At 74.0% G+C, this 230,686-nt stretch carries 180 protein-coding genes and 1 pseudogene (1 of these 181 only partly in view); 56 read left to right on the forward strand and 125 right to left on the reverse strand.

Annotated features, from left to right (window positions below):
- Positions 1-9: 9 nt before the first annotated feature.
- Together ACN265_RS16360 and ACN265_RS16365 are read right to left on the reverse strand one after the other, a co-directional pair.
- Complete coding sequence (locus ACN265_RS16360) at positions 10-891, reverse strand: helix-turn-helix domain-containing protein (RefSeq protein WP_420118881.1); 882 nt, start codon at positions 889-891, stop codon at positions 10-12.
- Positions 892-1,039: 148 nt separating this feature from the next.
- Positions 1,040-1,279, reverse strand: coding sequence for a DUF397 domain-containing protein (locus ACN265_RS16365; RefSeq protein WP_204924601.1), 240 nt, complete (start codon positions 1,277-1,279; stop codon positions 1,040-1,042).
- A 268-nt stretch (positions 1,280-1,547) separates the two neighbouring features.
- Here ACN265_RS16365 and ACN265_RS16370 point away from each other — a divergent pair, with 268 nt between their 5' ends.
- On the forward strand, positions 1,548-2,198 hold the full coding sequence (locus ACN265_RS16370; RefSeq protein WP_204924602.1) for a GGDEF domain-containing protein: 651 nt from the start codon (positions 1,548-1,550) through the stop codon (positions 2,196-2,198).
- 51 nt (positions 2,199-2,249) lie between these two features.
- Here the strand turns inward: ACN265_RS16370 and ACN265_RS16375 are convergent, their stop codons facing one another.
- The 4 genes from ACN265_RS16375 to ACN265_RS16390 all read right to left on the reverse strand — a co-directional run bounded on the left by ACN265_RS16375 (position 2,250) and on the right by ACN265_RS16390 (position 5,355).
- Positions 2,250-2,735 (reverse strand): type II toxin-antitoxin system PemK/MazF family toxin, encoded by a 486-nt coding sequence (locus tag ACN265_RS16375; RefSeq protein WP_420118874.1) that lies wholly within the window; start codon positions 2,733-2,735, stop codon positions 2,250-2,252.
- Positions 2,736-2,765: 30 nt separating this feature from the next.
- Complete coding sequence (locus tag ACN265_RS16380; RefSeq protein ID WP_421411511.1) at positions 2,766-4,046, reverse strand: RNA polymerase sigma factor; 1,281 nt, start codon at positions 4,044-4,046, stop codon at positions 2,766-2,768.
- 5 nt (positions 4,047-4,051) lie between these two features.
- The gene (locus ACN265_RS16385; protein WP_421408439.1) at positions 4,052-4,471 is read right to left on the reverse strand and encodes a YciI family protein; all 420 of its coding nucleotides are present in this window, start codon (positions 4,469-4,471) and stop codon (positions 4,052-4,054) included.
- Between the two features lie 95 nt (positions 4,472-4,566).
- On the reverse strand, positions 4,567-5,355 hold the full coding sequence (locus ACN265_RS16390; protein ID WP_421408440.1) for a class I SAM-dependent methyltransferase: 789 nt from the start codon (positions 5,353-5,355) through the stop codon (positions 4,567-4,569).
- 54 nt (positions 5,356-5,409) lie between these two features.
- Between ACN265_RS16390 and ACN265_RS16395 the strand changes: the two genes are divergently transcribed.
- Complete coding sequence (locus ACN265_RS16395; RefSeq protein ID WP_377684634.1) at positions 5,410-5,925, forward strand: NUDIX hydrolase; 516 nt, start codon at positions 5,410-5,412, stop codon at positions 5,923-5,925.
- Positions 5,926-5,966: 41 nt separating this feature from the next.
- Positions 5,967-7,298, forward strand: a complete 1,332-nt coding sequence (locus ACN265_RS16400) for a hypothetical protein (protein WP_421408441.1) — start codon at positions 5,967-5,969, stop codon at positions 7,296-7,298.
- A 164-nt stretch (positions 7,299-7,462) separates the two neighbouring features.
- On the opposite strand, the gene ACN265_RS16405 is transcribed toward ACN265_RS16400, so the two are convergent.
- Genes ACN265_RS16405 through ACN265_RS16440 form a run of 8 tightly spaced genes read right to left on the reverse strand, consistent with a single transcriptional unit; the run spans position 7,463 to position 33,085 of the window.
- Positions 7,463-12,979 (reverse strand): amino acid adenylation domain-containing protein, encoded by a 5,517-nt coding sequence (locus ACN265_RS16405; protein ID WP_421408442.1) that lies wholly within the window; start codon positions 12,977-12,979, stop codon positions 7,463-7,465.
- Positions 12,976-16,101: a non-ribosomal peptide synthetase gene (locus tag ACN265_RS16410; RefSeq protein WP_421408443.1), complete on the reverse strand. Its 3,126-nt coding sequence runs from the start codon at positions 16,099-16,101 to the stop codon at positions 12,976-12,978. Before ACN265_RS16410 ends, ACN265_RS16405 begins: the two co-directional genes overlap by 4 nt.
- Positions 16,098-16,286, reverse strand: a complete 189-nt coding sequence (locus ACN265_RS16415; RefSeq protein WP_088646413.1) for an MbtH family protein — start codon at positions 16,284-16,286, stop codon at positions 16,098-16,100. The genes ACN265_RS16410 and ACN265_RS16415 overlap by 4 nt, the downstream gene beginning before the upstream one ends.
- Entirely contained in the window at positions 16,286-17,239 is a 954-nt protein-coding gene (locus tag ACN265_RS16420; protein WP_420118879.1) for a TauD/TfdA family dioxygenase, read from the reverse strand. Before ACN265_RS16420 ends, ACN265_RS16415 begins: the two co-directional genes overlap by 1 nt.
- Positions 17,240-17,264: 25 nt before the next feature.
- Positions 17,265-22,742: an SDR family NAD(P)-dependent oxidoreductase gene (locus ACN265_RS16425; RefSeq protein WP_421408444.1), complete on the reverse strand. Its 5,478-nt coding sequence runs from the start codon at positions 22,740-22,742 to the stop codon at positions 17,265-17,267.
- A gap of 56 nt (positions 22,743-22,798) precedes the next feature.
- Positions 22,799-26,344 (reverse strand): amino acid adenylation domain-containing protein, encoded by a 3,546-nt coding sequence (locus ACN265_RS16430; RefSeq protein WP_421408445.1) that lies wholly within the window; start codon positions 26,342-26,344, stop codon positions 22,799-22,801.
- Positions 26,345-26,402: 58 nt separating this feature from the next.
- A complete protein-coding gene (locus ACN265_RS16435; RefSeq protein WP_421408446.1) occupies positions 26,403-29,585 on the reverse strand; it encodes a thioesterase domain-containing protein in 3,183 nt (1,060 codons plus the stop codon).
- The gene (locus ACN265_RS16440; protein ID WP_421408447.1) at positions 29,582-33,085 is read right to left on the reverse strand and encodes an AMP-binding protein; all 3,504 of its coding nucleotides are present in this window, start codon (positions 33,083-33,085) and stop codon (positions 29,582-29,584) included. Before ACN265_RS16440 ends, ACN265_RS16435 begins: the two co-directional genes overlap by 4 nt.
- 449 nt (positions 33,086-33,534) lie before the next feature.
- On the opposite strand from ACN265_RS16440, the gene ACN265_RS16445 reads away from it, so the two are divergent.
- From ACN265_RS16445 to ACN265_RS16455, 3 genes are all read left to right on the forward strand, one after another.
- Positions 33,535-34,239, forward strand: coding sequence for a CBS domain-containing protein (locus ACN265_RS16445; RefSeq protein ID WP_421408448.1), 705 nt, complete (start codon positions 33,535-33,537; stop codon positions 34,237-34,239).
- 261 nt (positions 34,240-34,500) lie between these two features.
- Positions 34,501-35,115, forward strand: coding sequence for a methyltransferase domain-containing protein (locus ACN265_RS16450; RefSeq protein ID WP_204924615.1), 615 nt, complete (start codon positions 34,501-34,503; stop codon positions 35,113-35,115).
- Positions 35,116-35,218: 103 nt separating this feature from the next.
- Positions 35,219-35,824 (forward strand): class I SAM-dependent methyltransferase, encoded by a 606-nt coding sequence (locus tag ACN265_RS16455; protein WP_204924616.1) that lies wholly within the window; start codon positions 35,219-35,221, stop codon positions 35,822-35,824.
- Between the two features lie 78 nt (positions 35,825-35,902).
- Here the strand turns inward: ACN265_RS16455 and eccB are convergent, their stop codons facing one another.
- On the reverse strand, positions 35,903-37,285 hold the full coding sequence (eccB, locus tag ACN265_RS16460) for a type VII secretion protein EccB (protein ID WP_421408449.1): 1,383 nt from the start codon (positions 37,283-37,285) through the stop codon (positions 35,903-35,905).
- Positions 37,286-37,468: 183 nt separating this feature from the next.
- Between eccB and ACN265_RS16465 the strand changes: the two genes are divergently transcribed.
- Together ACN265_RS16465 and ACN265_RS16470 are read left to right on the forward strand one after the other, a co-directional pair.
- A complete protein-coding gene (locus tag ACN265_RS16465) occupies positions 37,469-38,197 on the forward strand; it encodes a spermidine synthase (protein ID WP_204924618.1) in 729 nt (242 codons plus the stop codon).
- A gap of 80 nt (positions 38,198-38,277) precedes the next feature.
- Complete coding sequence (locus ACN265_RS16470) at positions 38,278-38,457, forward strand: hypothetical protein (protein WP_145920419.1); 180 nt, start codon at positions 38,278-38,280, stop codon at positions 38,455-38,457.
- Between the two features lie 41 nt (positions 38,458-38,498).
- Here ACN265_RS16470 and ACN265_RS16475 read toward each other — a convergent pair whose 3' ends face one another.
- Positions 38,499-38,819: a DMT family transporter gene (locus tag ACN265_RS16475; protein ID WP_204926506.1), complete on the reverse strand. Its 321-nt coding sequence runs from the start codon at positions 38,817-38,819 to the stop codon at positions 38,499-38,501.
- Positions 38,820-39,134: 315 nt separating this feature from the next.
- Between ACN265_RS16475 and ACN265_RS16480 the strand changes: the two genes are divergently transcribed.
- Both ACN265_RS16480 and ACN265_RS16485 read left to right on the forward strand, forming a co-directional pair.
- Entirely contained in the window at positions 39,135-40,148 is a 1,014-nt protein-coding gene (locus ACN265_RS16480) for a hypothetical protein (RefSeq protein WP_421408450.1), read from the forward strand.
- 94 nt (positions 40,149-40,242) lie between these two features.
- Positions 40,243-41,253 carry an Acg family FMN-binding oxidoreductase gene (locus ACN265_RS16485; RefSeq protein ID WP_420118031.1) on the forward strand — a complete coding sequence of 337 codons (1,011 nt, stop codon included), beginning with the start codon at positions 40,243-40,245 and terminating at the stop codon, positions 41,251-41,253.
- A 53-nt stretch (positions 41,254-41,306) separates the two neighbouring features.
- On the opposite strand, the gene ACN265_RS16490 is transcribed toward ACN265_RS16485, so the two are convergent.
- Both ACN265_RS16490 and ACN265_RS16495 read right to left on the reverse strand, forming a co-directional pair.
- Positions 41,307-42,452: a fatty acid desaturase family protein gene (locus ACN265_RS16490; RefSeq protein ID WP_377685170.1), complete on the reverse strand. Its 1,146-nt coding sequence runs from the start codon at positions 42,450-42,452 to the stop codon at positions 41,307-41,309.
- Between the two features lie 13 nt (positions 42,453-42,465).
- Positions 42,466-43,557, reverse strand: coding sequence for a ferredoxin reductase (locus ACN265_RS16495; RefSeq protein WP_204926510.1), 1,092 nt, complete (start codon positions 43,555-43,557; stop codon positions 42,466-42,468).
- Between the two features lie 83 nt (positions 43,558-43,640).
- Between ACN265_RS16495 and ACN265_RS16500 the strand changes: the two genes are divergently transcribed.
- The 3 genes from ACN265_RS16500 to ACN265_RS16510 all read left to right on the forward strand — a co-directional run bounded on the left by ACN265_RS16500 (position 43,641) and on the right by ACN265_RS16510 (position 50,233).
- A complete protein-coding gene (locus tag ACN265_RS16500) occupies positions 43,641-44,882 on the forward strand; it encodes a PucR family transcriptional regulator (protein ID WP_421408451.1) in 1,242 nt (413 codons plus the stop codon).
- Between the two features lie 180 nt (positions 44,883-45,062).
- Complete coding sequence (locus ACN265_RS16505; RefSeq protein WP_421408452.1) at positions 45,063-45,422, forward strand: effector-associated constant component EACC1; 360 nt, start codon at positions 45,063-45,065, stop codon at positions 45,420-45,422.
- Positions 45,419-50,233, forward strand: a complete 4,815-nt coding sequence (locus tag ACN265_RS16510) for a caspase family protein (RefSeq protein ID WP_421408453.1) — start codon at positions 45,419-45,421, stop codon at positions 50,231-50,233. Before ACN265_RS16505 ends, ACN265_RS16510 begins: the two co-directional genes overlap by 4 nt.
- A 25-nt stretch (positions 50,234-50,258) precedes the next feature.
- Here the strand turns inward: ACN265_RS16510 and ACN265_RS16515 are convergent, their stop codons facing one another.
- The 6 genes from ACN265_RS16515 to ACN265_RS16540 form a co-directional block, all read right to left on the reverse strand.
- A complete protein-coding gene (locus tag ACN265_RS16515) occupies positions 50,259-51,143 on the reverse strand; it encodes a sulfite exporter TauE/SafE family protein (protein WP_357927010.1) in 885 nt (294 codons plus the stop codon).
- On the reverse strand, positions 51,140-51,739 hold the full coding sequence (locus ACN265_RS16520; protein WP_421408454.1) for a rhodanese-like domain-containing protein: 600 nt from the start codon (positions 51,737-51,739) through the stop codon (positions 51,140-51,142). Before ACN265_RS16520 ends, ACN265_RS16515 begins: the two co-directional genes overlap by 4 nt.
- Positions 51,740-51,776: 37 nt before the next feature.
- Positions 51,777-53,177: a rhodanese-like domain-containing protein gene (locus ACN265_RS16525; RefSeq protein ID WP_421408455.1), complete on the reverse strand. Its 1,401-nt coding sequence runs from the start codon at positions 53,175-53,177 to the stop codon at positions 51,777-51,779.
- 126 nt (positions 53,178-53,303) lie between these two features.
- The gene (locus ACN265_RS16530) at positions 53,304-53,573 is read right to left on the reverse strand and encodes a metal-sensitive transcriptional regulator (RefSeq protein ID WP_204926517.1); all 270 of its coding nucleotides are present in this window, start codon (positions 53,571-53,573) and stop codon (positions 53,304-53,306) included.
- Between the two features lie 113 nt (positions 53,574-53,686).
- Complete coding sequence (locus tag ACN265_RS16535) at positions 53,687-53,956, reverse strand: GlsB/YeaQ/YmgE family stress response membrane protein (RefSeq protein WP_204926518.1); 270 nt, start codon at positions 53,954-53,956, stop codon at positions 53,687-53,689.
- Positions 53,957-54,102: 146 nt separating this feature from the next.
- Positions 54,103-54,855, reverse strand: coding sequence for a dienelactone hydrolase family protein (locus tag ACN265_RS16540; RefSeq protein ID WP_357927018.1), 753 nt, complete (start codon positions 54,853-54,855; stop codon positions 54,103-54,105).
- Between the two features lie 224 nt (positions 54,856-55,079).
- Between ACN265_RS16540 and ACN265_RS16545 the strand changes: the two genes are divergently transcribed.
- Both ACN265_RS16545 and ACN265_RS16550 read left to right on the forward strand, forming a co-directional pair.
- Positions 55,080-55,820 (forward strand): SDR family oxidoreductase, encoded by a 741-nt coding sequence (locus ACN265_RS16545; RefSeq protein WP_421408456.1) that lies wholly within the window; start codon positions 55,080-55,082, stop codon positions 55,818-55,820.
- Between the two features lie 62 nt (positions 55,821-55,882).
- The gene (locus ACN265_RS16550; protein ID WP_421408457.1) at positions 55,883-56,788 is read left to right on the forward strand and encodes an RNA polymerase sigma-70 factor; all 906 of its coding nucleotides are present in this window, start codon (positions 55,883-55,885) and stop codon (positions 56,786-56,788) included.
- 224 nt (positions 56,789-57,012) lie between these two features.
- Here the strand turns inward: ACN265_RS16550 and ACN265_RS16555 are convergent, their stop codons facing one another.
- The 23 genes from ACN265_RS16555 to ACN265_RS16665 form a co-directional block, all read right to left on the reverse strand.
- Positions 57,013-58,464 carry an MFS transporter gene (locus ACN265_RS16555; protein WP_421411513.1) on the reverse strand — a complete coding sequence of 484 codons (1,452 nt, stop codon included), beginning with the start codon at positions 58,462-58,464 and terminating at the stop codon, positions 57,013-57,015.
- A 126-nt stretch (positions 58,465-58,590) separates the two neighbouring features.
- Entirely contained in the window at positions 58,591-59,424 is an 834-nt protein-coding gene (locus ACN265_RS16560; protein WP_421408458.1) for a thioesterase II family protein, read from the reverse strand.
- Between the two features lie 14 nt (positions 59,425-59,438).
- Positions 59,439-60,536: a class II histone deacetylase gene (locus ACN265_RS16565; protein ID WP_421408459.1), complete on the reverse strand. Its 1,098-nt coding sequence runs from the start codon at positions 60,534-60,536 to the stop codon at positions 59,439-59,441.
- A gap of 101 nt (positions 60,537-60,637) precedes the next feature.
- Positions 60,638-60,943 (reverse strand): hypothetical protein, encoded by a 306-nt coding sequence (locus tag ACN265_RS16570; RefSeq protein ID WP_204926524.1) that lies wholly within the window; start codon positions 60,941-60,943, stop codon positions 60,638-60,640.
- Positions 60,944-61,035: 92 nt separating this feature from the next.
- A complete protein-coding gene (locus ACN265_RS16575) occupies positions 61,036-65,100 on the reverse strand; it encodes an aminotransferase class I/II-fold pyridoxal phosphate-dependent enzyme (protein ID WP_421408460.1) in 4,065 nt (1,354 codons plus the stop codon).
- Positions 65,097-66,218, reverse strand: coding sequence for a DNA alkylation repair protein (locus tag ACN265_RS16580; RefSeq protein ID WP_421408461.1), 1,122 nt, complete (start codon positions 66,216-66,218; stop codon positions 65,097-65,099). Before ACN265_RS16580 ends, ACN265_RS16575 begins: the two co-directional genes overlap by 4 nt.
- On the reverse strand, positions 66,215-72,583 hold the full coding sequence (locus tag ACN265_RS16585) for a beta-ketoacyl synthase N-terminal-like domain-containing protein (RefSeq protein WP_421408462.1): 6,369 nt from the start codon (positions 72,581-72,583) through the stop codon (positions 66,215-66,217). Before ACN265_RS16585 ends, ACN265_RS16580 begins: the two co-directional genes overlap by 4 nt.
- Before the next feature lie 37 nt (positions 72,584-72,620).
- Positions 72,621-82,040 (reverse strand): SDR family NAD(P)-dependent oxidoreductase, encoded by a 9,420-nt coding sequence (locus tag ACN265_RS16590; RefSeq protein WP_421408463.1) that lies wholly within the window; start codon positions 82,038-82,040, stop codon positions 72,621-72,623.
- Between the two features lie 10 nt (positions 82,041-82,050).
- Positions 82,051-91,797: an amino acid adenylation domain-containing protein gene (locus ACN265_RS16595; RefSeq protein ID WP_421408464.1), complete on the reverse strand. Its 9,747-nt coding sequence runs from the start codon at positions 91,795-91,797 to the stop codon at positions 82,051-82,053.
- Positions 91,794-92,954, reverse strand: coding sequence for an aromatic ring-hydroxylating oxygenase subunit alpha (locus tag ACN265_RS16600; protein WP_420116054.1), 1,161 nt, complete (start codon positions 92,952-92,954; stop codon positions 91,794-91,796). The genes ACN265_RS16595 and ACN265_RS16600 overlap by 4 nt, the downstream gene beginning before the upstream one ends.
- 102 nt (positions 92,955-93,056) lie before the next feature.
- Positions 93,057-94,454: an NAD(P)/FAD-dependent oxidoreductase gene (locus ACN265_RS16605; protein WP_307826268.1), complete on the reverse strand. Its 1,398-nt coding sequence runs from the start codon at positions 94,452-94,454 to the stop codon at positions 93,057-93,059.
- A gap of 942 nt (positions 94,455-95,396) precedes the next feature.
- Positions 95,397-96,158 carry an SDR family NAD(P)-dependent oxidoreductase gene (locus tag ACN265_RS16610; RefSeq protein WP_421408465.1) on the reverse strand — a complete coding sequence of 254 codons (762 nt, stop codon included), beginning with the start codon at positions 96,156-96,158 and terminating at the stop codon, positions 95,397-95,399.
- 26 nt (positions 96,159-96,184) lie between these two features.
- Positions 96,185-96,847, reverse strand: a complete 663-nt coding sequence (gene npdG / locus ACN265_RS16615; protein WP_357927055.1) for an NADPH-dependent F420 reductase — start codon at positions 96,845-96,847, stop codon at positions 96,185-96,187.
- 269 nt (positions 96,848-97,116) lie between these two features.
- Positions 97,117-97,452, reverse strand: coding sequence for a VOC family protein (locus ACN265_RS16620; protein WP_204926533.1), 336 nt, complete (start codon positions 97,450-97,452; stop codon positions 97,117-97,119).
- Positions 97,449-98,432, reverse strand: coding sequence for an LLM class flavin-dependent oxidoreductase (locus tag ACN265_RS16625; protein ID WP_420116057.1), 984 nt, complete (start codon positions 98,430-98,432; stop codon positions 97,449-97,451). Before ACN265_RS16625 ends, ACN265_RS16620 begins: the two co-directional genes overlap by 4 nt.
- A gap of 8 nt (positions 98,433-98,440) precedes the next feature.
- The gene (locus ACN265_RS16630) at positions 98,441-99,412 is read right to left on the reverse strand and encodes an enoyl-CoA hydratase/isomerase family protein (protein WP_421408466.1); all 972 of its coding nucleotides are present in this window, start codon (positions 99,410-99,412) and stop codon (positions 98,441-98,443) included.
- A 15-nt stretch (positions 99,413-99,427) separates the two neighbouring features.
- On the reverse strand, positions 99,428-100,423 hold the full coding sequence (locus tag ACN265_RS16635) for an LLM class flavin-dependent oxidoreductase (protein WP_357927061.1): 996 nt from the start codon (positions 100,421-100,423) through the stop codon (positions 99,428-99,430).
- Positions 100,420-101,991: a class I adenylate-forming enzyme family protein gene (locus ACN265_RS16640; protein WP_420116058.1), complete on the reverse strand. Its 1,572-nt coding sequence runs from the start codon at positions 101,989-101,991 to the stop codon at positions 100,420-100,422. The genes ACN265_RS16635 and ACN265_RS16640 overlap by 4 nt, the downstream gene beginning before the upstream one ends.
- Entirely contained in the window at positions 101,988-103,013 is a 1,026-nt protein-coding gene (locus ACN265_RS16645) for an LLM class flavin-dependent oxidoreductase (protein WP_421408467.1), read from the reverse strand. The genes ACN265_RS16640 and ACN265_RS16645 overlap by 4 nt, the downstream gene beginning before the upstream one ends.
- Positions 103,010-104,101 carry an LLM class flavin-dependent oxidoreductase gene (locus ACN265_RS16650; RefSeq protein WP_420116060.1) on the reverse strand — a complete coding sequence of 364 codons (1,092 nt, stop codon included), beginning with the start codon at positions 104,099-104,101 and terminating at the stop codon, positions 103,010-103,012. Before ACN265_RS16650 ends, ACN265_RS16645 begins: the two co-directional genes overlap by 4 nt.
- A 74-nt stretch (positions 104,102-104,175) precedes the next feature.
- A complete protein-coding gene (locus ACN265_RS16655; RefSeq protein WP_421408468.1) occupies positions 104,176-105,204 on the reverse strand; it encodes an acyl-CoA dehydrogenase family protein in 1,029 nt (342 codons plus the stop codon).
- Between the two features lie 13 nt (positions 105,205-105,217).
- Positions 105,218-106,369, reverse strand: coding sequence for an acyl-CoA dehydrogenase family protein (locus tag ACN265_RS16660; protein ID WP_420116062.1), 1,152 nt, complete (start codon positions 106,367-106,369; stop codon positions 105,218-105,220).
- Positions 106,370-106,402: 33 nt separating this feature from the next.
- Positions 106,403-107,950, reverse strand: coding sequence for an AMP-binding protein (locus ACN265_RS16665; RefSeq protein ID WP_421408469.1), 1,548 nt, complete (start codon positions 107,948-107,950; stop codon positions 106,403-106,405).
- 68 nt (positions 107,951-108,018) lie between these two features.
- Here ACN265_RS16665 and ACN265_RS16670 point away from each other — a divergent pair, with 68 nt between their 5' ends.
- A complete protein-coding gene (locus tag ACN265_RS16670) occupies positions 108,019-108,999 on the forward strand; it encodes an MBL fold metallo-hydrolase (RefSeq protein ID WP_421408470.1) in 981 nt (326 codons plus the stop codon).
- A 34-nt stretch (positions 109,000-109,033) separates the two neighbouring features.
- Here the strand turns inward: ACN265_RS16670 and ACN265_RS16675 are convergent, their stop codons facing one another.
- The 11 genes from ACN265_RS16675 to ACN265_RS16725 are packed head-to-tail and all read right to left on the reverse strand — an operon-like array spanning position 109,034 to position 121,118.
- Positions 109,034-110,587, reverse strand: coding sequence for a class I adenylate-forming enzyme family protein (locus ACN265_RS16675; RefSeq protein WP_421408471.1), 1,554 nt, complete (start codon positions 110,585-110,587; stop codon positions 109,034-109,036).
- Positions 110,584-112,101 (reverse strand): class I adenylate-forming enzyme family protein, encoded by a 1,518-nt coding sequence (locus ACN265_RS16680; RefSeq protein ID WP_421408472.1) that lies wholly within the window; start codon positions 112,099-112,101, stop codon positions 110,584-110,586. The genes ACN265_RS16675 and ACN265_RS16680 overlap by 4 nt, the downstream gene beginning before the upstream one ends.
- Positions 112,101-112,595, reverse strand: a complete 495-nt coding sequence (locus tag ACN265_RS16685) for a VOC family protein (protein ID WP_067309619.1) — start codon at positions 112,593-112,595, stop codon at positions 112,101-112,103. The genes ACN265_RS16680 and ACN265_RS16685 overlap by 1 nt, the downstream gene beginning before the upstream one ends.
- 29 nt (positions 112,596-112,624) lie before the next feature.
- Entirely contained in the window at positions 112,625-113,545 is a 921-nt protein-coding gene (locus ACN265_RS16690) for an SDR family NAD(P)-dependent oxidoreductase (protein WP_420116067.1), read from the reverse strand.
- Positions 113,542-114,726 carry an acetyl-CoA acetyltransferase gene (locus ACN265_RS16695; RefSeq protein ID WP_421408473.1) on the reverse strand — a complete coding sequence of 395 codons (1,185 nt, stop codon included), beginning with the start codon at positions 114,724-114,726 and terminating at the stop codon, positions 113,542-113,544. Before ACN265_RS16695 ends, ACN265_RS16690 begins: the two co-directional genes overlap by 4 nt.
- Positions 114,716-116,128: a zinc ribbon domain-containing protein gene (locus ACN265_RS16700; protein WP_421408474.1), complete on the reverse strand. Its 1,413-nt coding sequence runs from the start codon at positions 116,126-116,128 to the stop codon at positions 114,716-114,718. The genes ACN265_RS16695 and ACN265_RS16700 overlap by 11 nt, the downstream gene beginning before the upstream one ends.
- Before the next feature lie 17 nt (positions 116,129-116,145).
- Positions 116,146-116,937 carry an ABC transporter ATP-binding protein gene (locus tag ACN265_RS16705; RefSeq protein ID WP_357927097.1) on the reverse strand — a complete coding sequence of 264 codons (792 nt, stop codon included), beginning with the start codon at positions 116,935-116,937 and terminating at the stop codon, positions 116,146-116,148.
- Complete coding sequence (locus ACN265_RS16710; protein WP_204926551.1) at positions 116,934-117,824, reverse strand: ABC transporter permease; 891 nt, start codon at positions 117,822-117,824, stop codon at positions 116,934-116,936. Before ACN265_RS16710 ends, ACN265_RS16705 begins: the two co-directional genes overlap by 4 nt.
- Before the next feature lie 2 nt (positions 117,825-117,826).
- Positions 117,827-118,750, reverse strand: coding sequence for an ABC transporter permease (locus tag ACN265_RS16715; RefSeq protein ID WP_420116071.1), 924 nt, complete (start codon positions 118,748-118,750; stop codon positions 117,827-117,829).
- Entirely contained in the window at positions 118,747-119,592 is an 846-nt protein-coding gene (locus ACN265_RS16720) for an ABC transporter ATP-binding protein (RefSeq protein ID WP_421408475.1), read from the reverse strand. The genes ACN265_RS16715 and ACN265_RS16720 overlap by 4 nt, the downstream gene beginning before the upstream one ends.
- A 2-nt stretch (positions 119,593-119,594) precedes the next feature.
- Positions 119,595-121,118 carry an ABC transporter substrate-binding protein gene (locus ACN265_RS16725; protein ID WP_421408476.1) on the reverse strand — a complete coding sequence of 508 codons (1,524 nt, stop codon included), beginning with the start codon at positions 121,116-121,118 and terminating at the stop codon, positions 119,595-119,597.
- Positions 121,119-121,309: 191 nt separating this feature from the next.
- Between ACN265_RS16725 and ACN265_RS16730 the strand changes: the two genes are divergently transcribed.
- From ACN265_RS16730 to ACN265_RS16740, 3 genes are read left to right on the forward strand one after another with little or no spacing between them, the layout of a single operon-like run.
- Positions 121,310-122,047, forward strand: coding sequence for an enoyl-CoA hydratase/isomerase family protein (locus ACN265_RS16730; RefSeq protein ID WP_204926555.1), 738 nt, complete (start codon positions 121,310-121,312; stop codon positions 122,045-122,047).
- A complete protein-coding gene (locus tag ACN265_RS16735; RefSeq protein WP_421408477.1) occupies positions 122,044-122,862 on the forward strand; it encodes a VOC family protein in 819 nt (272 codons plus the stop codon). Before ACN265_RS16730 ends, ACN265_RS16735 begins: the two co-directional genes overlap by 4 nt.
- Positions 122,859-123,374 (forward strand): flavin reductase family protein, encoded by a 516-nt coding sequence (locus ACN265_RS16740; RefSeq protein ID WP_421408478.1) that lies wholly within the window; start codon positions 122,859-122,861, stop codon positions 123,372-123,374. Before ACN265_RS16735 ends, ACN265_RS16740 begins: the two co-directional genes overlap by 4 nt.
- An 87-nt stretch (positions 123,375-123,461) precedes the next feature.
- On the opposite strand, the gene ACN265_RS16745 is transcribed toward ACN265_RS16740, so the two are convergent.
- Genes ACN265_RS16745 through ACN265_RS16770 form a run of 6 tightly spaced genes read right to left on the reverse strand, consistent with a single transcriptional unit; the run spans position 123,462 to position 128,148 of the window.
- Positions 123,462-123,950, reverse strand: coding sequence for a MaoC family dehydratase (locus ACN265_RS16745; RefSeq protein WP_232378252.1), 489 nt, complete (start codon positions 123,948-123,950; stop codon positions 123,462-123,464).
- Positions 123,938-124,759, reverse strand: a complete 822-nt coding sequence (locus tag ACN265_RS16750; protein WP_421408479.1) for an enoyl-CoA hydratase/isomerase family protein — start codon at positions 124,757-124,759, stop codon at positions 123,938-123,940. Before ACN265_RS16750 ends, ACN265_RS16745 begins: the two co-directional genes overlap by 13 nt.
- Positions 124,756-125,712, reverse strand: coding sequence for a zinc-binding dehydrogenase (locus ACN265_RS16755; RefSeq protein ID WP_421408480.1), 957 nt, complete (start codon positions 125,710-125,712; stop codon positions 124,756-124,758). Before ACN265_RS16755 ends, ACN265_RS16750 begins: the two co-directional genes overlap by 4 nt.
- Entirely contained in the window at positions 125,709-126,419 is a 711-nt protein-coding gene (locus ACN265_RS16760) for a nitroreductase family protein (RefSeq protein WP_204926560.1), read from the reverse strand. The genes ACN265_RS16755 and ACN265_RS16760 overlap by 4 nt, the downstream gene beginning before the upstream one ends.
- Positions 126,416-127,165 (reverse strand): nitroreductase family protein, encoded by a 750-nt coding sequence (locus ACN265_RS16765; protein ID WP_421408481.1) that lies wholly within the window; start codon positions 127,163-127,165, stop codon positions 126,416-126,418. The genes ACN265_RS16760 and ACN265_RS16765 overlap by 4 nt, the downstream gene beginning before the upstream one ends.
- On the reverse strand, positions 127,162-128,148 hold the full coding sequence (locus tag ACN265_RS16770) for a nuclear transport factor 2 family protein (RefSeq protein WP_421408482.1): 987 nt from the start codon (positions 128,146-128,148) through the stop codon (positions 127,162-127,164). Before ACN265_RS16770 ends, ACN265_RS16765 begins: the two co-directional genes overlap by 4 nt.
- 122 nt (positions 128,149-128,270) lie before the next feature.
- On the opposite strand from ACN265_RS16770, the gene ACN265_RS16775 reads away from it, so the two are divergent.
- Positions 128,271-129,419 (forward strand): acyl-CoA dehydrogenase family protein, encoded by a 1,149-nt coding sequence (locus ACN265_RS16775; protein WP_421411515.1) that lies wholly within the window; start codon positions 128,271-128,273, stop codon positions 129,417-129,419.
- Between the two features lie 27 nt (positions 129,420-129,446).
- Here the strand turns inward: ACN265_RS16775 and ACN265_RS16780 are convergent, their stop codons facing one another.
- The 4 genes from ACN265_RS16780 to ACN265_RS16795 all read right to left on the reverse strand — a co-directional run bounded on the left by ACN265_RS16780 (position 129,447) and on the right by ACN265_RS16795 (position 133,022).
- Positions 129,447-130,082 (reverse strand): TetR/AcrR family transcriptional regulator, encoded by a 636-nt coding sequence (locus ACN265_RS16780; RefSeq protein ID WP_204926564.1) that lies wholly within the window; start codon positions 130,080-130,082, stop codon positions 129,447-129,449.
- 156 nt (positions 130,083-130,238) lie between these two features.
- Positions 130,239-131,147: a hypothetical protein gene (locus ACN265_RS16785; RefSeq protein WP_204926565.1), complete on the reverse strand. Its 909-nt coding sequence runs from the start codon at positions 131,145-131,147 to the stop codon at positions 130,239-130,241.
- Between the two features lie 106 nt (positions 131,148-131,253).
- Positions 131,254-131,916 carry a response regulator transcription factor gene (locus ACN265_RS16790; protein ID WP_357935222.1) on the reverse strand — a complete coding sequence of 221 codons (663 nt, stop codon included), beginning with the start codon at positions 131,914-131,916 and terminating at the stop codon, positions 131,254-131,256.
- Positions 131,913-133,022: a sensor histidine kinase gene (locus ACN265_RS16795; protein WP_421408483.1), complete on the reverse strand. Its 1,110-nt coding sequence runs from the start codon at positions 133,020-133,022 to the stop codon at positions 131,913-131,915. Before ACN265_RS16795 ends, ACN265_RS16790 begins: the two co-directional genes overlap by 4 nt.
- Positions 133,023-133,239: 217 nt before the next feature.
- On the opposite strand from ACN265_RS16795, the gene ACN265_RS16800 reads away from it, so the two are divergent.
- Positions 133,240-133,668, forward strand: coding sequence for a DUF6223 family protein (locus tag ACN265_RS16800; RefSeq protein ID WP_421408484.1), 429 nt, complete (start codon positions 133,240-133,242; stop codon positions 133,666-133,668).
- A gap of 88 nt (positions 133,669-133,756) precedes the next feature.
- On the opposite strand, the gene ACN265_RS16805 is transcribed toward ACN265_RS16800, so the two are convergent.
- Positions 133,757-134,749 carry a TauD/TfdA family dioxygenase gene (locus ACN265_RS16805; protein WP_421408485.1) on the reverse strand — a complete coding sequence of 331 codons (993 nt, stop codon included), beginning with the start codon at positions 134,747-134,749 and terminating at the stop codon, positions 133,757-133,759.
- 25 nt (positions 134,750-134,774) lie between these two features.
- Positions 134,775-136,376 carry a malate synthase A gene (gene aceB, locus ACN265_RS16810; protein ID WP_421408486.1) on the reverse strand — a complete coding sequence of 534 codons (1,602 nt, stop codon included), beginning with the start codon at positions 136,374-136,376 and terminating at the stop codon, positions 134,775-134,777.
- Positions 136,377-136,933: 557 nt separating this feature from the next.
- Here aceB and ACN265_RS16815 point away from each other — a divergent pair.
- From ACN265_RS16815 to ACN265_RS16845, 7 genes are all read left to right on the forward strand, one after another.
- Positions 136,934-138,031: an ABC transporter substrate-binding protein gene (locus ACN265_RS16815; RefSeq protein WP_421408487.1), complete on the forward strand. Its 1,098-nt coding sequence runs from the start codon at positions 136,934-136,936 to the stop codon at positions 138,029-138,031.
- A complete protein-coding gene (locus ACN265_RS16820) occupies positions 138,031-138,816 on the forward strand; it encodes an ABC transporter permease (protein ID WP_421408488.1) in 786 nt (261 codons plus the stop codon). The genes ACN265_RS16815 and ACN265_RS16820 overlap by 1 nt, the downstream gene beginning before the upstream one ends.
- Before the next feature lie 27 nt (positions 138,817-138,843).
- On the forward strand, positions 138,844-139,614 hold the full coding sequence (locus ACN265_RS16825) for an ABC transporter permease (RefSeq protein WP_204926572.1): 771 nt from the start codon (positions 138,844-138,846) through the stop codon (positions 139,612-139,614).
- Positions 139,611-140,402 carry an ABC transporter ATP-binding protein gene (locus ACN265_RS16830; RefSeq protein WP_420118442.1) on the forward strand — a complete coding sequence of 264 codons (792 nt, stop codon included), beginning with the start codon at positions 139,611-139,613 and terminating at the stop codon, positions 140,400-140,402. Before ACN265_RS16825 ends, ACN265_RS16830 begins: the two co-directional genes overlap by 4 nt.
- 109 nt (positions 140,403-140,511) lie before the next feature.
- Positions 140,512-141,465, forward strand: a complete 954-nt coding sequence (locus ACN265_RS16835) for a PaaX family transcriptional regulator C-terminal domain-containing protein (protein WP_421408489.1) — start codon at positions 140,512-140,514, stop codon at positions 141,463-141,465.
- A gap of 229 nt (positions 141,466-141,694) precedes the next feature.
- A complete protein-coding gene (locus ACN265_RS16840; RefSeq protein WP_421408490.1) occupies positions 141,695-142,954 on the forward strand; it encodes a cellulose binding domain-containing protein in 1,260 nt (419 codons plus the stop codon).
- Positions 142,955-143,090: 136 nt separating this feature from the next.
- Positions 143,091-143,561 carry a hypothetical protein gene (locus tag ACN265_RS16845; RefSeq protein WP_421408491.1) on the forward strand — a complete coding sequence of 157 codons (471 nt, stop codon included), beginning with the start codon at positions 143,091-143,093 and terminating at the stop codon, positions 143,559-143,561.
- A gap of 45 nt (positions 143,562-143,606) precedes the next feature.
- Here the strand turns inward: ACN265_RS16845 and ACN265_RS16850 are convergent, their stop codons facing one another.
- The 8 genes from ACN265_RS16850 to ACN265_RS16885 all read right to left on the reverse strand — a co-directional run bounded on the left by ACN265_RS16850 (position 143,607) and on the right by ACN265_RS16885 (position 149,793).
- The gene (locus tag ACN265_RS16850; protein WP_421408492.1) at positions 143,607-144,386 is read right to left on the reverse strand and encodes an IclR family transcriptional regulator; all 780 of its coding nucleotides are present in this window, start codon (positions 144,384-144,386) and stop codon (positions 143,607-143,609) included.
- 1 nt (position 144,387) lies between these two features.
- Entirely contained in the window at positions 144,388-144,768 is a 381-nt protein-coding gene (pcaC, locus tag ACN265_RS16855) for a 4-carboxymuconolactone decarboxylase (protein WP_357762353.1), read from the reverse strand.
- The gene (gene pcaD, locus ACN265_RS16860; protein WP_421408493.1) at positions 144,768-145,541 is read right to left on the reverse strand and encodes a 3-oxoadipate enol-lactonase; all 774 of its coding nucleotides are present in this window, start codon (positions 145,539-145,541) and stop codon (positions 144,768-144,770) included. Before pcaD ends, pcaC begins: the two co-directional genes overlap by 1 nt.
- Positions 145,538-146,878, reverse strand: coding sequence for a 3-carboxy-cis,cis-muconate cycloisomerase (gene pcaB, locus ACN265_RS16865; RefSeq protein ID WP_421408494.1), 1,341 nt, complete (start codon positions 146,876-146,878; stop codon positions 145,538-145,540). The genes pcaD and pcaB overlap by 4 nt, the downstream gene beginning before the upstream one ends.
- Positions 146,853-147,425 carry a protocatechuate 3,4-dioxygenase subunit alpha gene (gene pcaG / locus ACN265_RS16870; protein WP_204926579.1) on the reverse strand — a complete coding sequence of 191 codons (573 nt, stop codon included), beginning with the start codon at positions 147,423-147,425 and terminating at the stop codon, positions 146,853-146,855. The genes pcaB and pcaG overlap by 26 nt, the downstream gene beginning before the upstream one ends.
- Positions 147,418-148,158, reverse strand: a complete 741-nt coding sequence (gene pcaH, locus ACN265_RS16875; protein ID WP_421408495.1) for a protocatechuate 3,4-dioxygenase subunit beta — start codon at positions 148,156-148,158, stop codon at positions 147,418-147,420. The genes pcaG and pcaH overlap by 8 nt, the downstream gene beginning before the upstream one ends.
- A complete protein-coding gene (locus tag ACN265_RS16880) occupies positions 148,155-148,898 on the reverse strand; it encodes a CoA-transferase subunit beta (protein WP_377683000.1) in 744 nt (247 codons plus the stop codon). Before ACN265_RS16880 ends, pcaH begins: the two co-directional genes overlap by 4 nt.
- 76 nt (positions 148,899-148,974) lie before the next feature.
- Positions 148,975-149,793, reverse strand: coding sequence for a CoA transferase subunit A (locus tag ACN265_RS16885; RefSeq protein WP_402898326.1), 819 nt, complete (start codon positions 149,791-149,793; stop codon positions 148,975-148,977).
- Positions 149,794-150,052: 259 nt separating this feature from the next.
- On the opposite strand from ACN265_RS16885, the gene ACN265_RS16890 reads away from it, so the two are divergent.
- From ACN265_RS16890 to ACN265_RS16915, 6 genes are all read left to right on the forward strand, one after another.
- Positions 150,053-151,225 (forward strand): 4-hydroxybenzoate 3-monooxygenase, encoded by a 1,173-nt coding sequence (locus ACN265_RS16890; protein ID WP_204926582.1) that lies wholly within the window; start codon positions 150,053-150,055, stop codon positions 151,223-151,225.
- A gap of 200 nt (positions 151,226-151,425) precedes the next feature.
- On the forward strand, positions 151,426-152,397 hold the full coding sequence (locus ACN265_RS16895) for an ABC transporter substrate-binding protein (protein ID WP_421408496.1): 972 nt from the start codon (positions 151,426-151,428) through the stop codon (positions 152,395-152,397).
- Positions 152,398-152,460: 63 nt separating this feature from the next.
- The gene (locus ACN265_RS16900) at positions 152,461-153,255 is read left to right on the forward strand and encodes an ABC transporter permease (protein WP_357935261.1); all 795 of its coding nucleotides are present in this window, start codon (positions 152,461-152,463) and stop codon (positions 153,253-153,255) included.
- Positions 153,252-154,073 carry an ABC transporter permease gene (locus tag ACN265_RS16905; protein WP_357935264.1) on the forward strand — a complete coding sequence of 274 codons (822 nt, stop codon included), beginning with the start codon at positions 153,252-153,254 and terminating at the stop codon, positions 154,071-154,073. The genes ACN265_RS16900 and ACN265_RS16905 overlap by 4 nt, the downstream gene beginning before the upstream one ends.
- The gene (locus ACN265_RS16910; RefSeq protein WP_363654581.1) at positions 154,066-154,878 is read left to right on the forward strand and encodes an ABC transporter ATP-binding protein; all 813 of its coding nucleotides are present in this window, start codon (positions 154,066-154,068) and stop codon (positions 154,876-154,878) included. Before ACN265_RS16905 ends, ACN265_RS16910 begins: the two co-directional genes overlap by 8 nt.
- A gap of 45 nt (positions 154,879-154,923) precedes the next feature.
- Positions 154,924-155,745, forward strand: coding sequence for a PaaX family transcriptional regulator C-terminal domain-containing protein (locus tag ACN265_RS16915; protein ID WP_421408497.1), 822 nt, complete (start codon positions 154,924-154,926; stop codon positions 155,743-155,745).
- Here the strand turns inward: ACN265_RS16915 and ACN265_RS16920 are convergent.
- From ACN265_RS16920 to ACN265_RS16935, 4 genes are all read right to left on the reverse strand, one after another.
- On the reverse strand, positions 155,735-157,261 hold the full coding sequence (locus tag ACN265_RS16920; RefSeq protein WP_421408498.1) for an acyl-CoA synthetase: 1,527 nt from the start codon (positions 157,259-157,261) through the stop codon (positions 155,735-155,737). The genes ACN265_RS16915 and ACN265_RS16920 overlap by 11 nt on opposite strands.
- Positions 157,262-157,316: 55 nt before the next feature.
- The gene (locus tag ACN265_RS16925) at positions 157,317-157,769 is read right to left on the reverse strand and encodes a MaoC family dehydratase (protein ID WP_302743232.1); all 453 of its coding nucleotides are present in this window, start codon (positions 157,767-157,769) and stop codon (positions 157,317-157,319) included.
- Positions 157,766-158,668, reverse strand: coding sequence for an amidohydrolase family protein (locus ACN265_RS16930; protein WP_420118831.1), 903 nt, complete (start codon positions 158,666-158,668; stop codon positions 157,766-157,768). The genes ACN265_RS16925 and ACN265_RS16930 overlap by 4 nt, the downstream gene beginning before the upstream one ends.
- 79 nt (positions 158,669-158,747) lie before the next feature.
- Complete coding sequence (locus ACN265_RS16935) at positions 158,748-159,674, reverse strand: SDR family oxidoreductase (protein ID WP_421408499.1); 927 nt, start codon at positions 159,672-159,674, stop codon at positions 158,748-158,750.
- An 82-nt stretch (positions 159,675-159,756) separates the two neighbouring features.
- Between ACN265_RS16935 and ACN265_RS16940 the strand changes: the two genes are divergently transcribed.
- Complete coding sequence (locus ACN265_RS16940) at positions 159,757-160,221, forward strand: MarR family winged helix-turn-helix transcriptional regulator (protein WP_145920501.1); 465 nt, start codon at positions 159,757-159,759, stop codon at positions 160,219-160,221.
- 7 nt (positions 160,222-160,228) lie between these two features.
- Here ACN265_RS16940 and ACN265_RS16945 read toward each other — a convergent pair whose 3' ends face one another.
- From ACN265_RS16945 to ACN265_RS16960, 4 genes are read right to left on the reverse strand one after another with little or no spacing between them, the layout of a single operon-like run.
- Positions 160,229-160,981, reverse strand: coding sequence for an IclR family transcriptional regulator (locus ACN265_RS16945; protein ID WP_421408500.1), 753 nt, complete (start codon positions 160,979-160,981; stop codon positions 160,229-160,231).
- A gap of 30 nt (positions 160,982-161,011) precedes the next feature.
- Entirely contained in the window at positions 161,012-161,950 is a 939-nt protein-coding gene (locus tag ACN265_RS16950; RefSeq protein WP_421408501.1) for a PDR/VanB family oxidoreductase, read from the reverse strand.
- Positions 161,947-162,156 carry a hypothetical protein gene (locus tag ACN265_RS16955; RefSeq protein WP_204926591.1) on the reverse strand — a complete coding sequence of 70 codons (210 nt, stop codon included), beginning with the start codon at positions 162,154-162,156 and terminating at the stop codon, positions 161,947-161,949. Before ACN265_RS16955 ends, ACN265_RS16950 begins: the two co-directional genes overlap by 4 nt.
- Positions 162,153-163,196 (reverse strand): Rieske 2Fe-2S domain-containing protein, encoded by a 1,044-nt coding sequence (locus ACN265_RS16960; protein WP_421408502.1) that lies wholly within the window; start codon positions 163,194-163,196, stop codon positions 162,153-162,155. Before ACN265_RS16960 ends, ACN265_RS16955 begins: the two co-directional genes overlap by 4 nt.
- A gap of 180 nt (positions 163,197-163,376) precedes the next feature.
- On the opposite strand from ACN265_RS16960, the pseudogene ACN265_RS16965 reads away from it, so the two are divergent.
- Positions 163,377-163,775, forward strand: a pseudogene (locus tag ACN265_RS16965) (class I SAM-dependent methyltransferase); the annotation flags it as partial.
- Between the two features lie 422 nt (positions 163,776-164,197).
- Here the strand turns inward: ACN265_RS16965 and ACN265_RS16970 are convergent.
- The 5 genes from ACN265_RS16970 to ACN265_RS16990 all read right to left on the reverse strand — a co-directional run bounded on the left by ACN265_RS16970 (position 164,198) and on the right by ACN265_RS16990 (position 169,784).
- Positions 164,198-165,163, reverse strand: coding sequence for a nitroreductase (locus ACN265_RS16970; protein ID WP_421408503.1), 966 nt, complete (start codon positions 165,161-165,163; stop codon positions 164,198-164,200).
- Positions 165,163-166,251: a GNAT family N-acetyltransferase gene (locus ACN265_RS16975; protein WP_421408504.1), complete on the reverse strand. Its 1,089-nt coding sequence runs from the start codon at positions 166,249-166,251 to the stop codon at positions 165,163-165,165. The genes ACN265_RS16970 and ACN265_RS16975 overlap by 1 nt, the downstream gene beginning before the upstream one ends.
- Positions 166,248-166,688 carry a DUF4188 domain-containing protein gene (locus ACN265_RS16980; RefSeq protein WP_088642613.1) on the reverse strand — a complete coding sequence of 147 codons (441 nt, stop codon included), beginning with the start codon at positions 166,686-166,688 and terminating at the stop codon, positions 166,248-166,250. Before ACN265_RS16980 ends, ACN265_RS16975 begins: the two co-directional genes overlap by 4 nt.
- A gap of 2 nt (positions 166,689-166,690) precedes the next feature.
- Positions 166,691-168,268: a phenylacetate--CoA ligase family protein gene (locus tag ACN265_RS16985; RefSeq protein ID WP_421408505.1), complete on the reverse strand. Its 1,578-nt coding sequence runs from the start codon at positions 168,266-168,268 to the stop codon at positions 166,691-166,693.
- 133 nt (positions 168,269-168,401) lie between these two features.
- Positions 168,402-169,784 (reverse strand): FAD-dependent monooxygenase, encoded by a 1,383-nt coding sequence (locus ACN265_RS16990; RefSeq protein WP_421411517.1) that lies wholly within the window; start codon positions 169,782-169,784, stop codon positions 168,402-168,404.
- Between the two features lie 614 nt (positions 169,785-170,398).
- Between ACN265_RS16990 and ACN265_RS16995 the strand changes: the two genes are divergently transcribed.
- A complete protein-coding gene (locus tag ACN265_RS16995; protein ID WP_421408506.1) occupies positions 170,399-171,904 on the forward strand; it encodes an endo-1,4-beta-xylanase in 1,506 nt (501 codons plus the stop codon).
- Between the two features lie 261 nt (positions 171,905-172,165).
- A complete protein-coding gene (locus ACN265_RS17000; protein ID WP_204926598.1) occupies positions 172,166-172,606 on the forward strand; it encodes a hypothetical protein in 441 nt (146 codons plus the stop codon).
- A 33-nt stretch (positions 172,607-172,639) separates the two neighbouring features.
- On the opposite strand, the gene ACN265_RS17005 is transcribed toward ACN265_RS17000, so the two are convergent.
- The 11 genes from ACN265_RS17005 to ACN265_RS17055 all read right to left on the reverse strand — a co-directional run bounded on the left by ACN265_RS17005 (position 172,640) and on the right by ACN265_RS17055 (position 184,056).
- Positions 172,640-174,274: an FAD-dependent oxidoreductase gene (locus ACN265_RS17005; RefSeq protein WP_421408507.1), complete on the reverse strand. Its 1,635-nt coding sequence runs from the start codon at positions 174,272-174,274 to the stop codon at positions 172,640-172,642.
- On the reverse strand, positions 174,274-174,981 hold the full coding sequence (locus tag ACN265_RS17010; RefSeq protein WP_377683796.1) for a GntR family transcriptional regulator: 708 nt from the start codon (positions 174,979-174,981) through the stop codon (positions 174,274-174,276). The genes ACN265_RS17005 and ACN265_RS17010 overlap by 1 nt, the downstream gene beginning before the upstream one ends.
- A complete protein-coding gene (locus ACN265_RS17015; RefSeq protein ID WP_357931096.1) occupies positions 174,981-175,664 on the reverse strand; it encodes an N-acetylmannosamine-6-phosphate 2-epimerase in 684 nt (227 codons plus the stop codon). The genes ACN265_RS17010 and ACN265_RS17015 overlap by 1 nt, the downstream gene beginning before the upstream one ends.
- A complete protein-coding gene (locus ACN265_RS17020) occupies positions 175,661-176,623 on the reverse strand; it encodes an N-acetylglucosamine kinase (RefSeq protein WP_421408508.1) in 963 nt (320 codons plus the stop codon). The genes ACN265_RS17015 and ACN265_RS17020 overlap by 4 nt, the downstream gene beginning before the upstream one ends.
- Positions 176,620-177,642, reverse strand: a complete 1,023-nt coding sequence (locus ACN265_RS17025; RefSeq protein WP_421408509.1) for an ABC transporter ATP-binding protein — start codon at positions 177,640-177,642, stop codon at positions 176,620-176,622. Before ACN265_RS17025 ends, ACN265_RS17020 begins: the two co-directional genes overlap by 4 nt.
- Positions 177,617-178,639 carry an ABC transporter ATP-binding protein gene (locus tag ACN265_RS17030; RefSeq protein WP_421408510.1) on the reverse strand — a complete coding sequence of 341 codons (1,023 nt, stop codon included), beginning with the start codon at positions 178,637-178,639 and terminating at the stop codon, positions 177,617-177,619. The genes ACN265_RS17025 and ACN265_RS17030 overlap by 26 nt, the downstream gene beginning before the upstream one ends.
- 26 nt (positions 178,640-178,665) lie before the next feature.
- Positions 178,666-180,180, reverse strand: coding sequence for an ABC transporter substrate-binding protein (locus tag ACN265_RS17035; RefSeq protein ID WP_421408511.1), 1,515 nt, complete (start codon positions 180,178-180,180; stop codon positions 178,666-178,668).
- Between the two features lie 23 nt (positions 180,181-180,203).
- Complete coding sequence (locus tag ACN265_RS17040) at positions 180,204-181,151, reverse strand: ABC transporter permease (RefSeq protein ID WP_420116425.1); 948 nt, start codon at positions 181,149-181,151, stop codon at positions 180,204-180,206.
- Positions 181,152-181,154: 3 nt separating this feature from the next.
- Complete coding sequence (locus tag ACN265_RS17045; RefSeq protein WP_204926607.1) at positions 181,155-182,078, reverse strand: ABC transporter permease; 924 nt, start codon at positions 182,076-182,078, stop codon at positions 181,155-181,157.
- 9 nt (positions 182,079-182,087) lie between these two features.
- A complete protein-coding gene (locus ACN265_RS17050; RefSeq protein ID WP_421408512.1) occupies positions 182,088-183,071 on the reverse strand; it encodes a Gfo/Idh/MocA family protein in 984 nt (327 codons plus the stop codon).
- A 94-nt stretch (positions 183,072-183,165) separates the two neighbouring features.
- Complete coding sequence (locus ACN265_RS17055) at positions 183,166-184,056, reverse strand: S1 family peptidase (protein ID WP_421408513.1); 891 nt, start codon at positions 184,054-184,056, stop codon at positions 183,166-183,168.
- Between the two features lie 184 nt (positions 184,057-184,240).
- Here ACN265_RS17055 and ACN265_RS17060 point away from each other — a divergent pair, with 184 nt between their 5' ends.
- Complete coding sequence (locus tag ACN265_RS17060; RefSeq protein WP_204926610.1) at positions 184,241-184,900, forward strand: response regulator transcription factor; 660 nt, start codon at positions 184,241-184,243, stop codon at positions 184,898-184,900.
- Entirely contained in the window at positions 184,897-186,003 is a 1,107-nt protein-coding gene (locus ACN265_RS17065; RefSeq protein WP_420116428.1) for a sensor histidine kinase, read from the forward strand. The genes ACN265_RS17060 and ACN265_RS17065 overlap by 4 nt, the downstream gene beginning before the upstream one ends.
- 40 nt (positions 186,004-186,043) lie before the next feature.
- Here ACN265_RS17065 and ACN265_RS17070 read toward each other — a convergent pair whose 3' ends face one another.
- Positions 186,044-188,830, reverse strand: a complete 2,787-nt coding sequence (locus ACN265_RS17070) for a hypothetical protein (RefSeq protein ID WP_421408514.1) — start codon at positions 188,828-188,830, stop codon at positions 186,044-186,046.
- Positions 188,831-188,970: 140 nt separating this feature from the next.
- Entirely contained in the window at positions 188,971-189,441 is a 471-nt protein-coding gene (locus ACN265_RS17075; RefSeq protein WP_420116430.1) for a septum formation initiator, read from the reverse strand.
- A 136-nt stretch (positions 189,442-189,577) separates the two neighbouring features.
- On the opposite strand from ACN265_RS17075, the gene ACN265_RS17080 reads away from it, so the two are divergent.
- Both ACN265_RS17080 and ACN265_RS17085 read left to right on the forward strand, forming a co-directional pair.
- A complete protein-coding gene (locus ACN265_RS17080) occupies positions 189,578-190,879 on the forward strand; it encodes an ATP-binding protein (protein WP_420116431.1) in 1,302 nt (433 codons plus the stop codon).
- A gap of 76 nt (positions 190,880-190,955) precedes the next feature.
- Entirely contained in the window at positions 190,956-191,495 is a 540-nt protein-coding gene (locus ACN265_RS17085) for a PepSY domain-containing protein (RefSeq protein WP_421408515.1), read from the forward strand.
- Positions 191,496-191,634: 139 nt separating this feature from the next.
- Here ACN265_RS17085 and ACN265_RS17090 read toward each other — a convergent pair whose 3' ends face one another.
- Complete coding sequence (locus ACN265_RS17090; RefSeq protein ID WP_421408516.1) at positions 191,635-193,032, reverse strand: PQQ-binding-like beta-propeller repeat protein; 1,398 nt, start codon at positions 193,030-193,032, stop codon at positions 191,635-191,637.
- Between the two features lie 245 nt (positions 193,033-193,277).
- Between ACN265_RS17090 and ACN265_RS17095 the strand changes: the two genes are divergently transcribed.
- Together ACN265_RS17095 and ACN265_RS17100 are read left to right on the forward strand one after the other, a co-directional pair.
- Positions 193,278-195,218 (forward strand): sensor histidine kinase, encoded by a 1,941-nt coding sequence (locus ACN265_RS17095; RefSeq protein ID WP_421408517.1) that lies wholly within the window; start codon positions 193,278-193,280, stop codon positions 195,216-195,218.
- Positions 195,215-195,901 (forward strand): response regulator transcription factor, encoded by a 687-nt coding sequence (locus ACN265_RS17100; RefSeq protein ID WP_363654636.1) that lies wholly within the window; start codon positions 195,215-195,217, stop codon positions 195,899-195,901. The genes ACN265_RS17095 and ACN265_RS17100 overlap by 4 nt, the downstream gene beginning before the upstream one ends.
- Before the next feature lie 104 nt (positions 195,902-196,005).
- On the opposite strand, the gene ACN265_RS17105 is transcribed toward ACN265_RS17100, so the two are convergent.
- A complete protein-coding gene (locus tag ACN265_RS17105) occupies positions 196,006-196,788 on the reverse strand; it encodes an SDR family NAD(P)-dependent oxidoreductase (RefSeq protein ID WP_421408518.1) in 783 nt (260 codons plus the stop codon).
- A gap of 145 nt (positions 196,789-196,933) precedes the next feature.
- Here ACN265_RS17105 and ACN265_RS17110 point away from each other — a divergent pair, with 145 nt between their 5' ends.
- Both ACN265_RS17110 and ACN265_RS17115 read left to right on the forward strand, forming a co-directional pair.
- On the forward strand, positions 196,934-197,803 hold the full coding sequence (locus ACN265_RS17110) for a hypothetical protein (RefSeq protein WP_421408519.1): 870 nt from the start codon (positions 196,934-196,936) through the stop codon (positions 197,801-197,803).
- Positions 197,804-197,816: 13 nt separating this feature from the next.
- Positions 197,817-199,859 (forward strand): BTAD domain-containing putative transcriptional regulator, encoded by a 2,043-nt coding sequence (locus tag ACN265_RS17115; RefSeq protein ID WP_421408520.1) that lies wholly within the window; start codon positions 197,817-197,819, stop codon positions 199,857-199,859.
- Positions 199,860-199,901: 42 nt separating this feature from the next.
- Here ACN265_RS17115 and ACN265_RS17120 read toward each other — a convergent pair whose 3' ends face one another.
- The 3 genes from ACN265_RS17120 to ACN265_RS17130 form a co-directional block, all read right to left on the reverse strand.
- The gene (locus ACN265_RS17120) at positions 199,902-200,744 is read right to left on the reverse strand and encodes an AfsR/SARP family transcriptional regulator (protein ID WP_204926621.1); all 843 of its coding nucleotides are present in this window, start codon (positions 200,742-200,744) and stop codon (positions 199,902-199,904) included.
- Positions 200,745-201,117: 373 nt separating this feature from the next.
- Complete coding sequence (locus ACN265_RS17125) at positions 201,118-202,440, reverse strand: FAD-dependent oxidoreductase (RefSeq protein ID WP_421408521.1); 1,323 nt, start codon at positions 202,438-202,440, stop codon at positions 201,118-201,120.
- Positions 202,440-203,018: a 4'-phosphopantetheinyl transferase family protein gene (locus tag ACN265_RS17130; protein ID WP_421408522.1), complete on the reverse strand. Its 579-nt coding sequence runs from the start codon at positions 203,016-203,018 to the stop codon at positions 202,440-202,442. The genes ACN265_RS17125 and ACN265_RS17130 overlap by 1 nt, the downstream gene beginning before the upstream one ends.
- A 220-nt stretch (positions 203,019-203,238) precedes the next feature.
- On the opposite strand from ACN265_RS17130, the gene ACN265_RS17135 reads away from it, so the two are divergent.
- The gene (locus ACN265_RS17135; RefSeq protein WP_421408523.1) at positions 203,239-204,258 is read left to right on the forward strand and encodes a methyltransferase; all 1,020 of its coding nucleotides are present in this window, start codon (positions 203,239-203,241) and stop codon (positions 204,256-204,258) included.
- Positions 204,259-204,292: 34 nt separating this feature from the next.
- On the opposite strand, the gene ACN265_RS17140 is transcribed toward ACN265_RS17135, so the two are convergent.
- From ACN265_RS17140 to ACN265_RS17155, 4 genes are read right to left on the reverse strand one after another with little or no spacing between them, the layout of a single operon-like run.
- Positions 204,293-205,222 (reverse strand): acyl-CoA thioesterase domain-containing protein, encoded by a 930-nt coding sequence (locus tag ACN265_RS17140; RefSeq protein ID WP_421408524.1) that lies wholly within the window; start codon positions 205,220-205,222, stop codon positions 204,293-204,295.
- Positions 205,219-206,478, reverse strand: coding sequence for a glycosyltransferase (locus tag ACN265_RS17145; protein ID WP_421408525.1), 1,260 nt, complete (start codon positions 206,476-206,478; stop codon positions 205,219-205,221). The genes ACN265_RS17140 and ACN265_RS17145 overlap by 4 nt, the downstream gene beginning before the upstream one ends.
- On the reverse strand, positions 206,441-207,370 hold the full coding sequence (locus tag ACN265_RS17150; RefSeq protein ID WP_421408526.1) for an SDR family oxidoreductase: 930 nt from the start codon (positions 207,368-207,370) through the stop codon (positions 206,441-206,443). Before ACN265_RS17150 ends, ACN265_RS17145 begins: the two co-directional genes overlap by 38 nt.
- Entirely contained in the window at positions 207,367-208,401 is a 1,035-nt protein-coding gene (locus ACN265_RS17155) for a ketoacyl-ACP synthase III family protein (RefSeq protein WP_421408527.1), read from the reverse strand. Before ACN265_RS17155 ends, ACN265_RS17150 begins: the two co-directional genes overlap by 4 nt.
- A 329-nt stretch (positions 208,402-208,730) precedes the next feature.
- On the opposite strand from ACN265_RS17155, the gene ACN265_RS17160 reads away from it, so the two are divergent.
- Positions 208,731-209,009: a phosphopantetheine-binding protein gene (locus tag ACN265_RS17160; RefSeq protein WP_363654658.1), complete on the forward strand. Its 279-nt coding sequence runs from the start codon at positions 208,731-208,733 to the stop codon at positions 209,007-209,009.
- Positions 209,010-209,181: 172 nt separating this feature from the next.
- On the opposite strand, the gene ACN265_RS17165 is transcribed toward ACN265_RS17160, so the two are convergent.
- On the reverse strand, positions 209,182-215,631 hold the full coding sequence (locus tag ACN265_RS17165) for a type I polyketide synthase (protein ID WP_421408528.1): 6,450 nt from the start codon (positions 215,629-215,631) through the stop codon (positions 209,182-209,184).
- A 345-nt stretch (positions 215,632-215,976) separates the two neighbouring features.
- Here ACN265_RS17165 and ACN265_RS17170 point away from each other — a divergent pair, with 345 nt between their 5' ends.
- From ACN265_RS17170 to ACN265_RS17180, 3 genes are read left to right on the forward strand one after another with little or no spacing between them, the layout of a single operon-like run.
- Complete coding sequence (locus ACN265_RS17170) at positions 215,977-216,798, forward strand: glycosyltransferase domain-containing protein (protein ID WP_377685720.1); 822 nt, start codon at positions 215,977-215,979, stop codon at positions 216,796-216,798.
- Positions 216,795-217,493, forward strand: coding sequence for a class I SAM-dependent methyltransferase (locus tag ACN265_RS17175; RefSeq protein WP_421408529.1), 699 nt, complete (start codon positions 216,795-216,797; stop codon positions 217,491-217,493). Before ACN265_RS17170 ends, ACN265_RS17175 begins: the two co-directional genes overlap by 4 nt.
- Positions 217,494-217,546: 53 nt before the next feature.
- Positions 217,547-218,497, forward strand: coding sequence for a hypothetical protein (locus ACN265_RS17180; RefSeq protein ID WP_421408530.1), 951 nt, complete (start codon positions 217,547-217,549; stop codon positions 218,495-218,497).
- A 118-nt stretch (positions 218,498-218,615) separates the two neighbouring features.
- Here the strand turns inward: ACN265_RS17180 and ACN265_RS17185 are convergent, their stop codons facing one another.
- The 5 genes from ACN265_RS17185 to ACN265_RS17205 form a co-directional block, all read right to left on the reverse strand.
- Positions 218,616-218,876, reverse strand: a complete 261-nt coding sequence (locus tag ACN265_RS17185) for a hypothetical protein (RefSeq protein WP_357021161.1) — start codon at positions 218,874-218,876, stop codon at positions 218,616-218,618.
- A 137-nt stretch (positions 218,877-219,013) separates the two neighbouring features.
- A complete protein-coding gene (locus ACN265_RS17190; protein ID WP_420115734.1) occupies positions 219,014-219,424 on the reverse strand; it encodes a hypothetical protein in 411 nt (136 codons plus the stop codon).
- A 215-nt stretch (positions 219,425-219,639) separates the two neighbouring features.
- On the reverse strand, positions 219,640-220,314 hold the full coding sequence (locus ACN265_RS17195; protein ID WP_420115735.1) for a hypothetical protein: 675 nt from the start codon (positions 220,312-220,314) through the stop codon (positions 219,640-219,642).
- Between the two features lie 135 nt (positions 220,315-220,449).
- Positions 220,450-221,031, reverse strand: a complete 582-nt coding sequence (locus ACN265_RS17200; protein WP_204926637.1) for a TetR/AcrR family transcriptional regulator — start codon at positions 221,029-221,031, stop codon at positions 220,450-220,452.
- Between the two features lie 13 nt (positions 221,032-221,044).
- Complete coding sequence (locus tag ACN265_RS17205; RefSeq protein WP_421408531.1) at positions 221,045-222,553, reverse strand: MFS transporter; 1,509 nt, start codon at positions 222,551-222,553, stop codon at positions 221,045-221,047.
- Between the two features lie 120 nt (positions 222,554-222,673).
- Between ACN265_RS17205 and ACN265_RS17210 the strand changes: the two genes are divergently transcribed.
- Complete coding sequence (locus ACN265_RS17210) at positions 222,674-223,063, forward strand: YybH family protein (protein WP_204926638.1); 390 nt, start codon at positions 222,674-222,676, stop codon at positions 223,061-223,063.
- Between the two features lie 24 nt (positions 223,064-223,087).
- Here the strand turns inward: ACN265_RS17210 and ACN265_RS17215 are convergent, their stop codons facing one another.
- The 3 genes from ACN265_RS17215 to ACN265_RS17225 all read right to left on the reverse strand — a co-directional run bounded on the left by ACN265_RS17215 (position 223,088) and on the right by ACN265_RS17225 (position 226,053).
- The gene (locus ACN265_RS17215; protein WP_421408532.1) at positions 223,088-223,969 is read right to left on the reverse strand and encodes a fructosamine kinase family protein; all 882 of its coding nucleotides are present in this window, start codon (positions 223,967-223,969) and stop codon (positions 223,088-223,090) included.
- Between the two features lie 116 nt (positions 223,970-224,085).
- Complete coding sequence (locus tag ACN265_RS17220; protein ID WP_420115739.1) at positions 224,086-224,730, reverse strand: hypothetical protein; 645 nt, start codon at positions 224,728-224,730, stop codon at positions 224,086-224,088.
- A gap of 84 nt (positions 224,731-224,814) precedes the next feature.
- Entirely contained in the window at positions 224,815-226,053 is a 1,239-nt protein-coding gene (locus ACN265_RS17225) for a hypothetical protein (RefSeq protein WP_421408533.1), read from the reverse strand.
- A gap of 118 nt (positions 226,054-226,171) precedes the next feature.
- Here ACN265_RS17225 and ACN265_RS17230 point away from each other — a divergent pair, with 118 nt between their 5' ends.
- The gene (locus ACN265_RS17230; protein ID WP_204926642.1) at positions 226,172-226,636 is read left to right on the forward strand and encodes a DIP1984 family protein; all 465 of its coding nucleotides are present in this window, start codon (positions 226,172-226,174) and stop codon (positions 226,634-226,636) included.
- A 223-nt stretch (positions 226,637-226,859) separates the two neighbouring features.
- On the opposite strand, the gene ACN265_RS17235 is transcribed toward ACN265_RS17230, so the two are convergent.
- A complete protein-coding gene (locus ACN265_RS17235; protein ID WP_421408534.1) occupies positions 226,860-227,447 on the reverse strand; it encodes a nucleotidyltransferase family protein in 588 nt (195 codons plus the stop codon).
- 43 nt (positions 227,448-227,490) lie between these two features.
- Positions 227,491-228,057, reverse strand: coding sequence for a kinase (locus tag ACN265_RS17240; protein WP_421408535.1), 567 nt, complete (start codon positions 228,055-228,057; stop codon positions 227,491-227,493).
- Positions 228,058-228,137: 80 nt separating this feature from the next.
- On the opposite strand from ACN265_RS17240, the gene ACN265_RS17245 reads away from it, so the two are divergent.
- The 3 genes from ACN265_RS17245 to ACN265_RS17255 all read left to right on the forward strand — a co-directional run bounded on the left by ACN265_RS17245 (position 228,138) and on the right by ACN265_RS17255 (position 230,521).
- Positions 228,138-228,623 (forward strand): YkvA family protein, encoded by a 486-nt coding sequence (locus tag ACN265_RS17245; protein WP_421408536.1) that lies wholly within the window; start codon positions 228,138-228,140, stop codon positions 228,621-228,623.
- A gap of 392 nt (positions 228,624-229,015) precedes the next feature.
- Positions 229,016-229,591, forward strand: a complete 576-nt coding sequence (locus ACN265_RS17250; RefSeq protein ID WP_421408537.1) for a hypothetical protein — start codon at positions 229,016-229,018, stop codon at positions 229,589-229,591.
- Positions 229,592-229,945: 354 nt separating this feature from the next.
- Complete coding sequence (locus ACN265_RS17255; protein ID WP_232378257.1) at positions 229,946-230,521, forward strand: lytic polysaccharide monooxygenase; 576 nt, start codon at positions 229,946-229,948, stop codon at positions 230,519-230,521.
- An 84-nt stretch (positions 230,522-230,605) separates the two neighbouring features.
- On the opposite strand, the gene ACN265_RS17260 is transcribed toward ACN265_RS17255, so the two are convergent.
- Positions 230,606-230,686 carry the end of a PspC domain-containing protein gene (locus tag ACN265_RS17260; RefSeq protein WP_421408538.1) on the reverse strand. The gene runs 441 nt beyond the window's last position, so 81 of the gene's 522 nt are visible here — the last part of the coding sequence; its start codon lies off the right edge, out of view — the gene reads right to left on this strand; it ends in the stop codon at positions 230,606-230,608.

Consider the following 230,686-nt stretch of genomic DNA (forward strand, 5'->3'; position numbering starts at 1 on the left):
GTGCGGCCGTCACTGCGGGTACAGCTCGTCACGCAGTCGGGTGAGCACCTCGGGGGTCTGCTCCGGCGGGGTGGCCTCGACGCAGAGCCGCTCCATCGCGGCGGCGTAGTAGTCCAGGTCCTCCCGCTTGTCGAGGTAGAGGGCGCTGGTCAACTGCTCGATGTAGACGATGTCGGGCAGGTCGTCGTCGCCGAAGCGCAGGATGGTGAAGGCCCCGCCGGCGGCGGCGTGGCCACCGGCGTCGAACGGGATGATCTGCAGCCGGACGTGCGACGAGCGGGTCGCCTCGATCAGCGCGGTCAACTGCCCGTGCATCACCTGCGGGCCGCCGATCGGCCGGCGCAGGGCGGCCTCGTCGATCACCGCCCACAGCTGCGGCGGGTCGGCCCGGTCCAGCACCTGCTGGCGCTGGATGCGCAGCTCTACCCGCCGGTCGACCTCCTCGACAGCGGCGCCCCGGTGTCCGAGCAGGACCACCGACCGGGCGTACTCCGGGGTCTGGAGCAGGCCGGGCACGAACTGCACCTCGTAGCTGCGGATCAGTGCGGCGGCGGCCTCCAGGCCCAGGTAGGACTGGAACCAGCCGGGCAGGACGTCGCCGTAGCGGTGCCACCAGCCGGGGCTGTTGGCGTCGCGGGCCAGCTTGAGCAGCGCGTCGCGTTCCTGCACGTCGGTCACCCCGTAGAGGGTGAGCAGGTCGGCGACGTCGCGTTCCTTGAAGCCGACCCGGCCCAGCTCCATCCGGCTGATCTTCGACTCCGAGGAGCGGATCTCCCAGCCTGCGCCCTCCCGCGTGACACCCTTGGCCTCCCGCAGCCGGCGCAACTGCGCGCCGAGCAGCATCCGCAACACCGTGGGGCCGGTGGCCGGTCCCCCCTCGGCGGCAACCATCGTCACGTGCCCCGCCCCTCCGCGCATGCCCCTGTATCCGATCGCGGTCCCTGGCCCCCGCCCGACCGACGAGTAAGCATGCCATGAACCGACGGTGAGGTGAACATCCTCCGGACGGATACGGTCCCGTGGGCGGGACCGGCCGGTGTCAGCCGATCAGATGGTCGAAGTCACCGTCGCGGGCACCGAGGACGAAGGCCGTTATCTCGTCCACCGTGTAGATCAGGGCGGGCCCCTCGGGATGACGCGAGTTGCGCACGGCGATGCCGGCCCCGCCGGGCAGTTCGGCCAACTCGACACAGTTGCCGCTGGGGTTGCTGCGGCGGCTCTTCTCCCACCTCAGCGGAGGCAACTGGGTGACAGGGACGCCGTTCTCAGGCTGCTGCATGGATGTCTTTCTGTCGGGGTGCGGAACCACTGTCGCGAGAGGACGTTGCGGTGTCGAAGGAGCGGTGCGACATCAGATCCGGCCGTGCTGCACGTGCATCTGCTATTGCATCTGCTTCGGACAGCGAGCATGATTAACGCACGTGGACGGTACTTATCCGTTCACTTTGGGTTACCAGGCTCAGGGCTTCACCTGGGCAAACGACGACCCGGCGGGGCACGACGGCGCCGCCGCACGGGTCGTGCGCCGACACTGCGAGGGAGGACCCGTGCCGGATCCGTTGACCGTCGCGTCCGGCGTATCCGCGGCCGGAGCCCTGGTCTCGGTGTGGCAGCTACGCCGCCGGGCCCTGCAGGCCGAGGCGGAACTGGAGCAGCTACAGGCCGAACTGGCCGCGGAACGGCACGCCGCCAGCCACGACCCGCTCACCGGGCTGCCCAACCGACGGGCCTTCTACCGGCTGGCCGCCACGCTACTCACCGACGCCGGCGGGCAGCCCCTCATCGCGGTGGTCCTCGACCTCAACGACTTCAAGCAGGTCAACGACCGCTACGGGCACGCCGCCGGCGACCAGGTGCTGATCAGCGTCGCCCAACGGCTGGCCGCCTTCGCCGGCGACAACCTGGTCGCCCGGCTCGGCGGCGACGAGTTCGCCGGCCTACTGGCCAGCCCTTCGGTCGACCGGCGCTGGATCGACCACGCCACCCGGCGGCTCTGCGAGGCGATGGCCGCACCCATCCCGCTGGGCGCGTGCAGCGTCCGGGTCACCGCCTCGGTCGGGCTCGCCCCGGTCACCGGCCCCACCCAGCTCGCCGACGCGCTCTGCCGGGCCGACGCCGCGATGTACCGGGCGAAGGGCGTCACCAGCCGGCAGTCACCCCGGCAACTGCTCGACGCCGCCCGCCTCGCCGAGTGCTGAGCCGCCGCCCAGGCCGGGGCGACCCCACCCGACGGTGGGCGGTGCCGGTGGTCAGCGCCAGCCGTAACCGGACCGCAGCGCCTGCCCGACCCGGTCGAAGCGCCCCCGGTCCAGCACCGCGCCCTCCCGGCGGATGCCGTCCTCGCGCATGGTGAGCACCCGGTCCAGCCGAACCCAGCTCGGACGGGACTCACGGTCCCACTCCCCCGGGCCCAGCGCCAGCCAGTGCCGCTGGCCGTCCCGCTCGCTCTGGCTGGACAGCATCAACCCGAACAGGGTGCGGCTGGACCGGCCGACCACCAGCACCGGACGGTCCTTGCCCTGCTTCGGGTCGTCCTCGTAGGGCACCCAGGTCCAGACGATCTCGCCCGGGTCGGCCTGACCGTCCGGCTCCGGGGCGTACGACAGCTCCCGCCGTTGCAGGGCGCTGACCTGACGCCGCCGGGCCAGCTGCGCCGGGATCGGACCGGGGGTGGCGCGCTGCGCGCCGGTCACCCGGCCGAGCCGGGACGCCACGTTCCTCAACAGACCTGCCACGGCGGGCAGCCTACCGCCAGCCGGGCCGGCTCACCCGTCGAGGTCACCGGCCCGGCGCAGCAGCACCGCCCGTTCCCGCACGTTGCGGCACAGCCTGGCGGCGACCTCCAGCTCGGCGCGCGCCTCGGCGGTCCGGCCGAGCCGGGCGAGCAGCTCACCACGGACGCTCGGCAGCAGGTGCGACCCGGCGAGGCGGCCGGTGGCGGCGACCTCGTCCACCACGGCCAGCGCCGGCTGCGGCCCGTCGGCCATCGCCACGGCCACGGCCCGGTTCAGCTCGACGACCGGCGACGGCGCCACCCGGCCGAGCGCCTCGTAGAGCAGCACCACCCGGGACCAGTCGGTCTCCGCCACCGACGGGGCACCGGCGTGGCAGGCGGCGATCGACGCCTGCAACCCGTACGGCCCGAGGCCGCGCCCCGCCGCCACGGCCCGGCGCAGTGCCGCCATCCCCCGGCGGATCGCCGACCGGTCCCACCGCCGCCGGTCCTGGTCCGCCAGCAGCACCGCCTCGCCGTCGGCGTCGACCCGGGCCGGGAACCGCGCGGCGGTCAGCTCACACAGGGCGAGCAGGCCGTGCACCTCCGGCTCGGCGGGCAGCAGCGCGGCCAGCGTCCGGGCCAACCGGATCGCCTCGTACGCCAGGTCGGGGCGGAGCAGGTCGGTGCCGGCCGTCGCCGTCGACCCCTCGGTGAAGATCACATAGAGCACGCCCAGCACCGCGCCGAGGCGTTCCCGCCGCTGGGGTGGCTCCGGCAGGGCGAACGGCACCCGGGCGGCGGCGATCGTCTTCTTGGCCCGGGTGATCCGTGCCTGCACGGTCGGCACCGGCACCAGCAGCGCCCGCGCGATCTCCTCGCTGGACAGGCCGCCGACCACCCGCAGCGTCAACGCCAGCCGGGCCGGCGGCGGGAGCACGGGATGACAGGCCACGAACATCAACGCCAGCACGTCGTCGTCGACCCGGTCCGGGTCCCACGGCAGGTCCCCGTCCCCGGACCCGCCGGCCGGCCCGGCGAGCCGGCCGGCGAGCACCGCGTAGCGGTCGTCGAGCGCGGCCCGGCGGCGGAACGCGTCGACCGCCCGCCTCCGGGCGGCGGTGAGCAGCCAGCCCACCGGGTTCGCCGGCACCCCGTCGCGCGCCCAACCGACCAGGGCCTGCGCCACCGCCTCCTGGGCGACGTCCTCGGCGAGCGCGAAGTCGCCGGTGTACCGGGCCAGCGCGCCGACGATCCGGGCCGACTCGATGCGCCAGAGCGCCTCGACGGCCCGCCGGGCCGACTCGGCGCCCGGCGGGCCGTCGGTGGGCACCGTGCTCAGAGCTGGCCGGTCCGCTCGCGCCACTCCCGCTCCCTGACGATGAACTCGTTGTCCTGCGGGAACTCGTCGATGCCGGGGACCCGACGCACCTCGCACTTGCTGCCGGGCAGCGCCGGCATCCGCCGGGCCCACTCGACGGCCTCCTCCTTCGACGCCACGTCGAGCAGGTAGAAGCCGCCGAACAGCTCCTTCGTCTCGCCGTACGGGCCGTCGGTGACGACCGGGGTCTCCCCGCTGTAGTCGACCACCACGCCCTGCGCCGGGTCCTCCAGGCCCTCGGCGGCCACCAGCACGCCCGCGCGGATCAACTCGTCGTTGAACCGCCCCATCGTCTCCAGCATCTCCTCGAGGGGGATCTTCATCATCGTCGCCAGGGATTCGTCCGTGTTCCGCATGATCAGCATGTACTTGGCCATCGTCGCTCCTCGTCGTCGGGTCGCCGTTCGACCCGCTCACCCTCTGGTCGAACGGGGACCGGGCCGGATCGACACGACCGTCCGGTGAATTTTCGTCAGGCCGGTCGCCGGGCCAGCACCAGGGTGGTCCGCAGGTCGAGGGTGACGGTGCCGCCGAAGCCGCCGACGGCGGCCCCGATCGCCGCGAGGACCCGCTCCCGCTGCTGCGGTGGGCGGCGCAGCTGCGGCGAGAAGGTGCCGACGAGGCGCTGGTACCGCGCCGTGGTCAGCGGCACCGACAGGCGGAACGCCGACGACCGGACGTCGGTGAACAGCCCGCTGCCGGTGACGTCGGCGTGGAACCAGTCCTCCGGCTGGTCGTGGTGCGGCACCGGGTCGACCGACTCGAACGCCGCCCGGATCGCCGCCGACTGGGCCGGGTCGACGTAGTCGTACCGGTGGGCGAAAACGGCCAGGGTGCCGCCGGGGGTCAGCGCGTCGTGGGCCCGCCGGTTGCGGGTGGCCGGGTCGAGCCAGTGCCAGGCCAACGCGCAGGCCAGCAGGGGCACCCCGGCCGTCGGCGGCGACCACTGCTCGAACCGGGCGACCACCACCTCGACGTCGGGGAACCGGGCGGCCAGCACCGCCGCCATCCGCGCGTCCGGCTCGACGCAGGTCACCCGCGCCGGGACGGTGCCGGCCGCCGCCGGACGCGGGTGGGACGGCCCGTCGGGGTGGGCGAGGTCACGCAGCAGCGCGGTGGCCAGGCCGGTGCCCGCGCCGACCTCGACCAGCCGGGCGGGGGGTCCACCGTGATAGGCGAGGATGGTGTCGGCGAGGGCGGCCGGATAGCCCGGTCGGATCTCGTCGTAGTCGTCCGCCACCTCACCGAAGAGCTCCACCATGATCGCCATCGTCGCACCGCCGCCGCACCGGCGGTGCCCCGTCGAGGGAGGCCCATGACCGAACTGCCCCGGGACCTGCCGGTGATCGAACGCACCGCCGTGCGGCTGGTGGTCCGCGACCGGGACGGCCTGATCCTGCTGTTCCACACCCGCGACCCGGAACACCCCCGGCTGGGCACCTGGTGGGAGCTGCCCGGCGGGGGCGTCGACCCCGGTGAGACGTACCCGCAGACCGCCCTGCGGGAACTGCGCGAGGAGACCGGCTTCGTGGTCACCGCCGCGCAGCTCGGCCCGCCGACCTGGCGACGGCGGGCCAGTTTCATCCACCGCCGGTTGCGCCACGTCCAGGACGAGGTGGTGCTGACCGTACGCCTCGACGCCGCCGCGCCGGACGTCGACGGCGCGGACCGCCTCGACTACGAGGTGGAGGACTACTTCGGGTTCCGCTGGTGGCCGGTCGAGGAGATCGTGACCAGCACCGCCCGGTTCTACCCGGGTCGGCTGCCCGCGCTGCTCACCGCGTTCCTGGCCGGCGAGCGGATCGACGAACCGTTCGAACTCTGGTCCTGACCGGGGTGCCACCGGCCCGCGCGGTGGGCACAGTGGAGGGCATGACGACGATCCCGTACGACCCGCTGACCCGGTACGCCGCCCGGCTGCACGCCGACCTCGGCGACCGGCACCACGTCGCCTCCCCGCTCGGGGCCTGGCTGCTGCTGGCGCTCGCCGCGCCGGCCGCCACCGGCGCGGTCCGGGACGAACTGGCCGAGGTGCTCGGTGTCGACGGGGAGACCGCGGCGGCGGCCGCCACCGCGCTGCTGGACCGGCCGCACCCGCTCGTGCCGTCGGCCACCGCCGTCTGGCACCGGCCCGGCACCGACCCCGGCCGGCTGGCCGGCTGGTGGGACGGACTGCCCCGGAGCACCACCACCGGCGTGCTGCCCGACCGGGCGGGCCTGGACGCCTGGGCCCGTGAGCACACCCTCGGGCTCATCGACCGGTTCCCGCTGACCGTCTCCCCCCGGGTGCTGCTGGCGCTGGCGAGTGCCCTGGCCACCCGGATCTCCTGGGCCACCCCGTTCGACCTGGTGCCCGGCGCGGCGCTCGGCCCCGACGACCCGCACGACGCGACCCGACCGGACGACGGACCCGCCCACCGGCCGGGCGCGGGGCACGGACCGGACCGGGAGCACGGGACGGCCGGGTCGGGCGGCGGCTGGGCGGGGCGGCTGGCCCGGGTGTTGCGCAGCCCGGAACACGGGCACCGGGCCTGGATCGCGGCGACCGGCCCGGCCGGCGACGTCGCCGTGCACGCCGCCGCGGCGGTGGAGCGCGACGGGGCCGGGCTGGTGGTGCTCTCGGTGCTCGCCGACCCGGCGGTCCCTGCGGCCGACGTGCTCGCCGCCGGCTACGCGCTGGCCGGTGCGGCGGTGGACGGCGAGCCGGCCCGCCGGTCGCTGTTCGACCTGCCGCTGGGCCCGGGTCCCCTCGGCACGCTGCGCGAGGAGCCGGTGCGCACCGCCGCCCGAGGCGGCCGGGAGGAACGCCACCGGGCGGTGCTGCCCTGCTGGTCGGCCCACGACGAGCACGACCTGACCGCCCCCGGGCTGGGGTTCGCGGCGGTGGGGCGGGCGCTGGGTGGGCTGCTCGGCGTCGACGTGGGCGTCGAGGCCCGGCAGGCGACGGTGGCGCACTACGGCCGGTACGGCTTCGAGGCCGCCGCCGTGACCGGGGCGTTCGCCCTGACCAGCCTCCCACCGGAGGGAGTACGCCGCAGCGCCGAGTTGCGGTTCGGGCACCCGTACGCGGTGCTGGCGGTGGCCACCGACCACCGGGACGGCGAACCCGGGCCGTGGCACGGGCTGCCGGTCTTCTCCGCCTGGGTGGCCGAGCCCCGGGAACCGGCGGACACCGACCTCGTCGACCCGGTCGAGTCCTGGTGACCGGGGTCGACCGGCCCTGACCGGCGTCGCCGAGGTCGGCGGCGGCGACCAGGCCCGACCGCGACGTTCGTCCCCGAGGCGGCACCGTCCCCGGGGGACCCGCCGCGGTCGGGGGTCCCGCGCTCGCGCGGGCACGACGGGTGTCGCCGTGCCCGCGCGGGTGTTCAGCCGGCCACCGACGCCGGCTCCGGGCGGGCCTTCGCCCGCTCGGCGAGCCGCCGCTGCCGCTCCTGCGCCCCGATCAGGTCGTCGGGAAGCGAGTCGGGCACCTCGACGTCGAACCGGCGCAGCATCCGGATCGCGAACCCGCCGAGCGTGATCAGCACCAGGGCCAGCCCGAAGCAGACGTACGCGAAGCCGATGCCCCGACCCGGACCGGTGCCGATCACCGCGCCCACCGAACCGGCGAGCGCCCCGCCGTCGGCGAGCATCGGCTCGAACAGCGCGGTCGCGCCCGGAGCGAGCAGCGCGAAGCCGATCGGCAGGGTCGACCAGGAGATCGTCTGGTTCAGGCTGAACACCCGGCCGTGGAACCGCTGCGGCACCTTCACCTGGACGATCGTGGCGTAGATCGACTGGGCGGTGGTCATCGCCATGGCCAGCCAGAACGCCCCGAAGGCGATCATGACGACGGAGGCGTCCAGGCCGATCAGCACACAGCCGACGGCGGTGCCCAGGTTGCCGATCAGCACCCCGATCATCCGCCGCTGCCGGGGCCCACCCCACAGCGACATCAGCACCCCGCCGGCCACCGCGCCGATCGCCTCGGCCAGCGCCACCTGCGCCACCTGGGTGGCGGTGCCGAACGACAGCACCAGCGGGGTGGTGAGCACCAGCGCCGGGGCGAGGAAGACGTTGCCCAGCGCGAAGTAGCCGAGCATCAGCCGGAAACCCTTGTGCCGCCACGAGTAGCGCAGGCCGTTGGCGATCGCCACCAACAGCCGTTCCCGGGGCCGCCAACCGAGCAGGTCGGGGAAGCGGACCACGGCCAGCGTCAGCACCGCCACCAGGTAGCTCGCCACGTCGATCAGCAGGATGCCCTTGAGGCCGATCGCGGCGAGCAGACCGGCCGCGAAGACCGGCATCAGGAGCATCGCGAAACCGCTGGAGAGCTGGGTGATGCCCATCGCGTGCCCCAGGTAGCGCTTCGGCACCAACTGTGGCACCGCCGACTGGAAGGCGATCCGCTGGAACGACCCGGCCACCTGGCTCAGCGCCACCAGCCCGTAGATGTGCCACAGGGCGAGGTTGTCGGTCCAGAGCAGGGCGGCCAGCACGAGCTGGATGGAGCCCGACACGCAGCTCGCGATCATCATGATCCGTCGCCGGCTGATCCGGTCGGTGAGCGCGCCGGCCACCGGGAGCATCAGCACCCCGCAGATCAGCGCCAACGCCCACAGCAGGCCCAGGTCGGCCACCGACCCGGTCCGGGTGAACAGCCAGATCGGCAGGGCGAACGCGGTCAACGCCGAGCCGGTGGTGGAGACGAGCTGCCCGGCGGTGACCGCGACGAAGCGGGCCATGCTCGGCTTCACCACCGCCGGGGCCGGCCGGTCGGCGTCGCCGACGCGCAGGTGGTCGGCGACCACCCAGCCGGCGTCCTCACCCCGGGCCGCCGGGCCGAGCGCCGTCACGTCCCCGGCCCGCACGGCCGGGTGCACCTGGGTGACGATCTCGGCCAGCTCGTCGGCCCGGTACTTGAGGAAGAAGTGCCCGGCCTGGTCGAGCACCACCAGGCCGAGGGTGTCGCTGAGGAACTGCCACTCCGCGTACCGCTCGGAGTGGTAGTCGGTCACCGGGTCCTCGGAGCCGACCACCGAGATGATCGGCGCACGCAGCTTCGCCGCGCCCCGGTCGAGCAGCCCGGTGAAGTACTCCTCCGACGCGCGGGAGTCGGCCCGCATGTTGCTGATGATCCGGTCGGCCTGCTCCGGCTCCAGCTCGTCGGTGTCCACCCCCATGCTCTTGAGCCAGCTCGCGTAGTGCCGGTTGCTGCTCAACTGCTCCAGCCGGTTACGCAACGCCGCGAAGGCGCCCTTCGGCCGGGCGAACGGGAACATCGCCCCGATGTAGACGACCTCCAGCTCCCGCCCGGCCGCCTCCACCTTGCGGGCCACCTCGGCGATGATCGCGCTGCCGACCCCGCAGTGACCGTAGAGGGCCAGCGGACCCTCGATCCGCTCCACGATCTCGTCGGCCACCCGGCTGGTCAGCTCGTCGAACGGCAGGGCGTCCTCGGTCAGCCCGACGTCGTGGCCGGGGATGGCCAGCGACCACAGCGCGTGCCCGGCGGGCAGCGCATCGGCCAGCGGCTGGTAGACGATGGCGCTGCCGCCGCCGTACGGGACGCAGACGTAGCTGAGCACCCGCTTGCCGGCCGGGATCGGCTTGGTCAGCTCGTAGAGCAGCCGACGCGGGCCGGCCGCCTCGGCGTCACCGGTCATGAACGCGGCCAGCTCGCGGATGGTGCGCTGCTGGAACAGGTCCATCACGCCGACCGCCCGGCCGCCGTGCTCGGCCCGGCGGATCTTCGCCACCACCTGGGTGGCGAGCATCGAGTGCCCGCCCAGGTCGAAGAAGTCGTCGTCGATGCCGAGCGTCGGCACGCCCAGCACCTCCGACCAGATCCCGGCGAGCAACCGCTCGGTGTCGTCGCGCGGCTCCACCAGGGCCACCGACGCCTCGCGGGTGACCACCGGCGCCGGCAGCGCCCGGCGGTCGAGCTTGCCGTTCGGGGTCAGCGGCAACGCGTCCAGGGTGACGAACGCGGCCGGCACCATGTACTCCGGCAGGGTCTCCTTCAGCGCCGTCTTCAGCGCGGCGTGCTCGGCCGCGCCCACCAGGTAGGCGGTGAGCCGCTTGTCGCCGGGGCTGTCCTCGCGGACGATCACCGCCGCCTCGGCCACCCCGGGCTGCTCGCGCAGGGCGCTCTCGATCTCACCCAGCTCGATGCGCAGGCCGCGCAGCTTGACCTGGTGGTCGATCCGGCCCAGGAACTCGATCACTCCGGCCGGGTCCGCCCCCGTCGTCGTCCCCGCCGGGTCGGGCACCCAACGGGCCAGGTCACCGGTGCGGTACAGCCGGGCGCCCGGTTCACCGGAGAACGGGTCCGGCACGAAGCGTTCGGCGGTCAGCGCCGGCCGCAGGTGGTAGCCGCGGGCCAACCCCACCCCGCCGATGTGCAGCTCACCGGCCACCCCGACCGGGCACTCCCGACCGGCCGGGTCGAGCACGTGCAGCCGCAGGTTGGCGATCGGTCCACCGATCGGCACGCCGGTCAGCCCGGCCAGCAGCGCCGGGTCGCAGTGCCAGGCGCTGACGTCGATCGCCGCCTCGGTCGGGCCGTACAGGTTGTGCAGTGCGCAGTGCGGCAGCCGGGCGGTGAAGTCGACCGCCGAGGCCAGCGGCAGCTCCTCGCCGGAGCAGATCACCCGCCGCAGCGCGGTGGCCCCCTCCACCCCCTCCTCGGCCAGGAACACCGTCAGCATCGACGGGACGAAGTGGGCGGTGGTGACCCGCTCGGCGACCAGCACGTCGCGCAGGTAGCCGGCGTCCTTGTGGCCGCCGGGCTTGGCCAGCACCAGCCGGGCACCGGTACGCAACGGCCAGAAGAACTCCCACACCGACACGTCGAAGCTGGCCGGGGTCTTCTGCAGCACCGCGTCGGCGGCGTCGAGCCGGTAGGTCTTCTGCATCCAGTCGAGCCGGTTGACGATGCCCCGGTGGGTGTTCGGCACCCCCTTCGGGCGACCCGTCGACCCCGACGTGTAGATCACGTACGCCAGGTGTTCCGGGCCGGCCAGCGGGGTCGGGTCGGTGGTGGGCTGGTCGGCCCAGACCGCCGGGTCGTCCAGGGCCAGCACCGTCGCCTCGACCGTCGGCAGGACGTCGCGCAGGCTCTCCTGCACGAGCACCACCGGTGCGGCGGCGTCGGTCAGCATGAAGGCCAACCGGTCGGCCGGGTACTCCGGGTCCAGCGGCAGGTACGCCCCACCGGCCTTGAGCACCCCGAGCAGGCCGGCGACCAGCTCCACGGAGCGTTCCGCGCAGACCCCGACCAGGGTCTCCGGGCCGACGCCGGCCGCCCGCAGCCGGTGCGCCACCCGGTTCGCCGCGGCGTTGAGCTGCGCGTACGTCGTCGAGACGCCCTCGATGGTGACCGCCACCGCGTCCGGGGTCGCCGCCGCCGCCGCCTCGATCGGGCCGTGCAGCGTCTCGGCGGCCGGGAAGTCGGCGCTGGTGTCGTTCCAGGACGCCAGCAGCGCCCGCTCCCCGGCGGGGAGCAGGTCCAGCGCCGACACCGCCACGTCCGGGGTGGCCACGACCGCGCGCAGCAGGGCACACCAGCGGTCGGCCATCCGGGTCACCGTGTCCCGGTCGAACAGGTCGGTGTTGAAGACCAGCTTGCCCCAGAGTCCGTCGACGGTCTCCACGGCGTGCAGCTCGAAGTCGAACCGGGTGGCCCGCAGCTCCATCGGGGTCCAGTCGAACGTCACGTCGGTGGCGTCGGAGACCTCGGTGAACCGGCCCATCTCGTAGTTCTGCAGCACGAACATCGCCTGGAACACCGGCGAGCGGCTGACGTCGCGGGGCAGGCCCAGTTCGTGGACCACCTTCGCGAACGGCACCTCGGCGTGCTCGAAGCCGTCCAGCACGCTGCGCCGGGTGCGTTCCAGCAGCTCGGTGAAGGTCGGGTCACCGGCCAGCTCGGCGCGCAACGGCAGCATGTTGATGAACATGCCGACGATGTTCTCCAGCTCCGGGGCGGACCGGCCGGCCACCGACGCGCCGACCGCGAAATCCCCCTGGCCGGCATGCCGGGCCAGGAAGACCTGGTAGGCGGCGAGCAGCGTCATGAACAGGGTGCCGCCGGACTCCCGGGTCAGCGCCGTCAGGCGTCCCGTCTCCGCCGGGTCGAGCCGGAACTCGACGAAGTCGCCCCGGTAGGTCTGGGTGGCCGGGCGGGGCCGGTCCAGCGGCAGCTCCAGCGGGGTGATCCCGGCCAGCCGGGACTTCCACCAGTCCAGGTGCGACCGGGCCGCCGGGCCGCCAAGCTCCTGCGCCTCCCAGACGGCGAAGTCGCCGTACTGCACCGGCAGGGTGGGCAGCTCGCCACCCCGGTAGGCGGTGATCAGGTCGCGCAGCAGCACGTCGACCGACCAGCCGTCACCGACGATGTGGTGCTTGCTGAGGAACAGCACGTGGTCGTCGGCGGCCAGCCGGATCAGCAGCGCCCGCAGCAGCGGCCCGGCAGCCAGGTCGAACGGCGCGAGCGAGGCCGCCTCCACCAGCTCCTGCGCGGCCCGCTCGTCCGGGGCGTCGACCACGGTCAACGGCACCTCGACCGCGTCGGCGATCACCACGGTCGGCTTGCCGTCAGCGTCGGCGGGGAACCGGCTGCGCAGCGACTCGTGCCGGGCGGTCAGCGCGGTCAGGGCGGCGCGCAGCGCCGTGACGTCGAGCGGGCCGCGCACCCGCAACGGCACCGCGATGTGGTACGCCGCCTCGCCCGGAGCGAGCTGGTCCATGAACCAGACCCGCTCCTGGGCGTACGACAGCGGCACCTCGACGCCCTCGGGCCGCGGCGTGATGCGGGCGGCGGGGGTGGCCTGCCGTCGGCGCAACCGTTGGGCGATCAACGCCGCCCGGGCGGCCTCCCGGGAATCCTTCAGGTCCGTCATGCGGGGGTGTCCTTCTCCGCCGCCAGCAACGCGGCGACCTCGGTCTCGGAAAGGTCGTCCAGTTCGGCGGCGATCTGCGCCTCGATCTGGGCGGCCAGGTCGGCCACCACGGGGCTGCCGAACAGCGCCCGCATCGGCAGGTCGACGTCCACCTCGGCCCGGATCCGGGCCATCGCCCGCATGCCGCGCAACGAGTTGCCGCCGAGGGCGAAGAAGTCGTCGAGCGCGCCGACCTTCTCCACCTGGAGGATGTCGGCGTACACCTCGGCGACCAGGGTCTCGGCGTCGGTGCGGGGCGGGACGTAGCCGTCGCCGGCCACGGACTCCGGCGGTGCGGGCAGCGCGGCCCGGTCCAGCTTGCCGTTCGGGGTCAACGGCAACGCGTCGAGCCGGACGAACGCGGCCGGCACCAGGTGCGCCGGCAGCTCCCGGGCCAGCTCGACGGCGAGGTGCGCCTCCTCGGCGGTGCCGACGTGGTAACCGACCAGGGTCGGCTCCCCCGAGTCGGTGCGCACGGCCACCGCCGCCTGGTGCACCTCGGGGTGCTCCCGCATCGCCGCCTCGATCTCGCCCAGCTCGATGCGCATCCCCCGCACCTTCACCTGGTCGTCGCGGCGACCCAGGTAGTCCAGGGTGCCGTCGGCCCGCCACCGGGCCAGGTCACCGGTGCGGTACATCCGCTGCCCCGGCGGGCCGTACGGGCAGGGCAGGAACCGCTCGGCGGTCAGGCCGGGCCGGCCCAGGTAGCCCCGGGCGAGCTGGTCGCCGGCGACGTACAGCTCACCGACCATCCCCGGCGGGACCGGCTGGAACGCGGCGTCGAGCAGGTACACCCGGCTGGTGGCGGTGGGCCGGCCGATCGACACCGGGCCGGCGGGCACCTGCTGCCCGGGGGCGAGCCGGGCGGCGACACAGCCGACGGTGGCCTCGGTGGGGCCGTACTCGTTGACCACCGCCACCTCCGGGTGCGCGGCTCGCCAGTCGGCGAGCTGCTCCCCGGTGAGCGCCTCGCCGCCGATCACCAGGTCGGTGGTGGGCGACAGCGCCTCCTCCAGCAGCGGCAGGTGGCTCGGGGTGACCTTGAGGAACGTCGGCCGTCCACCCACCCGGGCCGCCGGGGAGTCGATCCCGGCCAGCCGGACGGTGCCCCCGGCGGTGAGCGGGCCGAGCAGCCCGGTCACCGTCAGGTCGAACGAGACCGGCGAGTGCAGCAGGGCGGTGCCGGACAGCCCCGGGTAGGTGTCCCGGGCCCAGGCCAGGTACGCGACGATCGCCCGGTGCTCCACCACCACGCCCTTGGGGCGGCCGGTCGAGCCGGAGGTGTAGAGCACGTAGCCGGGGTGCTCCGGGCGCAACGGGGCGATCCGGTCGGCGTCGGTGAGGTCCGCGCCGTCGGCGTCGTCGGCGGGCCCGGCCGCACCGTCGACCAGCAGCGCGTCGCCCGGCACCAGGGTGGCGGTCTCCGCCACGGCCAGCACCAGCGCCGGCGCGGCGTCGGCGAGCAGGTAGCCGATCCGGCCCGCCGGATAGCCGGTGTCCACCGGCACGTACGCGGCCCCCGCCTTGAGCACGGCCAGGATCGCCACCAGCAGCTGCGGGCCGCGCGGCAGGGCCAGCGCCACCCGGGTCTCCGGGCCGACGCCCCGGCCCACCAGCACCCGGGCCAGCCGGTTCGCGGCGGCATTGAGCTGCGCGTACGTCAGCGTGACGTCCTCGCAGACCAGGGCGGTGGCGGCCGGGGTGGCCGCCACCTGCCGCTGCACCTCGTCGACGACGGTGGCCGACGGGCCGGCCGCGGCCACCCCGGCCCACCCGCCGAGGACCAGGTCCCGTTCGGCGTCGGCGAGCAGCGGCAGCGCGGAGACCGGCTGCCGCGGGTCGGCCACGGCCGCGTCGAGCAGCCGGACGTAGCGGGCCACGACCGCCTCGGCGGTGGACCTGTCGAACAGGTCGGTCCGGTAGACCAGCCGGCTCTCGCCGGTGGTGATGTCGAAGGCCAGGTCGTCCTTGGTGGTGCCCAGCTCCACCGGGTCCAGCCCCGAGTCGGGGATGAAGTTCAGCGCGGTCTGGAAGATCGGCTGCACCGACGGGTCCCGCTCCGGGGCGACCGCCTCGACGATCGCCTGGAACGGGGTCTGCCCGTGCTCCAGGGCGTCGACCAGCCCGTCGCGGACCCGGCCGAGCAGGTCGGTGAAGCGCGGGTCGCCGCCGACGTCGCAGCGCAGCGCCACCGGGTTGACGAACATGCCGATCAGTGGGGTCAGTTCGGCGGTCTCCCGGCCGGCGGTGGAGACCCCGACCACCACGTCGGTGTCGCCGGAGATCCGCGACAACAGCGCCGCGAAACCGGCAAGCAGCACCATGTACGGGGTGACCGCCGACCCGGCGGACAGCCGGCCGATCCGGTCGAGCAGCCCGGCGGGCAGGTCGAAACGCACCTCGTCACCGGCGAAACCGAGCTGCGCCGGGCGGGGCCGGTCCAGCGGCAGGCCGGTGACCTTCGGGGCGCCGGCCAGGTGACCGGTCCAGAAGGCGAGCTGCCGGTCGCGTTCCGCGCCGGTGAGCTGGTCGCGTTGCCACACCGCGAAGTCGGCGTACTGGATGGGCAGCTCCGGCACGGTGGCCGGCACACCCGTCGACGCGGTCCGCGCGAACGCGGCGATCTCGGCGCCGAACAGCACCGCCGAGTGGCTGTCGAAGACGGCGTGGTGCACCACCAGCAGCAGCGTCCACGCGTCGTCGAAGCGGATCAGGCGGGCCCGCCACAGCGGCGGCGCGTCCAACGGGATCGGGGTCCGGGCCAGCTCGGCGCGCAGCGCGTCGGACCGCCGCAGGCGCTCCGGATCGGGCAGCCCACGCAGGTCGTCGACGGGCAGCCGGAACGACTCGTGCTCCCGGACCACCTGCACCAGGGTGCCGTCGTCGACCCGCAGGTGGGTGCGCAGCGCCTCGTGCCGGGCGACGACCTGACCGAACACCTCGGTTGCCGTCTCGGCGTCCAGGTCGGCGGGCAGCCGGCACGGCACCGACACGTTGTAGACCGGGGAGGCCGGGTCGAGCTGGTTGGCGATCCAGACCCGTTCCTGGGCGAACGAGGCGGGGAAGGTCCACTCGCGGGTCATGCCGTCTGCTCCCGTACCGAACGCGGGCGCATGTCGGTCCAGACCTCGTCCACGTGGGCCAGGCACTCCTCGCGGCTGCCGGTGAAGCCCGCGTCGTGCCAGCCGGCGGGCAGGTCGCGGTCGGCCGCCCAGATCGAGTACTGCTCCTCGTCGTTGCGCACGACCAGGAATCGGGTGTCGGCCATCAGTTCGCTCCAGCGGTGTCGGGGGTGTGCGGTTCGGCCATCGCGACGGCGATCTTGCGGGGTCCGGTGAACGGTTCCCGTCCGTGCGCGGCGGTCATGTTGTCGACCACCAGCACGTCGTCGCGCCGGTAGTCGAAGCGGACGCTGGCCGCCCGGTACGCGGCCCGCAGGTGGTCCATCACGTCGGCGGGGATCTCGCCGCCGTCGCCGTAGTAGGTGTTCGCCGGCAGCCCCTCGGGGCCGAACATCGCCAGCAGCCCCTCCTGGTAGTCCTTCGGCAGGGTGCTCAGGTGGAAGAAGGTGGCGTGGTTGAACCAGCGCGGGGTGTCCGAGCCGGGCCGGTGGTGCACCACGTCGCGCACCGCCCGGGTCCGCAGCCCGTCCTTGCCCACCCACTCCAGCTCGATCCGGTTCGCCGCCGCGTACGCCTGCACCTGCGCCCGGTCGTCGGTGCCGAAGACGTCCTGCCAGCGGGTGCCGAAGTCGGCGTGGAAGTTGCGCACCAGCAGCCAGCGCCGCCTGACGAACTCCTCGCGTACCGCCGGGTCGATCTCGGCGTACACCCGGCGCACGTCGGCCAGCGGGGTCGCGCCGAGGGTCTGCGGCGCGGTCAGGCAGTAGAAGAACAGCGTCAGCGGCCAGCGCGCCTGGTACGAGTTCTCGTTGTGCAGGAAGATCTCCTCGTCCGGCGGGTAGTCGGTCGAGGTGTAGACCTTCCCCTTGATGGCGTGCCGGGGCGAGGACCGCTCGGTGTAGGTCAGCGGTTCGCCGGAGAACGCCCGCACCACCGCGTCGAAGCCGTCCACCCCGCCCACGTCGAAGCCGCGGAACAACAGCCCGCCGTGCGCGACGAGGGTGGCGCGCAGCTCGGCCCGGCGGCGGTCGATCAGCTCGGTCAGGGCGGTGCCGTCGTTCTCGACGACGACCGGCAGCGTGGCGATCGTGTCGCTCATTGCGTGGTCTCCTGTTTTCTCGACGTCAGGCGCGGGGTAGCCGCGGGATGGCGGGGATGGTGGCCGGCGCGGCCGGTTCGTCGGCGGCGGCGGCCCGCAGCTGGGCGATGCGTTCGGCCAGACCGGCCACGGTCGGGGTCTCGAAGAGGCTGCGCATCGGCAGCCGGACCCCGGTCGCCTTGCGCATCGCGGCGATCAGCTGCACCGCGACCAGCGAGTTGCCGCCGAGGGCGAAGAAGTCGTCGTCCACCCCGACCTCGGCCACCCCCAGCCCGTCCCGCCACACCCCGGCGATGGTGATCTCCAGCTCGGTCCGCGGGGCCGCCGAGCCGCCGCCGGTCGCCGTCGCGGCGGCGGTCGACGGCTCCGGGTCCTGCTCCAGGGCGTCGGTGGTGACCCGGGAGGCCCGCCGCCGGATGTCCGCCACCGTCCGGGTCGCGATGACCACCTGCGGGCCGAGGCCGGCGGTGAGGCTGCGCCGGAACGCCTCCGCGCCGTCGACCGGGCGGATGTCCTCGGTGACCGTCCCGGCCGCCGGGTCGACCGCAGCCGCGTCGGCGGCACCGGTCAACCCGCCGGTGACCGCGCCCTGGTCGACCCGGCGCAGCACGAAGTCACCGATCGCGACGAGTTCCCGGCCCTCGGTGTCGGTCAGCGACAGGTCGGCGGCGACCACCTCGTCGGTGGCGCTGGCCCGGTGCCGCAGGTGGCTGTGGAACACCGCAGGCAGCGGCCCGCGCACCACGATCCGCCCGTACGACAGCGGCAGGTAGGTGCCGTCGCCCTGACCCCGACCGAACGCGGTGGCCACGTCCAGCAACGCCGGGTGCAGGCCCCACGCGGGCAGGTCGGCCCGGACCGGCTCCGGAGCCTCGACCCGGGCGAGTTCCTCACCGTCGCCGAGCCGGTGCTCGGCAAGCGACGCCCAGCGCGGGCCGAAGGTCAGCATGCTGGTGCGGCCCCGACCGAACGAGGCGTCGTCGTCGACCCGCCGGCCGTCGACCACCGGCACCCGGGCCGGCGGGGCGGCCTCCACGGTCCAGCCGGCCGATCCGCGCACGTGGGTGCGGAGCTGGCCGGCGGCCAGGCTGCGGACGGCGAAGTCGACGCCGTCCTCGGCGGCGGTCAGCTCGACCCGGTACTGGGCGACGGTGCCCTGCGGCACCGCGAACGGCTCCAGGAACACCACGTCGCGCAGCTCCACCGCTGCCTGCGGCGCGGGACAGGGCACGGCGGCGACCACCGCGGCCCGCACCGACTCCAGGTGGGCGGTGCCGGGCACCACCGGCACCCCGCCGATGCGGTGCTCGTCGAGCAGCCAGTGGGTGTCGGCGGAGACCAGGCCGTGCAGCACCGTCGACTCCGGGCCGACCACCTTCGTGGTGAGCACCGGGTGGTCCACCGGCGTGGTGACCGTGTCCCGGCCGGCGGCCCGGAACGCGGCCGGCGCGGCGGTCTCCACCGCCATGCCGACCTCCGCCCAGCCACCCCAGTTCTGCGACAGCACCGGGGCCCGGAAACCCGCGCCGGAGCGGGCGAACGCGTCGAGGAAGGCGTTCGCCGCGCAGTAGTCGACCTGACCGAAGCCGCCGATCACCGAGGTGATCGAGGAGCACAGCGCCACGAAGTCCAACGGCAGGTCACCGAAGACCTCGGCCAGGGCGAGGGTGCCGGTGAGCTTCGGGGCGAGCACCCGTTCGGCCTCGGCCCGCTCCTTCACCTCGGCCATTCCGCCGCCGGGCAGGCCGGCGGCGTGCACGATGCCGTCCAGCCCGCCGAACTCGGCCTCCACGGTGGCCCGGACCCGACGCAGGTCGGCCGGATCGGTGACGTCGGCGGCGAGCACCCGCACCGTCGCGCCCGCCGCCTCCATCCGGCGGATCGCCGCGATGGCCCGGCCGGCCCGGTCCGCGCCACCGTGCACCGCCAGGTGGTCGTCCCACCGCTCGCGCGGCGGCAGCCCGGAGCGGGCCAGCAGCACCAGCTTCGCCCCGGCCCGCCGGGCGAAGTCCTCGGCGAGGGTGACGCCGATGCCGCCCAGGCCACCGGTGACCAGGTACCGGCCGCCGTCGCGCAGCGCCCCCGGCCCGGTCTCGGCGGCGACGGTGACCTGCTCGTAGCCGGTCACCCAGCGGCGGGCGCCGCGCAGCGTCACCTCCGCCCGCTGCGGGTCGACCGGGCGGCGCAGCTCGGCGGCGAGCGCGTCGACCCCGGTGTCGGCCGGGTCGGCGTCGACCAGCCGGACGGCCAGGCCGGGCAGTTCGGCAGGCAGCACCCGGGCCAGGCCGGCGAGGGTGGCGTGCTCGGGGCGGACCAGGTCGGCACCGGTGACGTCGCCGACGCCCGCGGTGACCAGGTCGAGGGTGAGCGACCGCTCCTCGGCGGTCACCCCCGCCCCGGCGAGGGCCTGCACCAGGTGCAGGGCGTCGAAGAAGCCACGCTGCTGGGCGTCCCAGGCGGCGGTGGCGTCGAGGCCGGCCGGCGTGCCGTCCAGGGCGAAGGCGTGCACCAGCCGGGACGGCACCCCGCCTGCGGTCAACGCCGCGACCAGCGCGTCGTGGTCCTCCCGGTGGCCGGGGCGCAGCCGGTACCCGTCGCCGGTCGCCGCGAACGCCGTGCCGGGGCGTACCACGACCGGGTCGTCGCCGGCGGCCCGCAGCGCGTCGACCAGCGCCTCGGCGCGCGGACCGGCGGCGAGCACCAGGCAGCGGCCGTCGGGCACCGTCGCCGGGTCGGCGGCGGCCTGCCGCCACACCGGCACCGCGAACCACCGCTGAAGCGGCTGCGGGCCGGCGTCGGCCGGGGCGTCGGGCAGCGCCGCCACCGGGTCCGGGTCGACCCAGTAGCGCAGCCGCTCGAACGGGTAGGTGGGCAGCGGCACCCGTCGGGCGGTCGGGTCGGCGTCGAGCCGCACCCCGATCCCGGCACACCACAGGGCGGCGGCGCTGGTGAGCACAGTGGCCAGGTCGCCGGTGGACTCGCCGGGGCCGGGCAGGCTACCCAGCGGGGTCAGCGCCCGCTGCGCCGGGGAGCCCTTGGCGACCTGCATCCGGGCCAGGTTGGCCAGTTGCCGGCCCGGACCGCACTCCAGCAGCGCCCAGGTGCCCGCCCCGAGCAGGGTCGCCACGCAGTCACCGAACCGCACCGGCCGGCGCAGGTGCGCCGCCCAGTACGCCGGGTCGGTGGCCTGTTCGGCGGTGATCCAGGTGCCTGTCACGTTGGACAGGAACGGGATGGCCGGCGCGTGCAGCGGCACCGTCGCCATCAGGGCGGTGAACTCGGCCAGGATCGGGTCCATCATCGGCGAGTGGAACGCGTGCGAGGTGCGCAGCGGCTTGCTCTTGCTCTTGCCGCCGAGGCTGTCGGCGAACGCGGCGACGGCGGCGCTCTCGCCGGCCACCACGCAGGTGCCGGGCCCGTTGACGGTGGCGATGGACAGCCCCTCGGGCAGCCGGGCGGCGACCTGCGACTCGTCGAGCGACACGGCGAGCATCGCCCCCGCCGGCAGCGACTGCATCAGCCGGCCCCGGGCGGCGACCACCCGCAGCGCGTCGGGCAGGGTCAGCACCCCGGCGACGGTGGCGGCGACGTACTCGCCGATCGAGTGGCCGATCATCGCCGCCGGGCGTACCCCGGCCCGCTGCCAGTGCAGCGCCAGGGCGTACTCGACGACGAACAGGGCCGGCTGGGTGTAGCGGGTCTCGGTGAGCTTCTCCGCCGCCTGCGGGTCCCGGCCGAGGATCAGGTCCCGCAGGTCCAGGCCCAGCTCGGGGCGGAGCAGCGCGGCGCACTCGTCGACGGTGGCGGCGAAGGCCGGCTCCTCGGCGTAGAGCTGCGCGCCCATCCCGGCGTACTGGGCGCCCTGGCCGGAGAAGAGGAACGCGGCGCGCGGGGCGGCACCGTCGACCACCCCGGACTGGCGGCGGCGCGGGGTACGCAGCGCGGTCACCGCCTCGGCCAGGTCGGCGGCGACCACGGCCACCCGGTGCGGGTACTCCTGGCGGCCCACCCGCAGCGTGTGCGCGACGTCGGCCAGCAGCTCCGGCCCGCCGTCGCTGGTCGCCGCCAGGTGGTCGGCGAGCCGGGTGACGGCGCTGTCCAGCGCCGACGCGGTCTTCGCCGACACCGTCAGCAGGTGCGCCGGGCGGACCCGCCGGTCCGCGCGGTGCGCGGCCGGGGCCTCCTCGAGCACCACGTGGGCGTTGGTGCCGCCGATGCCGAACGAGCTGACCCCGGCCCGGCGCGGCCCGCCGTCGGTGTCCCACTTGGTCAGGGTGTTCGCCACGTAGAACGGGGTGTCGGCGAAGTCGATGCCCGGGTTCGGCGTCTCGTAGTTGATCGTCGGGGGGATCAGCCCGTGCTCCATCGCCAGCACCGTCTTGATCACGCTGACGATGCCGGACGGCTGGCTCAGGTGCCCGATGTTGGACTTCACCGAGCCGATGCCGCACCAGCCCCGCTCGTCGGTGTCCCGGGTGAACACCGCCGACAGGGCGGCCACCTCGATCGGGTCGCCCAGCGCGGTGCCGGTGCCGTGCGCCTCGACGTAGCTGATGCTGCGGGGGTCGATCCCGGCCATCCCGACCGCCTGGGCGATCGCCTCGACCTGCCCGTCGACGCTGGGGGCGGTGAAGCCGACCTTCCCGGCGCCGTCGTTGTTGATCGCGTTGCCCAGCACCACCGCGCGGATCGAGTCGCCGTCGGCGATCGCGTCGGAGAGCCGCTTGAGCAGGGTCACCCCGACGCCGCTGCCCCAGACCGTGCCGTTGGCCCCGGCGTCGAACGGGCGGCACCGGCCGTCGGGCGAGGTGAAGCCGTCCATACCCAGGTAGCCGACGTGCGGCAGCTCCACGTTGACCCCGCCGGCCAGCGCCATGTCGCACTCGTGGTTACGCAGCGCCTCGCAGGCCAGGTGGAAGGCGACGAGCGAGGTCGAGCAGGCGGTGTGCACGGTCAGGCTCGGCCCGCGCAGGTCCAGCCGGTAGGACACGTTGGTCGCCACGTAGTTGGGCGAGTTGCCGGTGGCCAGCGAGACCGCGCCGTGCGGGTTGCCGCCGACCCGCTTGTTGCGCAGCACGTACCGGTGCAGGTAGGTGTTGCCGCCGGTGCCGGCGTACACGCCTACCGCCCCGGGGTAGCGGGCCGGGTCGTAGCCGGCGTCCTGCAACGCGGTGTAGCAGCTCTCCAGGAACAGCCGGTGCTGCGGGTCGGTCATCTCCGCCTCGCGGCTGGTCATCCCGAACAGCCCGGCGTCGAAGGTGTCGTACCCGTCGATCAGCGGGGCCCGGCTCACCCAGCCCGGGTCGTCGACCTCGTCGGCGGTCGCACCCCGGGCGAGCTGCTCGTCGCGGCTCAGCTCGGTGACCGACTCGACGCCGTCGACCAGGTTGCGCCAGAACTCGCCGACATCGGCGGCACCCGGCAGCCGGGCGGCGAGCCCGACGATGGCGATGGGTTCGATGCCGTCATCGGTGGGCGGCGCGGTGTCGATCTCGTTCTGCATCGGGGTCGTCCTTTGTCGCAAGGTGCCGCCCGCAGGCGGTGGGGAGGGAGGCGGCGTCACGGTTGGTGCGGTCGGCGGGGTGGCGGGGTACGACGGGTCCGGCCGCGCCGGGCGGCGGCGCGCAACGCGGCGCGGGCCAGCTCGGGTCGGTCGGCGGCCCCGTCGAGGCTGGCGGCGAGCGCCCGGACGGTGGGGTGCCGGAACAGGTCGAGCATGGTGATCGACCGGCCGGTGGCGGCGGTCAGCCGGGCGTGCACCGCCGCCAGGGCCAGCGAGTGCCCGCCGATGTCGAAGAAGTTGTCGGCGACCCCGACCCGGTCACGTTCCAGCACCTGCCGCCAGATGCCGGCGATCAGCTCCTCGGTCTCGGTCAGCTCGTCCGGCCCGGTCGGCACCGGCGCGACCGGGGCCGGTGCGGCGGCGGCCACGGTCATCGCGCCCAGCGCCGCCACCCGGACGGTCGGCCGGGGCAGTGCCACGGCCACCGCGTCGGCCGGGGTGTGCGGGTCGGCGGCGAGCGCGCCGACCAGGTCGGCGAGGTCGGCCAGGAGCGCGTCGATCCGGTCGGCGTCGAACAGGTCCGGGTTGTAGACCACGTCCACCCCGCACCGGCCGTCGCGCTGCACCACGTAGACCGTGATGTCGAACGGGGAGCCGGGCTTGGGCACCGGCAGCGCCTCGGCGGTCAGCCCGGTCAGCGTCAGCCGGGGCGCGGTGAAGTTGAGCACGTTGAACAGCACCTGCACCAGGGGCGCCCGGGAGGTGTCCCGGCCGACGCCGAGGGTCTCGACGAGTTTCTCCAGCGGCGCGCCCGGGTGGGCGGTCGCCTCGTGCAGCTCGGCGGCGCACCGGTCGACCAGTTCGGCGAACCCGACCCCGCCGGTGCCGCCGGTCGTGCCGTCGGTGCCGGTGCGCAGCCGCACCGGGACGGTGTCGATGAAGAAGCCGACCACGTCGTCGAAGGCGGCCAGCCGGCGGTCGGCGACGATCGCCCCGACCACGTGGTCGTCGCCGCCGGTGAGCCGGCGCAGCAGCTCGGCGAACCCGGCCAGCAGCACCGCCGCGACGGTGCTGCCGCGCCGCTCGGCCAGATCCCGCACCGCCCGGTCGGCGGTGGCGGTCAGGGTCACCGCCGCCTCCGCGCCCGCGTACGTCTGCACGGTCGGGCGGGGACGGTCGCGGGGCAGGTCCAGCACGGTCGGCACGCCCCGCAGGTGCTCCGCCCACCAGGTGAGGTCGGCGGGACCCTGCCGGCGGTCCCGCTCGTCGCGCCACACCGCGTAGTCGGCGTACGACGCGGACAGCGGCGGCAGGGTCGGCGACGTGCCGGCGACGGCGTGCGCGTACCCGGTGGCCAGGTCGGCGTAGAGGACCGCCTCGGACCAGCCGTCGAAGACCGCGTGGTGCATGGTCATCGCCAGCACGTGCTCGTCGGGGCCGAGCCGGTAGACGGTCACCTGCCAGGGCGGGCCGGTGGCCAGGTCGAAGGCGTGCGCGGCACCGGCGGCGAGCATCCCGGCCAGTTCGGCCTCCGCGTCGGCACGGCCGGTCAGGTCGACCACCGGCACCGCCACGTCGGTCGGCTCCTCGCACACCGCGTAGGGCACCCCGGCGGTCTGCGGGATGCGCCAGCGCAGCACGTCGTGCCGGGTGGCCACGGCCCGCAGCGCCGCGCCGAGCGCACCGGTGTGAAGCGGGCCGCGCAGCCGGTGCGCGACCGCGATGTTGTAGGGGGCGCTGGAGGGGGCGAGCTGGTCGACGAACCACAGCCGGCGCTGCGGCGGGGACAGCGTCGGCGGGTTGCCGGTGGTCAGCCCGTCGGCGTCGGCGGGCGCGGCGGCCCGCAGCCGGGCGGCCAGCGCGGCCGGGGTGCGCCCGGCCAGCACGTCCCGGGTGTCGACGTGCCGGCCCAGCTCGGCGCGTAGCGCCGCGACCAGCCGCATCGCGGCGATGGAGTTGCCACCGGCGGCGAGGAAGTCGGTGTCCGGGGCGGGTGCCGCGCCGAGCAGCCGGGTCCAGACCCGCCGCACGACCCGCTCGACCGGGTCGGCCGGCTCGTCGGTCGGCGCGTCGGCGGGGGCGGCGGTCAGCGCGGCGTCGGCCAGCGCGCGCAGCGCCGGCCGGTCCAGCTTGCCGGTGATGGCGCTGACCGGCAGGTCGTCGCGGCGCAGCAGCCGCGCCGGCAGCATCGCGGCGGTCAACCGTCTCCCGGCGTACGCCCGGACGGCGTCGTCGTCGGGCGCGGTGGCCGGGGTGAGGAAGGCGACCAGTTCGGTCCCGGCCGGGCCGGGCACCGCCTCCACGGCCACCCGGGCCACGCCGGGCACGTCGGCGAGCACGGCCTCCACCTCGCCCAGCTCGATCCGCTGGCCCCGGATCTTGACCTGCCGGTCGGCCCGGCCGAGGTAGACGATCCGCCCGTCGTCGGCCTGCCGGACGAGGTCACCGGTGCGGTAGAGCCGCTCGCCGGGCAGCCCGGAGAACGGGTCGGGGACGAACCGGTCGGCGGTCAGGCCGGGCCGGTTGAGGTAGCCGTCGGCCAGTCCCGGCCCGCCGATCAGCAGCTCACCGGTCTGCCCCGGCGGCACCGCCCGCAGCCCGTCGTCCACCACGTACGCCCGGTGGTTGGGCAGGGGCAGCCCGATCGGCACCGGGTCGGTGTCGGCGGCGGTCAGCTCGCCGCTGACCGCCAGCACGGTGGTCTCGGTGGGGCCGTAGCCGTTGAGCAGCCGTCGGCCCGGCGCCCAGCGGGCGACCATGTCGGCGGGGACGGCCTCGCCGCCGCAGAGCACCGTCCGCCAGCCGGGCACCCGGGCCGGGTCCAGCATGGACAGCACGGTCGGGGTGATGAAACCCCAGTTCACGTCGTGGGCGACGATGAACCGGGCCAGCCGGTCCGGGTCGGACCGGTCGTCGCCGCCGAGCAGTTGCACGCTGCCACCGAGCAGCAGCGGGACGAACAGGTCGATGCTGGCCGCGTCGAAGCCGAGCGAGGCGATGCCGAGGCTGCGGACCCCGGCGTCGGCGGCGCTGAGCGCGGCGCAGCCGGTGACGAACTCCACCACGTTGCGGTGGGTGGTCAGCACCCCCTTGGGCCGGCCGGTGGAACCCGAGGTGAACAGCACGTACGCCGGGTCGCCGGCCCGCGCCGGGCAGGGCGTCAGCGGAGCCGGGCCGCTGGCGGTGACCACCTCGACGCCGGGGGTGTCGGCGAACTCGACCGCCGCCGCGTCCCCCACCACGAGCGTCACCCCGGCGTCGGCGGCGATCTCCCGCAGCCGCTGCCGGGGGCCACCGGGCTCCAACGGCACGTAGCAGCCCCCGGCGAGCAGCACGCCGAGGACGTCGACCACGAGGTCGGGGTGGCGGTGGGCGCAGATCCCCACCCGGGTCTGCCGGCCGACCCCCCGGGCCCGCAGCGCCGCGGCCAGGCCCGCCGCCCGGCCGACCAGCTCCCGGTAGGTGAGCCGGTCGTCCCACTGGCGCACCGCCACCGCGTCCGGGCAGCGGGCCGCCCGCTCGACGATCAGGTCGGCCAGCGTGCCGTCCGGCCAGGGCAGATCTTCCCCGGTGACGGCACTGATGGACAGGATGTCGGTCACGTCGCTCCCCGTACGGTTGCTGGTGCGGTACGCCCCACCGGGCGGACGGTGTGCCGGTTCACCGGTCGTCCCGGGCGGTGTCGTCGACCACGTGCAGGCGCAGTTCGCTGAGGTACCGGCGGCCGGCGGCGTCGGGCACCCAGGCGTCGTCCGGGCCGGGCAGCATCTCGCTGACCGTCAGGGAGACCTCGGTGCCGTCCCCCATCCGGGCCGCCCGCACCATGGCGCAGAACATGTTCGCGAAGGCCGGGCTGCTCAGGTCGGCGTAGCAGGGTTTGGTCTCGCTGCCGAGCTTGACGTACACCTGCTCGGGCAGGTCGAGGCGGCGTCGCCAGGCCCGCACCGCGAGGAACCGGTCACGTTCCCCGGCGGCGTCGGCCAGACCGCTCTCCCCCACCGTGGTGCGCCAGGTCCGCCGGGCCACCACCAGCCGGTCGATGGTGACCCGGGGGGTGTAGGGGGCGGCGGCGACCAGCTTGAACCCGTCCACCGCGTGGGCGCTGAGCAGTTCACCGAAGACCTCGGTCAACGGCCAGCTCTCGCCGTCGGCGGCGGTGGCGACCAGCTCGCCGTCCCGCTCGGACACGGTGAGCGCCACCGTGGGCAGCACCCGTGCCGGATCGGCCCCGGGCGCCGCCGCGAAGGCCAACTGCCGGTCGCTGGGCCCGGCGAGGGCTTCGGCGGTCCGGCTGGTCCGCCGTGGCCAGTCGGTGGGGTACAGCAGCCGCAGCCGACGCCCACCCAGGTCCGTGGTGAGGGCGTCCCGCAGCCGTTGCGGGTCGGGGTGGGCCGGGATGAACACCTCGCAGTCGAAGGACGCCCACGCGGCGTGCAGTTCGCCGAGCACGACGGTGTACTCCCCGCGCGCCAACGCCGCCGCGTCCCGCGCGCAGAGTTGCAGGTCGGGGCTGTGCAGGACGGCCTTGGACCAGCGCGCCGGGGCCGCCGGGAAGACCTCGTCGACGCGGTCGGCGAGATCCGCGGCGGCGAGGCGCACCTCCCGGGTACCCGGTGGCAGCCCGGCGAAGCCGAACAGTCCCGCCCAGCGGGCGGCGAAGTCGGCGGCGACCGCGTCGACCGGCCGGTCGCCGGTGCCCCAGAACAGTCCCTGGGCGAGGTACCACAGGTCGGCCAGGGAGACGGGGGCGTCCCCGGCCTCGCCGCGCAGTTCGTCGTACAGCTCACGGAAGACCCGGTCGTACGCCTGGGCCAGGGCGGCCACCATCCACCGGGCGGCGCGCAGCAGCACGTCGAGCGGCGCGGCCAGGTCGGCCAGGAACGGGGCACCGAGGGTGACGTCGAGGTCCCGGGCGGTGTCCTCGTGGCAGAGGGTACGGCCGGCGTACATCCGGCCCTCCCGACGCCGGGGCGACCGCCCGGTCAGCTCGGTGAAGGTGGCGTCGAGGGCGTCGAGGGCGAGGCCCAGGCGGTGCGGGTCACCGGCCGCCGCGGCGACGGCGTCCCGGGCGGCGGTGAGCCGGTGCAGCCCGGACCGGGCGGCCAGTCGGGCCGCCGGATCGCCGACGGCGTCGATCCGTGCGCGCAGCACCTCCTCCGCGGCCGGGCTGACCGGCAGGGCCGCGTCCCAGGTGAGCAGCTCCCGTTCGACGAGCCGGTCGAGCAGCGTGTAGCCGTCCTCGGGCCGACGAAGTCCGATGGCCGGGTCGGCGACCAGGTCGTGGGCGGGCCGGCGGCCGTCGACGGCGGCCAGCAACGCGGCCTCCACCGGTGACAGCGCCACCGGCGGTTGCCCGGGACGCAGCACGCTGCGCCCGCGCACCGCGACCTGCGGGGCCAGCACCGGCGGCCACCAGCGCCGGACGGCGAGTTCGGCGCCGATGCACTCGGCGTACTCGTCGAGGGCCCACGACTCGAATCGGACCCACCGTCGCCGGGTCAGTTCGGGGCCGACCCGCAGCCGGGCGGTCTCCGGCTGCGCCGGGTCGACGGTCACCCAGCAGCTGGGGCCGAAGAAGCCGACCGTCTCGTTCTTGCCGCAGTACCGCTGCCAGTACTTGAGCAGGGCCCGTTCCCGGTCGCGACGGCGCACGTTGCGCGACGCGTCGGGACCGCCCCGGACCAGGCCGTCGAAGGCCACCAGCGCGCCCCGGTTCTGCCAGGTCACCGCCTCGCGCAGCAGCGGGTCGGCGGCGAGTTCGGTGAACCGCTGCCCGGCGGCGCGGACGGCCTCGTCGAACTCCTTGTCGAAGCGTTCGACGCCGCCGCCGGTGGCCAGCAGTTCGTCGGCGAGCTCGGCGGCGGCCGGGGCGGCGAACAGGGCGAGGCCGTCGGCCGGGAAGCCGGTGCTGCGCAGGATCGCGTCGCGCCACACCGACCAGCCGGTGTCGCCCAGCGGCACCCGGTGCTCGGGCGTACCGGCCGCCGGCACCGACCCGGCGGACCCCGGGTCGCGGCCGGCACCGGCCGCGACCGGGTCCGCGTGGGGCCCGGCGGTGGTGCCCGCCTCACCCGGGGAAACCGGGCCGCCGGCCGGTGCGGGAGCCGGGGAGTCGAGGGCGGCGGTCAGGTCGGCGCGGATCAGGCCCAGCAGCTCGGGCAGCCGGTCGTGCAGGAAGAAGTGCCCACCGTCGAGTTCGTGCAGGGTGAAGCCGGCGGCGGTGTGCTCGGCCCAGGCGGCGCTCTGTTCCCGGCTGACCGCCCGGTCGTGCCGCCCGGCGAACGCCACCACCGGCACCGGCAGCGGCGCCCCGGGGGCGTACCGGTAGCTGTCGACCCGGCCGAAGTCGGCGCGCAGCAACGGCAGCAGCAGCTCCACCAGCTCCGGGTGGTCCAGCAGGCCGTCGGGCAGGCCGCCGCCGGCGGCGAGCCGGCGCAGCAGTTCGTCGTCGTCCACCCGGGACAGGCCGTCGAAGAAGCTCGCGGCGGTGACGTGCGGGGCGCGGGCGCCGCCGACGTACAGCCGTACCGGCAGCTCCCGGCCGTCCCGGCGCAGCTCCCGCACCACCTCGAAGCCGAGCCGCCCGCCCATCGAGTGCCCGTAGATCGCGTACGGGCGGTCGGCCCGGTCGGCGATGGCGGCGGCCAGCTCCGCGACGGTGAAGTCCGGGTCGTCGCCGATCCGGTTCTCCCGGCCGGGCAGCTGCACCGGCAGCACCTCCACGTCCGGGCCGGCCTCCGGCTGCCAGCGGCGGAACGCGCTGGCTCCGCCCCCGGCGTACGGCAGGCAGAACAGCTGCGCCGGTGCCTGGGGTCGGCTTCCGGGCGAGACGAACCAGTTCACCGTGCGCCTCTCTGCGGTGGGTCGATCCAGTGCCGCCGGCGCTGGAAGGGGTAGCCGGGCAGCCCGGTGCGCCGGACGGTGCCCTCGGGGTGCAGCGCGGCCCAGTCGACGTCGCGGCCGGCGACCCAGCCGGCGGCCAGGTCACGCAACGCCCCCGGCGCGCCGGCCACGGTGGCGTCGGTGGCGAGCAGCTCGTCGAGTCCGGCGACCGCCTCGGCCAGGTCGGCGGCGACGACGGCGGCCCGCCTGGCGAAGGGCCGCCGGCCCAGCGCCAGGGTGGCGGCCACCTCGGGCAGCGCCGGTCCGACACCGGCGAGGTGGTGCCGCAGCCGGGTCAGCGCCGCCCGCAACGCCTGCGGGGTACGCGCCGACACCGGCAGCAGCCAGGCCCGTGGGGGCGACGGCTCGGCCGGTACGGCAGGTGGCGGCTGCTCCACGACCACGTGCGCGTTGGTGCCGCCGAGCCCGAACGCGCTGACCCCGGCCACCCGGCGCGGCGCGTCCGGCCAGTCCCGCGCCTTGGTGGGCACGTAGAACGGGCCGCCGGCCAGGTCGATCTCCGGGTGCGGGCGGGTGAAGTGCAGGTTCGGCGGGATCACCCCGTGCTGGACGGCCAGCACCGTCTTGATCAGCCCGGCGATGCCGGCTCCGGCGTCGAGGTGACCGATGTTGGTCTTGACCGCGCCGAGCGCGCAGGACTCGGCGGGGGCGGCCCCGCCGTACACCTCGTGTAGGGCGGCGACCTCGATCGCGTCGCCCAGCGGCGTACCGCTGCCGTGGGCCTCGATGAAGCGGACCTCGCCGGGGGCGACCTCGGCGGCGGCCAGCGCGTTCGCGACGGCGGCGGCCTGGCCGGCGGGGCCGGGCACCGCGAAGCCGGCCCGGTCGGGGCCGTCGTTGGTGACCGCCCAGCCGGGCAGGACGGCGTAGATCCGGTCCCCGTCGGCCTGGGCGTCGGCGAGCCGGCGCAACGCGACCACGCCCACCCCGGAGCCGAAGCCGGAGCCCTCGGCGGCCTCGTCGAAGGCGCGGCAGCGGCCGTCCGGGGAGGCCAGCCCGCCGGGGGTGGCCCGGTAGCGGGGCCAGGTGACGTTGACCCCGCCGGCGAGGGCGATGTCGCACTGGTAGTCGGCGAGGCTCTGGGCGGCGGTACAGACCGCGACCAGCGAGCTGGAGCAGGCGGTCTGCACGGCCACCGCCGGCCCGGTCAACCCGAGCCGGTACGCCACCTGGCCGGGCAGGTGGTCGGTGGACTGCCGGCCGATCAGCCGGGCCTCCCAGTCGTCCGGGTCGACGTCGCCGACCACGGCCGGATTGTCCATCAGGTGGAACAGGAAGTAGCGGTTGGCGGAGGTGGCCGCGTAGACGCCGACCAGGCCGGGGAAGCGGGTCGGGTCGTGCCCGGCGTCCTCCAGGGCCTCCCACGCCGTCTCCAGGAAGAGCCGGTGCTGGGGGTCGGTCCGGGCGGCCTCCTCGTCGCCCATGGCGAAGAACTCGGCGTCGAAGTCGGTGACCCCGTCGAGCCGGCCGGTGGCCCGCACGTGCCGGGGGTCGGCGCGCAGCCGGGGCCCGATACCGAGGGCGGTCAACTCGACGTCGGAGTGGTCGTGCACCGAGTCGACGCCGGCGCAGACGTTCCACCAGAAGGTGGCGGCGTCGGGTGCGCCGGGGAACCGGCCGGCGAGCCCCACCACCACGATCTCGTCGCCGGTGTACTCGCGGGCGGCGACCGGTGGCGCGGTCGGGGTGGGCAGGATCGGCGCGGGGAGCGGGCGGGTGCGCGCCGCCGTGGCCGGCGCGGCGTCGACGCCCGGGTCGAGCAGCCGGGCCTGGGCGGCGATCGTCGGGTGGGCGAACAGCCGCACCATGGGCAGCGTCGCGCCGAACCGGTCGGCGATGCGCTGCTGCACCTGGCCGAGCAGCAGGGACTGTCCACCGGCGTCGAAGAAGCTCTCCTGCCGGCCGACGGCGTCGCGGCCGAGCACCGCGCACCAGATCTCGTGCACGGCCCGCTCGGTGTCGGTGGCCGGTTCCTGTCCGGCGGGGACCGTCCGGGGCGGGTCGGGCAGTGCCCGCTCGTCGATCTTGCCGGTGACGGTGAGCGGGAACGCGTCGAGGACCAGCACGGCGCGGGGCAGCGCGTAGTCGGGCAGCTGTCGGGCGAGGGCGGCGCGCAGTGCCGCCGGGTCGAGGTCGCCGCCGGCCGGCACGGCGTACGCGAGCAGTGCCCCGTCGCGGGCGATGGCACGCACGGCGGCGACGCCGGGCTGCGCGGCGAGGACGGCCTCGACCTCGGTCAGCTCGACCCGGAATCCACGCACCTTGACCTGGCGGTCGAGCCGGCCGAGGCAGACCAGCTCCCCGCCGGGCAGCCACGCGCCCAGGTCGCCGGTGGCGTAGGTGGGCGTCCCGTCGGGGTCGGCACCGAACCGGTCGCTGTGCTGGCCGAGGTAGCCGGGGGCGAGGTGCGGGCTGCGCACCACGATCTCGCCGGAGTCGGCCAACCGCAGCGTGTAGCCGGGCAGTGCGGTGCCGATCGGCAGCGGGCCGGTGCCGGTCGGGTCGGCGTCGGCCAGCGGCAGCGCGTACCGGGCGGCGAACGTCATCTCGGTGGCGCCGTAGCCGTTGACCAGCACGCATCCCGGTGCGAACCGGTCGCGCCCCCGGGCGGCGTCGGCGTGCGTGGCCTGTTCGCCGCCGAGCAGCACCACCCGGATGCTGTCCAGCCGCCGTTCACCGAGGGTGTCGAGCAGGAACCGGTAGACCGTCGGGGTGGAGTGGTAGACGGTGACCCGGTGCCGGGCGAGCTGCCCGACGGCGTACGCCAGGCCGTGCCGCCGCAGGTCGACCGGGACGACGGCGGCCCCGGTGAGCAGCGCCGGATAGAGGTCGGGGATGGCCGCGTCGAAGCTGAACGAGGCGAGCAGGCTGAGCCGGTCGGCCGGGCCGATCGCCAGGGTGCGGATCTGGTTGTCGACGACGTGCCGCAGGTTGCGGTGGGTCTGCGCGACGGCCTTGGGGGTGCCGGTGGAGCCGGAGGTGAACAGCACGTACGCCGGGCTGTCGGGGTCGACCGGGAGGGGGTGCAGCGCGGCGGTGGCGGCCGGGTCGAGGACCAGCACGCGGGTGCCGGGTCGGGTGGCGCACAGGGCGTCGGCGAGGTCGCGGTGGTCGGGGGCGCAGGCGACGACGCGCACGTCGGCGGCGGCGAGCATGTGCCGGAGCCGGTCGACCGGGAACCCGGGGTCCAGCGGCACGTACACGCCACCGGCGGCGAGGGTGCCGAGGACGGCGGCGATGGTGCCGGTGCCGTGCCCGGTGAGCAGGGCGACCCGGTCGCCGGGTCGGACGCCGGCCGCGGTGAGCGCGACGGCGTGCCCGCCGACGGTGGCGGCCAGGGCGGCGTAGCTGACCTCGTGGGTCTCGCCGAGGATCGCCGGGTGGTCGGTACGGGTGGCCGAGACCTCGGCGAACTGTTGGATGATCGTCGGTTGCGCCATGTCAGCGGATCGGCTCGACTCCACTGTGGGCAGCCGTGCGGGAACAGCCAATTGTGATCATGATCCCCCCCAGGACTTCACAATGGAAGCAGAATAGGACGACATCCGGCCGAGGAAAGATCATCGATCGGAGTCGGACCGAAGGGCCCACCGCCCCCTGAAGATCGGACGGCGAAAATCGGCCGATCATCCCCCTAGCGCGAAAAGGAGTTTCAGCCTAAGTGTCTACCGACAAGTAATTTTGCGGCGAAAGGGCTTGCAAACCGGCTATTTTCCACCATGGACGGGACCTTAACGCCTGGTCAGGTGGGGTGCCGCAGCCGCGGGCCCCCGCCATCCTAGGGTCGCCCGACCAGCTGGGACCTCCGGCCCGCCCCGATCCGGTCCTGCGCCCCTGCCCCACGCCCCGCCCGGCACCTAGCGTCGGAGGCGGGACCGAGGAGGACGCCATGCGGACGTGGCAGGTGCAGGACGTGATGACGGTCGACGTGCTCACGGTGGACGAGGACACCGGGTACCGGACGGTGGTGGACCTGCTCACCGCCCGGCACGTCACGGCGGTGCCGGTGGTCGACGACACCCGGCGGGTGCTCGGCGTGGTCTCCCAGGCCGACCTGCTGCACAAGGTGGAACGGCTCGGGCAGCCGCACCGGCGGCGGGTACTCCCCGGCCGCCGCACCCGCACCGCGTGGGCCAAGGCCGCCGCGACCCTCGCCGGGGACCTGATGACCACACCGGCGGTCACCGTCTCCCCCGGCGCGACCCTCGCACAGGCCGCCCGGACCATGGACCGGCGGGGCGTCAAGCGGCTGCCCGTCGTCGACGACCGGGGCCGCCTCGTCGGCATCGTCACCCGGGGCGACCTGCTGCGGGTCCACCTGCGGCCGGACGCCGACATCCGCCGCGACGTCGTCACCGACGTGCTGCGCCGGGTCCTCGGGGTGCCCGACGGCACCGTCGACGTGACCGTGCACGGCGGGGTGGTCACCCTCACCGGCCAACTCGACCGGTGGTCCACCGCGCACCTGGCGCTGCGCCTCAGCGCGCAGGTCAGCGGCGTGGTCGAGGTGGTCGACGCGCTCGGCTACGCCGTCGACGACGCCCCACTGGCCGCGCTGCGGGCCGGCGGAGTCACCCCGGCCGGCGTCGCCTGACCCGGGGACGACTGCCCCCATCGGCGGCACCCGGCCCAGGGATGCCGACGCCACCGACCCCGCCGACCGACACCCAGGGTCGAACCCGGCGACACCCTGTGTCACCAGGGCCGACCCGCCGCCCGTGGGGGCTGACGATGGCCGCCCGGGTCCGTAGCATCTGTCGGGTGTCCGCGTCGGCGCGGACACCCGACGGCCGGCGGCGTGTCCCCGCACGCGCGCCGGGTGGCGACGTTTCCGCGACGGGCAGAGAGGCCGGCGATGAGTCGAGCAGAGCAGGACACCGCGGCGGGCACCGAGGGTGAGGACTACACCCAGCGGTTGCAACGCCTCGGTGGCGCGCGCTGGAAGCAGGTGCTCGACGTGCAGGCGCCCTACCGGTGGAACCTCCAACGGCTCGAACTGGGCCGCACCCTCGACGTCGGCTGCGGCCTCGGCCGCAACCTGGCCAACCTGGGCGAGGGCGCGGTCGGGGTGGACCACAACCCCACCTCGGTGGCACACGCGCGGGCGGCCGGGCTGGAGGCGTACACGATCGAGGAGTTCCACCAGTCCCCGCACGCCCGGCCCGGCGCCTTCGACGCGCTGCTCGCCGCCCACCTGCTGGAGCACCTGCCCGCCGACGCGGCCCTGGAGGTCGTCTCCAGCTACCTGCCGTTCCTGCGTTCCGGCGGCACGGCGGTCTTCATCACCCCGCAGGAGCGGGGATACGCCAGCGACGCGACCCATGTCCGGTTCGTCGGGTTCGACGAGGCCGCGCAGGCCGCCCGGGATCTCGGCATGACGGTGGTCAAGCAGTACTCCTTCCCGTTCCCCCGGTCGATGGGCAAGGTCTTCACCTACAACGAGTTCGTCACGGTGGCCCAGCTGCCCTGAGCCCGCCGCGCGACCGGGCCCGGGTCCCGCTTCGGGTCCCCGGGCCCGGTGGGCGCTGCCGTGGACGCCGCGGCACGCCGGGCCGGCCGGTTACCGTGGCGGCATGACCAACCCGACCCGGTGGGCGACCGAGACCGGCCCCGAACACTCCCAGTGGTACATCGACCGGTTCCGGCGGCTCGCCGCCGAGGGGGCCGACCTGGCCGGTGAGGCCCGCCTGGTCGACGCGGTCGTGGCCCCCGGCTCGCGCATCCTGGACGCCGGCTGCGGCACCGGTCGGGTCGGGGCCGCGCTCGCCGCCCGGGGGCACCGGGTGGTCGGGGTCGACGCCGATCCCGCCCTGGTCGAGGCGGCCCGCACCGACCATCCCGGGCCGCGCTGGCTGGTCGCCGACCTCGCCACGCTGGACCTCGCCACCGACGGCGAGGCGGAGCCGTTCGACGCCGCCGTGGTGGCCGGCAACGTGATGGCCTTCGTCGCCGCCGGCACCGAACCCGCCGTGCTGACCCGGATCGCCGCCCACCTGCGCCCGGACGGGGTGGTGCTCGTCGGTTTCGGCCTCGACCGGGGCTACCGGCTCGACCACTTCGACAGCGACCTGGCCGCCGCCGGCCTGCGGCTCGAACAGCGCTTCGCCACCTGGGACCTGCGCCCCTGGCGCGACGATGCGGACTTCGCCGTCAGCCTGCTGCGCCGCCCCACCGACTGACCGTGGTGCCCGCGTGGGCACCCGGACGGTGCTGCGGGGAAGGTTCGACCCCGGCGCACCGGCCCGGCAGCGGGCCGGTCAGGACGGGGCGGCGACCGCCCGGGCGGCGGCCGGATCGAGGGTGCTGCCGGCCGGGACGAGGCTGACCAGGCCGGCGGGCAGCCGGACCGGGGTGACCTCCCGGTAGCCGAGCATGCCGAGCACCCCCTCGTCGGCGAGCACGTAGCGCCGGCCAAGGTCGGTGACCACCGACACGGCCCCACCGTCGGCGCCCGGCGCGGCCACCGACTCGACGACCGCACCGCGCCCCGGCTCGACCAGCACCTGGTCGGCGTGCACCCCGCCCGGGGTGTCGGTGCCGCGGGCGGCGGTGAGATCCGGCACGACCGGGTCGACCCGTACCTCGCCGACCGTGCCGTCGTCGCCGATCCGGGCGCAGAGCGCGCCGCCGTCGACGCCGGCCAGGCGGGGCGGGACCGGTGGCGGCGCGGTCGGCCCGGTCGGCACCAGGTCGGGCAGCTTGGGCGACGCGGCGAACCGACCCAGACTGATCGGGGCCGGCTCGTCCTGGCCGGTGCGGGCCATCAGCAGGGCCGCCTGGAGTTCGGTGATGCCCGCCAGGCCGTCGCGACCGGCGACCGCGTACTGCCGGCCGCCGCCGGAGTTGCGGACCAGGTAGACGTCCCCGACCGTGGCGTCGGTGACCCCGGACGAGGGCTCGCCGAGGCCGGCCAGTGGCGGCGGGGCCAGGTCGACGCCCGCCGGCAGGGCGTTGAGCAGGGCCGGGGCGGCGGGGACCGCACGTTCCCGGGTGGTCGCCAGCGCGGCGAGCACCCGGGCGGTGTCGCGCAGCAGGTGCCGACGCTGGTGCCAGATCAGATGCAGCCCGCCGTCGGGGTGCCGGACCAGCACCGCCTCCTCGGTGAGCCGCCGCCCGCCGGTCGCCTCCCGGCCGATCAGCAACGCCGAACGGGGTACGGCCCGCGTCGCGTCGGCCGGCTGCCGCGAACAGACCGTCCACGGCGCGGTGGACAGCCGCCCCGCGGCCGGCAGCGAGTCCGGGGCGTCGGCGATGCCCAGCGGCAGCCCGCGCGGCACCCCCTCGATGGAGCGGCGGGACACCAGCACCGTCCGGGACCGGTCCGCGCCGACGATCAGCAGCGCGGAGGCGTAGTTGAGCACCGGGTGCAGCCGACCGTCGCGGTAGACGAACCGGGCCCCGGACTCCTTCTCGACGATCACCGCGCCGGTGTCGCGCCACGTCGACCCGCCCCCGACGAACAGGCCGTAGAGGGCGAATCCCCCCAGCCCGATCGCCGCCACCAGGACGCTGGCCAGCCCGGCGCCGGCCAGCCGGCGAAACGGCGACCGCACCGGGTCGGTCTCCCGCATCACCAGGGCGGCGACGGCCCGCTGCACGGTGAACTGGTAGGAGTGGAGCTGGTCCTGCCGCGACGGCATGGCGTCCCTTCCGCGAGTCCTCGGCGGACAGGATATGCGCTGCGTCGATGTCCCGTGGACCCTGCGTGGCGGCGTGACGGGACCACCACCGCCCGGCGACGCCTGCCCGCCGCGCGCCGCTACCATCGGCGAACCGGTCGTCCCGGTAGCATCCCGGCACGACGACGGTGGAGGGACGGCCCGGTGGGCGTGCGATTCGAGGAACTGGCCTGGCGGGAGACCCCGATCGGCGCGATCAGCCTGCGCCGGCGGCGGGAACCCACGCTCGACGTCGACGTCTACGAGGTGAAGCTCGACGACGACTACCTGATGTCCAGTCTCTTCCCGGTCGCCGAGATCGAACTGGCCCGGCTGGGGCTGGCCCCGATGGGCGACGGGCCGCTCGACGTGGTGGTCGGTGGCCTCGGGCTCGGCTACACCGCCCGTACCGCGCTGGAGGACGCGCGGGTGCGCTCGGTGCTGGTGGTGGAGACGATCGAGGACGTCATCGACTGGCACCGCAGGCAGTTGCTCCCCTTCGCCGCCGGTCTCGCCCCCGACCCCCGGACCCGGTTCGTCCGGGCGGACTTCTTCGCCGCGGTCGCCGACGGCACCGGTTTCGACCCGGACCAGCCGGGCCGCCGGTTCCACGCGGTGCTGCTCGACGTCGACCACTCCCCGCGTAACGTGCTGCACCCCAGCCACGCCGCCTTCTACACCCCCGACGGACTGCGCCGGCTGGCCGACCTGCTGCTGCCCGACGGGGTGTTCGCGCTCTGGTCGGACGATCCGCCGGACGACGCGTTCGGCCGGGTGCTGGCCGAGGTGTTCACCACCTGGCAGGCGCACGTCGTCCCGTTCGCCAACCCGCTGACCGGCGGGGAGTCCGCCAACACCGTCTACGTCGCCCACCGACGGCCCGACCCGCACTGACCCCGCTCCCGGTGACGTGCGGGGCATACGGCGGCCCGGAACGGGAAGGCTGCCCGGTCAGTGAGTCACAGGAGGTGGACATGCGGGCCATGCTCTGGGTCGTCGGTGTCGTCGGCGGCGCGCTCATCCTGCTCGGGCTGCTGCTGGAGGCGGTCCGTTGGCTGGCCATCATCGGCCTCGTCGCGCTGCTGGTGGTGATCGTGCTGGCGTTCGTGCGGGGGCGGCAGGTGATGCACCGGCATTCCGCCGGCCGCCGCTAGCGGTCACGCCGTAGCCGGCCGCCCCTGACGGGGCGGCCGGCTCAGTGCGTCCCGCCGAGGTTGAGCACGACCACTCCCCCGATGATCAGGCCCACCCCGACCACCTTCGTCAGGCTCAGCGGCTCGCCGAGGAAGACCGCGCCGACGGCGACGATCGCGGCGGTGCCGAGCCCGGACCACATGGCGTACGCCACCCCGACCGGGATGTCCCGGACCGCCAGCGCGAGCATCCCGAAGGCCAGCAGGTAGGCCACGGCCAGCCCGACCGTGGGCCAGAGCCGGGTGAACCCCTGCGTCGCCTTGAGCAGGCTGGTGCCGCCCACCTCGGCACCGATCGCGATCAGCAGGAACAGGTAGGCCATCGCTCTCCCTCCACCGGTGCCCCGATGATCCCGCACGGACGGGCCTCCCGCCGCCGTCCCACCCACGGAGCGCCCGGCGCGCCGCTCGACCACGGCGGGATGCCCCCGGCGTGCGGGAAGCCGTGGCGCGGGCCGCCCGGCGTGCGGGCGGTCGCGTTTCGGACAGCGCGTAACCCGGCACCCGGCTCGCCCGTCATACAGGCGTCACCGACGCCCGGTCCACCGGGGTCGGCCGCACCGCACGACCCGCCCGCACCCGCCCCACCGGCGGGCGGGGGCGCGGTCCCCCCACCACCACGTCCGATCGGAGCCACCATGATCCGTCACCGTTTGCTCGCCGGGGCCGTCGTCGCCCTGCTGACCGCCGTGCCGGGCCTGCCCGGCACCGCCGCCGCCGGACCACCGCGCGGCGACGGTCTGCGCCCGTGCGCGCTGCGTCCGCTGCCCCTGCCCACCGGGGTGGCCCACGGCCGGGCCACGGCCGTCGATCCGACCGGGCGGTACGTCGCCGGCATCGGCACCCGGATCACCGACGGGGTGTGGGAGCCTGCGCTGCTGCTCTGGCAGGGCTCCCGGGTCACCGCCGTGGACACCGCGATGGCCGAGGAGGTGGTGGGCGTCAACAGCGCCGGGGTGGTGATCGGCAACGCCTACGTCACCGCGGTGCAGCGGCCGTGGCGCTACCAGGGCGGCCGGCTGACCGACCTGCCCGTGCCGGGAAGCGTCTCGGGCGCCTGGGTCACCGGGATCAACGGGCGCGGGGACATCGTGGGGTACGGCGCGGTGGAGGAGACCGAAAGCACGATCCCGTTGCGCTGGCCGGCGGACCGGCCGGGCACGGTCGCGACGATCGGCACCCCGCCCGACGGGGCCGCCCTCGCGGTGCTGGACGACGGCACCGTTGTCGGCTCCGCCCGGGCGTCGGCGGGATCGTCGTCCTACGCCGGCTGGGTGCTCCACCCCGACGGGCAGCTCGACCGGCTCACCGTGCCCGGCAGGTCGAACGCCTGGGTGCTCGCGGCCCGGGACGGCTGGGCGGCCGGCGTCACAGCCGACGACCCCGACGGACAGCAGCACCCGGTGCGGTGGGAGCTGGCCACCGGGCGGGCCACCGTCGTCGACCCGGCGGTGCAGCCGGTGCAGGACGTCACCGCCGGTGGGGTGGTGCTCGGCCTGCGGGCGGTGTGGCACCCCGACGGGGTGACGCCGCTGCCGGGGGCGGTCGACGGGTTCCCCGGGGTGCAGGCGCAGGCGATCGCCGACACCGGCACGACGGTCGGCTGGACCACCACCGACCGGCTCACCCCGGTGCGCTGGACCGGCTGCTGACGGGCCACCGGCCCGCCCGGTCGGGTCCTGTGGCCCTGTCCGCGACCCGCGAGGCGGCGCAGGGTGGGGGCAGAGCGACCAGGAGGTGTCTGCGATGACCTCGCCGTCCACCCGGCCGGGCCCGGTGCCGACCGTACGCGAACTGACCGCCGCCGCCGAGCTGTCCCGGTACGCGCCGTCGGTGTTCAACACCCAACCGTGGCGCTGGCGGGTCGCCCGGGGACGGTTGGCGTTGCACGCCGACCCGACGCGGCAACTGGCCAGCACCGACCCGGACGGGCGACTGCTCACCCTGAGCTGTGGGGCGGTGTTGCACCACGCCCGGGTGGCGCTGGCCGCCGCGGGGTGGCGGGTCGAGGTCGACCGGCTGCCCGACCCGGCCGACCCGGGACTGCTGGCCCGGTTGCGGGCCACCGGGCCGGGTGGGCTGGACGTGGCCGCCGCCCGGTTGACCGAGGCGATCCCCCGGCGGCGCACCGACCGGCGGGCCTTCGGTGACCGGCCGGTGCCCGACGAGGTGCTGACCGGGTTGCGGGCGGCGGTCGAGGCCGAGGGCGCGCACCTGCACGTGGTCCGGACCGACCAGATGCCGATGCTGGCCGTGTCGACGGGCCGGGCGGCCGACGCCGAGCTGGCCGATCCCGGCTACCGGGGGGAGCTGCACCGGTGGACCCACCGGTCGGTCGGCAGCGGTGACGGGGTGCCGACGAGCACGGCGGTGCGGCCGGCGCCGCGCCGGGTGCCGCTGCGCGACTACGCGCCGGGCGACGCCGCCGGGTTGGCCGCCGGCGCCGACTTCGACCGGGGCGCGGCGTACGTGATCCTGTTCGGTGACCGGGACGACCCGGCGGGGTGGCTGCGCGGCGGCGAGGCACTGTCGGCGCTGCTGCTCACCGCGACCGCGGCGGGGCTGTCCACCGCCCCGATCAGCGACACCATCGAGCTGGCCTGGCCGCGCCGGATGATGCGGGAACTGCTCGCCGACGTGGGCGAGCCGTACCTGGTGGTCCGGGTGGGGTGGGGGCCACCGGCGGCGGAGCTGCCGGCGGCTCCGCGCCGCCCGGCGGCCGAGGTGATCGAGGTCGACGGGGACGGGGACGACTGACCGTCCGACGCCGGCCCGGCGTCGTGCCGGGCCGGCGTCGGGACCGGGTGGGCTCATACGCCGGAGGTGGCGAGCACCCGGGCCGGGGGTTCGTCGGTGGCCGGCGGGGCGGTCTCCCGGTTGGGCAGCGAGAGCCGGATGACCTTCCACCAGGCGGAGGCGACCTGCTTGGGCAGCGGGCCCGTGGTGTAGGCCAGCCCGTACCTGTCGAACAGCGCCCGCACCTGCGGGGCGATCTCCTGGTAGCGCTTGCTGGGCAGATCGGGGAAGAGGTGGTGCTCGATCTGGAAGGACAGGTTGCCGGTCATGATGTGCAGCAGCCGACTGCCGCTGATGTTGGCCGAGCCGAGCATCTGCCGCAGGTACCACTCGCCCCGGGTCTCCCCCTCGATCGACGTCTTGGAGAACGTCTCGACCCCGTTGGGGAAGTGGCCGCACATGATCACCGAGTGGCTCCACAGGTTGCGGAGCAGGTTCGCGGTGAAGGTGGCGGCCAGGGTGGTGAGGAAGGACGGGCCGGACAGCAGCGGGTGGATGACGTAGTCCTTGAGCACCTGACGGCGGATCTTGCGGCCGACCGCGCGCAGCCGGGCCCGGAACTCGGGCGTCTTGTGCCGGCCCTTGCGCAGGTTACGGCCCAGCTCCAGGTCGTACGCGGCGATGCCGTACTCGAAGAAGCAGGCGTTGAGGAAGTTCCACAGCGGCTGGCCGAGGTGCATCGGGTACCACTTCTGGTCCTCGTCGACGCGCATGATGCCGTACCCGAGGTCGTTGTCCTTGCCCAGCACGTTGGTGTACGTGTGGTGCAGCTGGTTGTGCGAGTGCTTCCACTGGTCGGCCGGGGAGACGTGGTCCCACTCCCAGGTGGTGGAGTGGATCTTCGGGTCGCGCATGAAGTCGTACTGGCCGTGCAGGATGTTGTGGCCGATCTCCATGTTCTCCAGGATCTTGGCCACCGTCAGGCCGGCGGTGCCGACCACCCAGGCCGGCGGGAAGAGCGAGAAGAGCAGCACCGCGCGGCTGCCCATCTCCAGGGTCCTCTGCGTCTTGATCACCTTGCGGATGTAGGCCGCGTCGCTCGCGCCGCGCTCGGCGAGCACCCGGTCCCGGATGGCGTCGAGTTCCTTGCCGAGCGTCTCGATGTCCTCGGCGCTCAGGTGGGCGATCGGGTTGACGGGCTTGTGCTGGATGACGGTCACGTCCGGCCTCCGGTCAGAGATCGATGTCGCAGGAGCCGGCCGCCGCCGACACGCAGGTCTGGATGAGCACGCCGTCCCCGGGGACGGCGGTGGTGAGTTCCCCGGTGCGCAGGTCCCGCACCGCGCCCTGACGCAGCGGCAGGACGCAGCCGTAGCAGATGCCCATCCGGCAGCCGGAGGGCATCAGCGCGCCGGCGGCCTCACCGGCGTCGAGGATCGGGGTGCCGCCGTCGGCGGCGAGGGTCAGGCCGGTCCGGGTGAAGGTGACGGTGCCGCCCTCGCCGGGTGCGATCACCGTCGGCCGGAACCGTTCGGTGTGCAGCCGGTCGGCGACGCCGGCCGCCGTCCAGTGCTGCTGGGCGGCGTCGAGCAGGCCGACCGGGCCGCACGCCCAGGTCTCCCGCTCGAGGTGGTCGGGGACCAGGGTGGCCAGTTCGTCGACGCCGAGCAGGCCGTCGCGGTCGGTGTGCCGCTCGACCAGCCGGATGCCGCCCTGCGCGGCCAGCGCACGCAGGTGCGCGCCGAACACGACGTCGTCGGGGGTCGGTGCGGAGTGCACCACGACCACGTCGGCGCGGGTGTGCACGCCGGCCCGGAGCATGCCCATCACCGGGGTGATGCCGCTGCCGGCGGTGAGGAACAGCACCCGGGTGGGGGCCGGGTCGGGCAGGACGAAGTCACCGAGCGCCTGGTCGAGCTGGACGACGGTACCGACCCGGGTCCGCCGGACCAGGTGGTTGCTGACCCTGCCGTCGGGGATGGCCTTGACGGTGACGCTGATCAGGCGGTCGGGGCGGTCGGGGGCGGAGGTCAGCGAGTAGGCCCGCCACTGGCGTACCCCGTCGACGTCGACGCCGAGGCGGACGTACTGGCCGGGGGTGTGGCCGCGCCAGTCGCGGCCGGGCCGGATGGTGAGGGTCGCCGCGTCCCGGGTCTCGGGCTCGACGGCGACGATCCGCCCGCGCAGGGCGGCCCCGGCGCGCAGCGGCGCGACCAGGTCGAGGTAGTCCTCCGGCAGCAGCGGGGTGGTGACCGTCTCGGCCAACCGCAGGAGCCGGTCCCGGACGGTGCTCTTCGCCGCAGGGTGCGGGACGGTGGTGGTCATAAACCCAGGATCCTCGCACTTTCGCATAACATCTTGACCAGGGAAGGTGAATCGGACGCGATAACTTGTTCGAAGGGAACAACATGTCGGAATCGGGGGCGACCGGGCACCTGGGTGGTCGACTGGAACTCGACGCACCGGTGGCCGCGCGGTTACGCGGCCGGCTGCCGATGGTCGCCGCGCACACCGTCACCACCATCACCGCCGAGGTCCCCGCCTACTCCGGCACGCTCACCGGCCAGATGCGCGAGAAGATCGAGAACGCGGTACGGATCGCGTTGGGCACCTTCCTCCAGCTCATCGAACGGGCCGGCGCGGAGACCGACCCGAGCACCCCGCTGACCCGGGCGTTGGAGGCCGCGTACGCGCTGGGCGCCGGGGAGGCGCGGGTGGGGCGGAGCATGGACGCGCTGCTGGCCGCGTACCGGGTGGGGGCCCGGGTGGCCTGGCGGGAGGTCTCCACCACCACGGTGCGCAGCGGGCTGTCCGCCGAGACGGTCGCCGAGTTCGCCGAGCTGATGTTCGCCTACATCGACGAACTCTCCGCCGCCAGCGTCGCCGGCCACTCCGACGAGCTGGCCAACGTCGGTCGGGCCCGGCGGCGCGACCTGGACCGGCTCACCCACCAACTGCTCGCCGGGGAACCGGAGGAGGTGCTGCGGCGCAGCGCCGAACGGGCCGAGTGGCCCCCGCCGCAGACCCTGACCGTGGTGGTGCTGCCCCGCAGCAGCCTGCGCGGGGTGCTCGCCGTGCTCCCGGCGCACACCCTGGAGAGCGGCGAGGAACCGCCCGGGGCGCAGTGGGCCGAGGAGGGGGCGCTGCTGCTCGTACCGGACATGCACGGTGGGCGGCGGCGGCAGCTCGCCACGGCGCTGCACGGGCAGCGCGCGGTGCTCGGGCCGGCCCGGCCCTGGGTCGCGGTGGCCCGGTCGTACGAGCGGGTGCTGAAGGCGCTCGCCCTCGGCGTGGCGTCACCGGCGGACGCCGCCGCGTGGGACACCGAGCAGCACCTGGCCCGGCTGGTGCTGCACACCGACCCGGAGGCGCTGGCCGATCTGCGCGCCCAGGTGCTCGCGCCGCTGGCCACGCTTCCGGCGGCGACCGCCGCGCGACTGGCCGAGACGATGCGTTCCTGGCTGCTGCACCAGGGCCGCCGCGACGACGTCGCCGCCGACCTGTTCGTGCACCCGCAGACGGTCCGGTACCGGATGGGCCGGCTGCGGGAGCTGTACGGCGACCGGCTGAACGAGCCCGGCACCGTGCTCGACCTGACCGTGGCGCTGGCGTTCCCCCCCGCCGAGGACACCGCGCCCGCCGACTCCTGAGCCGGCGCTCCGCACCGCTGCCTCCTCCCCCACATCGGACGGTCCACCGGCCGCGCAATTCCCACCGGACTCGGCCGCGCCGGTGGTCCGAGGTGGACGGTCGGCGGGACTGTGTCGACAGGACGACAGGAGAGCGTCCGGCGGCTGACACCGTGTGACGGCATGGGCCATGATGGCGACATGCGTCTGATCTTCTCGGTCTCGGACTCCGACGAGTCGCCGGTGCACGACCTTCGCGATGAACTGGCGGCCGACCCGGAGCTGCGTGACGCCCGGGTCCGGCTGATCCACCGCGCACCCGAGCCGGGCACCCTCGGGGCCGCCGAGGTGCTGGAGTTCATCGGCCAGGACGTGCTGCTGCCCGTGGTGATCCAGGTGGCGTACGACTGGTTCCAGGCCCGACGCGGCGCCCGCCGGGGTGGCGACACCACCGTCACGGTCACCCTCACCGACAGCCCGGACGGCACCCGGGAGGTGAAGATCGAGGCCAGCGGCTCGGCCGAGGACGTCATCGCGGTGCTCCAACAGGGTCTGCGGTGACCGCTGCGCACCAACCACGGTTCGACCCGACGAAGTCCCGCGCCGTCCTGCTGGGGGTCAGCCGGTACGACCATCTCGCCCTGACCGTCCCCGCTGCCAGGGACAACATCGAGGCACTGGCGACGGCGTTCGCCGATCCCACCGTCTGGGGTCTGCCGAAGCGGCGGATCGCCGTGGTGCACGACCCGTCGGCCGACGATCTGACCGGCTACGTCGAGGACGCGGCCCAACTCGTCGGCGAGGACGGCGTGCTGGTGGTCTACTACGCCGGCCACGCCGTCCGGGTGGGCCGATCGATGCGGCTGCTGCCCCGCGAAGCCACCGACAACCCCGGCACCGAGTTCCCGGTGGAGGGTTTCGTGGCCGCCGCGCAGGGTGCCGGCGCGCGGCACCGGTTGCTGATCCTCGACTGCTGTCACGCGGGCAACGCCAGTGCCGCCCTGCCGCCCGAGCCGTTCCGGGTGGACGAGGAGCTCAGCGGGTGGCAGTTGCTGGCGGCCGTGCGCAGCGGTTCGGCGCTCGACGCCGGCCCGGACGAGCTGCACACCCCGTTCACCCGGGCGTTGCTGGAGGTCTTCGGCAGGGGCCGGCCGGGCGGGGCGGAGTGGCTGACCCCGGCGGAGGTGCTGCGCGGTGCCGGGGAACTCCTGGCCGACGCGGGCTATCCGGCCCCGGCCCGCAGCCCGGTCGAGTTCGACCGGGGCTGGGTGCGTAACCCGGCGTGGCGTCCGCCGCAGCGCCGGGCGGTGCCGTTCCCCCGCCGGCCGACCGCCTCCCCCACCGACCAGGGCGAGCGGTCCGGCTTCGACAGCGCCTGGCCGGCCCGGCAGGTGCCGTTCGCCGGCCGGGTCCCGGAGCTGGCCCGGGGCGCGGCCAGCCTGGGCGTGCCGCAGGGGGCGGTACTGCCGGTCGTCGGGCCCCGGCACGCCGGCAAGCGGTACTTCGTCGACGAGGTGCTGGCCCGCTTCGCCGAGGAGGCCGGGCGGCTCGACGAGGTGGCGCTGCTGCGGCTGGACATCCCCAACAGCAGCGCGCCCGAGCCGGTGCTCGGGGTGCTCGCCCGGGAACTCGACGTCACCATCGACGACGTCACCGACTACGGCATGGACTACGCCGAGGCGGTCCGGACGACCCTGGCCGAGGAGCTGCAACGGCAGCTGCACCGCCGCCGGCTGATCCTGTTCGTCGAGGGTTCCCGGCTGGGCACCCGACCGGAGGCGGTCCGGGCACAGCTCGACCGGCTGCTGAAGCTGTCGGCGTTCGACCGGGCGCTGGTCATCGTCGCCACCCGGGCGGAGATCCAGCTCAGCGGCGACGGCCAGTTCCGGTACCTGCCGGTGATCCAACTGCGCGAACTCGACGAGGACGAGGCCACCGCGCTGGTCGACCAGGTGCTCTCCGACCCGCTGTACGGCGGCGGCCTGACCATCACCGGGCTCGCCGAGGGCCGGCTCTGGACGGAGCTGGACGACAAGCTGGTCCGGCTGCCCGGAGTGCTGCACAACGGGGTCGACGAACTCGCCAACGACGTGCTCAACAAGCGGATCGAGCAGCCCGGCGTCGAACACCTCGTCGACGCCCTGCTGCGCCGCTCGGCCGCCACGGTCGGCGCCGGGCTTCGGGACGTGGACTGCTTCGCGCTGTGGACCGGCACCGACGGCAAGCGGGGCCGACCCGGCGCGCTGGCCGTGCTGACCGCCTGGGCCATCACCGACGGCCTGTGGCTCTCCACCGAACTGCTCGAATCGATGGGCTGCGGGCTCACCCCGCAGGCCACCCACCATTTGGTCGAGGCGCGCATCCTCACCCAGCAGGAGCGCGACGGCACCCTCTGGCACGACCTGGGCCGGTCGACGCGGCACGCGTTGAGCAACGCGTTGACCGCCACCCTGCGCGGCAGCGGCGGCGACAACGTCTACGGTCGGGCGCTCGTCGACGGTGCCGAACTCACCCCCGACCAGCTCGACGAGCCGGTGGCCGAGGCGATGTTCGCCCTGATCATGGCGATGCTGCGGCAGCGGCAACGGCACCCGGCCAACTCCGACCAGCACGTCATGCTGGGCGTCGACCGGGCGATCGGCTGCCTCGACGAGGCGGTGGTGGCCGGATACCCCCGGCTGCGGGAGACGCTGACCAAGCTCGCCGCCGCGCACTCCGGTGACGCGGCGTTCAGCCCGGTGCGGCTGGAGGCCACGGCCGTCGTGGCCACCGACGGGCCGGTCACCGTCCCGACCGACGCCGTCGCGCCGCCGGTCGAGGCGGACGTCCCCGCCGACCGGCCGGTCCGGGCCACCGGCTACCCGGTGGTCGCCGGTGCCGCCCGGCTCAACCAGGCGATGCGGGCCACCGGGCAGGGCCAGCAGGTACGCGAGGCGTTCGTGGCCGCCGCCGACGCGGTGGCGGAGGCGATCGGGCAGGCCGACCGGGACGCGTTGTCGCACCGGCTGCTGAAGTCGATCGACACCGCGCTGTTCATCGGTGGCCGCCGGCTGCGGGCGGGGACGAGCCTGCTGCCGGCCCGGGAGCGGGCCGCGCCGGTGCTGGCCGACTGCGCCCGGGTGGCCGGCGGCAACCGCCCGGATCTGATCACCGTGGCGATCTCCTGGCTGCTGAACACCGTCGACCTCCAGCTCACCTCGGGTCGGGTCCCCGCCGCGCGGGACGCGCTCGGCACCGCGTTCGAGCTGTTCGAGCTGATGCCCGAGCCGGTCACCCTGCGCGACCGGTTCGCGGTGTTGCAGATGCGCCACCGGCTGCTGTCCGGTCGCGCCCGGGGGGAGCGCACCCTGGCGGAACGGGTGGCGACGCTGGCCGAGGCGACGGCGGCGGTCAGCGAGGGGTTGGCCCTGTCCGGGTCGGACAGCGACCGGGGCCTGTGGGGCATGCGGCTGTGCGGGGTGGCGACGCTGCTCGTCGCCGAGCAGCCGACCTTCGCCGACCAGGAGGCGACGGGCCGGCGGGTGGTCGAGGAGCTGACGGCGGCCTGGGGTTCGCCGGCCCGCTGGCCCGGCGACACCCGGATGTACGTGTGGCGGCTGCTGCACGCCGTGCACCGCAGCGACCCGGACGTGGTCAGCCAGCTGGAGGCCGCCCGACGGACGATGGCCCTGGTGCTGACCGACGGCGAGTTCCCGCTGTTCCCCGGAATCGAGGCGGAGGTGCACCTGTTCGTCGCGCACTGCCTGCGCCGCAACAACAGGTTCGCCGAGGCGACGACCGAGGCCGAGGTCGCGCTGGAGTGCGCGAAGCGGGCCCACGAGGACCGACCGAGCGCCCGGTCGCTGCTGCGGGAACTGCGCATCCAGCGGGAGCTGGGCAGCTGGCGGGCCGAGATCGACGCGTCCCCGCGCGGCGGTGACGCCCCCCGGACCCGGCCCCGGGACCAGAAACTGCTGCGCCGGATCAGGGAGGTGCAGAACTGGCTGGCCGAGCAGGAGCACACCACCTGGCACCACGCGGTGCTCGACCTGTGGTGCCACCGGGCCCGGTGGAGCAGCGAGGGTAACCTGCTGGCCGCGGCCACCCCGGAGGGCGTGGAGCGCCTGGAGCGCAGAAAGCGGCTGCGGCCGGAGGATCTGGTGGAGATCCGCCGGGTCTACCGGCTCCGCCGGGACAAGCTCGACGGGCACCTGCGCCGGTTCAGCCACTCGATCGAGCTGCTCCAGATGGAGGTGGGGCTGGAGCGGCAGTACCGGCGCTGGCTGGGGGTGGGCGAGCAGCAGCCTGACGAGCAGGGGGTGCACCGGCGTAACGACGTCGACAACAGCACGGTCTGGGAGCTGATCCGGGCCGCCGAGCAGCGTTGGCCGGACCATCCGGGGGTGCTGGAGGTCCGGGCGGAGTTCCACCGCTACATCTGGGAGTACCGGCAGGCGATCGAGACGTACCGGCGGCTGATCGTGACCGCGTCGGACGGTCGGGGACGGTTGCGGTACGGGCTGGCCATGGTCGAGGCCATCGTCGGGTACGCCCACTTCGGCTGGCCGCGCAACGATCCCGATCCGCGCCCGCTGCTGCTGGAGGCGGGCGAGCTGCTCGCCGCCGAGGAGCGGGAGGGTCCGCTGCTGGAGCAGTTGGTGATCCTGCGGACCCGGGTGGACCTGGAGCTGAACCGGGAGATCGCCTGGAGCGACGTCGAGAACGTCGCCACCGAGATCATGAGCGACGGTGGCTACACCGAGGGTGTCGCGCGGATGCTCAACCGGCGGCGCAGTGGCGATGCCGTGGTCACCAGCCTGGCCGACCGGGGGGTGTGGCGGATCGCCGAGGGCAGCGAGTTCGCCGACCAGCTCAACCGGGTCTTCCACCCCACCCCCCGGGTGCGTCCGCCGGCCGACCGGGAGGTCACCGACGAGTCCCACTCGACGATCGCCGACCTCCTCCGGGAGAACTTCACCGAGGTGCAGCTCCTGCGCGGCCTCGGCGCGGTCTACCTGCGGATGGCGGAGCTGCGTCGGGACCCCGAGAAGGCGGTGAAGGCGTTCCACTTCTTCGACGGGTGCCGGGTGTTCCAGCAGGTCCACCTGGCCGGCCGGGTCACCCCGGTCACCATGTTCCTGATGGCCCGGGCGATCCTGCTGGCCGCCGAGCTGACCTCCTCGGCCGATCCGATCGCCGAGCCGTGCCCGCGGGAGGGTCGCAGCTGGCTGGAGTACGCCGAACAGCGCCTCCAGTCGAGCAAGGACCAGTCGGTGGGCGAGTTCGGCAAGCAGTGCAGCCACTTCCACAAGGAGACCGGCAAACTGCTGCGTACCATCCAGGCCCGGCAGGGCATGGAGAAGATGGCCAACCTGCGCCGCCGCCCCCGGTGACCGCGCCGGAGGCACGGCCGGGCGGTCAGTCGGCGGGGCGGGTCGCTGTCCGACCGACGCCGGCCGGGGAACGTCGGGCGCAGGTCAGCGCGGCGAGCGCCGCGCCGGCCGCGAGGCCGGCCAGGCCGGTCCACAGTGCCGGGTCGGCCCGAACCCCGCCGGGGAGTTGCTGGACCAGCACGAAAGCGCCCATGACCAGCACGAACCAGCCGAACGACAGGCGCAGAGCCTCGGCCGGTACCCGGCTGGTGAGCCGCCCGCCGAGCAGGCTGCCGAGCACGGCGGCGGCGGTGACGGCGAGCGCCAGCGGCCAGTGGATGTCGACGGTCCAGAGATAACCGGCGAGACCCGCGAACGACTTCATCGCGATCACCACCAGCGAGGTGCCGATGGCGACCGGCATCGGCAGACCGCCCAGCAGCGCCAGCGCGGGCACCACCAGGAACCCGCCGCCGGCCCCGACGAGGCCGGTGACCAGCCCGACCACCGCCCCGTCGGCGAGCACCCGGGCCAGGGGCAGCTCGTGCGGCCCGGTGCCCCCGGCGACCCGTCGGCCACGGATCATGGCGGCGGCGGTGGCCAGCATCATCACCGCGAATCCGGTGAGCAGGAGCGTCGGCGGGAGGTGGCCGGCCAGCCGCCCGCCGACGTACGCCCCGGCCATGCCGGCGAGCCCGAACACCAGCCCGGTTCGCCAGCGGACCCGGTGTGCCCGCGCGTGCGGCAGCACCCCGACGAGGCTGGTGACGCCGACGACGAGCAGCGAGGTGGCGATGGCCTCCCGGGCCGGCAGGTCGGCGACGTAGACCAGCAGCGGCACGGCCAGGATGGAACCGCCGCCGCCGAGCAGGCCGAGGCTGACGCCGATCAGCACGGCCAGCCCGAGGGTCAGCGGCAGGGTGGCGCTCACCCCTGCCGTCCGGTGCCACCGCGTAGCTGGGCGACGACACCGTCCAGGTCGCATCCCGCGCCCCGGTTGTAGGGCAGCCGGCCCAGCAGCATGCCCATGGCACAGGTGTCGGTGAGGGCGGCGACGGTGAGCCCACCGCCGATCAGCGCGGCGACCCACTTCAGCCCCGGCACCAGCACCGAGCCGAGGATGCTGACCAGCACGATCGACCCGGCGACGAGGCGTACCTGCCGTTCCAGGTCCCAGCGGGGGGTGCCCCGCCGTACGGGTGCCGACGTCTTTTCCCAGGCGAGCATGCCGCCGTCGAGGACCCGCAGGTGGGGCAGGCCGGCGGCGGCGAGCGCCCGACCGGCCTGGCCGGCCCGCGCGCCGGAGCGGCAGATCAGCACCACCTCCTCGTCGAGGTGTCGCCGCAGTTCGTCGCGGTGTTCGCGGAGCAGGTCGAGCGGGACGTTGTAGGCGCCGGGGATGTGCGCGGTCTCGAACTCGGCCGGGGTGCGGACGTCCAGCAGGCGGGGTGCCCGGCCGGAGTCGACCAGGGCACGTAGGGTGCCGGCGTCGACGGTGGCCTCGCGGGTGGGGTCGGTACGGTCCATCTCTCCTCGTTTCGGGGTCCGCCGCAGCGGGGGCGGGTCAGGCGGGGGTGGTCAGGGTGAGGCCGGCGGGCGCGGCCCGGTCGAACCGGTCGTCGACGACGACCACCGTCCGGCCGGCGTTGGCCAGCAGGGACGCGGCGGCGCTGGCCCGGTAGCCGGAGCCGCAGTGCACCCAGATCGTCCCGGCGGGGATGTCGGCGAGCCGGGCCCGCAGGTCGGGCAGGGGGACGTGGACGGCGTCGGTGAGGTGCCCGGCCCTCCACTCGTTGGTCATCCGCACGTCGAGGACGACCTGCGGGGCGGGCAGTCCGGCGGGCGGGTTTCCGGCGCGGGCGGCGGCCAGGGCCGCGAAGTCGGCGGTGGGCTGCTCGCGGAGCTGGCCGGGGTCGGCGGCCCATCGTTCGGGGCCGCCGGTGGCCTGGGCGGCGGGCCGGTCGATGCCGATGCGGGCCAGTTCCCGCTGGGCGTCGGCGATCTGTTCCGGGGTCTCGGCGAGCAGGGTCAGCGGGGCGCCCCAGTCGATCAGCCAGCCGAGCCAGGTGGACATCGGCCCGTCGAGGCCGAGGCTGACCGTGCCGGCGAGGTGCGCGGCGGCGTACGCCTTGCGGTGCCGCAGGTCGACCACCCACTGCCCGGCGGCGATCCGTTCGCGCAGTTGCCCGGCGTCGGCGCGGGTGGCCGGGGTGAGGTCGATCGGCGTCGGGCCGGCGGCGTTGGCGGCTCCCATGTGCGCGTAGTACGCGGGGTGGGCGTCCAGGCCGGCGAGGATGTCGGTGACGAAGTCGTCGGCGGCGAGCCGGAGCACCGGGTTGACCTGCCGCTCCCGGCCGATGGTGGAGTCGGGGGCGTCGGCCTGGGTGGCGGAGCAGAAGCTGCCGAAGCCGTGGGTGGGCCAGATCTGGGTGCCGTCGGGCAGCAGGTCGGCCAGCCGCCGGGCGGAGGAGTGCTGGTGGTGGGCGAGTTCGTGGGCGTGCTGCTGGCCGAGCAGGTCGGTGCGGCCGGTGGTGCCGAAGAGCAGGGAGCCGCCGGTGAACACGCCGACCGGCTGCCAGCCGCCGTCGGTTGCGGTGTCCAGGACGTAGGACAGGTGGTGGAAGGTGTGGCCGGGGGTGGCGACCACCCGCAGCCGCAGGGTGTCCGACACGGGCACCTCGTCGCCGTCGTCGACCGGGGTGCGGGGGAAACCGACCTGGTCGGCGGCGGCCACCAGGTACTCGGCCCCGGTGAGCCGGGCGAGTTCCCGTCCGCCGGAGACGTAGTCGTTGTGCAGGTGGGTCTCCACCACGTGGGTGATCCGGACGTCGCGCTGGCCGGCCAGGCGCAGGATGCGGTCGACGTCGCGCTGCGGGTCGACCACGACCGCGGTCCGGCCGTCGGAGGCCAGGTAGCTGCGGTCGCCGAGGGAGGACGTGCTGAGCACCGTCACCTCAACAGTCATGGCAAACCTCTCTTTTCGCTTATACCCCTGGGGGTATGTAACGGACAGACGGGTGTTCGTGTTCCGGGGTACGGAGTACCCGCCCGGAGCGCGATCAGGCGGGCCGGGCGGGACGCCGTTCGCGGGTCAGGCCAGCGCCAGGAAGAGCTTCTCCAGCTCGGCCTCGGTCATCTCGGGAGTCTCACCGCGCCCACGCGCCGCGTCGCAGTGCCGCATCCCGGAGGCGATGATCTTGAAACCGGCCCGGTCGATGGCCTTGGAGACCGCCGCGAGCTGGGTCAACGCCTCCCGGCAGTCCTCGCCGTTCTCCATCATCTCGATCACGGCGTTGAGCTGACCCCGGGCCCGCTTGAGCCGGGTCAACGCGTCGCCGGTCATCTCCGGTCGCAGTTTCACGGTGCACCTCCTGCCACCAACATACCCCCGGGGGTACCCGAACCGCCACCCGCCCGAAACGGCCGCGTCGGCCCGCCCCGGGGAGAGGGCGAGCCGACGCGAGGGGGTGCGGGTCAGTGCCGACGTCGGCCGTACGTGCCGGCGAGAACGGCGACGCCGACGGCCGCGAAGGCCACCTGGAGGAACAGCTCGATCCAGTCGATGCCCCGGGTGTCGTCCACCCCGAGCGCGCCGGCGAGCAGGGTGCCGAGGATCGCGGCCACCACGCCGATGGCCAGGGTGAGCAGGATCGAGATCTTCTGCTTCCCGGGCACCACGAGGCGACCCAGGGCACCGATGATCAGACCGATGATGATGGCGGTGAAGAAGCCCTGTACTTCCACGTGTGTCGTCCCTCCACGAGTCGCTGTCGACCTGGACTCTGCCCCGGGTGGACGGGCGGTGAAACCACGACGGGACGCTGCGGACGAAATGTCACGCGACTGTCATGACCCCGCGTGGGGAACGTCATCCGACCGCCGCGTCCGGCTCAGCGCAGGGTCCGCTCCAACAGGTCGAACAGCGCCGCCCAGTGCCGCTCGGTGGCCCCCTCGTCGTACATGGCGGTGTCGGCCATCGTGAAGCCGTGCGGAGCCCCGGCGTACACCTCGGAGCGGTAGGTGACCCCGGCGGCGTCGAGCGCCCCCTCCAACGTCGCGATGTGGTCGGCGGTCATCGAGTCGTCCCGGTCAGCGTGGGCGAAGTACAGCTCACCGGTGACCGCGCCGACGCCCCGGTGCGGGCTGTCCGGCGCGTCGGTGACGACCCGGCCGGCGTGGAAGCTGGCCAGCGCCGCGATCCGGTCCGGATGCGCCTCGATCGCGCGCAGCGCGTTGGTGCCGCCCATGCAGTACCCCACGATCGCCACCGGCCCGTCGGCGACGTCGTCGCGGGCGGCGAGGAAGTCCAGGTAGGCCCCGGCGTCCCGGGCCACCAGCTCCGGGGTGAGCGCGTTGATCAGCGGCACGATCCGGCCGAACAGCTCGCCGCGCCGCTGCGGGTCGGCCAGGTCGGCGAGGTCGACGCGCGGCATCGGGCCGGTGCGGTGGAACAGGTTCGGCACCAGCACCAGGTAACCCTGCGCGGCGATCCGCTCGGCCATCTCGGCGAGCCGGGGACGCAGCCCGAAGGCGTCCATGAAGAACAGCACCGCCGGGAACGGCCCGTCCCCGTCCGGCCGGGCCAGATACGCATCCGCCGCGCCGTCGCTGGTCGGAACCTCCACCGTCGTCGTGCCCGCCATGGTGTCTCCTCGCCCGGGTGCCGGCGCACCCACCGCGGGAACGCTACCCGCTGCCGCAGCCGCCGGCGGACCGTGGCCCGGGGTACCCCACCGCACACCGCGACCCCGCTCCCGGCCCGGCCGGCGGTGGCCCAGGACGACGCCTGTCACGGATCGCGGGTCCCGCCGGTCGTACGGGTGCAGGGCGGTACGACCGCCAGGGACGGACAGGGAGTGGATCGACCATGAAGATCGTCGTCATCGGGGGCAGCGGACTCATCGGCAGCAGGCTGGTGACCCTGCTGGGGCAGCAGGGTCACGACGCGGTGGCCGCCTCGCCACGGACCGGGGTCGACGCGCTCACCGGCACGGGGGTGGCCGAGGCGCTCGACGGCGCCGACGTCGTGGTGGACGTGTCGAACTCCCCCTCCTTCGAGGCGGACGCCGTGTTGGCGTTCTTCGAGACGTCCACCCGTACCCTGCTGGCGGCGGAGGCGAAGGCCGGCGTACGGCACCACGTGGCACTGTCGATCGTCGGCGCCGACCGCATCCCCGACAGCGGGTACATGCGCGCCAAGGTGGCCCAGGAGGCGTTGATCGCCGCGGCGGACGTGCCGTGGACGGTGCTGCGGGCCACCCAGTTCTTCGAGTTCGTGCCGGCCATCGTCGAGTCGTCCGTGGTGGGCGACGAGGTGCGGCTGCCGTCGGCGCTGATCCAACCGGTCGCCGCCGACGACGTGGTGACGGTGCTGGCCGAGATCGCCGTCGGCACGCCGGCCGACGGGATCGTGGACCTGGCCGGGCCCGAGCGGTTCCGGCTGGACGAGTTGGGTCGCGCGACGCTGGCCGCCGCCGGTGACCCCCGGCCGGTGGTCAGCGACCCGCAGGGGCGCTACTTCGGGGCGCTGCTGGCCGAGCAGGCGCTGGTCCCGCTCGGTGACGCCCGCACCGGCGGGGTCCGGTTGGCGCAGTGGCGCGGACGCTGACCCGACGCGCGGGCCCGGCGGGTGACGTCGGGCCCGCGCGGCGCACCGCCTACGGTAGGCGCATGACGACCGGGTCCGGGGCCACCGCCGACGCGCCACCGGCCGTCGCGCCCGCCGACCTGACCGCGTTCCTCGACGTGCGGCCACGGCTGTTCGGGCTCGCCTACCGGATGCTGGGCAGCGTCGTCGAGGCCGAGGACGTGGTGCAGGAGGCGTGGCTGCGCTGGCAGGGCACCGACCGCAGCGGGGTGCGCAACCCGGCGGCCTTCCTCACCACCACGACCACCCGGCTGGCGGTGAACGCGGCCACCTCGGCGCGGGCCACCCGGGAGACGTACGTGGGGCCGTGGCTGCCCGAGCCGGTCGACACCCGCGCCGATCCGACCCTCGGCGCGGAACGGGCGGCGGCATTGGACGTCGCGGTCCTGCTGCTGCTGGAACGGCTGACCCCCGCCGAGCGGGCCGCGTACGTGCTGCGGGAGGCGTTCGACTACCCGTACCGGGAGATCGCCGAGGTGCTCGGCACGTCGGAGCCGAACGCGCGGCAGTTGGCCGGCCGGGCCCGGCGGCACCTCGCCGTCGAGGGTGCCACGCCGGTCGCGCCGCACCAGCGTCGGCGGCTGGCGCAGGCGTTCCTCGACGCGGCCCGCGACGGCGACCTGACGACGTTGGAGCGGCTGCTCACCGCCGACGTGGTGGCCCGCTCCGACGGCGGCGGCCGGGTGCACGCGGCCCGCCGGGACGTGTGCGGGCCGGCCCGGGTGACGAACTTCCTGGACAACGTGCGGCGCAAGTACTGGCGGGCGACGACTGTCGGCCTGGTCGAGGTCAACGGCGGCCCGGGGGTGCTGGTCGCCGCCGACCGGCCGGTCACGCTGATCACGCTGGACACCTCGGCCCGGGGCATCGAACGGCTGCTGCTGGTGGTCAACCCGGACAAGCTCGGGCGGTTGCCGGTCCGTCGTTGACCGGCGAGCCACCCCACCGTCGCCGGCACCTCCAGGTCGGCGACCCCACCCGGCCGGTCGAGGATCGACCCGGCGTCCCGGGTCGGTGCTGTCCCGGGTGCACGCGACGGGCCGCCGGAGGGCGTTCTCCCGGCTGTCGGGGAGCGTCCGGTCACGACGCCGGGGGCGTGCCGGCGGACACCCGGTCCGTCGGCACGCCCCCGGTGGTGTCGGGCGAACGCGGGTCAGGACGCCGACCGCGCCGGTACGGTGTCGTCCACCGGGGCGTCGTCCGGCGCGTCCGGCCGGACGCGGACCATTGTCAGCACCGCCACGGCGAGCAGGACGGTGATCACGGTGCTGATCGCGCCGATCACGTTCAGCCCGTCGGTGAACGCCTCCCGTGCGGAGGCCAGCAGCGTCGCGCCGACCTCCCCGGGCAGCCGTTCGGCGGCGACGACGGCGGTGGCCAGCGTGTCACCCGCGGCGGTGCCCTCGGGGACGGTGACCTGGCTGCGGTAGACGATCGCGCCGATGCTGCCCAGGATGGCGACGCCGAGCGCCATGCCCAGTTCGGTGCTGGTCTCCGAGACGGCCGAGGCGGAGCCGGCCTGCTCGGGCGGTGCCGACCCGACGACGATGTCGGTGCCCAGGGCGATCAGCGGCCCGCCCCCGGCGTAGACCAGGAGGAAGCCGACCACCAGCTGGGTGAGCCCGCCCTCGCTGCCGATCAGGGCCAGGCTCAGGTGCCCGACCGCCGAGACCGCCAGGCCGGCGGCCACCACGTGCGCCGGGGCGAACCGCCCGGCCAGCACCGGGGAGAGCATCGAGGTGACGATCAGCGCGATCGCCGCCGGCAGCAGCCAGAGCCCGGCCCGCAGCGGGGAGAGCCCCACCACGAGCTGGAGATACTGCGTGACGAACAGGTACGTCCCACCGGCGATCAGCATGCTGAACAGCATCGCCACCAGGGCGGTGGTCAGCGCGCGGTTGCGGAACAGCCGCAGGTCGATCAGCGGGCTGGTGAGGCCCCGCTGCCGGCGGACGAAGAACACGCCGACGGCCAGGCCGGCGACGATCGCGAGCACCGGCAGCAGGCCCGGGTCGTCCTTGGCCAGCTCCTTGAGGCCGTAGACGACCGGCAGGATGGTGGCCAGGGACAGCGCCACGCTGGTCAGGTCGAGCCGGCCGGCGTCGGCGTCGCGGTACTCGGGCAGCAGTCGCGGGCCGGCCAGCAGCAGCACCGCCATGATCGGCACGTTCAGCAGGAAGACCGAGCCCCACCAGAAGTACTCCAGCAACGCGCCGCCGACCACCGGGCCGAGCGCGATGCCGACGGAGAACATGGTGACCCAGACGGCGATCGCGATCCCGCGCTGCTTCGCGTCCTGGAACATGTTGCTGATCAGCGCGAGGGTGGACGGCATCAGGGTGGCGCCGGCGATGCCGAGCGCGGCGCGCGCGGCGATCAGCATGGCGGCGCTGTCGGCGTACGCGGCGATCACCGAGGCGACCCCGAACGCGGCGGCGCCGATCAGCAACAGCCGACGCCGGCCGATGCGGTCACCGAGCGTGCCCATGGTCACCAGCAGGCCGGCGATCATGAAGCCGTAGATGTCGATGATCCACAGCATCTGTGGCGCGCTGGGCAGCAGGCTCTCGCTGATGTGCGGCACCGCGAGGTGCAGGACGCTCATGTCGATGGAGAGCAGCAGCGTCGGTAGCGCCAGCACTGCCAGGCCCAGCCATTCCCGGGGGCTCGCCCGGTGCTGCGGTTCGCTCGTGGTGCCCAAGGTGGTTCCTCTCTGGATGGTGCGGAGTGGTCAGTGCGTAAACATCGCACTGGGGTGGGACATTTCTTGATGTTCCGCCACATGGGGGAAACAAAGCTGTAAAAGATGTTCCGCGATGGTTGCCGCGGTGTCCGGGTCGTACAGGTAGAAGTGGCCGCCGGTGAACATCCGGCGGGAGAAGACCCCCGTCGTCTCCAGCGACCACAGGTGCAGCCGGTCGGCGACGACGACCGGGTCGTCCACCGCGCCCAGCGACAGGATCGGCACCGCCACCCCCGTCGGCGGCCGGCGGTAGGTCTCCATGGCTTCGAGATCGGCCCGGATCGCGGCCAGCGCGGGGCGCACCAGGTCCCCCCGGTGCAGCAGTTCGGGGCCGATCCCGCCGATCTCCACCAGGTGTTCCAACAGTTCGTCGTCCGTCCGACGGTGGGCGAACGGCGGCTCGCTGGGAAAACACGGTGGTTGGCGGGCCGACACCGTGAGCAGCCGGGGCGGCCGACCGAGCCGCTCCATCGCCCGGGTCAGTTCGTAGCCCAGCACACTGCCGAAGCTGTGCCCGACGACCGCGTACGGCAGCGGTGGCAGCTCCGCGACGGCGCGGCTGAGGCCGTCGACGAGCGGTGCCACCCGGCGCAGCGGCGGCTCCCCGGCCCGCAGCCCCCGGCCGGGCAACTGGGCGACCAGCAGCTCGACCCCCGCCGGCAGCACCGGCCGCCAGGTGCGGAACGCCGACGGCCAACCGCCGGCGTGCGGCAACGCGATCAGTCGCGCCCACGGCCCGCCGCGGGCCGGGCGGGCGGCGTGGGACCCGCTCTCGACCGGGTGCCGCAGGCCCGCGCCCACCCGCATCAACCAGCCGTTCATCGGCTCCGCCCTCCTCATGCCAGCATCGGGTGGTGGGCCTCGAGGTGCTCGACCACGCGGCTCTGCTGCGGTCGCAGCCGTTGCCCGGGCAGGTGCTCCAACGAGTGCAGGAAGGGATCGGGCGGGGGTGGCAGGCCGGCGATCGCCGACGCGATGGCCAACACCAGCGTCGGCTGGTACCAGGCCGAGTAACCGCCCTCGTGGACGAACACGATCCGCCCGCCGGTGAGTTCGTCGGCCAGCGCGCACATCGTCAGGGTCATCGCGTGGAACGTCCGGCTGGTGCACATCATCCGACCCATCGGGTCGTGGCCGCTCGCGTCGACACCGGCCGCGACCAGGACCAGCTCCGGGCGGAAGGCGCGCGCCGCCGGCACGACCAGCCGGGACAGCGCCGCCAGGTACGCCTCGTGCCCCGAACCGGCGGGCAACGGCACGTTGAGGGTGCGGCCCGCGCCGGCACCCGTGCCCGTCTCGGTGACCAGCCCCGACGCGGGTGGGAACAGCCCCTCCTGGTGGATCGAGACGTAGAGCACGTCCGGGTCGTCGTAGAAGGTGCGCTGGATGCCGTTGCCGTGGTGCACGTCCCAGTCGAGCACCAGCACCCGGCGTGCCCCGTGCCGCTGCGCCGCCCGCGCGGCGATCGCCACGTTGTTGTAGAGGCACAGCGCCATCGCCCGGTCCGGCTCGGCGTGGTGCCCGGGCGGCCGGACCAGGCAGTACGCCCGGTCGAAGCGCCCGTCGAGCACGGCGGTGGCCGCCTGCGCGCCGGCCCCCGCCGCCACCCGGGCGGCCTGGGCGCTGTGGTGGTTGACGTACGCGTACACCCCGGCGTCGCCCGCGCCGAGCGCGGAGGCCGCCTCGACCCGGGCGAGGTGTTCCGGCACGTGCACCAGCAGCAGGTCGTCGTCGGTGGCCGGCTCGGGGGTGACCGGGGTGTAGTAATCCAGCACCCCGGCCAGCCGGACCAGCCCCTCGGCCCGGCGCAGATCCGGGTCGACGGCGTGCTGGCGCAGGGGTTCGATGCCCGGACCGACAGGCAGGTAGCCCGATCCCGGTCCGGGGTCGTGCCAGAAGCAGATCTCGTGGCTGTACCAGGCGAGCTTCGACATGGGCGACGTCCTCGGCGCTCGACATCGGGCAGGGGCGGATGGCCGGGGTGCGCCACCGACGGGACCAGGTCGGCGGCGCACCCCGGACCGGACGCCGCCGGTCAGGCGGCGACGGTGGCCGGCGCCCGGGTCACCCCGGACACCTCGGCGATGTACCGGTGGTAGTGCTCCCGCTCCTCGGCGGGGGTGAGCTTGGCCCGGAACGTGGAGTCCAGCCAGCCCAGCACCTGCTCGGCCTCGGCCCGGGTGAGGGCCCGGTCGCCGAGTTCCTTCTCGAACTCCCGGATCCGGGCGGTCGGGGTCAGCACCCCCTCGGCGTAGCCGGTCTCGTCCGTGTTGTGGTTGCGGGTGCAGGCGACGGCCTTCAGGACGGCACCGAAGAAGGCCCTGCTGTCGATGTCACTCACTGCGTTCTCCTCTCGACGGGGTTCCTTCGCCGACCGCCCGGTCGGGCGGTCGGCAACACGGGTGGGTCTCGGTCGGAGCGCGCCGGCCGCACTCAGGAAATGAGCCCGACCTGCCGGCCGGCCCGGGCGAAGACGGCGACGGCATGGTCGAGGTCGTCGGCGCAGTGGCTGAGGTTGACGATGGTGCGCAGCCGGGGCAGCGCCTTGGGCACGGTGGGATAGACGATGGGCTGGACGAAGATGCCCTCGGCCTGGCAGAGCCGGGCCATCTCCTGGGCCTGCCCGGCGCTGGCGCAGATGATCGGCACCACCGGCGTCTCGCTGGCCAGGGTGTCGAAGCCCAGACCGCGCAGCGTCGCCCGGTACCGGTCGGTGAGCGCCCGCAGTTCCCCGGTGAGCTGCGGGGCCGCCTCCATCACCTCCACCGCGGCCCGCGCGGCGGCCACCTGCATGGGGGTGCCGGCGGCGGAGAACATCCAGCCCCGGGCGTTGTTCTTCAGGGCGAAGATCAGGTCGCTGGAGCCGGCCACGTAGCCACCGGTGCTGGGCACCGTCTTGGACAGCGTGCCCATCTTGACCGCGACCCGGGCCGGATCGATGCCGAAGTGCTCGGTGATGCCCCGGCCGGTGGCGCCCAGCACACCGAGACTGTGCGCCTCGTCGACCATCAGCGGCGCGTCGTAGCGCTCACACAGCGCCAGGATGCCGGGCAGGTCGGCGATGTCACCGTCCATGCTGAAGACCGCGTCGGTGACCACCAGCTTCCCGGCGTCACCCGCCCGGCGCAGGGCGCGTTCCAGGTCGGTCAGGTCGTTGTGCGCGTAGGTGATCACGGTCGCGCCGGACAACCGGTAGCCGTCCAGGATGCTCGCGTGGTTGTAGACGTCGCCGATCACCACGTCGCCCGGCCCGACCAACGCGCCGATCGTCGCCACGTTGGCCATGTAGCCGCTGGTGTAGACGATGGCGTCCTCGGCCCCGAGGAACCGGGCGATGCCCAGCTCCAGCTCGCGGTGCAGGTGCAGGGTGCCGGCGAGCAGCCGCACGCCGTGCGCGCCGGTGCCGTGCCGCTCCAGGGCCCGCTGCGCCTGGTGGTTGATGTAGTCGTGGCCGATCAGCCCGAGATAGCTGTACGACGCGAAGTTCAGGAACCACCGGCCGTCGAACTTGATCCAGGCACCCTTGGACTCCTCGATGACCGGCTCGTAGAAGTAGTCGTCCTGGGCGATGACCACCCGGTCGTCCACCGACAGCGCGTCGATGCGCCGGTCGAGAAAGGAGCCACCCGGGTGGTCGCCGAGCCGGCCGGGCAGGGTGCGACGGGGAACCGACGCGCCGACCGGGACGGTGACGCCGGGTGGCCCGGCGGGCCGCTCCCGGGTGGCCGGCGGACCCGCCGCCGGCCGGTGCCCGTTCGTCCCCGGGTTCCCCGTCGCCGGACCGGTCCCCGCCCGGTGGCCGGGCCGGGGCGGGTGCCGGTCGGCGTCGTCGACGTCGCGGTAGCGGTCCCAGTCCGGCACGAAACGCGCCGACCCCGACGCGGCCGTCGGGTCCGGCGACGCGCCACCCGACCCGGCGGGCGAACCGGCCGGTACGGCGGCGGACCCGGACCGTCCGCCCACCGGCACGGCGGAGGACGGCGCCACCGGTACGGCGGCGACGGGGCGGGACGGGGCGACGGCAGGCGGGGCCGGGACGGGTGGGCCGGTGACGGGCGGGGCCGGGGTGGCGGAGGCCGGGCCCGACGGGTGGCGGGGCAGTCCTTCCAGGTGCCGGGCCAGCGCCCCGACGTCGGGGTGGTCGAACATGGCCACCGGATCGACGTCCAGCCCCTCACCGGCCAGCGCGGCGGAGACCTCGACCGCCATCATCGAGTCCAGCCCCAGTTCCAGCAGGTTGTCGTCGGGCGACACCCGGTCGACGTGCAGGGTCCGCTTCAGGATCGCCGACAACGCCGGCCACAGCCGGGTCTCGACGGGGGTCACGGTGGTCATCTGGTCGTCCTCCGGTTCGTCGACTGCGGACACGACGTAGTTCGCGGGAGCCAGTTCGAGGGTGTGCCGCAGCAGCGCGATGCCGTCGGCGGCGGTCAGTGCCGGGATGCCACGTGCTGCCGCGGCGTCGGCGATCCCCGCACCCATGCCGACGCGCCACAGACCCCAGCCGAGGCTGTACCACGCCTCCCCGGCGGCCCGACGGCGCGCGGCGTAGCCGTCGAGGTAGGCGTTGGCGGTGGCGTAGGAACTCTGGCCGAGGTTGCCGTGGGTCGCCGAGATGGAGGAGAACAGGACGACGAACCCGGGTCGCACGTCGGCGGGGAACGCCTCGTCGAGCGCGTGCACCCCACCGATCTTCGGCCCGAACACCTCGTCGATCCGCTCCGCCGACAGGCTGCGCGCCAACCCGTCGCGCAGCACACCCGCGGCGTGGAAGACACCGTCGAAGGGTTCCGCGCCGCGCAGCACGTCCGGCAGCGTGCGGACGTCGGCGGCGACGATCCGCAGGTCGCAGGTGGTGGCGAGGCGGTCCAGCCGGGCCCTGGTCGGCCCCTCCGTGGGTACCGTGCGGCCGACCAGGGTGAGGTGGGCACCGCCCGCACCGGCCAGGAACTCCGCCACGTGCAGGCCGATGCCGCCCAGACCCCCGGTGACGAGGAACCGGCCACCGGCCACCGGCCGGGCCGACCGCCCGGGTACGACCGGTACCGCCGGATGGGTGGGCGCGTACCAGGAGCCGTCCCGCCAGGCGAGTTCCGCCTCGCCGTGCCGTACCTCGTCGAGGGTCGGCGGCTCGGTGCCGCCGCCCAGGCCGATGTCGACGAGGCGGACCCGGGCCTGCGGGTGTTCGATCCGTAGGGTCCGCGCGAGGCCCCACAGCGCGGCCTGTGCGGGTTCGATCGACTCACCGTCGGTGACCTGCTGGGCGGCGTTGGTGACGATGGTGAGGGCCGGCATGGGCGGCTGCGCCGCGAGCCGCCGGACCAGGGTGAACACGCCGTGCAGCAGGGCGACGGCCGCCGCCCGGTCCCGCCCGCCGCGCGGTGCCACGTAGACCACCTCGGCGGGCGGCGTCTCGGCAAGCGCCCGGTCGAGGTGGACGTCGTCCAGGTCGGCCGGGGTGAGCAGGACGGGCCCACCCTCGTACGACTCGACGCCGGCCTCCCCCGACACCACCCAGGTGCGACCGGGGTCGGTTGCCGGTTCCGGGGTGGGAACCACCGGCCGCCAGACCACGGCGGTGACCGACCCGGCGGGCACCCGGTCGACGGGCACCCGATCGACGGGCACCGGATCAGCGGGAGGCGGGTCGGCCTGAGGCCGGTCGGTGGATGTCGGGGTGGGGCGGGTCGACGGGGGCTGCCGGTGGGGGGCCGCCGGGGCGGTGGTCGGGCCGGCCGCCTTGAGGACGATCCGGTCCAGCTCCAACAACACCTCGCCCTGCTGGTTGCAGACGATGGCCCGCCCGCGCACCGCGCCGCAGGCCCCGCCCGCCGCTTCGGTCCGCTCGACCAGGGCCAGGACCGTGCCGGTGACCGGCCGGCGGGCGGTGATCCGCCCGACGTACCAGGGCAGGCAGGTGCCCGCCGTGCCGTCGTCGAGCATGCCGAGGCACTGGAAGACGCTGTCCAGCAGCGGCGGCGGGACGACGTGCCGGTCGGTCAGCCCGCCGGAGGCGCGGAGCACGGCCAGCATCCGGTCGGGCCCCCGGTGCGCGGCGCGGATCGCCCGGAACGTCGGGCCGTACGCGATGCCGCTGCCCCGCCGCCACTCGTCGACGGTGGCGAGCGGCACCTCGTCTACGCAGCCGGCGCGCAGCCCCGCCACGTCCCGGTAGCTCGGCGGGGCCAACGCGCTGCGGGTGGCCCGGGCCCGGCTGTGCAGGACCGGGCCGGAGCCGTCCGGCTGCCACGAGGCGAGCGTGCACTCCCCGGCCGGGGTGAGCACGGTCTCGATCTCGACCGACCCGCCGGGCGCGACCGGCAGCGGCGCGAGGAACGCCACCCGGTCGAGCTGCCAGCTCCCGCCCTCCCGGGTCGCCGCGCAGGCACTGAGCATCGCGTCGAGTTGCGCCGCCGCGGGCAGGACCGGCGTGTCGCCGATCCGGTGGTCGCGCAGCACCGGGTGGTCGGCGGCGAGCGACGTACGGTGGCCGCTCACAGCCGGAGGTCGAATCTGTCGGTGGCCAGCACCTGGCCGTTGACCTGGATGTCGACGAGGTGCTCGCCAGCGTAGTAGCGCCGGGTGGAGACCTCCCGGACCGGGTGCGACTTCTCCACCGTCCGGCGTTCGCCGGGGGCGAGGTCCAGCGTGGTCAGCTTGAAGACCTTGGGGATGCGCTGGCCGTTCTTGCGGACGTGGTGCACCACGTAGTCCACGGTGACGGTGTGCCGGCGGCTGTCGGTGTTCTCGACCTGCAGGCGGATCATGGTCGACTCACCGAGCGCCAGGGTGCGCGGGTGGAGCCCCATCGAGGGCACCCGGATGTGCTCACCCCCGGTGACGCCCACGATCGCCAGCGCCTCCTGGTTGCCCTTCTTGACCAGCGTGCGCAGTGCGTGCCGGACGATCCAGGTGGTCTCCGGGGTCGGGCTCTCCTGCGACCAGCGCAACGCGGTGGCCAGCGCGATGTCGGGCGAATCCTTGGAGACGTCGTTGAGGTTGTTCGCCACCGACTTGCGCACGTACTCGGAGGGGTCGCTGCGCAGCGGTTCGAGGATCTCCAGTACGGGCTGCGGGTCCCGGACGAAGGCGGTGAGCGTACGTGCCCAGGGAAGCCGGGGACGCACGCCCTCGCTCGCCAGCCTCCGGACGTTGTGGCTGGGGTCGCGGGCCCAGTCGGCGATCCGCTTCATCGTCAGCTCGTGGTGCTGCTCGATGAAGGGGCGGATGGCGTACTCGGCGGTGTGTCGTTTGGTGATCTCGACCAGTGCGTCGAGGGACACCTCGGGGTGGTCCAGGCCGTACTCCTCGACGAACCGGGCCACCGGCATGAGGTACCAGCTCACGTTGAACATCCCCTCGCCCTCGGCGAGTTCGTCGCCGAGAATGGCCAGGAGGATCTTCACGCTCTCGGGGTAGTCCTCGGGGAGCCGACTGCGCAGCCCTTCGGCCAGGACGAGGACGCGGTCCTTCAGCTCCTTTCCGGGAATGCGACGTTCCACCTCGACGGCGTATTCTTCGACGTCGAAGTCCGGGTGAACCTCGCGGATCTTGCCGCCGATGAGGCGGGCGGCGTCACCGTTGAAGTGGCGCTTGAGTCCGTATTCCGTAGTCATGACATCCGGTCCTTGTCGACGTGGTTTTCCCGGGCGGGCGGATAAAGGCGGATCTTATGTCGGGATGGCTCCTGCCTCCCGGAAGCCGGCCGGGCGGGGGAGCCGTTCGCCGCCCCGTCCACTCCACCGTGGACCCAGAATCTCTGCCGTTGGAAGGGGTAGGTGGGGATCGTGGTGGTGCGGTGTCCCTTCCCGTGGTGCACCCCGGCCCAGTCGATCTCACCCAGCCCCTGGTTGTAGAACGACGTGACAGCCGTGTGGAGCTGCGCCTGGTCGTCGTGGTCCCGGCGTAGCGTCGGCAGCCAGGTCAGACCGGTGTCGGTGAGCGTCGACCGGGCCAACCCCGTCAGGACCGGATGCGCGCCGATATCCCAGAAGACCCGTCCGCCGGCCGCATGGGCCGCTTCGACCGCCTGGGTGAAACGCACCGGTTCGCGGATCCCCGAACCCCACAACCGGCCATCCGCCACCGACCGGGCGTCATGCCAACCACCCGTCACCGTCGAGGCGAACCCGATCCGCGGCGGCGACACCACCGCCCGCCCGAACTCCTCGGCAAAAGGCCCCACCGCCCCGGCCATCGCCGCCGAATGGAACGCATGACTCACCGTCAACCGCTGCGTCCGCAACCCCGACCCGACACCGAACGCCTCCACCGCCTCGGCCGGGCCGGAGACCGTCACACTGCGCGGAGCATTGAACGCCGCGATCTCCACCCCCGGAAACGACGGCAACACCGCCTCCACCGACCCGGCATCGGCGAACACCACCGCCATCGCCCCACCCGACGCCTGCCCCTGCATCAACCCACCCCGCACCACCGCCAACCGCAACAACTCCCCCAACCCGAAGACCCCCGCCGCCCACCCCGCGGTCAACTCCCCCACGCTGTGACCCACCACCAACCTCGGCCGAACACCCCACGACTCCAACAACCGCACCAACCCCACCTGCACCGCCACGATCCCCACCTGTGCAAACCGCGTCTGCACCAACTCACCACCCCGGTCCCCCCACACCACCTCCCGCAACGGCACACCCGAACCCACCAACTCGACACACTCATCGACGGCATCCCGAAACACCGGCTCCGCCGCACACAACCCCGCACCCATCCCCGCATACTGCGAACCCTGGCCGGAGAACATGAACACCGACGACGGCGGCTGATTCGACAACCGGGCCACCGGCCGGTCCCCACCCGCGACCGCATTCAATCCAGCGGCCAACTCCGACCCGTCAGCACCCTGGACCGCCACTCGGAACCGATGCGACGCACGACCCACATTCGCCGTGAAACCCACATCACCCACACCCGGACCATCGGCCGACGCCAACACCCCCGCATACGCACCCGCCAACCGCCGCACACCCTCCTCACTGGCCGCCGACACCTTCACCACGAACGACCCCTGCGGCAACCGTTCCCGCGCAGCCGGAACCGGAGCCTCCTCGACGATGACGTGGGCGTTGACCCCACCCATCCCGAACGCCGACACCGCCGCCCGACGCGGCGCACCCGCGACCCGAGGCCACGACACCGGCTTGTCCGCCACGAAGAACGGCGTGTCCTCGAACCGGATATGGTCATTCGGCCGCACCACATGCAACGTCGCCGGCACCACCCCGTGCTCCAACGACAACAACACCTTCACCAACCCGGCAAGACCCGCCGCCGGCTCCAAATGACCAATATTCGACTTCAACGAACCAATCGCACAGAACTGCGTCCGCGACGTAAACCCCCGCCACGCCCGCGTCAAACCCTCCACCTCGATCGGATCACCCAACGACGTCCCCGTCCCATGCGCCTCCACCATCCCCATCCCCTCCACACCAACACCCGCATCCCGCAACGCCGCCACAATCACCTCCCGCTGGCCGACGGGGCTCGGAGCGGAGTACCGGGTGGTCCTGCCACCGTGGTTCACCGCCACCCCCTTGATCAGACCCCTGATGCGGTCGGCGTCCCGTTCGGCGTCGGCGCGGCGGCGGAGCACGACCGCCACCGCCCCCTCACCGGGCACGAACCCGTCGGCCTCGACGTCGAAGGCCCGGCAGCGGAAGCTGGGCGACAGGGCCCGCAGGTCCCGCATGGAGTCGAAGTACTCGGGGCTGATCGCGGCGTGCACGCCACCGATGACGGCGGTGTCGATGTCGCCGGCCCGCAGGTGCTGTACGGCGGTGTGCAACGCCACCAGCGACGACGAGCAGAGCGTGTTCACCACGACGCTCGGGCCGTGCCAGTCCATCAGGTACGACAGCCGGTTCGGGATCATCGCCTCCAGGCCCAGCCCACGCCCGTCGGCCACCCCGTGTCGGGACCGCTCCTCGTGATAGTGGTCGTGGCTGTAGGCGATCCACAGGCCGATCCGGTTGTCCGGGCTCCCCTGCCCCGTCCGGCCGGTGTCCTCCAGGGCCTGCCAGATGGTCTCGTAGACGATGCGGGCCTGGGGGTCGATCAGCGGTGCCTCCCGGGCGGAGATCCGGAACGGCACGGGGTCGAACTCGTCGACCCGCTCCAGGAAGGACGCCTGCGGCACCGGTCCCTCCAGCGGCTGCCACCGGCCCTCGGGCAGGGTGCCGACGGTGTCGCGCCCGTCGGTGAGCAGCGTCCAGAACGCGTCGAGGTCGCCGGCGGTGGGCACCCGGATCGCGGCACCCACGACGGCGATGTCACGCCCCGGGTCCGTCCCGCCGACCCCGGCGGCCGTCGGCGCGCCGGAAACCGACGGCACGGCAGGCACGTCACCGGCCGGGGGTGGAGGAGGAACGCTGCCGGCCGGCAGCGGGGTGGGCACGGACCCCTCCGGCGGCGTGGCGACGGTGCCGGCCGGCGTCGCCCCCTGGTCGGCGGGCGGCGAGACGGGGGCAGCCGGCGACGAGACGGGGACGGCGCCGGCCGACGGTGGGGCGGCGGCGGGCGGGCCCGGGTGCGGCGGCGCGGCCAGCGCGGCGACGAACTCGGGTGCCTCGTCGACGAGGTGCTGGGCGAAGCTGCGGGGGGTCGGGTACTCGAAGAAGACGGTCGGGTACAGCGACAGCCCGTGCTCCCGGGACAGGCGTTCGCTGAGCCCGACCAGGCCGACGGAGTCGAAGCCGGCGGAGAGGAACTCGGCGTCGACGTGCTCGGCATCCGTACCGGACAGGGCCAGGAACCAGGCGAGCGCCCGGGCGAACGGCGTCGCCGCGACGGGGTCGGCGGCCGGCAGCGACGCGGACCGGTCGGCGGCCGGCGGCACCTCCGGAGCAGCCCCGGCCGGCTCCGCTGCGGGCCGGTGCGCCGCTGCGGATGCGGACGCTTCCCCACCCACCGGAGCCGCGCCCACGGCGGGGTCCACCGGGACGGCAACGGCGGCGGAGGCCGGCGCGACCGCCGGCACGGGTGCCGGTCGGTGCGCGGTGTCGGCCGGCGGCTCGCTGAACGCGAGGACGGGCACCCGCTTGGAGGAGATGTCCCCGAAGGTCAGCAGCGGTACGCCCGAGGCGTCGAGGACGACCTGGGTGACCCGGCACGCCTCCTCGTTCCAGAAGGACACCTCGGTGCGCACGTAGGCGGCGTCGGCCAGGGCACCGTGCACGCTCACCCGGTCGACGGAGAGCGGAATGAACGCGGTGGCGTGGTCGGTGCCGAACACCGGGTTGTCCGGGTCGATCGCCGCGATGGTGACGCTGTCCAGCAACCCCGGGAAGAGCTGGACGTCAGGGGGGTTCAGGGCACGTTGCCGGCCCCCCTCGATCCGGGCGAGAGTGCCGCCGCCGGGCAGGCTGGCGACCCAGGAGATGTTGCGGTAGTACCGGCCGTGCTGGTAGCCGATGCGGCGCAGCCAGCGGTACACGGTGGACCCGGCGTGCACCCGGGAGCAGGTGTCGAGCAGCGCCGCGAGCGGCTGCGGCGCGGGCACCGGATCGGGCTGCGGGGCGTACCAGCCGGTGACGAAGGGGGTGCCGTCGGCGTCGGCGACGGTGAACCGCCCCTCGGCGTCGACCCGGCACACCACCCGGTGCGCCCCGGTCGGGATGAGCGGGCGGTGGAAGAGCACGTCACGTACCCCGTGGAACGGCTCGCCGCGCAGCTCGGCGCCCTGGCGCAGGAAGTCGAACCAGGCGACGCCGGGGAGCATGATCCGGCGGTACACCGAGTGCTGGGCGATCGGCACCTCGCCCGGCCCGAAGACGCGGGAGAAGGCGTACCCGGCCGGGCCGGCGTCGTCGAGGGTCAGCGGGCCGCCGGGCTCGGCGGAGCGCAGCGGCTCCCGCAGGTCCAGCGCGGGGCCCCGGGCCTGACCGACCGGCAGGAGGCGCTTGTGCCAGGCCACCGGCCCCTGGAACGTGGCCCAGTCGATGTCCGCCCCGGCCTCGTAGAGTTCCGCCGTGACGGCGGCGAGAACCGCGGCGGCCTGCCGCCCGTCGGTGGCGGCGGCGAGGCGCACGCAGAGGTCCAGTCGGGCGTCGACGTCGTCCGGGTCGGGAGTGTCCGTGGTCGCGGCTCCGGCGGCCAGCACCGTGCTGAGCGCCTGCTCCAGGGAGGTACGTCCGTGCACGAAGTCGGCGATCGACGCCCAGCCGGGCGGCAGGTCGACCGCCTGCTCGGGTACCCCGCTGCCGCGCAGCGCCACGGCCAGCACGACCCCCGCGCAGATCCGCAGCAGCGGGCCGGAGAACGTCGTCACCGGGCTGCCGACGGCGGTCTCGAACCGGCCGACGATCTCCCGTACCGCCGGCAGGTCGTGGTGGAGCGCGAGCAGCCACCGCGGCGGGGCGGACCCGGCCACCGGGCGGACGGCGACCACGGGCGGTCGTCCGGTGGGCTCCCCCAGCGGGACGTCGGCGCGCAGCAGCCGGGCGCGCAGCGCGGCGGCAAGGCCGTCGGCGTCCGGTCCGGTGACCGCGCAGCGTACGGCGCGGGCCGGGCGGCCGAGCCGGGCGGTGGCGAGCACGTCGGCGATCTCGTCGGCCACCGAGGGGAGGAACTCCACCCACTGCGCGGCCAGCTCGCGCAGCACGTCGGGGCTGTCGGCGGAGAGGGCGAGCACCTCCGCGGGCCGCCCGGCCCCGGTGGTGGTCGGCGCGGGGCCGCTCGCCGCCTCGGCCACCACGTGCGCGTTGGTGCCGCCGAAGCCGAAGCCGCTCACGCCGGCCCGGCGGACCGGGGCCGCCGGCCAGGGTCGGGGACGCGGCGGCAGGTACAGGGGGCCGGTGTCCAACCGGAGCCGCGGGTTGACCGTCGGCACCGGCACCCCGGGGACGACCCCGTCCCGCAGGCAGAGAACGATCTTGGCCAGGCCGGCCAGGCCGGACGCCGAGTGCAGGTGCCCGATCCGCCGTTTCAGCGAGCCGAGCGCGACGCTGCCGGGGGCGACGCCGTGCCGGCCGAACACGTCGGTGAGCGCCCGCACCTCGATCGGGTCGCCGATGGCGGTGCCGGTGCCGTGGGTCTCGACGTACTGCACGGTGGTGGGGTCGATCCGCCCGTACACCCGGTCGAGCAGCGCGATCTGGGCCTCCAGGTTGGGGGTGGTCACCCCCATGGTCCGGCCGTCGTTGTTGACGCCGGTGCCGGCGATCGCGCCGAGGATCAGGTCACCGTCGGCCACCGCCGCGGCCATCGGCTTGAGCACCAGGGCGACGGCCCCCTCGCCGGGGACGTACCCGTTGGCCTTCTCGTCGAAGGTCTGGCACAGCCCGTCCGGGGAGAGCGCGCCGGTGCGGGACAGCAGCACGAAGGTCAGCGGGTCGAGCAGCAGGTCCACGCCGCCGACCAGGGCGATCTCGCAGCTGCCGGCGGCGAGGCTCTGGCAGGCCAACCAGACCGCCGTCAGCGAGGACGAGCAGGCGGTGTCGACCACCAGGCTGGGGCCGGTGAGGTCGAGGCGGTCGGAGAGCCAGGCCGCGACGAAGTTCTGCGACCGGCCCCACAGTGCCGCCGGCACCGGCCGGCCGGTGCCGTCCGGGCCGGTCGGGGTCAGTCCCCGGCCGTGGTCGAAGCCGTAGGAGTTCATCCGGGCACCGACGAAGACGCCCGCGTCGAGACGGCGGCGCACGGAGCGGTAGCCGGCGTCCTCCAGCGCCCGCGCGCCGACCTCCAGCATCACCCGCTGTTGCGGGTCGAGCAGGACGGCGTCACCGGCGGTCAGGCCGAACGCCTCGTGGTCGAAGGAGAACGGGTCCTGGAGGAAGGCGCCCCGGTGGTGGGTGCCCTGGTGGTCGCCGTCACCGAGGTAGTGGTCGCGGGCCCACCGGCTGGGCGGGACCTCGTCCACCTCGACCGAGTCGTGGGTCAGCAGCCAGCGCAGGTCCGCCACGTCCTCGGCACCGGGAAGCCGTACGGCCATGCCGATCACCGCGATTCGACTGTCCGTCATGTTCGCGTCGCTCCTTCCGTCACACTCGGTGGGCAGGTCAGTGGCGCGGCTGCTGGCCGGTGGCGAGCAGTGGCCGCAGCAGGGCACTGAGGCTCGCCGTGGGCACCGGGCCGTCCGGGTCGGGCGCGGACGACACCGCGCCGGCCGCCCTGATCACCGGGTCGGTCCCGGCCGCCGGGGCGGGTGGTACGGCCCGGTCGGTGAGCCGGGCCGCGAGGTCGGCCATGGTGCGGGACCGCATCACCAGCGAGGGGTCGACGGTCGTCCCGCTGAGCCGCTCGATGGCGCTGGTCAGGTCGGCGATGACCAACGAGTCCAGCCCCAGGTCGGGCAGGGGGCAGTCACCCGGGTCCTCACCGAGCACGTCGACGAAGGCGTCCCGCACCAGCCGGTACGCGACCCCCGGGTCGCCGTCTGACGGCGGCCCGGCCGGTGCGGCGTCACCACCGGCGGAATCAGCCGGGACGGGGTCGGCCGGGGCGGGCTCGGGGTCCGCCGTCGACGCGGCCCGGTGGGCGGCCGGCGGCGGCGCGGAGACGGTGGTCGGCTGCGGTACGGCGCTGCCGGGGAACACCACGGCACCCCCGGTGAGCAGGTGCGCGTCGAAGCCGGCCAGCGCCTGGTCGAGGGTGATCGAGTGCCCGGCGGAGAACGACTCGTCCGCCGCCATGCCGATGCCGGACCAGTTCGGCCAGGCGTGCGCGGTCACCGTCGGGCCGTCGTCGCCGGCCTGCTCGGCCAGGGCCAACTGGTACGCGTTGGCCAGGGCGTAGTCCACCAGACCCCGGCCGGCGTCGGGCAGGGCACCGGCGATCGAGGAGACCAGGGCGACGTGGTCGGCGCCCTCGGTGCGGGCGAGCCGGATCACGTTGCGGGAGCCGGCGACCTTGGGGGCGGTCACCCGGGCCGCCTCCGACCACTGCCGACGACGCAGCGACCCGAACTGGTTGACCCCGCCGGAGCAGTGCACGATCCCGCGCAGTCGGCCCCACCGGTAGGTGAAGGACGCGGCGGCGGCGGTCAGCGCGACCGGGTCGGCGACGTCGCACCGCTGGTAGTCCACCTCGGCTTCCGGGCGCAGCCCGCGCAGGAAGTCCTCGGCGGCCCCGTCGACAGGCGACCGGCCGAGGATGCCGATGCGTCGGGCGCCGCGCGTCACCAGGTGCGTGACCAGTCGCCGGCCGACCGCGCCGAGGCCGCCGGTGACCAGGTGGTACCCGTCCCCGGCCAGGTCGGCGGGGGGTCCCGGCCGGGCCGGGGACGGGGTCGGAACGTACCGGCTGCCACGGCGGTAGGCCACCACGGTGTCGGGGCCGGTGCGCAGCGCGGCGAACTCGGCGGCGACCTGCCGGGCGCGGATCTCGACCGGATCGGCCGGGTCGAGGTCGAGCACGGCGACGGTGAACCGGTTCTCGGCGGCGGCGGCGCGGACCGCGAACGCCCGCGCGGCGGCCTCGGGGTCGAGCAGCGTCCGGTCCGCCTCGTCGACGGTGGCCGACCGGTGTGCGACCCAGACCATCCTGCTCTGGGGCGGGACGGTGGCGGCGTAGGAGCGGAGCTGCTCCCAGAAGCCGCGCAGGTCCGGTGCGGTGTCGGCGGACCCGGGGACGGCGTCGACCACCACCAGGGCGCGGGGGGTCACCCCGTCGGGGGCCAGGTCGGCGCCCTTGGCGGCGAGCGCGGCGGAGACCGCACCGCCGAGGTCCGGGTCCGCCACGACCACCCGCACGGTGGCCCCGTAGGCCGATGCGCCGGGCGGTGGGTCGGCGGGTCGCCACCGGGTGACCAGGGCCTCCGGTGCCGGCGTCGATGCCGGGTCGCCGGGGTGGCCGCCGTCGGCGGGCCCGGGGTCCACCGGTGGGGTGTGCTCCGGGGGCAGGTCCACGGTGGTGACCGGGGCGGGCCCGGTCACCGTCGCGGCGGGGCGGGTGTGCCAGTAGCGGCCCCGGTCGAACGGGTAGGTGGGGAGCGCGACGCTCCGTGAGCCCGGCACGGACAGGGCGGCCCAGTCGATGTCAGCCCGGCCCTGCCGGACCTGGTCCACCACCACCGCGTGCCGCTGCGCCGGGTCGGCGGGGAGCGGGTCGGCGGGCCGGTGGCAGTCGACGCGGGCGACCGGGATCCGGCCGTCGGCGACCGCCCGGAGCTGCTCGGCGATCACCTGCCCGGTGGGGCCGCTCACCGCGGTCTGGTAGTCGAGCGAGGAACGGCCCACGTTGGCGGTGTGACAGAGGTCGGCGGTGGCCCGGTCGTCGGGGGCGGCCGCGAAGGAGTCGGCGTAGGCGGCGGCGAGGCGGCGTACCGCGTCCTCGGTGGCCGCGGACACCTTCACCACATGCGACTGCTGCGGCACGACCTCCCGGACGGCCGGGAGTGGCGCTTCCTCGACGATGACGTGGGCGTTGACCCCACCCATCCCGAACGCCGACACCGCCGCCCGACGCGGCGCACCCGCGACCCGAGGCCACGACACCGGCTTGTCCGCCACGAAGAACGGCGTGTCCTCGAACCGGATATGGTCATTCGGCCGCACCACATGCAACGTCGCCGGCACCACCCCGTGCTCCAACGACAACAACACCTTCACCAACCCGGCAAGACCCGCCGCCGGCTCCAAATGACCAATATTCGACTTCAACGAACCAATCGCACAGAACTGCGTCCGCGACGTAAACCCCCGCCACGCCCGGGTGAGACCCTCCACCTCGATCGGATCACCCAACGAGGTTCCCGTCCCGTGCGCCTCCACCATCCCGATCCGATCCGGACCCACCCCCGCATCCCGCAACGCCGCCACGATCACCTCCCGCTGGGCGGCACTACTCGGCACCGTCAACCCACTCGTCCGACCACCGTGATTCACCGCCGAACCCCGAATCACCCCCCGCACCCGATCCCCATCCCGCACCGCATCCACCAACGGCTTCACCACCACCGTCACCACACCCTCACCCGGCACGAACCCATCCGCCCCCGCATCGAACGCCCGCGACGCACCCGTCGGGGAGAGGGCCCGCAGGTTCCGCATCGCGGTGTAGTGCAGGGGGGACATGGCCAGCCGCACCCCGGCGACGATGGCCTGGTCGCACTCGCCGCTGCGGATGCTGCGTACGGCGGTGTGCAGAGCCACCAACGACGACGAACACAACGTGTCGATCGTCATGCTCGGCCCCGACAGATCCAGGAAATAACTCACCCGGTTCGCCAGGAACGCGTTGTGGTTGCCCAGCCCGCTCGGTGCGTCCAGCTCCGGGGCGAGGTTGTAGTCCTTGTAGTGCTGGTAGCTGGCACCGACGAACACGCCTGTCGAGGCGGGCGTGGACAGCGGGGCGATCCCGGCGGACTCCAGTGCCTCCCACGCGGTGCGCAGCAGCCAGCGGACCTGCGGGTCGAGCACCTCGGCCTGCTTGGCGAAGAAGTCGAAGAAGCGGGCGTCGAACTCGTCGATCGGACCCAGGAAGCCGCCGATCGCGGCCCCGTCGCCACCTCCCGCCCAGCGGAACGCGGGCGCGGGACCGATGCCGCTGCCCCCACGCGCCAGCAGGGACCAGAAGCCCTCCGGGTCGGTGGCACCGGGCAGCGCGCAGGCGATCCCGATGACGGCCAGGTCACCCCGGTCGCCGCCGTCCGATCTGGCGGGCGGCTGGTCCCGGGCGGCGGAGGCAGTCGGGGCGGGCTGGTCGGTGCTGGCACGGATGTCGTCGGCGGTGGCCCCGGCCGCCGCCGGGGCGTCCCCGGGCCCGGAAACGGCCGGGGCGTCCCCTGGCGCGGAAACGGCCGGGGTACCCGTCGTCGGCGGGGTCTGCTCGGGCAGCACGGACGCCACCACGGCGGCCAGCGCGCGGCAGTCGGGCGCCTGCAACACCTCCACCGGGCTCAGCGTCACCCCGAGGCGTTCCTGAAGGTCGGCGGCGACCATGGTGGCGAGCATCGAGTCGATGCCGGTCGCGGCGAGCGAACCGGTCGCGGTGACGTCCGGGTCCCGCAGCACCGTGCGGACCACCTCGACGACGGTTTCCTCGACGGCGAAGGCGGTCACCGGCTGCCGCCCGGCCGTGGCCGCCGGACCCACCGTCGGGGAAGCGTCCGCCGGCTGGTCGGGGTTGCCGGTCGGGGCGGCGACCGGCCGGTAGACCACGTCGGTGAGGGAGACCAGGACCCGGCCGGCGGTGTCCAGCAGCACGACGTCGGCCCGACGGCTGCCGTCGGGATCCTGACCGGTGAGCCGCAGCCGCACGTACCGGGTGTCGACCGGGTCCGCCCAGCGCACCGCCCGGCCGATCGACACCGGCAGGTAGGTCAGCGCGGAGGCGGCCGGATCGGCCAGGGTCAGGACCGCCATGCTCTGCAGCGCCGCGTCGAGCGCGGCCACCGCGCGCACCGCCGGGTCCGCGTCGGCGTGGTCGACCCGGACGAGCACCCCGGTCGGGCCGTACGCGATGTGGCCGACGACCCGCAGCGCCGCGCCGAAGTCGACCCGCTTCGCCGCGAACCACGCGTACAGGCCGGCCGGGTCGAGTGTGCGGGGGTGGGCGGCGTACTCCCGGTCCACCGGCAGCGGTGCGGGGGGCGGTCCCTGCGGCCGGACCGCGCCGGTGGTGAGATGGCCGATGACCTGGCCGCCGTAGCGGAACGTCACCGTGTTGCCGGCGGTCGTGTCCACGGTGAGCCGGTGGTGCCCGGTGCCCCGGGCGGTGAAGGCGAGCCGTTCCAGGACGGCGGCGGTGGCGAACCCCCTGGTGACGAGGACCGCCGCCGGCACCGTCTGCCGGCCGAAGACCCGGTGGGCGTCCAGCAGCCGGTCGAGCCCGGGTTCCCGGTGCCCGGCGGCCGGGTCCGGGGCGACCGCCGGGAGCGGTGTCGACGGACCGGGGACCGGCCGGGCGGACGCCCGGTCGGCGCGGTCCCGGAACGGGTAGGGCGGCAGGGCGAGCCGGCGCGGGCGGGCACCGTCGTACAACGGTCGCCAGTCGACGTCCCGGCCGGCGACGTACCAGCCGGCCAGCGCGGTGAGCAGCCCGCCGTCGGGGGTTCGCAGCTCGGCGGCGATCCGCTCGGCGGGCCACGGCAGGTGGCGCGCCAACCGTTCGGCGAGGTCCGGCCCGACCGGCACCGGGTCACCGGCGAGCACCGTGTCGCCGCGCAGCACCGTGCCCGGCAGCTCGGGCCCGAGGCGCAGCGCCCGGCGCAGGCCCGCGCCGAGGGCCGCCCCGGTCGCCCCGAGCACGGCGACCCGGTACGGCAGGTGGACCCGACCCACCGAGGCCGAGAAGCACAGTGCCCCGACGTCGACCGTGTCGTCCGCCTCGATCATCCGCCGTACGTCGGCGACCCGCCGGGTCAGCAGCTCGGGAGTGTGCGCCGACAGCACCAGCAGGTGTTCGCGCGCCGGCCCGTCGGCGGGGCGGGCGGTCGGGGCGGGGGTGTACTCCTCGACGACGACGTGGGCGTTCGTTCCGCCCATGCCGAAGGCGCTGATGCCGGCCCGGCGCGGCCCGGTGGCCCGCCACGGCTGCGGTGCGGTCGGGATGGCCAGCCGGCCCGGGGGCAGGGTGATGTGCGCGCCGAGCGTCGCGAACCCGGCCAGCGGCGGGATCTCACGGTGTTCGAGGCAGAGCAGCACCTTGGCGAGGCCGGCCAGGCCGCTCGCCGGTTCCAGGTGGCCGATGTTCGCCTTGACCGAGCCGAGCTGGCATGGTTCGGGCCGGTCGCCGTCGAAGACCTCGGCCAGGGCGGCGATCTCGATCGGGTCACCGAGCCGGGTGGCCGTGCCGTGCGTCTCGACCAGGGAGATGTCGGCCGGGGTGAGCGCGGCGTCGGCCAGCGCGGCCCGGATCACCGCGACCTGCGACTCGCTGCGCGGTACGGGCAGGGCGCTGCCCCGTCCGCCGTGGTTGACCGCCGCGCCCCGGATCACTGCGTGGACGCGGTCACCGTCGCGTTCGGCGTCGTCGAGTCGTTTCAGCATGACGGCCACCGCGCCCTCACCGGGCACGAACCCGTCGGCCCGGTCGTCGAACGGCCGGGGCCGGGTCGGCGACAGTGCGCCGAGCTGGCTGAGGCTGCGGTAGTACCAGGGCGTCAGCCCGACGTGGCAGGCGGCGACGATGGCCGCGCCGCACTGCCCGGTACGCAGGCTGACCACCGCCTGCTGGAGGGCGACCAGGGACGACGAGCAGAGCGTGTCGACGGTCTGCGAGGGGCCGGTGAGGTCCAGCGCGTAGGAGATCCGGTTGGCCAGGACGGCGTTCATCGAGCCCAGCGCGGTGTGCGGGCCGACGGCCGCCAGCCCCTGCGCGTCGCGGTGATGGGTGTAGGTGGCCCCCACGAACACGCCGATGTCCCGCCGGCCGGCGAGCCCGCTGTCGTCCACCACCGACCAGGCGTGCTCCAGCAGCAGCTTCTGCTGCGGGTCCATCTCCTCGGCCTCCCGCACGGCGATGCCGAAGAACTTCGGGTCGAAGCGGTCGATCCCGGCGACGAACGCGCCGCTGCGGCAGTAGGTGCCCGTCATGTCGGGGCCGCGCTGCTGGTAGTGGTCGTCGATGTTCCAGCGTTCCGCCGGGATCTCGGTGAAGGCGTCGGTGCCGGCGCGCAGCATCGGCCACAGGTCGGCCAGGTCGCGTCCGCCGGGCAGGTCGCCGGAGACGGCCACCACAGCGATGTCGCCGGCCCGCCGTTGCGCCGGCCCGGTGGCGGGAGCCGGTGCTGCAGCGGGGCCCGGCACGGTCCCGGAGACCGGGCCGCCCGGCACGGACAGCGGTGCCGACACCGTTGCCGGCGTGGCCTGCGGCGTCGGCGGGGACACCGGTTCGACCGGCGCGGCGGCATCGGCCGGGGAGGCGGCATCGGTCGGGGAGGGCCCGGCGGGGGCCGGCGGGGACGCCGCGGTGGCCGGTGCCGGCTGCGGGGCGGGTGGCCGGGCGCCGTACCGGGTGGCGAGCGCCCCGGCCAGCTCGGCGAAGTCGCCGTACTCCAGGAAGAGGGTGGCCGGGAGGGCGACCGCCCACCGCCGGGACAGCTCCTCGGCCAGCTCGACGCTCAGGATCGAGTTGATGCCGTAGTCGGTCAGCGGGGCGGTCCGGTCGAGGTCGCCGAGGCCCAGCCGCTCCGCGAGGAAGTCGGCGAGCCCGTCCTCGGTGCGCCCGTCGTCGGTGTCGGCGCTGCCGGACGAACCGCCCGGGGACGCACCCGGCCCGGCGGCGGTCGGTGCCGGGTGGGCGGGGGCCGGCGACGCGGGGGCCGGGCGGGCGGAAGGCGTGCCGGCACCCGGCGTCTCCCCCGTGCCGGCGGACCCGCCGGCCGGTGCGGCGTCGGGGTGGGCGATGACGACCTGCCGGACGTCGTCGCGCAGGACGGTCATCAACGCGTCGAGCGCCTCGACGGTGCCCAGCGGCCGCACGCCACGACGCCTGAGCTGTTCGGCGACGGCGGTGCCCATGCCCACCTCACCCCACAGCCCCCAGTCCACACTGGTCCACGGGTTGCCCCGGGCGTGGGCGAACGCGTCGAGGTAGGCGTTGGCGGCGGCGTACCCGCCCTGGCCGAGGTTGCCGAAGGTGCCGGAGACCGAGGCGAACAGCACGGCGAAGTCCAGCGTGGTGCCGGCGACGGCGGCGGCCAGCTCGTGCGCGCCGTCGACCTTCGGGCGCAGCACCTCGGCCACGTCCCCGGCGGTGGTGCCGCGCAGCAGGCCGTCCTTCAGCGCGCCGGCGGCGTGCACCACGCCGTGCAGGTCACCGAAGCGGTGGCGGATCTCCCGTACCACCTCGGCCAGGGCGCCGGGCGCGCCGACGTCGGCGGCGAACGAGACCACCCGGCAGCCGTACGACTCGATGCCGGCCAGGACGGTCCCGTCGGTGCCGGCGCCGCCGGAGCGGCTGACCAGGGCGACCAGGCCGGCGCCGTCGGTGGCGAAGCGGCGGGCCACCGCCAGGCCCAGTCCGCCGTGACCGCCGAGGATCAGGTACCGGCCGCCCCGCCGGACCGGCGGCCGGCCACCGTCGGACGCGCCCAGGGGCACGCGGACCGGCACGTGCCGTACCCCGGCGCGGTAGCCGGTCTCCACCGGCCCCCCGTCGCCCAACTCGGCCGGCAGGGCGGCGGCCGAGGCGGGGTCGAGGTCGACGAGGCGGGGCCGCAGCCCCGGGTACTCGACGGCGGCGGTGCGGACGAGGCCCCACAGCGCGGCGCGGGCCGGCACCGGGGTGTCGCCGTCGGCCACCGGTTGGCCGTGTTCCGTGCCGACCAGGAAGTGCCCGGAGCGCTGCCGCTGGCCGAGGGTCTTCAGGGCGGCGAGGCAGGAGTAGAGGCCCAGGCGCAGTTCGGTGGCTTCCGGTCGGGTCGGGCCGGTGTTCCACAGGTGCACCACCCCGGCGACCGGGTCCGTCAGCTCCGCCCAGAGCTGCTGGAACGCCGGCTCGTCGGGCTCCGGGACGACCCGCTGGTCGGCCCCGAGGCCCGACGCCGGTGGCTCGGGCAGCACCTCGACGACCCGGGCCCCGTCGGCGCGCAGGGCCCGCACGGTGGCCGCTCCCGGGCCGTCCCGCTCGCCGTGGTGCAGGACCACCCAGGTGCCGGCCGCCGGCTGCGCGGGGGCGGGGGCGGCGGCGGCGGCGGGGGCCCAGTCGATCCGGGTGAGCAGCCGCCCGGTCGCCGGTGCGGGGGGCGGGGCCGGCAACCGGCGCATCCGTACCCCGGTGAGTTCGGCGACGACCCGGCCGGCGGCGTCGACCAGGATGGCGTCCGCGACGGACCAGGCGTCCCGCACGGCGGTACGGCGTACCCGGACGGTCACCCCGGTGCTGAGCGGGGACAGCTCGGTGTGCAGGGCGAGGCGGGCCACCCCGATCGGCAGCATCGGCCCCGGCGGGTCGCCACCGGTGAGGTCCTGGAGGGCGCAGCTGACCACCTGGAAGACGCCGTCGATCAGCAGCGGGTGGGAGTACCACGGCAGTGGCTGGGCCACCGTCTCCAGGGTCGCCTCGGCGGTGCCCGTGCCGACGGCGAGCCGGCGTACGGTGCGGAAGTCCGGCCCGTAGATCAGGCCGGCGGCCGACCAGCCGGCGTAGACGCGTTCCGGCGGGACGGGTACCGGGCAGCTCACCGCCCAGGCGGCCGGCGGGTGGGTGCCCGACGGGATCGGTCCGCCCGACCCGGTGGAGACCGTCTGGCGGCCCCCGGGGGTCACCGCGCCCAGCTCGAACCGGGCCCGCTCTCCCAGGGTCACGTCGAGGCGGCCGGTGACCTGCTCGCCGTCGGCGACCGTGAACGGCCTGACGAAGGCGACGTCGACGAGTTCGAGCGGGCGGAACGCCCGACGTTGGGCGACCCCCAGCAGGGCCATCTCCAGTTGCACGGCGGCGGGCAGGATGCCGAGACCGCCGGAGCGGTGCTGGGCGATGAACGGCTCGTGGGCGGCGAAGGTCTTCTCGTAGGTTTCGACCCGGTACGTCACGGTCCCTCGCTCAGTGCTCGTAGTGACGGTCGAACAACGGGTGGCCGACTGCCCCGTCACCCGCTGCGGGTACGGAAGCCTCCGGCTCCGGTCGACGCCGCGCGGCGGAACCGGGGAACCGGGGTGCGCTCAGCTCCCGGCGCTCGAAGGGGTAGGTGGGGATGGTGGTGGTGCGGTGTCCCTTCCCGTGGTGGATTCCGGCCCAGTCGAGGTCGCCGTGGCCCTGGTTGTAGAACGACGTGATGGCGGTGTGGAGCTGGGTCTGGTCGTCGTGGTCGCGGCGCAGCGTCGGCAGCCAGGTCAGGTCGGTGTCGGTGAGGGTCGCCCGCGCCAGACCGGTCAACACCGGATGCGCGCCGATATCCCAGAAGACCCGTCCGCCGGCTGCACAGGCCGCTTCGACCGCCTGGGTGAAACGCACCGGTCGGCGGATCCCCGAACCCCACACCTGGCCGTCGGCCACCGACCGGGCGTCATGCCAACCACCCGTCACCGTGGAGGCGAAACCGATCCGTGGCGGTGACGCCATCGCCTGCCCGAACGCCTGGGCGAACGGGTCCACCGCCCCGGTCATCGCCGCCGAGTGGAACGCGTGGCTGACCGTCAACCGCTGCGTCCGCAACCCCGACCCGGCACCGAACGCCTCCACCGCCTCGGCCGGGCCGGAGACCGTCACACTGCGCGGAGCATTGAACGCCGCGATCTCCACCCCCGGAAACGACGGCAACACCGCCTCCACCGACCCCGCGTCGGCGAACACCACCGCCATCGCCCCGTCCGCGGGTTGCGCCTGCATCAGCCCACCCCGTACCACCGCCAACCGCAACACCTCCGGCAACGACAGCACCCCCGCCGCCCACCCCGCGGTCAACTCCCCCACGCTGTGACCCACCACCAGACCCGGCCGAACACCCCACGACTCCAACAACCGCACCAACCCCACCTGCACCGACACGATCGCCACCTGCGCGAACCGGGTCTGCACCAGCTCGCCACCGCGCGCTCCGAACACCACCTCCCGCAACGGCACGTCCCCACCCGACGCCACCAGCTCGGCGCACTCGTCGAACGCCGCCCGGAACACCGGCTCGGTCGCGTACAAACCCGCAGCCATCCCCGGGTACTGCGAACCCTGGCCCGAGAACAGGAACACCGACACCGGCGGCTGATTCGACAACCGGGCCACCGGCCGATCCCCACCCGCGACCGCATTCAATCCGGCGGCCAACTCCGACCCGTCAGAACCCTGGACCGCCACCCGGAACCGATGCGACGCACGACCCACATTCGCCGTGAAACCAACGTCACCGAGCACAGCCGAATCCACACCCGAGAATGTGCGCGCATACTCGTCCGCGAGCCGACGCACGCCGTCCTCACTGGCCGCGGACACCTTGACCACGTGCGACTGCTGCGGCACGACCTCCCGGACGGCCGGGAGCGGCGCTTCCTCGACGATGACGTGGGCGTTGACCCCACCCATCCCGAACGCCGACACCGCCGCCCGACGCGGCGCACCCGCCACCCGAGGCCACGACACCGGCTTGTCCGCCACGAAGAACGGCGTGTCCTCGAACCGGATATGGTCATTCGGCCGCACCACATGCAACGTCGCCGGCACCACCCCGTGCTCCAACGACAACAACACCTTCACCAACCCGGCAAGACCCGCCGCCGGCTCCAAATGACCAATATTCGACTTCAACGAACCAATCGCACAGAACTGCGTCCGCGACGTGAACCCACGCCACGCCCGGGTAAGACCCTCCACCTCGATCGGATCACCCAACGACGTCCCCGTCCCATGCGCCTCCACCATCCCCATCCCCTCCACACCAACCCCCGCATCCCGCAACGCCGCCACGATCACCTCCCGCTGCGCCGCACTACTCGGCACCGTCAACCCACTCGTCCGACCACCGTGATTCACCGCCGAACCCCGAATCACCCCCCGCACCCGATCCCCATCCCGCACCGCATCCACCAACGGCTTCACCACCACCGTCACCACACCCTCACCCGGCACGAACCCATCCGCCCCCGCATCGAACGCCCGCGACGCACCCGTCGGGGAGAACGAGCGCAGGCGGGAGCCGAGCTGGAAGTACTGCGGGGACATGGCCAGGTGGACTCCGGCGACGATCGCCTGGTCGCACTCGCCGTTACGGATGCTGCGTACGGCGGTGTGCAACGCCACCAACGACGACGAACACAACGTGTCGATCGTCATGCTCGGCCCCGACAGATCCAGGAAATAACTCACCCGGTTCGCCAGGATGGCGTTGTGGTTGCCCAGCCCGGCGGCGGTCTGCACCACGTCCCCGACGACCATGTCCCGGTAGTGCTGGTAGCTCGCGCCGACGAACACGCCTGTCGACCGGCCGGCCGTACGGCCCGACAGGCCGGCGTCCTCCAACGCGCGCCAGGCGGACTGGATGAGGTGGCGCTGCTGCGGGTCGATCCACTGGGCTTCGGCCGGTGAGATCCGGAAGAACGGCGCGTCGAAGTCGGTCAGGTCGTCGACGAAGCCCGCCCGGCGCAGGTAGACGGTGCCGGGCTCGGCCGCGTCGGAGTAGTAGTCGTCGATGTCCCAGCGGGACTTCGGGACCTCGCGGAGGCAGTCCTCGCCCCTGGTGAGCACCTCCCACAGCTCGTCGAGGTTGCTGGCGTTGGGGAAGACGCCGTCGATGCCGACGATGGCGATGTCGTGCCGGTCCGGAGCCGTCGAGGTCGCCACCGCGACCGGTGTCACCGCAGCCGAACCCGCCGGGTCCGGAGCCGGAGCGATCGGAGCCGGGACGGCCGGGGCGTAAGCCGGAGCCGCCGTCGCGGGCAGGTCGACCGGGGGCGCGTCGGCCGTCGGTGCGACCGGCACCCCGGCCGGCGAACCACCGCCCGGAACGGGTGGCACCGCGCCGGGCGTCGACGCGGCACCGGGTACGGCGGTGACGCCGTACGAGTCGCGCAGTTCCCGGGCGAGGTTCTCCACCGTCCCCACCTCGAGCAGCAGGGTGACCGGGATGTCCACGCCGAGCCGGGTGCGGATGTCCTGGGCCAGCGAGACGGCCAGCATCGAGTCGAGCCCCTGGGCCTCCAAGGGGCGGTCCAGTTCGAGGGTCTCGACGTCGGTCTCCAGGCCTTCGGCGATCCACCGGGCCAGCGTCTGGCCGAGGTCGCCGGCACCGTTGACGGGTCGGGAGACGGCGGTTCCGTTGACCGGCAGGGGGGCTGCGGCGGCGGTGCCGGGTCCGGACGCGGCCGGGACCCGACCGTTGCCGTCGGCACCGTGGGCCGGGGTGGACCCGGGCGGGGTGCCACGGTGCCCGGGGACGCCGGTCGGGGTGGTGCCGTCGAACCGGGCCCGGTCGTGCGCGCCCGTCCCGGTGGGCGGGGTGGGCGGCGGGGCCGGGGAGATCCGACGCCAGGTGACGCCCCGGGCGGTGAGCACCGGCCGGTCGCCGTCGAGCACCACCAGACTGGCGGTGAGCAGCCCGGCGTCGGGCGCGCTGCCCCGGTCCCGGCGGGCGTGCACGCGTACCTCACCGGTGAGCGGGCCCCACACGGTCAGCCGGGAGACGGTGAACGGCACGTAGAGGCCCTGCGCCCCGCAGGCGGCGAGGGCCACCTGGAAGGCGCCGTCGAGCAGCCGGGCGTCCACCGGGCCGGCGTCGGGTCCGGCATCGACCCGCAGGGTGCCGGTCGCCACACCGTCCGCCGTGGACAGTTGGCGTACGCAGCGGAAGCTCGGGCCGTACCGCAGGCCGTTGCGGTCGAAGTCGCGGTACATGCCGTCGAGGTCGACCGGGGTGAGCCCGACGGTGGCGGCCGGTGGGGTGAGCGTCGGATCGGCCGGTTCGGGGTCGGCCACCTCCAGGTCGCAGACCACGGCGGTGGTGCCGTCGCGGAAGGTGACCCGGCTGCCGTGCCGCTCCGCGGTGAGCGTCGCCGGCGGCCGTACGGTGGCCCGGAAGGTGAGGTCCCGCAGGGTGAAGGCGTCCCGGCCGAGCAGCTCGGCGACCTTGCCGGGGTAGCCGGCGCCGGGCAGTGTCGGGTCGCCCAGCACCACGTGTTCCCGGGCCTCCGGGTGCTCGGTCCACGACCCGGGTGGGGTGGTCGCCGGCACACCGGCCGCCGGGAGCCGCCCCGCCGTCGACGCGGGCGTCAGCCACAGGTGCTTCTCCTCGTGCGGGGCGGTGGGGAAGCGCACCGGGGCGCGTTCCTCGGCCACCAGGCCGTCGCCGGCCACGAAGCGGCGGGCCGCCGTGTCGAGGGCGTCGCGTCCGGGCGCGTCGCCCAACGGGGGCAGGGTCCGCCCCGACGGGGTGGGGACGATCCCGGTGTAGAGGTTCCGGGTGCCCTCGGCACGGGCGAGGAACAGCATCAGCTTGTCGTCGAGCTGTTCGACGGTGTCCACCACGCAGGCGAGCCGGTACGTCGCCGCCGGCCGCTGCCGGCTGGCCACGCAGATCCAGGCCAGCGGCGGGCAGTACGGCGACCTCAGCAGGTGCACGAGCCGGTCGGCGAGGGTGCGCAGCCCCTCCTCGGAGCCCGCCGAGAGGGTGAGCAGGCCGGTGCCGGTCCGGGCGGGCACCCGGGTCGGCGACGGGGCCGCCGCGAGGACGGCGTGCGCGTTGACCCCGCCGAAGCCGAAGCTGCTGACCCCGGCGACCCGGGGCCCGGCCCACGGGACGAGCCGGTCCGGGACGAACAGCGGCGAGTTCTCGAAGCGGAACGCCCGGTTCGGGAAGGTGAGGTGGGCCGAGGGCGGAATCCGGTCCGCCTGCAGCGCGAGGATCGTCTTGATCAGGCCGGCGATCCCGGCCGCCGGTTCGAGGTGGCCGATGTTCGTCTTCACCGAGCCGACCGCCACCGTGCCGCGCCGCGCCGCGCCCAGGGCGGCCTGCAACGCCTCCAGCTCGATCAGGTCACCGAGCTGCGTGCCCGTGCCGTGCGCCTCGATGTAGCCGACCCCGTCCGCCTCGATGCCGGACCGCCGCAGGGCGCTGCGGATCACCGCCTGCTGGGCGGTGCTGCTCGGTGCGGTCAGGAAGCCGGCGGCACCGGTGTGGTTCACCGCGGACCCGCGGACCACCGCGAGGACCGGGTCGCCGTCGCGTTCGGCGTCGGCGAGCCGCTTGAGGACGATGACCCCGCAGCCCTCGCCGCGGACGTACCCGTCGGCGTCGTCGTCGAAGGTCCGGCACACCCCGGTCGGGGAGAGCATGCCGTTGCGCAGGAAGGACCGGGTCTTGGTGGGGGTCAGCACCAGGTTGGCCGCGCCGACGACGGCCGCGTCCACCTCCCCGGCGCGCAGGTGCATGGCCGCCTGGTGCAGGGCGACCAGCGAGGACGAGCAGGCCGTGTCGACGGCGAAGCTCGGCCCCGACCAGTTGAAGGCGTGGGAGAGCCGGTTGGCGACCATCGACACCGCCGTGCCGGTGGCCACGTGCGGGTCGCCGGCCCCGATGCTGCCCGCCACCAGTTCGGGGAAGTCGCTGGCGATGGTGCCGATGAAGACGCCCGTGGCGGTGCCGAGGGAGGCGGCGGTGTGGCCGCAGCTCTCCAGGGCTTCGTCGGTGACGCTGAGCAGCAGCCGCTGCAACGGGTCCAGCCGTCGGGCCTCCCGGTCGGTGAGCTGGAACCGGGCGGCGTCGAAGTGCTCGACCCGGTCGACCCAGCCGGTCGGCACCTCGTCGGCGGCGGACCAGAGGTGGCCCCAGCCCCGGTGTCCGGTCGGCGCGTCGCCGACGCTGGACACCCCCTCGGCGAGGTTGGCCCAGAACTCGTCGGGGGTGGCCGCGCCGGGGAACCGGCAGGCCAACCCGATGACGGCGAGCGGCTCCTCGACGGTGTCGGGGGCCGGGGTCCCGGACGCGTTCGCCGGGGCGGGCCGGTGGGACGGGTCCTTTCGTACGGTGCCGGGTGCGGCCGGGTCACCGGTGGTGGCCCGAGGTCCGCCGGTCGTACCGGCCGGGGCGGGGTGTGCCGGGTCCGGCGCGGCGTCGACGGTACGCTCGGCGGCCGTGTCGGTGGTGGCCGCGACGACCGCCTCGGCGGCAGCGACGACGGCCTGTTCGGGGGTCGCCCCGGTGGTGTCGGGCCGGGAGCGTGCGGGCGTGCCGGGTGCGGGCTGGAGCAGTTCGGCGAGCCGTTCGGGGGTGCCGGTGGCGAAGATGGCCGGTGGGCTCACCGCGACGCCGAACTCCTCGGTGAGCGCCAGCGCCGCGCGGGTGACGTTGGCCGAGTCCCCGCCGAGGTCGAAGAAGTTGTCGGTGACCAGGAACTCGTCGTGGCCGAGCACGGCGGCGAACACCCGCGCGATGCGCTGCTCCGGCGCGACGGTCGGCTCCGGGACGACGGCGGGCTCCCGGACGACGGCCGGCTCCGGCGCGGCGGTCCGTTCCGGCGCGGTCGGCTCCGGGACGACGGTCGGTTCGCGGGTGGCTGCGGTGGCCGCCGGGGGCGCGACGGGCGCGACGGGCGCGACGGGCGCGACGGGCGCGACGGGCGCGACGGAGGGTACGCCGGTGCGGATGATCGTGTGCCGGTCCGGCCGGGGCAGCCGGTTGCGGGCGATCTTGCCGTTGTCGGTCAACGGCATCGCGTCGAGCCGCACGTAGGCGTCCGGCACCATGTACTCGGGCAGCCGCCCGCCGACGAAGGTGTCCAGCTCCGCCTTGACCAGGGTGCGCTCGCCGACGAGGTACGCGGTCAGCCGCGGTTCGCCCCGGCCCTCGAAGGCGACGGCGATGACGGCGGCGGCGGTGACCCCGGGGTACTCCGCCAGGACGCGTTCGATCTCGGCCGGTTCGATCCGGTTGCCCCGGACCTTGACCTGCGAGTCGGCCCGGCCCAGCCACTCGATCGCGCCGTCGGCGTGCCGCCGGACGGTGTCCCCGGTGCGGTAGAGCCGCTGACCGCTGACCGGGTGGGTGAGGAACACCTCGGCGGTCCGGTCCGGACGGTTGACGTAGCCGCGGGCCAGGCCGACACCGGACAGGTACAGCTCGCCGGTGTCGGCGGGCGCCAGGTCGGCGTCGAGCACGTGCAGGGCGAGGTTGGGCAGCGGTTCGCCCAGCGGCAGGAACGCGCCGACCGACTCGACCCGGTGGGCCGACGCCCAGATCGTCGCCTCGGTGGGGCCGTAGAGGTTCCACAGGGCGCGGGCGGTGCCGTGCAGTTGCTGGGCGGTCGCCGGCACCAGGGCCTCGCCGCCGGACAGGACGGTGAGCCGGGACGTCGGCGTCCAGCCGGTCTCCAGCAGCAGCCGCCACATACTCGGGGTGGCCTGGGCGACGGTGACCTCGCCGATCAGGTCGGCGAGCCGGTGCGGGTCGCGGGCCACCGCCCGGGACGCCAGGGTCACGGTCGCGCCGACGGTCAGCGGCAACAGCAGTTCCAGCAGGGAGATGTCGAAGGCGACGGTGGTGTGCGCGAGCACGGTGTCGGTCCCGGTGACGTCGAGCCGTTCCCCGATGCCGGTCAGGAAGTTCGCCAGGGCGGCGTGCCCGATCTCCACCCCCTTCGGCTCCCCGGTCGACCCGCTGGTGAACAGCACGTAGGCGAGGTCCGCGCCGGTGACGGTGGGCGGCACGGCCAGCGCGGAGCCGTCCGGGCCGGGGATCGGCAGCACCGGCCCGACCGCCTCGCCGCACGCGAGGCTGTGCTCGTCGGCGAGGATCAGGTCGCACTCGGCGACCTGCGCGTAGCGGCGCAGCCGTTCCACCGGGTAGTTCGGGTCGAGCGGTAGGAACGCCGCCCCGACCCGGAGGATGCCGAGCATGGCCGGGACCAGGTCGGGGCCGCGCTCGGTCAGCAGGCCGACGACGGACCCGGCGCCGAGCCCCTGGTCGTACAGGTGGGCGGCGATGGCGTCGGCCCAGGCGTCCAGTGTGGCGTAGTCGATCCGCCGGGCCCCGCTGCGGACCGCGACGGCGTCCGGTCGGGCGGCCACGGTCGCCGCGAACAGGTCCAGCACGGTGGGTACGGGGGCGGCGGGCTCCGGCGCGGGCTCCGGGTGCGCCGTGACGTCGGGCGGGCCGGCGGAATCGGTGGGGCCGGCGGCGAGCGGATCGGTGGCCGGGGCGGGCGCGGACCCGTCGGTCGGGGCGGGCCCGGTCGTCGCCGACGCGCCTGCGTCGGCGGGTGCCGGTGCCGAGGCTGGGGCGGGCATCGGCGCGGCGGTGCCGAGGAGCATGGCCCCGAGGGCGAGGTCCTCGACCCGCTCGGCGAACTCCAGCGCCTCGTCGGCGGACATGGCGGTTTCGCGGACGAAGACCGTGGGCGGGCCGTCGTGCAGGCAGAGCAGGGCGATCTCGGTGTCCGGCTCGGTGGCCGCCTCGTCGTCGGGGTGCCGCTGGAGGACGGCGATCCGGGTGAAGGTCGGCCCGTCGGCGCCGACCGGGCGGTACGCCAGGCCGAGGCGTACCTCCAGGTCGGTGGCGTACCCGTGGCGGGCGGTCGCCTCGTCGAGGCGGGCGGCCAGTTCGTCGGCGGCGGCGGCGTCGAAACGGACCGGGACGCGGGCGACGGCGAGCCCGTGGGTCGCCTCGGCCAGTGCCGGTGCGGACGAGGCCGACCAGGCGAAGTCGAAGCTCGGCGCCTCCATCCGTTCGGCGAGGACGGCGAGGAAGGCGCGGATCACGGTGACCGTCTCGGCCCACGACCGGGGCAGGTACGCCAGCTCGTACCGGCCGTAGTGCGCGGACGCGGCGGAGAAGTCCTCGGCGGGCAGCGGCGCGGGCCGCAGGTCGGTCAGCCGGGCCTTCCACCAGGACTCGTGCCGGCGCAGTGGTCCCTGTGCCTCGGCGATCGCGGCCAGCCGCCCGGGGGGAGCGGCCGGCAGCGGCCGGCCCGGGGCGATGCCCAGCCGTTGGGCCACGGCCCGGCCGCTGAGCGCGCTGCCGTCGGTGGCCGTGAAGTCGCTCAGCAGCAGGTCGCCGTCGGGGGTGGACAGGGTGATCGCGGAGTCGGTCACGGCCGTCGTGACGGTCACCGACGGCGGGTCCTCGCGGGGGATGCGCCGGATCTGCCGGGTGAACACCGCGCCCTGGGCGGTGACCAGGGCCGGCACCCCGAGCGGGTTGGGGAACGTGCCGTAGTCGAGGGCCTTGGCGATGCGTTCGGCCTCGACGGCGGAGGTGCCGGCGTGGATGAGCCCGCCGCCGGCGATCCGGTCGCGCTGGTGGTAGAAGCGGCGCTCACGGTCGGCGGTGTCGACCGGTTCGGGCAGTGCGCGCCGCAGCAGGTACGGGACGAGGTCGGCGAAGAGCGCGATGCCCACCTCGGCGGTCTCGTAGGTCAGGGACAGCGCGGTGGAGTGGGTGCGGACCGGGAACCACCGCTCCAGCAGCACGGGGCCGGCGTCGACCGCCTCGGTCATCCGGTGCCAGGTCGCGGCGTGCCGGCCCGCCCCCTCGTAGAGCGCCCAGGCGGCGACGTTGCTGCCGGAGTAGCGGGGCAGTGGACCGTCGTGGAAGTTGATCGCGGCGACCCGCGGCAGCGCCAGCACCGGGCCGGGCAGGATCCGGAAGTTGACGATGCTGAACAGGTAGTCGACCTCGGTGGCGGTGAGCGCGGCGGCGAGGTCGGCGTGCGGGTCGAGCACCGGGACGTCGTGCGCGTCCGCCCAGGCGGTGGCGACCGGTTCGTCGGTGAAGACGCCCTCGATCCGTACCCCGGCCGCGACGAGCTGGTCGGCGCAGCGGGCCAGGACCCGGGTGCCGCCGATGAGGAAGCAGGTGACCACGGCCGTCATCCCTCGGTGTCGACGGGGTCGGCCGTCTCGCGCGCCACCCAGGCGTCGATCTGGGAGACGACCTCCTCGTCCAGGGAGAGCTGGCCGGGCGACCAGAACGGGTTGGACAGGCCGCGGTGGGTCCGCTCGCACATCTCCCAGTCCTCGTAGTTGGCCTTGTCCCAGAGCGCGAAGACGGCCTCGTGCGAGAAGTCGCTGCGGGCCGTCTCGGAGGGGTGGAACAGCCAGAAGTGCCGTACGTAGCAGGTGCTCGGGCTCTCCGGCCAGACCCACTGCATCATCACGTAGTCGGCGGTGAAGCCGAAGAGCAGGTTCGGCAGGATGGTGATCCAGTTGATCTTCTTGAGGTCGGCGTCCGGGACCAGCGGCATGGGTGCCCGGTCGCTGCGTCCGGTCATCGACACCGAGTTGTACTTGTCCCGGATGACCTGCCACGCGCCGACGATGTCGCCCTTGAGCTCGTAGGTGCCCGCGTCGTCGAAGTCGGTGATCCGGTGCAGGTCCTTGTGCGCCGTCGGGAAGTGCAGGCTCTCGTTGACGTTGTGCGCCACCAGCTTCCAGTTGGAGGCGACCGGGTAGTCCTTGGCCTGCACGCACTTCAGGTCGGCCAGCTCGTAGACCCGGGCGAACTCGCCGAACTCGCCGAGGGAGGCGTCGAGGTCGGGCGCGTCGTCGGAGAAGGTGATGAAGACGACCCCGAACCGGATCTCGGTACGCACCGGCAGCAGGCCGTTCTTCTCCTTGTCGAAGAAGTGGTCGAAGTACGTGCCGTTGAAGCTCTTGAGCTTGCCGTTGCGGTCGTAGACCCAGCAGTGGTAGATGCAGACGATGCTCTGCCGCTTGCCGGCGGCCTCCTCCACCAGCCGGTACCCCCGGTGGCGGCAGTAGTTGTGGTACGCCTGGATGCCGTTGTCGCCGTTGATGATCAGGATGGAGCCGGTGCCGATGGTCAGGGTCGCGTAGGAGCCCTTCTCGGTGAACCGGGAGACGTGGTCCACCGGCAGCCAGCGGCGGCGGTAGATCCGTTCCAGCTCCCGCTGGTGCTGCTCCTCGCCGGTGTAGAACGCGTGGGACCGGCCACGACCGCCGGTGTCGTAGTACGGCCGTTGGTCGTCCTGTTGGCCGATGAGATCGAACATGCTGGACGCGCGCGTCATCTGCCTGCCTCCTCCGGGGGGGTCAAGTGCCACGAACGAACGGCGGAGGACGGGGACGTCCTCCACCGTCGTGCCGCGCTGTCGGGCGCGGCCTCACGCCGATCAGGACGGTTCGTAGATCCGCTTGTGCTGGGGGACGCCGGCGTCGTCGTAGATCCGGTCCAGGTTGTCGGGGGCGAACAGCTCGTGCCCCTCGACCCCGCCGGCGATCATGCCGAGCATCTTGGTGGTCCACTCCCGGCTGGTGCTGATCGCGCCCAGCACCGCCTCCAGGTACGGGTCGAGGGTCAGCTCGGCCATCGCCGTGGTGTAGTCGTAGACCGGCGCGCTCTCCTCGTCGCGCACCTTGACGTAGTCGGCGAGGGCGTCGTCCATGGTCCGCTCGCCGGAGAGCGCCTCGTGGATGCGGTCGGCGAGCAGCTCGCCGTGCAGGAAGGCGTCGGTCATGCCCCACCCGGTGATGGGGTCCTTGTGGTAGCCGGCGTCGCCCACCAGCGCCCAGCCGGGGCCGTGCGAACGGCGGTAGTAGTTGTCCGGGTAGCGCATCGGCCGCAGCGGTTCCTCGCGCCGGCCCTGCTCGCGTAGCTGCGCGCCCATCTCCGGCTCGACGTCGTCGAAGACGGCCAGGAAACGCGCCTCGGGGTCCTGACGGAACTCCTTGAGCTGCCGGCGGGTGCAGATGACGGCGACCATGTTGACGTCGCCGTTGGTCGGCCAGGTGCCGAACCACTGCTCGTGGAAGCCGGTCTTGTGGTGCAGGCCCCAGTCCAGGCCGCTGTAGTAGGAGTAGTAGGTGAATCCGGCGGCGGGCCGCACGTTGTACAGCTCCGCGCCGACCTTCCGGGCCACCGTCGAGTGGAAGCCGTCGGCGCCGACCACCACCGTGGACCGGAACTCCTGCTCCGGCCCGTCGCCCTCGCGACCCCGGATGCCGACCACCCGACCGTCGGAGAAGACCAGGTCGGAGACGGTGAACTGCTCCAGGACCTCGACGCCGGCCCGGCGGGCCGCGTTGACCAGGATCTCGTCGAGCACGACCCGACGCGGGCAGTAGACGGCGTCGATCCCGTCGATCGGGTCGGCGAACCCGATCAACGGGATGCCGTGGTTGGCGTAGTTCATCGTCCGGATGGCCGGCGTCTTCGCGTCGATCACCTCGTCGAGCAGTCCCCACGCCTGGAGGCGGGACAGCCCGGCCTGGTGGATGTAGTGGGTCGACACCGCGTCGCTCGGAAAGGAGGAGCGGTCGACCATCAGAACCCGGTGGCCCTGCCGGGCCAATAGCATTGCCACGGGCGAACCCGCGCAGCGTGCACCGACAACGATTACATCGAACATGGGCCTGCTCCGATCAGTCGTCAGCCCTGGAAAGCAACCGTCCAATGCGGATGTGGGATTGCCAAGAGAGTACGTTTCCACGTTCCTCATGGTCAATACGCGGGTTCGCCGGCGATGGTGAATGAGAACGCTAACAAGAAGGAAGTCCTGCTTGTGGACCATGCTCGAACTGGCGAAGTGTGACGTGGGTCACATGCATAAAGCAGCCTGAATGAAAGCTGAGAATTGCACTGAGCTGGGATGATCACTTTCGGTTTACCAAATCACCCCGACCAATCACAGAATCGAGTTGGGGCGAACAGAACCGCAGCCACCCTCAGAAGCTGGACATCCGGCGGTGCGCACACCTGGACCAATCGGTGGCGAGGCACCACCAGGGCGGGCCAAACCCCCAAGAGGGGCAACGATCCCCCGTTAACACTTACCGCAACATTTCGGTCATGACCGCCCTGAACAGGAGATCCGGCGGCCGTGATCGAAGTTGATCGATTAACATGCGGTCAACCCCGCAATGGTGAACAACCCTGATGATTGCCTCCGGCAATCTCTGGCTCGCCATTTGGTTGCCTCGACGAATCGTTGCCCCGGGCGCTTTTCTCGGCGACGGGCGGCGAAGGGCGTCCCCCGGGACGGCACCACCGACCACCCACCGCCGTCCGACCCGCGCCATCCGGACACGCCGGCCCCTCCCCATCGCGGAGAGCCGACAGTTTCGGTACCCATCGAGACAGTGGGAACGATTAGCCGAATACCTTTTCCGGTCGGTCGGCAGGACGGTTTCGGGCACCGGAATCGTGGAAAGAACCGTCGGACCAGAAATGCCGACGCATGAGGGATCATCCGATACGGTGCGCAACATCGATGCGGAGAGAAACGGTCACCCGGGCATCGCACCGGCCGACGCGGCCGGGTGACGACGCTTTTCCCGGCGCGGGGGAATCGCCTCTTTCGCGCGGACGTCACGTTGCGGTCGTCCGCTCACCGGGCTACACCGGTGGTCGGCCACACCGGCCCCCGAGCCGCCCCCCGGCACACCAGGTCGGTCTACGTTCCCGCCCGCCCGGCGTGCCGATGTGCTCCGGCCCGCCGGGCCGCGCGGCGGGATCAGCGGGGTGCCATCCGGAGGGCGCCGTCAAGGCGGATGACCTCGCCGTTGAGGTAGTCGTTGCCGATCAGGGAGAGCACGAGGGCGGCGTACTCCCCCGGATCGCCGAGGCGGCCCGGGAACGGCACCCCGGCGGCGAGGCCGGCCCGGTACTCCGACGACACGGTCTGCATCATCGGCGTCAGCATGATGCCGGGCGCGATGGTCATCACCCGGATGCCGTGCGGGGCGAGGTCACGGGCGGCCGGCAGGGTGAGCCCGACGATGCCGCCCTTGGACGACGCGTACGCCGCCTGGCCGACCTGGCCCTCGTAGGCCGCGACCGACGCGGTGTTGACGATCACGCCCCGCTGGCCGTGCCCGTCCGGGGCGGTCTCCGCGATCCGTTCCGCGGCGAGCGTCAGCACGGTGAAGGTGCCGATCAGGTTGACCCGGACGACGCGGGCGTACAGCTCGAGGTCGTGGACGCCGCGCCGGCCGAGAATCCGCTGCGACGGGGCGATGCCGGCGCAGTTCACCACCGTCCGCAGGGGATGGTCCCCGACGGCGGCCCGGTCGACCGCCGCACGGACCGCCGCCGGGTCGCACACGTCGACGTCGACGAGGCGCACCCCGGCCGGCGCGTCACCGGCGGCGGCGATGGCCGACCCGAGATCGAAGCCGTGGACGGTGGCGCCCGCGCCGGCCAGCGCGGCGGCGGTGGCCGCGCCGAGGCCGGACGCGGCGCCGGTGACGATGGCGGCGGTACCTGCGAGTTCCATCCTGTGCTCCTTCGTGCCGGACCGGGTCACACGTCGGTGATACGCAGGCCCGCGTGGGCCCGGTAGCGCCGGTTGACCGAGATGAGGTTGGCGGTGAACGCCTCGACCTGGTGGGCGTTGCGCAGCCGCCCGCCGTAGACGCCCCGCACCCCGGGGATGGCGGCGGCGAGTTCCCGGACCAGGTCGGTGGCCTCGCGGTCGTCGCCGAGCACCAGGACGTCGGTGTCGACCGCGTCGAGCTCCGGGTCCTCCAGGAGCACGGCGGAGACATGGTGGAACGCCGCGACGACCCGGGACCCGGGAAGGAGCGCGGCGGCCTGCTGGGCGGCGGAACCCTCCGCGACGGCCAGCGCGTAGGCGCCCTGCTTGTCGAAGCCCAGCGGGTTCACGCAGTCCACGACGATCTTCCCGGCCAGTGCCGGGGCGAGCGTGGTGAGCAGCTCGGCGTGCCCGTCCCAGGGCACCGCGACCACCACGATGTCGGCCTGCCCGGCTGCGTCGGCGTTCGACCCGCCCCGGACCCGGCCGGGCAGCGCGGCGGCCGTCCGTTCGGCCCGCTCGGCGTCCCGCGACCCGAGTACGACGTCCAGCCCGGCCGCCCCGAACCGCCGGGCGAGCCCCCGCCCCTGCGGCCCCGTCCCGCCGAGCACGCCGACGGTACGGCCCCGCAGCTCGTCACTCACACTCACGTGGATCTCCTTCTCGTCCCCCACCGCCCGCCCCGTGCAGTCCCGGTCTCCGTCCCCGCCGGCCCTCCGGTCCCCTGCCCTCCCGCGCCCCTCGGCCCCGCCGTCGCGGTGATCAAGAGGTTCGCGTCAGTTGATCAAGAGGTTCGCGTCATCGTGGAGATCACTCCTGACGCTTTTCTCTTGATCACCGGAGCGGAGCGGGGCCGGGTGGAACGGGGCGGGACGGGTGAGGTGAGGGGGTGGGAGGGGACGGGTGGGGCGGGGGTGGGTCAGGGGTGGGGTTGGTAGAGGGTCAGGGGGTTGCCGGTGGGGTCGGTGACCAGGGCCCGACGTTCGTGCGGGCCGGTGGTCGGGGCCGAGACGGTGACGCCGGCGGCGGCCAGGTGGGCGAGGCAGGCGTCGAGGTCGTCGACCTGGATGCTGAGCACGGTGCGGCCGGCGACGGGCTGCTGGGTGGCGTCGGCCAGGCCGAGGGTCACCGTGCCGTCGGTGACTGCGGCGTACCGGTCGCCGTCGCGGAAACGCACCGTCAACCCGAGCGCGGTGTAGAAGGCGAGCTGGGCGTCCAGGTCGTCGGCGGGGACGATCACGTGACCGATCCTCATGGCCGGAACCTCGGCATCACCTCGCGGGCGAACCGCTCCACGATCTCCATCGACCGTTCGATCGGCAGGCCGAGCCACTGGGCGCGGAAGACGAAGTGGTTGTAGCCGGCATCGGCGAAATCCTGGATCTTGGCGGTGATGTCGTCGGGCGAGCCGAAGAACAGCGCCTTCTCCCTGATCGCGTCCCACTGCGACTCGAAGAAGTCCATGCCGTACTGGACGTACTCGCCGTAGGAGCGTTTCACCTGTTCACCGGCGACGGCGAACGCGGCCTCGGCGGAGTCGGCCACGCACAGGTCCCGGTGGATCGGGAAGACCGCGTCCCGCTCGTCGAACCCGGCGGCCCGCCGCTGCTCACGGTAGTCGGCCAGGTTGCCCACGGCCCAGTTGCGGCGCACGTTGGACGGTGCCAGCCAGGGCAACCCCTGCCGGGCGATCCGGGCGATGCCGGTCGGACCGTTGGCGCCCACCCAGACCGGCGGATGCGGACGCTGCACCGGCAGCACGCTGCACCGCACCCCGTCCAGGGTGAAGTGTTTGCCCTCGTGGTGCACCGGCTCCCCGGTCCACAGCTGCTGCATCACGGCGAGCGCCTCGTTCATCCGGGACACCCGGGTGCGCCGTTCGATGCCGAACGCGGCGAACTCGACGTCGCGGTAGCCCGAGCCGATGCCGAGGACGAACCGGCCGCCGGACATCTGGTCGATGGTGGCGATCTCCTCGGCCCAGTGCACCGGGTGGCCCAGCGGCAGGATGAGGATGCCGGTGCCGAGCTGCATCGTCCCGGAGTGGTCGACGAGCCGGCTCAGCAGCGGCAGCGGCTGCGGGGTGCGCAGCGACGACAGATAGTGGTGGATGCCGAAGACCGAGTCGTAGCCCAGGTCCCGGACGTGCTGGACGTACTCGACGGTCTCCCCGATGCGCCGGCCCAGGTCGTCGCCGGGGGCGTACTGGTGGTCGAGCAGGATGCCGAACTTCACGCCGTCGCCTACTCTTCCCGCGACCGGCTGTCGCTGAGCCGGAAGTACGGGGCGACGAGCCGGTCCCGGTCGGCGAGCGCCTGCGCGATGCCCTTCTCCCGGCGTTCCTTGAGGAAGTTCCAGTCGCCGTCGGCGAAGCTGACGTTGGTGGCCCAGCCGTGCCCGACCCAGCCGGTCATCGCCCCGAGGCCCTTGCCGCGCGCCTCCATCACCACCTGCATCATCGACTTGCCCATCATCAGCGAATCCAGCGGCATCACCGCGATCGCGTCGGCGTAGTCGTCGACCCACCGCTGGAGTTCGTCACGCGGGACGACCTTGGTGACCAGGCCCTTGCGTTCGCCCTCCTCCGCGCCGATCGCCCGCATGGTGAGCATGACGTCCTTCATCGTGGTCAGGCCGACCTTCTCGATCCAGTGGTACATGTCCTGCGGGGCGGGCCCCAGGTAGCGGAACGCCGGGTGGGTGAACCGGGCGTCCGGGGAGGCGATGACGATGTCGGCCGACAGCGCGATCTGGAAGTGCCCGCCGTAGCAGTAGCCCTGCACCTGGCAGATGGTCGCCTTCAGCGACTCGATGATCGGCCGGGTGAAGCCGGAGCTGAGCACGTTGCGGTCGGGCAGGATGCGCTGCCGCTGCGCCGGGCGACGCCGGGACGCCTTGTCGGTGCCGTTCTTGTAGCCGATGTAGTGACCGAGTTCGGCGGCGTCGGCACCGGTGCCGAAGTGCTCCCCCTCCCCCGTGAACACGATGACCTTGACCCGGTCGTCGGTCTCCGCCTCCTTCACCAGGTCACCGACCCGTTCGAAGGCGGCCACCGGGATGGCGTTGAGTCGCTCGGGACGGTCGAAGGTGATGGTGGCGACGGCCCGTTCCTCGTCCACGTCGTACCTGACGTACTTCGCGAGGACCTCGGGGTCGACCTCCATGTTCTCGACGTCCCACTGGTTCTCCAGCAGTTCGGCTTCGGTCTTCTTCACGGCGGATTCCTTAGGTCAGGTGGTGGTACGGAAGGCGGGGATCACTTCGGTGGCGAACAGCCGCAGCGAGGCGCGCAGCTTCTCGGTCGGCATGCCCAGCCAGCCGGGCCGGAAGATGAGATGGTCGAACCCCAGGTCCCGCAGGGCGGAGATCCGCTCGACGAGGAACTCGGGCGAGCCCAGCAGCAGCGTGTTGCGGACCAGCTCGTCGAACCGGTCCCGCTGCCAGCGCAGCGCCGGGTACTCGGCGTACGTGGAGTACTCGACCCGGGCGTGCGGTAGCGCCTCCGCGACGGCCTGCTCGGTGCTCGGCGCGCAGTACAGCTCCACGCCGACGGGCCGCTGCACCGTCGCCGGGTCCCGCCCGTACTCGGCCAGCGCCTCGTTGTAGACCGCCAGGTGTTCGGGCAGGAACCGGCGGCTCGGGGAGTTGCCCGGCGCGTACCAGGCGTCGCCGAGCCGGGCGGCCCGACGTACCGCCTTCTTGCCGCCCGCGCCGATCCAGATCGGTGGCCCGCCCGGGGTCAGCGGCGGGATGCCGATGGTGGCGTCGACCTGCGGGTAGAACTCCCCGTCGTGGGTGACGGGTGCACCGGTCCACAGCGCCCGGATCAGCCGCAGGCTCTCGTCGAACCGACGGAACCGGGTCTCCGGGTCGACGCCGAAGGCGGCGAACTCGTTCTCCCGGTAGCCCGCACCGACGCCGAGGACCACCCGCCCGCCGGAGAGGTGGTCCAGGGTGGCGAACTCCTCGGCGACGTGCACCGGGTGGAACATCGGCAGCAGCAGGATGCCGGTGCCGAGCAGCATGTCCCCGGAGCGCGGGATGAGGCTCGCCAGCATCGAGATGGGCTGCGGGGTGGCCAGGTTGGACTGGAAGTGGTTGATCGTCCAGACCGAGTCGTAGCCCAGTTCGGCGGCGAGTTCGACGGTGCCGAACAGGTCGTCGAGGTGCCTGCGGAGGTCGTCGCCGGGCGGGTACTGGTGCGACGCCATGATGCCGAACCTCATCGACTTTCGCCTCCCTGCGACGGAGCCGCTGCGCGGCTGATCTTGCCGGTGGCGCTGCGTTCCAGCGCGGGCACGAACTCGATCCGCCGGGGGGTCTTGAAGTGGGCCAGCCGCTCCCGGGCGTACGCGACGAGCCGGGCGGAAAGGTCGGTGTCGTCGACCGTGTCGTCGGCGGCCCGGACCACGAGCGCCACCGGGATCTCGCCCAGCCGGTCGTCGGGCCGGCCGAGCACCCGGACGTCCTGCACGAGCGGGTGCCCGCGCAGTTCGTCCTCGATCTCCTCGGGCCAGACCTGGAAACCACCGCATTTGATCATGTCCCGCTTGCGGCCGACCAGGAAGAGCACCCCGTCGGGGTCGACGTAGCCCATGTCGCCGGTGTGCACCCAGCCGTCGCGGACCAGCTCGGCCGAGGCGGCGGCGTCGTCGACGTACCCCCGGGTCAGCGCGGAGCGGACCACCACCTCGCCCTGGGCGCCGGTCGGCAGCGCGGCCCCGGCGTCGTCGCGGATCTCCAGCTCGACGCCCGGGTAGACCCGGCCGGCCGAGCCGGGCTTCCACCGGCCGGCCTTCATGTCCCGGCCGGTCCAGCCGGCGATGTGCCCGGCCTCGGTCGAGCCGTAGTTGACCAGGATGGGCACCCGGTAGCGCTCCTCGAAGGCGCGCCGCACCGGCCAGGAGATCGCCTGCCCGGCCACCAGCACCGACCTGACCCCGTCGAACGGCAGCTCCCGTTCGGCGTGCACGATGTCGAAGACCATGGTGGGCAGCAGGAACAGGTTGTCGAACCCGAACCGGGGCATCAGGTCGGCGAGCCGGTCGACCCCGAACCGTTCCCAGACCACCGCCGGGCGGCCCACGAAGTACGCGAACAGCAGCGCGTGCTGGCCGCCACTGTGGAACAGCGGCAGCGCGATCAGGTTGGGGCGGGCGTCGCGGGTGGCGCTGCCCTCGGCCTCGGTGCCGGTGGTGACCCGGGCGAGGCGCATCAGCGACTCCCGCGTTCCGCCGTGGGTGACGCTGACGGCCTTGGGTCGCCCGGTGGTGCCGCCGGTGAACAGGATGCACGCCTCGGCCTGCGGCCCCACCTCGACGCCGGTGACCCGCGCCTCCCGCCGCCACGGCAGCTCGGGCACGCCGGTCAGCGACGTCGTGACGGACCGGACCGGGACGGCGGCACCGTTCCCGTCGGGGTCGGACCGGGCGGCGAGGAGGGCGGCGACCACGTCGGGCCGGCGGTCGTCGACCAGCAGCAGCCGGGGCGCGGTCTTGGCCACCGACTCGGCCAGCTCGGCGGCGTTGTAGAGGCTGCTGACGGTGACCGGCACCGCGCCGATCTTCCAGGCCCCGAAGAGCAGGAAGACGATCTCGGGGCCGTTGGTCAGGTAGCAGGCGACCCGGTCGCCGGGGCCGACGCCCTCGGCGCGCAGCGCGGCGGCGACGCCCCCGGCGAGCAGGTCGATCTGATCGAAGGTCCACCAGCGGCCGTCCTCGGCGTACAGACCGGGCAGGTCGCCCCGGTCGGCGCACCGGCGCTCCAGGACTCCGACCAGGTTGTCGCCGCTCACCGGGTCACCCCGGGCGCGGTCGCGGCGATCCTCGGGACGACGGGCGTGGCGACCCTGGGGATGACCTCCGCACCGAAGCGGGCGAGCTGTTCCATCGCCTCGTCCTGGCTCGCGCCGACGAACTGGTGGCGCAGCGAGACCTCGGTGATGCCCAGCTCGGTCTCCCAGCGGCGCAGCTTGGCCACGATCTCGTCGGCCGAGCCGACCAGGCAGTCCTCGGCCAGGTACCGGTCGAGGTCGAGGGACTGCGCGTCGTCCCAGGACCGGTAGCCGGCGTACTGGCGCTGCAGGTGCGGGCGGACGGCCGCGACGGCCGCCGGATAGCTGTCGCCGAGGTACGCCTCACGGCTCATCGGGTACTCCCGGTCCAGGGGGAAGCCGCGCTCGGCCAGGTCGGCCCGGTAGATCCCGAGCAGCCGGGCCAGTTCGGCGTCGTTGCCCTTGGGGCCGATCAGCCACGGGGCGTCGAGGCGGGCGGCGCGGCGGACGGCGGGTTCGGCGAACGCGCCGATCCACAGCGGCGGGCCGCCGGGCTGGGCCGGGCGCAGCGCCAGGGACGCGCCGGGGACCTCGCCCCAGCTGCCGGCGGCGTCGATCGTCTCGCCGTTCCACAGGGCGCGCAGGATCGGCACGTACTCCCGCAGCCGGCGCAGCCGGTCCTCCCAGGCGACGCCGAACGCGGCGGTCTCGCGTTTGCGGTAGCCGGCGCCGATGCCGACGGTCAGCCGGCCGCCGCACAGCACGTCGAGGGAGGCCAGGTCCTCGGCGAGGGCGACCGGGTTCAGCAGCGGGGCGAGCAGCACGCCGAACCCGATCCGGACCCGGGAGGTGGCGTGGGCGAGGTAGCCGGCGAGCGGGACGGGTTGGACGAACGCCGATCGGGCCAGGTAGTGGTGGCCGAGGTAGACGGCGTGGAAGCCGGCCGCCTCGGCGGCGGCCGCCTGGGCCAGCACGCCGTCGATGCCCTCGGCGGCGGACGCCGACGGGTCGAACTGGGCACTCAGGAAGCAGCTGATCTTCACCCGAGGACCGCCTCAGCGGTGGGCACCCGCTCGGCGGCGCGGTCCTGGGCCCGGAAGTGCGGGATGACCTTGTCGGCGAACTCCTCCATGGAGCGCAGCGCGGCGGCGCGGTCCAGCGACGGGATCCGCAGCCAGCCGATGTAGTGGTTGATGCCGAGCTGGTCGCGCAGCATCTCGATGGTCTCGATGACGCGCTCGGCCGAGCCGAAGTTCCCGCCGTGGGTCAGCGTCTGCTCCAGGGTGAGCAGCTCGATGTTCTTGGCGACCGCCGCGTAGTAGGCGCGCTCCTGGGCGATGGCGTCCTCCGAGCCGGGGATGACCTTGCCGACGGACTTGTAGTAGTTCATCGCCGCCGTCGCCGCCGTACGCAGGCCCTCGTCGCCGTCGCCGCACCAGACCTGCTGCATGAACGGCAGGTCGTAGGTGGACAGGTCGAAGCCGTTGTCCCGCATGCTCTGCCGGTAGAGGTCGAAGTTCTTCTGCATGATGCCCAACGGCGTGAAGTTCGGTGAGGTGATGATCGACTCGCCGACCGCGCCGCGTTCCCGGAAGCTCTCCGGGGAGACCGTGCCCTGCAGGATGGGCGGCCCGCCCGGGGTGAACGGCCTCGGGTAGGTGGTGACGTTGTCGTAGTGGAAGATCTCGCCGTGGTAGGAGAAGTTCTCCTGCGACAGCGCGAGCCGCAGGATCTCCAGGGTCTCCTGGTAGCGCTGCTTGGACTCCGCCAGCGGTACGCCGAAGCCGGTGAACTCGGCGGGCTGGTAGCCCCGGCCGACGCCGATGGAGACCCGGCCGCCGCTGAGCACGTCGAGGGCGGCGATGTCCTCGGCCAGGCGCAGCGGGTGGTGCAGCGGGAGGACCAGGACGGCGGTGCCGATGGTGATCCGGCGGGTCCGCTCGGCGACGGCCATGCCGAAGTTCAGTGGGCTGCCGAGGATGCCGTACTTGGAGAAGTGGTGCTCGGCGAGCCAGACCGAGTCGAAGCCCAGCTCGTCGGCCAGCTGGATCTCCTCGAGGGTTTCTCGGAGCACCTGATGGTCCGATGCGCCGTCGGCCACCGGGAACAGGTTCATGATTCCGAACTTCACGGCCTTCTCCTCATTTATTCCGACCAGCCGGTATGTTACTGCTCCGGGCTGGTGCCCGGCAAGACTTCCGCAGGTCAGCCGCGCACGGCCCGACGTGCCCGGATGCGCAACTCCCCGGCCCGCCGCCGGTGCCACGACCCCCGCCCGCAGCGGGCGTCGAGCACGAACGCGCGGCGCAGGAACAGGTGCGGGTCCGCCTCCATGGTGATGCCCATCCCGCCGTGCACCTGGATGCACCGCTCCGCGGCGAACACCGCCGCCTGCCCGGCCGCCGCCTTGGCCGCGTGCACCTGGACCGCGGCGTCCGGGCGTCCGGTGTCGACCGCCCACGCCGCGTACAGGGTCAGGTCCCAGGCCGCCTTGCGCGCGGTGGCCGCCTCGGCCAGTGGGAACGCGACACCCTGGAACGACCCGATCACCCGACCGAACTGCCGACGGGTGCGGGCCTGCTCGGCGGCCAGGTCGATCGCCCCCTGCGCCACCCCGCACAACTCGGCCGCCACCACCAGCGCCGCCCGCAGCGGCCCGGTGCCGGCCGGGCGGGGCCGCTCGGGCGCGGCCACCGTCACGTCCGCCAGCGGCACCGACGGGTCCAGCGACTGCCGCGCGGTGATCCGGACCGGGTCGGCGAACCAGACCCCCGCCGGGCCGAGCGCGACCACGCCGTCAGCCTGCGCCGCGTACGGCACCAGGGTGCGCACCAGCGGGTCCACCGACGCCGCGTCGACCCAGCCTGAGCCGCCCGGCACGTCGACCGCAGCGGTGAGTACCCGGCGGCCGTCGAGCACCTCCTCGGGCAGCGGCCCGTGCTGCCCGTCGCCGCAGAGCAGCTGCACGGCCGCCGCGTGCGTCGGGAACCGGCTGGGCAGCAACCGCCCGCCGAGCGCCTCGACGGCGACCAGCAGGTCGATCAGGCCCGACCCGATGCCACCGGCCGACTCGGGCACCCCGAGCAGCCCGAAGTCGCGCAGCAGCGGCCCGTCCCCCGCCGGGGCCCGCCACCCGCCCGACCACGCCGCGCGGGCCGCGCCCCGGTCGGCGTCGGCGAGCGCGCCCACGGTACGGCCGATGTCCTGCTGTTCCTGGGTGAATGTCGCACGCACCGGACCACCTCGCTCAGCGGGAGCGGGGCAGGCGCAGGACCCGCTCCGCGAGAATCGACTTCTGGACTTCCTCCGTGCCGCCCTCGATGGTGTGGGCGCGGGCCCGCAGGTAGCGGCGCATCCGGGCGGCGGCGCCGTCGCCGTCGACCAGCACCCCGCCGGCCTCGTCGAGCTGCACGGCGAGCCGGTTGGCGTTCTGCACGACCCGGGCCCACAGGCTCTTGAGCGCCGAGGTCTCCGGCCCCGGCACCCCGCCGGCCCGGCTCTCGCCGAGCATCCGCATCGAGCCGATCCGGACCGCCTCGGCGTCGCACTGCAACGCGCCCACCGCGTCGACGAACGCGCTGTCGTCGGCGACGCCCCGCTCGACGGCGACGTCGATCAGCCGGTCGACCGCCTGCCGGGCCCAGACCCACAGGTTCAGCGCCATGCTGCCGCGCTCGAACGCGAGCGTGGTGAGCGCGACGGTCCAGCCGTTGCCGACCCCGCCGAGCACGTCGTCGTCGGCGACGAACACGTCGTCGAGGAACATCTCGTTGAACTCGGTGTCCCCGTTGATCATCACCAGCGACCGGACGGTGAACCCGTCCATCGGGGCGAGGAAGTAGGTGATCCCCTCGTGCTTCGGCGCGGCGGCGTCGGTACGCGCCAGCAGCAGGCACTTCGACGCGTTGTGCGCGTTGGACGTCCAGATCTTGGCCCCGTTGATCCGCCAGCCCCCGTCGACCCGGGTCGCCGCCGTGGTCAGGCTCGCCAGGTCGGAGCCGGAGCCGGGCTCGCTGAACCCCTGGCACCAGTACTCGTCGCCGCGCAGGATGCCGGGCAGGTGCCGGGCCTGCTGGGCGTCGGTGCCGTGCGCGATGATCGTCGGCCCGGCCAGCATCATGCCCACCCCGTTGAGCGGGTACGGGGCGCCGCGTACCGCCGCCTCCTCGTTGAAGACGGCCTGGGCCAGCGCGTCCATCCCCCGGCCGCCGTGCGCCGTCGGCCAGGACAGCCCGGCCCAGTTGCCGGCGCAGAGCCGGTCCTGCCACACGCGGGACCAGTGCTCCCGCTCGTCCTGGGTCAGCTCCTCCTGGTCGGGCACGTCGGCCAGCGCCCCGTCGAGCCACCTGCCGACCTCGTGCCGGAACGCCAGGTCGGTGTCGCTGTCAGCGAAGTCCATGCCCACCCCCCTGTGGGTCGTCGGTGTCGCCGGTCATGCGCTGGCCTCCTCGGCGGGCACGAGCCGGGCCTTGTAGAGCTTGCCGTTCGGGTCGCGGGGCAACGCGTCGCGCACGACGTAGGACTGCGGGCGCTTCGGTTTGGCCAGCCGCTCGGTGAGGTAGCGGCGTAGCTGCGCGACGGCCGTGTCCGGGTCGGGCGCGGTGTCGGTGAGCACGACGTGCGCCTGGGGCACCTCGCCGAACTCCGGGTCGGGCACCCCGACGACGCCGACGTCGGCGACCCAGTCGTGGCCGATCAGCGCCGCCTCGATCTCGGCCGGGTAGACATTGACCCCGCCGACCAGGATCAGCTCGGCCGCGCGGCCGGTGATGTAGAGGAAGCCGTCGGCGTCGACGTGGCCGACGTCCCAGACGGTCATCAGGCCGTCGCGGCGCGCGCCGTCGGTCTTGCCGGGGTCGTTGTGGTACTCGACCCGGTCGTCGCCCTGGCGCATGTAGACGATGCCGGTCTGCCCGACGGGCACCTCGTTGCCCAGCTCGTCGAGGATGCGCAGGGTGGAGATGGAGGCCGGCCGACCGACCGTGCCCGGGTGGGCCAGCCACTCGTGGGGGCGGGCGACGGTGGTGCCGACCTCGGTCGAGCCGTAGTACTCGTAGACCACCGGGCCGAACCAGTCGAGGATGCGCTGCTTGACCTCGCGCGGGCAGGGTGCCGCGCCGTGCAGCACGTAGCGCAGCGAGGAGAGGTCGTAGCGGTCGCGGACCGCCTCGGGCAGTTGCAGCAGCCGGTAGAAGTGGGTCGGCACCATGCTGGTGCCGGTGACCCGGCGCTCCTGGACCCGGTGCAGGAAGCCCTCCGGCGTCCAGCCGTCCATCAGCACCATCGTGCCGCCGGCGTGCAGAGCGCCCATCGCCGGGGTGATGTTGGCCGAGTGGTACATCGGGGCCGACACCAGCCAGGACGCGAACGCCTCCCGCTCCATCCCGAACTCGCGGAACAGCCAGACGTAGGTCAGCGCGCCGGTGTCGGCGTCGACGCCGCTGAGCGGGCGCTTGACCCCCTTGGGCCGGCCGGTGGTGCCGGAGGTGTACATCATCAGCGAGCCGGCCGGGGTGTCCGCCGGGCTGGTGGCGGGCATGTCGGCGGTGAGCGCCGTGAGCGGTCGGGCCCGGTCGGTGCGGGGGGTGCCGTCGACGAAGACCTGGATGCCGGGCACCGCCGCGGCGGCGTCGAGCACGACGTCCTCGACCCGGGCGGAGCCGACCACCACCCGGGCCTCGCTGTCGGCGAGGATGTAGCCGACCTCGGGGGCGGTCAGGTGGTAGTTCAGGGTGACCAGGTAGAGCCCGGACTGCATGGCCGCGAGATAGAGCGCGACCAGGCCGGGGCTGTTGGTCATCACCGCCGCGACGGTGTCGCCGGGCCGCAGGCCCGCGTGCGTACGCAGCCCGTGCGAGATCCGGTTAACCTCGGCGAACAGGTCACCGTAGGAGATCCGCCGGTCGTCGGCGGTCACGATCGCGCACAGCTCCGGTTCCGCGGCTGCCCACAGCCGGAACCCGGTCCGCTCCTGGCTCATCGGACTCCTTGAGCTAGATTCCGACCATCCGGTATGTTGGTGTCCCACAGTAAGGGAGCCTCCCGACGATGTCCATACCCGTGAGCGACGCCCACGCCGCCAGCTGGCGGGCCCGCCAGGTGCCGGTCCCCACCCAGGTCGTCGACGGTGTCTGGGCGATCCCGGTCCCCCTGCACGGCAGCGCCCTGCGGTCCATCACCGTCTTCCTGATCACCACCGGCGACGGCCCGGTCCTCGTCGACGCCGGCTACGACCACCCGAGCTGCTGGACGTCGTTCCAACGGTCGGTGGCGTCCATCGGGCAGCGGGTCGACACCATCGCGGCGGTCCTGCTCACCCACAACCACCCCGACCACGTCGGCTTCGCCGACCGGGTACGCGCCGCCTCCGGCGCGCGGGTGGTGATGGGCGCGCCCGACGACTTCGCCACCATGCACCGCCGGCGCGGCACCTTCCTCCAGCAGGTACGCACCGCACTCGACCTGACCGGCGCCCCGCCCGACGTCGTCACCGCCATGTACGCCGACGCGGTCGCCGTCGCCGTGCACCAGGAGGACCTGCGGCTCGACATGGCCGTGGAGCACGACACCGAGTTCCGCTTCGGCGACGTGACCGTCCGCGCCCTGCCCGCCCCCGGGCACACCTACGGCCACACCGTCTACGTCGACGCCCGGGGGCTGGTCTTCACCGGTGACACGATGATGGCCGAGGGGCCCACCCAGCTCGCCATCGTCAGCCGCCCCGACGACGACCCGGCCGCCGACCTGTTCGGCACGCTGGCCCGCATCGGCGACCTCGGGGCCGCCATCGCCTGCCCCGCCCACCAGTTCCCCTACCGGAACGTCGCCACCCGCGCGCAGGCGCTCGCCGCGTTCCACCGCGACGAGGTCGAGACGGTCCGGGGGCTGGCACGCGACGGCGACACCGCATGGGACGTCGCCCGGCGGATGACCTGGAAGAAGCCGTGGGACGAGCTGGGCCGGGGCACCCGACGGTTCGCCCTGGTGCACACCCTCGCCCTGCTTCGCCACGCCGCCACCGACAGGTGACGCCGGGGCGGCCCGCCCGGGCCCGGCGGCCGGCTCAGTCGCGCCGGGCGTCGTCGTACGTCCAGTCCGGGCGCAGGGTCGAGCGCAGCTCCCGCAGGGTCCGTTTGAGCACCTTGCCGGACGGGTTGGTGGGGAACTCGGGCACCAGGTAGACCTCCTTGGGCACCTTGAACCGGCCGAGCCGCTGCCGGGCGTGCGCGATCAGCGCCTCGGGCGTCAACCCCGGCCGGGCCACCACGAACGCGGCCGGCACCTCCTGCCACGTCGGGTGCGGGGCGGCCACCACCGACGCGGCCAGTACCAGCGGATGGTCGGCCAGCACGTTCTCGATCTCGGCGCTGGACATGTTCTCCCCACCGCTGCGGATCATGTCCTTGAGCCGGTCGCGGATGTAGAGGTAGCCGTCGGCGTCGAAGCAGCCGATGTCGCCGGTGTGGAACCAGCCGTCCCGGAACGCGGCGGCGGTCGCCACCGGATCGTCGAGGTAGCCGGGGCTCACCTTCGGGCCCCGCGCGACCACCTCACCGTGCGCGCCGACCGGCACGTCCGCACCGTCCGGGTCGACCACCCGGACCTGGACCCACGGCACCGGCAGCCCCACCGACCCCTGCTTGGACTCCTGGTGGGCGGCGTCGAGGTAGGTCAGCCCGCTGCACGTCTCGGTGAGGCCGTACCCCTCGATCAGCCGGGCGTTCGGGAACAGCCCCCGGGCCACCCCGAACAGCGCCGAGGTGACCTGCGAGAAGATCAGCCAGCGGACCGACGACAGGTCGGTGCCGGCGGCGGTGGGCTCGCGGCGCACCAGGTCCAGCATGGTCGCCGCCACCACCATGCCGGTGATCCGTTCCGTCTCGATCGCCCGCAGCACGGCCGCCGGCACGAACCGGCGGTGCAGCACCATGGTGCCGCCGACGTGCCAGATGCCGAAGCCCGGCAGGTCGGTGCCGCCGACGTGGTAGAGCGGCGCGGCGTTGAGGATCCGGTCGGTCGGCCGCAGGCCCAGCTCGACGATCTGGGCGTGCATGTTCCGGTTCACGTTGCCGTGGGTGAGCAGCACCCCCTTGGGCAGGCTGGTGGTGCCGGAGGTGTAGACGATCCGTTGCAGGGCCGCGTCGTCCAGGTCGACGTCGGCGACCCGCGCGCCCCGGTGCGCCGCGACGAGCGCCCGCACGTCGGTCCAGCCGTCGTCGACCGGCTCCAGCGCGAAGCGGCGTACGGCCGGCAGGTCGGCGAGGGCGGCGGTGGTGAGCGGGGCGAACTCCGGCACGGTGGCGACCGCCTCGACCTGGGCGTGCGCCAGCAGCCGGGCCAGCTCCCCCGCGGTGAGCCGGTAGTTCAGCGGGACGACGACCGCGCCGAGTTTCGCCAGCGCCAGGCAGAGCAGCAGGAACTCGGGGACGTTGTCCGCGACGACCGCCACCCGGGCGTCCCGGCGTATCCCCTCGGCGACCAGCCCGGCGGCCAGCGCGTTGACGTCCTCGTCGAGCTGCCGGTGGGTCCACCGGCGGTCGGCGAAGACGAGCGCGTCGGCGTCGGCGAACCGGCGGGCGTTGCCGGCCAGCATCGCGGCGAGGTTCGCGGTGCTCACTCCGCCGCCTCGCGCAGCGCCTTCTTCAGCACCTTGCCGGAGTCGTTGCGCGGCAACGACGTCACCAGCTGCACGTACCGGGGGACCTTGTAGCGGGCCAGTTCGGCTAGGCAGTGCGCGCGCAGCTCCTCGGCGGTGCCGGTCGCGCCGTCGCGGAGGATCACGAACGCCTTGGGCACCTCGTCCCACCGCGGGTCCGGTACGCCGATCACGGCGACCTCGGCGACGTCGGGATGCTGGGCGAGGACCCGTTCGATCTCGGCGCTGGCGATGTTCTCCCCACCGGACTTGATCAGGTCGGCCCGGCGGTCGACGAACCACAGGTAGCCGTCGGCGTCGATCCGCCCCACGTCGCCGGTGCGGAACCAGCCGTCGCGCCGGCTGCGCCGGTTGGCCTCGTCGTCGTTCCAGTAGCCGGGCGACACCTTCTCCCCCCGGACGATGATCTCCCCCTCGACGTCCGGGCCGACCGGCCGGAAGTGCTCGTCGACGATGCGGATCTGCACCCCGGGGAACGGCGCGCCGAGCGCACCGAGCTTGCTCTGCTCGTGGGCGGCGTCGAGGTAGCAGACCCCGTTGCACAGCTCGGTCATGCCGAACGTGTCGATCAGGCGAACGTGCGGCAGCCGGCGTTTCACCTCCTGCCGCACGTTCGGCGCGACCCCGGCGAACAGCAGGTAGCGCAACGCGGCGAGGTCCGGCGGGTCGTCCAGGTCGAGCAGCCCGAACAGGATCTGGGCGGCCAGCACCATGCCGGTGATCCGCTCCTGCGCGGCGATCCGGGCGATGTCGGTCGGCTTGAACGTCGGGGTGAGCACCATCGTCGCCCCGGCGACGAACGTCGCCAGGCCCGGCGCCTCCAGCCCGCTGACGTGGAACAACGGCGCGGAGACGAGGATCCGGTCGGCGGCGGTCAACTCCAGTTCGAGGACCTGCGCGAAGTGGTTCGCGGTGAGGTTCCCGCAGGTGTGCACCGCCCCCTTGGGGCGCGCCGTGGTGCCCGAGGTGTAGAGCAGCCGGTGCACGTCGGCGGGGCCCCTGTCGGCGTCGGCGACCCGGACGCCGGGTGGCTGACCGGCCAGCAGGTCGGCCAGCCGCCGCGCGTCACCGACGACCGTGTCGCCGTTGGCGACCAGCGTGCGCAGCCCGGTCGTGGCCGCCAGCCGGGCGACGTCGGCGGCGAAGTCGTCGTCGTAGAGCAGCCCGGTGACGCCGGCCTGGTCGATGACGTACGCCTGCTCGTTGGCGTGCAGCCGCCAGTTCAGCGGCACCGAGACCGCGCCGAGCCGGCTCAGCGCCAGCAGCTCCATGACGTAGGTGGCGGTGTTGCGCCCGAGCACCCCGACCAGGTCGCCGTCGGCGATGCCGGCGTCGCGCAGGGCGGCGGCGTGCCGGTCCACGTCGGCGTCCAACTCGCCGTACGTCCAGCGGGCGGCCCCGTCGACCAGGGCTTCGGCGTCGGCGCGGCGCAACGCCTGGCGGCGCAGGGTCTCGGTGAAGTTGCTGCCGCCCATCAGTCGCCGCTCCCCCGCCGCCGGGCCAGGATCTCCTCCCGGGACGGCAGCGACACGAACTCCAGCAGGTTGCCGTCGAGATCGCGGGCGGCGAACGCGGTGATGTACCCGTAGTTGTCCAGCAGCACCCGGTTCGGCGCGCTCAGGCACTGCGCGCCCAGCTCGGTCAGCCGCCGGTGCAGGTCGTCCAGCTCGTCCAGGGGCACCTCGAAGCTGAGCAGGAAGGTGCCCAGCTCCAGGTGACCGGCGGTGGCGGTGCGGGTCTTCACCCCGTTCCACTCGATGAGTTCGAGCTGGCCGACCCGGCTGGGGCCCTGGAGGTACTGGACCCGGCCGGTGGTGCCGGCGGGCAACCCCAGCGACACCTCGATCCCCGGCCCGCCGACGTCGGTACGCAGCGTCCGGCGGTAGCCGAGGGCGCGTTCGTAGAAGTCCGCGGCACGGTCGACGTCCGAGACGGTCATGGCCACGTGGTGCACTTCGCTGACCGGCATGATGCCTGCCTTCCGATGGGGTTCGCGGTTCAGGCGGACGGTCCGGACGGCCCGCCGAGGACCCGTTGGATCAGGGTGACCTCGTCGGCGCCACTGTCCGGCACGATGAAGTCGTCGAGTCGGCAGATCTCGTCCACCGCGCCGAGCACGTCGTCGGGCGAGGCCGGGGTGGGCCCGCCGTACCAGCCGGGGGTGACGCCCAGGAAGATCCGCCCGACCCGGCCGCCGCCCACGGTGAGGATGTGCCGGTTGAGCTGGCACTGCTCGGAGGCGAGGAAGGTCGCCACGGCGGCCACGTGCTGCGGGTCGAAGCGGTCGGTCAGCTCGCCGAGCAGGTTCTCGGTCATCCGGGTCGCGGCGGTCGGCGCGATCGCGTTGACCAGGATGCCCCGGCGGGCCCCCTCCAGGGCGAGCACGTTCATCAGCCCGATCAGGCCGGCCTTGGCCGCGCCGTAGTTGGCCTGGCCGAAGTTGCCGAACAGGCCGGACGACGAGCTGGTCAGCACGATCCGGCCGTAGCCCTGGGCGACCAGGTGCGGCCAGGCGGGCCGCAGCACGTGGAACGCCCCGGCCAGGTGCACGTCGAGCACCGCGCTGACGTCCTCGTCGGACATCTTGGCAAGCGTCCGGTCCCGCAGGATGCCGGCGTTGTGAATGACCGCGTCGAGCCGGCCGTACGTGTCGATGGCCCGGCCGACCAGGTCGGCCCCCCCGGCGGCGGTGGCCACCGAGTCGGTGGAGGCGACGGCGGTGCCGCCGGCCGCGCGGATCTCGGCGACGACCTGTTCGGCGGCGCCTGAGGAACCGGAGCCGTCGACCGTCCCGCCGAGGTCGTTGACGACCACCGACGCGCCGCGCGCGGCGAGGGTCAGCGCGTGCGCCCGGCCGATGCCGTTGCCCGCGCCGGTGACGACGACGACCCGGCCGTCGAGGGTGACCCGGGCGCTCATCGCTCGTTCCCCAGGACCGCCACGAACGCGACGCAGGAGCCCGGTTGCCCACCGAGGTTCTGGGCGACCGCCAACCGGGCGTCAGGCACCTGCCGAGCGCCGGCCTCCCCCCGCAACTGGGTGAAGCACTCGAACATCATCCGCAGCCCGGTCGCGCCGATCGGGTGGCCGAACGACTTGAGCCCGCCGTCGGTGTTGACCGGCAACGCCCCGTCGGCGTCGTAACGGCCGTCGAGGATGTCCCGCCACGCCTTGCCGCGGGCGGAGAAGCCCAGGTCCTCCATCAGCACCACCTCCGTCGGGGTGAAACAGTCGTGCACCTCGGCCAGCGAGATCTGCGCCGCCGGGTCGGTCACCCCGGCCTGCTCGTACGCCTCGCGGGCGGCGGCGACCACCTCGGGGAAGGTGGTGAAGTCGTAGCCGTCGGCGGCCAGCCCCGACCCGGAGCCGGCGACGAAGCTCATCCCGCGCAGGTAGACCGGTTTGTCGGTGTACCGGTGGGCGTCCTCGGCCCGGACCAGGATCGCCGCCGCCGCGCCGTCGGAGACGCCCGAGCAGTCCATGACACCGAGCTGCCCGGCGATGCGCGGGGACCGCTCCACCGTCTCGGCGGTCACCGCCCGACGGAACTGGGCGCGGTCGTTGCGGGCGCCGTTGGCATGGTTCTTCACCGCGACCCGGGTCATCGCGGCGCGCATCTGTCGCTCGTCGATCCCGTACGCCGCCTGGTAGGCGGGGGCGAGCAGGGAGAAGCCGGCCGGGGCGGTCCAGTCGACGTCGGTGCCGTCGGCGGGTGGGAACACCGCCGACAGCCCGGAGTACGAGGAGTCCTTCAGCTTCTCCACCCCGGTCGCCATCACCATGTCGTACGCGCCGGAGGCGACGGCGAAGGCGGCGTTGCGCAGGGCCTCCGAGCCGGTGGCGCAGTAGTTCTCCACCCGGGTCACCGGCTTGCCGGTCAGCCGCAGCGGGCGGGCGAGGGTCTGCCCGGACATGCCCGAGCCCTGGGTGCCGACCCAGAACGCGTCGACGTCGCCGAGGGTCACGTCGGGCAGCGACCCGACGCACTCCTGCACGGCGTCGACGAGCAGGTCGTCGGCGGAGGAGTTCCAGTGGTCCCGGAACGGGGTGCAGCCCATCGCGACGATCGCGACGTCGTGGGTGGTGCGCCTACTGGCCATCGGCGGTGTCCTTCCCTGGCGCGGCGTCGGCGGGTGCCGGGCGGAGCTTCCAGAAGTAGTTGTGGATCGAGTCCGTGGTCCAGAGCCGGCGGAAGGTGGGGTCCATCGCCATCCCCACCGCCACGTCGCCGGGTGCAACGTCGGTGGCGTACGCGCTGAGCCGGCCACCGCCGTCGACGTCGGCGACGACGATCGCGACCTCCGGTTCCGGCATGGTCGTCAGGTGGTCGCGGGTCACCGAGACCACCCGGGCGGTGCGGTCGCGCAGCGACACCGGGGCGGTGCCGGACCCGGCGGTGCCGCAGGAGGCGCAGACCCGCCCGGGGGGTGTGGTGACCCGGCCGCAGGCGTCGCACCGGCTGCCCTCCAGCCGGTACTTCCAGCCGGCCCGGCGGTGCATGGGCGGGGCGGCCGGGGCCGGGGAGGCCGGTCGGGCCGGGCCCTGCACGTCGAGCAGCCCCCGCCAGCGCAGGTACCGGCCGTAGCCGAGGCGCTGCCGGGCGGCGAGCTGGGCGCGGACCGTCGGCCCGCCCCGGGCGGCGCGGACGCCGTCGCCGACCCGCAGCACGAAGGCATCGGCACCCTCGGTGGCCGACAGCAGCAGGATGGTCTGCCCGGGTTCGGCCTCGTCGAGGGCGGCGGCGAGCAGCAGGCCGGGGTGGGCGACGCCGGTGAAGCCGGTGGCCCGTTCGACGGTCACGTCCTGCCCGGTGCCGCCGAGCGCCTTGCGTAGCGCCGCCGCCGCACGGGGGTTGGACGACGACACGACGACCTGGTCGACGGTGTCGAGGGACGCCTGCGCCAGGGCCCGGCGGGCGGTGTCGAGGCCGGCGGCGACGAGGATCTCGGCGGTGAACCGTTCGTCCCAGACCCGGTCGTGCCGTTCGCCGGGCAGCCGCCAGCGGTCCAGCAGCTCGGTGGTGTGGCCGACGCGGGCGAGGAGCACGGCGGCCCGGCCGCCGCCGGCGAACGCCGTGGCGGCGTCGCCCTGGGCCAGTTCGTCGGGGGCGCCGGGGCGGGTGGTGCGCACGTCGGCCAGGGCCGCGGTGGCGACACCCCGCAGGACCAGGTCGAGGGCGGACGGGCCGGCCCGGTGGCCGCGCAGGTCGAGGGCGGTGACGCCGGGGTCGAGGCCCAGCGCCTCGTGGACCACCCCGGCGGACGTCTTCGTCTCGTACGGTGCGCTGGTGGTGGCCAGCAGCAGGTGCCGCCCGGCCGGGGTGTCGGCGGCGATGTGCCGCAGCGCCTCGACGGCCATGGTGACGGCGTCCTCGTCGTAGCCGGCGACGCTACGGGTGGGGCCGCCGGCACGGGCCGGCACGGTCGGGTCGAGCCTGGTGTCGTCGAGCGCGTACGCCGGGAGGTAGGCCGCGTAGGCGTCGATGCCGGGTTGCTCGGGCATGGGTCGCGGGTTCTCCTTCAGCTCCACGAGGGGATGGCGGCGAGCAGGCGTCGGGTGTACTCCTGCTGCGGTCGGTCCAGCACGGTCAGGGCGTCGCCCTGTTCGACGACCCGCCCGCCGCTCATCACCGCGATCCGGTCGCACAGGTCGCTGGCGAGCATCAGGTCGTGGGTGACGAAGAGCAGGCCGATGCCGAGTTCGTCGACGAGGGTGCGGAACAGGTCGACGACCTTGGTCTGGGTGGTGACGTCCAGGGCCGTGGTGCACTCGTCGGCGATCACCAGCGCGGGGCGGGTGACGACGGCGAGCCCGATGGCGACCCGCTGCCGCAGGCCGCCGGAGAGCTGGTGCGGGTAGCTGGCCAGTACCCGGCCGGGGTCGTCGATGCGCATCTGGGCCAGCACCTCCACCGAGCGGCGTTCCACCTCGGCCCGGGTGATGTCCCGGACGTGGCGGCGCAGCACCTCGGCAAGCTGGGTGCGGACCTTCAGCAGCGGGTTCAGCGACCGGGACGCGTCCTGGAAGACCATGCCGACGGCGCTGCCCCGGACCCGCGCGGTGCGGTCGACGCCGGGGGCCACCACCTGCTCGTCGCCGACGGTGACGGTGCCCTGGTCGACCCGGACGTTGCGGTCGAGCAGGCCGACGACGGCGCGGGCCAGGGTGGTCTTGCCGCTGCCGGACTCGCCGACGACGCCGACGATCTGGCCCCGGCGGATCTCCAGGTCGACGTCGTCGAGCAGGGTCAGGTCGCCGGCGGCGAGCCGGGCGGTGATGGACAGTCCGGAGAGTGTCAGCAGGGCGCTCATCGCCGCCTCTTCCGTGGGTCGTGGTGGGTGAGCAGCGCGTCGCCGAGCAGGTTCACCAGCAGCACCAGCACGGTGATGGCGAGGCCGGGGAAGAAGGCGATCCACCAGGCCTGGCTCAGTTCGTCCTGGCCGGAGGCGAGCATCGAGCCCCAGCTGTTCATCGGCGGCACCACGCCCAGGCCGAGGAAGCTCAGCGCGCTCTCGACCAGGATCGCGGTGCCGACCTGGAGGGTGCCGAGCGCGACGATGGTGCCGGCGAGGTTGGGCAGGATGTGCCGGAAGACGATCCGGGGTTCGGACGCACCGGCGGCGCGCAGGCCGACGACGAACTGGCGTTCCCGGATGGCCAGGGTCGCGGCGCGGGTGACCCGGGCGCACACCGCCCAGCCGGTGAGCGCCAGCACCAGGAACAGCACCGGCAGGGAGCTGCCCCGGTTGGCGATGATGGCGAGGGCGACCAGGATGAACGGCAGGGCGAGCTGGGCGTCGATGAGGATCGAGATGACCCGGTCGACCCAGCCCCGGAAGTAGCCGGCCAGCAGGCCGAGCAGCGTGCCGGGGCCGATCGCGACGAGCGCGCCGACCAGGCCGATCACGATGGTCAGCCGGCCGGCGGAGACGAACTGGGTGAGCAGGTCCTGGCCGAGCTTGTCGGTGCCGAGGGGGTGCGCCCAGCTGCCGCCGGACAGGAACGCGGGCGGCCGACGGGTCGCGTCGAGGTCCTGGCCGCCGTCGGGCAGCAGCCCGGTCAGCGGCAGCACGAACACCGCGACGGCGGTCACCGCCAGCGGCAGGGCCAGCCAGAACACCGAGGTACGCGCCCGGCGGCCGGCCCGGCGCGGTGGCGACACCGGGGCGGTGACCGGGTCGAGTTCGAGTTGGCTCATGCTCACCGCACCCTCGGGTCGACGATCGAGTGCAGGACGTCGACGAGCAGGTTCAGCAGCACGAACACCAGCGCGCCGAACACCACGATCGCCTGCACCAGCGGGAAGTCGCGGAACTGGATGGCCTGCAACGCGAGCTGGCCGAGACCGGGCCAGGAGTAGACGTACTCGACGGCGACCGCGCCGGAGAGCAGGATGCCGGTCTGGAGCACCACGATGGTGAGGATCGGCATCATCGCGTTGGTGAAGGCGTGCCGCCAGATCACCCGGCGGGTGCTGATGCCCCGGGCGCGGGCGGAGTCGATGTAGGGCTCGGCCAGCGCGTCGCTCATCGAGGCGCGGGTGAGCCGGGCGATGTGCGCCATCGGGTAGACCGACATGGTCAGCGCGGGGAGGATCAGGTGTCTCGGGCTGCCGGACTGGCCGGCGGGCAGCCAGCCGAGTTTGACGGCGAACAGCACCACCAGCATCATGCCGAACCAGAAGACCGGCACGGACTGGCCGAGCAGGGCGAGGGTGGAGGCCCCCCGGTCCCACCAGGTGCCCTCCCGGGTGGCCGCGAGCACCCCGAGCGGCACGCCGACCAGCAGGGCGAGGGCCATGCCCGCGCCGACCAGTTGCAGCGTGTACGGCAGCCGGTCGGCGATCATCGCGGTGTTCGACTGGTAGAACTGCAACGACTGGCCGAGGTCGCCGGTGAACACGCCCTTGAGGTAGTCGAGGTACTGCACGACGACGGGCAGGTCCAGGCCCAGCTCGTGGCGCAGCGCCTCGCGTTGCTCGGGTGGGGCCAACGGGCCGAGGATGGTGGCGGTCGGGTCGCCGGAGAGCCGGCCGAGCAGGAACGCCAGGCTGAGCGCGATGAGCAGCGAGGCGAACAGCGACGCGAGCCGGCCGCCGACGCGGCGTACGGTGCTGGCCTTCATCGGCGGGACCTCCAGCGCGCGCCGGGCATCGCGGCGAGCAGTTCGCGGGTGTAGTCGTTCTCGGGGGTACCGAAGACCCGGTCGCAGGGTCCCGCCTCGACGACCCGGCCCCGGTACATCACGTGCACGACGTCGCAGAGCGAACGGACCACGGCCAGGTCGTGACTGATCATCAGCAACGCCGCGCCGGTGGTGGCCCGGATCTGCCGTAGCAGGGCCAACACGTCGGCCTGCACGGAGACGTCGAGGCCGGAGGTCGGTTCGTCGGCGACGATGAGGCGGGGACGCATCAGCAGCGCGCGGGCGATGCAGACCCGCTGCGCCTGGCCCCCGGAGAGCTGGTGGGGGTAGCGGTCGAGCAGGTCCGGGGCGAGCCGGACCCGGCCGAGCAGGTCGGCGTCGTCGATCCAGGAGGTCCGTTCGGGTTGCAGCGCCCGCAGCTCCCGCAGCCCGGAGCGGACCGACTGGCGGGGGTCGAGCGAGCCGTGCGGGTCCTGGAAGACCACCTGCACCTCGGGGCGCAGCCGGCGCAGCTGGGTGCGGCTGACCGCCGCGAGCGAGTGGCCGAGCAGCCGGATGTCGCCCCGGCCGCGCGGGCCGAGCCCGGTGGCGGCCATCGCGAGGGTGGTCTTGCCGGAGCCGGACTCGCCGACGACGGCGACGCTCTCGCCGGCCCCGATCCGCAGTGACACCTGGTCGACCGCGCGGAACAGCGTGCCGGTGCCGCCGTCGCGGTGCTCGACGACGAGGTCGTCGACCTCCAGCACGGGGGTGTCCGACTCCGGGGTGCGGGGGTGCCGGGCGAGGTCGCCCGGCACCCCCGTCTCCGCTGCCTCGGACATCGTCAGCGGGTCGCCTTCGTGAAGTCCACGGTGTTCAGCGGGCCGAACACCACGCCGGAGACGCCGGGGCCGGTCGCGTAGTTGAACACCTGCCGGTACAGCGGCACGTAGCAGTGCTTCTGGACCACGCCGATCGTGTTGAGCTGCTCGTAGAGCGGGGCGGCCTGCTGGGCGTCGTTCTGTTCCAGCGCCTGTTGGGCCAGGGTGTCGATCTGCGGGTCAGGGCAGTTACCGGTGATCGACTTGGTCTTCATGAAGCCGCTGACGAAGTAGTCGGGCACGGCGACGTTCGGCACCCCGGCGAAGATCGACAGGCCGGGCACCTGGCGGCCGACGATCCGCTTGACCAGCGTGCCGTAGTCCAGCGGCACGTAGCTGACCTTGAAACCGGCCTTCTCCAGGCTGCCACCGACGGCCTGGGACACCTCTTCGATGTTGGTGTACTGGGCAGCCGGGTAGGTGATCTGCACGGTCGGGGTCGCCCCGCCGAGGAGTTCCTTGGCCTTGGCGGCGTCGGCGGTCACGCTCTGCGTCGGCTGCTGACCGGGCTTGACGTTGAGCAGGCCGGCGTCGGCGACCGCCTGCCCGTCGAAGATGCCCTTGACGATGGCGTCGCGGTCGATGGCCAGGGCCGCCGCCTCGCGCAGCTTGGGGTCGTCGAACGGCGCCTTCGTGGAGTCGAGGAACGCGATGATCTTCATGGCGGTCTCGGTGCTGACCACCTCGACCCCGGCGGCCTTGGCGGCGCTGGCCTGGGCCGGCGGCAGGTCGAAGGAGACGTCCACGCTCTTGCTCTGGATCAGCGCGAGCCGCTGGGCGGCCTCGTTGGCCCAGGTGAAGGTGACGCCCTCGTTGGTCGCCTTGGTGCCCCAGTAGTCGGGGTTGCGCTTGACCGAGATGTCGCGGCCGGCGTTCGCGCCCGACCAGACGTACGGGCCGGTGCCGACGGGTGCGGCGGCGAAGCCCTCCGAGCCCTTCTCCTGGTAGTACTTCGGCGGCACCAGGTAGACGGTGGTGAGCAGGTCGGGGATGTCGTACTGCGGGGTCTTGGTCTTGACCACGACCGTGGTGGCGTCGGGCGCCTCGATCGCGGTGACGTTGCCGAAGTACGTCTTGAGCTGCGAGGCCGCGCTGTCGCGGGTGAGCGTGATGGTGTTGGCGACCGCCGCCGCGTCGGCCTTCTCGCCGTTGCTGAAGCTGATGTCGGGCCGGACCTTGAACGTCCAGGTCGTGGCGTCGGTACGGGTCCAGCTCGTGACCAGGCCGGTGTCGGTCGGCGCGAGGTCGCTACCGGTGTTGATCAGGGGTTCGAGCATCGTCGCCCAGACGATCTGGGCGGAGCGCGCGCCGACGATCGGGTCGAGGGTCGCCGGCTGGGCGGCGAGCAGCGCCCGGATGGGCGCGGTGCGGGACGAGCCGGTGTCGTCGGAATCGGAGCCGCCGCACCCGGTGAGGCCGGCGCCCACGACGGCCAGGGCCGCGGCCAGTGCCAGGGAGCGCCGGGAGCGCAGGGATTTCATGATCATCATGGGTGTCCTTCACTGCGATGGACCCGTTCTGTCTCCGCGTGAGGCGGCGGTGACGTTCGCCACAAAGTACCGACCAGCCGGTATCAAGTCAACGGGTCGACCGGGTATCTCGCTCGTGACATTCGCGTGACAAAGGCCCGCCGGCCAGCACCGTTGTGTTCATACCGACCGGTTTGTATGATACCGCGGTGACCATCACCCTCACCCATGGGCACGACGGCCGCCTCGCCCGGATCCGCTACGACAACGCGGCGCGCGGCAACTGTTTCGACACCACGACGCTGCACCGGCTCGTCGACACCCTGGAGACCGCCGCCGGCGACGCGACCTGCGCGGTCATCCGTCTCGACATGGCCGGGCGGCACTTCTGCGCCGGCTGGGACACCTCCTCCTTCACCGCGCTGGCCGGGGCCACCCGGGAGGAGGTGGCTGCCGACCTGCGCGCCAGCGACACCGCGTTGCAGCGCATCCGCCGGCTCCCGGTGCCCGTCGTCGCCGCCGTGCGGGGACGGATCATCGGGTTCGGCGTCGGCCTGCTCAGCGCCGTACACCTGCCGGTCGCCGCCGCCGACGCCCGGCTGTCGCTGCCGGAGGCACGTTACGGCTTCGCCCCCGCCGGGGTCGGCCACACCATCGCCCGGTCGGTGCCCCGGCCGCACGCCTACCACCTGCTCACCGGGGTGGCGGAGGCGACCGCCGGGCAGCTGCGCGACTGGGGCCTGGTGGCCCGGGTGGTCCCCGACGACGAGCTGGACGGGGCCGTCGACGAGCTCGTCGACGCCCTGCTGGCCGTGCCGGGGGCGACCCTGCGGGCGGTGGTCGGCGTCGTCGAGTCGAGCCTGACCACCGGGACCGCCGACCAGGCGTACGACATCTCGGCCCGCACGATCGTCGCGGGCCCGGCCACCAGGGGGGCAACCGGATGAGACCACGATTCCAGCCCGGCGAGGCGGTCTGGGTGGAGCTGTGCACACCCGACCCGGCGCAGGCCGAGACCTTCTACGCCGCGCTGCTCGGCTGGACGGTCCGCGCCGAACGCCTCGGCGGCACCACCTACCGGATGTGCAGCATCGACGGGCGGGACGTCGCCGGGATCTCCGACGCCGCCGCCCTGCACGGCGACCGCCCCCGGGGCTGGCTCACCTACTTCGCCGTCGACGACATCGCCGCGTCCGCCCGGCAGGCGGTGGCGCTCGGCGGTGAGCTGGTCGCGCCGCCGCGCTACCTGCCGGCGGCGGGCACCGGCGCGGCGGTGATCGACCCGTTCGGCGCGGCCTTCGGCCTCTACCAGGGTGAGTCGCGCGTCGGCGTCCAGGCGGTCAACTCGGTCGGGGCGCTGTGCTGGAACGAGTTGGACACCGGTGAGCCGGCCGAGGCGGTGGCCTACTACCGCGCGCTGTTCGGCTACACCACCCAGCAGCGCGACGACTCGCCGACGGCCCGGCCCTACACCGTGCTGATGCTCGCCGACGTGCCGGTCGCCGGGGTGCTCGAACTCGACAACGCCTGGCCGAACCCCATCCCGTCGACGTGGGTCACCTACTTCGCCGTCGCCTCCCTCGACGACGCGCTGGCCCGGGTGACCGCCCTGGGCGGCAAGCCGACCGTCGGGCCGGTCGACACCCCGCACGGACGGCTGCACCTGGTGAAGGACCCGGGTGGGCACACCCTGTGCCTGATCCAGCTCGACACCGGGCTGCGTCCCGACCACGACTCCTGCGACCCGGCGGTGACCCGATGATGGCCGAGCCCCTGTTCGACTCCGCCGAGTTCCGTCAGGTGTGCGGGCACTTCCCCACCGGTGTGACGGCGGTGACCGCGGTGACCGCCGGGGGCGCCGTCGCCGCGCTGACCGTGAACTCGTTCACCTCGGTCTCGCTGCACCCGGCGAAGGTGCTGTTCTGCGTCACCAGTTTCTCGTCGAGCTTCCCGGTGCTGATGGACGCCGACCGGATCGCCGTGCACATCCTCAGCCAGGACCAGGAGGACGTGGCCCGGCGGTTCGCCACCTCCGGGCTGTCCGGGGAGCAACGGCTCGACGGGGTGTCCTGGGTGCCCGGCCCCGACGGCGTCCCGCTGCTGCCCGACACCCCGGCGATCCTGGCCGGACGACGCGACGAGGTGATCACCAGCGGCGACCACGTGATCGTCCTGATCGACGTCGACCGGGTCCACCTGAAGCCCACCGACGTGCCGGCGCTGTCGTTCTACCGGGGCCGTTTCGTCGCGCCGTCGCGCACGATGACCGAGTGACCGCCGGCCGCCGGGCCGGGTGACCGCCGGCCCGGCGTCGGCCGGATCACGGCCGACGCCGGGCGGGTCGGGCGACGGTCCCCGAGCTCAGGCGTAGTAGCGGAACACGATCTCCGCCACGCAGCAGGGCTGCGACGTGTCGGCGAACTCCACCGCCACCGACGCCGTGGCCTGTACCCCGGGAGTGGCCTGGGGGCCGGGCGCGGTGATCGCGGTGGCCGCGACGAGGGTCGCGGTGCCCTGGATCTCGACCCCCGGCGGCAGCGGCCTGACGAACCGGACCCGGTCGAGGCCGTAGTTGACCCCCATCGAGAAGGTCCGCACCTCCAGGATGTCGGCGAGCAGCCGGGGGACGAGGGCCAGGGTGAGGAACCCGTGCACGACGGTGCCGCCGAACGGCCCGGACCGGGCCCGTTCGACGTCGACGTGGATCCACTGGTGGTCCCCGGTGACGTCGGCGAACTGGTCGACCTGCCGCTGGGTCACCACCTGCGGCGCGCTGACGCCCAGCTCCGTGCCGACCAGCCCCAGCAGGTCGGTCGGGGTGTCGACGGTGGTCCGTCTCATGGTACGCATCGGGGGTGCTCCGTTCCGGGTGGTGGGTCCAGGGTGTCGGGTCGGGTGGGTGCCCCGGGGGCGTGACGGTCGGGCGGGGACGCGGTGCCGGCACGGGCCGCCGCCTGGGCCGTGACGTGCGCGGTGAGCGTCTCCCACTCCCGGTCCCAGTCCGCCTCGGCCACCGGCGGGCGGGCGACGGTGAGCATCCGGCGGACCGCCGCCGGGTCGAGGGCTGCGACCGCTGCGGCCAGCGCGTCGACGTGCCCGACGAGACGGTCGTCGGCGACGGCGGCGCTGACCAGTCCCCGGCGTACCGATTCCTCGGCCGACCAGGTCTCCCCCGTGATCAGCAGGCGTCGGGCGAGCGCCGGGCCGACGGCGAGGGGCAGCAGCACGCTGGACCCCCAGCCGGGGACCTGACCGGCGGCGAGGTGCCGGTCGCCGATCCGGGCACCGTCGGCGGCGACCGCGATGTCGCAGCCGAGCAGCAGTTCGAGGCCGCCGCCGAAGGCCGCCCCGTTGACCGCGGCGACGGTGGGCACCGGGGCCGCCCGGAGGGCGCGGACCAGGCGGCGGCCCCGGTCGAGGTGGGCCAGCAGCGCGGGCAGGTCACCGAGCAGGGCGGTGGCCTCGGCGAGGTCGGCCCCGGCGCAGAAGCTGCGGCCGGTGCCGGTGAGCACGAGCACGCGTACGCCCGGGTCGGTCGCAGCGGCGAGCCACCGTTCGAGACCGGTCAGCACGGTGCTGTCGCAGGCGTTGCCGGACCCGGGCCGGTCGATGCGCGCCCAGAGTGCGGTCCCGCGCCGGGTCAGCACCACGGAGGTCACGTCAGGCTCACGCAGAGCTTGCCGAACGCGGTGCCGGCCAGCATCCGGGCCGCCTGGATCCGGATGTCGGCGAGGTCGACGACGCTGTCGACGACGGGTCGGAGCCGGTGGGTGTCGACGAACCCGACCAGCGCCACGAACTCGTCGAGGGTGCCCATGGTCGCGCCGTGCACGCTGATCTCCCGGGCGAACAGGCGTGGCAGGTCCAGCTCGGCGGTGAAGCCGCTGGTGCCGCCGCAGACCACGATGGTGCCGCCGGCCCGGGTGCAGCGGGTCGAATGGGCGAAGGTGGCCGCGCCGACGGTCTCCACGACGATGTCGGCGAGTTCCGGGGTCCGTGCGTCGCTGTCCAGGGCGACGGCTGCGCCGAGGGCGAGCGCCCGTTCCCGTTTGGCCGCCGACCGGGAGGTGACCATCACGGTCGCGCCGGCGGCCACGGCGAGGCTGATCGCGGCGGTCGCCACCCCGCCACCCGCGCCCTGCACCAGCACGGTCCGCCCGGGGCCGACGGAAGCCCGGGTGAACAGCATCCGGTACGCGGTGAGCCAGGCGGTCGGCAGGCTGGCGGCCTCGGCCCAGCTCAGTCCGGCGGGTTTGGCGACGAGGTGTGCCGCCGGGACGACGATCCGTTCGGCGAGCACGCCGTGGCCGGCGTCGGGCAGCAGGGTGGCGTGCGGGACGGTCCGACCGTCGGGCGCGGTGGGCAGCACCGGGTAGACGATCACCTCGCGGCCCGCGGCGACGCCTGCCGCGTCGCTGCCGATGACCCGGGGCCCGTCGTGCCCGGTGGTGCCGATGCCGCGCAGCGTCCACAGGTCGTGCATGTTCAGCGCGCCGGCCCGGACGTCGACGTCGACCCAGCCGGGGGGTGCGGTCGGGGCGGCGAGGTCGCCGACGTGCAGCGCGCCGACCGGGTCGGCGGCGCTGGGGGTACGGACGTGGGCGGCTCTCACCGGGCCGCCGATCCGGCCGGTTCGGTGGGCCCGTTCCAGAACGCCACGTCGGCGAGGTCGGCGCGGGCGGCGGGGCGGAAGTCCAGGCCCCGGGTGTAGGCGACCGGGACGAGGGTGACCGGTCGCCAGTCGTCGGGCAGGCCGAGCACCTCGCGTACCCGGGTGGCCCGGTGGGCCAGGGCGGTGGCCAGTACCGAGCCGAGGCCCCGGGAGCGCAGGGCGAGCTGGAACGACCAGGCGAACGGGAAGATCGACCCGTAGTAACCGGAGGCGGTGCCGCCGACGGGTCGCTGCGGGACCGGTTTGGTGCTGCACAGCACGACCAGGACGGGCACCTGCGCCAGGTGGTCGACGAGGTGCTTGACGGCGGCGAGGACCCGCTGCTGCCGGGCCTGGGCGCGGGGGTCGGCCCGGACGCCGGGCGACAACCGGGTGGTGGTGGCCGCCTCGCCGTCGGCCAGCGGGCGGGCGACCGTGTCGTGCCAGATCTCGGTGTACAGGGTGGACAGTTCCCGCTTGAGTGCCGGGTCGTCGACCGCGACGATCCGCCAGTCCTCCAGGTTGGAGCCCATCGGCGCCTGCTGCGCGAGGCGCAGGCACTCCTCGACGACGGCGCGGCCGACGGGCCGGTCGAAGTCCAGCCGGTGGCGCACCGCGCGGGTGGTGGTCAGCACCTCGTCGATGTCGGTGATCACTGCTCCGGTCATCGGTGGTCCTCTCCGGTGAGGCGGTCGACGGGCTTGTCCCGGTAGGGCAACGGGGTGCCCCACCGGTCGAGGTAGCTGACGCTGTGCACGGGCCGACGGGCCGCGACCCTGAAGTCGGTGCCGATGGTGTACGCGACCGGCAGCATGGTGATCTGCACCGCGCCGTCGGGGATGCCGAGCAGCGTGGCGACGGCGGCGGCGTGGTGCAGGTGCAGGGTGGTGATGACGGTGCCGAGTCCGCGCGCCCGCAGCGCCAGGTTGAACTGCCAGATCGCCGGATAGAGCGATCCGTAGAGGGCAGAGTTGGTGCCGGGGCCTCCGGTGGCCGGGTCGGGCCGGGTGGCGCACGGGATGACCAGGTACGGGGCCCGCCCGATGTGCCGCGCGAGGTGCTCGGCCCCGGCGAGGATGCGGGCGGTGCGGGCGCTGACCGTGCCGTCCGCGTCGACGCCGCCGAGGCGGCCCCGGACCAGGTCGTTCCCGGTGCCCGCCGCGCTGTGCAGCGGTTCGTGCACGTGGGTGCGGTAGGCGGAGTGGTAGAGCGTCGCCAGTTCGGCCTTGAGCGCCGGGTCGCCGACGACGAGCCAGCGCCAGTCCTCGGCGCCGCCTCCGGTGGGCGCCTGGACGGCGAGTTGGAGGCACTCGCCGACGAGGTCGAGGGGCACCGGACGGTCGTAGTCGAGGCGCAGCCGGACCGACCGGGTGGTGGTCAGCACGTGGTTGAGGTCGGTGAACGGCAGGGTCATCGGTCGGCCTCCGGGGCGACGCCCATCAGGTCGGTGACGTGCAGGGTGTCGCAGTACTCGCGGACCTCGGCGATGCCGCCGGGCCGGACGTCGACGATCCAGAGGTAGCGGTTCTGGTAGCGGGCGCCGTCGCCGAGGACGGCGTGTCCGTGGGCCTCGACTGCGACCAGGGTGTCGTCGACTATCCACCGGTCGGCGGTGACCGCGATCCCGGGGGACGCGTAGGCTCCGCCGGCCAGTCGGGCCCGCATGGCGGCGAGTTTCCCGCTCATCGCGACCCGCCCGTGCAACGGGCCGTTGGCGTCGAGGTCACCCCGGCCGTGGAGCCGGCCGAGGTCGCGGCGGCGGCCGGAGTCGGTCCACCAGGTGGCGTCGGCGGTGAACAGCGCGCCGAAGGCTTCGAGGTCGCCCCGGGCGAGGGCCGGCCACATCGCCAGCGCGGTCGCCAGCGCCGGGGGCGCGTCGACCGGGTCGGGCGGGTCGTGGCGTCGGGGGTCGTGGTGCGGGGGGTCGTCGAGGCTGCTGCGGGGTACGGGTACGTCGTCGCCCACGACGTGCTGCGCGTGGGCGGTGTCGAGGTACTCCCGCACGGCGACGATCGCGCCGGTCGGGTCCACGTCGACGACGAAGCCGTAGCGGTTGGCGTACTCGCGTCCGCTGACGTGGACGCCGTACCCCTCGACCTCGATGACGCAGGTGTCGTCCCCGGCGACGATCCGCCGGGGGATCTGCCGGCAGCCGGTGGGGAACGCGTGCGGGCCGAGGGACCGCATCAGCGCCAGTTTGTCGTCCATCCGCATGCGGCCGTGCAGGGGGAAACGTCCGCTGCCGTGCGGGGCGAGCGCCGGGTCGCCGCCGCGACGGTCCGGGCCGGTGTCCACCCACCAGGTCGCGTCGGGGGCGCACAACCGGGCGAGGCCACCGAGGCTGCCCCGGTCGAGCGCGGAGACGAAGTCCATGCCTGCCCGGACCGCGCGGGTCATCCGGCCTCCCACATTCCGACTGGTGGGTATCTAACACCCCCGGCCCGGACAACTCAAGGGGTGCTCAACATACCGACCGGATGGTATTTTGCTGACCGGCGGTTCTGACGAGGGGGTCTGTGGTGTTCGAGGCGTACCGGTTGCCCGAGGAGCACGACGCGGTCCGCGAGGCGGTCCGCGAGGTCTGTGCCGCCAAGGTGGCCCCGCACGCGGCCGAGGCCGACGAGAGCGGCGAGTTCCCCCGCCCCGGCTACGACGCGCTGCGGGCCGCCGACTTCCACGCCCCGCACATCCCCGTCGAGTACGGCGGGGCCGGCGCGGACGCCCTGGCCACCGCGATCGTCATCGAGGAGGTCGCCCGCGCCTGCGCCTCGTCGGCCCTCATCCCCGCCGGCAACAAGCTAGGCACGATGCCGCTGCTGCTGGCCGGGTCGCAGGAGTTGAAGCGGCGTTACCTGACGCCGGTGGCGGCGGGTGAGGCGATGTTCTCGTACTGCCTGTCCGAGCCCGAGGCCGGCAGCGACGCGGCGTCGATGTCCACCCGGGCGGTCCGGGACGGGGACCACTGGGTCCTCAACGGGGTGAAACGGTGGATCACCAACGCCGGGGTGTCGGAGTTCTACACCGTGTTCGCCGTCACCGACCCGGCCGCCCGGTCCCGGGGCATCTCCGCGTTCGTCGTCGAAAAGTCCGACCCCGGGGTCAGCTTCGGCGCGCCGGAGAAGAAACTCGGCATCAAGGGCTCCCCCACCCGGGAGGTCTACCTCGACAACGTCCGCATCCCCGCCGACCGCATCATCGGCGAGCCCGGCACCGGCTTCGGCACCGCGATGCGCACCCTGGACCACACCCGCGTCACCATCGCCGCCCAGGCCGTCGGCATCGCCCAGGGCGCCCTGGACTACGCCAAGGGCTACGTCCGCGAACGCAAGCAGTTCGGCAAACCGGTCGCGGAGTTCCAGGGCATCCAGTTCATGCTCGCCGACATGGGTATGAAACTCGAAGCCGCCCGCCAGTTGACGTATACGGCGGCCGGGAAGTCCGAACGCGGCGACGCCGACCTCACCTACTTCGGCGCCGCCGCCAAGTGCTTCGCCTCCGACGCCGCCATGGAGATCACCACCGACGCCGTCCAACTCCTCGGCGGCTACGGCTACACCCGCGACTACCCCGTCGAACGCATGATGCGCGACGCCAAGATCACCCAAATCTACGAAGGCACCAACCAGGTCCAACGCATCGTCATGGCCCGCCAACTCCTCAAGGACTGACGGGCGGGGCGAGGGCCCCGGCGGCGCTCAGGCGGTCAGGCCCTCCAGCACCATCGCACTGAACTGGCGGGCCACCTCGTCGACGCTGAGCGGTCCGCCGACGTTGAGCCACTGGTAGGCCCAGGCGCACATGCCGACCAGCCCGAAGGTGGCGATCCGCGGGTCGACGTCCGCGCGGAACGCCCCCCGGGCGACCCCGTCGGCAATCATCCCGGCGAACGCCGCCTCCACCAGGCCCCGCTTGCGGGTCACCTCGGCGAACAGGTCACCGGAGAGGTAGCGCCGCTCCTGGTAGAAGATCGTCACGTGGGCCCGGTACTCGGCCACGCTGGTCAGGCTGAACCGGATCAGCTCGCGTACCCGCACGGTCGGGTCGTCGCTGTCGGCCTCGATCTTCTGGATCGCGGCGAGCTGCGCCTCCAGGTACTCCTCCTGGATGTGCCGCAGCAGGTCGTCCTTGCTGGCGAAGTGGTGGTAGAAGGCGCCCTTGGTGAGCTGCGCCTGGTCGGCGATCTCCTGCACCGAGGTGCGGTCGAAGCCCCGTTGCTCGATCAGCCCCAACGCACTGGTGATCAGCGAGTTGCGGGTGTTCTCCGGGTCGTACCCGTCGGGCCAGCGTTGCCGGCGTCGGGTCGACTCCGGGCGGGACGTCGCACGCGCCATCAATGGCCTCCCTGTCCGCGATACAGCCAGATAATGCTACCGTCCGGTCGGAAGGAAACGAAGGGAGCCACCCCGATCGATCCGCCCGAGAAGTGTCGCGCACCCTCGACCCGAGGGGAAGCCCCTACGCCGGCACCGGGCGTACGCGGGACGGACTCAGCGCGGGGCGTCGCCCGCCCGGCCCCGACCCGGCCCGGCGGTGCGGTGGCCGACGCGGGGCGCACGTACCACCGGGGAGGTCGCCGCACCGGGGCGGAACTGCCGGGCCGCGTCCGCGACCAGCTCCTCCGGGTCGTCGGTGAGCGCCTGCCGCAGGTGCGCCGGGACGAGTTCCGACGTCGCCACCGCCATCCGCACCTGCGCCGACCGGTCCTCCACCAGCGGACGCAGGTCTGCCTCGTCGAGCGCGACGGCGGACACCAGCGCGGCGCGGACGTCCGGCACCGGATCCTGGGCGAGCGCGCGACGGTGCTCGGCGGTGGTCCGCGGATTGCGCGCCAGCCCCTTGCGTACCCGGGCCGTGCGGTCGGCCAGCAGCGTGGTCATCACGTCGGAGTCGTGGGTGTGCGCGGCGAGGCGCTCCCGCACCTCGGGAGAGACGTCGTCGACCAGCCGCGCGGCCAGCTCCGGCTCCAGGTCACGCGACTCGGCGAGCAGGCCCCGCAGTTCCTTGTCGGCGGTCTGCGCCATCGCCCGGCGTACCGACGCGTCGCAGGCCGGGTTGCCGGCGACCGCCCAGCGGACCCACCGGTCGGCGTCCCTGACCAGGCGCAGCAGATTGGCGATCGAGGTGGCGGGGTTACGTGCCACGGCCTCCCGTACCTCGCGGTCACGGTCCCGGGTGAGCGGACGCAACGCCTGCGCGGGCGCGTCGGCCCGGGCGGCGACCGCCCGCCGGACCACCGGCGACGGGTCGGCGGCCAGGTCGATCAGCGTCAGGTGGGTGGTGCCCGGGTCCTGCGCGAGGCGGAGCCGGGCCTCGGCGTCGCCGTCCATCGCCGCGGGCGGGCGGTCACCCGCCCCGTCGTGACGGTCGGACCGGTCGACATCCTGCTGCTTCCCCATGGGCGTCATCATGTCACGGGCCGGACGGGCCGGACGGGCCGCCGGAGGGCCGACCGACGCCGGCGGACCGTGGCGGCGCGGTCATGCCGTGGGGCCGGCGGCACGCTCATCCGCCGCCGGGGGTGACCAGGCCGGACTCGTAGGCGACGATCACGAGTTGGGCGCGGTCACGGGCATGGAGCTTGACCATCGCCCGGTTGATGTGGGTCTTCGCGGTCGACGGGCTGATCACCAGCCGGTCGGCGATCTGGGTGGTGGACAGGCCCTGCGCGACCAGGGCGACCGTCTCGCGCTCCCGACCGGTCAGCCCCGCCAGTGCGACGCCGGCGGCGACCCGGGGGCGCGCGGAGACGTACCTGTCGATGAGCCGGCGGGTGATCGACGGCGCGAGCAGGGCGTCACCACGGGCGGCGACCCGGACGGCGTGCAGGAGGTCCTCCGGCACGATGTCCTTGACCAGGAACCCGGCCGCCCCGGCACGCAGCGCGTCGACGACGTACTCGTCCAGGCCGTAGTTGGTCAGGATGACGACGCGTACCCCGGCCAGGGTCGGGTCCGCGGCGATGCGCCGGGTGGTCTCGATGCCGTCCATGACCGGCATCTGGATGTCGAGCAGCGCGATGTCCGGCCGGTGCCGCCGGGCCAGTGTCAGCGCCGCGACGCCGTCGGCGGCCTCCCCCACCACCTCGATGTCGTCCTCGATGTCGAGCAACGCTCGGAAGCCGCTGCGCAGGAGCGGCTGGTCGTCGACGAGCAGCACCCGGATCACGGGGTGCCGTCCGTGGGGAGTTCGACGTGGACGGTGAAACCGCCGCCGCGGCGCGGGCCGGCGCGCAGCCGACCACCGAGGGCGGCCACCCGTTCGCGCATGCCGAGCAGCCCGACGCCGGGGGTGGGCGTGCCGGACGGGAGGGCGGTGCCGTCGTCGTCGACCCGGATGGCGAGCGCGTCGCGCCGGTAGTCGATCCGGATCGACGCGGTGGTGGCGGCGGCATGCCGGGTGACGTTGGTGAGCGACTCCTGGACGATCCGGTACGCCGTCGCACCGACCGCCGCCGGAACGTCGTGCCGGTCACCCCCGATGGTCAGGGTCGTGTCCAGCCCTGCCGCACGGGCCCGACGCACCAGCTCCGGGACGTGGTCGAGGCCGGGCGGGGTGCCCTCCCCGTCGTCCCGTAGCGCCTCCAGGGTCGCCCGCAGCTCCCGGGTCGCCTCCCGGCCGGCCGCCCGGATCGCCAGCAGCGCCTCCGGCACGTCCTCACCGCGCCGGTGGGCCAGATGCACGGCCACCTCGGCCTGCACGGTGATGACCGAGATCTGGTGGGTGAGCGAGTCGTGCAGCTCACGGGCGATGTGCAGCCGTTCCTCGTCGGCGCGCCGCCGCGCGGTCTCCTCCCGGCTCCGCTCGGCCTCGTCCGCCCGCCGCTCGGCCTGCCGCAGCGCCTCACCCGCCGCGCCGGCGGCGACCAGCCAGGCCAGTTCGAGCACACCCCGGGCCCGGGTGAGCGCAGCGCCCAGGGCCAGTTCCTGCGGCGGGCCGAGAGCAACCAGCGGCAGTGCCACCAGCACCGTCACCGCCGCCACCACCGTGGCCGTGCGGTGTCCCGCCCGGACGGCGGCGTACACCGCGAACAGGAAGGCGACGGCGGGCACGTCGAGGCCGACCGCCTGGCAGCCCACCGCGCACCCGCCGGTGCCGACCAGCACGGCGACCGGGGCATGCCGGCGGTCGGCGAGCGCCAGACCGCCGGCCGCCAGCAGGGCGTAGCCGACCGGACCGGGCCCCGGATTCCCGGCCACCCCGGCGACCAGCAGCACCACCGCCACCCCGCCGGCGATCGCCCAGTCGCGGACACCGCAGCGTGCTGTGCTCATGGGCGCACCCTAACCGGCTGCCACCGGGGGGCGACTCCTACCGACGGACGACCGGCGGATACCACGGACGCGGTAGGCGTACCGCGTCGGCGGCGGCCGGGTACGCCACGGCGGCAGTGCGCACTGTCCACGTTCGCCGGACGACGGTCGCCGCGCCCGCCGCCATGATCGGGGAGACCGGCGCGTGGGGGCACGCGTCGCGGACAGGAGGAGCATCATGCGTCCAGCAGGCAATTCCCGGTCGTCCCGACTGGTGTCGACGGTGGTCGCCGCCGTCGTTCTCGGCGCGACGGGGTTCGCCGCCCCGGCCTCGGCGCACCTGTCGGCGCAACGGGACGCGGTCGGTGTCACCACCATGAGCGTCGGGCGGCTCGGGGCGACGGTCGCCGTGCTGCTGGGGCTGGCAGGGTCGGTCGTCGCAGGGTTGGCGCTGCGCCGGACGCCCGACGCCGGGCGGCGCGGCGGCGTGCTGGCCGTGACGGCGGGGGTGGTCGGGGTGGCCCTGGGTGGGTTGGTGGTGGCTTCCGCGGACGGTGGCGTCGGCACCGGCAACGGACGCGGCGGCGGCTACGTCGCCCTGGTGGTGGGGCTGCTCGCCGCCGGGCTGGGTGCGCTGGCGCTGGCCCGTCGACGCCGCGTCGGGTGAGCCGGCCGGGCCGGCGCTCGCGCGGGGTCCGGGCCGCCCGCCACGGCCGGCCGCGGATGCGCCGGCCGGCCGTGGCGGGCGGCGGGGGTCACCGGGCCAGCGCGACCGCGCGGGGCACGATGCCCCCGGCGTCGAAGGCCGGCGGCAGACCGAGGTCACGGTCGATGACCAGCCACAGCCGGATCAGGTCCCGCTTGCGTTCCGGCTCCGGGTGGTCCTGGTAGTCGGTGCGCGCGTGCATGATGGTGTAGTTGTTGAGGAACTGGATGTCGCCGGGGGCGAAGTTCATGTTGAGCACGAACCCGTCGGAGTTGTCGAGTTCGTCGAGCAGGTCCATCGCCTCGATCTGGGCGGGCGTCAGGTCGGGCACGCCCTCGCCCCGGGGGGCCGACTCGATGTACGCGCGGCCGTAGTGCGCGAACAGCTTGCCGTCGTCGTTGCGGCCGAAGATCGGGCACTGGAAGAAGCTCTCCGGGCCGTTACCCGAGCGGCGGTCGTGCCACCAGTCGGCGTACAGCACCTCGGCCAGGTCGGGTCGGCGGCGGACGATCTCGTCGTGGACCGCGACCGCGCTGACGATCGTGCTGACCCCGCCGGACATGGCGGGGCGGATGCACAGCAGCGCCACCACGTCGGAGGAGTCGGCGTGGTAGTCGAGCCGGGCGCTGGTCTGGAAGCCGCGCACCAGCGGGTCGTTGCGGTCGACGCCCTGGTCCCGGATGTGGATGAGCAGGTCGTCCTCGGTCTTCTGGTGGATCGGGATGCCCACGTGCAGCCCGATGCCCCAGTACATCAGCTCGGCCTGCCGTTCGCTCAGCCGCTCGACCGGCACCCCGCGCACCAGCACGAAGCCGCGACCGTCGACCAGTTCGTCGACCACGCCCGCGAGCACCGGGGCGAGCGTGGGCAGCACGAAGTTCTCCTTCGTGACGTCCCGCAGGCCGACGTCGGGCCGGTCCACCGCCGCCAGGGCGGCCATGAGTTCGGCGACGTGCGCGTCGGTCAGTTCGATCTTCCATTCCGGACTGTCCACGATGTCCGGCCCCCGCCATGCCGCGGGGCCACCCACGATCTCGACCACATCAGATCCTTTCCTCGATGACTGTTCAGGACATCCGCGCGTAGGCGGGCAGGGTGAGGAACTCGACGAACTCGTCGGCCAGGCTCACCTCGACGAGGAGGTCCCGGGCGGCGGCGTAGCCGGCGGCGTCGAACGCCGGTCCCCGGGCGGCGGCGATCGTGGCGGTCTCCTCGTCGATCACCTGCTCGACCAGGTCCCGGGTGACCGGCCGCCCGTCGGCCAGGACGACGTCGTTGTGCACCCACTGCCACACCTGGGAGCGGGCGATCTCGGCGGTGGCGGCGTCCTCCATCAGGTTGAAGATCGCGACCGCGCCCAGGCCGCCGAGCCAGGCCGCGAGGTACTGCAGGGCGGCGCTGACGTTGTTGCGCAGGCCGGCCTCGGTGACCTGCCCGCCGGCCGACCGGACGTCGAGCAGCGCGGCGGCGTCGACCGTGACGTCGTCGCGGGTGCGGTCGAGCTGGTGCGGCGCGTCGGCCAGGAAGCCGTCGAAGACCTCCCGGCACAGCGGGACGAGGTCCGGGTGCGCCACCCACGACCCGTCGAACCCGATCGTCGCCTCGCGGGTCTTGTCCTCGCGGACCTTGGCCAGGGCGGTGGCGTTGACCTGGTCGTCGCGGCGGCTGGGGATGAAGGCCGCCATGCCGCCGATGGCGTGGGCGCCGCGCCGGTGGCAGGTCCGCACCAGCAGTTCGCAGTACGCCTGCATGAACGGCGCGGTCATGGTGACCGAGTTGCGGTCGGGCAGGACGAAGTCGGTGCCCCGGTTGCGGTGCTTCTTGATGATGCTGAACAGGTAGTCCCACCGGCCGGCGTTCAGCCCGGCCGAGTGCTCCCGCAGCTCGTAGAGGATCTCGTCCATCTCGAACGCGGCCGGGATCGTCTCGATCAGCACGGTGGCCCGGATGGTGCCCTGCGCGATGCCGCGTTCACGCTGGGCCCAGACGAAGATGTCGTTCCACAGTCGGGCTTCCCGGTGGCTCTCCAGTTTGGGCAGGTAGAAGTAGGGGCCCCGGCCGGCGTCGAGCTGCCGCCGGGCGCAGTGGAAGAAGTAGAGCCCGAAGTCGACGAGCGCGCCGGCCACCGGTTGCCCGTCGACGTGCAGGTGCTTCTCGTCCAGATGCCATCCCCGGGGCCGTACGACGATGGTCGCGGGGTCGTCGCCGAGGGCGTAGGACCTGCCGTCGGGGGTGCCGAAGTCGATGGTGCGGTCCAGCGCGTCGACGAGGTTGACCTGACCTGAGATGACGTTCTCCCAGGTGGGGGTGATGGCGTCCTCGAAGTCGGCGAGCCAGACCTTGGCGCCGGAGTTCAGCGCGTTGATCGTCATCTTGCGGTCGGTGGGGCCGGTGATCTCGACGCGACGGTCCACCAGGCCGGGGGCCGGGGGTGCGACCCGCCAGTCCGCGTCGCGCACGTGCGCGGTCTCGGGGAGGAAGTCGAGCACGGCCCCGGCGTCCAGTTCGGCCTGTCGGGCGACGCGCAGCGCGATGAGTTCGTCGCGTCGGGCCCCGAAGCGGCGGTGCAGTCCGGCGAGGAAGGCCACCGCCTCCGGGGTGAGAATCCGTTCGGATCCCGGCACGGCCCGACCGGTGATCGTCACGTCCACGTCCTGCTGGTTGGTCACGGCTGAACCTCGCTGTTCGTTCGCCAGTTTCCTGCGCCCGGATCGCGGTGATGCTCGTGCGGGTCGTCGGCCGGGGCAGTCTGTATCGAAAAGAGAGACGCCATCTCGGATAGCGATAGATTTACCCATCATGCAGGTGCTGTCAACCCCACGCCACGGTCGCCGCGACGGCACCACACCGGCCGCGAGGTGCGCGAACGCGGACTAGATGCCTCGTGGATCGCTTGACAAGATGCCGTCTCGCATAGAGTATTTCGGCACCCGTCAACGCAGCTCCACCGTCGGCACGGCCGCCACCCTTCCTCGTGCCCGTGACCGAGGCGCCGGTCATCCCGCCGCCTGCCGTGAAGTCCTGGCGACACCGGCCCGCGTCACCCACCACGTCCGATCGGCGACACCGGTCGGGTACCGCCGCACCCTCCTCATCCCCCATCAGGCCCCGTCAGCGATCGCGGATCACCGCCGGCCCCACCTGCGGCGTCCGCGGCGTTGGTGTCCGCGCCGGCCGAGGCGCACACACCCTCGGGATGCCTGTCAACTCACTGGAGGACACCCCCATGGCTTTCTTCTTTGTGGACTCGAAGGCGCGCACCCCGGGAGATCGGGCCGCCGACGGACCCCGTCACGAGCACGACCGCGCCCCGCACCGCCGCCGGCACGGTGGACCGCTGCGGCGCGGACGGCTGGGCGTCGCGCTGGTCACCGTCAGCGCGCTCGCCCTGTCCGGCTGCTTCTCCGACGGTGGATCGGGCGCCCCCGCCGACGCCTCGCTCGGCGAGCCGCTGAAGGTCACCCAGATCGGCTTCCCCAACGAGATCACCCTGGTCTGGGCGCTGAAGAAGGGCCTCTTCGCCAAGCACGGCATCGCCGTGGAGCCGGTCACCCTCGCGTCCGCCTCGTCCGCCGTCGCCGCCGCCGACTCCGGCCAGGTCGACCTGGCCTTCTCCGGCGGCTGGGGGGCCATCGTCGCCGCCTCGCAGGGGGTCAAGGTCAAGATCGTCATGGGTGCGTACTTCAACCCCACCCCACCCGACCCGACCCGCAGCCGGGGCGTCTTCGCCGGTACGAAGAGCGGCGCGAAGACCTACTGCGACCTGGTGGGCAGGACCGTCGGCGTCACCGAACTCAACGGTCCCGGCCAGGTCTACACCAGCGCCGCCGTCCGCAAGGCCGGCTGCGACGACAAGAAGATCAAGTACGTGAACATCCCGAGCGCGCAGATGGCCACCTCGTTGAAGGGCGGCGCGGTCGACGCGATCAACGCCAGCGGGGCGATCGGCCAGACCCTGGTCCGCGAGGGCGGCGCGGTCTGGCTCGGCGAGCCGTACGCCGACGTGCAGGGGCGGATCAACTACGCCGACTACGTCGCCTCGGAGAAGTTCGTCGCCGCCAACGCCGACAAGATCGCGAAGTTCCGGGCCGCCATGGACGAGTCGCTGCGCCAGATCAAGGACCCGGCCAACGAGGCGGAGTGGCAGCAGATGGCGGCCGACTTCGGCAAGACGACCGTCGAGGCGATCCGGGCCAGCCAGTTCGAGGAGCTGTCCAGCGAGGTGGACCGCGCGGCGCTGCAGAAGATGGCCGACCTCGCGCACGAGTTCGGCGCGATCAGCACCAAGGTCGACACCTCCGGCCTCGTCCACGAGTCGGCTTGATGGGCGCCGTCCGCACCGCGTTGCGGCGCGGCCAGCCGGTGCTCTGGGGCGCGGCGGGTCTCGGCCTGCTGGTCGCCGGCTGGGCCGCCGTCGCCGCCGCCGGGGTGGTGCCCGCCTCCGGGCTGCCCGGCCCGGTCGCCGTCGGGCGGGCGTTCGCGAGCCTGCTCGGGGACGCCGACTTCGTCCGGGAGTACCTCGACACGCTCGCCACCTGGGCGGTCAGCCTCGGCCTCGCGGTGGTCATCAGCATCCCGCTGGGCCTGCTGATCGGCTACCTCGAACCGCTGGCCCGGGCCAGCTCCCTGGTGATCGACATCGGGCGGGCGATGCCGGTGGTGACGCTGATCCCGGCGGCGATCGTCCTGATCGGGCTGGGCCCGCAGATGAAGATCTCGGTGGTGACCTTCTCGACCTTCTGGATCCTCCTGGTCAACACCATCTACGGGGTACGCAGCGTCGAACCGCTGGCGCTGCGGGTGGCCCAGGCGCTGAAGTTCGGCCGGGTGGAGACGATGCGCCGGGTGCTGCTGCCGACCACCCTGCCGTACGTGGTGACCGGTATCCGGATCGCCACCGGCATCGCGTTCGTGGTGACCCTCAGCGCCGAACTGCTCGGGGCCACCACCGGCGTCGGCACGGTGCTCGTCAGCTACCAGGAGGCGCAGCGGGCCGACGCGGTCTACGCCGGGGTGCTCGCGGTCAGCATCACCGGCATGGTGCTCAACATCGCCGCCCAGCTCACCGAGCGACGCGTCATCCGCTGGCGTCCGTCCGGGCAGGAGTAGACAGTGCGCAGGTTCCTCATCCGAGTGGTGTCCTACACGTGGCTCGTGCTCGCCCTGGTGCTCGTGGCCGAGGTGCTGCTGCGCTGGCGGGACTCGTCGTTCACCCCGCCGCCCAGCCGGGTCGCCGGCGCGTTCGTCGACCTGTGGTGGAGCGGGCCGGCGCACCGGCTGTTCGCCTCCGACGCGTTCGTCGCGGACGTCGGCGCGAGCATGTTCCGGTTGCTCGTCGGCTACGCCCTGGCGGTGTCGGTGGGCACCGTGGTCGGCGTGGCGCTGGGCCGCAGCCGACGCCTGGAGTGGCTGTGCGCGCCGGTGGTGCGCCTCGGCGTCGCCACCCCGGCGGTGGTGCTCATCCCGATCGCGATCGTGCTGCTCGGAATCAACGACCGGATGCCCATCTTCGTCATCGCGTTCGGCTCGATCTGGCCGGTCGTGTTCAACACGATGGACGGGGTGGCCAACGTCGACCGGCTGGCCCTCAACAGCGCCCGCGCGATCGGGCTGCGGCGGGTGGACCGTTTCCGGTTCGTCGTGCTCCCGGCGGCGCTGCCACGCATCCTGGCCGGCGCGCGGGTCAGCCTGGGCATCGCGGTGGTCCTGATGGTCAGCTCCGAGCTGTACGCCTCCACCTCGGGGGTCGGCTACCAGATCCTGCTCCAGCAGCAGAAGTTCGACACCCCCCGGATGTTCGCCGGAGTGGTGATGGCGTGCGCGATCGGCATCCTGTTCAACGCACTCTTCGGCCTGTACGAGCGGTGGGCGCTCCGCGGGCGACCGACGGTAGGGAGATCGGCATGAGCGACCCGGAGCACACCTCGGCCGCGCTGGTCGTGGCGGGACTGTCCAAGACGTACACGACGAACGGGGTCGACCACCTGGCGATCGAACAGGTCGACCTGCAGGTGCACGCGGGCGAGTTCGTGTCCATCGTCGGGCCCTCGGGCAGCGGCAAGACCACACTGCTCAACTGCATCTCGGGGCTGATGCGGCCGAGCACCGGCGAGGTCCGCTCGTTCGGCGAGACCATCGGCGACGGCCCGTCGGAGGACATGGCGATCGTGTTCCAGGACTACAGCCGCTCGCTGTTCCCGTGGCTCACCGTCGAGCGCAACATCGGGCTGCCGCTGCGCCGTACCGGGGCGAGCCGGGCCACCGTGAGCAGCGCGGTGGACAGCCTGCTGGAGGCCGTCGGGCTGCCCCGTTCGGTGATCGGCAAGTACCCGTGGCAGCTCTCCGGCGGCATGCAGCAGCGGGTCGCCATCGCCCGCGCGCTGATCAACAAGCCGAAGATCCTGCTGATGGACGAGCCGTTCGCCTCGGTCGACGCGCAGACCCGGATCAGCCTGGAGGACCTCACCCTGCGGGTGTGGCGGGAGTGGAACAAGTCGGTCCTGTTCATCACCCACGACATCGACGAGGCGGTCTACCTCTCCGACCGGGTGGTGGTGCTCAGCAAGGGCCCGTCGACGGTGAAGGCGACTGTGGACGTGCCGCTGCCCCGCGACCGCGACCAGATCCTCACCAAGCAGGAGCCGCTCTTCGGCAAGCTGCGTAGCGAGGTGATGGACCTGGTCATGGGCCACTGACCGAACCGCCGCGGGCCACCGGGACCGTCCCGCCGACGGGCGGCCCGGCGGCCCCACGGGCGGGCCGGTCGGCGGCATCGGCCCTACGGTGGTGCGAGAATCTGACGGGGTGACCGCCGAACAGCCCGCCCCCGACGTCCGCACCCCCCGGGCCCAGCACGGGTCGAGCCCACAGCACCTGCTGGCCACCCTGCTCGGCGAGTACCTCGACTCCGCGGACGCCGACCTGCCGTCGGCGGCGGTCATCGCGATGCTGCGGGAGTTCGGGGTCACCGAGCCCAGTGCCCGTGCCGCACTGTCCCGGCTGGTCAAGCGGGGTCTCATCGCCACCCGGGGCAACACCCGGCCGCCGGTCTACCACCTCACGCCCGCGGCGATCGCCCGGCACCGCTCCCGGATGCGGCACTTCCTGACCTTCGGCGCACAGCCGCCGCACTGGACCGGCGACTGGGTGCTGGTCTCCTTCTCGATCCCCGGCTCCGGCCGGGCGTCCCGGCACGCGGTACGCCGGGCGTTGACCGCCCACGGCTTCGTGGGCCTCTACGACAGCGTGTGGATCCGGCCGGGCGTCCACGCCGCACCGGTCCGGGCGGAACTGGAGTCGCTGCTGCACCCCGTCGCGGGGGCCCGCTGGTCGGTGCTGCACGTCCGGTTCGACGAGGAGGCCGGACCGCACGGTCCGGCCGCCGCGTACGACCTGACCGGGCTGGCAGCCGGCTACACGGCCTTCGTCGCGCGGTTCGCGCCGGTGCGGGCGGCGGCCCGTCGCGGCACGGTCGACCCGGCCACCGCGCTGGTGGCGCGCACCTCCGCGATGGACGCCTGGCGTCGGTTCGCCGACACCGACCCGGATCTGCCCGCGCACCTGCTGCCACAGCCCTGGCCCCGTGGTCAGGCCCGGGAGACCTTCCTCGACGTCCACGCCCGGCTCGGCGCGCTCGCCCGGGCCCGGCTGGTCGAGGTGACCGCTGCGCACTGGCCGGACGCCGCCCGGTGGATCACCCACTTCGACGCGCCGGGCGACCGGCCGGAACCGGCCGGCGACCCGCGCGGCACCGGCTGACCGCCTCCGCACGGACGTCGCACCCGACCCGCCGAGCGGGCAACGCATTGACACTTTTCGTTGCCCCGGTGATAGTAACTGCATACCGCGACCGCCTGTGGGGACTGCGGCCGGGCGGTCGACGCGTCCACGTCGGCCCGCCCCGTCGCCGGTGCTGACCACCCTGGTCGGGCCCGGCGGCAGACCCGCCACCGCAGGGGTGCCACCGCCGACACCCGCAGGAGGGTGCATGCCAAGGAGATCGAAGCTCTACGCGGGCCTGACCGCCGCGCTCGTGCCGGCAGCCGCCGTGCTGATGGCCCTCGGCGCGACGCCGGCCGACGCCGCGGTGGGCGGCTCGGGGCCCTACCCCGCCGACTACGAGACCTCGACCAGCCTGCCCAACCACACCATCTTCCGGCCCCAGACGCTGCCGACCGAGCGCCTGCCCATCTTCGTGTGGGGCAACGGCGGCTGCTCGGCCAACGGCCTCTCGCAGGGCAACTTCCTGCGCGAGATCGCCTCGCACGGCTTCCTGGCCATCGCCAACGGCGGCCCGAACGCCTCCGGCTCCACCAACTCGCAGATGCTCACCCAGTCCATCGACTGGGCGGTGGCGGAGAACTCCCGCCAGGGCAGCAAGTACTACAACCGGATCGACACCGGCAAGGTCGCGGTCGCGGGCTTCTCCTGCGGCGGCCTGGAGGCGTACGCGGTCTCCAACGACCCCCGGGTGACCACCACCGGCATCTTCAGCAGCGGTCTGCTCAACGACGCCGACGACTACCAGCTCCGGCGGCTCACCAAACCGATCGCCTACTTCGTCGGCGGGCCCAGCGACATCGCCTACCCCAACGCCATCGACGACTGGGGCAAGCTGCCCGCCGGGCTGCCCGCCTTCATGGGCAACCTGAACGTCGGGCACGGCGGCACCTACGACCAGCCCAACGGCGGCGAGTTCGGCCGGGTCGCGGTGCTCTACCTCAAGTGGCGGCTCAAGGGCGACACCACCGCCGGCGGCAACTTCGTCGGCGCGAACTGCGGGCTGTGCCGCACCCAGTGGACCGTCCAGCAGAAGAACCTGACGCTCGACGGCCCGCCGCCGACCACCCCGCCCCCCACCACCCCACCGCCGACCACTCCCCCGCCCACGACCCCACCGCCCACCACCCCGCCGCCGACGACGCCCCCGCCCACCACTCCCCCGCCCGGCGGCGCCGGCTGCACCGCCGTCTACGCCGTGCAGGACCAGTGGAACGGCGGGTTCGTCGCCAACGTCAGCGTCACCGCCGGGTCCGCCGCGCTCACCGGCTGGCGGGTCACCCTGACCCTGCCGGGCGGCGCAGCGGTCAGCTCGGTGTGGAACGGGGTCGCCACCGGCACCAGCGGCACCATCACCGTCACCAACCAGAGCTACAACGGACGGCTCGGTGCCGGACAGGGCACCAGCTTCGGGTTCCAGGGCACCGGGACCGGCAGCGGCGCCACCGCCACCTGCACCGGAAGCTGACCACCGCGCAGCCGGGGAAGCAGTCCGTGCGGGTGGGCCGGTGCCTGGTGCCGACCCACCCGCACGACCCCTTGCCCGGACGACGGGCGGCGCTGCGGGGGTGCCCGGACGACGGGCGGTGTTCTAGGGTGCCGGAATGACGAGCGAACCCCGGGAGGCGGAATCCCGCATCGGGCCGGTCGGCGCGCTGCTCTGCCGGCTGGTCTTCGTGGCCATCTGCCTGCCCGGCCCGATCCTGCTCGCCGCCGACGTGACCGGCGACCTGCCGTTGTCCACCGGGGAGCGCTGGGGGACCGTCGCCGGCGGGGTGTTCACCACGATCGTCGGGCTCGGCTTCGGTATCTTCGGCTGGCGGGTGGTCGACCGGTCCCGCAGCGACGCCCGCCGGCTCGACGCCACCGGGGTCGCCGCCACCGCCGAGATCCTCACCGTGGCGCACCACCTCGGCGGGGAGAGCCCGGAACTCGACCTGCACGTGCGGATCAGCGGGCCCGGCTTCGCCCCCTTCGAGGCGGACACGGTCCGGCCCGACGACCCGGGACTCGTGCCCGGCAGGCTGCTGACCGCCGTCGTGGACCCGACGAGCCTGCTCTACCGGGTCCAGTGACGACAGGGCTCAGGTGCCGACGGGCCCGGGGCGGTGGCGGCCGGTTCAGGACGGGCCGCGCAGGTCCTCCTCGATCCGCCCGGCCGTAGCCAGCAGCGGTGGGAGCAGTTCCCGCCGGATCAGCTCGAACGACCCCCGGCTGGCGTGTGCGGACAGGTTCACCGCCGCCACCACCGACCCGTGCGGGCCGTGGATCGGCGCGGCCAGCGACCGCAACCCCTCCTCCAGTTCCTGGTCCACGATCGCGTACCCCTGGGCGGCGATCTTCGTCAGAATCGCCCGCAGCTTCGCCGGGTCGGTGACGGTCCGCCGGGTCAACTGTTGCAGCCACGCGGTGGCGAGGTAGTCGTCCAGCCGGTCTGCGGGTTGCGCCGCGAGCAGCACCCGACCCATCGACGTGGCGTACGCGGGGAACCGGGTGCCGACGCTGATCCCCACCGTCATGATCCGTCGGGTGGGCACCCGGGCGACGTAGACCACCTCGTCGCCGTCGAGCACCGACACCGAGCACGACTCGTGCACCTGCGCGACCAGCGCCTCCATGTGCGGTTGGGCGATCTCGGGCAGGCCCAGGCCGGACAGGTAGGCGTAGCCGAGGGCGAGGATCCGCGCCCGCAGCGAGAACAGCCGGCCGTCGGTGTGCACGTACCCCAGGTCGACCAGGGTGAGCAGGAACCGGCGGGCCGCGGCCCGGGTCAGCCCGGTACGGCGGGCCACGTCGCTCAGGGTGAGCTGCGGATGCTCGGCGTCGAACGCCCGGATCACCGCGAGCCCGCGCTCCAGCGACTGCACGAACTCCGGTGACCGTGCCGCCTGACCGCCCACCTCACCCAGCCTCCCGCCGCAGGGCCTCCCGGGCCACCGTGAACGCCCGGTTCGCCGCCGGTACGCCAGCGTAGACGCCCACCTGGAGCAGGACCTCCGCCACCTCCTGTTCGGTCAGCCCGTTGCCCAGCGCGGCCCGCACGTGCATCGCCAGTTCCTCCTCGTGGCGCAGGGCGGCGAGCACCGCGAGGGTGACGCAGCTACGGGTACGCCGGTCGAGGCCGGGCCGGGTCCACACCTCACCCCAGGCGTAGCGGGTGATGAAGTCCTGGAAGTCGGCGGTGAACGCGTCGGTGCCGGCGACCGCGCGGTCGACGTGCGCGTCACCGAGCACCTGCCGGCGTACGGTCATGCCGGCCTCGTGCCGTTCGCGGTCGTCCATCAGTCACCCGCCTGGTCGAAGTGTTCCCGCAGGAGTCGGCCCACCGGCCCGGGTCGCTCGACGTTGGCCAGGTGCGCCGCCGCGTCGAGGACGACCAGCCGCGCCCCGGGGACCCGCTCGACGATCTCCCGGGCGTGCCCGACGGGGATCGCCGGGTCGTCCGCGCCCGCGACGACAAGCGTCGGCACGCCGATCCGGCCCAGGTCGGGGCGCAGGTCCAGGGTGGCGATCGCCTCGCAGCAGGCCGCGTAGCCGGCCGGGGAGGTCGCGGTCAGCATGGCGCGGTAGCCGGCCACCAGAGCCGGGTTGGCGGCGGCGAACGGCGGAGTGAACCAGCGGGCCACCACCGCGTCGGCGATCGCCGGCAGGCCACCGGCGCGGACCGTGGCCGCCCGTTGCCGCCACGGTTCGGGTGGGCCGAGCCGGGCCGAGGTGCACAGCAGGGCGAGCCGGCGCACCCGGTCGGGCGCGTGGGCGGCGAGCCACATGCCGACCATGCCGCCCAGCGACAGCCCCGCGTAGTGGACCCACGGCACGTCGAGGTGGTCCAGCGTCCGCAGCACCTCCCGGCCCAGCAGGGCCACCGTGTACGGCCCGGTGGGCGTCGCCGAGCGGCCGTGGCCCAGGTGGTCGTACCGGATCACCCGGAACCGTTCGGCCAGCGCCGCGACCTGGGGTTCCCACATCGCGCCGGTGGTGCCGAGGGAACTGCCGAGCAGCAGCACCGGCGCGGCGGGCGGGCCGTCGATCCTCAGGTGCAGCCGGGAGGTCACGACCCGGCCTGCCGGGCGGCGGCCAGCGCCGCGTCGACGAACCGGCCGGCCGAGCCGAGCCACCGGTGCGGGTCGAGCGCCTCGTCGATCTCCGCCCCGGACAGGTGGGCCCGGATCTGCGGGTCGGCGAGCAGCGCGGCGCGGAACGCGGGGGCGGCGGCGGCCCGGGCGACCAGGTCGTGCGCGACGTCGCGGCCGACGGCGGGGGCCAGCCGGGCGGCGACGGCCTCGGCGAGCACCCGTCCGCCGGTGGCGTCGAGGTTCGCCCGCATCCGGGCGGGGTCGACCCGCAGTCCGGTCAGCAGCCGGGCGGACCGGGCGGTGACGCCGCCGGCCAGGTGCAGCAGGTCCCGCAGCGGCTCCCACTCGGCGTGCCAGCCGCCGGCGGCCCGCTCGTGCTCCTGCACCGCCGCGGCGAACAGGGTGGCGACGAGGCCGGGGCCGCGGCGGGCGGCGGCCCCGATCAGGATCGCGTCGACCGGGTTGCGTTTGTGCGGCATGGCGGAGGAGCCGCCGCGTCCGTCGCCGCCCTCGGTGACCTCACCGACCTCGGTCTGGGCGAGCAGCCCGACGTCGAGCGCGACCTTGCCGGTGGCCACGAGCAGGCCGCCGAGGGCGGCGGCCAGATCGAGGCGGGGTTGCCGTCGGGTGTGCCAGGGCAGCGCGCTCGCGGGCAGCCCCAGGTGGGCGGCGTACCGGGCGGCGACGTCGGGGCCGGCCGGGCCGAGCGCGGCGAGGGTGCCGACCGCGCCGCCGAGTTGCGCGGGCTGCCCGTCGCCGGCCTGCCGGAGCCGGTCGCGGGCCTGCGTCAGGCCGATCAACCAGCCGGCGGCCTTGAGTCCGAACGTGGTGGGTGCCGCCTGCTGGCCGAGGGTCCGGGCGACCAGCACGGTGTGGCGGTGGGTGTCGGCGAGCCGGACGGCCGCGTCGACGGCGGTGTCGAGGTGCGGGCGCAGCGCGTCGAGCGCCCGGACGGCCAGCAGGCTCAGCGCGGTGTCCAGGATGTCCTGGCTGGTCGCCCCGAGGTGCACCCAGGGTCGGGCCGGGGCGGGCACGGCGGCGGTCAACTCCCGTACGAGGGGGACGACGGGGTTCCCGGCGGCGTCGGCGGCCCGGCCCAGCGCCGCCGGGTCGTACCGCCCGGTGTGGCACGCGGTGACGATCGCGTCGGCCGCCGGGGCGGGCACGAGACCGGCGTCCGCGCCGGCCCGGGCGAGGGCCGCCTCCGCGTCGAGCAGCGCCCGCAGCAGGGCCGGATCGTCGAGTTCCGCGTCCACCTCCGGGTTGCCGGACAGCCCGGAGAGCAGGCCGTCAGACGGCGAAGAAGACGGTCTCACGGTCGCCCTGCAGGTGGATGTCGAAGCGGAACCCGTCCGGTGCGGCGCTGGCCAGCAGCGTGTCCCGGCGGTCGGCCTCCACGCCGGAGAGCACCGGGTCGACGGCGTTGGCCGCCGGCTCGTCGGGGAAGTAGAGCCGGGTCACCAGGCGGTGCAGCAGCCCCCGGCCGAGCACCGACAGGGTCAGGTGCGGGGCCTCGGTGCCGCCGTCCGGGTCGGGCAGCGGCCCCGGCCGGACCGTCAGCAGCCGGTAGCGCCCCTGGTCGTCGGTCTCGCTGCGGCCGAACCCCCGGAATCCCGCGAGCCGCGGCGGCCGGGCCCCGCGCGGGTCGTCGGGGTGGTCGAACCGGCCGTCCGGGTCGGCCTGCCAGCTCTCCACCAGAGCGTCGACCACGGGTTCCCCGGTGCCGTCGACGATCCGGCCCCGGATCCAGAACGCGCCGGGGGTGCCCTCGGGGACGACGTACGGGCCGTCGGGCCAGTGCAGGCCGATGCTCAGGTACGGCCCGACGGTCTGCGCCGGGGTGACGCCCAGCCGGTCACTCATGGTCGCCGTCCTCGAAGGGGGTGCCCTCCCGGCCCCGCAGCACGATGTCGAACGCGTAGGCCAGCGCCCACTCGGGCTGCGTGGCGGCGTGGTCGTAGCGGGCGACCAGCCGTTGCCGGGCCATCGGGTCACGCACCGAGTGCAACACGGGGTCCTGGAAGAACAGCGGGTCGCCGGGGAAGTACATCTGGGTCACCAGCCGCTGGGTGAACGCCCGGCCGAACAGGGAGAAGTGGATGTGCGCCGGCCGCCAGGCGTTGTCGTGGTTGCGCCAGGGGTAGGCCCCCGGTTGCACGGTGACGAACCGGTACCGCCCCTGGTCGTCGGTGAGCGTCCGGCCCACCCCGTCGAAGTGCGGGTCGATCGGGGCCGGCCAGGTGTCGCGCTCGTGGCGGTAGCGTCCGGCGGCGTTGGCCTGCCAGATCTCGACCAACGTACGCGGCACCGGCCGGCCGTCGCCGTCGCGGACCCGGCCGTGCACGATGATCCGCTGCCCCTGTGGTGATCCGTCGTGCTGGCGGGTCAGGTCGTGGTCGAGGTCGCCGAGGCGTCCCTCGCCCAGCAGCGGCCCGGTGATCTCGGTCAGCCGCTGCGGCAGGTGGACCAGCGGCTGCCGGGGCGCCCGCGTCACAGTCGACCGGTAGCCGGGGCTGAACAGCGGCGGGTGGGCGTCGACGTCGTCGCGCCGGTACGCCGGCAGCGGCAGCCGGCGGCCGGCGGTGTCCTCGGTCATGGTCGGCTCCCCTCGGCCGTCGCCCGCAACGCGCGCAGCACCGCCAGCTCGTCTGCCGTGGGCGGTTCGTTGGTGGTCAGCGGCTCGGCGACGGCGAGGTCCCAGCCGGTGGCGGCCCGTGCCTGCTCCCGGCTCACCCCGGGGTGCAGCCGGGTCAGGGTCAGCTCGCAGCTCACCGGGTCGGGTTCCAGGACGCCGAGGTCGGTGATCACCAGTCGGGGTCCGCCGCCGCGCAGGCCGAGCCGTTCCCGGTCCCCCGGGCCCGTGCCGTAGCCGACGGAGGTGACGAAGTCGACCCGCGCGGTGAAGGTGCGCGGGTTCTGCCGGACGATCACCACGACCTCACGGCAGGAGGCGGCGATCTCGGGTGCCCCGCCCGCGCCGGGGAGCCGGACGGCCGGGGTCGCGTAGTCGTCGCCGACGACTGTGGTGTTGAGGTTGCCGTACCTGTCGAGCTGGGCCGCGCCGAGGAAGCCGACGTCGATCCGGCCGGGTTGGAGCCAGTAGTTGAACACCTCGGGCACCGACACGACCGCGTCGGCGGTGTCGGCGAGGACGCCGTCGCCGATGGACAGCGGCAGCCGGTCCGGTTTCGCGCCGAGGCAGCCGGACTCGTAGACGAGCACCAGGTTCGGGGCGTGGGTGGCGCGGGCGAGGTTCGCCGCGGTGCTGGGCAGTCCGATCCCGACGAAGCAGGCGACGCCGTCGCGGAGCTGCCGGGCGGCGGCGACGGTCATCATCTCGTCGGCGGTCCACTCCGCGGGCGGGGGCGGGCCGCTCACGTCGGCCTCCCGGGGCGGGGGGCGGGCCGCGCGGTCATGCCGCCGCCCCGGCCCGGTGCACGTGCCGGTCGAGCCAGGCGCGGAAGGTGTCGCGGTCCCGGCTGACGGCGTCCCACGCCCGGTAGAAGTCGTTGTCCCGGACCGAGTAGCCCTGGGCGTAGGAGGGGTGGGCGCCGCCGGGCACCTCGGCCACGGCGGTGACCGCCCAGCCGGGCAGCACGACCTGCCCGGGGACGGGGGTCAGCTCGGGCACGACCTCCTCGACGGTGACCAGCGAGCGGTGGGCGGCGAGCACCGCCTCCTTCTGCACGCCGGTGATGCCCCACAGCTGCACGTTGCCGGCCCGGTCGGCGCGTTGGGCGTGCACCACGGTCACGTCGGGGCGCAGGGCCGCCACGGCGGTGAGGGTCTCGCCGGTGAACGGGCAGTCGACCGACCGGACGTTGGCGGTGTGCCGGGGCAGGTCGGTGCCGGTGTAGCCGCGCAGCACGGCGAACGGCAGGCCGGACGCGCCGGCCACGTAGCGGTTGGCCATCCCCGCGTGGCTGTGTTCCTCCAGCTCCAGCGGGCGCGGCCAGGAGTGCTGCACGGCGTCGCGGAACCGGTGCAGCGATCCCACGCCGGGGTTGCCGCCCCAGGAGAAGACCAGCCGGCGGGCGCAGCCGGCGCCGATGAGCTGGTCGTAGATGACGTCGGGGGTCATCCGGACCAGGGTCAGCTCCTGCCGTCGCTGGCGGATGATCTCGTGGCCGGCGGCGAACGGGATGAGGTGGGTGAAGCCCTCCAGGGCCACCACGTCACCGTCGCGGACCAGTTCCGCCACGGCCTGCGCGAGCGGGACGAGCGTCGCCATGGGCCTCCCGCCTCACCTCGGACCGGTGTTCGCCATGCGGACCATCGTGCTCATGTCGAACGTACGGTCGGCGGCGACATCCGTCAATGTCCACCTCGGGTCCCGACGTCGGGAGGACCACCGTCCGGGCAGGACGTTGACGGGAGCCGGGTCGCGTGCCAACGTTCAATGAGAGAACACCCGTTCGCTCAGCGAACGCTTTCGGTGGCCCGCCGCCGGGCCCCGGTGTCGGGCCGGCGTCCAGGAAGGACGGACCGGGATGCGTACCCAGGTCGGCATCGTCGGCGCCGGGCCGGCGGGGCTCATGCTGTCGCACCTGCTGCACCGACAGGGCATCTCCTCGGTGGTGCTGGAGAGCCGCAGCCGTGAGCACGTCGAGCACCGGCTGCGCGCCGGGGTGCTCGAACAGGGCTCGGTCGACCTGCTGTGCCGCACCGGCGTCGGCGAGCGGCTGCTCCGCGAGGGGCTGCGGCACGAGGGCATCGAGCTGCGCTTCGCCGGGGAGTCGCACCGGGTGCCGATGACCGAGCTGACCGGGCGGGCGATCACCGTCTACGGGCAGCAGGAGGTGGTCAAGGACCTGATCGCCGCGCGCCTCGCGGCCGGCGGCACGATCCTGTTCGACGCCGAGGTGACCCGGCTGGACGGGCTCGACTCCCCCGACCCGGTGGTCCGCTACCGACACGACGGCCGGGAGGAGGAACTGCACTGCGACTTCGTGGCCGGCTGCGACGGGTTCCACGGGGTGAGCCGGGGTGCGGTGCCCGACGGGGTGCTGACCAGCTACGAGCGGGCGTACCCGTTCGCCTGGCTGGGGGTGCTCGCCGCCGCCGCGCCGGCCGTGGAGGAACTCGTCTACGCCCACCACGAGCGGGGTTTCGCCCTCTACAGCATGCGCTCACCGCAGGTCTCCCGGCTCTACCTCCAGGTCGCCCCCGACGAGGACATCGCCGCGTGGCCGGACGAGCGGATCTGGGCGGAACTGCGGGTCCGGCTGGAGACGGTGCCGGGCTGGTCGCTCACCGAGGGGCCGGTGCTGGAGAAGTCGATCACTCCGATGCGCAGTTTCGTGGTGGAGCCGATGCAGTGGGAGCGGCTGTACCTGGCCGGGGACGCCGTGCACATCGTCCCGCCCACCGGGGCCAAGGGCATGAACCTGGCGCTGGCCGACGTGGCGCTGCTCGGCGAGGCGTTCGCCGCCTGGTACTCCCACGGCCGCACCGACCTGCTGGCGGGCTACTCGACCACCGCGCTGCGCCGGGTCTGGCGGGCCCAGCACTTCTCCTGGTGGATGACCTCGATGCTGCACCGGCTGGCGCACGACGACCCGTACGAGGCGAAGTTGCAGACCGCGACGCTGCGGTACGCCGCCACCTCGCGGGCGTACGCGACGAGCCTGGCCGAGAACTACGTGGGCCTGCCCGAGGTCTGAGCGACGCCACCACGACGCAGCGTCGTTCAACTTATTCATGACGGGCGTCAGAAATTCTTGACTTTCGATGTCGGGGTGGCTGACCATGGCCACCACAGCGGCGTGCGCCCCCACGCAGCGGTTGGTTCCCCCCGCAGGTCCGAGGCATCCCGCCGACTTCCGACGCACCCCACCACCCCCGCCCAGGAAGGGCCTCGTCAATGAAGAAGGTCATGGCTCTCGGGTTGATCGCCGCCGCGGTCGCCCTCACCGGATGTACCGACTCCGACGCGTCCACCCCGTCCGCGCCGACCTCCGGCGACCTGCGCAAGGTCCGGGTCGCGGCGCTGCCGATCACCGAGACCGCCGCGCTGTGGGGCGGCATCAAGGCGGGCCTGTTCGCCGAGCGCGGGCTCCAGGTCGAGGTGCTGCCCGCCCAGGGTGGCGCGCAGGCCATTCCGGCGCTGATGAACGGCGACATCGACTTCGCCATCGGCCAGCCGTTCGGCCCGTTCCGCGCCGACCTGCAGAACCTCGGCGTCGTCATCATCGGCAACTACGCCTCCTCGTACGCCCAGGGCGACGACATCAACGCCGTGGTGGCCTCGGCGAAGTCGGGTGTCACCCGGCCGGCCGACCTCGCCGGCAAACGGGTCGCGGTCAACAGCCTGGGCGCGGCCGGCGACGTCACGATCATGGCGGCGGTGGAGAAGGACGGCGGCGACCCCAGGAAGGTCAAGTTCGTCGAGGTGGCCTTCCCGGACGCCCCGGCCCAGCTCGCGGCGGGCAACATCGACGCCGCCTGGGTGCCGGAACCCTTCGTCACCCAGCTGAAGGGTCGGGGCGACAGGTTCGTCGTGGCGCCCTACCAGGCGGTGGTGCCGGGCCTTGCCACCCTGACCACCATCACCACCACCGCCCGCCTCGACAAGGACGCCGAGCTGGTCGGGGACTTCTCCGCGGCGATGAAGAAGACCCTCCAGTGGGCGCAGGACCCGGCCAACGCACCGGCCCTGCGGCAGGCCATCAAGGACAACCTCCAACTGCCGCCGCCGGTGGCGGAGTCGGTCAGACTGCCGGCGTTCGGCTGGGACGTCGACCGGGCCAGCCTGCAGACGCTCGCCGAACTCGCCGGCCGGTACCGGGTGCTCGACCGCCAGCCCGACCTCGACCGGCTCATCCGCCAGCAGTAGCCGACCCGGCGTCGCCCGGCGGCCCGGCCGCCGGGCGACGCCACCTTCGGAGGTGACCCGCCCGTGCCCACCACCCGACGGCCACCCGCGTTGCGCAGGACGCTGCTGGGCGTCACCGGCCTGGCCGCCTTCCTCGTCGGCTGGCAGGCGATCCCGACGCTGGGCCTGATCGACCCGCAGTACCTGCCGTACGTGACGGACGTGCTGGCCCGGCTCGGCGAACAGCTCGTCGACCTGGCGTTCTGGCGGCGGCTCGGCAGCACCATGACCTCCTGGGCGATCGGGCTGACCGTGGCGACCCTCGCCGCCGTCGCCCTCGGCACCCTCGTCGGCCTGGTGCCCTTCCTACGCCGGAGCACCCACACGATGGTCGAGTTCCTGCGTCCCATCCCGTCGGTCGCGCTCATCCCGCTCGCCGTGCTGATGTTCGGCATCCAGCGGCAGGCCGCCCTGGTCATCATCGTCTACGCGTCGTTCTGGCAGGTGTTCGTGCAGGTGATCTACGGGGTCGCCGACGTCGACGCGGTGGCCCGGGACACCGCGCGCAGCTTCGGCCTGCGCCGCCGCGAGCAGTGGACGCACCTCGTCCTGCCGACCACCCTGCCGTACCTGATGACGGGTCTACGGCTGGCGGCGGCGGTGGCGCTCATCCTGGCCATCACCGCCGAGATGGTGATCGGCAACCCGGGGCTCGGCCGCATGATCGAGCTGTCCCGCTCCGGCGGCGACGCGGTCGGCCTGTACGCCCTCGTCGTGGTCACCGGCCTGCTCGGGCTGGCGGTGAACCTCGTCTTCCGGTTCGTCGAACGGCGGACGCTGTCCTGGCACGAGTCCGTCCGTGGGGAGCGGGCGCTGTGACCGCGTACCCGGGCCGGGTCGTCGCCGCGCCACGCCGCCGGGCCGGTACGCGGGCCGTGGCGGGCCTGCTGCACGCGCTCGGGCTGCCGATGCTGCTGCTGGTGCTCTGGGGCCTGGTGGCGACCAGGGCGACGAACCGGTTCTTCCCCGACCCGGTGACGATCGCCGACGCCTTCGTCGACACCTGGATCGGGCCCGCGTTCGTGCAGGACGTGCTGCCGAGCCTCTACCGCCTCGGCCTCGGGGTCGCCGCGTCGATCGTGCTCGGCGTCGCCGCCGGCACCGTCATCGGCCTGACCCCGTGGTTGCGCGAACTGCTCGAACCGCTGCTGGAGTTCCTCCGGGCCGTCCCGCCACCGGTGCTGATCCCGGTGGCGATGCTCCTGCTCGGGATCACCGACACCATGAAGGTCGTGGTGATCGTCTCCGGCGCGGTCTGGCCGATCCTGCTCAACACCGTCGAGGGGGTCCGGGGCACCGACAGCGTGCTGACGCAGACCGCACGGTCGTTCCGGGTCACCCGGTGGGAGCGGCTGTGGTTCCTGGTGCTCCCCGCCGCCAGCCCCCGGATCATGGCCGGGGTCCGGCAGGCCCTCTCGGTCGCGCTCATCCTGATGGTCATCTCCGAGATGTTCGCCTCGTCGGCCGGGCTGGGTTACCGGATCGCCTACTTCCAACGCAACTACCTCGTCGCCGAGATGTGGAGCGGCATCCTGCTGCTCGGCGGGGTCGGCGTGCTGCTCGCCGTCGTCTTCGGGGTCGTCGAACGGCGCGTGCTGCGCTGGTACCACGGAATCAGGGAGGTCAACCGTGTCTGACCGGGGCACCCTGCTGCGGGTGACGCAGCTCAACAAGGTCTACCGGGCCCGCACCGGCGACGTCGAGGCGATCGGGGACCTCAGCTTCACGATGGACGCCGGCGAACTCGTCTGCATCGTCGGGCCGTCCGGATGCGGAAAGACCACCCTGCTGAAGTGCCTCGCCGGGCTGCTGCGCCCGACCGGCGGCACCGTCGAGATGCACGGCGCACCGGTGACCGGCCCCAGCCCCGCGATGGCCGTGGTGTTCCAGGAGTACGGCCGCAGCCTCTACCCGTGGCTGACCGTGCGCGGCAACGTCGAGCTGCCGCTGCGGCACAAGCGGCTGTCCCGCGCGCAGCGGCACACCCTGGTCGCCGACGCGCTCGACGCGGTGGGCCTGGCGCACGCCGCCCGCAGCCACCCGTGGCAGCTCTCCGGCGGGATGCAGCAGCGGGTGGCGATCGCGCGGGCCGTCGCGTACCAGCCGGAGGTCCTGATCATGGACGAGCCGTTCGCGGCGGTGGACGCGCAGACCCGGGCCGACCTGGAGGACCTGGTGCGGGAGCTGCACGCCCGACGCGGGATCTCGGTGCTGTTCGTCACCCACGACATCGACGAGTCGGTCTACCTCGGGCAGCGGGTGCTGGTGCTCTCCCACGCGCCCACCCGGGTACGCGAGGACCTGGTGATCGACCTGCCCGCCGACCGCGACCAGATCACCACCCGCGCCCTGCCCCGGTTCACCGAACTGCGCACGCACGTCTACGGCGAGATCCAGCGGGCCAGACGCGGGCACAATGTGGCCCCGCGACCCGCGCCGTGAGCGCGCCGGGCGTCGGAGGCGTCGGAGGCGTCGGAGGGGATGACTGTGGCTAGGCGACAGCCCAAGCAGCTGGTGCTCGCCTTCTTCGGCGAACACGTCGTCGACGGCGACACCGGGCCGATCCGGGCCAGTGTCCTGATCACCGTGCTGGAGGGGGCGGGGGTCGCCGCGCCGGCGACCCGGGCCACCCTCGACCGGCTGGTGCGCAGCGGCGTCCTCGCCCGGGGGCGCAGTGGTCGGGAGACGCTGTTCTCGCTGACCGAGCACGGGGCGGCGGTGCTGCGCGAGGCGACGTACCGGGTGCGCGGGCCGCGGCCGTTCGACCCGCAGGGCAGCGGTTGGACGCTCGTCACCTTCTCGATCCCGGAGGAGCAGCGGACGCTACGGCACCGGCTGCGCTCCACGCTCACCTGGGAGGGTTTCGCGCCGATCCGCGACGGGCTGTGGCTGGCCCCGGGCGAGGTCGACCTTGCCGGGTCGTTGGAGCCGCTGCGCCGGGATCTCGCCCCGCACCCCGTGGTCGCCTTCCACGCCCGCGAACTCGCCGGCTTCCCGATCGGCGACAGCGTCCGCGCCGCCTGGGACATCGAGGCGATCCGGCGCGAGCACCTGGCGTTCATCGACAGGTGGGCCGACCCGGCCGCGACCACGGCGACGGCGGGCGCGTTGACCCTGCGCACGATGCTGGTGGCGGACTGGCTGGCGCTGCTGCGGGCCGACCCGAGACTGCCTGCCGAGTTCATGGACGCGCAGTGGCCGGCCGCCCGGTCGGCGCAGACCTACCGCCTGGCGCACCGGGCGCTGGCCGAGGCGTCCGCGGCGGAGTTCGCCGCCCTGGTCACCCACCGGCCCACGGTCAGCCGGTGAACCGCGCCCGCAGCTCGGCCTTCCTGACCTTCCCCGACGCGGTCCGCGGCAACTCGTCCACGACGACCACGTTCTTCGGCAGCTTGTAGCGGGCGACCCTGCCGTCGAGGTGGGCCCGGACGGTGCCGGTGTCCACCGAGGCCCCCGCCCGGACGGTCAGCACCGCCCACGGCACCTCCCCCCAGCGGTCGTCCGGCACCCCGATCACGGCCGCCGACACCACCCCGTCGATCTCGCCGAGCAGCAGTTCGAGTTCCGCCGGGTAGATGTTCTCGCCACCCGAGATGATCATGTCTTTGAGCCGGCCGGAGACGTAGAGGTAGCCGTCGTCGTCGAGGTGGCCCAGGTCGCCGGAGCGGAACCAGCCGTCGGCGGTGAACGCCTCGGCGGTCGCCTCCGGCAGGCCGTGGTAGCCGGGGAAGACGTTGGGCCCGGCCACCTCGATCTGACCCACCGCACCGGCGGGCAGCACGGCCCCGCCCGGGTCGGTGATCCGGACGTCGGTGAAGAAGTGCGGCAGGCCGACGCTGCCCTGCTTGGCCCGGGTCACCGCCGGCGGCAGCGCGGTCGCACCCGGCGACGCCTCGGTCATCCCGTACCCCTGGGAGAACGACAGGCCGCGCGCCTCGTACGCGTCGAGGATGCGGGTCGGCACGGCGGACCCGCCGCAGGTCAGTTTCGTCAGCGTGGACAGGTCGGTCGAGGCCCAGTCGGGGTGGTCGGCCAGCAGCTGGTAGGTGGTCGGCACCCCGCTGAGCATGGTGACCCGGTGCCTGGCGATCTGCGCGAGCGCCCGCCCCGGTTCGAAACCCCGCTCGATGACCATCGTGGCCCCCTTGAGGATGACGGGCAGCGCGCCCATCCCCAGCGAGGCGACGTGGAACAGCGGCGAGATCATCAGCGCCACGTCGGTGGAGACCACGTCGTAGTCGACCACGCAGTTGAGCGCCACCCAGGTCAGGTTGCCGTGGGTGAGCACCGCGCCCTTGGCCCGGCCCGTGGTGCCCGAGGTGTAGACGATCGCCGCCGGGTCGGTGGGGCCGGGGTCGGCGTGCCCGGCCCGTGCCGGGTCGGCGTCGCGGGTCAGCGTCGCCAGGCCCGGCCGGTCCGGGGTGCCCCCGCCGGTGACCAGCACCCGTGGGGGCCGGGCGGTCGGCAGCGCGGCGGCCACCGGCACCGCGAACTCCGGGTCGTGGATCAGCACCCGGGCCGCGCAGTCGGTCAGCACGTGGCCGATCTCGGGGGGTGCGAGCCGGGTGTTGACCGGCACGAACACGGCACCGAGCCGCACCGTCCCGAACATCACCTGGAGGAACTCCGGGCTGTTCTCGCCCAGGTAGGCGACGGTGTCGCCGGTGCCGACGCCGTGCTCCCGCAGCACCGCCGCGACCCGGTCCACGGCGTCGGCGAACTGCGCGTAGGTGACGGTCGCGCCCGCGCCGTGCACGAGGGCGATCCGGTCCGGGGACCTGAGCCGACGCCGGGCCACCCAGGCGCCGATTCCGTGCTGGTGCATCAGCAGTCTCCTGGTGGTGGAGGGGGGATGATGACCTGGCCGGACGCCCGGGGTCTCAGGCGTGGAAGCGGTACAACCCCCGGGCGACCACCGCCGGCTTGGTGCCGCCCTCGATCTCGATGGTCTGGTCGACGGTGAGCTGGTAGCCGCCCCGCACCTCGGCCACCTCGACGACGGTGGCCCGCATCCGCACCCGCGCGCCGACCACGACCGGGGCGGGGAAGCGCACCCGGTCGAGGCCGTAGTTCACCTTGGTGGACACCCCCTTGACCTCCAACAGCTCGGTCCAGAACGGCACCGCCAGCGACAGGGTGAGGAAGCCGTGGGCGATCGGCGCGCCGAACGGGCCGGCCGCCGCCCGCTGCGGGTCCACGTGGATCCACTGGTGGTCGTCGGTGGCGTCGGCGAACAGGTTCACCTGGTCCTGGGTGACCGTCCGGTAGCCGGTGTGCCCCAGGTCCGTGCCGGCGAGGTCGGCGAGCTGGTCGTAGGTGATGGTCGTCGTCATGGCGACTCCTCTCGTACGGGCGGGGCGAGACCCAGCAGCCGGGCCGCGTTGTCCTTGAGGATGCCCGGGAGCACGTCGGGCTTGAGGTCGGTGGCCGCCACGTCCCGCAGCCACCGGTCGGGGGTCAGCAGCGGGTAGTCGGTGCCGAACAGCACCCGGTGCCTCAGCACCGAGTTGGCGTGGCGCACCAGCGCGGCCGGGAAGTACTTCGGGCTCCAGCCGGACAGGTCGATCCAGGTGTTGGGTTTGTGGGTGGCCACCGACAGCGCCTCGTCCTGCCAGGGCACCGACGGGTGGGCCATGACGATCTGCAGGTCGGGGAAGTCGGCGGCGACCGGATCGAGCAGCATCGGGTTGGACAGCCCGAGCCGCAGGCCGTACCCGCCGGGCAGGCCCGCACCGATGCCGGTCTGTCCGGTGTGGAAGATCGCCGGGAGGCCGGCCCGCTCGATCAGGGCCCACAGCGGGGCGTACGCCTCGTGGCCGGGGTCGAAGCCCTGCACGGTGGGGTGGAACTTGAACCCGCGTACCCCCTCCTGCTCGATCAGCCGGGCAGCGAGGTCGAGGGCCGCCGCGCCGGTGCGCGGGTCGACCGACCCGAAGGGGATGAGCACGTCGGCGTGCTCGGCGGCGGCGCGGGCGATCTCGGCGCTGGACAGCGGCGGGTGCCGCAGTTGGGTGCCCGCGTCGACGGTGAAGACGACGGCGGCCATCTGCCGCTCGCGGTAGTACCGGGCCACCGCGTCGACGGCGGGGCGGGGCCCGTCGGTGCGGAAGTACTTCGACACGGCGGCCACCAGCGGTTCGGGCAGCGAGGCGTGGCCGTGGTCGTCGACCTCGATGTGCACGTGCATGTCGATCGCGGTGACGGCGTCGAGGTCGATCGCGGGTCGGTACACGGGCGGCAGCCTCCGTCGGGCGGGTCCGGTCCGGCGGGGCGGGCGGACGGTCTCGTCGGTCCAGTGACGGTCGGCCGGGTCAGGGGCTCGCCGGCTGGAACTGGGCGGGCAGTTCGGGGAACCGTTCGCCGACGCTCTGCGCGGCCCCGTCGAACGTCGTCGGCCAGGCCTCCACCAGCGCGTCGTAGGTCCAGCCGCCCTCGCGGTAGGCGGTCAGGGCCGCCTCCGGGTGGGTCCAGATCTGCAGGCGGTCGCCGCCGACGCCGATCACCTGCCCGGTGACCTTGGCCGCCGCGTCGGAGGCGAGGAAGGCGATCAGGCCGGCCACGTCGTCGACGGTGCCGAAGCCGAGGTCGTGCCGGAAGAACGCGGGCATCGGCTCACCGTCGGCCTCGGCGCGGACGGCGGCGGCGAAGTAGGGGACGGTGGCGGTCATCGCGGTCGCGGCGACCGGGACGACGGTGTTGGCGGTGATGCCGGCCCGCTTCAGCTCCAGCGCCCAGGTGCGGACCATGCCGACGATGCCCGCCTTGGCCGCCGCGTAGTTGGTCTGGCCGAAGGTGCCCCGCTGCCCGGTGGGCGAGCCGATGCAGATGATCCGGCCGCCCTCGCCGGCCTGCCGCATGTGCCGCACCGCCTCGCGCACGGTGGTGAAGGTGCCGCGCAGGTGCACGGTGACGACGGTGTCGAAGTCGTCGTCGCTCATCTTCCACAGCACGGTGTCGCGCAGGACTCCGGCGTTGGTGACCAGGGCGTCGAGCCGGCCGAACGTGGCGAGGGCGGTGTCGACCAGTTCCTGGGCGGTCTTGGTCGGGCCCACCGGCGCGGTCACCCCGACGGCCCGCCCGCCGGACGCCTCGATCGTGGCCACCGCCTCGGCCGTGACGTCGGCGTCGATGTCGTTGACCACGACGTGGGCGCCCCGCCGCGCCAACTCCTGGGCGTAGGCCAGGCCGAGGCCGCGCCCGGAGCCGGTGACGATGGCGACTTTGCCGTCCAGTGACATGGGCACTCCCTTCCGTCGATGCGATCTGAGCACGGACCGTTGAGAATGTCAATTATTCAGGAAGCTTGCTACCATCGTCGCCATGCCCGCCGAACGGACCCGGTCGACCGGCAGCGACCGGCTGCGGGACAGCGCGCTCGCCGGTGACCTGAGCTTCCTGCTGGCCCGCGCCAACGCGCTCGCCCTCGCCGCGGCGAACGCCGCCCTGGCCACCCACGGCCTGAAGGCCCGCTCCTACTCGGTGCTCGCGCTGGCCGCCGACGACGTCCGCCCGACCCAGCGCGAACTCGCCGAGTTCCTGCGGCTCGACCCGAGCCAGGTCGTCGCCCTCGTCGACGGGCTGGAACAGCGGCACCTCGTCGAGCGGCACGCCGACCCCGCCGACCGGCGGGCCAACGTCCTCGTCGCCACCGACGCCGGCCGGGACCTGTTCGCCCGCGCCCGCGACGCCGTCCGCGCCGTGGGGATCGACTCGCTGTCCGTCGTGCCGGCGCAGGACCAGGCCCGGCTGGCCCGGCTGCTGCGGCTGCTGGCCTTCCCCGACTGATCCCCCCTCACCGGGGCGTGCCGCCCAGGGCCCGGGACAGCACCCGACCCGCCGCCTGCACCAGCGGGGCCAGCGCCACCGGGTCCGCCCGGTCGTGGGCGACCACCAGCGACAGCGCCGCCACCACCCCCTCCGGGGCCCGGATCGGCGCGGCCACCGACAGGGCGTCCATGGTGACCTGCCGGTCGCTGACCGCGTACCCGACCCGGCGCACCTCGGCCAGCTGACGGCGCAACCGCCCCGGATCGGTGACGGTCAACCCGGTGTACCGCTCCAGCGGCGCGGCCAGCACCCGTTCCTGCACCTCGGCCGGAGCGTGGGCGAGCAGCACCAGCCCGACCCCGGTCGCGTGCAGCGCGAACCGGCCGCCCACCCGGGTACGCACCGGCACCGCCTGCCGGCCGGCGATCCGCTCGATGAAGACCAGTTCGAGCCCCTGCCGGACGGCGAGCTGGACGTTCTCGTGCGTCACCTCGTACAGGTCCTCCATCACCGGCAGGGCCACCTCGCGCAACCCCAGGCCCCGGGGCGCGAGCGAGCCCACCTCCCACAGCCGCAGGCCGATCCGGTACCGCCCGTCCCCGCCGCGCTCCAACGCACCCCAGGCCAGCAGTTCCGCCACCCGACGGTGCACGGTGGACAGCGGCAGCCCGGCCCGGCGGGCCAGCTCACTGAGCGTCAGGGCCGGGCTGGCCGGGCTGAACGCGTCGAGCAGCGCCAGCACCCGGCTGGTCACCGTCCAACCCGGCTGCCCGCGCATCCCACCATCCTCCCCGCCCGCGCCGGCCGGTCACAGCTCCAGGACGAGCCGGGGGGTACGGGCCCGCGAGACACAGATCAGCATGGTGTCCCCGGCGGCGCGGTCCTTCGCGGACAGCAGGCTGTCGCGGTGCTCCGGCACCCCGGCCAGCACCGGGGTCTCGCAGGTGCCGCAGGTGCCCTCCCGGCAGGACGACAGGACCGGGACCCCGGCCTCCTCCACCGCCCGCAGGATCGGCACCCCCGGCGGCACGGTCACCGTCCGCCCGGACAGCGCGAGTTCCACCTCGATCGCCGTGTCCGGCCCGGCGGTGTCCTCCCGGGGCGCGAACCGCTCGATGTGCAGCCCGCCGGGCGGCCAGTCCCGGCAGTGTTCCTCCACCGCCCGCACCAGCGACTCCGGGCCGCAGCAGTAGACCAGGCCGTCGCCGGGCCCGGCCAGCAGCCCGGCCAGGTCGAGCAGCCCCGTCTCGTCCTGCGGGTACAGGCCGACCCGGTCGCCGTACCGGTCGCGCAGCCCGGTGGCGTACGCCATCGCGGCGCGGGTGCGTCCGCCGTACGCCAGGTGCCAGTCCGCGCCCGCGGCGTCGGCGGCGGCGACCATCGCCACGATCGGGGTGATCCCGATGCCACCGGCGACGAAGCGGTACCGCCGGGCGGCGACCAGCGGGAACGTGTTGCGGGGGCCGTGCACCCGGACGGTGCCGCCGACGGTGAGCCGCTCGTGCGCCGCCCGGGAGCCGCCGCGCCCCGCCGCCTCCCGCTGCACCGCGATCCGCAGGACGGACCGGTCGGCGGGGTCACCACAGAGGGAGTACTGCCGCAGCAGACCGGGGCCCAGCTCCAGGTCGACGTGCGCGCCCGGCGCCCACCCGGGCAGCGCCGCGCCGTCGGGGCGGGCCAGGCCGAACTCGACGACCCCGGCGGCCACCTGCCGGCGGGCGACCACGACGAGGTCCGTTCCGGTCACGCCGGCACCGCCTGCCGGCCGGTCGGGTCGGCCGCCGGCACGCTCGGGACGTGGTGGCCGCGCGGATGGTCGAGCAGCCACTGCCACAACGCGACCGGCTCCTCGGCGAGCCGCTGCGCGCCGCAGTGACAGATGCCGCGCAGGGTGTCGGTACCCGGCACCCAGTGGACCCGGTAGACCCGGCCGCCGTCGACCGCGGGGGTCACCGGGGCGCTCCCACCGTCCCCGACCCGACGAGCCGGGCCAGCAGCCGCCGGGCGGCCAGCCCACCGGTGTCGATGTTGATGCTCAGCTCCTGGTACCGCTCCGGTTCGGCGGCGATCACCCGCTCCAGGATGTTGAGCGCCGCGACGTCCTGCATCACCACGGTGTGGTTGCTCTGGTGCAGGTACTCGCTGACCGACTCGTCGTCGACCGCGAAGTCCCGGGCCACCGCCCAGAAGTCGTACGTGCTGTGCGCGGTCGACGGGGTGATCGCGTAGACGATCTCGGCGTGGAAGGCGGCGCTGTCCTCGCCCTCGGCGGGTGGATGGACGCCCTGCGGGGCGATCCGGCTGTGCAGCAGGTAGAGGCAGGGCGGGTGGTACTCGATGTCCTGCCAGCGGGTGATCCGGCCCTGGATGCCGGTCGAGCGGGCGTAGAACGGCGGGCACTCGGCGTCGTCCATGTGCCGGCTGACGTGCACCACGCCCCGGTCCTCGTCCACCTCGGTGGTGATCGGGGTGTTCGCCACCTCGGGGGTGCCGATGTAGCCGCCGTGCAGGTAGGTCTCGTGGGACAGGTCCATCAGGTTGTCCACCAGCAGGCCGTAGCGGGCGTCCAGCGGGGCCATGCCACGGACCACCGCGTACCGGGGGTCGGCCAGCCACGGCGCGCGGGGAATCGTGGCCGGGTCGGCCCGGTCCCGGTCACCGATCCACACCCAGACGAAGGAGTCCTGCTCCACCACCGGGTACGCCGCGACCCGTGCGGTACGCGGAATCCGCTGCTGCCCCGGGACGAAGACGCAGGTGCCGGTGGGGTCGTAGGTGAAGCCGTGGTAGCCGCAGACGACGGTGTCGCCGTCGAGGCGGCTCTGCGACAGCGGGTAACGCCGGTGCACGCACCGGTCGGCGAGCGCCACCGCCTCCCCCGCGCCGGTGCGGTACAGCACCAGCGGCTCGCCGAGCACGGTGCGGGCGAGCAGGTCCCGGCCGACCTCGACGCCGTGGGCCGCCACGTACCACTGGTCCCGGGCGAACTCCATCCGCACGACCTCCTCGCGGGCCGACCATCGACGGAGACGAATCATCGCGTCCGGGGCCGCCGCCCGGGACCATGCCTTCCGTTGAGTGGAAGACGGGGTGGCGGCACCGCCGGCCGGGAACGCGTCGGGTGCCGTCCGAGCGGGGCACCGCGGCCGCGGACCGTGCGGCACGATGGTCGGGTGGACACGCAGGGCTACTCCTTCGACAACGCCAGCGCCCAGGCCACCGCCCACCACGACGCGCTGGCGGACCTGTTGGACGAACCGACCCGGGCCGCCCTCACCGAACTCGGCGAGCTGACCGGCCGGCGCTGCCTGGAGGTGGCCGCCGGGGCCGGCAGCATCGCCCACTGGCTGGCCGACCGGGCCGCCGAGGTGGTCGCCACGGACATCGCCCCGCAGCACATCCCGGCCCGGCCCGGCCTCGTCGTGCGCCGCGAGGACATCGTCACCGACCAACCGCCTGGCACCTTCGACCTGGTGCACGCCCGGCTGGTCCTGGGCCACCTGCCCCGCCGGGAGGAGGCCCTGCGGCGGATGGTCGCCGCGCTGCGGCCCGGTGGTGCGCTGCTCATCGGCGAGTTCGCCCACCCGCCCGCCGACTTCGTCGCCGACGCGCCCGACGCGGCAACCGCCGACCTGCTGATCCGTTACCTGGCCGCCCACGTGGCGACGCTGACCGCCCGGGGCCTGGACACGGGGTGGGCGCAGCGGGCCCCCGCCGTCTTCGCCGACGCGGGGCTGACCGACGTGCGGTCGCACACCACGGCACACCGGTGGCGGGGCGGCGGCCCGGGCTGCCGCCTGCTGCGGGCCGGCATTCCCCAGCTACGGGCCGCACTGCTGGCCCACGGGGCGACCGACGCCGACCTCACCGCGACGATGGCCGCCCTCGACGACCCCCGGGTGGTCGTCAACGGCTTCCCCTTCGTGCAGATCAGCGGTCGCGCCCGCACCGTCCGGCCTGACCCCGTCGTTGCGCCGCCGCCGACCCGGGCCGGTCAGGCCCGGACCCGGCGGGCCGAGCGGGGGGCGGGGCGGGTGGGCCGGCCCACCCGGGTGACGTGCAGCAGGCGCTGCGGCGCGACGTCGAGCAGCGCACCGAGCGCCGTCCGGGTGGTGGGGACGTCGATGAGCTGACTCAGCGGGTGGGCGGCCAGGCCCGCCGTGTGCAGGGTCAGCCAGGCCCGCAGCAGCACCCGTCCGAACGCGACCTGGCCGGGGTGGTCGAGGTGGTCGGGGGCGATCAGGACCAGCACGGTGCCGCCCTGGGCGAGGGGGTCGCCAGCGGCGGCGGCGAGCAGTCGCGGCAGGCCCAGCGGGCGCAGCACCGGATACCCGGCCAGCGCCGTGCGCAGGCCGACGGCGGCGGGGCGCGACAGGGCGAGGCACCTGTCGGTCAGTCCGTCGGCGTGGTAGCCCGGATGTGCCGGGTCCAACCGCAGCCAGTGCCGCAGTTCCGCGACGACCGCCGGGTCGGCGTACTGCCGGCGGTCGGCGGTGCGTAGCAGCGTGCCGAGCCGGCCGGCGTCCGGCACGGCCCGTACGCTGCCGCCGGCCGGGCGGGCGACCGCGTCCAGCGCGGCGCGGGTGTCGGCGTCCACCGTCCCGGCGAGGGTGCCCCGGTGGGTCCGGCGTTCCCACACGTCGGTGGTGCAAAACGGCGTCGGGTAGCGGTCCGGGGCGGGCCGCAGCAACCCCACCCACCTGTGATGTTCGTCGTGGTCGGCGACGTACTCCAGCCGCAGCCCGGCGTCGGCCGCGACGATCAGGCACGTTTCGACGAACGCGCCGAGGGACAGCCGCAGGTCCCGGCCGGTGGGGTCGCCGACGGGCAGGGTGTGGGCGGGGTCCCAGCCGATCCGGATCGCGTCGGGCTCGTAGCGCAGCCGCCACGGTTGGGTGTTGTGCGCGCTCGGGGCCCGCCAGCACCACGGTTCGAGGGCGCGGAACGCGTCGTGGTCCACTAGCGCTCCTTCGCGTAGAAGGTGTACCCGTGCAGCGGGCGACCGCCCAGGCGGCGGTACTGGGCGGCCGAGGCGACGTTGTCCCGCTCGACGTAGGTGCTGCGCAGTGTGGTGTAACCGCCGGTGTACAGGTTGCGGTGCAGGTGGGTGGAGAGCAGCCGCTGGTAGCCGCGCCCCTGGTACTGCGGGAGCACCCCCTTGACGATCAGCACCGCCTCCCGACGGTAGCGGCGGCGGGCGGCCAGCAACCGGGCCTGGTTGAGCAGGTGCAGGTCGCCCCGGACGGCGATCAGGAACTCGCTGATGTCGGGTACGCAGAGCACGAACGCGACCGGCTCGCCGTCACGGGTCAGGTAGAGCAGCAACGACTCGTCCAGCAGGTACGCCAGCCCGTCGGTCTGCCGCCGTAGCTGCGCGGCGGAGATCGGCGTGTAGTAGCCGAGCTGGGCGAAGGAGGCGTTGAGCATCCCGCGCAGCAGGTCGAGCTGGTCGTCGAGGTGGCGTACGTCGCCCCGGTGCAGCGCGATGCGGGCGCCGTCCGGGTCGACGTGCACCGGCGGGAGGGGCTCCGGTGGGGCGGGCACGGGGCAGATCCAGGTGTCGGCCTCGAACCGGCGGACGAACCCGTACGCCTCGTAGGCGGTCGGGTACCACGGCGGGTTCCAGGCGCTGTCGACGAAGCCCCGCTCGGCGTACCCGGAGGTGATCACGCCACCGGCCTGGTTGGGTAGCAGCGCCACCGGGCCGAACAGCAGGTCCCGGTCGGTGCCGGCGTGCGCGGCGATCGCGTCGAACAGCGGCTGCGCCGCCGGCTCGGTGAACTCGGTGAGCCCGAAGAGCTGGCAGCGGCGGCCGAGCTTGGCGTCGAAGTCCGCGTCGGTGTGCAGGGTGGTGCGGCCGATGACCGTGCCGGCGGCGTCGCGCAGCAGGTACAGCGGTACGCCGTCGCGCCACCAGCGGCGGATCTGCTGGCGGGGGGTGGGCACGTGGCGGGGTTCGCCGGCGTAGAGCCGGTCACCGAAGGCGAGGAACTGCCGCAGGCCGCGCCGGTCGGTGACCCGGGTGAACCGGTGCCGGGCGGGGCTCACCGGCGTACCGCCGGCCCGGTCGTCTCCGCGCCCAGCGGGGTGAAGGTGTCGATGTGCCCCATCTCCGGGCCCTCGGCCCGCCAGGTGCCGTTGGAGTAGCCGTCGGGGCTTGCGGTGTAGAGCCGGATGAAGCCGGCGGTGGCGTTGCGGGTGCCGTCGGTCAGCCAGACCATCAGCCGGCGGTGGTGCCGGGTGCGGGCGAAGCGCAGCATCGCGTCCCGGTCGGTGAAGAACGCGATGGTGCCCAGCGTCAGCGGGAACTGCCAGTAGACGGTGTGCCAGCAGTAGCCGTTCATCCGGCGCATGTCGCGCAGCATCCGGAACCAGGACGGGGCGAGCCGCAGCAGCACCAGCGGGTTGGTGTAGCGGGTGCCGCCGATGAACATGGCGCCGGCGCGGGCCTGCGCGGGGGCACGGGAGAAGTCACGGGTACGCATGGTCACCTCACCAGGTAGCTGTTCTTGATCTTCTGTTGCCCGGCGAACGGGCCGGTGCCGGGGGCGTGCAGTTCGACCCGCAGGTCACCGGCGGTGGTGTCCTCCACCAGGGACTGGGCGAAGTCGCGGGAGACCGAGGTCAGGTGGCGGCGGACGCCGAGGCGGCACGCGTCGGCGAGCGCGGTGCGTTGCGGGGCGGCCAGCGGGCGGCGCAGTTCGAGGTGGATCACCGGCCGGCTCTCCAGCGTCGCGTCCTCGACCAGGGCCAGGCAGAACCGGCTGATCTCGGCGGCGTACGGGTTGCCGACGTAGAGGCCGTACTCGACGTCCTGCGGGTAGAGGTTCGCGCCGAGGTAGGAGATGGTGGAGTCGCTGCGGCCGAAGAGCAGCAGCAGCGGCAGCGTCATCCGCTCGGCCGCGAGTGCGGGGCGCAGTTCGGCCCGGCGTACCGGGTCGGCGCAGACCAGCTCGACGGCCCGCTGGTACGACACGAGCTGCGCCTCGTCCCCGACGTTGTACCGCAGCCGGGGCTGGAGCACGTCCCCGGTGACCGTGCAGAGCAGTTCGCGTCGCTCGTTGGTCTCCAGGTAGGTGGCGAACGGGTTGTACTGGAACACCATCGGCAGCCGTTGCTCGTCCGCGCCGAGCAGGGCGTCGCGCAGCCCCCGGTCGGTCTGCAGGCGGCGGCGCAGCCACACCGTGAACCGGGTCTCCGCGCCGATGCCGATGCTCAGGTCCGACGCCCCGTACGCCGACCGGACGCGGGTGAAGCGTTGCTCCAGGTAGTCGCGTAGCGCCTCGGTCATCGCCTCCCCGCCGCAGCTGGCCGCGACGCGGTACCGCGACCAGGGGAAGCCCTCGGCGTCGAGCCGGTCGCGCAGGTGCTTGAGGAACGGCGGGTAGGCGGTCACCAGGTAGTCGAAGTCGGGGCCGAACTCCCGCAGGGTGTCGATGATCTTCCCGAGGTCGGGGCCGGTGTTCTTCACCACCGCGATCCGGGCCATCGCCGCGCCGGTGGTCGTCCCGGTCGCCCAGGCCCCCATCGAGTAGGCGTTGATGACGAACGGTCGGCGCATCGGGAAGACCAGTCCGGTGTAGCCGGCGATGTCCCGGTGCACGGCGTGCAGTTCGCGTTCGCCGCGCGGCCAGTTGAACGGCTGCCCGGCCGAGCCGGCGGACTCGTCGACGATGACCCCCCGGGTGGGCAGCCGGCCGTGCCGGCACCGGGCGGCGGCGTCGTGAGCCAGCACGTAGCTGCGCTTGTCGGTCTCGGGAAAGTCGGTGAGCCGGCGGCGCACGCCCGCCGGGCGGGCCCGTAGAAAGGCGCGGTAGGCGGGGACCTGCCGGGCGGCCCGCGCGCACACCGCGCGGGCGTGCGCGGCGGCCAGCACGTCCAGTGCCGGGTGGTGCCGCCGGGCCGTCCAGCGCCAGCCGGCGGGGTGCCGGGCGGCGAGCCGGCCCAGCGCGGCCACCGCGCGGCCGAGGGCCCCCAGGCCGACCTGCCGGCCGTGCGCCACCAGGGCCGGCAACGGCGATTCGACGGTACGCAGGGCGACGGGTCGGTGCGGTAGCTCGGCCATGCCGACCACTCTGTCCGGGCCGGCGCGCCGGGTCCTGAGGCCGGATGCGGTGGGTACCTGAGTATTCCTACTCGGTCGGCCGCCCCAGGGTGGGTGTGCCGGGGTGTTCCGGGCACGCCCACCCCGGCCGGGGTCAGCCGGTGGGCCGGCCGAACCAGCGGGTCAGCTGGCCGTCCAGGTCGCTCTGGTCGTCGCCGAGCCAGGCGACGTGACCGTCGGGGCGCAGCAGGACGCACGGGGCGTCCAGGTCCGCCGTGGGGTCGGTGAGGTGGTCGACGCGGTCGGTCCAGCCGGCGACGCCGAGCCGGCCGGTGCGGTCCAGCAGCAGGCCCCGGCCGTGGCGCAGCCGGTCGTAGAGGCGACCCTGACGCAGGTCGAGGTCACGCAGCCGCCGGCCGAGCAGGTCGGGTCCCGGGCCGAGGTCGTAGCGGACGCCGATCGCGGTGATCTTCTCGGTCAGGTGGCGGTTCACCGCGTCGAAGGCCACCAGTTCGGTGAGCAGCCGACGTACGGCCTGCGCGCCCGGTCCGTCGGAGAGCAGTTCCGTCTGGGCGCGGGTGTTGTCCAGCACGTCGGCGGCGACCGGACGGCGTTCGTCCTGGTAGGTGTCCAGCAGGGTGGCCGGCGCCCAGCCCCGGACCTGGGCGGCCAGTTTCCAGCCGAGGTTGACCGCGTCCTGCACGCCGAGGTTGAGGCCCTGCCCGCCGATGGGCGGATGGATGTGCGCCGCGTCGCCGGCCAGCAGCACCCGCCCCACCCGGTACGCGTCGGCCAGCCGGGTGGCGTCGCCGAAGCGGGACAGCCAACGTGGGGAGTGCACCCCGAAGTCGGTGCCGGCGACGGCGCGTAACCGCTGCCGGACGTCGTCGATGGTGGGCGGTGCGGCACGGTCGGTGACCCCGGCGGCGGGGACGACGACGCGGCAGGCGCCGTCGCCGAAGGGGGTCAGGCTGAAGCGTCTGTCGACCTGCCCGAGCCCGGCCAGGGTGGCCGCGATCTCCTCGGGCGACCTGCCGACCGCCATCTCGCCCATCAGTGTCTCGGTCCGCGCGGGTTCGCCGGGGAAGGCGACGCCGAGCAGCTTGCGCACGGTGCTGCGGCCGCCGTCGCAGCCGACGAGGTAGCGGGCCCGTAGCCGGTGCCCGTCGGCCAGCGTGACGCCCACCCCCGCGTCGTCCTGGTCGAGGCCCACCACCGGCGTGCCGTGGCGGATCTGCGCCCCGATGCCGGTCGCGTGCTCTTCGAGCAGCCGCACGACGACCGGATGCGGAATGCCCAGCAGGTAGGGGTGGGCGGTGTCCAGTCCGGGGGGCGGGGGCGCGGCGATGGCGGCGAAGAAGCCGGCGGCGGGTCGTCGCCGGCCGTGTTCGTGCAGACGGTCGAGCAGTCCGCGCATCGCCATCAGTTCGATGCTGCGGACGTGCAGGCCGACGATGCGCACCATCGAGGTGGGTTCGGTCTCCCGTTCCAGGACGAGGACCCGCACGTCGTGCAGGCGTAGTTCGGCGGCGAGCATCGCGCCGGTCGGGCCGCAGCCGACGATGATCACGTCGGTGTCGTGGGGTGGCCGGCCGGCAGGGGCCGGGGGCGGGAAACCTGGAGCGGGTTCGACCGCAGCGGTGGGCGGGGTGGGGGCGAGCGGCGACTGGTGCACGGGAAGCGCCTTTCGGGAGTGCCTGGTGGGCGGGCGCTCCCGGGCGACGGTTACGTCGGTCGCCCGACCGCGACGGGCAGGGGGAGCACCCACGTGGGTACGGCGTTCATGGGTCTCACCTCCTCGGGCTGCGTCACGGGCAGCGGCAACCTATCCACCGGCCGGCGGCCTGTCCAGCGCCTTTTCCGGCCGTCCGGCCCCGAATTTCGAATGTTTCGGCGTCCGCCCGCCGGAGGGCGACGGCAACCGTGTGTCATCCGGCCGACCACTCCGCGTCCCGGCGCGTCCACCTGCGCGAATCTGACTTCCGCCAGCTCAGCCCACCCGGCGAGGTTTCCGGAACATTTCCGAAAGTTGTTGACAGTGCGGTCGACCGCTATCGATACTGACCCTTCGATGGGCATACACATGCATCAATTATTGACGTCATGTAGCGAGGAGGGTCCGTGGGCAGCAGCCTGAGGCGACGCAGGATAGTGAGCAGAACGGCCTTGCCGGCAGCGGTGTTGTTGCTGGTCGGCGGCGCGGTGGCGGTCCAGTCCGGTACCCCGGCCGTCGCCGCCGAGACCACGCTGCGGGCCGCGGCGGCCAAGGCCGGGCTGTTCTTCGGCACCGCGTCCTCACCGAACCGGCTCTACCCGATCCTCGGTCAGGAATTCGGCCAGCTGACCCCCGAGAACGACATGAAGCCCGACCGGATCGCCACGTCGAGCGGTGGGCTGCAGAACACCAGCGGCGCGGACCAGCTGGTCAACCACGCGCAGAGCAACGGCATGCTGGTCCGGGGACACACCCTGGTGTGGCACTCGCAGGCCGGCGCGCTGCAGGGGGCCAGCCAGGGCACGCTGAACACCTTCATCGGCAACGCCATCAACCGCTGGGGCAGCAAGATCGCCTACTGGGACGTGGTCAACGAGGCGCTGGAGGACAACAACACCGGCCGCCGCCGCAACCAGTGGCCGCACACCATGAACCGGGACGCCAACGGCGACGGCGACTTCTTCGACGCCGGGGACACCGACGTCATCCGGGACTCGTTCATCCGGGCCAAGCAGGTCGTGCAGGCCGGTGGCTACACCACCAAGCTCTGCATCAACGACTACGACGTCGAGGGGCTGACCGTCAAGGGCGGTGGCCCGAACCGCAAGGCCAACGCGCTGTACGACATCGTGCGGACCTACCGCCAGTACATCGACTGCGTCGGGTTCCAGTCGCACTTCAACGACAACCCGAACAGCATCATCAGCAACGACCTGCAGGCCAACATCCAGCGCTTCGCCGACCTCGGCGTCGAGGTGCACCTGTCCGAGGTCGACATCGACGACGACCTGAGCAACAACGACATCGGCGCCGGCCAGGCGGACAACTACCGCAAGGTCGTCCGGGCCTGCCTGAACGTCGCGAAGTGCACGGGCATCACCGTCTGGGGCATCTCCGACAGCGAGTCGTGGCGCTCCTCCGAGCGGGGCCTGCTGTTCACCGGCGGCAACGGCAACTACCAGAAGAAGGCCGCGTACTACGCCGTCCTCGACGAGCTGAACAAGGGCCGGACCACCACCCCGCCGACCACCACCCCGCCGCCGACCACACCTCCGCCCACCACCCCGCCGCCGACGACTCCCCCGCCCACCACGCCGCCGCCGACCACCCCGCCGCCGACGACTCCCCCGCCGACCACGCCGCCGCCGACGGGCGGCTGCACGGCCACGGTGTCGTTGAACTCCTGGACCGGCGGCTTCGTCGCCACCGTCCGGGTCACCGCCGGCAGCGCGCCGATCCAGGGCTGGAACGTCCAGCTCACCCTGCCGTCGGGTGCCGCGATCACCAACGTGTGGAGCGCCGAGCGCACCGGCACCAGCGGCAGCGTCCAGTTCGGCAACGTCAACTACAACGGCTCGGTCGCCGCCGGCCAGTCCACCGAGTTCGGGTTCCAGGGCACCGGGTCCGCCACCGGCCTGACCCCGGTCTGCACCGCCTCCTGAGCAACGCCTGTCCCGGGCGGGCGCGGACCGTCCGCCCGGGACAGGCGCAGGGGGCCGGCACCGAGTCCTGACGGCGCGAGGACGACGCGGCGGTCACCCGCCGCGTCGTCCTCGCGCCGGTCGCGTACGTCGTGCCGGGCGGCCCGGGTCGTCGGCCGCCACCGGGGCGGGCAGCGGTGCGCCGTCCGGGGCTCCCGCCATGGCGGCCCGGTGACCAGCCGGCCGGTCCGGTCACCCGGGGCGGCAGGCTAGGTTGCACGGATGAGTCTCCTCGATGACGTCGCGCAGCGCGACGGCTGGCGATGCTGGGTGTGCGACGAGCCGGTCGACGCCGACATGTCGGTGAACCACGCGCGTGGCCCCAGTGTCGACAGCCGCACCGCCGACCGGAAGGCCAAGGTCGTGGAGCGGCTCGCGCACCGCTCCTGCAACAGCCGCAAGGGGGCGGTCAAGGTCGTCGTCGCCTGGCCGGATCACCTGCACGTGGTGGAGCCCGCGCCGCTGATCACCGTCGCCGAGCGGCTCTCCCGCAAGGCAGGCCGTGAGGTGGTCGCCCGCTGTCCGCGCCGCAGGGACGCCCAGGAGGCGGCGGACTGGCTGGTCGACCGGTTCTCCCGGCTGGTGCCCGGACTGCCGGTGACCGCGAGCGTCGAGGAGGGCGGTGGGCAGTACCTCGTCGCCCTGACCAGCGGTCGTCGCTGACGGCGGAGGCTCGCCACTTCCCCGGACGTCGGGTCAGCTCGGCAGGGCGTCGCCTCCCACCGCTCCCCCGGCCGCCGCCATGGTCGCCGGCCAGCGCAGGTCGACCCCCCGCCGGGCCAACTCGGACTGGAAGTCCTCCAGCAGTTTCGGGCTGGCCCGGACCCCGTGCGGCGACGTCTGCCGGTCCAGACAGTAGGCGGCCAGCGCGCCCGCGGCCTCCCCGATCGACCACTCGGCCGGGTGCACCCGGTAGCAGCCGTTGGTGATGTGGGTGGTGCCCACGGCCTTGCCGGCGGCGATCACGTTGGTGACCCGCTCGGGCAGCAACGCCCCGAGCGGGATCTCGAACGGGTGCGCCGCCACGTCGAGATAGCCGTCGCCGCCGGTCGTCGGGTGCAGGTCGATCCGGTAGTGACCGGTGCCGACCGTGTCGGGATAGTGGACCGCACCGGCGGCCCCGCGCACCGCGACCGACAGGTCCTGCTCGGTCGGCGTGGTCACCGCCACCAGCCGGCGGGCCTCCCTGATGTACGGCGCCTGCGCGAAGCCGTCGGCGGTGCCGGTCACGTCGGGGCGCAACCGCAGGCCGGGGAAACCGGTGCCACCGTCCGGGCGGGGCGCCTCGGTCTGCAACCAGTACAGGAACGCGTGACCGGCCTCCCTGGCCCGCCGGACGTGCCGCCCGGCGTCCGGCACGTCGAACAGCGGCCCGTCCAGATAGTCGTTCATCGGCCAGTTGACCAGCGTCACGTCGCTCGAGAACAGGCCGGGCCGGAACGCCTGCCGGTCGAGGATCCGCCGGTACGTCCACAACTCGGGCGCGACCAGGCCCTCCTCCATCGACGTCGCCGTCGAGCGGGGGTTGGGGGTGAACCGCCCGGTGACCGGGCGACCGGTGCGCGGATCGGGATAGTTCCAGCTGAACAGGGGGCCCGGCCAGCCGGGTGCGGTCCGGGTGCGCCAGTGGTCGTAGTCGGCCGGCCGGTCCACCGTGTGGTCGCCGTCGACGTGTTCGAGGGCGAAGCAGACGGTGGCCGCCTGCATGTTCAGCGGCGCGGGCCGGTCCGGGGCGCTCGGTTCGCCGGTCTGCGCCTGCGACTCGGTGCCGGTGCGGTGTTCGATGCCGGCCAGGGCCAGCAGCTCACCGGTCTCGCTCGCCTCCAGCACGAGGCTGGCCCCGAGGTGGCACAGCGTTCCGTCGGCGAGCCGGACGGTCAGGGCGGTCACCTCGTCCCCGTCGGTGTGCGCCCGTTGCACCTGCGCCCGGGTGTGCACGGTGAGCCGTCCCGCCGCCCGCCAGGGGGCGATCATGGCCTGGAGTACGGCCAGCGCCACCCGGGGCTCGTGACACAGCGGACTGACCCAGCCGTTGCCCGGGTTGAGTGGACGGTCGGACCCGTCGGCGGCCAGCGGATACCAGCGCCGGTAGTGGTCGCGTACCTCCTGCCGGAACCGGCGGTAGCTGGCCGTCGAGCCGTGCGTCTCGATCCAGGGGTGCTCGTCCGGCGGCACCGCCTGCGAGGTGAGCTGTCCCCCGATCCACCCGTACGGCTCGACGACGACGGCCCGGGCGCCGCCCTCGCAGGCGGCCAGCGCGGCGGCCATCCCGCCCACGCCCCCGCCGACCACCAGGACGTCGGTGTGCTGCTCCGTCGGGGTGGTACGCATCAGTCCGCCTCGCCTCGTCGTGCGGTCAGGGAGAAGTGGTAACGGTCGCCCCGGTAGAGCGACACCGCGCGTTCGACGGCCCGACCGCGTCCGTCGTAGCCGATCCGGCGGACCTCCAGCAGCGCCGCCGAGGGCGGGATCTCCAGCAGGTCGCACTGCCGGCGGGTGGGCACGACTGCGGCGATCATCTGCTGGGCCACCGTGACCTGGACGTGGTAGCGGTCCTTCATGATCCCGTAGAGCCCGTTGTCGAGGTTCTCCACGAGCAGCCCGGGGAACAGGTCGGCCGGCAGGTGCACCTCTTCGAGGCACATCGGTGCGCCGTCGGCGAGCCGGAGCCGCTCCACCCGGTAGAGCAGCGACCCCTCGGGCAGTCCGAGGTCCGAGGCGTCCGCGTCGCGGGCGACCATCGCGTCCGCGACGATCAGCTTGCTGCTCGGCTGCAGGCCCCGGGCCAGCATGTCCTCGGTGAACCCGCTGAGGCTGGTGCCCTTGGCGATCCGGGTGTCGGAGACGAAGGTGCCCTGCCCCCGGATGGTGTAGACCAGGCCGGCGTCGAGCAGTTCGCGCAGCGCCTGGCGCAGCGTCGTCCGGCTCACGCCGAGTTCCTCGGCGAGGTCCCGTTCGCGGGGCAGGGCCGAGTGCGCCGGCAGGCCCGCGACACGGTGCCGGAGTTCGGTGCGGATCTGGCTCAGTTTGGTGGTCATCACGAGTCCAACCGGGGATGCGGGCAGGCCTGCGCGAACCTGCGCGTGGTGTTGACCGGGTCCGAGATGGCGGTGCCGACGACGACTGCCCATGCGCCCTCGTCGAACGCCGCCGCGACCTGGGTACGGGTACGGTATCGCCCCTCGGCGATGACCGGAACCGGACAATGTCGACTGAGCTTCCCCACCAGGGCGATGTCCGGTCCGTCGGGGACGGGGCCGGTGACGTATCCGGACAGCGTGGTGCCGACCAGGTCCGCGCCGGCGTCCACGGCCGCCATGGCCGCGTCCACGCTGTCCACGTCGGCCATGAAGAGCGCCCCGCCGGCATGGGTCGCCGCGACGAGGTCGGACAGCTTCTCCCCGCCGGGCCGGGGACGGCCGGTGGCGTCGGCCGCGACGATCTGCGCCCCGGCACCGGTCAGCGCGGCCACGTCGGCCTCGGTCGGGGTGATGTAGACCGGGCTGCCGGGGGTGTGCCGCTTGACCAGTCCGACCACCGGCACCCCGAGGCCGACCATGCCCCGCACGTGGTCCACGCCCTGCCCCCGCAGGCCGGCGGCGCCGCCGAGCACGGCCGCGGCCGCCATCGCCATCATGTGTCCGGTGTCCCGGAACGGGCTGCGACCCTGGGCCTGGCAGGACACGACCAGGCGTCCACGGATGGCTTCGGCCACGTTCATCGGTGTTCTGCCTTTGCGTCGAAGTCGGTCTGGACGGTGAGTGCGGCGAACGGGCCGGGCGGTGCGTCGGCCAGGGCCAGCGCACCGGCCAGCGGGTCCCCGGCGGCCGGCACCGGCTGCGCCGCGGGCGCCGCGGCGCGCAGCGCGGCGGTGAACGACGGCCAGAGCAGGTCGGTGGCCCGGAAGACCCCGCCGGTGCCGGCGACCGGCACCGGGGCCGCGCCGAGGCCGGCCCGGAACAGCGCCCCGGCCACCGATTCGGCGAGCAGTTCGCCGGCCCGACGCCAGATCCGTGCGGCCTCGTCGTCGCCGGCGCGGGCCAGGTCGGCGACCGTGGCGGCGAAGCCCGCGATCCGGTCCGGGGTCGGTGGGTCGGCCCGCCAGCGGGCCGGCAGCGTCTCGACCGGCCCCCAGGCGGCGGTCACCGCGTCGGCCAGTCGGCCGGGCGCGGCCCGGTCCCGGTCGCGCAGGGCGTGCCGGATCGCGGTCCGGCCGATCCAGTGTCCCGAGCCCCGGTCGCCGAGGTCGGCACCCCAGCCGTCGGAGCGGGCGGTCCGGCCGCCGGCGTCGGCGGCGAGGACCACCGCGCCGGTGCCGGCGGTGACGACCGCGCCGGGGACCGGGCCGAGCGCACCGAGGTACGCGGTCACGCTGTCGTCGGCGAGCCGCAGCCGGCCGGCCCGACCGAGGGTGCGCAGCCCGGCCCGCAGGGCGTCGGTTGCCGGTGGTTGGCCGTTGAGCCCGGTCATGCCGACGCCGACCAGAACCCTCGGCTCCGGGCCGAGCGGGCCCAGGCCGGCAAGCGCGCCGGCCACCGCCTCGGCGATCCGGGTGCCGGCGTCACCGGCCCAGAAGCCCGGGGTCTCGGCGTGCCCGGTCGAGCGGCCGTGCCGGGCCACCGCGCGGCAGCCGCCCTGGCCCAGGTCGACCCCGACGCGGACGGGGTCGGTGCCGCTCACCGGGTCACCGCCGTGGTCGACGGCGCGGCGTCGGCGAGGCTGGATTCGGCGTAGTGGCAGGCGACCTCGCGTCCGGCGACCGTGCGCAGTTCGGGTTCGACCTCGGCGCAGCGCGGCTGGGCGAGGCGGCACCGGGTCCGGAAGCGGCAGCCGGACGGCGGCGAGGCCGGGGACGGCACCTCGCCGGTGAGCAGGATGCGTTCGGCCGGCGGCGTCGCCCAGGGACGGGGCACCGGGGCCGCCGAGATCAGCGCCCGGGTGTACGGGTGGGCCGGGGTGTCGTACACCGTCGCCGCCGGCCCGGTCTCCACGATCCGGCCCAGGTACATCACCGCGAGGTCGTCGCTGATGTGCCGGACCACCGACAGGTCGTGCGCGATGAACAGGTAGCCCAGCCCCAGGTCGGCCCGCAGGTCGGCGAGGAGGTTGAGGGTCTGCGCCTGGACCGACACGTCCAGCGCGCTGACCGGTTCGTCGCAGACCAGGATCCGGGGCGACATGGCCAGGGCGCGGGCGATGCCGACCCGCTGGCGTTGGCCGCCGGACAACTGGTGCGGATACCGGTCGGCGAGTTCGGCGGCGAGACCGACCCGGGCCAGCAGGTCGGCGGTGCGGGCCGGCCACTGGTCGCGGGGGACGGAGCCGCGATGCACCCGCCATCCCTCGGTGACGATGAAGGACACCTTCTTGCGCGGGTTCAACGACGAGTACGGGTCCTGGTAGACCATCTGGATCTCGGCGGTCAGCCGGCGTCGGCGGGCCGCGTCGGCGGTGTCGATCCGTTCGCCGGCGTACCAGATCTCGCCGCCGGTCGGTCGGCGCAGGCCGACGATGGTCCGGGCCAGGGTGGACTTGCCGCAGCCGGACTCGCCGACCAGGCCCAGGGTGCGGCCGGTGGTGACGGTCAGGCTGAGCCGTTCCACCGCGTGCACGGCCGCGCCCCGGTGCAGCAGGCCGCCGTGGGTCGGGTAGCTGACCCGCAACTGCCGGACCTCAAGCCGCGTCGGCGACGTCGACACCGGCCATCACCTCCTCGGCGTAGTGGCAGGCCGCCTCGTGGCCGGCGGCGACGGTGCGCAGGGTGGGCCGGTCGGTGCGGCAGGCGCTGCGGGCGACCGGGCACCGGAGGTGGAACGGGCAGCCGGTGGGCGTCGCCAGTGGCGACGGCGGCATCCCCTCGATCGGGGTCAGCCGCTCGCCGGGGCGGTCGGGGGCGGGGACGGAGGCCATCAGCCCCCGGGTGTACGGGTGGGCCGGGGCGTCGTACACGGTGCGCAGCGGCCCCGACTCGACGACCGTGCCGGCGTACATGACGGCGACCCGGTCGGCCACGTCGGCGACCACCCCGAGGTCGTGGGTGATGAGGATCATCGACATCCCGTCGGCCTCGCGCAGTTCCCGCAGCAGGTCCATGATCTGCGCCTGCACGGTCACGTCCAGCGCGGTGGTCGGCTCGTCGGCGATGAGCAGCCGGGGCCCCAGGGCGAGGGCCATCGCGATCACCACCCGCTGGCGCATCCCGCCGGAGAACTGGTGGGGGTAGTCGTGGGCCCGGCGGACGGCGTTCGGGATGCCGACCCGTTCCAGGCCGGCGACGGCGCGCCGCCAGGCCTCCCGGCGTGAGGTGCGCTGCCGGACCCGGAACAGTTCGGCGATCTGCTGGCCGACCCGGACCACCGGGTTGAGCGCGGTCAACGAGTCCTGGAAGACCATCGCCATCTCGGTGGCGGACAACTCGCGGGTACGCCGTACCGGCAGCGCGGAGATCTCCTCGCCGTCGTAGCGGATGGTGCCGCGTTCGATCGTGGCGCTGTGCCGGGGCAGCAGCGCCATCACCGCGCGGACGGTGACCGACTTACCGGACCCGGACTCCCCCAGGATCGCCAGTGTCTCGCCCCTGCCGACGGAGAACGAGACACCGTTGAGCGCCCGGTAGGCGCCGAGCGGGCCGTCGAACGAGACGACGAGATCGTCGACCGTCAACAGGGGGCGGGACGTGTGCGGTGGTGCGACCATCGGGTCCTCCGGGTCCGGTTCTCGGGTCAGCGCAGCGATACGCCGGCGAAGTCGGGCAGGTCGTTCGGGGTCGGGGTGAACCCCTCGACGTTGCCGCGCAGCACGACGTTGCCGTTGAGGTCGAGCGGGAAGAGGCCGACCGCCTGGTCCCAGACGATCTTGCCGGCCTGGGCGTACAGGGCGGCCCGCTTGTCCTGGTCGAGTTCGGCGCGGGCGGCGAGCAGGATGCGGTCGAGTTCCGGGTTGGCGTAGCCGTTGCGCTTGGCGGTCGACAGGTAGAGCCGGGCCAGGGTGAAGTCGGCGTCGCCGGTGACCGTGCTGCCGGTGGTCATCGTGCTGTCCCAGTCGAGCTTGAGCAGCTTGTCCAGCCAGGTGGCCCGTTCCAGTTCCTGCGGCTTGACCACGATGCCGACCTTGGCCCAGTCGCTGATCATCGCGTCGGCGAAGGAGTTGCCGTTGGTGCAGCAGCCGCTGCTCCACATCATCGTGGTGGTGAACCCGTCCGGGTAGCCGGCCTCGGTGAGCAGCTGCCGGGCTCGGGCCGGGTCGTAGGTGTACGGGTTCTGCCCGGCGGCACCGAACACGGCCTCCGGCAGCGGTCCGGTGGCCGGGGTCCCGGCCTGGTCGAACAGCGACTTGCTGATCTTGGCGAAGTCGACCGCGTGCCACATGGCCTGCCGGACCCGCGCGTCGGTGAACGGCTTGCGGGAGCTGTTGAACCAGATGTAGTAGTTGGCGTACGTCGGGAACGACCGCACGGTCAGGTCCTTGTTGTCCCGCAGCCCGGTCAGCTGGTCCGGCGGCAGGCCCCAGGTCACGTCGATCTCGTTGTTCGACAGCGCCGTCACCCGGCCGGACACCTCGGGGATGTAGCGGTAGGAGATGCTGGTCAGCTTCGGCCGGTCGCCCCGGTAGGTGTCGTTGCGGACCAGGTTCACGCTCTGCCCGGCGGTGAACGACGAGACCTTGAACGGGCCGGTGCCGTACGGGGCGTCGAAGAACGCGCTGTCGCCGAGCTTGGCGGCGGGGGCGATCCAGAGCAGGGTGAGGTTGCTCAGCACCGTGCCGAGCTGGCTCGTGGTGTGGATGGTCAGGGTGCGCTCGTCGGGGGTGCGGATGTCGTCGACGGTGGCCCACAGCCCGGCCAGCGGCCCCTTGCCGTCGATCAGCGCCCGGAGCGACGCCTTGGCGTCGGCGCTGGTCAGCGGCGTCCCGTCGGCGAAGGTGACGCCGCTGCGCAGCACGAACTGCCAGGTCAGCGGGTCGGGGTTGGTCCAGCTCTCGGCGAGCTGCGGGGCGATCTTCCCGTCCTTACGGACCACGAGGGTCTCGAAGACCTCCTGGACGACGGTGAGGGTGGGCTGGTCGGCGGAGTTCGCGGCGAACGGGTTCAGCGAGACCACCGGGGTCGGGTTGGCTACCCGCAGGGTGGTGACGCCGCCGCCGTCACCGGCGGGGTCGTCGGAGCCGAAGGAGCACGCGGTCAGTCCGAGTACGCCGGCGAGGGCCAACGCACCGAGCCGGATGGTCGAAGATCTCATGTCTTCCCATTTCGCTGACGGGGTTACCGGGTGGAGAGGTTCGGATCGGAGCGGTCCCGTAGTTCGTCGCCGAGCACGCCGACGCAGACCACGAAGACGGCCAGGACCAGGCCTGGCAGGGTGGCGATCCACCAGGCGCTGGCCAGGTAGTCGCGGCCGTTGGCGATGGTGGTGCCCCAGCTCGGCGTGCCGGCCGGGATGCCCAGGGACAGGAAGCTCAGCGACGCCTCGGCGACGATGACGAATCCGAGCTGGACGGTGGCGATGACCAGCAACGGGCCGGCCACCGCGGGGAGCACACAGTGCCGCACGACGTGCCACGGCCCGGCGCCGAGGGTGCGGGCCGCGTTGGCGAAGTCCCGGGAGCGGGTCGCCATGGTCTGCGCGCGGGCCACCCGCGCGAAGATCGGCCAGGTGGTGATGGACAGGGTGAGTACGACGTTGGTGACGCTGGAACCGAGCACGCCGGCGACGAAGACGGCGAGCAGGATGGACGGGAAGGCCAGTTGGATGTCGGCCAGCCGCATGACTGTCGCGTCCACCACCCCGCCGAGGTAGCCGCAGAGGATGCCGATCGCGGCGCCCACCGTGCCGGCCAGCAGCAGGGTCGCCGCGCCGACCAGCAACGAGATCCGGGCCCCCTGCATGATCTGGGGTAGCAGGTCCCGGCCGACCTGGTCGGTGCCGAGCAGGGCCAGGCCGCCGTCGGACATCCGGCTGCCCGGGGGGAGCAGCCGGTCGGTGACGGAGGTCGCGATCGGGTCGTACCGGGCGATCAGTGGCCCGATCACCCCGGCGACCAGGTAGGCGGCGATCACCCCGAGCGGGAGCCACAGGCGCAGCCGGCGACGTCGGCGCCGGGGCGCGGTGGCCGGTGGGGTCGCCGTCGCGTCGGGCGGGCCGCCGTCGGTGGGCATGACAGGGGTGCCGAGCACGGCCGAGCCGGGTACGCCGTCGGACACGGTGGTCACCTCTCAGACGCTCTCGCGGACCCGGGGGTCCAGCCGGACGTACAGCAGGTCGACGAGCAGGTTGATGACGATGAAGATCACCGCGACGGTGATCACGCAGGCCTGCACGACCGAGTAGTCGCGGGCGGCGATGGCGTCGGTCATCAGCCGGCCCACCCCCGGCCAGGCGAAGACGGTCTCGACGATCACCGCGCCGCCGAGCAGGCTGCCGAACTCCAGGCCGGCCACGGTGACGACGGGGATCAGCATGTTGCGCATGGCGTGCCAGCCGACGACCCGGGTCTCGGACAGGCCCTTGGCCCGGGCGGTGACCACGTAGTCCTCGTGCAGCACGTCGAGCAGCCCGGAGCGGACCAGCCGGAGCACCACGCTGAGCAGCGGCAGGGCCAGCGTCACCGCCGGCATGACCATCGCGGCCGGGGACGCGGCACCGGAGCTGGGCAGCAGGTGCAGGAACCGGGAGAAGACCAGGATCAGCATGATGCCGACCCAGAACGTCGGCAGGGACTGGGTGAGCATCGACAGCACCGAGACCACCCGGTCCACCACGCCGTTGGGTCGGGTGGCGGCCAGGGTGCCCAGGGCGAACCCGAGGACCAGGGCGATGGCGAAGGCGGTCAGCGCCAGGGCGGCGGTGGCTGACAGGTGGGTGAGCACCAGGTTGGTCGCGGCGTCGTGCAGCCGGAACGACTCACCGAAGTCGAGGGTGACGGCCCGCCGGAGGAACTGGACGTACTGGACGGGTAGCGAGGCGTCGAGCCCGTACTCCCGGCGCAGCGCCTCGACGGCCGACGGGTCGGCGTCCGGGCCGAGCACCGCGGTCGCCGGGTCGCCGGAGACCGCCCGCATCGCGAAGAAGACCACCGTCGCCGCGCCGAACAGGACCAGTACCGAGATCGCGAGGCGACGCAGCGCGTACCGCAGCATCCCGACCCCTCAGTTGCCGGGCGGCGGGTCGCCGGCCAGCGCCGCCTCGATGTCCTCGACGACGGCGACGGCCGCGCGGCCCTCCTCGGCGCTGACCGGTGTCGGTCCACCGGTCAGCGCGGCGTCGACGAACGCCTCCAGCTCGGTGCGCAGGTTGTAGGCGCCCCCGCCGTCGCGACCGGGCCAGAAGTAGGTGTCCATGAAGCTGGCCACCCCGTCGCGGCGGGCGTACAGCAGGTCGTTGTGCGAGAGGTTCATCTCGAGGATGCCGTGCTCGCCGACGATCCGCAGTCCGGCGTCGGCGCGCGACGGGCGGGAGTGCGGCAGCGTCCAGTTGTTCTCCATGGTGCCGATGGCCCCGTCGTCGAAGCGCACCGTGGCGTGTACGACGTCGTGGCTGGGCGAGAGCACCTTGCGGCCGACCGCGCCGGTGACCTCGACCTCGCGGCCGGTCACGAACCGGAGCAGGTCGGCGTCGTGGATGCCGAGGAACCAGGCGACCGAGGTCCGGTCCCAGATCCCCTCGCCCACCGCCTGCGAGGTGCACCGCCACACCTTGACGTGCCAGATGTCCCCGAGTTCGCCGGAGCGCACCACCTCGCGCAGGCGCAGCACCCGGGGGTCGAAGCGCAGCACGTGGCCGATCATCAGCGCGTCGGGATCGGGCCGGCCGGCGATGATCCGGTCGCAACTGGCCCGCGACAGCGCCATCGGCTTCTCCAGCAGCACCCGCCTGCCCGCCGCGAGCGCGGTGAGGGTCGCGTCCTCGTGCAGGTGGTCCGGCGTGCAGACGCTCACCGCGTCGACCTCGTCGAGGAGGTCGCCGATGTCCGGGACGGCCCGGACGCCGAGGTGGGTCTCGGCCCATTCCCGGTTGCGCGGCGAGATGTCGGCGACGGCCACCAGTTCGGCCTGCCGCACGTCGCGCAGCGCGCGGGCGTGCAGCTGCCCCTGGACCCCGATCCCGACGACACCGACCCTTAAGCGGTCCACACCCGGCCCCCACTGTTGCGTACCTACGAAAGCTAGATGTGTACCTAGCTCCGATAGTTGTACACCTGCGGTGGGGGTCGCGCAAGATGCGAATTCACCTCCGCATCTGGCCCCCGACCTGTGGGATCGACGACCGGCGGTGGCTGCCCGCATGGCGGCGACGCAGCACCACCAGGGCCGCCGACAGCAGCACCACCCCCGCGCCGACGCCGGCCGACAACCACCGGACCGGCACCGGGGACGGGTCGACCGTGTCGGCGATCCACTCCCGGAGAACGTCGGTGCGGGCACTGAAGTCGGGGCCCGGATGGGGACATCCCGGCCCGGTGCTGACCAGGGCCACCAGGACGGCCGTCCCGTCGGCCCGCTCCCGGAAGTAGGGACCGCCGGAGTCGTGCGGACACGGACTGGTGTCCGCCCGGGGCCGCCGGCCGGAGGTCTCGACGAGGTCGGCACCGACCCGGTCGACGGTGAACTCACCGGTCTGGAGCCGGTCCGTCGGCGCGACCGCGTCGGCGGCGGTCAGGCCGTACCCGGTCAACCGCAGCACCTCGCCGGCCACCGGCGGCCCGGCGGCGATCTCCAGCGGCGGCACACCGGTGACCGCGGTGTCGAGTTCGACCAGGGCCACGTCCGCGCCGTCCGCCTGACGGACCGCGACGACCTCGGCCTCGTAGCCGTCCCGGCCGCCGAGGTCCGTCCGCCCGACCGTGACGGTGGTCCGCCCGGCCACCGTCCGGCTCACCCGCCGGCCGTCCGGGGTACGGAAGCAGTGGCCGGCGGTGATCACCCACCGCGGCGCGACCAGCGCGCCGGAACACCAGCTGTCCCGGGTGCCGCCGCCGTCCGCCGGCAGGCCCGTCATGGTCAGCCGGGCGGTGAACCGGTACGCGCCGTCGGCCGCGTCCTCGCCGTGGGCGATCGCCGACGCCGGCCGGGGCGCGACGGGAGCGACGGCAACCGCCGTGGCCGCCACGGCGACCATGACACACTGTGTGGCGAGTCGGAGCACGGGTTCACCAGCCTGTACGCACGGGAGCAGGAACGCTGCGATGCTGCGCCCCCGGCCGTCCGGGCGGCGTCAGCGGCGCCCTTATCGGTTCTTTATGCGCCGGGTGCCAGCCTTGCGGGCGGTCCCGGGCACGGGGAGGCGACGGGAGGGAGACGGCGTGCGGGTGCTGATGGCCGACGACGAGCGGGTGCTGGCCGACATGGTCGCCGAGGGGCTGCGCCGGTTGTCCATGGCCGTCGACGTGGTCTACGACGGCGACAGCGCCCTGGAACGGCTCGCCGTCAACCGCTACGACGTGGCCGTGCTCGACCGGGACATGCCCGGCCAGAGCGGCGACGAGGTGTGCCGGTGGATCGCCGGCTCCACCACCGGCACCCGGGTGCTGCTGCTGACCGCCGCCGCCGGCATCCGGCAACGCGTCGAGGGCCTCGGCCTGGGCGCGGACGACTATTTGACTAAGCCGTTCGCCTTCGCCGAACTCGTCGCCCGGTTGCAGGCGCTGTCCCGGCGCTCGACCCCGGCGCTGCCCCCGGTGCTGGAACAGGACGGCCTCGTGCTGGACGTCACCCGGCACACGGCCACCCGGGACGGGATGCCGCTGTCGCTGTCGCCCAAGGAGTACGCCGTCCTGCACGTGCTGATGCGCGCCGGCGGCCGGGTGGTCAGCGCCGAGGACCTGCTGGAACAGGCGTGGGACGAACACGCCGACCCGTTCACCAACACGGTACGGACCACCGTGATGACCCTGCGCCGCAAGCTCGGGGACCCGCCGGTGATCCACACCGTGCCCCGGGTCGGCTACCGGCTCGGGGCATGAACCTGCCCTCACCGGCCCGGCGGATGCTCCTGGTCGTCGGGGCGCTCCTGCTCGTCGCCCCGTTCGTGACGACGGCCGCCGACCTGCTGCTCGCGCTGTGGCGGGAGTTCGGCCCGTCGTGGTGCGCCACCCCCGAGTTGCGGGCACCGGGCGACGACGCCCCGTTCGTCTGTGTCCAGGTGTTCCGGCGGCCGAGCATCCCCCTGGCGATCGCCGTGACGATCGTGCTGCTGACCCTGTTCGCCGCCGCCTACCCGGCCGTGCGCTGGTGCCTGCGTCCGCTGCGGGACCTCGCCCCGGTGATCGCCGACGTCGGGCCGCAGAACCTGGGCCACCGGCTCAGGCCCGGCCCCGGCCGCGACGAGCTGGCCGTCCTCGGCCGCACCATCGACGAGATGATGGACCGGATCGCGGTGGGGTACGAGGCGCAGCGCCGGTTCGCCGCCGACGCGTCCCACGAGCTGCGCACCCCGCTGGCCGTCCAGCGCACCCTGATCGAGGTCGGCCTGACCCGCAGCCTCACCGACGACCAGCTCGCCCTGCTCGCCGCGCAACTGCTGGAGACCAACGAACGCAACGAGCGCCTGATCGAGGGGCTGCTGGTGCTCAGCGAGAGCGACCGTGGCCTGCTGACCCGCGTCCCGCTGCGGCTCGACCGGATCGTCGCGACGGTGCTCGACGCCCACCGCAGCCGCGCCGAGCAGGCCGGGGTCACGATCGTCAGCCGGCTGAGCCCCCGGCTGGTCGTCGGCGAGCAGGTGCTGCTGGAACGGCTGGTCGTCAACCTGGTGCAGAACGGCCTGAAGTACAACCGGCCCGACGGCACCCTCACGGTTCAGGTGGGCACCGATCCGGCGCTGGTGGTCGAGAACACCGGTGACGACGTCCCCCCGGACGAGGTCGCCGCCCTGTTCGAGCCGTTCCGACGCCGGTTCGGCAAGCGCATCGACCACAGCGGCGGCGCGGGCCTCGGCCTGGCGATCGCCCGTTCGATCACCCGGGCGCACGAGGGCATCATCACCGCCTCCTCCACCGGCCGCGACGGGCTGCGGGTGCAGGTGACGTTTCCGGCGATGGAGACGGACGAGGCCGGAGGCCGGTGAGGGACGCCGGGTGGGGCGCAACTCCGGGACCGGTCGGCTGTCAGGGTTCGAGTTGGATGTGCTCGGGGTCGATGAACTCGACACGGAGTCGGTCGTCGGCCAGCAGGTCGACCACGCGCTGCCAGTGCGCCGCGCGCCGGCTGCAGATCTCCCGCAGGCGGGTGAGGTCCGGCTGGTCACCGTCGGCGTCGAGCCGCCGCAGGGCCCCCAGGCCCAGCTCAGCGGAGGCGGCGCTGAGCTCGGCGGTCACCCGACCGATCTGCTGGACGATCTCGTCCACATGCGCGGTCAGGTCCGCCACCCGTTCCTCGACGGCGCCGTCGCGCCGCAGCGGCGACTCCAGGCCGTCCGGCACCTCGATGACCAACTCCTCGAACGTCGGCACCGGTGGCGGGAACCGGAGATCCGCGACGCGCACCAGGTCCACCGCCTCGGTGACCAGCCGGCTGAACTGGGCCCGGTGCAGCCAGTACCAGGCACGGTCCTCCGCCATCTTCCCGAGCAGACGCCAGGTGCGGTTGTCGAGGTCGAGCCATTCGATCATGTCGTGGACATCGCCCCGCCACGGCGGGGCACACCGCCGGTGCCAGTTGCGTTCCAACAGCCCGGCTCCGTCGTGGAGCAGCTTCTTGACGTACGCCGCGATCCGGATCCGGGTGACGTTCTCGGGACGTCGCAACACCGACCGCATCGGCTGGTAGAGGTCCAGTTGCAGGAAACGGAACTCGTCGCTGCCACGGAGGCGACCGAAGTCCGGGTCACTGCTGCCGATCCAGCTACGCAGCCGGGACGCCACGCCGGTCTGGGTCGTGGTCTGCAGCGAGACCTGCGCGGCGGGCCCACTCTCGGCGGAGGCCATCGCGGCCTGGAGTTCGATCACGGCGTACCCGGTCAGCGACCGCCGCCGCCGGTGGTCCTCCAGCCACGCGGGAGGGGAGGGTGCCAGCTCCGCCGCCGGGCTGGGCGGGAGAACCGGAACGTAGCCGTACAGGGCGTAGGAGTAGACCGCCGCCGCCGCGTAGTAGTCCAGGTAGTCCAGGCGTCCGGGGCCGAGGCGACGACGCTGGGCACGGCCGATGGCGTCCCGCAGCCGTTCCGGCTGGACGGGCCAACCACGCACCATCGCCTCCGTACGCCGGTACCGCCGACGCGACCACCAGCGCCGCATGTTCGGCAGATCCCCCACCTGCTGCCCGGTGAACCAGTCGACGGTCAGGCCGGCGACCGTGAGCCGGTCCTGGGTCAGGTCGTGCAGGGCCCGGCCGAGTCGCAGCGGCGCCCACACGTCCCGCGCCAGGCGCAGCAGTCTCCTGCTCACCTCCGAGCCGGTGCCCGGCACCAACCAGGCCAGGGCCGAGTCCTGGTAGAGCCGGTGGAACTCCTGGAGCGCGGCCAGGTTGAGCAGCACCCGGGCGGTGGCGACGGCTTCCAGCGCCGTCCTGGTCCGCTCGCGCGCCGCCGCCCGGTCCGCGGCGTTGCGGAACGCCGACAGCACCGGCCAGTAACGTTCGACGAAGGCCACGGTGAGGCGGTCGCGGATCTGGTCGCGCAGCACCCTGCGCTCCCCGACCGCGTCCGTGGCGAACCAGTCCTCCACCGTGCGTTCCGAGTACGCCAGGGTCTTGGCGTACTGGTAACGCAGCCGGATGAGTTCCCGGCGGCGTCTGACGGCCCACAGCATCGCCACCGGGTAGCGGAAGGGGTGCCGCCACCGGTCCCGCCGCCGCGTCCACAGCGACGCCGTGTACCGGCTCTCCAGCTCACCGAGACAGAGCGCCCCGTGGTACGTGTCCAGCGCGGCGAGGAAGAGCCCGAGGTCCTCCTGGACGCTCGCCACCATCATCCGGATGTCGGAGTTGAACGGATCCAGCCGCAACGCCTCCCGGTACCACCAGAGCGCATCGTCGAGCCGCCGTTCGTCGTGCCGCTTCTTGGCCTCGTTGTACGCCTCGAAGAGCCCGGTCGGCAGGTCACGGTGCCGCCACGACCGCCACGGCGCCTCCCGCGCGAGGCGGGTCATCGGCAGGATCTTGGCCATCGCCCAGTAGGCGGCCTTGCAGGTGGCGTCCTCCCAGGTCGCGCCCCACTCGGTGGTCGTCGCGCTGCCCGTGCCGCCCGCGAACGAGGTGACCGTGACCGACAGTCCGCAACCGGGCTCCTGCTTGCGCTCCTGAAGGGTCGCCCTGATCAGGTAACCCGTCTGCGGCCAGAGCCGTGCCATGAACTTCGGCAGGACCGCCAGCGGGTTCGTCAACGTCTCCGGTGACTCGCCGAGGACGACGAGGAAGTTCTGTGGTGGTAGGGCCGCCGGCCCCGCGTACGGCGGATAGATGCTGGTGCTGGCGAGTTGCCGGCAGAACCTGCTCTTCAGGTACGCCGCCCGGCCGGTGTCCTTCGGGTCCGCCGCGTTGTCGAAGTCCCGCACGTCGACCGCCCCTGGGCGGTACGCCAACCTTTCACGGTAGTAGTAACGCCACATCGCGAAGGCCACCACGAACAGGATCAGCACCCAGAGCCGTCGCCACAGGTCGGTGTGCGGGCTGCCGAAGGCACGGGCCACTCCGATCAGCACGAGACGCAGGGGCTCGAGGAATGTCCAACCGTCCCCGGAAGCCGCTTTCTCGGTGGCCCGGCCCAGGTGCCAGAGGGCCGAGAGCAGTGCCAGGGTGCTGAGGATCCCGAGGAGTAGCCAGCGGGTCGGTCGCGGGATGGGCAGCGGGGAGGGCGGCGGATGGCCGCCGTTGTTGATCCGGTGCGGATACCGCGCCCGCCAGGACTCGGGACGTGGATCCTCCCGACGCTCGGCGGCAGCGCGCCGGTTGTCCATCCCGAATGCTCCTGACGACCGTCCTGACCTGCGCTTTCAGGTCAGTGTTCCGGCCCGGCCGAGCTGGGTGACGAGAAATCCGAGTTTTCCCGCTGGTGGGGCACCGCACCGGGGGGTGACCTGTCACCACCGAGCCGCTGTCAGTCGCTGTCGCCGGGGCGGGCGACCGGTTCGCCGCCGATGCAGCCCACGTTCACCTCGAACTCCCCCGCCGGGCCGGCGAAGGTCACCTCGGCGTCGTCGTCCGGGCCCCGGTCCACGTCCTTCACCCGGTAGTCCTGCGCCGGGGCCCACGAGACCAGCCGCACCTCGGACCCGACGCACTCGGCGACCGCCGTACCGCCGGGGGTGGCGAAGCTACGGCGCTGGCCGGGCGTCGCGGAGGGGCCGACGGCCGGGGCCGACGACGCGGACGCCGCCGGGGCCGACGGTGTCGCCGGGGCCGGCTCCGGGGCCGCCAGGGCCCGTTCCACCTCGGCCTGGCTGCGCACCCCGCCGGGGGTGCCGGTGATGCTCTCCCCGACCAGCCGGATCGCGGCCACCCCGATCAGGGTGGCGAGCACGGCGGCGGCCAGCCAGCCGGCGGTGGCGAGGAGCGTACGGCGACCCATGCCCCGACTATGCCCGACCGGCCGCTAAGCCGGGCCCGGCGGCAGGATAAGCGGAGGTTAAGAGCCGGCCCGTCAGCCGGTGGCACCGGCTAGCCTGCCTAGCGGTGGCAACCCTGCTCCTGATCGGGGACGACGGATGAGACGGCGGCTGGCGCTGCTGGTCGCGGCGACCAGCTGCCTGACCCTGGTGGCCTTCCTGGTGCCGCTGGCCCTGCTGGTGCGCACGGTCGCCGAGGACCGGGCCACCGTCCGGGCGACCGCCGACGTGCAGGGGCTGGTGCCGGTCGTCGGCACCGCCGACACCGCGACGATCCGGTTGACCGTGGAACAGCTCACCGCCGAGTCGGGGCGGCCGGTCAGCGTCTACCTGCCCGACGGCACGGTGCTCGGCGCGCAGGAGCCGCGTACCCCCGCGGTGGCGCTCGCCGCCCGCGGCCAGAGCCTCACCGCGGAGCTGGACGGCGGGCGGGAGATCGTGATCGCGGTGCAGGGCCGGGCCGACGGCACCGGCGTGATCCGCACCGTGGTGCCCCGCGCCGACGTCACCGCCGGGGTGGCCCGCGCCTGGCTGGTGCTGGCCGCGCTCGGCATCGTGCTCGTGCTGCTCGGCCTCGCCGTGGCCGACCGGCTGGCCCGCACCCTGGTCCGGCCGATCACCGAACTGTCCTCGGTCTCGCACCGGCTGGCCAACGCCGAACTGACCGCCCGCGCCGAACCGGCCGGCCCGCCGGAGCTGCGGGAGGTCGCCGGTGCGCTCAACCACCTGGCCGCCCGGATCCAGGTGCTGCTGCGGGAGGAACGCGAGCAGGTGGCGGACCTGTCGCACCGGCTACGGACGCCGTTGACGGCGTTGCGGCTGGAGGCGGAATCGCTGCGCGACCCGGACGACGCGGCGCGGGTGGCGGCGGCCGTGGACGGGTTGGAGCGGGCGGTGACCGGCCTGATCCGGCAGGCACGCTGGCGCAGCGACCCGGCCGACGGTGATCCCGGCGCGGCCACCGCCGACGCCGCCGCGATCGTGGGGGAACGGGTCGCCTTCTGGTCGGTGCTGGCCGAGGACACCGGCCGCACGGTCGACCTCGACCTCGCGGCCGGGCCGCTGCCGGTCGGGGTTCCCGCCGACGAGTTGGCCGCGGCCGTGGACGCGCTGCTGGGCAACGTCTTCGCGCACACCCCGGAGGGCACCGGCTTCACCGTCCGGTTGACCCGGGAGGCGGCCGGGGCCGCGCTGACCGTCCACGACGCGGGACCGGGGATACCGGCCGTGCTGGTGGAGCGGGGAGCCAGCCAGGCCGGCTCGACCGGGCTCGGCCTGGACATCGCCCGGCGGGCCGCGCAGGCCAGCGGCGGTCGGCTCGACCTGGGGTCGGGCGCGCAGGGCGGCGCGGTGGTGACGCTGCGGCTCGGGCCGCCCCGGTCGGCCTTAACCGGAGCTTAGGGTCGGCGCAGCGCGCCGCTATCCACCGCCGGAGCACGCTGAGCGCACCAACCGAGAAACTCCGGAGGTACGCATCATGAAGCGCACATCCCTGCTCCTGGCCGCTGCCGGCGGCGCCGCCGTCCTCGCCGTCACCGGCACGGCGATCGGCGTGTCCGCCGCGGAACGCGCCCCCGGCCCCACCGCCACCGCGACCACCGCCCCGGCCCCGGTGGACCCCACCGTCGTGCCGACGACCGCGACCCCCGGCGGTACGCCGACGGCGGAGACGCCGGGTGGCAGCCCGACGGCGGGGACGCCGGGTGGCGGCACCGCCCCGGCCACCGACGACGCGGTGAGCCAGCAGCGGGCCGGTGAGATCGCGCTGGCCAAGGTGGGTGGTGGTCGGATCACCGAGGTCGAGCGGGAGCAGGAGGAGGGCCGCCCGGTCTGGAGCGTGGAGATCATCGACGGCGACACCGAGCATGAGATCGACGTCGACCGGGAGAACGGCGGCATCGTCAAGTCCGAGCAGGAGAAGGCGGACGCCGACGACCGGTCCGGTCGCGACGACGACTCCGACGACGACCAGGACGACGACTCCGACGACCGGGACGACGACGGCGACGACGACTGACGGTCCGGACGTCGGGTGGGGCACCCGGCCGTCCCTACCGCCGACCGGCGGTAGGGACGGCCGGTGCCGGCACCGCGCGGTGACGGGTGGGCTGCCCCGGCGACCTCTGCCGGGGCAGCCCACCCTGCTCGGTCGACGGTCAGAAGGTGTGCAGGTCGACCGCGAGGCCACCGGTGCCGGAGTGGCTGACCGCCACCCAGTCCGTGCCGGCCCCGGCGAGCCACCCCGGATAGCGGCCGAGCTGACGGCCGGTGTCCGCGTCGTACACCAGCACCATCGGGCGCTCGTCCTCGACCCCGCTGACCGCCACCAGCCGAGCCGTCACCGCCGAGCGCCAACTCGCCGACGTGCCGGGCAGCACCGGGTCCGGCGCGGTCCAGCGGGCGACACCGGTGGCCAGGTCGAGCAACGCCAGCGCGCCGGTGTCGGCGGTGTCGCGGACCAGGACCGACCGGTCGTCGCCGTCGATCGGGACACCGGCGGCGACGCCCCGCCAGACCGTCCTGCCGGTACGCAGGTCGACCAGTTGCGGCCGTTCGTCGGCGGTGACCGCGACGAGCCGGGTCCCGACCCCGATCAGCTCCATCCCGCTGAGGTCGTTCGCCAGCCGCTTGGCGCACTCGCCGTTCTGCCGACGCCCGCTGTAGACCGCGCCGGACCAGCCCTTGGCACCGGTGCCCGCGTCGACGCTGGCGATGCTGACCGTGCAGCGCTGGTCCCCCTTGGGCGGGTCGTGGTTGGTGCTGACCAGCAGGTCGTCGGCGGCGAAGCCGAACCAGGCCCGGTTCGGCAGCCGCCCGGCGCCGGCCCGCCCGGTGGTGGGGGCGACCGGGGTGTAAGTGGCCGCCCGGCCGGCGGTGCTCAGCCGCACCACGACGTACCGGCCGGCGGTCGGCGCGTACGGCAGGCGCGCGCCGAGGGTGACGTCGCTGACCCGGGCGAACCGGTCGGACGGCAGCTTCCACAGTTCGCGACCGCTCTCCAGCTCCCTGGCGACGATCACGCAGGTCGCCGCCGCGCCGACACCGACGCAGTCCCGGGCGTGGACGGCCTGCCCGTGGACGACCACGTCCTGGCTGCCGGCCGCCCGCCACCGGGTGGCACCGGTGCGCGCGTCGAGCACGTCCACACCGCCGTCGTTGTTGTCGCTGACCACGATGGATCCCCCGGCGATGACGTACCGGAAGCTGCCGACGAACGGGTGCGCCCACCGTTGATGCCCGGTGACCCGGTCCACCGCCCGCAGTTCCCGCCCGTCGGGGACGACGATGAGCTGGCCGGTCTCGCCCAGCGCCTGGTCGATCCGCCGTACCGACACCGACCAGGCCGCCTGCGGGACCTGCGGGGTGGGTGACCTGCTGCCCTCCCGCAGCCGCTCCGGGGTCTGCTCGACTGGCGTCAGTGGGCGCTGCGGGCGGGGCGCGGCGCAGGCGGGAAGCCCGACGACCAGGGTCAGGGCGACGGCGGCGGTACGCCAACGGGCTGGTCGGTGCGACGGCACGGGTTGTTCCCCCTCGGTGGATGGTCGAGTCGTCACCCTAGGACCCGCGCGCATCCCCTGCCACCGGACGGTCGATGTGCCGGTCCCGGCGGCGCGGGACATCCACCCCTGGCCGTCGGGACAGGACGCGGACCAGGCTGCGCTGCGCGTGCGCCGATCCGGCGGCGCGCGGTGATCCGGAGGAAGCCCGTGGGTGTGCTGGTGTGGTCCCCGATGCCGACGGCGGCCGGTGGCCCCGTCCGTGGCGCTGGTGGTGGTCGTGCTGGGACAGTGGACCGGCCATGCCGAACGTTTCTGTGACCGCGCGGTCGACCGGGTGGGCGGTGCTCACCGGCACCGTCCTGCTCAGCCTCGGCGCGGTCGTCGCCTGGGCGGTGGCGACGCCGCCGTGGTCCGCCGACCAGCTCTACTCGCTCGTCGACCTGCTCGACGGCATCGTCTACGGCACCCTGGCGTGGCTGATCCTGAGCCGGCAGCGCACCGGCAGCCGGATGCCCGCCGTGATCGCCTGCGCGGCGGCGCTGGGCAGCGCGGTCGCCGCCTGCGCCGGGCAGTGGCAACTCGCCGTGGGCGGGCCGCCGGTGCTGACCGCGCTGCACCGCTGGGCCTGGGTGCCCGGCCTGTACGCGCTGGTCGTGGTGATGCCGTGGCTGCTGCCGGACCGGCCGTTGGACCGGTTCGGCCGGTACGCGGTCGCCGCCGGGGTCGGCTACGTGGCGGTGACGATGGCCGCCGCCGTCACCGCGCCACCGCCGCTGGGGGTGCTGCCGCTGCCGGACGGGCTGCGGGGCGGGCGGGCCGCACTGCTGCCCGTCCTGCCGTACCCGCTGGTCGGGCTCGGCCTGCTGGCCTGCGCCGGGTTGGCGTGGCGGTGGCGACGTGGCCCCGCCGCGCAACGCCACGGCCTCGGCTGGGCGACGGCCGGCAGCGGGCTGCTCACCCTCGCCTTCCTCGCCACCCTGCTGCCCCCGGCCGTCCCGGCGGCCCTGCCGGCGCTGCTGATGCTCGCCTCGCAGGCGTTCTTCCCCGCCGCGGTGGCGGTGGTGGTGCTGCGCCAGCAGCTGTGGGGGCTGCGGCTGGCCGTGCGCCGCACCCTCGTGTGGTATCTGATGACCGCGGTGGTGATCGCCGCCTACTGCGCGACGGTGGCGCTGCTCGACCGGTTGCTGCCGCAGCGGCTGCCGCTGCCGCAACTCGTCGTTACCGGGGTGCTCGCGGCGGCCTTCCAGCCGATGCGCGAGGCGGTGCAGCGGCGGGTGGACCGGCTCGTGCACGGTGAGGCCCCGGAGCCGCTGCTGCACCGGGTGGTGCACAGCGTCGGCAGCACCACCGAGATCAGCGCGACGATCGCCGCCGCGCTCCGGCTCGCCGAGGTGCGCATCACCGAGGGTGGGCCGCAGCCACCGCCGCACCCGTACGGCTGCCCGTTGACCGTGCCGTTGACCAGCGACGACCGGCTCGTCGGCCAGTTGCACGCCTGGCCCCTGCCCGGTGAGCTGCTCGACGGGCGGGCCCGCGAGTCGCTCGCCGTCCTCGCTCCGGTGGTCGCCGCGGTCGTGGACCTGGCCGGCACCAACCGGGACCTGGCCCGCTCGCGCCAACGGCTGGCCGAGGTACGCGACGAGGAACGCCGCTCCCTGCGCCGCGACCTGCACGACGGTCTCGGCCCCGCGCTCAGCGGCATCGGGTTGGGGCTGGCCGCCACCCGCAACCTGCTGCGCCGGGACCCGCAACGGGCCGAGGAGCTGCTGGACCGGTTGACCGGCGAGCTGACGGCACGGGCGGCGGAGGTGCGGGACATGGCGCACGGCCTGCTGCCCCCGGTGCTCGCCGACGGCGGTCTGAGCCCCGCCCTGCACCTGCTGCGGGACCAGTACGCCCGCAGCGGCCTGCGGATCGTGCTGCACGGGCCGGCCACCCTGACGCCGCTGCCGGAGCCGGTCGCGACCGCCGCCTACGGGGTCACCGCCGAGGCGATCCGCAACGTGCAGCGGCACGCCGGCGTGGACCGGTGCACCGTGTCGCTGGACCAGCGGCCCGACCGGCTGCGGGTCACCGTCACCGATCAGGGTCGGGGCCTTCCGGCCGGCCCCACCGGCCACGGCGTCGGCCTGCACGCGATGCGGGAACGGGCCGAGGCGGTGGGCGCGACCCTCACCGTGGGGCCGGCCGGCTCCCGGGGCACCACCGTCTGCCTGACCGTCCCCCTGGAGCAGCCGTGACCGACACCCCGATCCGCGTCGCCGTGGTGGACGACCACCCGGTCTTCCGGCTGGGCATGGGCGCACTGCTCGACACCCTGGGTGGCATCGAGTGCGTGGGCGAGGCCGCCGACGCGTCGACCGCCGTGGCGCTCGTGGCCCGGGTACGCCCGGACGTGGTGCTGATGGACCTGCACCTCGGCCAGGGGTCGGGCATCGAGGTGACCCGGCTGCTGCGCCGCGACCACCCGTCGGTGCGGGTGCTGGTGGTGAGCATGCTCAACGACGACGCGTCCCTGGTCGCCGCGCTGCGCGCCGGGGCCCGCGGCTACCTGCTCAAGGGCGCCTCCGCCACCGACGTGGAGCGGGGCATCCGGGGGGTGGCCGGCGGCGACCTGGTCCTCGGGGGCCCGCTCGCCGACCGGGCCGGCGCGCTGCTGGGCGCCCGCGCCGACGCCCCGTTCCCGCAGCTCACCGACCGGGAACGGGAGATCCTCGAACTGCTCGCCCGGGGGCTGTCGAATCCGCTGATCGCGCACCGGCTCGGGTTGAGCGCCAAGACCGTCCGCAACAACGTCTCGGTCATCCTGGTCAAGCTGCACCTGGGCAGCCGCGCCGAGGCGATCGCCCTGGCCCGCGACCACGGGCTGGGCGCGCCCAGCCCGGCCGAGGCCCCGGCGGCCCCGGTCCCGGACCTGTCGTGACCGGGGGCGACCGCGACCCCGGTCACGGTTCGGCCGGCGGCCCGACTGCCGGTCGGACCGGGGTCGGGCGGTCACCCGCCCGGTGCGACGCCACCGTCGGGGGGTCAGCTCGGTCGGGCGTCGGGCAGGGAGACGCCGGTGAGCTGCGCGCAGTAGGCCAGCAGGTCCTCCCCGAGCCCGGCGACCCGCGACGGCGACGGCCGCCAGTCGCGGGCGCTGACGTACCGCCCGCTGACCAGGACGTCGGGTTCGGTGCCCACGGCGAGGCGCACCTGGGCGCGGGCGGCGTCGTCGGGACTGGTCGGGGCGGCGGCACCGCCCATCCGGGTGCGCACCCAGCCGGGATCGAGCGCGTTGCTCAGGGTGGCGGGCCAGCGGCGGGCGACGGCGACGGCGAGCGCCAGGTCCAGCAACTTCGAGGTGCAGTACGCCTCGACGCCGTCGAAGGGGCGGGTGTCGTACCGCAGGTCACCCAGGTCGGCCACCCCGTCGGCGGCCATCGCCGACGACACGAACACCAGCCGGCCGGGCGGCGGCAGCAGCGCGGTCAGCAGGTACGGCGCGAGCACGTTGACCTGGAACGTCGACTCCAGCCCGTCGCCTGTCAACTCCCGCTCGACGGCGTCGAGGCGGGCGATCCCGGCGTTGTGGACGATCGCGTCGTAGCGGCCGAACGCGGCCAGCGACCGGGCGAGCGCCGTGGTCTCCTCGAGGGAACCCAGGTCGCCGACCACGATTCCGGCCGCGTCGGGGACCGCCGCCTTGGCGACCGCCGCCCGCTGCTCGTCGCGGGCGTGCAGCACGACGCGGTGCCCGGCGGCGACGAGCTGCGCCGCGGCACGCCGGCCGATGCCGTCCACCGACCCGGTGACCACCATGGTGCCCATACCGTTCCCTCCGTCCTGGTGCGACCGCACCCCGGGCAGGTCGCTGCCCCGACCGATGGGACCGCGCGTCACTTGGTGACGGCTGAACGGGGCCGCCACCGGGCACGCCAGGTGCACGCCAAGTGGTGGTTGCTGTGCTGGACGGATGAAGAGAATCCTCGCCATCGGCCTGGCGCTCACCCTCAGCGCCGGGCTGACCGTGGCCGCGGCCGGCACGGCCCTCGCCCGCCCCAACTGCGACGTACCCATTCCGCCGCCGGCCTGCGACGACAGTCCGGCCGAGCCGACTCCCCCGCCGGTGGGCAGCGACAAGTACCCGATGGGCTGGCTGGAGTCGTGGGAGTACGTCGGCGGGGCGGTCCGGGTCAGTGGCTGGGCCAGCGACCCCAACGGCGGCCCGGTGCAGGTGACGGTGCAGACCGACGTGCCGCCGGCGGTGACCCGTCCGGCGAACCTGTGGCACGTCGAGCGGGGCGGTTTCGTCGGCTTCTCGTTCACCGTGCCGAGTTCGGCGCTGGCCGGCGTGCACACGTTCTGTGTCACCGCGAACAACGTGCCCGACGGCAGCCAGCCGGTGCCGGAGGTCGTCCCGCTGGCCTGCCCGCAGTACCGGATCAGCCCGGCGGCGCCGAGCGGGCTGACGCTGTCGGCCGGCTACCAGGAGGGCAAGCGGACGTTGGACGTCACCTTCACCGACAACTCGGTGCGGGAGGACAACTACCGGATCGACCTGAGCTGGCTGCAGACCACGCCGGACGACACCCCGACCGATCCGGGGCTGCCCACCACCCCGCCGGGCGGGCCGTCGCTGCCGACCCCGCAGCCCACCTGGGGTGCGCCGATCCCCACCACCGAGGTCGGCGTCGCGCGGGCGGTCATCTACGGCACCCCGGACACCGGGCGGCGTACCTGGCACTTCACCCACATGCCGCAGGCCTTCGTGCACGTGGTGGTGGTCTCGAACGAGGCGGGTCTGACCTCTCCCGCGCTCAGCGGAGGCATCTCCACCCGCTGAGCGGGGTCCGGGCGTGACGGCGATCGGCGTGCTCGGCCCGGTGCGGGCGGTCCGGGACGGCACGCCGGTCGACCTCGGCGCGCCCCGGCAACGCGCGGTGCTGGCCCGGCTCGTCGCCGGCGGTGGCCACGTCGTGTCGGTGGACCGGCTCGTCGACGATCTGTGGGCGGGCGACCCGCCGCCCCGGGCCCGGGCCGCCCTGCACGTGTACGTGTCGAACCTGCGCCGTGTCCTGGAACCGGAACGTCGCGCCCGGACCCCCGCCCGGGTCCTGGTCACCGTCGCCCCCGGGTACGCCCTGCGACTACCGACCACGCACGTGGACGCCTGGCGGTTCGAGGCGGCGCTGCGGTCCGCGACGCCGGACGCCGCACCCGGTCCCGTCGCGGCGCTCGCCGTCCTCGACGCGGCGCTCGCCTGCTGGGGTGCCGACGCCCCGTACGCCGAGTTCGGCGGGGAGCCATGGGCGGACCGGGAGGGGGAACGGCTGGCCCAGCTCCGGGCGGGTGCCGTCGAGCAGCGCGCCGGGCTCCTGCTCGAACTCGACCGACCGCACGAGGTGGTGCGCGACCTCGACCCGCACGTCCGCGAGCATCCGCTGCGGGAACGGGCCGCGATGCTGCTCGCGGTCGCCCTGTACCGCCTCGGCCGGCAGGCCGACGCGTTGGACGTGCTGCGTGCCGTCCGCGCGACGCTGGCCGAGCAGTTGGGCATCGACCCCAGCCGGGCCCTGCGGGCCCTGGAGACGGACCTGCTGCGGCAGAGCCCCCGGCTGGAGCCGGCCGTCCCCGGGCCGCCGGTGCGCTCCGCCCCGGGTCCGCTGCCGGTGGCCGCCGATCCCGGCCCGCCATCGGCGGCGACCGGGCCAGGCCCACACCAGGTATGGGGGCGTACGGCGGAACTGGCCCGACTGCGCGCGGCGGCCGACCGGGCCGCCCGGTCGGGGCTCGGCATCTGCTGGCTCGGCGCGGAGGCCGGGGCGGGAAAGTCGACGCTGGTGCGGCAGCTCGCCGGGGCCCTCGCCGACACCGGGTGGCGCACGGCGGTCGGCACCTGCCCGCCGGTGGCGGGTGCTCCCCCGGCGTGGGCGTGGCGTGAGGTGGTCGCCGCCACCCGGCGGTTCCTGCCGCCGGAGGAGCCCGGGGACCGGAACCTGTGCCCGCTGCCGGGTCCCGACGGGCCGGACGCCACCCGGGGCGGGCACGACGAGTTCCACCTCTGTCGGGCGTTGGCCGCCCATGTGACCCGGCTGACCGGGCACGGCCCGCTGCTGCTGGTGGTCGAGGACGTCCACCACGCCGACGGGGCGACCCTGCGGGTGCTGCGGCATCTCGCCGCCGCGCTCACCGGCACCCCGGTGCTGGTGGTGGTGACGTACCGGCCGGACGAGGTGACCGACGACGTGGCGGCGGCGCGGTCGGCGCTGGCCGGCGTGCCGGCGGTCGAGGTCACGCTCGGCGGCCTCGACGCGGAGGCCGTCACCGCGTTGCTGCGCCGGCACGGCGTGCACGACGCCGCGCTGCTGCGCACGGTCCGGGAACGCTCGGCGGGCAATCCGCTGTTCGCCATCGAGCTGGCCGGGCTGGTCGCGGCGGAGGGGCCGGCGGCGGTGGACGGGGTGCCGGCCGGCATCGGGCACCTGCTGGCCCGCCGGCTGGCGCGGCTGCCGGCGGACGCGCGCACGGTGCTGCGGCACGCCGCGGTCTGTGGCATGGAGGTCGACGTCGATCTCCTGCTCGCCGTCGACGGCGGACCGGAGGAACCGGTCCTGGCCGGGTTGGAGGCCGCTGTGGCGGCCGGCCTGCTCGTCGAGCCCGTACCGGGACGGGTGCGGTTCGCCCACGCCCTGATGCGCGACGTGCTCTACCACGGCCTCCCGCTGCTGCGCCGGACCCGGCTGCACGCCCGCGTCCTCGCGGTGCTGCGCGAGCAGCGACGCGACGACGTGGCCATGCTGGGACGGCACGCGCTGGCGGCGCCCACCCCGTCCGCCGGCGGCGTGCGCCGGCCGGCGAGGGCGGAGGTGACGGTCGGCCACCCGGCCGCGCCCGGATGAACAGCCGCCGGGAGGGGACAGGACACCGCCGGACGGGGACGGCTACCGGGTCCGGGGCCGCTGGAGGGCGAGGTGGTCGAGCAGTTGGGTCAGTCCGTCGTCCCGGGGGGCCACCTCCAGCGCCGGATCGTCGGCGAGGACCGCCTGTTGGAGCAGGTGCAGCCGCTTCGACGGCTCCAGCCCCAGTTCCTCCACCATGGAGGTGCGCAGCCGGTGGAAGACCGCCAGTGCCTCGCGCCGCTGGCCGCTGCGGTGCAACGCGACCATCAGTTGCGCGCACAGGTTCTCGTTGAGCCCGTGCTCGGCGATGAGCAGGGTGAGCTCGGCCAGCACGTCCTGGTGGTGGCCGAGCCGCATGCGCGCCTCGATGCACTGTTCGACGGTGGTGAGCCGGGTCTGTTCCAGCGCCTTGAGGCGGGGCTCGGCCACGGTTCCGGCGCGCACGTCGGCGAGCGCCGGGCCGCGCCAGAGCGCGCAGGCGCGCACCAGCAGCGCCGCCGCGTCGACGTTCTCGCCGGCCGCCAGGGCGCGTCGACCGGCCGAGGCCAACTGTTCGAACAGGCGCAGGTCGAACTCGTCGGGGCCGACCCGGAGCACGTAACCGCCGGGGACGGTGACCAGCACCCGCTTGGCCACCTCGGCGACCGGGACGTCGAGCAGGCCGGCGAAGCACTTGCGGATCTGGAGCACGTACGTCTGGAGCGTGGTCAGCGCGCTGACCGGTGGGGACGCGCCCCACAGGTCCTGGATCAGCGCGGAGACCGGCACGGTCTGGTCCGCGTTGAGCAGCAGCAGGCCCAGCACGCTGCGGGGCTTCGGGGCGGTCGGTGTGGCGGTGTGACCCGCGTGGGCGAGCACGAGCGGTCCCAGGATCTGGATTTCCATTGCCTCTCCCCCAGAGCACGAACTGCCTGCGTCGACGTGCCGCCGCGGGGGCCGAACGACAGCGGAAACCACACCTATCCATAGACAGGCGTCAGCTACAGGCGACATTCGGGCCTTTTCGCGTCGCAGTGGTACGACGTTCGACTGAGAGGCTAGCCGGTTTCTGAGCGATCGTCGTCGATTGTTCGAGCAATTTTCGAGGACCGACGGGGACACCGAGGTCAGACTTCTCGGCGGGGCGACAACACAGAGCCCTGCGGCGACCCGGGGCGGGTGGCGGTCACCCACACATCGACGTTATTAATGGCCTTCATGAGGAAACGGGACGGGTCGCCCCGAAGCGTCCCGAGCGCCACGCTTCGTACGGCCCGGTTCACCGCCGGCGCAGCGCCGCCGCCCCGACCCGCCAGAGGATCTCCGGACGACGCAGCCGGGCGGGGCCGGCCGTCAGGTTGACGACCTCCAGGAAGGCCCGGTGCACCACCTCGTCGGTCACGGTCGCGTGCTGGACCGCCTCGGCCAGGCCCCGGCGCAGCCGCCAGCCGAACGGTCGGGCGACGGTCACGTGCGGCAGGTAGCAGTCCTGCGCGGCGGAGAAGTCCCAGGCGTCGTCCACCACCGCCCGGACCCGCCGGAAGTACCCGTACGCCGGCCGGTCCACCGCGCCGGGCTCGGCGAGCCACTCGCCGAGCGCGACCGCCTGTAGGGCCGCCACCGAGATGCCCTGGCCGTAGGTCGGGTTGAACGAGGCGACCGCGTCGCCGATCGCCACCAGCCCGGCCGGGAACCGGTCCAGCCGGTCGAAGTCGCGCCGGACGCTGTCCGGGAAGCGGTGCACGTACACCTCGCTGGCCGGCTCGCACGCGTCCGGCAGCAGCCGCAGCGGGGTGGCCGGGTCCGACCGGCAACGCTGCAGGAACCCGCCCAGGTCACGGCCCGGCCGCCGGTCGCCGTAGCCGCTGACCAGCGTCAGCCAGCGGTTCCCCTCGACGGGCGTCATCGAGCTGGGTCCGGTGCGCGCCCGGCTCGGCGTGTGGACCGAGTACACCGCCACGTGCCCGGCCAGCCGCTGGCCCGGTTCCCGGTGGAACAGGCAGGTGGCGTAGCCGAGGTCGAGGGCCATCCGGCGTTTGTCGGGCGCGGGGTAGCCGAGCCGGCCGAGCCAGTCGGCCAGCCGGCTGGACCGCCCGGTGGCGTCCACCACGAGATCCGCCCCGTGCCGCTGGGCGTCGGTGTGGCCCGGCGCGCGCACCAGCGCCCCGTCGACCCGGCCGGCGGTGGCGGTGAGCCCGACCGCGGTCCCGCCGACCAGGGCCACGTTGGGCAGCGCGAGGACCCGCCGACGGAGGTGCCACTCCAGGAACGGCCGGGACACGCTGACCACGCTGCCGCCGCGTACCGGGACCTTGGCCCGGCCGTTGAGGAACCACTGCGCGCCACCGGGACCGCTGGTGACCAGTTGGCCGCCCTCGCGCACCATCTGCCGTACGACGCCGGGCAGCAGCCGGTCGATGACCGTCCGGCCCCGGCCGAGCAGGGTGTGCGCCTGGCTGCCGTGCGGCGCGCCCCGGCGGATCACCGGGGCGTCCGCCAGCTGGTCGGGCTCGACGATCCACACGTGGTCGGCGTGGTCGGCCAGGACCCGGGCGGCGACCAGGCCGGCGATGCTGCCGCCGAGGACGAGCGCGGTCCGCATCAGCGACCGACGGCCGGCCGGGGGCGGCCGGGCCACGCGTGGGCGACCGCCAGGACGTGACCGGGCAGCTCCCGGTGGGTCACCAGGACGCCGGGGGCGTCGACGGCGGGCCGCCACGCCGGCGGTGCCGGTGGCGCGGTGCGCCAGCGCAGCAGTCGGCCGCCGCGCAGCCCGGTGCCGTGCAGCTTGGCCACCGCCTCCTTGCCGGTCCACAGCGCCAGGAAGTCGACGCCGCGCCGTTGCGCCGGCCGACCGCGCAACCAGTCGGTGTCCTCCGGGGCGAACCACCGCCGGCTCAGCGCCACCGCGGGCAACGGGCGCAGCGCCTCCACGTCGACGCCGACCGGTCCGTGCCGGGACACCGCCACCGCGACCAGGCCACGGGTGTGGCTGACGCTGGTGTGCCAGCCGGTGGCGACGCCGCGCAGCACCGGCGCGCCCGTCGCCGTGTGTTCCACCGTGACCGTGGCCGGTGGGACGCCGGCCATCGCCGCGGCCGTCTCGACAAGCAGCGCGCGGGCCGTCACCCGCCCGTCGTCCACCGTCCGGCGCAGCCGTACCACCAGGTCAGCCGGCACGACGGTACGCCCCGACGACCGTACGCCCCGCAGACCCGACGGAGCACCCGACCGCCGCGACCGCACCCATTCGATCCCCCACGGCTCCCCATTGACGACAATTGTCAGCGCACCCTGGTTAATGCGAGGATGACCGGGCCGAATTGACCATACCGAGGCGCCTGCGGGCCCGGCCCGCACTTCTCTGGACATTCACTAGAGTCTCAGTGGAGGGCCATCCGTGGCGCGTGACGACGACTACTTCCGCAAGCGGCTGCTCACCGTGCTCTGTGCCACCTGGACGGCGCAGGCGTGTTCGGTGTTCGCCCTGCTCGGTCTGGCCGACCGGATCGCCGCGGGCACCACCGGCGGCACCGAGTTGGCGGCCGCCGCCGGATTGGACCCGGTGGCGCTGCGCCGGTTGCTCGCCGCGCTCGCCGACGCCGGTGTCCTGCGCCAGACCGGTCCCGACGACTTCGTCCTGTCCGGGATGGGGGAATACCTGCGCACCGACGTCCCCGGTTCGGTCCGCGACACCGCGGTCCTGTACGGCCAGGAGGTCTTCGCCTCGTTCGCCGGCCTGCTCGACACCGTCCGCACCGGCCGACCTGCCTTCACCGACCGCTTCGGCGAATCCTTCTACCAGTACCTGGGCGGGCACCCCGAGCTGGCCGCGACGTTCAACGGGGCGATGTCCACCGCCCCGCAACCACCGCCGCCCCCCGCCCGGCTGTTCGACGACGCCCGTACGGTGGTGGACCTCGGTGGCGGCGACGGCGGCCTGCTCGCCGATCTCCTGCGGGCCCGTCCGCAGCTGCGCGGGGTCCTCGTCGAGCTGCCCGAGGCGGCCGCCCGGGGACGTGCCCGGCTCGCCGCCGCCGGGGTCCTGGACCGGGTCGACGTCGTCGTCGGCAGCTTCTTCGACCAGGTGCCCACCGGCGGGGACCGGTACGTGCTGCGGCGGGTCCTGCACAACTGGAACGACGGGAACGTCGCCCGGGTGCTGGAACGGGTGCGGGCGGCGATGCCGGCCGGGGCGCGGTTGCTGGTGCTGGAGGAGCTGCTGCCGGCACAGCCGCAGCACGCCGGCGCCGGCGCGGGCACCTGGGGGGCGCCCCGCAACCGGATCGTGGATCTGCTGATGCTGGTCCTGATGGAGGGCCGGGACCGCACCGCGGCGGAGTACGGCCGGCTCCTCACCAACGCCGGCTTCGCCGTCACGGGCGTCACCGACGGCGCGATCGAGGCGGTACCCGTCTGAGGGCGGCGGCGGGCCGTCCCGCCGTTGCCCCGGCTCAGCGGGCGGACCGGGTCAGCAGCAGGCCCTCCTGGGCCACCGTGGCCACCAGGTCGCCGTCGCGCGTGTACAGCCGCCCCGTCGCCAGGCCCCGACCGGCGGCCGCCCACGGGCTGTCGCAGTCGTACAGCAGCCACTCGTCGGCCCGGCAGGGTCGGTGGAACCACACCGTGTGGTCGATGCTGACGCCGAGGTCACCCGGACCCCACTCGGCCGCGTGCCCGGCCACCATCGCGCTGAGCAGCAGGGGCAGATCCGAGACGAGCACCAGCGCGCCGGTGTGCAGCGACCCTTCGTCGGGCAGCCTCCCGGCCACCCGCACCCAGGCCCGGCGGTGCGCCTCACCCGCCCGTTCCCCGTCGGTCCGCCCGCCGGGCGGCGGGCCGAGGTACCTGACGTCGAACGCGAAGAGCATGTCCTGCACCGCGGCCAACCGGGCGGGCGCGTCGGCGAGCAGCCGGGCCAGGGTCGGCACCTCGTCCGGCGGCGGGACCTCGGGCGCCGGCCGTCCGTGCGCCGGCCCGGTGCCGGGATCGTGGAACGAGGCGGTCAGGAAGAAGATCGGGGTGTCGCGCTGGAGGGCGACCACCCGCCGGGCGGACATGGACGGGCCGTCGCGCAGGGTCTCGACCAGGTAGGTGACGGGCCTGCGGCTGTCACCCGGCCGGGTGAAGTAGGCGTGCAGCGAGTGCACCGGTCGACCGGGGCGCACGGTGTGCGCGGCGGCGGTCAACGCCTGTGCGGCGATGAGCCCCCCGTACCGGCGGGTGGTGCCCCGCGTCGTGCCGCGTCCGGAGAACACCCCCGCGACGGCAACCAGCCGGTCCGTGGTGACCGTCGCGGGGTCGACGGTCACCAGGTCGAGCAGCCCGACCACCTCCTCGACGACCGCCCGGCCACGGTCGGCGGCGGTCGGTGTGCCGCTCATCCGGCGAGGTACTTGTCGACCTCGTCGGCGGCGACGAGCGTGCCGTGGGGTTCCGCGCGCATCTGCTCGCCGAGCTGTGCCGCGCGCCGCCGCAGCGCAGCGGTGGTCAGGCGGGACATGCCGGAGCGCAGCACGTCCTCGGACAGGTCGGTGAACCGCACGTGCACACCGGCACCGAGCCGTTCCAGCTGGTGGCCCCAGAAGGGCTGGTCGGCGTAGGAGGAGCAGACCATCGTGGGGATGCCGGCGCGCACGCCGGCGGCGGTGATGCTGGCGCTGCCGTGGTGCACCACCATGGCACAGTGCGGCAGCACCAGGTCGTAGTCCACGTAGGGCACCACCCGCAGCTCCGCTGACGTGGACGGCGCGACCCCGGCCAGCCCCCAGCCGGTGGCCACCAGGGCACGTACCCCGAGCGACCGGCAGACCCGCCCGATGCCCGCCATCATCGCCGCCGGATCCGCCACGTGCGTGCTGCCGAACGTCAGCAGGGCCGGCGGTTCGCCCGCCGAGAGCCATTGCGCGAGCTCCGGATCGAGGGTGGACATCCCGGCGCGGTCCAGGTCGTCCGGGGTCAACCGGAGGTCACCGACGATCGGACGGTAGGCGTCCCAGGTCAGGCCCGGCACCAGGGTGGGACTGTAGCCCTGCAGCTCCAGCGGTCGCCGCAGCCGCTTCGGGGGCGGCGGCATCGCGGGGAGGCCGAGCTGGCGACGGAACGCGAACATCAGGTCCCGCCGGTACCGCCAGGCCCGCCGGGTGTAGTGCAGGTAGGTGGCCCGGTTCGCCGCGGCGGTCGGCAGCGGGTCGAGGGCCACCAACGGATGCGGCACCACGTCGTTCGGCCGCGACGGCGTGAGGTCGTACGCGATGAGCGGGACGTCGTACGCCTCGGCCAGGGTCGCGGCCCACTGCTCGCTGACCACGGCGCAGACGATGGCCTCGGTGCCGGCGGTGATCTCGATCGCCTCGTCGCCGAACCGGCGACCGTAGTCCCGGTACGCCTCGATCGTGATCTGGAGGAAGGAGTCGAGGGTGCTCTTGGTGACCCACTCCCGGCCCCGCTCGGTCTGCATCATCGACTGCTGGTTCCAGCCGACCGGCACCACGTCGAGCCCGAGCTGCCGGGGCAGGTCGACCAGGTTCATCGACGCCCCGACGCGTACCTCGTGGCCGTGACGGGCCAGCTCGGCGGCGAGTGCCGTCAGCGGATAGACGTCACCGCGGCTGCCGAGCGCCAGGACGGTGATGCGCATCGTCGTTCCCCTCTGGTCCTCGGTGCGGCGTCGACGGGGTCGACCCGTCGCCCGCGTTCAGGTCGGTGGAGAACGCGAGCTCCCGCTGGTCCTCCAGGTCCGCCAGCCGCGCGGTCAGTCCGCGCCGGATCGAGGCGTACGCGTCGCTGCCGAGCGCGAGCCGCAGCGGGGCGGTCGGCCCGGTGGCGACGTCGACCACGGCGGCGGCCATCCTGGCCAGGTCGCCACGGCACGGCAGGCGGCCGTCCTGCGCCCGGCGACGCAGGATCGCCGCCGGGGTGCCCGCGTAGGCGGGCGACGCGGTGGTCAGCTCCTTGCTCCGCCCGAAGAACCCGGTGCTCACGGTGCCCGGCTCGACGATCGTCACGCCTATCCCGAAGCCCTTCACCTCGGCGGCCAGCGACTCGAAGAAGCCCTCCACGCCCCACTTGGTGGCGCAGTAGACGGCCGTGCCGGGTGACCCCCGTTGCCCGGCCATGCTCGACACCTGGATGATCCGCCCGCCGCCCTGCGCGCGCAGGTACGGCAGCACCGCCCGGGCCAGGTGGATGGGGCCGGTCAGGTTGGTCCGGATCTGCCTGTCGACCTGCTCGCCGCTGGCCTCCTCGGCCGCGCCGACCAGCGCGTACCCGGCGTTGCTGACCACCACGTCGAGGCGGCCGAGCGCGCGGGCGGCGTCGTCGACCACCTGCCGGATCCGGTGCGGGTCGGTGACGTCGAGCCGGGCCGTCCACAGTGTTCCCGTCCCGGAAGGTCGCAGGTCGGCCAGGGCGCGCGGATCGCGGGCGGTGGCCGCCACCGACTCGCCCCGGGCGAGCAGTTCGGTCACCAGCGCCCGGCCGATCCCGGTCGAGCTGCCGGTGACGAACCAGGTACGCGGGGACGCGGTCATGCCCCGGCCCACTCCGGGACGTCCAGGATCTCCAGGACCGCGCAGGACAGGGTGGCCGGCGCGCCCCCGTACAGCAGCAGGTGGTCGCCGGCGGTGAGCTGCCCGGTGACCAGCAGGTGGTTGAGGGAGAGCAGTTGGTCGCTCGCGCCGGTATGTCCGACGCCGCGACCGAACTGCCAGGTGGTGCGCTCCATCGTGATGCCCAGCGGCTCCACCAGGTCGTGCTGCACCATGTACGCCGCCGCGTTCCCGCAGATGACCCGGGTCATGTCGGTCAGCTTGCGGTCCGCCTCGTCGAGCGTGCGGTCGATCAGGTCGAGCCGGGCCCGGTTCCTCAGTTCGGCGGCGTCGGTCAGCGACATCACGTTGTCGCGGAAGTACTCGGCCCGTTCCCGCATGTCGATCATCCGGCCCTGGCCCGCCGCCGGTGGGTACAGCGGCTCGCCGCCCCGGTACAGCGGCTCCACCTCGGGCACCGCGACGCTGCCCACGGCGCGTACCCGGGCGAAGCCGTGGTCGCGGTCCAGCAGCAGCGCGCTACCGGCGTCGCCCAGGATGAACCCGGGTGCCGAGTTCCACCTGTCGATCAGCGGTGAGCCGAGGTTCTCCGCCGTGGTCACCAGCACCGTCGCGCCCGCCGCCGCGCCGGTCAGGTGCCCGGCGGCGATCTCCAGCGCCGCGAACACCCCGTTGCAGCCCAACCGGACCTCGAACGCGGGGGCCGCCGTACCGACGACCTCCCGCTGGATGTACGGGCCGGGCAGCCACATCTCCGGGCCCTGGTGGTGGATGGAGGCGTGCAGCACCAGGCCGATCCCGGTGGGGTCGGCGGCGGCGCGGGTCAGCGCCTGACGGGCCGCGTGCACGGCCATCTCCGGCGGTGAGACGTCCCCGGCGACGCAGGCGCCGGTCAGCCGGTTCTCCAGGTAGGCGGCCGGGCTGTAGTCGCCGCGCCGGGCGGCCTGGCCGGCGTCGACCACGGGGGGTTGGAAGACACCCAGCCCGGACAGGTGAACGTTGGTGATCTTCAAGCGCGTCTCCCGGGTCGGCCGGCCATGGCGCCACGTCCGCCTTTCGCAAGGACTGTAGTTGCCCCGCGCGGCGGGGCGGTGCACGCGACCTCGACGCCGGGCTGAGAACTGCTCGAATTCCGCCGCCGCTCCGCCTTGCGCACCCGTGGAGGCCATTTCCGGCGCATTGACCGGCGCGAGTGCCCGTTGATAGCTTCGGCCCACTCATTTCGGCAGTACGTCGTCGACCGACGTGATGACGCCGCAGGTCGTCGGTGACGGAGGATGACGTCGTCGACCGACGCCGGCCCCGCCGCTCCCGCGCCATCCGACAGGAAGGTAGCCCCACCATGTCAGCCGACGAGGTCCTGGCGTTCACCCTGCAGTCGCTGCGCGAGATGAACTTCTACACCGACGACACCGGCCCCGACTCGATGCTCGGTCCGTCCGGTGTGGACCTCGACTCGCTCGCCGTGTCCGAGCTCGCGCTGCGGGTCGAGGACCAGTTCGGCGTGACGTTCGACGACGACGACATCGAGACGCTCGCCATCATGACGCTCGGCGAGTTCGCCGCGGAGGTGGCCCGGCGGGCGGAGCTGATCCCGCAGGCCGACGCGGCCCGCGGCTGACGGCGCGACGGGCGACACCCGACGTACGACATGGTGGCGGTGACCGGCACGTCCGGTCACCGCCACCGGTCGTGCCGGGCCCCGGCCGCGCCGGTGAGCGGGGCCGGGCAGACCGGGGCCGGCGGACGGCTACGCGGGGCGACCCGCCGCACCGCCCACCGGCCCGGCCCCGTCAGCGGCGGCCGGCCTCGCCGAGCTGGCTGAACACCTCGCCGGCCAGCTCGGCGACGCTGTGGCCGCCGAGCATCTTCGCGATCGGCAGCAGCATCCCCAGGTCGCGCTGGACCCGGGTGCGGACCTCCACGGCCATCAGCGAGTCCAGGCCCTGCCGCTTGAGCGGACGCCGGGTGTGCACCTGCGCCGACGGCATGCCCAGCACCTCCGCGAGGACCCGGGCCAGGTAGCGCTCCACGGCGTCCCGGTCGGTCAGCGTGCCCGCCACCCCGGACCCCGCCTCCCCTGACCCCACCGGTGCGGAAGGGGTCGGCACCGGGGCGGGTGGGGCGTCGGTGACCGGGGCGGTGGCCTCGGGTCGCGCCGGGGACGGGGAGGTCGGCGGCGGCGACCAGGGCACGACGGACGCCGGGGCGGCGGGCGCGGCGACGGCGGTGGGGTCGGCGAGCAGGTCACGCAGTAGTGGCGAGGTCGCCGCGTCCGGATGCGCGCCCGCCCACCGCCGCCAGTCCGCCGGCAGCACCACGCCGTGGGTGGCGTCGCGGGCCAGCAGCAGGCGCAGCGCCTCGATGCCCTCCCGGGGGCTGAACGTGTCCATGCCGGCCGGGTTGATCGCCCGACCGTGCTCCCGGCCGACCCGCGCGGGCATGCCGACCGACCAGAAGCCCCAGTTCACGCTGAGCGCGGTCTGCCCGGCGAGCCGGCGCTGGTCGGCCAGCGAGTCCAGGGCGGCGTTCGCGGCCGCGTACGCGCCGAGCATCGGGGAGCTGAGCACCGCCGAGCCGGAGGAGAACAGCACGAAGAAGTCCAGCGGCTGCCCGGCGAACAGCCGGTGCAGCACGGCCGCGCCGGTGACCTTCGGGCGCAGGACCGCCGACAGGGTCGGGTCGTCCAGCTCGGACAGGGCGCGGTACTCGATCACCCCGGCGGCGTGCACCACACCCCGGATCGTCACGCCGTCGGTCCCGTACCGCCCCACGACCGCCCGCATCGCCTCCTCGTCGGCCACGTCGACCGCCTCGTACGCCACCCGCACCCCGTGCCGCCGCAGCTCCGCCAACCAGTCCGCGCCGCCGGCGCCCGACAGCGGGGTACGCCCGGTGAGCACAAGGTGCCGGGCCCCCTCGCGGACCAGCCAGTCGGTGACCACCCGGCCGAGGTCGCCGAGCCCGCCGGTCACCAGGTAACCGGCGGTCGGGTCGATCCGGACCGGGCGGTGCGGGGCCGGTGCCGGGGTGGGCTGCGGCGCGGTCAGCTCCCCGACGGACACCAGCACCTTGCCGACGTGCCGGGCCTGGGCCATGTGCCGGAACGCGCCGACCAGGTCGGTCGCGGGGAAGACGCGGTACGGCAGCGGTTCGAGCAGACCGGCCTGCACCAGGGCCAGGGTCTCCTCGAGGATCGCGCCGAGCCGGCGTGGTTCGTTGAGCCCGAGGTCCACCACGTCGACCACGAAGAACGACGCCCCGCGCGCCAGCAGCCGCAGGTCCAGCCGGGTGCCCTCGACCAGGTCACGCCGGCTCAGCTCGACGTAGCGCCCCCGGTCGGCCAGCAGCTCCACGCTGCGGAGCAGGCCCTCCCCCGCCTGCGTGTTGAGCACCACGTCGACGCCCTCGCCCCGGGTGGCGTCCCGGATCTCCTCGGCGAACCCGGTGCCCCGCGAGTCGGACACGTGCGCGACGCCCATCATCCGCAGCAGCGCGCGCTTGTCCGGGCTGCCGGCGGTGGCGTACACCTCGGCGCCGCGCCAGCGGGCCACCTGTACCGCGGCCAGGCCCACCCCGCCGGTGGCGTGGTGGATCAGCACCCGTTCGCCGGGCCGTACCTGCGCCAGGTGCACCAGCGAGTGGTACGCGGTGACCAGGGCCACCGGCACGGTGGCGGCCTCCTGCGCGGTGAGCCGGGACGGCCGCCGGCGCACCAGGTGCGCGTCGACGCAGAGGTGACTGGCGGCGGGTGCGCGCAGCGAGATCGCCACCACCTCGTCGCCGGGCCGCAGTCCGGCCACGCCCGGTCCGACCCGGGTGACCGTGCCGGCGCACTCGCCGATCACGCCCGCGGGCTGGTCGGACAGGCGCGGATACAGGTCCATGGCGATCAGCACGTCGCGGTAGTTGAGGGCGAGGTGGTCGGCGCGGACCTCCACCTCACCCGGCCCCGGCGGCCGGCGCGGCACCGGCACCAGGCGCACCCCGTCGAGCAGGCCGGGCGAGGTGACCTGGAGCTGGTGGGTGACGTCGGCGTCGTCCGGCCGGGCGGTGGGCGTGGGCAGCAGGCGTGCGGCGTACCGCTGGCCGTCGCGCAGCGCCACCTGGTCCTCCGGACCGGCACCGGCCAGTTCGCGGTCCAACGCGGCGGCGAGTTCGGCGGGTGGGTCCGCCGGGTCCAGGTCGACGAGGGCGCAGCGCAGTTCCCGGTGCTCGTGGGCGACGACCCGGCCCAGGCCCCAGAGCGCGCCCTGCCACATCGACACGGTCCGGTCGGCGTCGCGCACCCGGTGCGCGCCCCGGCTCACCAGCGACAGCCGGGGCGGCTCGGGCAGGCCGGCGTCGGCGAGCGCCCGCAGCAGCCGCAGGACGCTGCCGCAGCCGAGGCGTTCGGCGTCCCCGGCCGCCTGCTGCGCCGACTGGGAGCCGTCGGGCTCGTCAAGCGTCCAGAGGTGCACCACCTCGGTCGGTGCGAGGCCGTCGAACCCGGCCCGGACGTCGGCGAGCAACCGCCGGTACTGCGCCGGTGCCGTCGGGTCGATCTCGTACCGGTCGGCCGCCAGCCGTTGGTACCCGCCGCCCGCGAACACCCTGACGTCGGCGGGCAGCGCGTCGCCGACGCCGGACCGGTCGGCGAAGACCAGGCGGCGGCCGGCCGGCCGGGGCGCGTCGGGCAGCGCCGGCAGCGGCTGCCACCGCAGTTCGTGGAACCATCCGTCGGGGTCGCGTACCGAGTCCGGGGGTTGCAGGTACTGCAGGCGCAGTCCCTCGATCTCGACGATCACCCGGCCGTCGGCGTCGGCCACCACGAGGTCGCCACAGACCGAGTCGGACCGCCAGGCGGTGACCGCGACGGCGTGCGCCCAGCCGGGGACGCCCGGGTCGGGGTGGATCGTCACCGCGTCGATGCCGCCCAGGACGAACGCCGACGACCGGTCCTCGGCCGGGATCAGCGACGCGAGGACCTGCCCGCACGCGTCCAGCAGCGCCGGGTGGCAGGTGTACCCGGCCGGGTCGACCCCGGCGGGCACCTGGATGCGGCCGAGGGCCTGACCGTCGCCCGTCCAGAGTTCCGCGACGCCCTGGAACGCGCCCTGCCACTCGTTGCCCCGCGCGGCGAAACGGCGGTAGAAGTCGACCCCGGTGAGGTGGTCGGGGCAGGCGGCACGGGTCGCCTCCACCGGCAGCCGGCGTCGCTCCGGCGGCGGGGTGCGGGTGACCGTCGCGGTGACGTGGGTCGTCTCCGCCCCGGTCACCGCCACGTCCCAGGTGTCGGGCCCGCGCGGGGTGAACGTGGTGGTCAGCGCGGGCGGCGGCTGGTCCGGACGTAGGAACAGCGCGTCGAGGTAGCGGATGTCGCCCAGCACGGGTGTCTGTCCGGCGCAGATCCCGGCGGCGGCGGTGTGCAGCAGCTCGACGTACGCGGTGCCCGGCACGACCACGGTGCCCTGCACCCGGTGGTCGAGCAGGTACGGCTCGCGGGCCGGGTCGACGACCCGGTCCACGCGGTGCGGGGCCGGTTGTCCGGCCGGGGCCGGGGCGAGCCAGTACCGCTGGCGCTGCCACGGGTAGGACGGGAGCCGCACGTAGCGGGGCGGGGGCCCGCCGACCACCCGGTGCCAGTCGACCGGGCAGCCGGCGCGGTGCAGGGCGGCGACGGTGTCGAGCAGGCTGGCCCGTTCCGGCTCGTCGCGGCGCAGGCAGCCGACGGCGGCGCCGTCGGTCCCGGTCGCGGCCAGGGTCTCCTGGATGGCCGGCAGCAGGATGGGGTGCGGGCTGATCTCGACGAACACCGTGTCGGCCGATCCGGCGAGGTGTGCCACCGCGGCACCGAACCGCACCGGTTCGCGCAGGTTGCGGATCCAGTAGGCGGCGTCCCATCCGGACCCGTCGCAGGGGGCGTCGTCCACGGTGGAGTACAGCGGGACGTGACCCGCGCGGGGGGTGACGTCGCCGAGGTCGGCCAGCAGGTCGTCGCGGAGCTGGTCCATCTGCGGGCTGTGCGAGGCGACGTCGACCCTGACCTGCCGGCAGAACACGCCGCGTTCGTCGAGGTCCGCGACGATGGCGGCCAGCGCCTGAGGGTCGCCGGAGAGGACCGTAGAGGTGGGGCTGTTGCTGACCGCCACGGACACGAGGTGCTCGTGGCCGGCCAGCGCGGCCTGGGCGTCGGCGGCGGACAGCTCCACCGAGTACATGACGCCCTGCCCGGCGACGCTGCGCAGCAGCCTGCTGCGCCGGCAGATGACCGCACCGGCGTCGGCGAGGCTGAGCGCGCCCGCCGCGCCGGCCGCCGCCACCTCGCCCATGCTGTGCCCGACCACGTGGTCGGGCTCGATGCCCCAGTCGCGCAGCACCGCGCAGAGCGCGGTCTGCATCGCCCACAGGGTCGGCTGGACGGTGTCGATGGACGCCGGGGCGTCCGTCTCGCCGGTCAGCCGGGCCAGCAGCGACCAGCCGACCTCGGCGCGGATCACCTCGTCGCAGCGGGTGAGCGTGTCGCGGAAGACCGGTGAGCGGGCCAGCAGTTCGCGGCCCATGCCGTCCCACTGCGAGCCCTGTCCGGGGAAGACGAAGACGACCGTTGGCCGGTCGCCGTCCACCGGTGCGGACGCGGTGACGCCCAGCCGGGGGCGGGACTCACCGGCGGCGTACGCCCGTAGCCGCTCGACCAGGTCGTCGGGGGACGCGCCGACGGCGGTCAGCCGGTTCTCGTGGTGGTCGCGGCGGGTGGCCGCGCTGAAGCACACGTCGCGCAACGGCAGGTCCCGGCCGTCGCCACCCGGCCCGAGGAACCGCGCGTAGTCGGTGGCGAGGGCGGTGAGCGCCTCCCGGTCGGGTGCGGAGAGCACCAGGAGCTGCTCGGCGTCCCCGTCGGATGTGTCCCCGTCGGCGGGCGCGGGCGCCGGTGCGGGCCCGGTGTACTCGCCGAGCACCACATGCGCGTTGGTTCCGGAGATGCCGAACGAGCTAACCCCGACCAGGCCCGGCCGGTCGGTCTGCGGCCAGGGGGTGCGCTCCCGCACCAGTCGTAGCCGCAGCCCCGCCCAGTCGACCGCGCCGGTCAGCTCGGCGGCGTGCAGGCTCGGCGGGATCTCCCGGTGCTGGAGCGCGAGCACCGCCTTGATGACCCCGGCCAGCCCGGCGGCCGCCTCGGTGTGGCCGATGTTCGTCTTGACCGAGCCGACCAGGCAGTGCCCGTCCCGGCCCGCGCCGGCCACCGCGCCGAGGGCGCCCAGCTCCACCGGGTCACCGGCCGGCGTCCCGGTGCCGTGCGCCTCGACGTAGTCCACCAGCGTGGCGGGTACGCCCGCGTCGGCGTACGCCGCGCGCAGCGTCTCCTCCTGGCCGGGCTGGGAGGGTGTGAGCAGGTAGCCGCCGGACTGGCCGTCGTTGCCGACCGCGGACCCCCAGATCACCGCGTGGACGGCGTCGCCGTCGGCCTCGGCCCGGTCCAGCGGTTTGAGCACCAGCACGGCGACCCCCTCGCTGCGGACGAAGCCGTCGCCGTGGGCGCTGCCGAACTTGCACCGGCCGTCGGCGGCGAGCATCCGGGCCGCCGAGAACGGGATCGTCTCCTCGGGGGCGATCACCAGGTTCACCCCGCCGGCCAGCGCCAGTTGGGTCTCCCCGTTGCGCACACTCTGGTAGGCCAGGTGCAGCGCCGCCAGGCTGGAGGAGCAGGCGCAGTCCACCGCCATGCTGGGGCCGCGCAGGTCGAAGGCGAAGGACACCCGGCCGGCCAGGAAGCTGCGCGCGCCGCCGGTCGCCGCGTGCAGGTCCAGCACCGACGCGTCGCTGAGCAGCTGCCCGTACGCCGAGGACATGCCGCCGACGTAGACGCCGGTGCGGGTGGTGGACAGCCGGTCGCGGGTCAGGCCGGCATCGGCCAGCGCCTCGGCCGCGGTCTCCAGCAGCAGCCGCTGCTGGGGGTCCATCCGTTCCGCCTCCCGGGGGGCCACCCCGAAGTAGCCGGCGTCGAACTGGTCGATCTGGTCGAGGAAGCCGCCCCGGCGGCTGACGATCCGGTTCGGCGTGCCCGGTCGCGGGTCGTGGTAGGCGTCGATGTCGTACCGGCTGGCCGGCACGTCGGTGGTCGCGTCGCCGCCGTCGCTGAGCAGACGCCAGAACTGCGCCAACCCGTTGGCGCCGGGAAACCGACAGCCGATGCCCACCACGGCGACCGGTGTCCCGCCCGGTGTCCCGGCCCGTGTGTGCGCCGACTCGTCCCGTCCGGTCATCCGCCCCGCCTCTCTCGGCGTCGTGTGCTGGCTGCGCCCCGAGTCTCCCGGCCACCGCTTGGGAACGGCTCGAGAAACCACGGACGCCGGTGGGCAGACCCGCTCGCCTTCCGGTCGGAACCGCCGGCGCCGGGTTCCGACCGGCGGTGCCCGGCGGTGGCCCCGTCCTTGAGAACGGCTCGACGACAGCTCTCGGACGGGGCCGGGGACGGTGCCGCGGGTCGACAACGACGGTCGTGGATCGATAGTTTGGCAGCCGGTCCGACCCCGGCCCACCGGTCGGGCACCAGGGCGCATCCGGTGCGGTCCAACGGCACGAACCGTCAGCACGATTGGACGCCGACCATGAGGGTCATCACCATCGCCACCGACCTCGAACACCCCTTCCTGCAGCGGCTGCTGGCGCCGTCCTGCGCGGCGGTGGGGCTCGACCTGGTCGTCCTGGAGGGCCGGCAGCGGGGGTTCCGGCCCCGGGACAAGCGGGCGCTGCTCACCGATCATCTGGCCCGGCACGTCCCACCGGACGAGCTGGTGCTGTTCACCGACGCGTACGACACGCTCCTGCTGCGTGGGGAGGAGCACATCCGCACGGCGTACGCGGGCTTCGCGCAGCGGGTCGTGTTCAGCGCCGAGCCGAACAGCTGGCCGATGGGCCCCGTCGGTCTCGCGTTGCACGAGGACCCGCCCGTCGGCCCGTACCCGTATCTCAACAGCGGCGGTTTCCTCGGGCCCGCCGGTGACATCCTCGCCCTGTGCGCGGCGTATCCGGACCCCCCGAGCGGACGTTTCCCGCTGCTGAACCGGCTGCGGGCGCACCAGGTCGACACGGACCGGCTGCACGGCACGAGCGACCAGTACTACTGGACCCTCGTCCAGCTCCTCGAACCGGACACCGTCGGGCTCGACCACGGGGCCGTCCTGTTCGAGAACTTCGCGCCGAGGGTCACCAACTTCTGCGAGCTGAACCGCTGGACGGACGACTTCCGCACCCACGGCAGGCAGTCGGCAAGCTACCGGCGGGAACGCTCCCGGCTCCTGTCGCGGCTGCGCACGCCCAGCGGGGCGGCCCAGGTGCACTTCGCCTCCGCCCTGGCCAAGACGGTGGTCCTGGACCTGCTCGACGAGGGTCTGCTGCCCTCCTGGCTGGTGGGGATGGTGCCCCGGTGACCGCGCGACCGGAGTACGAGCAGCGCCACCGTCCGTCGCTGCAACGCAACGAACTGCAGCGCAACGACCTGCTGGCCATGCAGGCGCTGGCCCCGCTGTCGCTGACGTACCTGCCGTGGAGCGCGAGCGCCATGCGACCGAGCGGGGTGGTCGCGGTGCTCAACGAGATCATGGTCAACCGTCGGCGGTGCGTCGTCGAGCTGGGCAGTGGAGTCTCCACCTTCTACATCGGCCGGCTGCTGCGGCAGCGGGGCGGACACCTGTGGACCGTGGAGCACGACGGGCGCTGGGCGGAACTGCTCGGTCAGGAGTTGGCGCGCGAGGGTCTCGGCGACGTGGTGACCGTGGTGCACGCCCCCCTGACGCCTGTCGAGTCCCGCTGGCCGGACGAGGAGTCGACCTGGTACGAGCAGCGCCGCCTCGCGGAGATGACCGCGGGTCGGGCCGTCGACCTGCTCGTCGTCGACGGGCCTCCCGCCTACCAGGCGGCGAACGCGCACGCCCGCCATCCCGCCGGGCCCTTCTTCGCCGCTCGGTTCGCCGCAGACTTCGCCGTCGTGCTCGACGACATCGACCGGGATGGTGAGCAGGACATCATGCGGTGCTGGGAGGAGGATCTGGGGGTGACGTTCGAGCACCGCCCGACCAATGGCCGGATCGGCATCGGCCGCCCCGGCCCCGCGTTCACGGTGTGAGCAGGGCCGGTGCCCCTGCGGCGGGTCGGGTCCCGGATGGCTAGCATCGCCCCGTGATCGAGGAGCTGGTCCGGCAGGTGTCCGCCGGTGACGACGAGGCGGTCGAGGAGTTGTCCCTGGTGGCGGACGCCGAGCCGGGCAGGCTGACGCCACACCTGGGCTCACTGCTCGACCACGACGTGCTGTGGCCGGGAAAGCTGTACCGGGCGGCGGACGTCGACGTGGTGCGTCGGATCGTCGCGCGCGTCGACGGAGGGCGGACACCGGAGCAGCTCAACCACCTGCTGGTCGCCCTGGCGCACACCGCCCACCCGCTGGCCGAGGACGCCCTGCGTCGCTGGTCGGCGCAGCCCCCGCCCGGCGCGGACACGCTGCACGTCGACATCCTGGACTACGCGCCCGAGGGCGGCTGGACGGTCGACCCGCAGGGCCACCGGCGCGACCTGTGCGGTGACACCGCGTACCGGTGGCTCATGCGTGAGGCACCACGGCGGCCGGACGGGGCGATCTGCCCGTGGTGCGCGTCGCCGCTGTGGACGGCTGCGGACCTCGACCCCGCGGACCCCGCCGTCGGCGTCGCGTTGGCGCACACCGGCTGGTCCGGCCGCCTGGTGATCGAGACGTGCCACTTCTGCGCCTGTTACACGACGCTGTACAGCCGGGTAACCCCGGACGGCGGCACCGGCTGGTGGACCGGTAACACCCGCCCCGACTATCTCGGCCCCGCCGGGACGGAGGATCCGCCGGCGCTGCTGCCCGTCCCCGGGGAGGTCCGGCAGAGCCCCTACCAGGCCAGCGCGTGGGAGCAGGGCGGCTCGACGCTGGGTGGCCGGCCCGACTGGATCCAGGACGCCGCCCACCCCGACTGCCCCGGGTGCCGGCAGCCGATGGACTACGTCGGTCTGGTCGGCGGCGCGGATCTGGACGAGTACGGCGAGGGCGCCTACTACCTGCACCTGCACCGGCCGTGCGGGTTCGCCGCCGTCAACTACCAGCAGAGCTGACCCGCGCGGTGCCCCGGGGCGGCCACCCGCACCGGGGTGACCGCCCGTTCGGGGTACCGGAGGCGGTGGCCTGCGGCGGGCGATGGTCGGGGGTGGACGGTCCGCTCGTCGTCGGGGCTCAGCCCGCGATCGCGGCCCGGAAGTACCAGCCGTTGTACTGGCTGTCGGGCAGGGTGCGGTAGACGCAGCTGTTGGCCACCTCACCCCAGTAGCTGGCGTCGATGCGGTACTGCTCGCACTCCTCGTACGTGGCGAAGGCCCCGTTCCAGTCGAACGGCACGGCTGCGGCCGGGGCCGGCTGGACGGTGAAACTGACGGCGGCCGCCGCGGTGGCGACCACCGCGAGTCGGGTGAACCGGCGGCGCATCGGCTGGGACATGGGGGGTCCTTCCGCAGGGGTGACGGGACTGTGACCGATCGTAGATCCACAGTGGCCGATCACCGATCCACCGTTCGGGCAGGCCCCGGGAGGCGAGCGCGGGGCGGCCGGGCCGCCCCGCGCCGGCACGGGAGGTGTCAGTCGTGGACTCCGACGTGGAAGTTGAAGACCGCACCGTTGCGGGTGAGGATGAGGTTCCACTTCCCGCCGTTCTTCAACACCACCGGGTTGGAGTTCGGGTACCGCTGGAGGAACCAGTCCTCCAACCGCTGCGCCTGCGCGGCGGTGAGCACCCCGACCTCCCCGATCGCCGCCGCGTGGTGCGGTTCCTGGTTGCAGCCGGCGTTGAACCGGTAGCTGGTGTCGCGGTTCCACCGGCCGCTGCCGAGCATCGTGACCGTCACCGGGCCGGATTGCTGGAACGCCAACTGCGGGACCGCGGGGTCGGCGACGACCACGTCGGGTGGCGTCTCCAGGGACGGGAACGGCACGGCCACCGTCTCGATGACGGCCTGCGATGCCCAGTTGAAGTCGACCTCGAACGGCATGCCCATCCTCCTGACCGGGGTGTCCCGTCCGCCGGCCTGTCGCGACGGCACGTCGACGTGACCCATCATGGGTGGGACCTGGCGTCACATGGCGGCTACTGTCCGTGCCCGGACACTGCCGACCAACCGACAGCGTCCGGCACGGACCCGGCCCCGGCGGGCGGCGGCGACGTCGACCCTCGGTGGCGGACCGGTCGTCGCGCCACCGGCCCTCGTCAGCAGGCGGCGCGCTGGCCGGAGTAGTGGACGCCGACCCGGCCGACCACGGTCAGGTCGGTCAGGGCGGTGTCGGCGGCGCGGTTGACGTAGCAGGAGTACCGGTGCTGGTTGATCACCTCGAGGTGGATGTGCGCGCCGCTGTCCCCGTTGACCTGGTAGCAGCTGGAGTACCGGAACCGGCCGGTCTCACCGAGCTTGGTCCACGGGCCGACTGAGGCCCCGACGACCACACCGCCGGGCTTGTTGTTCACGTGCATCACGTCCGCCCGGCCGACGACCCCGCCGGTCGTGGTGTCCCGGGCCTCCAACCCGATCCGGTAGCCGCCGTCGGCGAGGTTGCCGGTCGCGCAGCCCGGACGGACGGTGACCACGGTGACCGCGACCGGGTGCCCGGCCGCCGTCTTGGTGCCGAACGGGGAGACGACGGTGGCCCCCGGGTTGCGGTAGATGTCGACCGCCCAGTCGTTGGTGTAGCCCCAGTTGCCGAACACGATGTGGTGGTTGGCCGGCCCGGACCCGCCGAACCTGTTCCAGGTGGACGAGTCCTGGATCGGCGGGTACACCGCGATCGCGTCGGCGGTGTCGTGCGCGGCGGCCGGGGTCGCCGGTACGGCGACGGCTCCCAGTACGAGCGTGAGTGCGCCGAGCGTACGGGCGATGCGGAACCTCATCGTGCCTCCGAAGGGTGTGCGGAGCGGAACGAAACCACCTCGCCGATCGACGAGAGTGGATGAGGATACCGTCTGCGGCGGGACGTCGACAGCCGCCGACGTCGCGACCGTGACGGGCCGCGCGGGTCGCCCGGCTCAGGGCGTGAGCGTCTCCCACAGGTGCGGGTGCCGGGTCAGGTGCAGCAGCCGTTCCAGCAGTCGTCGGTGGGCCGGGGTGTGCGTCGGCGCCCCCCACAGGGGCGCGCTTCCCATGCCGTCCGCCGCCGCGACCACGAGCGCCAGCACGTCGGCGGGCAGCCCGTCGGCGGCGAGGGCTGCCGCCAGCCGTTCCGCGTCGGCGCGGGCGAGTTCGGCGACCGCGGGCAGCGTCATGAGCTGGGTGACCAGCGCCATCGAGGCGCGTACGGCGGCGTCGTCGTCGGCGGGGGCGACCGACGCGCGCAGGTAGGCCCGGGTCAGCCGTCCCGGTGCGGTGTCCGTGGGGTCCAGCGCGGCGTCGATGCCGGCCTGGAAGGAGGCGAGCTGGTCGCGGGCCAGTTCCAGGATCAGGTCGTCCTTGCTGGCGAAGTGGTAGATCAGGCCGCCCTTGGACACGCCGGCGAAGCGGGCGATGTCGTCCAGCGAGGCGTGGATCCCCCGGGCGCGGACGGCGTCCGCGGCGGCGTCCAACAGGGCACGTCGGGTGTCCTGCGGCGACCGGCCGGCTGTGCGTCCCACGGCGACACCGTACCTACGGCCGCGTGGGACGCGGTGAGGGGATGAGCACCCAGGCCAGCACCGCCGCGCCGAGGGTCAGCGCCGCGGCGAGCGACGAGGTGACCTGCACGCCGGTGATGAACGCGTCCCGCGCCCCGGCGGCGGCCTGCGGCGGCAGCACCTGTAACGCCGAGCCCAGCGAGTCACGGACCCGGGCCGCGTCGGCGGCCGGCAGCCCGGACGGAACGCTCACCGCGTGCCGGTAGACCAGCGACAGCAGGGAGCCCAGCACCGCGATGCCCAGCACCACGCCGAGTTCGTTGGCGGTCTCGGTGATCGCCGAGACGGAACCGGCCTTGCGCGGGGGCGCGGCCGAGATGATGGCGTCGCCGGTCAGGGTCATCGCCAGCCCGATGCCGAGGCCGATGGGCACGAGCGCCAACCCCAGCCACAGGTACGGCGCGTGCGCGGCGACCGCCACCCCGGCCAGCCCCGCGGCGGCCAGGCCCAGGCCGAGCGCGATGGCCCGGCCCCGGCCGAGGCGGGCCACGACCGCAGCGATGATCACGACGACGACGATCGAGGCCAGGGTCGCGGGCAACTCGGCCAGGCCCGCCTGCAACGGGCCGAACCCCCTGGCGAACTGGAGGTACTGCGAGAAGAAGAACAGCATGCCGACCAGTGCGAAGATGGCGATGACGTTGGCGACGACCGCCCCGAGGAACGCCGGGTTGCCGAACAGCTCGACGTCGAGCATGGGCTGTTCCAGCCGCCGCTGCCGCCGCACGAACAGCACCCCGGCGGTCACGCCGACCAGCAGGCAGGACACCGTCACGCCGTCGACGCCGGCCCCGACCACGTGCTTGACCGCGTACACCAGCGGCACGACCGCCGCCATGGACAGCACCGCGGAGGGCACGTCGAAGCGGCCCGGTCGCGGGTCGCGGGACTCCGGGAGCAGCAGCAGGCCGGAGACCACCACCAGGACCATCACCGGGACGTTGATGAGGAACACCGAGCCCCACCAGAAGTGCTCCAGCAGGAACCCGCCCACCAGCGGCCCGACCGCCGACCCGGCACCGAAGGCGGTGGACCAGATGGCGATCGCCCGGGTCCGTTCCCCGCTGTCGGTGAAGATGTTGCGGATCAGCGACAGGGTGGACGGCATCAGCGTCGCGCCGGCCACACCGAGCAGCAGCCGGGCTCCGATCAGCGCCGGTGCGCTGGGGGCGAACGCCGCCAGCAGCGACGCCGCGCCGAACGCCACCGAACCGACCAGCAGGACCCGTTTGCGCCCGAACCGGTCGGCCAGGTTGCCCATCAGCACCAGCAGCCCCGCCAGGGTCAGCGAGTAGACGTCACCGATCCAGAGGACCTGTTCCGCGGTCGGTGCCAGGCTCGCGGTCAGCGCCGGAACCGCCAGCGAGAGCACCGTCCCGTCGACGGCGAGCAGCAGCACCGCCGCGGCCAGCACGGCCAGCGCCGCCCACCGGCGGCGGGTGGACAGCACCGGAGCGGGAACCGGGGTCGAGGACGTGATCACGCCGGAACTGTACCGACCAGCCGGTACAGTTCGTCAGGGTGACCTGCCACACTCCGGCTGCCGGCCGCCGGAGCGCCGGCAACCCGGGTACGGGGGCCGGTCGGATGGCAGGGTGGGCACATGGACAGCAGGCACGTCGACGACTGGCTCGTCGCCTACGAGCAGGCCTGGCGCACGCCGGGTACGGACACCCTGGTCACGCTCTTCACCGAGGACGCGAGCTACCAGCAGGGGCCCTATCTGACCCCCGTGGTGGGCCTACCGGCCATCGCCCGGATGTGGGAGGAACAGCGCGACGGCCCCGACGAGGTCTTCCGGATGACCAGCACGGTCGTCGCGGTCGACGGCGACACCGCCGTGTCCCGCCACGAGGTGCACTACGGCGACCCGGTCACGCAGGAGTACCGCGACCTGTGGGTGATGCGCTTCGCCGACGACGGCAGGTGCCGGTCGTTCGAGGAATGGCCGTTCTGGCCGGACCGGCAGCCGCCCGGGGTGCCGCAGCCGTGACGGGATCGCCGGGCCCCGGGCCGGTCAGGCCCGCGACCGGAACGGGGCCAGGGTGGCCCGGATCGTGTCGGCGGCACCCCAGTCGTCGTCGAACTGGGCCAGTACCGCCAGGTGCTGCCGCAGCTGGATGATCGGCATGCGGTCCCGCCAGTCGGCGTCGAGGCCGGTCAGCTCGGCGTAGACGGCGAAGAACCGACCCGACTCCGGTGGGGCCGCCGTGGTCCACAGGTGCGCCAGGTCCACCTCGGCCCACAGGTACGACACCGCCGGGTCGATCAACGCCGCCCGTCCGTCCCCGGTGGCCAGCACGTTCTGCGACCACAGGTCGCCGTGCGTCAGGCAGGCCGGCCGGTCCGGCAACAGCTCGGGCAGCCGGGCACACAACCGTTGCACCGCGGCCCGGTCGGCGGCGTCGAGCGCGGCCCGCACCCTCGGCTCACCCAGCCAGCGCAGCAGGCGGTGCTCGGCGAAGAAGGCGAAGCCGTCGTCGGCCCAGGTGTTGACCTGCCGGCGACGCCCCAACCAGTTGTCCCGGTGCCAGCCGAAGCGGGGGTGGACGGTGCTCGTGTGCAGGTGGGCCAGCGCGTGCGCGAACCGCTCCCAGAACGCCCCGTCCTGCGGCCTCGGCGACAGCAGCGACAGCACCAGCAGTTCGTGGTTCGCCACGAGCACGTCGGGGGTGGCCAGCCCGCCCTGCTCCCGCAGGGCCGTCAGCCCCTCGGCCTCCGCGACGAAGGCGTCGCCGTCGGGCGCTTCGGCGAAGGTCTTGACGAAGACCGGCGGCGCGTGCCTGCGGTGGGCGATCCCGGCGAGCGCGGCGAGGCCACCGCTCACCGGCTCGACGGTGACGACGTCACCGATCCCGGCCCGCAGCAACCGTTCGGCGAGCAGTTCCGTCGCGGGCATCGGCGCTCTTCCGTCCGGTCGGGGCAGCGGGGGTTCACCATGGCACTCCCCGTCGCGCACCGCAGCCCCGCCGGCCGCCGTCGCGTCGACGCCGCCGGGGCGCGACCCGGCCCCGGTCACCCGCCGGTGCCCTCCTCGGCGCCGTCGTGCTGGTCGCCGTCCAGATAGACGTGCTGGTGGCCGTGGCCGGCGTCGACGTTGACCTGATCGAGTTGGGTGGCGGCGACGGACCAGGCGGCGGCGGCCTGCTCCGCCTGCCGTTTCGCCAGCGCCGTCAGCGTCGCCCGCTGCGCGGGTGGCCCGGTGACCGCGAGGAGGTACGTCTCGACGGCCAGGGCCGTCTGCTCCACCGCGCCGCGCAGGCTACCGCGCGCCACGTTGGTCGCCGTGCTGCCCGACGGCGGGTTGGCGAACGGCTCCGCCGCCCGCAGCAGGGTCTGCTGCCACTGACGCGCCTGCTGCGGGTCGGCGGTCGGCTCGGCCCGCAGGGCGTCGAGCACGGGGGTGATCTCGTCGCGGAGGCGTCGGGCGGTGGCCGTCAGCTCGGTGATCTGCTGGGCGTCCCGCGTCGCCTCGGCCCGGCGCAGGTCGGCGATGGTCGACTCGGTGGCGTCCGGTCGACCGACCGCGTAGCCGATGCCGCCGCCGACGAGGGCGACGACGAGGCCGATCGCGGCGACGACGGCGAGCCGGGACAGCCGGCGGCGGGGTGGTGGCGACGCGGCCAACAGATACGAGGGCCTACCGGTACGACGCGACACGTCATCTCCCTGCTCGACGGGGACTGGTCGCAGCATAGTGCCGCCCGGCGGGCGGCGGATCGCCCGCTTGTCGACCCGCCGGGGTCACCGCAGCGCCACCACGGCGTCGGTACCCCCGTTGTGGCGCAGCACGGTCTCCGGCGCCGGATCGTGGCGCAGCAACGTGTGCCGGACGAGGTCGGTGCCGGCGGCGAGATCGTCGAAGACCGCGATGTCCACGCTGACGGCGTGGGTGACGTAGCCGCCGGAGGCGTCCCGGCGCATGCTGCTGCCGCTCTGCCCGGCGTGGCCCAGTCCCCGCTCGCGCAGCGCCCGGTCGAGGTCGCGGGTCACCGTGGTGGCGTACCCGCGTGGATCGGGCCGTCCGCCGACCTCCAGGTGCAGGCCCAGCCGGTAGCGGCGGGCCGCGCGCAGCGCGCTCGGGCCGAACCACCTGGCGACGAGGGAGCCCTGCGGCGCGCCGGTGACCGTTTCGAGGATCCAGCAGACCTCGGCGGGGTGCGCGGGGTCGGCGAGTCCGCGCAGGAGCACCGGATGCCCGACGCCGGCGGCGGCGAGCGTCCGGCCGGTCTGCGCGGCCAGGCTCAGGTCACGGTCGGCGACGGCCCGGGCCGGCAGGTCACCGAGGGCGTCCCGCGCCGGCGCGGGCACGGCGTCGGCGACGGTACGCCCGGCGGCGGCCAGCAGGTCACGCCAGGCGTCGAACGGGAACTCCGACCCCGGGCCGCGCAGGCTGTAGAGCGTGAAGTCGCCGCCCTGGTCCTCGTCCTGCTCGACGGTCCAGTTGCCGGCGTCGTCGCGCTGCCAGGTGACGCCTCTGTCACGCCCATCGCACCGGTACAGCCGGGAGCGGGCCGTCGGCCAGTGGCCGGCGTCGTCGGGACCGGTCCCGAAGGCGGCGGCCAGCAGCGGGGTGACCGCGTCGAGGTCGTCGTGCTCGCCGAGCAGCACGAACCGGCTGGCCAGCGCCAGCAGCGGGCCGGGATGCGGCAGGTCCGGATCCCGCAACGCGACGGCCCGGGCGATCAGGTCCAGTTCGTCCCAGCGCAGGGCGTGCGGGAAGGGGTGCGCGTCGTCGTCCCAGCCGAGCTGCAGCGGCTCGGTCACGCCGGGCGGGCACACCCCGAGGTTGAGCATGCCGAGATCGATGTCGATCTCCAGGACGAGGGTGTGACCGTCGCCGACGTCGGCGGTCAGCGTCCACCCGGGATGGTCCTCCCAGCGCTCGTCGTCGTCATCACCGTCGTCGCCCTCAGGACGCTCGTAGGCCGACCAGAACGACGGGTCTTTCAGCAGGTCACGCAGGTCCGCGGGGAGAGGCACGCCGGGCATCGTACCCAGCCACCCCGACGTTCCCCCCGGGGTCGGTCGGCGTCGCGGTCTGCCCCGGCGGCGGTGAAATGGGCGGCGGCGGTGATCTTCGCCGGTCATACTGGCGGGCATGAAGCTTGCCGAGGCCCTGGCGTTGCGCGCGGATGCGGCGCGCCGCGCCGAACAACTCCGTGCCCGCATCGTGGCCAGCGCCCGGTTCCAGGAGGGCGAGACACCGGCGGAGGACGCGGCGGCGCTGCTGACCGAGGCCGGCGGGGTGCTCGGTGAGCTGGAGACGCTGATCCGGCGGATCAACCGCACCAACGCCGCCACCGTGGTCGACGGCGGCACGCTCACCGATGCCCTGGCCCGCCGTGACGTGCTCCGGCTGCGGCACAGCCTGGTCACCTCCGCGGCCAACGCCGCCGCCGGTGAGGGTCAGCGGGGGTTCCGACAGCTACGCTCGGAGCTGAGGATGATCCCGGCGCTGCCGGTGGCGCAACTGCGTGGCCAGGCCGACGACCTCGCCCGGCAGATCCGCGAGGTCGACACGCTGATCCAACGGGCCAACTGGGAGGTCGACCTGCTGGACTGACGGATTGCGGAGCAGGTAGCCGACGTGGAGGCGTGCACCGACCCGAGAGCCGGCGGTATCCCGGCTCACTCCTGGCGCGCCGGGGGCAGGCGCGGGGGTTCGATTCCCCGGTCATACACCGCATGCCCAGCACAGCACACAGGTGACGGCGCACAGGGCACGGCACACCACCGGGTGCAGATCCACGACGGCGAGGGTGGGACAGGGGACCTCCGCAACCCGCTCACCGGTCGTCGGCGGCCGGGTCGACCACCCGTACGCCGGGCCAGCGTGCCGCCGGGCGGTGGCGGGCGAGTCGACGTCGGGACACCTCGCGGCCGGCCCGGGTCGGGTTGTGCCGCCACACCCCGTCGAGCAGGTCGTCCAGGCCGTACGGCGCGCAGACCGCGATCCGGTCGTCGGCGTGCAGGCGTACCGCCACGGCGGTGGCGTACTCGGGCCAGGTGGCGACCGCCTCGGCGATCGTCCGCAGCGGGGCCACCGGGTCGCCGCCGAACGTCGCCGGGTACCAGGTGTGCACGGCGGCCTGGTTCTTCGCCTCCCACGGCGGCTGCGGCCAGGCCGTCGCCAGTCGCGCGGTGGCCCGGTCGTCGTTGGCCCGGGTCAGGTCCGTCGGGTCGAGGAAGACGACGTCGACGTCCCGTACCGCCGACGGGTCGAAGCCGTGGCCGTACCGTCGGCCCCAGACCAGGTCCCGCACGACCCCCGCCCCGATCCACGCGTCCGGCAGGCCGGTGTCCCGGACCACCCCCAGGGCCCGCATCAACCATCCGTCGCCCCGGACCAGGTCCCGTAGTTCGTCCTCGCGCACCCGACCAGCCTAGGAGCAGCGCGTGGACGGGGACGGTGGGTGGTCAGGGCCGCACCGGGAGGAAATCGGCGTCGCCCCAGGTCAGGGGCAGGCCGGCGGTGGCGGCGATCCGCCGGACCGCCTCCTGAAGCGGGGTCGTCTCGGGCAGGACCACCTCGTCGTCGTACCCGAGCAGGTCACGCGGGGCGTACCAGCCCCGCATGTCGTCCGCGGTGAACTCCGTGGCCTGCGGACGCGTCGCGTGTCGTCGCAGGGTCTCGGGCAACGACACGTCGAGATAGACGAACACCGTCCGGCCACGGTGGCCGTCGCGCAGCGCGGTGAGCATCCGCCGGTACCGGGCGGTGTACAGGATGCCTTCGAGGATCACGTGGTAGCCGTGGTCGAGGGCCAGCCGGACCGTCTGCCCGATGAGGGTGGGCGCGAGGCCACCGGGTCGGTCCCGTTCCCGCAACACGACCCGACGCAGGTAGTCCTGCTCGACCAGGGCGCAGCCGCGACCGTGCCGCAGCCGCAACTGCCGGGCGATGCTGCTCTTGCCCGCCCCCGAGTTCCCCCGGACGACGATCAGGACCGTCCGGTCGCTGCCGGTCGGGATCGCCTCGTCCATCGCGGTGGCCCTCCCCGGGTGTCGGCCGGTCCGGCCACCGGTGCCGCGTCGACCGGCGGGCCCGGCGGGACTCTGCGACGATGCCCTGGCCGCGCGGACGGGTGCGGCGGAAGGGGGCGGCGCGGATGGTCGCGGACATCCTGGTCGGTGGCGCGGTCGCGGTGGCGGTCTCGTGGGTGGCGTTGCTGGTCGGTCTGCTGATCGTACGACCGCAGGGCCCGTTGCTGGCCGAGGCGCTGCGTATCCTGCCTGACCTGGTGCGGTTGCTGCGGCGGCTGGCCGGTGACGCCACCCTGCCGCGCAGCGTCCGGGTGCGCCTGGGCCTGCTGCTGGCGTACCTGGTCATCCCGATCGACCTGATCCCGGACTTCGTCCCGGTCCTCGGGTACGCCGACGACGCGATCCTCGTCGTCGCGGTGCTGCGCTCGGTGGTCCGCAGGGCGGGTGTCGGGGCGCTGCGCCGGCACTGGCCGGGCACACCGGACGGTTTCGCCGCGCTGTGCCGGCTGACGGGCGTCCGCTACGCCGGCAGCGACCACGGCCCGGGCGACGCCGGCCCCGGATGACGGGCGCGGTCGTGCACCGGACGCCGGGGCGTGGAGAATCGATTCCGGCGTCCTCACCTGCGGAGACGATCGGGCCGAACCCCCACTGACACCCGTCAATGTTGCCAGAGCGGCGCCAGACGTGTTGGAATGGCTCATATCGCCGCAGCACGGGGGCAACCGTGCTGAGCACGGCCAGCACGGGAGCACCGCGGTACGGGTGGCGCGCCACCCTGGCGGACGTCCGCACGTCACCGCGCCGGGCCATCGTCCTGACGACGGGCATCCCGCACGGCAGGCACCCGCGCCTGCCACACGCACCCCTGGCACGCGTCCCCGACGACCGGCGCGTTTCGACGCCCCGGGCCACGGTCGGTCCGCCAGCACCAGAACCGGCGACGAGGTGAGAAGCGATGAGTTCCCCAGAGAGTTCCGCGTGGTACCGGCACCGCCTGGTGTGGGTGGCGGTGGTCCTGCTGGTGGTGTCGGTCGGCACGGTCGTGCTGGCCAACCGGAGCAGCACGAGGGCGGAGCCGGCGGATCTGCCGGCGCAGATCGTGGCCCGGATGCGTACCACGCTCGAACGGGCGGACCCGGCCCAGCACCAGCACGCCGGGCACGACGCCCAGCAGGGTGCCGGCGCGGAGAAGCCGCCGGTGATCTGCGGGGTCCGCGTCTACGGCTTCGAGCCGGCCGGGGCCACCACGTTCGCCGACGTCCGGACGGTGTACGGCTTCCACCTGTGCGGGATCGCCGAGCAGAAGCGCCCCTGGGACGTGGCGGTCAAGCTGGCCGGCCCGCTGATCATGGATATGTCCACCGATCCTCCGGGCATCAAGGTCGTCGAGGCGACGGCGGAGGTCAGGTTCGTCGACCGGCTCCGGGAGATGTTCCCGCCCGCGTACGCGACGATGGCGCAGCAGGAGTCGCTCGGCGCGACCGAGATGGCCGACCTGCGCCGCCGCTACGCCGCCGCCGCCAAGCTGTGACGCGCCGGGCGGCGTAGCGGCCGTTCCCGGCCGCCGGACCCGGCACCCGATCCGCGGTGATGCCGTGTCCCCGGTCCGCCGTGCCCGTCGTCGATCCGGTGATCTCGGACAGCTCGACCACATCCGACAGCTCGATCCAATCCGACTAAACATCGATCAACGTTGATATTTTGCGTCATTGGTGCCACAGTGGATTCGGGAGCATTCGCCTCCCGATGTCTCGTACCGACGAATGGAGGATGAACAGTGCGTTCACACCAGTCCGACCAATCCGGTGGACGTCCCCGGTCAACCGTCCGCCGGTCCCTCCAGGCGCTCGTCCTGATGTTCGCCATGGTGGTCGGTACGCTGCCCATGACGAGCCCCGCCCAGGCGCACGGCACGATCATCAACCCGGCGACCCGGGCGTACCAGTGCTGGCAGACCTGGGGCAGCCAGCACACCAACCCGGCCATGCAGCAGCAGGACCCGATGTGCTGGCAGGCATGGCAGGCCAACCCGGACACCATGTGGAACTGGATGAGCGCGTTGCGCGACGGCCTGGCCGGCCAGTACCAGCCCAGCACCCCGGACGGGCAGCTGTGCAGCAACGCCCTGTCCCGGAACAACTCGCTGAACAAGGCCGGGGCGTGGAAGGCGACCACCGTCAACCGCAACCTGACCGTCCAGATGTACGACCAGGCCAGCCACGGTGCTGACTTCTTCCGGGTCTACGTCACCAAGCAGGGGTTCAACCCGGCCACCCAGACGGTCGGGTGGGGCAACCTGGACCTGATCACCACGACCGGGCGGTACGCGCCGGCACAGAACATCTCGTTCAACGTCTCGATCCCGTCGTCGCGCTCCGGAAGCCACGTCCTGTTCTTCATCTGGAAGGCGTCGCACGCGGACCAGACCTACATGTGGTGCAGCGACATCAAGATCGCCTGATCGACGACGCGGTACTCATCCGGCCCAGGGCTTCCCCGCCCTGGGCCGGAGTCGGTTCCCGGGCCTCGACCGCCCGCCTGTCACTCAGCCGGCCCGGGGCGCGTCCCGTCGGCGTTCGTAGTCGGCGACGGTCGGGACGACGGGGAGCACGAGCAGCAGGGCGAG

The organism is Micromonospora sp. WMMD730 (assembly GCF_049178955.1).
Classification (GTDB): Bacteria; Actinomycetota; Actinomycetes; order Mycobacteriales; family Micromonosporaceae; genus Micromonospora; species Micromonospora wenchangensis.

Bases quoted from the DNA above. Each gene is read 5' to 3' on its own strand.
- ACN265_RS16815 (WP_421408487.1), top strand. From the start codon at position 136,934: ATGGCTTTCTTCTTTGTGGACTCGAAGGCGCGCACCCCGGGAGATCGG.
- ACN265_RS16410 (WP_421408443.1), bottom strand. From the start codon at position 16,101: ATGACCCGCGAGTGGACCTTCCCCGCCTCGTTCGCCCAGGAACGGGTC.
- ACN265_RS17075 (WP_420116430.1), bottom strand. From the start codon at position 189,441: ATGGGTCGCCGTACGCTCCTCGCCACCGCCGGCTGGCTGGCCGCCGCC.
- ACN265_RS16765 (WP_421408481.1), bottom strand. From the start codon at position 127,165: ATGACCCTGCCGTTCACCGACCTCAACCACGTGCTGACCACCACCCGG.
- ACN265_RS16770 (WP_421408482.1), bottom strand. From the start codon at position 128,148: ATGACCCGCGCGGTCCGGGCAGGCATGGACTTCGTCTCCGCGCTCGAC.
- ACN265_RS17055 (WP_421408513.1), bottom strand. From the start codon at position 184,056: ATGGTCGCCGTGGCGGCCACGGCGGTTGCCGTCGCTCCCGTCGCGCCC.
- ACN265_RS16420 (WP_420118879.1), bottom strand. From the start codon at position 17,239: ATGAGCGACACGATCGCCACGCTGCCGGTCGTCGTCGAGAACGACGGC.
- ACN265_RS17095 (WP_421408517.1), top strand. From the start codon at position 193,278: ATGCCGAACGTTTCTGTGACCGCGCGGTCGACCGGGTGGGCGGTGCTC.
- ACN265_RS16945 (WP_421408500.1), bottom strand. From the start codon at position 160,981: ATGCGCGGGCAGCCGGGTTGGACGGTGACCAGCCGGGTGCTGGCGCTG.
- ACN265_RS17005 (WP_421408507.1), bottom strand. From the start codon at position 174,274: ATGCGTACCACCCCGACGGAGCAGCACACCGACGTCCTGGTGGTCGGC.
- ACN265_RS16940 (WP_145920501.1), top strand. From the start codon at position 159,757: ATGCCCGCCGAACGGACCCGGTCGACCGGCAGCGACCGGCTGCGGGAC.
- ACN265_RS16935 (WP_421408499.1), bottom strand. From the start codon at position 159,674: ATGTCACTGGACGGCAAAGTCGCCATCGTCACCGGCTCCGGGCGCGGC.
- ACN265_RS16725 (WP_421408476.1), bottom strand. From the start codon at position 121,118: ATGATCATGAAATCCCTGCGCTCCCGGCGCTCCCTGGCACTGGCCGCG.
- ACN265_RS16395 (WP_377684634.1), top strand. From the start codon at position 5,410: ATGACCGAACTGCCCCGGGACCTGCCGGTGATCGAACGCACCGCCGTG.
- ACN265_RS16795 (WP_421408483.1), bottom strand. From the start codon at position 133,022: ATGAGCACAGCACGCTGCGGTGTCCGCGACTGGGCGATCGCCGGCGGG.
- ACN265_RS17210 (WP_204926638.1), top strand. From the start codon at position 222,674: ATGGACAGCAGGCACGTCGACGACTGGCTCGTCGCCTACGAGCAGGCC.
- ACN265_RS16710 (WP_204926551.1), bottom strand. From the start codon at position 117,824: ATGAGCCAACTCGAACTCGACCCGGTCACCGCCCCGGTGTCGCCACCG.
- ACN265_RS16695 (WP_421408473.1), bottom strand. From the start codon at position 114,726: ATGGCCAGTAGGCGCACCACCCACGACGTCGCGATCGTCGCGATGGGC.
- ACN265_RS16780 (WP_204926564.1), bottom strand. From the start codon at position 130,082: ATGGCGCGTGCGACGTCCCGCCCGGAGTCGACCCGACGCCGGCAACGC.
- ACN265_RS16925 (WP_302743232.1), bottom strand. From the start codon at position 157,769: ATGACGACGACCATCACCTACGACCAGCTCGCCGACCTCGCCGGCACG.
- ACN265_RS16845 (WP_421408491.1), top strand. From the start codon at position 143,091: ATGACGAGCGAACCCCGGGAGGCGGAATCCCGCATCGGGCCGGTCGGC.
- ACN265_RS16585 (WP_421408462.1), bottom strand. From the start codon at position 72,583: ATGACGGACAGTCGAATCGCGGTGATCGGCATGGCCGTACGGCTTCCC.
- ACN265_RS17065 (WP_420116428.1), top strand. From the start codon at position 184,897: ATGAACCTGCCCTCACCGGCCCGGCGGATGCTCCTGGTCGTCGGGGCG.
- ACN265_RS16760 (WP_204926560.1), bottom strand. From the start codon at position 126,419: ATGACCGGAGCAGTGATCACCGACATCGACGAGGTGCTGACCACCACC.
- ACN265_RS16920 (WP_421408498.1), bottom strand. From the start codon at position 157,261: ATGCACCAGCACGGAATCGGCGCCTGGGTGGCCCGGCGTCGGCTCAGG.
- ACN265_RS17010 (WP_377683796.1), bottom strand. From the start codon at position 174,981: ATGACCACCAAACTGAGCCAGATCCGCACCGAACTCCGGCACCGTGTC.
- ACN265_RS16475 (WP_204926506.1), bottom strand. From the start codon at position 38,819: ATGGCCTACCTGTTCCTGCTGATCGCGATCGGTGCCGAGGTGGGCGGC.
- ACN265_RS16690 (WP_420116067.1), bottom strand. From the start codon at position 113,545: ATGAGCGCCCGGGTCACCCTCGACGGCCGGGTCGTCGTCGTCACCGGC.
- ACN265_RS16840 (WP_421408490.1), top strand. From the start codon at position 141,695: ATGCCAAGGAGATCGAAGCTCTACGCGGGCCTGACCGCCGCGCTCGTG.
- ACN265_RS17240 (WP_421408535.1), bottom strand. From the start codon at position 228,057: ATGGACGAGGCGATCCCGACCGGCAGCGACCGGACGGTCCTGATCGTC.
- ACN265_RS16960 (WP_421408502.1), bottom strand. From the start codon at position 163,196: ATGGAGTTCGCCCGGGACCAGTGGTACGTGGCGGCCCACGGCGTCGAG.
- ACN265_RS16400 (WP_421408441.1), top strand. From the start codon at position 5,967: ATGACGACGATCCCGTACGACCCGCTGACCCGGTACGCCGCCCGGCTG.
- ACN265_RS17140 (WP_421408524.1), bottom strand. From the start codon at position 205,222: ATGAGCGGCACACCGACCGCCGCCGACCGTGGCCGGGCGGTCGTCGAG.
- ACN265_RS16700 (WP_421408474.1), bottom strand. From the start codon at position 116,128: ATGCCCGAGCAACCCGGCATCGACGCCTACGCGGCCTACCTCCCGGCG.
- ACN265_RS16425 (WP_421408444.1), bottom strand. From the start codon at position 22,742: ATGCAGAACGAGATCGACACCGCGCCGCCCACCGATGACGGCATCGAA.
- eccB (WP_421408449.1), bottom strand. From the start codon at position 37,285: ATGCCGTCGCGGCAGGACCAGCTCCACTCCTACCAGTTCACCGTGCAG.
- ACN265_RS16990 (WP_421411517.1), bottom strand. From the start codon at position 169,784: ATGCTCGCCGCCGAACTACGCCTGCACGACGTGCGGGTCCTCGTCCTG.
- ACN265_RS16455 (WP_204924616.1), top strand. From the start codon at position 35,219: ATGACCAACCCGACCCGGTGGGCGACCGAGACCGGCCCCGAACACTCC.
- ACN265_RS16500 (WP_421408451.1), top strand. From the start codon at position 43,641: ATGTCGGAATCGGGGGCGACCGGGCACCTGGGTGGTCGACTGGAACTC.
- ACN265_RS17015 (WP_357931096.1), bottom strand. From the start codon at position 175,664: ATGAACGTGGCCGAAGCCATCCGTGGACGCCTGGTCGTGTCCTGCCAG.
- ACN265_RS16735 (WP_421408477.1), top strand. From the start codon at position 122,044: ATGAGACCACGATTCCAGCCCGGCGAGGCGGTCTGGGTGGAGCTGTGC.
- pcaC (WP_357762353.1), bottom strand. From the start codon at position 144,768: ATGGACGACCGCGAACGGCACGAGGCCGGCATGACCGTACGCCGGCAG.
- pcaH (WP_421408495.1), bottom strand. From the start codon at position 148,158: ATGACCGAGGACACCGCCGGCCGCCGGCTGCCGCTGCCGGCGTACCGG.
- ACN265_RS16360 (WP_420118881.1), bottom strand. From the start codon at position 891: ATGGTTGCCGCCGAGGGGGGACCGGCCACCGGCCCCACGGTGTTGCGG.
- ACN265_RS17030 (WP_421408510.1), bottom strand. From the start codon at position 178,639: ATGGTCGCACCACCGCACACGTCCCGCCCCCTGTTGACGGTCGACGAT.
- ACN265_RS17165 (WP_421408528.1), bottom strand. From the start codon at position 215,631: ATGACCGGACGGGACGAGTCGGCGCACACACGGGCCGGGACACCGGGC.
- ACN265_RS17125 (WP_421408521.1), bottom strand. From the start codon at position 202,440: ATGCGGACCGCGCTCGTCCTCGGCGGCAGCATCGCCGGCCTGGTCGCC.
- pcaG (WP_204926579.1), bottom strand. From the start codon at position 147,425: ATGAGTGACCGGCTGGGCGTCACCCCGGCGCAGACCGTCGGGCCGTAC.
- ACN265_RS17160 (WP_363654658.1), top strand. From the start codon at position 208,731: ATGTCAGCCGACGAGGTCCTGGCGTTCACCCTGCAGTCGCTGCGCGAG.
- ACN265_RS16525 (WP_421408455.1), bottom strand. From the start codon at position 53,177: ATGACTGTTGAGGTGACGGTGCTCAGCACGTCCTCCCTCGGCGACCGC.
- ACN265_RS16605 (WP_307826268.1), bottom strand. From the start codon at position 94,454: ATGGTCCACAAGCAGGACTTCCTTCTTGTTAGCGTTCTCATTCACCAT.
- ACN265_RS16685 (WP_067309619.1), bottom strand. From the start codon at position 112,595: ATGCCGGTCAGCGAAGTGCACCACGTGGCCATGACCGTCTCGGACGTC.
- ACN265_RS16610 (WP_421408465.1), bottom strand. From the start codon at position 96,158: ATGGAACTCGCAGGTACCGCCGCCATCGTCACCGGCGCCGCGTCCGGC.
- ACN265_RS16385 (WP_421408439.1), bottom strand. From the start codon at position 4,471: ATGGCCAAGTACATGCTGATCATGCGGAACACGGACGAATCCCTGGCG.
- ACN265_RS16890 (WP_204926582.1), top strand. From the start codon at position 150,053: ATGCGTACCCAGGTCGGCATCGTCGGCGCCGGGCCGGCGGGGCTCATG.
- ACN265_RS17145 (WP_421408525.1), bottom strand. From the start codon at position 206,478: ATGCGCATCACCGTCCTGGCGCTCGGCAGCCGCGGTGACGTCTATCCG.
- ACN265_RS17120 (WP_204926621.1), bottom strand. From the start codon at position 200,744: ATGGAAATCCAGATCCTGGGACCGCTCGTGCTCGCCCACGCGGGTCAC.
- ACN265_RS17195 (WP_420115735.1), bottom strand. From the start codon at position 220,314: ATGAGGTTCCGCATCGCCCGTACGCTCGGCGCACTCACGCTCGTACTG.
- ACN265_RS17110 (WP_421408519.1), top strand. From the start codon at position 196,934: ATGAAGAGAATCCTCGCCATCGGCCTGGCGCTCACCCTCAGCGCCGGG.
- ACN265_RS17080 (WP_420116431.1), top strand. From the start codon at position 189,578: ATGAGACGGCGGCTGGCGCTGCTGGTCGCGGCGACCAGCTGCCTGACC.
- ACN265_RS16495 (WP_204926510.1), bottom strand. From the start codon at position 43,557: ATGACCACCACCGTCCCGCACCCTGCGGCGAAGAGCACCGTCCGGGAC.
- ACN265_RS16550 (WP_421408457.1), top strand. From the start codon at position 55,883: ATGACGACCGGGTCCGGGGCCACCGCCGACGCGCCACCGGCCGTCGCG.
- ACN265_RS16785 (WP_204926565.1), bottom strand. From the start codon at position 131,147: ATGGGGAAGCAGCAGGATGTCGACCGGTCCGACCGTCACGACGGGGCG.
- ACN265_RS16885 (WP_402898326.1), bottom strand. From the start codon at position 149,793: ATGGCGACGCTCGTCCCGCTCGCGCAGGCCGTGGCGGAACTGGTCCGC.
- ACN265_RS17255 (WP_232378257.1), top strand. From the start codon at position 229,946: ATGACGAGCCCCGCCCAGGCGCACGGCACGATCATCAACCCGGCGACC.
- ACN265_RS17105 (WP_421408518.1), bottom strand. From the start codon at position 196,788: ATGGGCACCATGGTGGTCACCGGGTCGGTGGACGGCATCGGCCGGCGT.
- ACN265_RS16895 (WP_421408496.1), top strand. From the start codon at position 151,426: ATGAAGAAGGTCATGGCTCTCGGGTTGATCGCCGCCGCGGTCGCCCTC.
- ACN265_RS17170 (WP_377685720.1), top strand. From the start codon at position 215,977: ATGAGGGTCATCACCATCGCCACCGACCTCGAACACCCCTTCCTGCAG.
- ACN265_RS16470 (WP_145920419.1), top strand. From the start codon at position 38,278: ATGCGGGCCATGCTCTGGGTCGTCGGTGTCGTCGGCGGCGCGCTCATC.
- ACN265_RS16670 (WP_421408470.1), top strand. From the start codon at position 108,019: ATGTCCATACCCGTGAGCGACGCCCACGCCGCCAGCTGGCGGGCCCGC.
- ACN265_RS16390 (WP_421408440.1), bottom strand. From the start codon at position 5,355: ATGGTGGAGCTCTTCGGTGAGGTGGCGGACGACTACGACGAGATCCGA.
- ACN265_RS17000 (WP_204926598.1), top strand. From the start codon at position 172,166: ATGAGTCTCCTCGATGACGTCGCGCAGCGCGACGGCTGGCGATGCTGG.
- ACN265_RS17250 (WP_421408537.1), top strand. From the start codon at position 229,016: ATGAGTTCCCCAGAGAGTTCCGCGTGGTACCGGCACCGCCTGGTGTGG.
- ACN265_RS16565 (WP_421408459.1), bottom strand. From the start codon at position 60,536: ATGTCGAAGCTCGCCTGGTACAGCCACGAGATCTGCTTCTGGCACGAC.
- ACN265_RS16485 (WP_420118031.1), top strand. From the start codon at position 40,243: ATGACCTCGCCGTCCACCCGGCCGGGCCCGGTGCCGACCGTACGCGAA.
- ACN265_RS17150 (WP_421408526.1), bottom strand. From the start codon at position 207,370: ATGACCGCGTCCCCGCGTACCTGGTTCGTCACCGGCAGCTCGACCGGG.
- ACN265_RS16665 (WP_421408469.1), bottom strand. From the start codon at position 107,950: ATGAGCCAGGAGCGGACCGGGTTCCGGCTGTGGGCAGCCGCGGAACCG.
- ACN265_RS17190 (WP_420115734.1), bottom strand. From the start codon at position 219,424: ATGCCGTTCGAGGTCGACTTCAACTGGGCATCGCAGGCCGTCATCGAG.
- ACN265_RS16820 (WP_421408488.1), top strand. From the start codon at position 138,031: ATGGGCGCCGTCCGCACCGCGTTGCGGCGCGGCCAGCCGGTGCTCTGG.
- ACN265_RS16705 (WP_357927097.1), bottom strand. From the start codon at position 116,937: ATGAGCGCCCTGCTGACACTCTCCGGACTGTCCATCACCGCCCGGCTC.
- ACN265_RS16440 (WP_421408447.1), bottom strand. From the start codon at position 33,085: ATGGCGCAACCGACGATCATCCAACAGTTCGCCGAGGTCTCGGCCACC.
- ACN265_RS16985 (WP_421408505.1), bottom strand. From the start codon at position 168,268: ATGGCCGAGCTACCGCACCGACCCGTCGCCCTGCGTACCGTCGAATCG.
- ACN265_RS17245 (WP_421408536.1), top strand. From the start codon at position 228,138: ATGCCCTGGCCGCGCGGACGGGTGCGGCGGAAGGGGGCGGCGCGGATG.
- ACN265_RS16480 (WP_421408450.1), top strand. From the start codon at position 39,135: ATGATCCGTCACCGTTTGCTCGCCGGGGCCGTCGTCGCCCTGCTGACC.
- ACN265_RS16505 (WP_421408452.1), top strand. From the start codon at position 45,063: ATGCGTCTGATCTTCTCGGTCTCGGACTCCGACGAGTCGCCGGTGCAC.
- ACN265_RS16800 (WP_421408484.1), top strand. From the start codon at position 133,240: ATGCGTCCAGCAGGCAATTCCCGGTCGTCCCGACTGGTGTCGACGGTG.
- ACN265_RS16715 (WP_420116071.1), bottom strand. From the start codon at position 118,750: ATGAAGGCCAGCACCGTACGCCGCGTCGGCGGCCGGCTCGCGTCGCTG.
- ACN265_RS16520 (WP_421408454.1), bottom strand. From the start codon at position 51,739: ATGGACCGTACCGACCCCACCCGCGAGGCCACCGTCGACGCCGGCACC.
- ACN265_RS16600 (WP_420116054.1), bottom strand. From the start codon at position 92,954: ATGACGCGCGCGTCCAGCATGTTCGATCTCATCGGCCAACAGGACGAC.
- ACN265_RS16635 (WP_357927061.1), bottom strand. From the start codon at position 100,423: ATGAGGTTCGGCATCATGGCGTCGCACCAGTACCCGCCCGGCGACGAC.
- ACN265_RS16720 (WP_421408475.1), bottom strand. From the start codon at position 119,592: ATGTCCGAGGCAGCGGAGACGGGGGTGCCGGGCGACCTCGCCCGGCAC.
- ACN265_RS16405 (WP_421408442.1), bottom strand. From the start codon at position 12,979: ATGACGGACCTGAAGGATTCCCGGGAGGCCGCCCGGGCGGCGTTGATC.
- ACN265_RS16620 (WP_204926533.1), bottom strand. From the start codon at position 97,452: ATGAGGATCGGTCACGTGATCGTCCCCGCCGACGACCTGGACGCCCAG.
- ACN265_RS16445 (WP_421408448.1), top strand. From the start codon at position 33,535: ATGCGGACGTGGCAGGTGCAGGACGTGATGACGGTCGACGTGCTCACG.
- ACN265_RS16365 (WP_204924601.1), bottom strand. From the start codon at position 1,279: ATGCAGCAGCCTGAGAACGGCGTCCCTGTCACCCAGTTGCCTCCGCTG.
- ACN265_RS17085 (WP_421408515.1), top strand. From the start codon at position 190,956: ATGAAGCGCACATCCCTGCTCCTGGCCGCTGCCGGCGGCGCCGCCGTC.
- ACN265_RS16660 (WP_420116062.1), bottom strand. From the start codon at position 106,369: ATGGACTTCGCTGACAGCGACACCGACCTGGCGTTCCGGCACGAGGTC.
- ACN265_RS17070 (WP_421408514.1), bottom strand. From the start codon at position 188,830: ATGGACAACCGGCGCGCTGCCGCCGAGCGTCGGGAGGATCCACGTCCC.
- ACN265_RS16745 (WP_232378252.1), bottom strand. From the start codon at position 123,950: ATGCGTACCATGAGACGGACCACCGTCGACACCCCGACCGACCTGCTG.
- ACN265_RS16595 (WP_421408464.1), bottom strand. From the start codon at position 91,797: ATGACGGCCGTGGTCACCTGCTTCCTCATCGGCGGCACCCGGGTCCTG.
- ACN265_RS16680 (WP_421408472.1), bottom strand. From the start codon at position 112,101: ATGGGCGGCAGCAACTTCACCGAGACCCTGCGCCGCCAGGCGTTGCGC.
- ACN265_RS17185 (WP_357021161.1), bottom strand. From the start codon at position 218,876: ATGTCCCAGCCGATGCGCCGCCGGTTCACCCGACTCGCGGTGGTCGCC.
- ACN265_RS17215 (WP_421408532.1), bottom strand. From the start codon at position 223,969: ATGCCCGCGACGGAACTGCTCGCCGAACGGTTGCTGCGGGCCGGGATC.
- ACN265_RS16830 (WP_420118442.1), top strand. From the start codon at position 139,611: ATGAGCGACCCGGAGCACACCTCGGCCGCGCTGGTCGTGGCGGGACTG.
- ACN265_RS16560 (WP_421408458.1), bottom strand. From the start codon at position 59,424: ATGAACGGCTGGTTGATGCGGGTGGGCGCGGGCCTGCGGCACCCGGTC.
- ACN265_RS16545 (WP_421408456.1), top strand. From the start codon at position 55,080: ATGAAGATCGTCGTCATCGGGGGCAGCGGACTCATCGGCAGCAGGCTG.
- ACN265_RS16415 (WP_088646413.1), bottom strand. From the start codon at position 16,286: ATGGCCGACACCCGATTCCTGGTCGTGCGCAACGACGAGGAGCAGTAC.
- ACN265_RS16980 (WP_088642613.1), bottom strand. From the start codon at position 166,688: ATGCGTACCCGTGACTTCTCCCGTGCCCCCGCGCAGGCCCGCGCCGGC.
- ACN265_RS17045 (WP_204926607.1), bottom strand. From the start codon at position 182,078: ATGCTGCGGTACGCGCTGCGTCGCCTCGCGATCTCGGTACTGGTCCTG.
- ACN265_RS17230 (WP_204926642.1), top strand. From the start codon at position 226,172: ATGAAGCTTGCCGAGGCCCTGGCGTTGCGCGCGGATGCGGCGCGCCGC.
- ACN265_RS16555 (WP_421411513.1), bottom strand. From the start codon at position 58,464: ATGAGCGTCCTGCACCTCGCGGTGCCGCACATCAGCGAGAGCCTGCTG.
- ACN265_RS16880 (WP_377683000.1), bottom strand. From the start codon at position 148,898: ATGATGACCGTCGCCGCCGCCCGGCAGCTCCGCGACGGCGTCGCCTGC.
- ACN265_RS16450 (WP_204924615.1), top strand. From the start codon at position 34,501: ATGAGTCGAGCAGAGCAGGACACCGCGGCGGGCACCGAGGGTGAGGAC.
- ACN265_RS17035 (WP_421408511.1), bottom strand. From the start codon at position 180,180: ATGAGATCTTCGACCATCCGGCTCGGTGCGTTGGCCCTCGCCGGCGTA.
- ACN265_RS16540 (WP_357927018.1), bottom strand. From the start codon at position 54,855: ATGGCGGGCACGACGACGGTGGAGGTTCCGACCAGCGACGGCGCGGCG.
- ACN265_RS16580 (WP_421408461.1), bottom strand. From the start codon at position 66,218: ATGACTACGGAATACGGACTCAAGCGCCACTTCAACGGTGACGCCGCC.
- ACN265_RS16740 (WP_421408478.1), top strand. From the start codon at position 122,859: ATGATGGCCGAGCCCCTGTTCGACTCCGCCGAGTTCCGTCAGGTGTGC.